Raw genomic sequence first — 225,551 nt, forward strand, 5'->3', positions numbered from 1 at the left:
CTTCGAACTGCCTTCATCGAGGCCACCGCTGCCCATCAGGTCACCGCCGCCACCGGAAAGGCGAGAATCGGCTCCCTGCGCATCGCCGGTCAGCTGCGCAATCACCTGCTCGACCGGACCGCCGGGCGCGAACTGGATGACGGTAAAGGAGATGGCCATGATGCCGATAATGGTCGGGATCATCAGAAGCAGGCGGCGAAGAATATAGGCTCCCATCAGCGAGCGGCCTCCGGGGAGTTCTGTCGTAGGCTGTCCAGTCTAACGCCGCTCAATCGTCAAGCCTTCCTCTGCCGGTCCATACCGGCGCTGATCATGGTCCGAAGTGATTCGGTTGGCCCATTTGGAGCCCAGCCGTCAGGTCAATGCAAGTCCACTCATTTCTTGGCGGAAGACGACCACCAGACATCAGGGAAACCAGTCGCATAGGTCGGGTATTCGGCCGGCCGGGTGATCGTGTTCCAGTAGGTGATCGACTGCGTGTCGCGGTAAAACAGCGGCACGACGTAGTGTCCGGCGAGCAGCACGCGGTCGAGCGCCTTGATCGCCGCCACCTGCTCGTCCCGGTTCGGCGCAAAGATCACCATGCGGATCAGCGCGTCGATTGCCGGGTCGGAAATGCCGGCATAGTTGCGCGAGCCCTGCTGGTTCACCGAACCCGAACCCCAGTAGTCCGCCTGCTCGTTGCCGGGATTCATCGTCTCGGCCCACACGTTCCAGATCATGTCGTAGTCGAAGCTGCGCACGCGATTGGTATATTGCGAGGCATCCACGGTGCGCACCCGCACATCGATGCCGATCTTCTTAAGGTTGTTGGCGTAGGGCACGGCCCAGCGCTCGAAGATCGGGCTCGAGAGCAGGATCTCGAAGCTCATCGGCTTACCGGTCTGCGTGTTGACCATGCGGTTGCCCTTGATCTCCCAGCCGGCCTCCTTCAGCAGTTTGATCGCCGTGCGCAGGTTGTCGCGGCTTTTTTGCGGGTCGCCCCCGATCGGGTTCGAATAGGCGGCGGTGAAGACGGAAGGGGAAAGCTTGTCCTTGAGGCCGTTGAGGATCTCCAGCTCGCGGCCCTGAGGCAGGCCGGAGGAGGCAAGCTCGGTGTTCCAGAAATAGCTGTCGATGCGCTTGTAGCTGTTGAAGGCGACGGTGCGGTTCAGCTCCTCGAAGTCGAACCCGTAATTCAGCGCCTCGCGCACCTTCTCGTCCTTGAACGTGTCACGGCGGGTGTTCAGCACCATGGCCTGCATGATGCCAGTGGCGCGCAGAGCGTTGGGGACGTCCTCTTTCTTTACGCGCCCTTCCTTGACGGCAGGGAAATCGTAGCCTGTTGCCCAGCGCGCTGCGAGCGTCTCCTGCCAGTAGTCGCTGTTGCCGGCCCTGAAAGCCTCGAACTCCACGTCCCGGTCGGCGTAATAGGTGTAGGTGATCGCGCCGAAATTGTTCTGCCCGACATTCACATTCAGGTCCTTGCCCCAATAGTCGTCGCGTAGCTCGTAGCGGATCGTCGCCCCCGCCGAGAAGGCCGCGATCTTGTAAGGCCCGGAACCCATGACCGGTTCCAGCGTTGTCTTGGCGATATCGCGCGGCTTGCCGTCGGCCCCCGTGCCTTCCCACCAGTGCTTCGGCACCACGACCAGCTGCCCCAGGATATTGGGCAGTTCCTTGTTGTTCTTCTCGTCGAAGGTAAAGGTCACGTCGCGCTCGCCCGATTTCTCTGCCTTCACCACATGCTTGTAGTAGTTGGAAGCGAGCGGGTTCAGCTCCTTGACCTTGTCGAAGCTGAAGATCACGTCCTCTGCTGTCACAGGCTTGCCATCCGCCCACTTCGCCTCCGCCCGCAGCCTGAACGTCGCGCTCGAGACGTCGTCGGGATAGGAGAGCCCCTCCGCAAGCAGCCCGTAGGAGGCGAGCAGTTCGTCGTCGGCCGATTTCATCAGCGTTTCGAACGGCAGCGTCAGGCCGACCGCCGTTTCGCCTTTCGAAAGCAGCGGATTGAAAGTGTCGTAGGTGCCGGAAGCGGATAGCCTGAGGTTACCGCCTTTCGGCGCATCCGGATTGACGTAGTCGAAGTGCTTGAATCCCGGCTTGTATTTCAGCTCGCTGATGACGGAACTGCCGATCTGGAAATTTGGCTCCTGGGCAACGGCCTGCACCGGCAACGCCATTGTGCCGAGAAGAGAAAAGACCACAGCAAGTTTCGACCACATAAGCGCCATTCGCCAACCCCGATTGTTTTTCTGCTTTCGCCGACAATAGGCGAAAAGCGGGCGAAAAACAGGTGATGTGGGCGTTTTTGTCTGGCTCGCGAGATCGTGACCATTTGTTGCTCGGGTAAGCTTGGCTCATTGCCCGCTCTGCAAAAACATCGATTCACCAAAATTGCTTTTCACGGTAGATTCGATTGCAAATCAGTCGGCCTTGCGCCGCAGACGCTCAGGACATGGCATGGCTCTCCATACCACAAGGACTTTCCAAACACTTTTGAAATTGGCGTTCGCCGGTCTGCTCGGCGCAAGCCTTGTTGCCGGCGAAGTCGGTGCTGAACAGAAGCAACCGAGTCCCGGGAGCGCCAAGGCGATTTTCGGCTCCGTTTCCCTGCCGAACCAGGGAACAGCTCAGCCTTATGGCTTCTATGCCAAAGGCTGCATGTCCGGCGCCGTCGCGTTACCGGTCGATGGACCCACGTGGCAAACCATGCGGCTTTCGCGTAATCGCCGTTGGGGCAATCCCGCCATGATCTCGCTCCTGGAGCGGCTGTCTCGCGATGCGGCAAAGTCTGACGGATGGCCGGGCCTGCTCGTCGGCGACATCTCGCAGCCGCGCGGCGGACCGATGTTCAACGGTCATGCGTCACACCAGATCGGACTTGATGCCGACATCTGGCTGACGCCGATGCCGGCTCACCCACTCAGCATCGAAGAACGCGAAACGCTGCCCTTCACGACGATGCTGCAGAAGAACGCCTTCCTGACAATCAACCCCAACGTCTGGACCGAATCGCGCGCCAGGCTGTTGATGCGTGCGGCGAGCTATCCGCAGGTCGAGCGGATCTTCGTCAATCCTGCCATCAAGAAGAAGATGTGCGACACCTGGACGGGAGACCGCACCAATCTCGGCAAGCTGCGCCCGATCTACGGTCATGATTCGCACTTCCACATCCGCATAAAGTGCCCGCCGGGCTCAACCGCCTGCAAGCCGCAAGCGCCGGTGCCGGCGGACGATGGATGCGGTAGGCCGTTGGCATGGTGGTTCACCAAAGAACCCTGGGCGCCGCCGAAGCCGCCGAAGCCCGGCACGAAGCCGGTCAAGCCACGCGAAGTGATGGTCTCCGATCTTCCGAACGCCTGCGCCGCGGTTCTCGCAGCGCCGTCCGTCGATTCCATGCAGGCGGCGACGTTTGGCGGTGCTCCGGGTGCGCCTGCGGTTGCGCCGATGGCGGTGGTGCCTGCCGCGGCGTCCGACGAGGCGCTGCCTGACATCGGCCCGGTACCCGACGACAAGCCGTCTGGCGAGTGACGCATTGCGAGCACTGGCAGCGGTCTTTCAAAAGACGGGTGCTTCGTATAGAAGCAGCCAAATCGATTGAATTTTCAGGCGGAGGTCCTTTTCATGGCCGGCGGCAAGTGCCTTGCATTGATTGCGCATGACCAGAAGAAGGACGACATGGCGGAGTTTGCCCGCCGTAACCGCGAGACATTCGCGAACTGGAAGATCGTTGCCACCGGCACGACGGGCGGCCGGGTGCTGGAGGCCGTTCCCGATCTCGATGTAACCCGCCTGAAAAGCGGCCCGCTCGGCGGCGACCAGCAGATCGGCGCCCTGATTGCGACCGGCGAAGTCGATGCTCTGATCTTTTTTGTCGATCCGCTGACACCGATGCCGCATGATGTCGACGTCAAGGCTTTGATGCGGCTTGCAATCGTCTACGATATCCCGATGGCGCTGAACGAAGCGACCGCCGACAAGCTTATTGCCACCCTTCACGCCTAACCGGCGCTTGAAAGCGCCTCGCAGGGAAACTGCCATGCAACTCGACACCAGCGACACCGCCATGCCCTTTCCGATCCTGATCGGCGATATCGGCGGCACGAATGCCCGTTTTTCCATTATCCCGGATGCCGAGGCAGAGCAGATCCATTTTCCCAACGTCCGCACCGCCGATTTTGAGACGATCGATGATGCGATCCGCAGCTGCATTCTGGAAAGGAGCAGCCTGCGGCCGCGTTCTGCAATCCTCGCCGTCGCTGGCCCGATCAGCGCTGACGAGATTCCGTTGACGAACTGCGACTGGGTCGTGCGTCCGCGAACGATGATCGACGGTCTCGGCATCGAGGACGTTCTTGTCGTCAACGACTTCGAGGCGCAGGCACTCGCAATTTCCGAGCTCTCTGATGAGCATCGTGAGCAGCTCGGCGATGCAGCGGGTGAGATGATCGCCTCGCGTGTCGTCCTCGGACCGGGCACCGGCCTCGGCGTTGGCGGCCTCGTGCATGCACGAGGCGCGTGGATACCGGTGCCAGGCGAGGGCGGTCACGTCGATCTCGGGCCGCGCACGGCGCGCGACCTTCAGATCTTCCCACATGTGGAGACGATCGAAGGCCGGATTTCGGCCGAACAGATTCTTTGCGGCCGCGGCATCGTCAATCTCTACCGGGCGATCTGCACGGCGGATGGCATTGCCCCGGTCTATTCCGACCCGGCGGACATCACCTCGCACGCGCTGGCCGGTTCCGACGCCGTTGCCGTCGAGACGATCAGCCTGTTCTCCACCTATCTCGGCCGTGTCGCCGGCGATATGGCGATGATCTTCATGGCCCGCGGCGGCGTGTTTCTTTCGGGGGGGATCCCGCAGAAGATCCTTCCGGCGCTGAAGAAGCCGGAATTCCGCGCCGCGTTCGAGGACAAGGCACCACATTCAGAACTATTGGCGACGATCCCGACCTATGTCGTCACGCATCCGCTTGCGGCTCTTGCCGGGCTGTCGTCGTATGCCCGCAAGCCCGAGAGCTTCGGGGTTTCGACGGATGGGCGCCGCTGGCGGACCTAACGGCTCTGGTCAAAAGGCCGTCAACTCTTTATAGAGCCGCGCGAGTGCACGCAGTCATGAGGACTTGCGTGTCCTGAGACACAGGAAGACTGATTTTTGCAATCACCCGACACCCAGCAGACGCCTGTTAACAGCGACAGCATCACCGGCATCTTGAAGCGCATCCTCGCGGAAAACGGCCGTGATCATCTGTGGGGCTATGTTGTTGCGATCACGTGCCTCGTCATCGTCGCCCTGTCGACGGCCTATACCGCCTGGATCATGAAGTCGGTGATCAACGAGGCGTTCCAGAACCGCCGTGCCGATATCGTCTGGGCGATCTGTTTTACCATTTTCGTTGCCTTCGTCGCGCGCGGTTTTGCGAGCTACGGCCAGGCCGTGATCCTCTCCAGGATCGGCAACAACATTGTGGCGCGGTATCAGCAGCGTGCCTATTCCCACCTGATGAAGCTATCGCTCGGTTACTTCAACCAGACGCGCTCGGCCCACGTCGTGTCGCAACTGAATCAGAACATCAGCGGCATTCGCGACGTGATGAACCTCACGATCACCTCGACCGTGCGCGACCTTCTGACGTTCATCTCGCTGCTGGCCGTGATGATCATCCAGGATCCGCTGCTGAGCCTCGCGGTATTTATTCTGGCGCCACCCCTTCTTTATGCCTTGCGATACGTGTCGAAGCGGCTTCGTACCGCGACGAAGGACGCGATCTTCGTAAACAACCATGTCGCCGGGGCGATGCAGGAAACCATCCAGGGGATTGCCATAGTCAAGGCCTTCACCATGGAAGGCCAGCTGGAAGGCAAGGTAGACAGGCTTGTCGAGAGTGCCGAACGGCGCGCGAACCGCATTGCCCGCCTGTCGGAACGGACGGCGCCGCTGACGGAAAGCTTTGCCGGCCTCGCTGTTGCCAGCGTCCTGGCTTATGCCGCCTACGGCACGATCTACAACAACATTCCGCCGGGCGCTTTCTTCTCTTTCGTGACCGCGTTGCTGCTCGCCTACGATCCTGCCCGCCGCCTTGCACGCCTTCAGGTGCAGATGGAGCGCGCTGTCGTCAACGCCCGCATGATCTATGAATTCCTCGACACGGTTCCCCATCAGCGCGATGTGCCGGACGCGAAGGCGCTCGTCGTCACGGATGCCAAGATCGAATTCCGGAACGTCTCCTTCGCCTACGGCGAGGATGAAGTGCTCCGCGATGTCAGCTTCTTTGCCGAAGGCGGCAAGACCACGGCGCTGGTCGGCCCGTCCGGCGCCGGCAAGTCGACGATCATCACGCTCATTCCGCGCTTCTATGATCCGAAGGCCGGCCAGATTCTCATCGATGGTCAGGACATTGCTCACGTGACGAAACAGTCGCTGCGTGAGCAACTGGCCTATGTATCCCAGCAGCCGTACCTTTTCGAAGGCACGATTCGCGACAACATCCGCTATGGCCGCCAGGACGCGACCGACGAGGAAGTCGAACGCGCGGCTCGCCTGGCCTACGCGCATGAGTTCATTCTTGCGCAGCCGCAGGGCTACGACACGCCGGTCGGCGAGAATGGCGTGACGCTTTCCGGCGGTCAGCGCCAAAGGCTTTCCATCGCCCGCGCGCTGGTACGCAACGCTCCGATCCTGCTGCTCGACGAGGCGACCTCGGCGCTCGACACCGAGTCCGAGGCGGCCGTTCAGAAGGCGCTCGATGAGGCCATGGTTGGCCGCACAGTGGTCGTGATCGCCCACCGTCTTTCGACCGTTGTCCGCGCCGACAAGATCGTCGTCATGCAGCAGGGCCGGATCATAGAAGAGGGCAATCACGAGAGCCTTGCGCGGCGCAGCGACGGTCTCTACGCTCGCCTCAACAATCTGCAGAGGCCAGCGGCCTCCGATGCCCGCTGACAAATAGGATGATCGACTGACATGAGCGATGCTGCGATGAAACTGGTGGTGGTTGGCGCAGCAGGGCGCATGGGGCAGACGCTCATCCGTCTCATTCACGCCATTGACGGCGTGACGCTGCATGCCGCCGTCGAGCGCCCCGGCTCGCCCTTCCTCGGCAAGGACGCTGGCGAAATTGCCGGTCTCGGTCCGAATGGTGTGATCATCGGTGACGATCCGCTGGCGGCCTTTCTCCATGCGGAAGGCGTTCTCGATTTCACGGCACCCGCCGGCACGGTGGAGTTCGCAGCTTTGGCCGCGCAGGCGCGCATCGTCCATGTCATAGGCACGACCGGCTGCGCAGTCGACGACGACGCGAAGATCGCGGCCGCTGCCCGTCACGCTCGCGTCGTGAAGTCAGGCAATATGGGTCTCGGCGTCAACCTACTGAGCGTCCTTGTCGAGCAGGCGGCTCGTGCCCTGGAGCCTGCCGACTGGGATATCGAAGTTCTCGAAATGCATCACAAACGCAAGGTCGACGCGCCTTCGGGCACGGCACTGCTGCTTGGCGAGGCGGCGGCCAAGGGCAGAGGCATCGACCTCGCCTCGAAGTCGGTGCGCGTGCGCGACGGTCACACCGGCCCGCGCGAGCAAGGTACCATCGGTTTTGCGACGCTGCGCGGGGGCTCCGTCGTCGGCGAGCATTCGGTAATCTTCGCCGGCGAGGGCGAAACCGTAGCGATGTCGCACAGCGCCACCGACCGCTCGATCTTCGGCCGCGGCGCCGTCAAGGCAGCGCTCTGGGCGCGCGACAAGAAGCCCGGTCTCTATTCCATGCTCGACGTGCTCGGGCTTTCTTCAAAGTAATCTTTTTCGGAGGCATTTTTCATGAGCGGCACTCTCGTCCTCGTTCGCCACGGCCAGAGCGACTGGAACCTCAAGAACCTTTTCACCGGCTGGAAGGACCCTGACCTGACCGAACTCGGCATTCAGGAAGCCAACACCGGCGGCAAGGCGCTCGCCGATTACGGCATCAAGTTCGACGTCGCCTTCACCTCGGATCTCAAGCGCGCCCAGGACACGCTGACGATCATCCTCGACAACGTCGGTCAGACGGACCTCAAGACCTTCAGGGATCAGGCGCTGAACGAGCGCGACTACGGTGATCTCTCCGGTCTCAACAAGGATGACGCCCGTGCCAAGTGGGGTGAAGAGCAGGTCCATATTTGGCGCCGCTCCTACGACGTACCGCCTCCGGGTGGCGAAAGCCTGCGCGACACCGGCGCCCGCGTCTGGCCCTACTACCTGACGGAAATCCTGCCCCGCGTCCTGCGCGGCGAAAAGGTGCTGGTCGCCGCCCACGGCAACTCGCTGCGCTCTCTGGTCATGGTCCTCGACCGTCTGACGAAGGAACAGATCCTGGCGCTCAACCTCGCGACGGGCGTTCCCATGGTCTATAAGCTCAACGCCGACTCCACCGTCGCTTCCAAGGAAGTGCTCGGCGATATGTCCGGCGCTCACTGATATCGATTGCGCCGCGCACCTCCGGCTGCGCGGCGCTTTTCCAGCCTTGTTGGCACCAGCTTTTTAGCTCTTCGACGTGGCTTCCGCCCGGGGCGCTTTTACTCGCGCTGCCTCGAAATCCGGCAGACGGTTGGCGATCCACTGCCAGAGCGTCACCACCTCCACCAGAAGCTCTCCGCCGAGCGGCGTCAGTTCATACTCCACCCGTGGCGGCACCTGTGGGTAGAGCGTCCGCGTCACCAGCCCGTCGCTTTCGAGCGTCCGCAGCGTCTGCGTCAGCACCTTCTGGCTGATCCCCTCGACCCGCTCCAGAACCCGCGAAAACCGTAGAGGCCCCTTTGCCTCCGCAAGTATGTGCATGACGCGCAGCGGCCATTTGGCGCTGGCGCGCTCCAGCATCTCGCGTGCCAGCGCATCCTGCGCGTCGGTCAATGTCTCGCAAAAATCGAATGTACCATCGTCGAGGTTAGTTACCATTAGGTATGTATAGCTCCTATGGGTGTCTTCTTTCAAGATGAAACCGACTTGCCTATATGGTCTTGCGACGGATCAAGGAGATTTTGGATGTCACAAGTTTGGTTGATTACAGGCACCTCGCGCGGCCTCGGCAGGGCGCTTGCGGAAGCGGTGCTGGCGGCAGGGCACAAGCTGGTCGCGACCGCGCGCGATCCATCGCAGCTAGAGGATATCAAGCAATGCTACCCCGCCAATGTCTTGACGATTCCTCTTGATGTGACCGACGAGCAATCGGCCGCATCAGCCGTGAAGGCTGCGGTGCAGACGTTCGGACGCCTCGACGTGCTCGTCAACAATGCAGGCTACGGCGACGTCGGATCGATCGAGGACACCAGCCTTGCCGATTTCCGCGCCCAGATCGAAACCAACCTGTTTGGAACAATCATCGTCACCAAGGCGGCGCTACCACTGATGCGTGAGCAGGGTTCCGGTCGCATCATCCAGTTTTCTTCCGTCGGCGGCCGCATCGGTCCTGCCGGCCGCGCGCCTTATGCGGCAGCAAAGTGGGGCGTCGAAGGTTTCTCGGAGGTGCTTTCCCGGGAAGTCGGGCCGCTCGGCATCAAGGTGACGATCATCGAGCCGGGCGGCTTCCGCACGGATTTCGCCGGTGCGTCGACCACGCTCCGCGAAGGACGCCCGGAATACGAAGACACCGTCGGCAAGATGGCTCGCTACCAGCGCGATTACAACGGCAGGCAGCCGGGCGATCCCGCAAAGGCGGCTGCCGCGATCATCCATGTCGCCGGTGCCGCTGAACCACCGCTGCGCCTGCTGCTCGGTAGCGATGCAGTGCGCGGCGTCGAGCAGAACGATGCGGTGCGAGCCAAGGAGCATGCGGCCTGGTGCGACCTCAGTGTCTCCACCGATTTCGAGCCCGGCGCCGGTGCTGGAAAATTCCCCTGGGAAGCCGGGAAATAACCGGTCCCGTCATCGATGCCGGAGACCATTCCCGGCATCGGCCAGACCTAGTTCTCGATCGTGAACTGCACACGATCTGCTGCAAACCGGCTGACCGCATATTGCACGGGTACACCCTCGAGGTCGGTGTTGACAGCCTTGGTAATCAGCAGGATCGCGCCGGGCGCGAGTTCGAGCGCTGCCGTATCCGCCTCGTCGGCGTGGATGGCGGTGATCTCGGTGGTCGCGCGCACATAGTCGGATAGTCCAAGCTCGGCAAAGGCCTTGGTGATGGATTCCGTCCGCTTGTAGGCATCGGGCATGCCGCCGAAACGCCCGGCCGGAAACCACGCCGTCGCGCAGGAGACCGGGCGGCCATCCGCCTTGCGAACCGTTTCCATGCGGATGACAGGCTCTCCCGACCGGATCTTCAGCCCGCGCGCCACCTCCGCATCCGCCTTCTCCTCGGAATAGGAGAGCAGCAGCCCGCGCATCTCGCGCGCCTGCTCGCCGATGCCTGCGGTGAACCGGGTGCGCTTGGTGATCGGAAAGTTCAGACGTTCCTTGCGCTCGATCAGCGTTCCGCGTCCCTGTACGGCGCGCACGATGCCTTCCTGGGCAAGGGCTGCAATCGCGCTTCTGACGGTATGTCTGTTGACGCCAAACTGCTGCGCCAGCGCCGTCTCCGGCGGCACCATGCCGGTCTCGTCATAGGCTCCGGCGCTGATCGCCTGGCGGATGCGATCGGCGATCTGCCGCCACAGCGCCACGCCCGTCTGTCTTTGTACCTGCCCAGCCATTTCGCCCCTCGATGTCACACGCTTGTCACGTCTGAGATTTAAGCGTAGCCATATCTTGTATAGTTGTCTATATCAATAGACATTTAAAGGATGTGGCGATGACCCTAGCGGAAAAGAATGAGCCGGGAGCAGGGGCGCGCAAGCGCGTCGCCGATCTGCTTGCGCGCGCGGAGCGGCAGGAGCTGGTCGAGGCTTGGGAGAAGCTCGCGGAAAAGCCTGCGGCCCAGCCGGTGCGCGGACCTGAAACGGGCCTCGTCATGGTTCGGGGCCGCATGGGCGGCGGCGGTGCGCCGTTCAACCTCGGTGAGGTGACGGTTACCCGCGCCACTGTGCGCCTTGCATCCGGCACTGTCGGTCACGCCCAGGCGCTCGGCACGGATCGCGAGAAGGCCCGGCTTTCCGCCATCTTCGACGCCCTCTGGCAGGAACCGGTCACGCAATCCTTCGTCGAGCAGGCGCTTCTGCAGCCGATCGCTGCACGCGGGGCGGACGCAGATCGCCGCAAGGCCGATGAGACTGCGGCAACCCGCGTCGATTTCTTCACCATGGTTCGCGGAGACGACTGATGAGCCTCAAGACGGAAGCCCCCAAGAATGATGCGTTGGCCGGCGGCTTTGCCGAGCCGGTCTTCCACGCCCAGAGCGTCTTCAAGCTGATGATGGATGCGATGGCGCGTCCGGGCACGATCCAGACGGTCGCCCCCGACGCCCTGCCGCCGGCACCCCTCGGCGTTGCTGCCGGCGCGATCGCGCTGACGCTCTGCGACCACGACACCCCGGTCTGGCTGTCGTCAGGGCTGGCGAAATCCGCCGTGCCGCAATGGCTCGGTTTCCATACCGGTGCGCCTGTCACGCCGGAGAAGGCCGAAGCCCGCTTCGCCTTCGTCGAAGCCGGAACGCCGCTGTCGTCCTTCGGTCTCTTCGCCGCAGGCACACAGGAATATCCCGACCGTTCGACGACTCTTGTCGTCGAACTGGCGGATATCGCAGGCGGCCGTAAGCTGGCGCTGATGGGTCCCGGCATCAAGACGGTGACCGATATCACGCCGCTCGGCCTTCCCGATACCTTCCTGCGCCTCTGGACAGAGAACCGCGCCCTCTTCCCGCGCGGCATCGACATCGTGTTGACCTCTGGCAGCCGGTTCGTCTGCCTGCCGCGCACCACCAAGATCACCGCAACGGAGATGTGACCCATGTATGTTGCTGTCAAAGGGGGCGAGGCCGCCATTGCCAACGCCCATCGCCTGCTGGCGGATCGCCGTCGTGGCGACCGTTCGTTGCCGGCTATCGGTATCGACCAGATCGTGGCGCAACTGGCGCTGGCTGTCGATCGTGTCATGGCCGAAGCCTCGCTCTACGATCGCACGCTTGCCGCTCTTGCCGTCCGCCAGTCGCGCGGCGACATGATCGAGGCGATCTTCCTGCTCCGCGCCTATCGCACGACGCTGCCGCGCTTCGGCTATTCGCAGCCGATCGACACCGCGAAAATGAAGATCGAGCGCCGCGTCTCCGCCACCTACAAGGATCTGCCTGGTGGCCAGCTGCTCGGCCCGACCTTCGACTATACGCATCGGCTCCTCGACCCATCGCTCCTGACCGACGAGGCCGTTGAGGATCCGGCGCTTCGCGATGCAGAATCCGGCCGCGTCATGCGCGTTTCGGAAATCCTCGCGCAGGAAGGCCTGATCGAGGGTGATGGCGAAATGCCCGAAGATCACGAGGTCGGCGACCTGACGCGCGAGCCGATGGAGTTCCCGATGACCCGCGATCTTCGCCTGCAGGCGCTGGCGCGCGGCGACGAAGGCTTCCTCCTGGCGCTCGGCTATTCGACCCAGCGCGGCTATGGCCGCAACCATCCCTTCACCGGCGAAATTCGCATCGGTGAGGTCGAGGTCGAATTCGATGTTCCCGAGCTCGGCTTCGCTGTCTCGCTTGGGCTCATCCAGGTCACCGAATGCCAGATGGTCAACCAGTTCAAGGGTTCGTCCAAGGCGCCGCCGCAGTTCACCCGCGGCTACGGTCTGGTGTTCGGCCAGAGCGAACGCAAGGCGATGTCCATGTCGCTCGTCGACCGTGCACTGCGCGCCGAAGAGCTCGGCGAGGACATCACCGCCCCGGCGCAGGACGAGGAATTCGTCATCTCGCATGCCGACAACGTGCAGTCGACCGGCTTCGTCGAGCATCTGAAGCTGCCGCATTACGTCGACTTCCAGGCCGAACTCGACCTGGTCCGCCGTATGCGCAACGAGTTCGAAGCCAACCGCATCGGCGGCGACGATACCATCAAGGAGGCTGCGGAATGACCGATCTGGCCACGTACAACTTCGCCTATCTGGACGAACAGACCAAGCGCATGATCCGCCGCGCTATCCTGAAGGCGATCGCCATCCCCGGCTATCAGGTGCCTTTCGCTTCCCGCGAAATGCCGATGCCTTACGGCTGGGGCACCGGTGGCGTGCAGGTCACGGCCTCGATCATTGGCCCCGATGATGTTCTCAAGGTGATCGACCAGGGCGCCGACGACACCACCAACGCGGTCTCGATCCGCGCCTTCTTCCAGAAGGTCGCCAATGTCGCGGTGACCACGCACACCAAGGATGCAACGATCATCCAGACCCGACACCGCATCCCGGAAGAAAAGCTCGGGACCAACCAGGTGCTGGTCTACCAGGTGCCGATCCCCGAGCCGCTCCGCTTCCTGGAGCCACGCGAGACCGAAACCCGCAAGATGCACGCGCTTGAGGAATACGGCCTCATGCATGTGAAGCTATACGAGGACATCGCGCACAACGGCCGCATCTCCAAGACCTACGCATATCCGGTCAAGGTCGCCGGCCGCTACGTCATGGACCCGTCGCCGACGCCGAAGTTCGACAATCCGAAAATGCACATGTCGGATGCGCTGCAGCTCTTCGGGGCAGGGCGCGAGAAGCGCATCTATGCCGTTCCGCCCTATACCGACGTCGTCAGCCTCGATTTCGATGACTACCCCTTCGAGATCCAGCGCTTTGGCAAGCCGTGCGCGCTCTGCGGCGCCGAAGAGGTCTATCTCGACGAAGTCATCCTAGACGATAAGGGCGGGCGCATGTTCGTCTGCTCCGACACCGACCATTGCGAAGACCGCCGCGCTCACGGGCATGCTGGCGAGATGTTGGCACCCAATCAGGAGGCCGCCGAATGAGCGACACCCCGCTTCTCAAAGTCAATGACGTCTCGAAGTTCTATGGCAACCGCATCGGCTGCCGCAATGTCTCCTTCGAGCTCTGGCCCGGCGAAGTGCTCGCCATCGTCGGTGAATCCGGCTCAGGCAAGACGACGCTGCTCAACTGCATCTCGACGCGCCTGATGCCGACGACAGGCAGCGTCGAATACCACATGCGCGATGGCGCCTATCGCGACCTTTACCGCATGAACGAGGCCGAGCGCCGCTTCCTGATGCGCACCGACTGGGGCTTCGTGCATCAGAATCCGGCTGACGGTCTGCGTATGACGGTGTCGGCCGGCGCCAATGTCGGCGAACGCCTGATGGCGATCGGCGACCGTCACTATGGCAACATCCGCTCCACCGCCATCGACTGGCTGCAGCGCGTCGAGATCGACGAAGGCCGCATCGACGACCAGCCGCGCGCCTTCTCCGGCGGCATGCGCCAGCGTCTGCAGATCGCCCGCAATCTGGTGACCGGCCCGCGTCTGGTGTTCATGGACGAGCCGACCGGCGGCCTCGACGTGTCGGTACAGGCTCGCCTGCTCGATCTCGTTCGCGGTCTCGTCAACGATCTTGGCCTCGCCGCCATCGTCGTCACCCACGACCTCGCTGTCGCCCGCCTGCTGTCGCACCGCATGATGGTGATGAAGGATGGCAACGTCATCGAGCACGGGTTGACCGATCGCGTCCTCGACGATCCGCGCGAGCCGTACACGCAGCTCCTCGTTTCCTCCATTCTGCAGGTCTGATCGCGATCAGCCAAGGAATCCGGCTACCGGGTTTCTTGGCAAGCGAAACTAAGGAAAGAAATCATGGCAACGCCACTCGTTGTTTCCGAAGTCGTCAAGAGCTTCACCATGCACCTGCGCGACGGCATCAAGCTGCCGGTCGTTTCGGATGTATCCTTTTCCGTGGCTTCAGGGGAATGCGTCGTGCTCGGCGGCCCGTCGGGTATCGGCAAGAGTTCGCTCCTGAAGATGATCTACGGCAACTATGCCGTCGACAGCGGCCAGATCCTCATCAAGCATCACGACAAGATCGTCGATCTGGCAACGGCGGACCCGCGCACGGTGATCGACGTGCGCCGTCATACGCTCGGCTATGTCAGCCAGTTCCTGCGCACGGTGCCGCGTGTCGCGGCTATCGACGTGGTGGCCGAGCCGCTGGTCGCCCGCGGCGAAAAGGCGGAAACGGCGCGCGAGAAGGCGGCAAGCCTCCTCTCGAAGCTGAACCTGCCGGAAGCGCTGTGGCAGCTTCCGCCCGCCACCTTCTCCGGTGGCGAGCAGCAGCGCGTCAACATCGCCCGCGGCTTCATCACCGAGCACACCGTCCTGCTGCTTGACGAGCCGACCGCCTCGCTCGACGCCAGGAACCGCGCCGTCGTCGTCGGCATGATCGAGGAGAAAAAGAAGGCTGGCATCGCCCTTCTCGGCATCTTCCACGATGAGGAAGTGCGCGAGGCCGTTGCCGACCGCATTCTCGACGTCCAGAAGTTCTCGCCGCGAAAGGCAATCGCAGCATGAGCCGCAAGATCGGCCTCGAGCCCTATTTCCATGAAACTGCATCCGTGAAGAACGCCACCTTCGGGCGCTTCACGGAGGTCTCGGAGCGTTGCCGCATCGAGGAGGTCGAATTCGGCGACTACTCCTATGTCATGCAGGACGGCGCCATCTGGTGCGCGACAATAGGCAAGTTCGTCAACATCGCCGCCTCGGTGCGCATCAACGCCACCAACCACCCGACCTGGCGCGCAACGCTGCATCACTTCACCTATCGCGCCGCCGATTATTGGCCGGATGCCGACATGGAGACCGACTTTTTTGAATGGCGCCGCTCCAACCGTGTCGTCATCGGCCATGACGTCTGGATCGGCCACGGCGTCACCATCCTGCCCGGCGTCACGGTCGGCAACGGAGCGGTCATCGGTGCCGGCGCCGTGGTCTCGAAAGATGTCGCTCCCTACACCATCGTCGGCGGCGTCCCCGCCAAGCTGATCCGCGAACGCTTCCCGAAGGAAATCGGCGAACGCATGGACAAGCTCGCCTGGTGGGACTGGGAGCACGACCGGTTGCGCGTCGCCCTGGCCGATTTCCGCGCGCTGAGCGCTGAAGATTTCCTCGCCCGCTACGAAGCATGATCGGGCGCCCCGGACCGGGGCGCTCATCCCGCCCGGAGCTTGGTCATCCAAAATCGGCCGGCCGACCGCCGTTACTCGAGGCTCGCCCGGGCGCTTAAAACTTGCAGCCGACGAAGCATCGGCGCACCCCATTGTCACAATAATCGCGTCTGTCTCTGCTAGGAAAGAACAGGAGAAGACCCCTGTTTGCCGCAAGGATAACCACGCGTCTTGGCCGTGGATGAGCTTGCGCGAATGCCAATTCTTGTAAGAATCGGAAACACATTGTGACTAAGTCTTTACAAAAGCTAACCTTTTCCGGCTTGTCTGATAAACGCACTTCATGGATATTAGGCTGATCTTGAGGAAGTCATCATGATCAGAATGATTGAAGATCCGGCGGAATTGGCCGGCGAAGATATCACTGGCAAATATATTCTGCGCAAGCTGAACTATCATTGGTTCGCTTACGGCAAGGCTGCGATCGTGACGGCCTGCAAGGGCACGATCCTGCAGCTTGACCGTGAGGAAACGGTCTATTCCGAACAGTGGGGTCGCCGCGCCTACACGGGAACGGGCAAGCGCTATCCGGGCGGTATCTGTCCGATATCGGCGGTCGCCTGTGTCTGTGATACGCCGGACGACGTAAATGCCGTTATCCAGCTCGATGTCGATGCGCAGGAAGAGTTCTATCGGTTGATCGCCAAGACGGAAGCCAGGGTTCGCGCTCTTGCATCTTCGTCAGAGAATACGGTGTTTTTGGCTGCTGCCGAATAGGTCTGGCGTTCCGGATGGCTCGGTGTAAGACCGAGCCGCCGCGGTCCGTCCCTCGCGGATGGATGTCACAAGGCGCAAATGACCGATCACACTGACGCTATCCTCCTCCCTGAAAATATCGCTGCCGGGCAGTATCTCCACGTTTTCGCCGACGGTTGCTACGAACCCGTATCAGGGGAGGGCGGCTGGGCCTTCGTGGTGTATCGCGACGATGCGGAGGTCGCCTCCGGTTCTGGCGGCGTCAAGGATACCGCCAACAATACGACGGAACTGATCGCGCTGCTCGAAGCGGTGACCTGGATCAACAGCAACGCCACGGGCGAGGCTGCCGTCGTCTGGTCCGATTCTGCTTACGCCGTCAGAGGCTGCAATCAGTGGCGCCACATCTGGAAAAACAACAGCTGGAAGAAGATAAGCGCCAACGCGAAGATCCGCAGCCGCACGATCGCAAACCCGGATCTCTGGAAAGCGATAGATGGCCAGCTGTCTCGCAATCGCTTGCTGACCATCGCCTGGTGCAAGGGCCACTCGGGCCTTGCCGGCAACGAGCACGCGGATGAGCTCGCCGAGCGCGGCCGCCGGTCGCTGCGTGGCAAAGGGATCCGATGAACGGTTGACCCAAGTCGGCCCACGCGCGGCTGTGCCGGTTCCCGACAGACGCTGCCGGCACGTAACCTTGCCGCAATCAACTCTTGGCTTCGCCTCACGCCCACGGGTTCTTCGCCAGTTGCCATTCACCGGTCTCGTCAGGTTCGACGCGCTTGTTGCCGCGGTAGAAGATCGGCAGTCCGGTCTTCTTGTCCATGGAAAAGCGGCTGGGTGTGAACTTCTCGTCCTCGTGTCCGCGGATGGCGAGAGCGAGGGCCTCTTTGAACTTCCCGTCTTTGCACAGGCTTTTGAAGAGTGTCTGATCCATCGCTTTGCTCCACTATCGTCGGGTCCCGGATTGCCTGCCATCGACTGGCGGTCCGGTCAACAGTCAATGGCGACAGGCCGGGGATCGCGAGGCGAGACGCCGACCGCACGCTCATATCTCAGGCAAACCGGCCGTGTTCGTTATCCCCCGAAACTCGATTATGACAGTCCTTACACAAAACTGACATTGGAGCTTCATGAAGCGGGACTAATGCACTCCCCCATATCGCATCTGGACTATGAGGAAGAGCATGATGTTCGAACTGGAGAATGTCACCCGCCGTTTCGGAAACAAGACTGCCGTCGATTCCGTGACGCTCGACATTCCTCAGGGACAGATGGTCGGCATCATCGGCCGTTCCGGCGCCGGCAAGTCCACGCTTCTACGCATGATTAACCGCCTGCAGGAGCCGACATCGGGCTCTATCCATTTCGCAGGCGTCGAGGTCTCGCGCCTGCGCGGCCAGGCGTTGCGCAACTGGCAGCGCGACTGTGCTATGATCTTCCAGCAGTTCAATCTCGTGCCGCGCCTCGACGTCATGACCAACGTCATGCTCGGCCGTCTCAACCACCGCTCGACGACGATGAGCCTGCTCGGCGTTTTCAGCCGCGAAGAGCGTATCCACGCCATTGCTGCGCTCGAGCGCCTCGGCATCGAACAGACGGCGCTGCAGATGGCCGGCACACTTTCGGGCGGCCAGCAGCAGCGCGTCGCGATCGCCCGCGCCCTGATGCAGAACCCGAAGATGCTGCTCGCCGATGAGCCGATCGCCTCGCTCGATCCGCTGAACGCCAAGATCGTCATGGACGCGCTACGCGACATCAACGAGCGCGAAGGCATCACCGTCGTCACCAACCTGCATACGCTCGACACTGCGCGCAATTACTGCGAGCGCATCGTCGGCATGTCGGCCGGTCGCGTCGTTTTCGATGGCAAGCCTTCCGAACTGACGGCCGAAGCCGTCAAGCAGATCTACGGCACCGACAAGGACGGCGCCGGCATCGACGAGACGATGACCTCGACCTCGATCAACATTCCCGCGGCGGCAGCCGCTCAACAATCCGCCGGCTTGAAACCGCTGGCGCTGGCCGGTCTCTGAGAGGGGCGGCCTCGATCGCAAGCCCGCGTTATGGGCGAACTTCTTCTTAAACAGTGTTGCCGGGGACGCCGGTCAATCAGGAGAGAACCATGTTGAAGAAAGCACTTTTTGCCGCCACGGCGCTGTTTGCGCTCGCCGGCGTTTCGCACGCTGCGGACCTCAAGGAATTCCGCGTCGGTATTCTCGGTGGCGAAAACGAAGCCGACCGTCTGCGCAACTATGCTTGCCTTGCCGACCACCTGAAGAAGGAATTCGGCTTCGAGAAGGTTTCGCTCTTCCCGGCTGCAGACTATGACGGCGTTATCCAGGGTCTCCTCGGCGGCACGCTCGACTTCGCGGAACTCGGTGCTTCCGGCTACGCAGCCGTCAACATCAAGGATCCGAAGGCTGTGACCCCGATCCTGACGACGCAGCAGGAAGACGGCTCGACCGGCTACTACTCGATCGGTCTCGCCCTGAAGTCCTCTGGCATCAAGGACATCAAGGACGCCAAGGGCAAGAAGCTCGGCTACGCTGATCCGGACTCCACGTCTGGCTACCTGATCCCGCTGACGCAGATCCCGAAGGACACCGGCGCTCCGAACGACAAGTACTTCGCTTCGACGCAGTTCAACGGCGGCCACGAGAACAACCTTCTCGCTGCTTATGACGGCAAGGTCGACGTCGCTGTTGACGACTCCTCGGGCATCGGCGACTTCAAGGACGGCTACACCTCCGGCACCTTCCGCAAGGCTGTCGACAAGGGCACCGTTGATCCGAACAAGCTCGTTGAAGTATGGCGCTCGCCGCTCATTCCGAACGGCCCGCTCGTCGTTCGCAACGAACTCGGCACCGAGTGGCAGGCCAAGCTGACGGACTTCTTCATGAAGCTTCCGCAGACGGACGCCAAGTGCTTCGCAGCCATCGAAGGCGGCGACTTCAAGGGCTACTCCAAGGTGAAGCCTGATTTCTACAACGCGATCATCGACGCTCGTAAGGCTGCCATCGGCGGCTGATCGATCTCCAGATCGAGAGGGGCGGTCCTTGTGGCCGCCCTTTTTCCTGCCAAGAAAGCGGACATCGTTTCATGACCTTTGCCGATCCCCATTCTCAGACGCACCGCGCGCAGCAACCGCAGCAGAGCGCCCATGAAATCGGCGACGCCTGGAGCAAAATGGTGGCGCGCCGCCGCCTCTACACCGGTCTCGGCCTGGTGATCCTGCTGGTCGCATTCGTCAGTTCCGTAAAGTTCGCTGACGAAAGCAATGCCGGCCATTTCATCGAACGCCTGCCGCATCTCTTCGATTTCGTGAGCTGGCTTGTTCCGAAGGACTGGAACGACGTCTGGCGAGCACTGTTCGACATCGAAAGCCCGAGCCACCAGACGGGCGAAGAATACAATTTCGCGCTCGGTCGCGTGCCCGTATGGGGCAGCTTCTACATCCCCGAATATTTCGAGCTGATGATCATCACGATCAACATCGCGCTGGTCTCGACCATCATCGGCTTCGTCTTCGCTGTGCCAATGAGCTTCCTCGCAGCCCGCAACCTTTCGCCTTCTGCGCCGCTGCGCATCGTCGTCAAGCGCCTGATGGAATTCCTGCGTGCCTTTCCCGAGATCGTCATCGCCGGCCTCTTCGCGGCGATCCTCTCGATCGGTCCGGTCGCCGCCATCATCGCCGTCAGCCTTCATACGATCGGCGCGCTCGGAAAGCTTTTCTACGAAGTCGTCGAAAATATCGACATGAAGCCGGACGAAGGCATGAAGGCCGTCGGCGCCAGCTGGGCCGAGCGCGTCCGCTTTGCAGCCCTGCCGCAGGTTCTGCCGAACTTCATGTCCTATGCGCTGCTTCGGCTTGAGGTGAACGTGCGTGCGTCCACGATCATCGGCGCCGTCGGCGGCGGCGGTATCGGCGAGGAGCTGAAGCTTTCCATCTCGCGCGGTTTCGGTGCCAAGACCGTGGCACTGGTTCTGCTGCTCTTCATCACCATCGTCGCGGTAGACCAGTTCTCCGCATGGCTGCGCCGCCGCCTTGTCGGCGAGCACGCCTTCCTTCTGCAGCATTGAGGTCCGCCATGACGGTGATCGACGCCAACCGGATGCATGAAATCGAACTCCGCTATCCGGATTACTTCAAACGGTCCTTCCGTCAGCGGTTCGGCGGGCTGATGATCGTCCTCGCGACGCTGCTTTACGGCGTCTACGCCACCTGGTTCTTCGACCTGCCGAAGCTGCTGGCCGAGGCGCATTGGGAACGTGTTGGCCTCTATCTCAGCCAGTGGGTGAGCTACGACGTCCAGCCGGAATTCCGCATCGGCGATACCGGCATCACCGTCAAGTATCCGCGCTTCTCGCCGCTGGGCGACAACCCGCATCCCGATTGGGTGGTCAACAACCCGGATGGCAGCGTCTCGGTTTCGGTGAGCGGCAAGAGTCGCACGGTGACGGTTTCGAAGACGGAAGCCATCGTCACCGCCCACGGCATCACCGTTCCGGTGGAACTGTCGAGCGGTGCGCCAAAGGTCGTCGGCCCCGTCCCGAGCTGGATGACGGTCTATGACGACAATGTCCTGGCTGATCTGGGCTTCGCCGGCGATGTCAGCATCTCCGCCGATCGCGTGAAGGTCCGCAAGCGCTTCCTCGGCTGGGCGAACTTCGTCTTCGACACCCAATCGCCCTTCTTCGACAAGCCGGCAGGCGAGGTCCTGAGCTTGATCGTTTCGGGTCCGGAACTGAAGCCCGGCCAATCCAACCTGTCGCTCGCTTTCGACAATATCTGGCACAACAGCGCCTGGCAGCATGGCGATGTGTGGACCAAGCTCTTCCAGACCATTGTCATGGCCTTCATGGGTACCTTGCTTGGTGCGCTGGCAGCCTTCCCGCTGGCGTTCCTGGCTGCGCGCAACATCACGCCGAACAGGCTGCTCAATCAGGTCCTGAAGCGCTCCTTCGACTTCCTGCGCTCGGTCGACATGCTGATCTGGGCGCTGTTCCTGACCCGCGCCTTCGGCCCCGGCCCATTGGCCGGCTCCGGCGCGATCTTCCTCACGGAAACCGGCACTCTCGGCAAGCTCTATTCCGAAGGTCTCGAGAACATCGACAACAAGCCGCGCGAAGGCATCAAGTCCACCGGTGCCTCGACGATGCTCACGCACCGCTACGGCATCATCCCGCAGATCGTTCCGGTTTTCGTCAGCCAGACACTCTACCAGTGGGAATCGAACGTCCGCGGCGCGACGATCATCGGTGCCGTCGGCGCCGGCGGTATCGGCCTCAAGCTCTGGGAATCGATGCGCACCAACGCCAACTGGGAAAACGTCGCCTACATGGTTCTGCTGATCCTGATGGTGGTGTTCCTGTTCGACATGGCGTCGAACGCCTTGCGTCACCGGCTGATGGGCACGAAGACACACTAAAAGATGAAGATCGGCTTCGGCCATCATCATTCTGTCACGGAAATCTTTTAGCCGGAAACCGGCCTTGCAGTTGCCGCGCAAATCGCGGCAGACTGCGGCACGCTTTCAGAACGATTTCCCAGGATACGAGCCTTGCGTTACGGACTCTATTTCACGCCGCCGAAGGATCATCCCTTGAACGGCACGGCCTCGCTCTGGCTTGGCCGCGACGCCTTCACCGGCGAAACTTATCCGGCTCCCGAACATGCGCAGATGCCGGGTCGTGAGCAGTTCGGGCTGACCGCCGATCCGCGGCGCTACGGCTTCCATGCGACGATCAAGGCACCGTTCAGCCTGGCCGCCTCGGTGACCGAGAAGGACCTGATCCCGGTCGTCGAGGATTTTGCCGCTCGTACACCCGCTTTCGAGATCCCGGAACTGGTGCTCGGCCAGCTCGGCCGCTTTTTTGCGCTGGTCCCCGGTTTCCTGCATCCGCCGCTTCAGGATTTTGCCGCGAAGGTGGTAAAGTCCTTCGAACCGTTCCGCGCCGCGCTCTCGGAGGCCGATGTCGCGCGCCGCAAGCCGGAGGAGCTGACGGAAAGCCAGAGGGCCAATCTCCTGCGCTGGGGCTATCCCTACGTCATGGATGACTTCGGTTTCCACATGACGCTGACCGGCAAGGTGCCGCCCGAGCGATCCGGCGTGATGAAGGAAATTCTGGCCGAGCGATTTTCGGCCTTCACGGGCCGGCCGCTGGCAATCTCTGGCCTGGCCGTTTTCGTCGAAGAGGCGCGGGGCGCCCCGTTCAAAGTTCATTCCTGGTGGCCGCTTGCCGGCGCCGAAAGCTGAAAGACCTGATCCATGAGCAAAGAAACCGTCTTTTCCAATGCGCGTATCGTCCTCGAAGACGAGATCGTCAACGGATCGGTCCTCGTCCGCGACGGCAAGATTGCCGATATCTCGACGGGCAGCTCGCATGTCGGCGAAGACTTCGAGGGTGACTACCTGATCCCCGGCCTCGTCGAACTGCACACCGACCATCTCGAAGGTCACTATTCGCCGCGCCCCGGCCTGCGCTGGCACAAGACGGCCGCGATTCAGGCGCACGATGCCCAGATCGTCACCTCGGGCATCACCACGGTTTTCGATTGCCTGCGCATGGGCGCTGACGAGGACGGTGGCTTCGAGCATGGCGAGATGCGCGAGATGGCCGATGCAATCCAGAAGGCAGAGCAGGAAGGCCGGTTGCGCGCCGAGCACCTGATCCACCTGCGTTGCGAGGTTTCGGCCGACAACGTGCTGCAGCACTTCGCCGATTTCGAAAACGATCCCTACGTTCGTCTCGTCTCGCTGATGGACCACGCGCCCGGCCAGCGCCAATTCCAGACGATGGACCAGTATATCTTCTACTACCAGAAGAAGCGTGGCCTCTCCGACGCCGAGTTCGCCAAGTTCGTCGACCGCCGCGTGTCCGAATCCGAGCGCAATTCCACGCCGCACCGCACGGCAATTTCCAAGGTCTGCGCCGAGCGCGGCATCACCGTTGCCAGCCACGACGACGCCACGCTCGCCCATGTCGACGAGGCGATCGAGAACGGGGTGCGCCTCGCTGAGTTCCCGACCAGCTTCGACGCCGCCAAGGCCTCACATGGCCACGGCATGAGCGTGCTGATGGGCGCCCCGAACGTGGTGCGCGGCAAGTCCCACTCGGGCAACATCGCGGCCCGCGACCTTGCGGAACGGGGCGTGCTGGACGTGTTGTCGTCGGATTACGTGCCACTCAGCCTGCTCTATGCGCCGTTCATCCTGGCCGACGACGTCGAGAGCATTTCGCTGCCGCAGGCAATCGCCATGGTTACGTCGACGCCGGCGCGCACCGTCAACCTCAACGACCGTGGCCGGATCGCGCCTAGCCTGCGCGCTGACCTCGTGCGGGTCTACCGGGACCACGGCGTTCCGGTCACTCGCTCCGTTTGGCGCGAAGGACGCCGAGTCGCATGATGCCCTCGCACGAACCTCACATTGTTCCGGGAACGGAACGCGGCATCATGGTGGTCGTCGTCGGCCCGAGCGGTGCCGGCAAGGACACGCTGATGGCGCTCGCCGCCAAGCACTTCCAGGGCCGTCCGGATGTGCATTTTGTCCGCCGTGTCATCACCCGCCACACCCATGCCGGCGGCGAGCAGCATCTTGCCGTGTCGGCCCAGGGCTTCGCGTCGATGGAGCAGGCGGGTAACTTCGCGGTCTGGTGGGAAGCGCACGGCCTGAAATATGGCATACCGGCCGAGGTGTCTGTCTCGCTGGCGCAAGGAAACCTGGTCATTGCCAACGGCTCGCGTTCGGCGCTCCACCACTTCAAGGCCGTTTTCCCGCGGCTCAAGGTCATCAATGTGACAGCGACCGCCGAGGTGTTGGCAAGCCGCCTGGAGGCTCGCGGCCGCGAGACGCATGAAGACATCATGGCCAGGCTCGCACGCGGCCCCCTGACGGTGCGCGGCGACTACGACGTCGTCGACCTGGACAACAGCGGTTCGCTGGAAGAAGGCGGAAGCAGGATCATCGATGCGCTGAACGCGTTTCTGGCAGAGATCGGCTGACGCGGAGGCGGGGAGATGCGGCCAATCAGGGTTCTCGATTACGACCCGGCATGGCCCGCTCTCTTCGACGCCGCAAGACGCGAACTGCTGGCGCTGGCGGCGGATAGCATCCTCACGATCGAGCATATCGGCAGCACAGCGGTCCCCGGACTGGCGGCCAAGCCGAAGATCGATCTCGATGCCGTGCTGGTGGACGAAACGGCACGCAATTCGGTCGCCTCTTTGCTTCCATCTGCCGGTTTCCGGGCTCACGGCGATCCCCACGGCGACGGCCGCTGGCCCTTCACCCGCGATCATGACGGCTATGGCCTACGCCTCTATCTCTGCGCACCTGATAATCCGGCTCACCGTGACCGTATCCTGTTTCGCGACCACCTCCGCTGCCACCCGCAAAGGGCGGCCGAGTATCAGGCGCTGAAACGTCACCTTGCCGCAAAGGCCAATGGCGACTGGGATATCTACACCGGCGGCAAGAGCGATTTCGTCGCAGAGATGCTGCGGCTTGCGATGATCGAGGCCTAACGGTCGTTGCGCGGATAATTTTTTTGCGTAGTAGGAAAACTTCGAAGCGATCTCAGGGGGCTTGCCCGCCGTATTGTCCCCGCCCATCCCCGCATCCATGATCTGACGCACACTGGCAGCGTCATTGGACAGGGAGCCGGGTCGCGAACCGGATCTGACAAAACTGGTCGAAAGTCCGGCGTTCGATGATGGTTGCAGAAGAGGGATCGTAGGTCGTCAGGGCTGGCGATCCGCCGCATCGGAAAGGCCGAGAGACGCTCCTGTCGGCCCGGAAGAGCGGAGATCTCGATGCGATCGGGCAGGCTGCACCGCCTGGCAATCTCTATCCACTACAACTGCCGCCTGCCTATCCCAGCCAGACCACGCCGCACCGGAGCTTTTTCCGGCGCGGGGTGTTGTGTTGGCCTAGATCACCTGTCCTACATCGATACGGTTGCCGTCCGGATCCTCGAACACGAAGGCACGCAGGCCATAGTCCTTGTCCTGCAACCGCTTGATGATCCGCGCGCCATGCGCCTCGCACAACGCATAGAGAGCATCCGCATCGTCGACCATGAGATGGGCGACGTTGAAGTTGGGGATTTCGTGGTTCGGTTGCAGCGTCAGATGCAGTTCGGCGGCATCGCGCTTCAGGATCACGAAGCCGACCGGGTTGCCGTTTTCGAATACCTTGGTGAAGCCCATGACGCCGCTGTAAAACTCCAATGCCCGACGGATATCTTTTACGGGAAGCATCGCGGCAATGCGCCCGAAGCGGACACCATGATCAGCGATCTCTGTCATCGCTCAATCTCCTTCCGAGACGTCGCGAATGGCTCCGGCGGTGCGGAAGACCATGCGCGCGCTCCAAATGTTTCAACATGAAGGGCGGTGCCTACGGGGTATCTATATCTGCGGAGGCATCGTGTCGCAATCACCCGGCAGTCGCACCGTAGCGGACTTCGCAACAAGGCCGAATCCTGGCCCGGGAATGCGCTGTGGCCTCGTGCACAGGCTAGCGGTCACCTATGGCGCCCGCCAGCGATTCATGCCGTCCGGGAGATCACTCCCCTTCGCCGCGTCCAGCCACGATCTCGCGCTTGCCGACATGGTTTGCCGGGCCGACGAGACCTTCCTTTTCCATACGTTCGACGAGCGAAGCCGCACGATTGTAGCCGATGCCGAGGCGGCGCTGGATGTAGGAGGTTGAGCACTTCTTGTCCCGCAGAACGACCTTGACTGCCTGCTGGTAGAGTTCGTCGCCGTCCTCGGAGCCCATGGCGCTCTTGTCGAAGACCGCGCTGTCCTCTTCCTCGCCGGCTTCCTCATCCTCATCAGCCGTAACCGTATCGAGATACTCTGGGCGACCCTGCGTCTTCAGGTGTGCCACGACCTTCTCGACCTCGGCATCCGAAACGAACGGTCCGTGGACGCGCGAAATCCGCCCGCCGCCCTGCATGTGCAGCATGTCGCCCTGGCCGAGCAGCTGTTCGGCGCCCTGTTCGCCAAGGATGGTGCGGCTGTCGATCTTCGACGTCACCTGGAAGGAAATCCGCGTCGGGAAGTTTGCCTTGATCGTGCCGGTGATGACGTCGACCGACGGACGCTGCGTCGCCATGATCAGGTGGATGCCGGCCGCACGTGCCATCTGCGCCAGGCGCTGGATCGCGCCTTCGATTTCCTTGCCGGCGACCATCATCAGGTCGGCCATCTCGTCGACGATGACGACGATGTAGGGCATCGGCGTCAGGTCCATCTCCTGGCTCTCCTCGATCGGAGCGCCGGTGCTTCTGTCGAAGCCGGTCTGGACCATGACATGGATGGTCTCGCCCTTGTCACGCGCCTGCGCCACGCGGCCATTGTAGCCATCGATATTGCGCACGCCGAGGCGCGACATCTTGCGATAGCGGTCCTCCATTTCGCGCACCGCCCACTTCAACGCCATCACGGCTTTCTTGGGGTCGGTGACCACAGGCGTCAGAAGGTGCGGGATGCCGTCATAGACGGAGAGTTCCAGCATCTTCGGATCGACCATGATCAGGCGGCACTGTTCCGGCGACATCCGGTAGAGCAGCGACAGGATCATCGTGTTGATGGCGACGGACTTGCCCGAACCGGTGGTGCCGGCGACGAGTAGGTGCGGCATCTTCGCGAGCTCGGCGATAACTGGCTCGCCGCCGATCGTCTTGCCGAGCCCGAGTGCCAGCTTGTAGCCGCTTTTCTCGAAGTCCTGGCTTTCGATCATCTCGCGGAAATAGACGGTTTCGCGGAGCGCGTTCGGCAGTTCGATGCCGATGACGTTGCGACCGGGAACCACGGCAACGCGTGCCGACAGTGCTGACATCGAGCGGGCGATATCGTCGGCGAGGCCGATGACGCGCGACGATTTCACGCCCGGTGCCGGCTCGAACTCGTAAAGTGTCACGACGGGGCCGGGGCGGACATGGATGATCTCGCCCTTGATGCCGAAATCCTCGAGCACACTTTCGAGAAGCCCGGCATTCTGCTCGAGCGTCTCCTGAGACATGATCTCGCCCACGCGCTCTGGCGGCTCCTGCAGCAGCGAATGTGAAGGGAACTCGTAGCCCGAGGCATCGACCCTCGAGGGGACGACCTTCGGCGCGGCAAATCGAGGGGCCGGTGCGAGCGGCTGCGGCGCCAAAGCGCGAACCGGCAGCGGAGCGATCGGCTGCGTTTTTGGCTCGACTTGTACCGCTTCTTCCAAGCGGGTCTGCTCGGTCGCGACGGGGCTTTGCGTTGCGCGGCCGCGCGTCAAACCGGGAGCGGGCGCGACGGGCGGCGGGGCGACTGGCTCAGGCATCGGCGCAACGGCAATGGCCTGATGTTGTCGACCTGGTCGCCACTCCATGACGCGGAACCGGCTGATGATCGATTCGGGGCTGACCTCTGGCTTCGGCAGCGAAACCACCGGCGGCAGCAGGATCGGTTCAGCCGCGGCTTCCTCGAATGCCATGACTTCCCAGAACGCGAAGTCCGAGATGGCAGCCAGTTCCGTGGAGGCGCGGACAATTGTCTGGGTTTCAGGCTCGGCCGACATGACAGGTGATACAGCCACAGCCGGCTGCACTTCGATCGCAGGCGGAATCACGGCTTCATAGACCTCGAGCGGAAGGTTAGCGACTACTGGCGCCAGCGATTCCACGCTTGCGCGGATTTCCGCCGCAACGCGCTCCTGCAGCGCAAGCGGCGGCGTGTGACCGGGTGGCGTCGGCACGCGCTTCGGATTGATCAGATTCTCGGGCGTGCGGGTGAACCGCACATTCGGAGCCAGTGAAAAATTGTTCTGCCAGATTGGCGCCGTAGGCTTCTCGCCTGCGTGTTCCTGCAGCTGTTCACCTTCGACTTCCGCGGAAATCTCCTCGGCCCCTGTCAGATTGGTTCTCGGAAAGCGCATACGACAGCTACTCACTCATGATTAGCAACTAATACCCGCTCTCGGATTAGGAAATGAAGGTTAATAAGTTCCTTCCATCCGCGCCTTCATTCGTCGCGGATTTCATGCAAAACCGTTGCATATCAATGGCTTGAACGGTAGTAAAATTTTAATGGATTTTCGACGAAGCGCCTAGTGCGCTTCGTCCCAATTGGTGGCCGAACGCGCATCGACCCTGAGCGGCACGCGCATTTCAAGTGCCGGCATGGTGGCGTTTTCCATCACCGAAACGATGATCGGAGTGGCCTTTTCGACGTCTGCGTCCTCGACCTCGAAGATCAGTTCGTCGTGCACCTGCAGGAGCATGCGGACGCGGTCGCCGAGCCCTGCTTCGGCGAGTGCCGGTTCCATCTTGATCATTGCCCGGCGAATGATATCGGCCGCCGATCCCTGGATCGGCGCGTTGATCGCCGCGCGCTCGTTGAAGGCGCGAACCGACGGGTTGGAGGAGCGAATCTCCGGATAGTTGATTCGCCGCCCGAAGATCGTCTCGACGTAGCCCTTGTCACGCGCCATCTGCTTGCGGCTGTCCATGTAGTCGCGGATGCCGGGGAAGCGTTCGAAATACTTCTTTATGTAGTCGCCCGCTTCCGAGCGTTCGATCGAGAGCTGATTGGCGAGGCCGAACGCGGAAATGCCGTAGATGATGCCGAAGTTGATCGCCTTGGCGCGACGCCGCACTTCTGACGACATGCCCTCGACGGGTACGCTGAACATCTCCGACGCGGTCATCGCATGAATGTCGACGCCATCGGCAAACGCCTGCGTCAGCTGCGGGATCTCGGCCACATGCGCGAGCACGCGCAGCTCGATCTGGCTGTAGTCGGCCGAAATCAGCTTGTGGCCCGGCGAGGAAATGAAGGCCGTGCGGATCTTGCGGCCTTCCGCCGTCCGCACCGGAATGTTCTGCAGGTTCGGTTCCGAGGACGACAGGCGACCGGTTGTCGTCGACGCTAGCGAATAGGAAGTGTGAACCCGCTTCGTCTGGGGATGGACGTATCCCGGCAGCGCATCGGTGTAGGTCGACTTCAGTTTGGTCAGCTGGCGCCAGTCGACGATCTTGCGCGGGAGCTCGAAGCCCTCGGCGGCGAGGTCCTCGAGTACGCTCGCCGAGGTCGACCACTGGCCGGTCTTCGTCTTCGTGCCGCCGGCAAGTCCCATCCTACCGAACAGGATGTCGCCCAGCTGCTTCGGTGAGCCGATGGTAAAGCGCCCACCCGCGAGCTTGAAAATTTCGTCCTCGAGCGCGGCGGCGCCCTGCGCGAGATCGCCGGATAGGCGCGACAGGATCTGCCGGTCGACGGTAATGCCGCGCTCTTCCATATGGGCGAGAACCGGAAGCAGGGGCCGTTCGAGGCGTTCGTAAACCGTCGTCAGTTTCTCGGCGGCAAGGCGCGGCTTCAGCACCAGCCAGAGCCTGAGCGTGATCTCCGCATCCTCCGCGGCATAGTGCGTCGCGCGATCGATATCGACCAGGTCGAATGTAACGTTCGACTTACCGCTGCCGGCCACGTCCTTGTAGGCGATCGGCGTATGGCCGAGGAACTTTTCCGACAGCGGATCCATTCCGTGCGCGCCGGTACCTGCGTCGAGCACATACGAGATCAGCATCGTATCGTCGAAGTTCTTCGTTTCGACACCGTAGCGCTTCATCAGGAGGTAGTCGTATTTGAGGTTCTGGGCGACCTTCAGGATCGACTCGTCTTCCAGAAGCGCCTTCAGCCGGGGCAGGGCATCACGCATTGGGATCTGGTTGTCGGCCAATCCACCGCCGAGCAGATCGCCGAAGCCCGTCTTGTGGCCGATCGGGATATAGGCGGCGCGGATGTTGGTACCCGTGGCATTCTTGTCGTTGTCGGCGATCGCCATCGAGAAGCCGACGAGTTCCGCCTGCATCGCATCGAGCGACGTCGTCTCGGTATCGAAGCCGACCACTCCGGTATCGCGCGCATCGGCAATCCATTTGTCGAGCGTCGCGACATCGCGAATGGTGACATAGCGCGAGTGATCGAAGGGCAACGAGGCAAACGCCTCGGCGCGTGCCTTGGCAAGATCCGCTGGGACGAAAGTGCCTTCCCGACCGTTCACGCCATTCGCCTTTGCCGGAACAGGCACCGCCTCGCCAGCGACATCAGGAATGCCGCCGGCAACCGGCGCGGGCTGGGCGAGGTCGAGATCTGGCCCGCGGGCCGCGGCGCCCCACTCGACTGGAACATCGACCGCATCGATGGCGCTGGCATCACAATCACAAGCATCGGCCACACGCCGCGTCAGGGAGGTAAACTGCATGGCCTTCAGGAAGCCGATCAGCTTTGGCCCGTTTTGCGGCTCGAGGATCAGGTCTTCCACCTTGAGTTCGAGCGGAACGTCGGTACGCAGTCGCACCAGTTCGCGCGACAGGCGAGCCTTGTCGGCATTCTCGATGATCGTCTGGCGGCGCTTCTCCTGCTTGATCTCGGTCGCGCGTTCGAGAAGCGCATCGAGATTGCCATACTCGGCAAGCAGCTGCGCCGCCGTCTTCGGGCCGATGCCTGGGATGCCAGGCACGTTGTCGACCGAGTCGCCGGTCATCGCCTGAAGATCGATCATCTTCTCGGGCGGCACGCCCCATTTCTCGATGACGTCAGGAATGCCGATCTGCTTGTCCTTCATGCTGTCGTACATGTGGACCGCAGTAGTAACCAGCTGCATCAGATCCTTGTCCGAAGAGACGATCGTCACGTCAGCGCCGAGGGCCTCGGCTTGGCGGGCGTAAGTTGCGATGATGTCGTCGGCCTCGAAGCCTTCCGTCTCGATGCACGGCAGATTAAAGGCCCGCGTTGCCTGCCGGATCAGGCCGAATTGCGGGATAAGCTCGTCGGGCGGCGTTGAGCGATTTGCCTTGTAGGCATCGTAGAGATCCTTGCGGAACGTTTTTGCCGAGTAGTCGAAGATGACGGCCAGATGCGTTGGGGTCACGCCGACCGATGTGTCGCGCGCATCCGTCAGCAGCTTCCACAACATGTTGCAGAATCCTGACACCGCGCCTACCGGCAAACCATCGGTTTTGCGGGTCAACGGGGGGAGTGCGTGAAAGGCTCTAAAAATGAAACCGGAGCCGTCGACAAGGAAAAGATGATCGCCTTTTTTCATGGCGTCATGGATAGCGCGGCGGTCTTGGAAGGTCCATATAAAGTTGGAAGGCCGAAAAGATTCTGGCTCACCAAACTGTTACTAATTTGTAATAGTCAATCCACGGCTTTCCCTTGAAAAGCCACATTCCCGATCACAAATGATTACTACCGACGTTTGATCGTGTTTGGTCGCGTCGAGGGTCTGATAGCTGGCTTGTCCCCCGCCGCATCGGACTTGGACAAAGGCCTTATCCCCTCTCCGGGCCTTTGTCCCCATTTTAGAGCCGCCATAGCCAGACCTCCAGGCTATGGCGGCTTTGTTTTTCTGCTCTATCTTCCGAAGGACAACCTGCGATGAAGCACTAGTGATGCGTCGTATGCGATTTGTTGCACTGTTTCGTCGAGTTTTTTGCGACTAACTGAGAAGATGGGAAGTAATCGTATGGACTCGGGGGCCTACCTTGCCAGCCAGCTGGCCAAGGGCTTCGCTCGTTCGCTACAGCAGCGCGCGGCGCGGCTCGGCTTTTCGCCAGGGCAGTTCCCGGTTCTTCTCGAACTCTGGGCCGAGGACGGGTTGACGCAGAAGCAGTTGCTGGCCCGCGTCGACATCGAACAGGCGACCATGGCAAATACGCTTGCACGCATGGCGCGCGACGGGCTGATCGATCGTCGTCCGCATCCATCCGACAAACGGGCCCAGTTGATCTTTCTCACCGACAAGGCGAAGGGCATGGAAGATGATGCGATCGAGGCGGCGCGAGAAGCCGACCTTGCGCTCTTTCAAGGCTTTAAGAGTTTCGAACGGGAACTGACTCTCGAATATATCCGCCGGCTTCTCGACAACGCCAAGAAGCTGTGAGCCGACGCCATTTCGTTGCCGTTATCGGTGTCGCGTTGTAAAGGCGGCCAGACTCGTCTCCGTGCCCCTTGCCCCATTCCTTGCTGTTGCGTTCCGCTGCTCTGCTTTTTTCGCCTCGAAAGCAGTCGACCTTTGGTCTATCGTCCCGCGAAATTTCGAAAGGAGTCGAAAATGACCGATGCAATGCCGGTGCTTTCGCGCGCGGACCAGAACCTGCCATCAAGCCTCGACAAGCTGTTTGAGTTATTGAGGATCAAGTCCATCTCGACCGATCCCGCCTTCAAGGCGGAATGCCGCAAGGCGGCGGAATGGCTCGTGTCCTATCTGAAGACGCTGGGTTTCGAGGCTTCCGTGCGCGACACGCCCGGTCATCCCATGGTTGTCGCTCATCACGCGGCGGCAAGAGCCGACGCGCCGCATGTGCTGTTCTACGGCCACTACGACGTCCAGCCCGTCGATCCCATCGAACTCTGGGAGAATGACCCCTTCGAGCCGGCGATCAAGGACATCGGCAACGGCCGAAAGGTCCTCACCGGTCGCGGCACCTCCGACGACAAGGGCCAGTTGATGACCTTCGTCGAGGCCTGCCGCGCGTATAAGGAAGTCAACGGCGCGTTGCCCTGCCGCATTACCATCCTCTTCGAAGGTGAAGAAGAATCGGGTTCGCCGTCGCTGAAGCCGTTCCTCGAGGCCAACGCCGCCGAACTGAGGGCGGACTACGCACTGGTTTGCGACACCGGCATGTGGGACCGTGATACCCCGGCGATTGCGGCAGCGCTTCGCGGGCTTGTCGGCGAGGAGGTTGTCGTAACCGCGGCTGATCGCGACCTGCATTCCGGCTTGTTCGGCGGTGCGGCTGCGAACCCGATCCACATTCTCACGGCCATTCTCGCTGGACTGCACGATGAAACGGGCCGTATCACCCTCGAAGGCTTCTATAGCGGTGTCGAGGAGACGCCCGCGAATCTCAAGGCATCCTGGGAAACACTCGGCAAGACGGCGGAGACCTTCCTAGGCGAGGTTGGCCTGTCGATTCCTTCGGGCGAAAAGGGCAGGTCGGTCCTAGAACTGACGTGGGCGCGGCCGACAGCCGAGGTCAACGGCATCTGGGGCGGCTATACCGGCGAAGGCTTCAAGACGGTGATCGCAGCCAAGGCCTCGGCCAAGGTTTCGTTCCGTCTCGTAGGGAGCCAGGATCCTGATGCCATTCGCGAAAGCTTCCGCGCCTATGTCCGGTCGAAGATCCCGGCGGATTGCTCCGTCGAGTTCCACCCGCACGGCGGCTCGCCGGCCATCCACCTTTCCTACGATTCGCCGGTGCTGACGAAGGCGAAGAACGCGCTTTCCGACGAGTGGCCGAAGCCTGCCGTCGTCATCGGCATGGGCGGATCGATCCCGATCGTCGGTGACTTCCAGAAGATGCTCGGCATGGAGTCGCTGCTCGTCGGCTTCGGCCTCAGTGACGATCGCATTCACTCGCCGAACGAGAAGTACGAGCTCGTTTCCTATCACAAGGGCATCCGCTCCTGGATCCGCATCCTGGAAGCGCTGGCCAAGTAAAGCCGCAGCGGCGTTCCAACGCCTGAAAAACAAAAAGGCCGGAACAAACCGGCCTTTCGTCATTCGCTTCACTTCGATGCCAGTACATCCGTGGTCAAGGAGGAAGCGAATGTTGCAGCCAGACTGATCGGGAAAGGTTAACGAATCGTTAACGGCGAGCCACGATCAGAACGGCGGAAGCGGCAACGTTGCTGGCGCGCCCAGCTTTCCACCGGCTGCAACATGTTGGGCTATATATCAGTATGCTTGTCCCGCGTTTCAAGAGGACGGCCCGGCGCTCTGGGAGAGACACCGGGCCGGATCGCGATCGGCTCGTTTGAGGGGAGACGGCCGACCTTTAGCGAAACGTGTAGGGCGTATTTCGCTTTGGGCATAATTCACGGGCTTGCTAATAGTTCCCGCTTACCAGAGAGAAACTGAACTTTGCCGCGAGGCAAGCAGTTCGCGCATCTCGGCAAACGGACCGTGTAGCATCTTCAGACGGCTCTCTTCCATTTTGGTCAGCCGGTGGTGGCGTGCAAACTCGTGCACGCTCCAGACTTCGCGCAGCCTGAATTCTTCGGTGTTGTTAAAGTCGATGCTCATGAAATGCCTACATATTGCGCGGTCTGCGCTAATCTTAGGCGCAATTCGACGTGCTATATGTCAGATTTGTGACAGTCGCAACGAATGGCAGCCATGCCGAAAAAGCGTGGCTTGGTAAGCCGAATAAAAAAGCCCGGCCGGGGCCGGGCTTTGTGATTCTCTGGCTAGGCTGCGCGGTCAGCGCCAATCGCGGCCGCGCACCCACGGCGGCGGGCGATCCCATCCGTAGGACCGCTCGTAGCGCCAACCATAGCGCGGCGGGCCGCCCCAACCATAAGGGCGACGGTCATTGCGCCAGCCATAACGCGGCGGCGGGGGCCGGTTCCAGTTCGGTCGGCAATTGCCCCATCGGGTCAGGTGATAGCCGCGCCCGCAGGCATAGTCGACGAGCACCGTATTCTTGGCCGCAATGCCGTTCACCGGCGCAATCGGCATCGCTTCAGCCATGGAAACGCCAAATCCAAACATGGCGATCGCGGCTGCAATCATTCTCATACGCATCTCTGCACCTCTGATATGCAAGTCCCTTGCCTGCCGATTAGAGAGCCGGTTCGGTGAACGGGGGCTGAACCAAATTTGACATTATTGGGGCAGGCCGATCGGCTTCTAACCACTTCTTAACCACCCCTTAAATCGCCGCATTTAAAGTTCAACCGGGTGGGAAACCGTTTGACAAATCACGGTTTCCGCCGCGTCGCCGCGGCAGGATGCGAAGATGGGGTGTACCGGGTACTAGATGGCGGGCAGAGGCAAATCACGCGACAGGATCGAACCTTCTTTTAGCGGTCGCGACGACCGTGACGATGATGACGATTTCGCGCTCGATGCCGAGGACCGCGTGGTGCGCGGACGCTCGACCAGGCGCCCGGCGCCGAAATCGTCCCGTTCGCGGCAGCCGGAGCGACGCAAACGAGACCGCCGTGATCGCGACGGCGGTGGGCTCTTCGCTTTCGTCCGTCGCCTTGTCTACTGGTGCATCGTTTTCGGGATTTGGGCCGGGATCGGCGTCGCCGGTCTCGTCGTCTACTACGGCTCACGTATGCCGAGCGCCAGCACCTGGGCCATTCCGGAGCGTCCGCCGAACGTCAAGATCACCGCTGTCGACGGCAGCGTCCTTGCCAATCGCGGCACGACCGGCGGCGAAGCGCTGGCACTCGAAGACATGTCGCCATACCTCCCCGAAGCGATCGTCGCCATCGAAGACCGCCGTTTCTATTCGCATTTCGGCGTCGATCCGCTTGGCCTTGCACGCGCCTTGGTCACCAACCTGACGACCGGGCACATGGTCCAGGGCGGTTCGACGCTGACGCAGCAGCTTGCAAAGAACCTCTTCCTGTCGCCCGACCGGACGCTTGAGCGCAAGGTGCAGGAAGTCCTGCTCGCGTTGTGGCTGGAGCAGAAATACACCAAGGAGCAGATCCTTGCGATGTATCTCAACCGGGTGTTTTTCGGTTCGAACGCCTATGGCGTCGAGGCGGCCTCGCGTCGTTACTTCAACAAGTCCGCGCGTGATGTGAATCTTGGGGAAGCCGCCCTTCTTGCCGGCCTGGTCAAGGCACCGTCGCGCCTGTCACCGGCACGCGATCCCGAGGCGGCCAATGCCCGCGCGCAGGTCGTGCTGCAGACGATGCGCGAGCAGGGCTATATCACCGATGACGAGGTGAAGACCGCCATGTCGCAGACGCCGGCCAAGGCGAAGCGCTATTGGTCGGGCGCCGGTCACTACGTCGCCGATATGGTGATGGACCAGCTCCCCGGCCTGATCGGTGACGTCAAGGAAGACGTCGTCGTCGATACGACGATCGACAAGACGCTGGAAAAGCGCGCGGAGCAATCGCTGAATGACGTCCTCGGCAAGGACGGCGCCAAGCTCGATGCCTCACAGGCGGCCCTGGTTTCGCTCGACGGCACCGGCGCAATCCGCGCGCTGGTTGGCGGCAGGGACTATGCCGACAGCCAGTTCAACCGCGCCGTCACTGCCAAACGCCAGCCGGGATCGTCCTTCAAGCCGTTCGTCTACGCCGCGGCCTTGGAAAAGGGTCTGACGCCGTTTTCCGTGTTCAACGACGCGCCGATCCGCATCGGCGACTGGACGCCCGAGAACTACGAGAAGAAGTATAATGGCGAGGTGACGCTTGCGACGGCGCTTGCGAAGTCGCTGAACACCGTCGCCGCCCAGCTTGTCATGTATGACGGGCCGGACCAGGTCATCAAGCTTGCACACCGTCTCGGCATCGAATCGGAACTGCAGCCGAATGCCTCGATCGCTTTGGGTACCTCTGAAGTATCGTTGATGGAGCTCACCGGCGCCTACGCCGCCTTCATGAATGGTGGTTACAAGGCGACGCCGCACGTGATCCGCCGGGTGACGACGGCCGACGGCAGCAAGGTGCTCTATGAGAACACCTACGACAATCCGCCGCGCGTCCTGTCGGAAGCGATCGCCGCAAACATGAATACGATGATGATGGGCGTCATCAACCAGGGAACGGGCAAGAGCGCCAAGCTTTCCGGCTGGCAGGCCGCCGGCAAGACCGGCACCACCCAGAACTCGCGCGACGCGCTCTTCGTTGGCTTCACCAGCAACCTCACGACGGGCGTCTGGTTCGGCAACGACGACGGCAAGCCAATGAAGAAAGTCACGGGCGGCGGCTTGCCCGCCAAGGCCTGGCAGGAGTTCATGGTTGCCGCGCACAAGGGACTGTCGCCGGCGCCGCTGTTCGGCAACGGTCAGTTCATGGCGGATCCGGCAGCCAATCCCGGCTTGGGCGATCAGCCGATGGCATCTGCCGAGCCTGGCATAGCGCCGCCGCTTGAAGAACCGACAACGATCGGCAGCATTCTTTCCGGCGTCTTTGGTGAGAGCGCCGAGCGTTATCCGCAGGCGCCGGGTCGGCCAAGACGCCAGCCGATGACGCCTGATAACGGCGGCCCCGTGCCTCCCGCAGACATCGCTGAGGACGGCGATTATGGCTACGGCGACGCGCTGCCGCCAGGTGACATTGGCGAGCCTGAACCGGCGCCGGCACACAGGCCGAGACGGACGACTTTGCTCGACTTGATCATGGGGCAATAACCAAAGCATTCGGTGAGGAAAATGCCATTTTCCTGTGTGTGTCGAAATTAATCGCTGGGCGCTTGTTTTGCTGGTTTTCTGGCCATTTCTCGCCTTGCAGTCCCGAAAACCGCTCCTTATATACGCGGCATCACCGCAATCACGATTGCGTTAATCTTAAAGACCCATCCCGTAAGGGGCTGTCAGGGAAATGCCTTCTCGGGGTTCCGACAGCTTGCTTCAAGGAGAGAATGACATGGCAAAAGTAATTGGTATCGACCTCGGAACGACAAATTCCTGCGTCGCTGTCATGGACGGCAAGGACGCGAAGGTCATTGAGAACGCCGAAGGTGCGCGCACGACGCCTTCGATCGTCGCATTTTCCGAAGATGGCGAACGCCTCGTCGGTCAGCCGGCCAAGCGCCAGGCAGTCACCAACCCCACGGATACGCTGTTCGCAGTGAAGCGCCTCATCGGCCGCCGCTACGATGATCCGACGGTTGAAAAGGACAAGGCTCTCGTTCCTTTCGAGATCACCAAGGGCGACAATGGCGACGCATGGGTCAAGGCCCGCGGCACCGGCTATTCGCCTGCCCAGATCTCCGCGATGATCCTTCAGAAGATGAAGGAAACCGCTGAATCCTATCTCGGTGAAAAGGTCGAAAAGGCCGTCATCACCGTTCCCGCATACTTTAACGACGCACAGCGCCAGGCAACCAAGGATGCCGGCAAGATCGCTGGCCTCGAAGTTCTGCGCATCATCAACGAGCCGACGGCGGCAGCGCTGGCCTACGGTCTCGACAAGAAGGACGGCAAGACCATCGCCGTTTACGACTTGGGTGGCGGTACCTTCGATATCTCGATCCTCGAAATCGGCGACGGCGTCTTCGAAGTGAAGTCCACCAACGGCGATACCTTCCTCGGCGGTGAAGACTTCGACATGCGTCTCGTCGAATACCTCGTTGCCGAGTTCAAGAAGGACAACGGCATCGATCTGAAGGGCGACAAGCTTGCTCTGCAGCGCCTCAAGGAAGCTGCCGAAAAGGCAAAGATCGAACTGTCGTCCTCGCAGCAGACCGAAATCAACCTGCCGTTCATCACGGCCGATGCAACCGGTCCGAAGCACCTGACGCTGAAGCTGACCCGCGCCAAGCTCGAAAGCCTTGTCGAGGATCTGATCCAGCGCACGATCGCACCGTGCAAGGCTGCTCTCAAGGATGCCGGCGTAACGCCAGCCGAGATCGACGAAGTCGTTCTGGTCGGTGGCATGAGCCGCATGCCGAAGGTGCAGGAAGTCGTCAAGCAGCTGTTCGGTAAGGAGCCGCATAAGGGCGTCAACCCGGATGAAGTCGTCGCACTCGGCGCCGCCATCCAGGCCGGCGTTCTCCAGGGCGACGTCAAGGACGTTCTGCTCCTCGACGTGACCCCGCTGTCTCTCGGCATCGAGACCCTCGGTGGCGTCTTCACCCGTCTGATCGAGCGTAACACCACGATCCCGACCAAGAAGAGCCAGACCTTCTCGACCGCCGACGACAACCAGCAGGCCGTCACCATCCGCGTTTCGCAGGGTGAGCGCGAAATGGCTGCCGACAACAAGCTGCTCGGCCAGTTCGACCTCGTTGGCCTGCCGCCGGCACCGCGTGGCGTTCCGCAGATCGAAGTCACCTTCGATATCGACGCCAACGGCATCGTGCAGGTTTCGGCCAAGGACAAGGGCACCGGCAAGGAACAGCAGATCCGCATCCAGGCATCTGGTGGTCTCTCCGACGCCGACATCGAAAAGATGGTCAAGGACGCCGAAGCCAATGCCGAAGCCGACAAGAAGCGTCGCGAAGGCGTGGAAGCCAAGAACCAGGCCGAAAGCCTGATCCACTCCAGCGAGAAGTCGCTGAAGGATTACGGTGACAAGGTGACCGAGGCCGATCGCACCGCGATCTCAGATGCGATTGCTGCTCTGAAGTCTGCCGTCGAGGCAACCGAGCCGGATGCCGAAGACATCAAGGCAAAGACCCAGACCCTCATGGAAGTCTCCATGAAGCTCGGTCAGGCGATCTATGAAGCCCAGCAGGCTGAAGGTGGTGCGGCAGACGCATCCGCAGAAGCTGGTGATGACAATGTCGTCGATGCCGACTACGAAGAAGTCAAGGACGACGACCGCAAGAAGTCCGCGTAAGCTGGACCAAAACGGTCACGTTTGAAACTGACATTCCGGCTGCCCACCATGGCAGCCGGAAATCCATTTCCGGGGTCTGATCCTTAATGGCAAAAGCCGATTTTTACGAAACGCTGGGTGTCGCCAAGACGGCGGACGAAAAAGAGCTGAAAAGCGCCTTCCGCAAACTCGCCATGAAATTCCATCCGGACAAGAATCCGGGCGATCATGAGGCCGAGCGTAAATTCAAGGAAATCAACGAAGCCTACGAAATGCTCAAGGATCCGCAGAAGCGGGCGGCCTATGACCGTTACGGTCACGCAGCCTTCGAGCATGGCGGCATGGGCGGTGGCGGCTTCGGCGGCGGTGGCTTTGGCGGCGGTGGTGGGTTCTCCGATATTTTCGAGGATATCTTCGGCGAGATGATGGGCGGCGGGCGTCAGCGGCAGCGCTCTTCGGGTGGCCGCGAGCGTGGCGCCGATCTTCGCTACAACATGGAAATTTCGCTGGAGGAATCATTCTCCGGCAAGACGGCGCAAATCCGCGTTCCGACATCGATCACTTGCGACGTCTGTTCCGGCTCGGGCGCAAAGCCCGGCACGCAGCCGAAAACCTGCGGCACCTGCCAGGGTTCCGGCCGCGTGCGCGCTGCCCAGGGCTTCTTCTCGATCGAACGGACCTGCCCGACCTGTCATGGGCGCGGCACGATCATTCCCGATCCGTGCACGAAGTGCCATGGCCAGGGTCGCGTCACCGAAGAGCGTTCGCTTTCGGTGAACATTCCGGCCGGCATCGAAGACGGTACCCGCATTCGCCTGCAGGGCGAGGGCGAGGCCGGCATGCGTGGTGGTCCGGCGGGCGATCTCTATATCTTCCTGTCGGTCAAGCCGCATGAATTCTACCAGCGCGACGGCGCCGACCTCTATTGCACCATCCCGATCTCGATGACGACGGCGGCACTTGGCGGCACGTTTGACGTGGCGACGCTCGATGGCACCAAGTCGCGCGTTACCGTGCCGGAAGGCACGCAGGCCGGCAAGCCGTTCCGCCTCAAGGGCAAGGGCATGCCGGTGCTGCGGTCGCCGCAGACGGGTGACCTCTACATCCAGATCCAGATCGAGACTCCGCAGAAGCTGACGAAGCGGCAACGCGAACTCCTTCAGGAGTTCGAGCAGCTGTCCTCGAAGGAAAACAATCCGGAATCGACGGGGTTCTTTGCCCGAATGAAGGAATTCTTCGAGGGCTGATCGGGCCATCGATAAAATGCTAAGAGGCTCGGTTGTTCCTGCAACCGGGCCTTTATTGTTTTTTGCTCCGGACTGCCTATGCAGGGTTGTTGCGCGGGCGCGACTTTCGCAGTCAAAATGGCTTTACTATTTTGGATCAGCCAAATGATTGGTGGGACATTAAGATAATAAAAGGGTAAATTAGCAGGCCGAACAACATAGCAGCGCCGAGGGACACTTGGAACGCCGTCTCGCAGCCATCCTCGCAGCAGATATCGTCGGTTACAGCCGATTGATGGGATCAGATGAATCCGGGACGCTGAGTGCGGTAAAGTCCTGCCGCACGGAGCTCCTCAACCCGAAAATTGCGCAGCATCGCGGCCGCATCGTCAAGATGACCGGTGACGGCATGTTGGTGGAATTCTCCAGCATTGTGAACGCGGTTGCCTGTGCCGACGAGGTGCAGCGGGAGACGGCGCAGCGAAACCTCTCCGTACTTGAAGACAAGCGCATCGAGTTCCGGATCGGTATTCATCTTGGCGATGTTATCGTCGAGGAGGGCGATATTTTCGGCGATGGCGTCAATGTTGCCGCCCGGCTGGAAACTTTGGCCGAACCCGGCGGTATTGCTGTCTCCGCCTCGGTCAAGGACCATGTCGGTTCGCGGCTCGACCTATCGTTCGAGGATCGCGGCGAGCATAGGCTCAAGAACATCAAGGAACCGATCAGGGTCTATGCGATCTCTCCGCGGCGGGCGCTGCCGCTGAAAGTGAACAAGGCCGCTCTGGCCGCAGCCAAGGAAAAGCACAAGCAGCTCGTTGCCGTCTTGCCTTTCACCAACATGAGCGGTGACGCCGAGCAGGAGTATTTTTCGGACGGCATCACCGAAGACATCATTACCGACCTCTCCAAGGTATCGAACCTCTACGTCGTCGCACGCAACACCGCCTTCACCTACAAGGGAAAATCCGTGCAGGTGAAGCAGGTCGCGGCCGAGCTCGGCGTCGACTTCGTTCTCGAGGGCAGCGTCCGCAAGGTCGGGCAGCGGGTGCGCATTACCGGGCAGCTCATTGATGCGAAGAACGGCGGGCACCTTTGGGCGGACCGCTTTGACCGTGACCTGACCGATATTTTTGCGATCCAGGACGAGATCACCCACGCGATCGTCGATCAACTCAAGATCAAGCTGCTGCCGGAGGAGCGGCGAGCGATCGAAGCCGAGCAGACATGCAATGTCGAAGCCTACACCTATTACCTGCGCGGCCGGCAACTTTCTCACACCTGGACGCGGCCTTATCTGCTTCTGGCGCGGCGTATGTTTGCGACTGCGGTCGCTCTCGATCCGGAATATGCGCGTGCCTATGCCGGGATGGCCGATTGCGAGTCGGCGCTGCGCGACTGGCATGCGGGAGAGTATACGCTACAGGGGATTCTCAATCTGAGCGCCAAGGCGCTTGCGCTCGATCCAAATCTCGCGGAGGCGCACGCCTCGCGCGGGCTGGCGCTGCACCAGGACGGGCGCGACGAAGAGGCGCTGAGCGAGTTCGAAAAGGCGCTGGCGCTGGAGCCCGATCTCTATGAGGCGAATTTCCACTATGGCCGCTTCCTTTTCATGGAGGGCAAGTTCGAAGGAGCCATTACATTCTTCACCAGGGCGGCCGAGATCAGGCCGGACGACTATTTGTCGCCGATACATCTGATGAGCGCATGTCGATCGCTCGGGCTGGAGGAAGAACGAGCGCACTGGGCGCACATCTGCATCGAGCGCGCCGAAGAGGCCCTGGAGCGGCATCCGGAAAATTCAGGCCCAGCTCATCGCGGCGCGCTCGCCCTGGCGCACATGGGCGAGGCGGAAAAAGCAAAGGAGTGGGTGAGGCGCGCCCAGATGATCGACCCGGATGACATTGTTGCGCAGTATAACATCGCCTGTGTTTACGCGTTGCTGAACGAATGCGACGCTGCGCTGGACTTGTTGGAGGAGCTACTGCCGCTGTCGTCCTGTTATCACATCCTGTGGTTCAAGCATGATTCGGATCTGGATTCGGTGCGCGATCACCCCCGATTCGAAAAGATGCTGGATGCGATCGCGGCCTGCTCAGCCTCGCTGGACTTCAAGGTGGCGTCGGAATAGCGCGGGCGCCCCGACAATTGTTCCATTCTGGAACAGGCCGAAATGCGCATCTGTCTTGCGTTAACGCAGGCAATCAATGGCGCTTTGCAAAGTCACACGAAGCGGCCAGTATCCTTGCGGGGATCAACCAAAAAATCGAGGGCAACTTCCATGATGGCAGCAGCCGCTTCCGTGTCTTTCCAGTCTGACGATGTTGATGTGCTCGCCGGCGCGCTCTACGCGTGGTGCGCTGAGCGCAATATCAAGCTGCGCAGCCAGCAGGGACTTGCGATCGCCAGCATCGCGATAGATCTCTATCATGCCGGCCATCAGACGCAGGACGATTTGCTCGTCGCCCTTCACGAGCGCGAGCTGCACTGACCGGCAGAGCAGAGCTCAGCCCAACGCCTCGACGTAGCTTTCGCCGGTCATGATCGACAGGATGGTCTTCACGGCCTCCTTGCCTGCTGTGGAGCGAAGCTTGTCGTAGTGCAGGGCAAGCTCATAGGCCTCCGCGCTGAGACCTGGTCGCGCCGATCCGTCACGCGGATTGGCGCCTTCGAACAGGTCCGAAATATCCACGCCCAGAAAGACCGCGATCTGGTGAAGCTTGCTCGCGGATACGCGATTGGTGCCTTTCTCGTATTTCTGAATCTGTTGAAAAGTCAGCCCCAGCGCGTCTCCCAGTTCCAGCTGCGATATGCGTCGTTTGGCCCTGAGCGTCCGGACATTTCTGCCGACAATAATATCTACCGGATCTGGCACTGCTGTGTTCCCTCATTATAAATTCAAATGCGCTAGTACTATGCCCGCCTTTTGTAATATCTCAACCAATCAGTTGCAATTTTCAACCTGCTTTTGCTGTGGTTTTGAGCCGCTCAGTCATACACTTTCGGCGTAGACATCGACCGTAAGGTGCACGCTATTTGCGATGCGCGTTTAGGGCGGCAATCGTGCGTAAGTCGCACTCTATTTTACTTGCCGCGGCGATCGCCTGATTCTCCGTCGATTCCGTGGCTTGCCAAACTTGACCCAGGTATCGACAACTCATATTTTAGAATAATTCTAAAACGAGGTTGTCATGTTCAACAGACTTTTCAGTTCATCCAAGCGTTCTTTTGATTCATTGTCCGAACAGGAAATACTCGCGCTTGCAATCGGCTCCGAAGAGGACGACGCGCGCATTTACCTCGCCTACGCCGACATGCTGCGGGACGCGTATCCCGCCTCGGCAAAAGTCTTCGAGGGCATGGCAGAGGTCGAGGACACGCATCGCAAATCCCTGATCGAAATTTATCGCCAGCGGTTCGGCGAGCGCATTACGCTCATCCGGCGCGAGCATGTTCGAGGATTCTACGAGCGCAAGCCTGACTGGCTGCGGCGCAACCTGTCATTGGACAAGATCCGGGACGAGGCGGCGGCCATGGAACAGCAGGCCTATCGCTTCTACGTCGAGGCCGCGACCCGTGTGACCGACGCCGGAACGAGGCAGCTGTTGGGTGACTTGGCGCTCGCCGAGCAAGGCCACGAAGAGATCACCCACATGCTGGGCGACAAGCACACGCCTGACGATGTAAAGGCGGAGGAAGACGTCGCGGCGCGGCGGCAATTGGTTCTGACCTACGTGCAGCCCGGTCTCGCTGGTCTGATGGACGGCTCGGTCTCGACATTGGCGCCGATCTTTGCGGCCGCGTTTGCGACCCAGGACACCTGGCAGACTTTCCTTGTCGGCATGTCCGCATCGGTCGGCGCCGGAATCTCGATGGGCTTCACTGAGGCGGCGCATGACGACGGCAAGATTTCCGGCCGCGGTTCGCCGATCAAGCGTGGCCTCGCCTGCGGGGTCATGACGGCGCTCGGCGGTCTTGGCCACACCTTGCCGTATCTGATCCCGAACTTCTGGACTGCAACGACGATGGCGGTGATCATCGCGATCTTCGAGCTTTGGGCGATCGCGTTCATCCAGAACAGGTTTATGGAAACACCGTTCTTGCGTGCCGCCTTGCAGGTGGTTGTCGGCGGCGGTCTTGTTCTCGGGGCCGGTATTCTGATTGGAAATGGCTGAGATACAAAAAAGGCCGGCATCTCGCCGGCCTTTCCTGTTCAATTCGATATCGTCTACCTCAAGGCGCCGACCAAAACGTCGCGGCCGTTTTCGATGGTGACCCAGCGACCGGCATTGGCGCTCGACTGGCGCTTGATGAACGAGTAGGGGGTGTCGAACCACGGCTTGACGCTGGATGCCAGGTTGTCGAGCACGAAGTCGCCGTTGGTGGTGCGCAACGTCAGCACGGCATGGCCTTCGCCGTCAGGCTTGCGAACGACCGTGAGCAGAAGGTTAGCTGGCGAAATTCCCCGTTGAATCAGGACGCGGCGCTTCAAGAGGGCGAAGTCTTCGCAATCGCCCGCGGTCGTGGGATAAGCCCAGACTTCATCCTTGCCGTAGATTTCCTTGTCGGTCATCGGTGTGATGCTGTTGTTGACCGTGGCGTTGACCGATCGCACCATTCCCCATTTGGCATCAGACATCTCAGCCGGCGAGGTGTTGCGGTTCGGGCCGCATTCGTTGCGATGGATCTGGCAGAAGTCGTAGTGGCCGATCGGCTGGGAAGTGGCTGCGCCTGTGACCATCGAGAGGTTGTTGGTGGAAGCCGGCGTTGCGGCTGTAGACATAGCAAACACGGCCATCATGGCCACGACGAAACCCTTGATCCGCACGCCCGCTCTTCCCTTGCATCGCCCATGTATTGTTAACAAAAAGTTAACGGACGGAGGCTCGGAGAGTCAATCGTTACTTCTGGGGAGGGGGGCGCTAACCACCAACATGGTTAAAATCCGTTAGGATTTGGCACAGGTGGTACCGTTTGAATTATCGGATAAGCCCTTTGACGGCGGCAAGGATGCGCTCGATGTCCTGCGGTCGCGAAAGCCGGTGATCGCCGTCGCGCACAAAGGTCAGCACGACATCGTCGGCAGGCAGATGCTCCACCAGTTTCATGGCGTGCTGATAGGGAACGTCGGGATCCTTCATCCCCTGCAGGATATGCACGGGGCAACCGGTCTCAATGATGCCTTTGAGCACGCTGTTGTCGCGCCCGTCCTCCATCAGCGCCCGGGTATAGATGTTTGGCTCCGGGCTATAGGCCGACCGCTCTTCGAAGTAGCCGCGGTCGGCTAGCGAGGCTTTCTCCTTCTTCGTGAGGTTCGGCTCGATCAGATCGGTGGTGAAGTCGGGAGCCGGCGCAATCAGCACCATGCCTTCCAGCTTCGGCCCGTCCTGCCGCTTGGCAAGTTCCTGCGCGAGCCTGAGAGCAATCCATCCGCCCATCGACGAGCCGACGACCAGAATCCGGTCGGGGGCCGTGTGGAGGATCACGGCAAGTGCTTCCTCCAGCCAGCGCGAGATCGTCCCGTCGGTAAACTTGCCGCCGGATAGGCCGTGCCCGGAATAGTCGAGGCGTAGACAGGCGAGGCCGTTTTCCGCGGCAAACCTGTCGAGTTCGATCGCCTTGCTGCCGCTCATGTCGGAGCGGTATCCGGATAACCAAACGAGGGTTGGGCCGCTTGCCTGACCGGATTGGCTGCGCGCGATGTAGGCAATCTCGCGTGCGGCTTCGCCTTCTCCGACGGTCAGATATTGTTGGTCATGAATGAAATTTGCGTCAGACATCGCAGAACTCCGGTTGTTTTGGCCTATAAAACAGATTCTTGACAGGCTGACAGCAGGTGTTTTTTCCGCTAAAGAATGCTACTGACTCCGTTGCAGCAATGGTGAGACTACGTTTGTACTCCCGTGATTGGGAGTGCCAGGGCTGCAGCGATCCGAAACAACGCGAGGAGAATACGACCATTCGCAGACCCTTTAAAGCCGACGCGCCCGTGAAGGAAGGGCCGCGCTCGAACCGGGAAATTCGCATCCCCCGAGTTCAGCTGATTGATGCTGAAGGACAGAACTTGGGCGTTGTGCCCACCGACCAGGCGTTGAAAATGGCTGAAGAAGCCGGCCTCGACCTGGTGGAAATCTCCCCCAATGCCGAACCGCCTGTGTGCAAGATCCTCGATCTGGGCAAGCTGAAATATGCCAACCAGAAGAAGGCCGCTGAGGCGCGCAAGAAGCAGAAGATTGTCGAAGTCAAAGAAATCAAGATGCGCCCCAATATCGACACCCATGACTATGAGGTGAAGATGAAGGCGATGGGCCGTTTCTTTGAAGACGGTGACAAGGTCAAGGTGACGCTAAAGTTCCGTGGCCGCGAAATGGCGCACCAGGAGCTCGGTATGAAGCTGCTGCAGCAGGTGAAGGCCGACACGACCGAATATGCCAAGGTCGAAGCCGAGCCCAAGCTTGAAGGCCGCCAGATGATGATGGTGCTCGCGCCGAAGTGACGCGCTTCGCCACTCTCGTATCAAAGCCGTCCGTAAGGGCGGCTTTTGTATTTTGAGGCCTCGCCCACCCAATCTGACAGGATGCTGACAAACGCGCTCAACGGTCTGTCAGCGAGAGTTTGGCAATCTGTTCTCAACAAGAAGAGAGCAGAAGGCAAAGATCATGAAGAAGACCATTTCACACACGTTTCTGGCTTCCGTCGCCGCAATCGCGGTGACCTTGTCGCTCCCGACAATCCAGACGTTCACATCAGGCCATTTCTCGTCGGCAGCATTTGCCCGTGGTGGCAGCGATGATGGCGGTGGAAGCAGCGGTAGCGGTTCCGGCGGCAGCGGCGGCAGCGGCAACAGTGGATCCAGCCACAGCGGTGGTAGTGATGACCACAGCGGCAGCGGGCGTGGTGGTGATGATCACAGCGGTCGCGGCGGTCACGACGACGGTAATGACGACCATGGCCGTGGCCGTGGAGCCGATGACGGAGCCAATCATGACGCCAATGACGACAATCCAGGCGAGCACCGCCGTGGTGGTCGCAACGACAATCGCCCGGAAGTGACCCTCTCAGTGTCTCAGCAAAGCCTGGCAGGACTGCTGAACGGCTCGCTCGTCGCCGTCGATCAGCTCGGCCGGCGCCTCGAGGTCGAGGTTGAGCTCGAGCACGGGACACGGGAGGTCGTGGCGCATCCACACAGAGGTGACTTTGTTCGAAACCCTGGCGCGATCACCAGCGTCAATATAGTTCCCGCTTCGGCGCAATAATCTGCCCGGCGCGGTCTTCCGGCCACCCCTTCGGAAGAAAGAACTCCGCCGCGCCCCGGCGGAGTTCTTGGTTTCTTGGAACCTTGTCTCGTCGCGATAAAGCGTTCAGTGTAGGTTCCGCGATTGCAGATGCATTGAGGTACTTGGAAGGTCAATGAACACAAGCCGTCGCAGTTTCATGACGATGTTGATGCTGGCCGTGGCGCTCGCCGCCGCCGGCCCGATGTTCGTTTCCCATGCCGAAGCCAAGGATGGTGGTGGCAGCGACGATGGTGGCGGCAGCGGTGGTAGCAGCGGTGGGAGTGGTTCGAGCGGCGGCAGTGGCTCGTCGGGCTCCGGCTCGTCCGGATCCTCGGGATCCAACTCGGGCAGCGGCAGTTCCAATTCCGGTCGTGGCGGCCACGACGATCACGGGGGCGATGATGGCGGCGACGACCACGGCGGCGGCGGAGGCGGCGGCGGTAATAGCGGCCGCGGCAGTGGCGGACGGAACACCGATTCCGATCGCGCGCGCGATGCCGTTCGCGAGGGACGGATCCTGCCGCTGAAGACCGTTCTTCAGCGCATCGACGCAAAACGCTACGGTCGGGTCATCGACGTCAATCTCCGTCGATCTATGTTCAGCGATGTGTATCAAGTGAAGGTTCGCGACGGGACGGGCGCGATCAGGACATTGCGCGTCGACGCCCGCAACGGAGCATTGCTGGGGGGCTAGGGGCTATGCGTATCCTGTTGGCGGAGGATGATCCCAATATTTCCGGCCATGTGGTCGAAAAGCTGGGGCGGGAAGGCTATCGCGTCGAGGTGTTTGCGAGCGGGCCTGCCGTGTGGGAAGAGGGCGAGACTGGCGATTATTCAGCCATCATCCTCGACCTCGGTTTGCCCGGCATGGACGGGCTCTCGATCCTGAAGCGCTGGCGTGGCGCTGGCATCAACACGCCGGTTCTCGTTCTGACTGCCCGCGGCTCGTGGATGGAGCGCGTCGACGGCTTCGATGCGGGTGCCGATGACTATCTGCCGAAGCCGTTTCGCACCGAGGAGTTGCTGGCCCGCCTGCGGGCGCTTCTTCGCCGCACCGGGGCCGTTGCGACGCGCGTCAAATCCACCAGCCGCTTCACGCTTGATGAGAGCGCCCGGCGGGTGACGTTCGACGGACGCGAACTCGACCTCAGCCCGTTGGAATACCGGATGATCGCGCTTTTCATCGGAAAGCCCGGAGAAGTGCTCAGCCCCACCGAACTGGCAAGCCAGGTGCAGGGGCGCGATGACGATTCCGCCAAGAATGCCGTGGAAGCCATGGTGGCGCGGCTGCGCAAGAAAACGGACAGTGATGCCATCGAGACGCGGCGCGGCTTCGGCTATGTTCTTCCGGAGCGACCCCGGTGATCCACTCGCTGCATTTTCGCCTGGCTGCCGGAGCGCTTGTCGCGATCGCCTTGGCGTTGACGCTCGTCTGGGCAGTGCTCAGCCACCTGTTCACCGATTATCTGGCCGACCAGTATTCCAACGAAATGACGTCGGTGATGGACTCGCTGGCAGCGCGGCTCAGCGTGGAGAATGGCGCCCTTGAATTGAAGAACGAGCCTGCCGACTCGCGCTTCCAGATTCCGGCCGGCGGCCGCTACTGGCAGATCTCTCCCGATGGCAACGAGGAGCCGCTGCGGTCCCGCTCGCTGTGGGACGAGGAGATCACCGCGGATGACCTGTCGAAGGACATGTATTGCGGATTCCGGGAAACGGACGGGCCGGATGGCTCGCCGCTGCTGGTGTCGATGAAGACGATGGCGCTCGGCGAAGGCGACGCAAAGAAGAACTTCACCGTCTACGCCGCTTTTTCCAAGCCGGAGATGGACGCAGCGCTTGAAAGCTATCACCGGCCGTTGCGCCTGATGCTGCTTTCGACCGGCGGCATGCTGCTGTTGGCGGCGTTTCTACAGGGCTGGGTGGGCCTGCGCCCGCTGGTGCGGCTTCGCGATCGCGTCGCCGATATCAGGGCCGGGCGCAGCTCTCACATCGGCACGGAGGGACCGAGCGAGGTCAAGCCGCTGGTTCGCGAGATCAACCTGCTGCTCAGCGAGCGTGAGACGGCGATCGAGCGGGCCCGCGCTCGCGCGAGCGACCTCGCCCACGGGTTGAAGACGCCGCTAACGGTGTTGTCGCACCTGGTTGAGGCTCTGCCCGAGGGCCAACGCGACACAGCCTTGCAGCAGATCGAGCTGGTCCGGCAGCGCGCCGACCGCCAATTGCAGGCGGCCCGCATGGGCGTGGAGCAGATGGCAACGACATCGCTGCTCGGGATCTCGGGAAAGCTCGTCAACGTCTTGACACCCTTCACCGAAGAGAAGGGTATCGACTGGCATCTCGATATCGACCCGTCGCTCACGGTACAGGCGGATCCCGCCGATATTGCCGAGGCGCTTGGCAACGTGCTCGACAATGCCGTGCGCTTTGCCAGAACACGCATCGATCTTTCCGCCGGGCGCTCACAGGATGATGTCGTGCTCAGCGTTTCCGATGATGGGCCTGGAGCCGATCCGGAGAGCTATAACTTGATGTTGAAGCGCGGCGTCCGGATCGACGAAGGCACGGCAGGAACTGGGTTGGGGCTGGCGATCTCGGGCGATATCCTGGAGGCCTACGGCGGCAGGCTCGATCTTTCCGCCTCGCGGTGGGGCGGCCTTCAGGTGAAACTGATGCTCCCGGCCATGGCCGGCCGACCTCCCGCCATTGCCTAGAAGATTCATCCGCCGCCCCGTTGCACTTTTATGACGCTGCGGTTATAAGCGCGCGTCCGAACTGACCGGCAGGGCATGCCGTGGCGGTTTCGAATGCTTGCGGAACGGTTCGTCACCGGAGCCGCAGATCAACAACAAACGCTCCCGCACCTTGTTGCGACGGCCGGAAACCGGGCATCGCGAGAAGGCTTCCTTGATGAAGCACGCAGGGGGATCAGAAACGGAGTAGCAAAATGCCCAAGATGAAGACGAAGTCTGCTGCCAAGAAGCGGTTCAAGATCACCGCGACCGGCAAGGTCAAGGCTGCAGCTGCTGGCAAGCGCCATGGCATGATCAAGCGTACCAACAAGTTCATCCGCGATGCACGTGGCACCATGGTTCTCGCAGAACCGGATGGCCGCAAGGTCGTGAAGAACTACCTGCCGAACGGTCTCTAAGACTATTCCGCGAACGCTTTAGATTAAGGAGATCATGAAATGGCACGTGTAAAAAGAGGCGTTACCGCCCACGCCAAGCACAAGAAGGTTTTGAAGGCCGCTAAGGGCTTTTACGGCCGTCGCAAGAACACCATCCGCGCCGCGAAGGCTGCTGTCGATCGTTCGAAGCAGTACGCTTACCGCGACCGCAAGATCAACAAGCGCAACTTCCGCGCTCTCTGGATCCAGCGTATCAACGCTGCCGTCCGCGAATTCGGCCTGACCTACGGCCGCTTCATCGACGGCCTGAACAAGGCTGGCATCGAAGTCGACCGTAAGGTTCTCTCCGACATGGCAATCCATGAGCCGGAAGCATTCGGTGCACTCGTTGCTGCCTCCAAGAAGGCTCTCGAGTACCTGAAGGACGCCGGTACGAAGAACGAGTTTGAAGCAGCCGTCAACTAAGCCGGCGCTATTCGAACCTTTGCTTCGATGATTTGGGACCCGCGCTGGCCAGGCTTGCGCGGGTTCTTTGCATTTGGCGCGACGGCGATTGAGACGGCTTGGTCGCTCCTCGTTCGACGTCGCGGGCTTTTTGTGGTGTGCCCGGTTGATTGGCTGCGTGCACATGGGTAGTGATCTGCGACGCTTCATCGTGGCGCTTGAGCTATCCGATGCATGTTTTCGTGAATTATCGACAAGACTGACGCCCTGTGAGGCAGGAAAAGATGACCGAACTCGAAACTCTGGAAAAGCAACTTCTGTCTGATGTGGCAGCCGCTGCCGACGAGCCGGCGATAGAAGCCGTGCGTGTCGGCGCGCTCGGCAAGAAGGGTTCGGTCTCCGAGCTCCTGAAGACGCTTGGTTCGATGACGCCGGAAGAGCGCCAGACGCGCGGCGCGGCGATCAACGCGTTGAAGAACGCCGTCACAGACGCGATCACGGAACGCAAGGCAGACCTGAAGAAGGCCGCGATCGATGCGCGCCTCAAGGCCGAGACGGTCGACGTCAGCCTGCCGGTCCGCTCTTCGCCCGCCGAGCGCGGCCGCATCCATCCGATCAGCCAGATCATCGACGAGATCACCGCGATCTTCGGCGACATGGGCTTCTCGATTGCCGAGGGTCCCGATGTCGAGACCGACTACTACAATTTCACGGCGCTGAACTTCCCGGAAGGCCACCCGGCCCGCGAGATGCACGACACCTTCTTCTTCAATCCGGATGAGAACGGTGAGCGCAAGGTGCTGCGCACGCACACCTCGCCGGTGCAGGTGCGTACCATGGAGGCGCAGAAGCCGCCGATCCGCATCATCATCCCGGGCAAGACCTATCGCCAGGACAGCGACGCGACGCACTCGCCGATGTTCCATCAGGTCGAAGGCCTCGTCGTCGACAAGAAGGCCAATGTCGCCAACATCCGCTGGGTGCTGGAAGAGTTCTGCAAGACCTTCTTCGAGGTCGACAGCGTCACCATGCGCTTCCGTCCGTCCTTCTTCCCGTTCACGGAACCGTCCTTCGAAGTCGACATCCAGTGCGACCGCTCCGGCCCGATCGTCAAGTTCGGCGAAGGCACCGACTGGATGGAAATCCTCGGCTGCGGCATGGTTCATCCGAACGTGCTGCGCGCCGGTGGTCTCGATCCCGACGAGTACCAGGGCTTTGCCTGGGGCATGGGCCTCGACCGCATCGCCATGCTGAAATACGGCATGCCCGACCTGCGCGACTTCTTCAACGCCGACGTCCGCTGGATGACCCATTACGGCTTCCGCCCGCTCGACATGCCGACGCTGTTCGGCGGTCTGAGCGCGTAAGGGAGGATAGAGATCATGAAGTTCACACTTTCTTGGCTGAAAGATCATCTGGAAACGGATGCGACCCTCGATGAAATCTGCAAGCGCCTGACCGAGATCGGGCTCGAGGTTGAGGATGTCGACGACAGGGCGGCGTTCAAGCCGTTCGTCATCGCCCGGGTTCTGTCGGCTGAAAAGCATCCGGAGGCCGATCGCCTGAAGGTGCTGTCGGTCGATGCCGGTCCTGATGTGAACGGCGGCAAGCCGCTGCAGATCGTCTGCGGTGCGCCGAATGCCCGCGCCGGTCTGGTCGGCGCGCTGGCGCGGCCGGGCGACTATGTGCCGGGTATCGACGTAACGCTCGGCGTCGGCAAGATCCGCGGCGTCGAAAGCCAAGGCATGATGTGCTCCGAAAAGGAGCTGAACATGTCCGACAGCCACGACGGCATCATCGACCTGCCGGCAGATGCGCCGGTCGGCACCTCCTTCGCCGCCTACGCCCATCTCGACGATCCCATGATCGAGATCAACCTGACGCCGAACCGTCCGGATTGCACCTCGATCTACGGCATCGCCCGTGATCTGGCGGCATCAGGCCTCGGCACGCTGAAGACCCGGCCCGCGCCGTCCTTCGCGATCGAAGGCGAGACGCCCGTCAAGGTAACGCTCGACCTCGATGACGACAGGCTTTGCCCGGGCTTTGCGCTCCGCCTCGTGCGCGGCGTCAAGAACGGCCCGAGCCCGAAATGGCTGCAGCAGCGCCTGCTGGCGATCGGCCTGCGCCCCATCAACGCCCTCGTCGACATCACCAACTACATGACCTTCGACCAGGGTCGCCCGATGCACGTCTTCGACGCCGCCAAGGTCAAGGGTAACCTGACCGTCCGCCGCGCCAGGGATGGCGAAACGGTACTGGCGCTCGATCAGCGCGAGTACAAGCTTGGCCCCAACAATGTCGTGATCGCGGATGCCGATGGCATCGAGTCGATCGGCGGCATCATGGGCGGCGAGCATTCCGGCTGCGATGAGAACACCACAGACGTCCTCATCGAGAGTGCTCTCTGGGATCCGATGAACATCGCAAAGTCGGGCCGCGGCCTCGGGATCATCACCGATGCCCGCTACCGCTTCGAGCGCGGCGTCGATCCCGAATACATGGTTCCGGGCATCGAGCGCACCACCGAACTGGTCCTCGGACTCTGCGGCGGCACTGCGGCCAAGGCCGACGTCGTCGGCTACAAGGGCTATGACCCCAAGATCGTCGATTTCCCCTTCTCCGAGGTCAAGCGCCTGACGGGCCTTGAGGTCTCGACGGAAGAGAGTGTCGCCATCCTGACCCGCCTCGGCTTCAAGGTTACCGGCTCCGGCGAACGCGTCTCGGTTGCCGTCCCATCCTGGCGTCCCGATGTCGATGGCAAGGCCGACCTCGTCGAGGAAGTCATGCGCATCCACGGCGTCGACAACATCAAGCCGGCGCCGCTGGAAAGCCATGCTGAAGTCAACGGCAAGATCCTGACGACGCTGCAGATTCGCACCCGCACCGCCAAGCGCGCGCTCGCCTCGCGTGGCATGCTGGAGGCCGTCACCTGGTCCTTCATCTCCGAGGATCAGGCAAAGCTCTTCGGTGGCGGCTCGCCGGCGCTGAAGCTTGCCAACCCGATCGCTGCCGACATGTCCGACATGCGCCCATCGCTGCTGCCGGGCCTGCTGAGCGCTGCCCAGCGCAATGCCGACAAGGGCTATGGCGACGTCGCGATCTTCGAAGTCTCCGGCACCTATGAGAACGATCGCCCCGAGGGCCAGCGCCGTGTTGCCGGCGGTGTGCGCCGTGGCACCGCCTCGCTTGCGGGCGCCGGTCGCATGTGGCTTAACGCTGCCAAGGGCGGCGGCAAGCCGGTCGACGTCTTCGACGCCAAGGCCGATGCGCTCGCCGTGATCGAGGCCTGCGGCCTGCCGATGGGCAACATCCAGATCGAGCAGGGCGGACCGGATTGGTATCACCCCGGCCGTTCCGGCACCATCAAGATGGGTCCAAAGGTCATTCTCGGCTATTTCGGCGAGTTCCATCCCTCGACGCTTGAGGCCCTCGACGTATCGGGTGCGCTTTCGGGCTTCGAAGTCTATATCGACGCCATGGCCGAGCCGAAGAAGAAGGCGACCCGCACCAAGCCGGCGCTGGAGCTTTCGCCCTTCCAGGCCGTTAAGCGCGATTTCGCTTTCGTCGTCGACAAGTCGGTGGAATCAGGCGCGATCATCAAGGCCGCGACGGGCGCCGACCGCAAGCTGGTTACATCAGTCAACGTCTTCGACATCTTCGAAGGTCCGTCGCTCGGCGAAGGTAAGAAGTCGGTGGCGATTGAAGTGCAGATCCAGCCGGTCGAGCGCACGCTGACCGACGAGGATTTCGAGGCGCTGACCGAGAAGATCGTTGCCAGCGTGACAAAGTTTACCGGCGGCGTCCTCAGAGCCTGAGGCGCATCCGATCTCAAGGCAAAAGCCGGCGATCGTCTCGCCGGCTTTTCTATGTGTGGAGATAGTAGAGCTTGTTGACGATCGTCCATCGACCGTCGATCTTCAGCATCGAGAGATAGTCGGTGAAGCGCATGCCGGCGAAATCGTCGCTCACCTTCACGCTCGCCGCATCGCCGACGATGTCCAGCATCTGGATGTCCATGTGCGGCTGTGTCGTGGGCGGTGCCGAGCCCTCGGCGACGATCGCGGCGATGAACTCTTCCCTGTTCAGCCATTCAACGGCATTTTCGTAGTGCCCGATGATGGCGCATTGCGGATGAAAAGCCTTCCGCAAAGCAGCTTCGTTGGCGAAGGTCATGCCCTCGACGTAGAGATGGACGACTGCTTCGATTGCCTGCTGGTCCGACATGTCTCACCTCGCCAGAAAGATGCCCAATAGCATAGTGCAGCGAATGGGTGCGGCAAGGTCGCCAGATGCAGCAGCACCTTAACCTTTTGGCTGGGTCGCAAGCTCCGCCGGCCAGCCGGGAATGCTCGCCGGCGATCTCCCCGGTTGTCGATCGCGCCGGGAAGGAACCTGTGCAGCTATTGTTGCTCCCGCGGGACCGACAATCAGGCCGCGGCCTTTTGGTTGGCGGCTGTCATCGCCAGCTGTGACAGGGTCTTGTCCGTCGCGGCCTCTTCCTTGAGCGTCGCGTCGAGCAGGGCGACGACGTCCTTCTTGCCGAGCGTCTGTGCCCAGGTCTTCAGGGTGCCGTAGCGGGCGATCTCGTAGTGTTCGACCGCCTGCGCTGCGGAGATGAGACCAGCATCGATTGCCGGCGAGCCCTTGAATTCGTCGATGATCTCTTCGCCCTCGGCAATAATGCCCTGGATCGCTTCGCAGGTCTTCCTCTGGGCGCGCTTCCCGACGATTTCAAAGACCTGCTGCAGGCGTTCCACATGGCCTTCCGTCTGCTCGCGATGCTTTTCGAAGCCGGCTTTCAGCTCTTGCGATTGGGCCGCCCGCGCCATTTTCGGCAGGGCGCGAAGAATCTGCCGTTCGGCAAAATAGATGTCCTTGAGCGTATCGTAGAATAGATCGTCGAGGGTCTTTTCCTTGGCCATTGTCTCTTCCCTTGCTGTGTGGAGTACCGCGAAGCGCGGACGGGAGAAGAAAGTTGAGACGACGCTAATTGTTCCGGCCGTTTTTCGGGTTGCGCCGATCGTCAGGGGCGGCAGACTGCGGCGGTCAAACAACAGGAGCTTTTCGTGAAGAAACCTGGATCCATGAAGGGCCTGGAAGATCTCGGGCGTGCGCGGCTTTCGAAGAATTTCTTCCTCCGCGATTTCCTGCACTCCGAGATCGCCGATTTCTACCGCATTCCGAACATCCCGGAGAATCCCGATCTGGCGATCGAGGCGGGAAAACGGCTTTGCGAGGAACTGCTGGAGCCGCTGCAGGCGACCTTCGGCCGGCTGCACATCCGCTCCGGCTATCGCTCGCCCGAGGTCAACCAGTTCGGCAACCGCAACAATCTCAACTGCTCGTCAAATGCCGCGACCGCCGCCGATCACATCTGGGATCTTCGCGATTTCGATGGCTGCATGGGAGCGACAGCCTGCGTCGTCGTTCCGTGGATGATCGACAACTACCACAACGAGGAGGATTGGCAGCGGCTTGCCTGGTGGATCCACGACCATCTGCCCTATGCCGCACTCTGCTTCTTCCCGAAACTCTGGGCCTTCAACATTCAATGGCATGAGCGACCCCGCCGGATCATCCAGAGCTATGTCCGGCCGCGCGGCATCCTCACAAAGCCGGGAATGGAAAACTGGGAGGGCAGCCACGCCGGGTTCTATGAAGGCTTCCCGCCGCTCAGAAGTTGACGACGTCGCCATAGATGGTCACGATCAAGCTCGCTGACTTCAGGGGCATTCATCGAGAATTCCTGATCAACTCGTTTGTCTGAGCATCTGCCGGATTGGTTGCTTCCGTCACCGATTCCTCCTTGGATGGTGGCAGTGCGACCTATCATATTGTCGGGACCGCTGTACCCCACTGCTGGAGAGGCGATAAAGCGGCCCCGTCAAGCATCATCTGCCGTTTTCAGGGCTCGCGGATTGCGGTGTCGAGTCCTCTTAAGATGGGATAGAGGAAGTAGGAGATGACGGTACGATGCCCCACCATGATCTCGGCTGAAACGGTCATACCGGGCAGCAGACGCACGGGCTCGTCCGAGCCTTTTAGCCTCGGGTCAGCGAGGGGTATGAGTGCCTTGAAATAAGGGGCCGCCGTCTGGGTTGCGGCCTCCTGCTGCGATGGGGTGAAGGCGTCGCGGCTCACCGTTCTGACCGTCCCGGATGCAGTGCCGAACTTTTGGAACGGATAGGCGTCAAACTTGATGCGCGCTTCCTTACCATTGGTAATGCGGCCGATGTCGCGGGTATTGACCGAAACCTCGGCTTCCAGCGGTACATTGAGCGGAACCAGCGTCACAATGGGCTCGGCTTCGCGCACCACGGAGCCAACAGAGCGTGCGGCAAGATCGAGCACGACTGCATCCGCAGGTGCCGTCAGTGCCACCATGTCACGCCGAAGCTCCATCTTCTTCAGTTCCTGAGCGGCGGTGTCGCGCTGGCTGCGCAGATCGACCAGTTGCTCCATGGCGGCGCGTCGAAAGTCTTCGATGAACGCTTGTCGATCCGCCTTTAGCTTGGCGAAGGTATGCTCGGCCTCATCGGCCCGGCCCTGGACGGCACTAAGACTGGTCTCGACATCAAGGCGAGCGTCGCGCGATCCAAGCAGTGTTATCAAGGATCCGCTTTCGCGATTGTAAAGCCGTTCGCGGGCACCCTCGATCTGTGACAACGTATCACGTCGATTGGCAAGGACCGCCTCCTGGTTTCGGCTCGAAGTGATCGTCGCGGCCTGGGCCGCAATCTGCTGATCGTAGTTCTGCAGCTGCGCCATGTAATAGGCACGGCGCTGCCCGAACAATTGCATCTGAAGCAGTTCGTCGCGGGATCCGCCGGCCGTCTGGGTGTAGTCCGCACCGGCAAGCTCGGCCTCCAGGCGTTTCACCTGGGCGTCGAGAGCCCCGAACTTTGCCCGTTGCTGATCGACGTCAGATTGGCTGAATGTCGCATCGAGCGTCGCGAGCACCTGACCCTTCTGCACGATCTCGCCAGCCGTGACATTGATCGTTCGGATGATTGACGTTTCGAGAGGCTGCACGACGATGGTCGGCTGCGTCGTGATCAGTTTGCCAGGTGCAACGACGACCTCATCGATCGACGAAACGGACGCCCAGACGATTGCCGCGGCAATCAGCGCGGTGATGCCGTATAGCGTCATGCGAGCGACTCTTGGCGGCGCGCGTTCCTCCAGCTCCACTGCATCGGATTGGAACTCTGCGATCGCGGCTGGCAGCGAGCGCCTGAGCGCCGGTTGAGTGACCGGGGCGGGTGCTGGAACAGGAAGGTTCTCTCTTGGTTTTTCAGCGCGCGCGTTCATGCTACCTGCCTCATCTGCTGGGACCACAGGTGACGGTATGTCATGCAGCGTGTGACCAGTTGATCATGCCTGCCGATATCGGCGATCTTGCCGCGTTCGACGACGAGAATGGCGTCCGCGTCGACAAGCGTGGAGAGGCGGTGTGAGACGATAACCACCGTTCGTCCGGCCGCGATCTGGCTGAGGTTTTGGCGAATGATCGTTTCGCTGTCTGGATCGAGCGCGCTGGTGGCCTCGTCCACGATCAGTAGTTTCGGATCGGTGATGAGTGCCCGGGCAATTGCCAGACGCTGCTTCTGACCGCCCGACAGGTTCGAGGCGTTTTCCTCAAGCATCGTGTCGAAACCACGCGGAAGTCGTTCGATGAACTCCTCGGCGCCCGCAATGCGCGCCACCTCCATGATTTCCTCGATACTTGCGTCGGGCTTTGCCGCCGCGATGTTTTCGCGAACGGTGCCGCGGAAAAGGAAGTTGTCCTGCAGCACGACACCGGTGCTCGTTCTGAGATGCACAAGGTCGATCTCGCGGCTGTCATAGCCGTCCATGCGCACAATGCCCTGCTGGTTCTGATAGAGACCTTGGATCAGTCGCGTGATCGTCGTCTTGCCGGAACCGCTCTTGCCAACGACGCCAAAGACGGAGCCGGCGGGAATGCTGAAGGAGACGTCGTCGAGTGCCGGCGGCCCATCCGGCCCGTAGCGGAACGTCACCTTGTCGAACTCGATGTTGCCTCGAAGGTGCGGGCGAATGCCGCGACCGCGGCCAGCCTGTTCCGGGCGCTGGTTCATGATCTCGCCGAGCATCCGGACCGAAAGCGCAACCTCCTGGTACTCGTGCACCATCGTCACGATCTGGACAAGCGGGCCAGACACGCGGCCGGCGAGCATGTTGAATGCGACCAATGCGCCGATGGTCATCGCGCCGCTGAAGACATCGAGGGCGCCGAGCCCGATGATCGCAACGCTCATCAGCTTTTCGAGGAGACCGGTCATCGATTGTGCGGCTGTGGAGATTTTCTCGACACGAAACCGCACCGAGATCGACTGCGCCGAATAGTCGTCCCAGGCGCGGCGCTGGCGTGGTTCAAGCGCCAGCGACTTGACCGTGCGCATGCCGTGGACGGTTTCTACGAGCAAAGCCTGGCGGTCGCCTTCGGCCTTGTAAAGCGCCTGGAGTCGACGCTGGAAGGGGCCGACAAGAAGCATGACGACAAGGCCGACAAGCGCGGCAAAGCCAATGACGACGAGGGTTAGCTTGACGCTGTAAAGAAGCAGGATCGGAATGAAGACGAGCAATGATACCCCGTCGAGAAGCGTCAAAAACAGGCGGCCGGTCAGAAACTCGCGGATCCTGCCTGTTTGCTGCATGTGCTTCACGAGGACGCCCGCCGAAGCCTGCTCGAACAAGGCGATCGGAAGATTGAGCAGATGCCCGAACGTGCGTGTCGCGATACGGATATCGATCCGGTTCGTGGCATAGAGCAACAGGTAGCGACGCAGGAAGCTGAAGGCAGCATCGAAGACAAGTGCGATGCCGACGCCAATGGTCAGGACCGTGAGCGTTGCGTAGCTTTGGTGGACCAGCACCTTGTCGATGACAAGCTGGAAGAAGATCGGCGTCATCAGGCCAAGGCCGTAGAGGACGATGGCGGCAAGGGCAACATCGCGGAAGAAGCTGCGCTGCTTGATGATCTCGGGAATGAACCAACGGAAGCCGAAGGGCTGGTCGGCATCATTGATACCGAAGTTTCGCTTCAGCATCACGACAGATCCCCGCCAGGATCTGGTGAACTGCTCCTCGTTAAGGAGAATGAAGTCAGGGCGCTCGGCGAGCGGGTCGAGAACCCTGATTTTTGCCTCTTCTTCACCCATTGCGGGGCCGGCAATGACGACCCAGTTGCCGTTGTCGAGTTCCGCCAGGACCGGGAAGGCCTCGCCCAACTGGACGAGCGACGTCCAGGAAAGGCTGATCTGCCGTGCGCGCAATCCGGCATCCTTCGCCATGCGCAGCAACTGCCGGATTTCGACCGGCCGCTCGTCGACTGCGTAGTCGTGCTGAAGGCGTTCGGGCGATAGATCGACACCGTGATGGCGTGCGACGAGAGCAAGGCAGTGTAGATTGGTGTGCAAAAACGTACTCATGGCCCACCCGGGTGTCTGCGTTGAAGAAGAGGCGTTGATCAGTTGAAGTTCGGCGAGGCGTTTGCCGATGCACCAGACGGCTGAATGATTTCAGCCTTGGGGGCCGATGGCATGTCGTTGATGCGGCGCACCGCACCCGCCTCGACCAATCCGCCAAGCGCCTTCTGCATCAGGTCAACGGCGTTCGCGAACGCGTCGACCGGCAAGATAATGCGTTGGCGGAAGACCGGCTTCGGGTTGTTGCTCGCATCGCGCTCGGTGGCCGACAGCGACATCAGATCGATGCGCACGATGGTGCCGGTAACGGTGATTTCGCCAATTCCATCTGCATAGAGTTCATTGCTCATTGTCGTCTCCTCGTTTCGATAAGTGATCATGGATGGTGATGTTGTGCGTGTTGCCAGGCCGGGAACGGGTCCGTGAGATACCGGCCGAGATCGGGGTCGAAGCTTGCTTCCTCTCCGATCAGGCAATCGTCGAGCGCGGCACTGAGTGCCTGCTTATCGAAGCCCGCTCCGATGAACACGAGTTCCTGGCGGCGATCGCCCCATACGGCGTCCCAATAGCGGTCGAGCAATTGGCGGAACTGCGGATAGCGTGGCCAATGCGCCTTTGACACGCTTGCCCACCAGAAGCCCTTGGTGTCCATGCGTCGCTGTGTACCGGCAATCGACAGGAGTCCGATCTCGTTCGGCCGCGTCGCCAACCAGAAGTGTCCCTTGGCGCGAATGAGGCCCGGCCACTGCTGCGCGAGAAAGCGGTCGAGCGCGGTGGGGTCGAAAGGACGGCGTGCGCGATAGACGAAGCTTGAGATTCCGTACTCTTCGGTTTCCGGAACGTGGTCGCCCCAGCCATAGAGCTCCTTGTGCCAGTACGGGTGACGGGCAGACTTGGCCTCGCTGAAAAGGCCGGTGTCCAGAATGGTGGAAAGTGGGAGATGGCCGAAGTCCGTTTCGATAACGCGAGCATCGGGATTGAGCGCTGCAACGATCTGGCGCACCATCGCACGGGTCTCGGAATTGACCTCGGAAAGCTTGTTGATCACCACGACATCGGCAAATTCGATTTGCTCTACGAGCAGGTCTACAAGCGTTCGCGCGTCATCAGTGTCGCGAGTTTCGCCGCGATCGCTCAGGAAATCGGCGCTCGAGTAATCCGCCAGAAGGTTTGCCGCATCGACGACCGAAACCATCGTATCGAGCCGCGCAACGTCGCAAAGTGCGTTGCCGTTTTCGTCACGGAAGGAGAATGTAGCGGCGATCGGCAGAGGTTCGGCGATGCCGGTGCCCTCGATCAGCAGATAGTCGAAGCGATCATTGGCAGCAAGCCGACGCACTTCGCTCAAAAGATCGTCACGCAGCGTGCAACAGATGCAGCCGTTGGTGAGTTCCACCAGGGTTTCATTGGTGCGCGACAGGTTGGCGCCGCCATCACGAACGAGCTCGGCATCAATATTGATCTCGCTCATGTCGTTGACGATGACGGCAACCCGGCGTCCTTCCCGGTTACGCAATACATGGTTGAGGATGGTTGTCTTTCCCGCGCCGAGGAAACCCGCCAAAACCGTTACTGGGAGGCGCTTGTCGCCACCTGTCATTGATACTCCCCCACTCGCTGTTACGCTGCGAGCTGCTGCCTGAATGCCACGTCCACATAGTAGTTGGTGCTGTTGAATGAGCTCGTCGGGAACAGCCCGCTGGAGCCATATGCATAGACGCCGTTACCACCGCTGAGCGCCGACGACATGGCCTGTAGGTTGCCGTTTGTCGTTGTGTCGCTGAAGTAGTTGCCGGTTGCCGAGTAATTGCCGTTCGTGCTGTAGGATACGACATATGTCGAACCGGCATCGATGGCGACCTGTTGCGAGAGATCGACAGATTGCCAACCACTTGCGCTTTCGTTGGTGAAGGTGGCGCTCGCCAGCAGGGTGCCGCTTGCCGTCCAGAGATAGCCTGTGTGTGGTCCGGTATTTTCTGCGCTCTTGTAGAAGCGAATACCGGTGATCCAGCCTGCTGCATCCGACTGGAATTTCATGCCGAGATTGACCGGGCTGTTGTCGTTGACCGAGACGATCGCCGGCGTCGTACCGGCGGCAAACACGTTTTGCTCGCTACCTTCGTTGGAAATGTTGAGGGATGCCTGTGCAGTGGACGTTGCACCCTTCGTATCGGCGATGGTGTAGGAGAAGCTTGCGGATCCGGTGTAGCCCGTTTCCGGCGTGAAGGTGATCATGTTCGACTGGCTGTCGAAGGACACCGTTCCGTGCAGCGCGTTGCCGACACCGGTGACCGAAATCGCGTCGCCATCGGGGTCGCTGTCGTTGGCGAGCAATGCCGAGGCGAGGATCGTCAATTGGGTGTTTGCGACACCTGATATCCCGGAGTCGTTGGCAGCGACGGGGGCGGCGTTTTGAGTCGCTGTTTGATAAAGAACGTCGACCCAATAGTTGGTTGAATTGTAGGTCGCGCCCGGGAAGATGCTGCCCGTGCCATAGGCATAAAGGCCGTTGCCCGTGGAAGAGGCGGTCAGAGTGCCGTTTGAGTGGCTGGTCGTGAAATAGTTTGGCGTGGCCGCATAGAAGCCGTTCGAATGATAGCTTGCCACATAGGTAACGCCTGCGGAAATGCTGACAGGTTGTGAGAAGGTTACCGTTTGCCAGCCGCTTGCTGTCTCATTCGTGAAGGTTGCCGACGCAAGCAAGACGCCGGTGCTGCTCCACAGTGAACCGACGTGCGTGCCGGTGTCTTGCGCGCTCTTGTAGTAGCGCAAGCCGGTAATCTCGCCCCTTTCGGAGGAGGTGAACTTGACGCCGAGCTCCACCGATCCCGGATCATTGTCCGCAGCAATGGTCGGCGTGTCGGTCAACGAAAACAGGCCGGTGCCCGTCGGCTGTACGCCAACTGTCAGGCTGACGGTTGCCGAGGCTGTTCCGCCGCGGCCATCTGCGATCGTGTACGAGAAATTTGCTGCGCCGACGTATCCGGCTGTCGGGGTAAACACGATCGTATTTGTGACGCTATCGAATGTGACGGTGCCGTTTGCCCCATTTGCAACCCCCGTGATCGACAACGGGTCGCCATCTGGGTCGTTGTCGTTTGCCAGGAGCGCTGCTGCCGCAATGGACAGTGCCGTGCTCGAGTAGGTGCTGAAGCCGTTATCGTTGGCTGCAACAGGCACCGAATTCACGGTCGATTGATTGAATACGACATCGACCCAATAATTGGACGCCTGATAGCTGGATGTTGGGAAGGTCGTGCCAGTGCCATAGGAATAGACGCCGTTCCCGCCGCTTGCGGTTGCAGAAACGCCGGTCAGCGCTCCGTTGGTATGCGCGGTGTTGAAGTAGCCGACGGTCGCCACGTAGGTCCCGGTCGTGTGATACGATGCGACGTAGGTTACCCCGGCCTGGATCTGGATCGGGTTGGAGAACTTTGCGGTTTGCCAACCGCTGAAAGATTCGTTGGTGAACGTTACAGTCGTCAGGAGCGTGCCGTCAGTGCTCCAGATCGAACCAGTGTGGGTACCCGTATCGCTGGCCGCCTTATAGAAACGAATTCCGGTGATCGAACCGCTGCTCGACGAGGTGAACTTCATGCCCAACTCGACGGCAGAATTGTCTGTAAAGGCCTGCCCCGTGGGGCCTTCGTTCGGCTGAAACAGCGAAACGCCGGCAGCAACTTCCTCCACGGAAAGGCTCACGCTTCCCTGGTCCGTGCCACCTCGTCCGTCGGAAAGGGTGTAGCTGAAGCTTGCCGGCCCGATGTAGTTGGCGTTCGGCGTAAAGATCACGTTGCCGGTCTGAGTGTCCAGCGCAACCGTTCCGTTGACTGCATTGCCAACGCCGATGATCGTCAGCGCATCACCATTGGCGTCGGTATCGTTGGCTGTCAGCGAGGCAAATGACACTGTCAAAACGCCATTGCGGGAGATGGTGAAGCCGCTGTCGTCGGTTGCCACGGGTGTGCTGTTCGGACCAGCGTCGAACACAACATCAACCCAGTAGTTTGATCCGCCAGGGTTGTTGCCCGGGAAGGTACTGGTGGCGCCATATGCATAAACACCACCACCATCAACTGCCTTCAGCACGCCATTGGTATAGGTCGAGCCAGGAGTGAAATAGTTCTCGGTGACTGAATAGAAGCCGTTGCTGTGATAGGAGGCAACGAAGGTCGTCCCCGCCGGGATATGAATTGGAGTGGAAAAGGTGACTGTTTGCCAGCCTGAAAGGGACTCGCCCGTCGATACGCCCGTGGCAAGCAGGTTCCCATTGGCGTCCCACAAACTGACTTTATGTTCACCAACGTTGTAGAAGCCTTTGTAGAAGCGAATCCCCTCGATATAGCCGCCGGTGGTGGCCTGAAAACGGACCCCGAGTTCGACGCCGTCGCGGTCGACCGCAGTCTCAAGCGTGGGCTTGGAGGCCAGTGTCCAAAGACCGGTCGTGTCCGGCAGTGTGACAGTGACCTGCTTTCCGGACGATGGCGTCTCCAGGTTGACGCTGTCGTCGACGGCACGCGACATGATCGTGTAGGTGCCGCTCGCCTGGACGACCCAGTTGTAGCTCCAGTTTTCACGGCCGGTTGCCTTGAACCAATGCTGGCCGCCGTCAGTAGACACCTCGATACCGGCAATGATGCCGCCGCCGAAGTCCTGAGCCGTTCCAGTGATCGTGACGTGCTGGCCTTCGACAAAACTCGCACCGATGATTGGCGACGTAATCGTTGATGTTGGCTTCAGGTGGTCGGTAGACTGCGTCGCGAGAATAAGGCTGGCATCCAGCGTCGTTGGCTGGATTCCCATGTCCGCGAACATGTTGACCATAGCCTGCTGGACGTTAGGGTCGGTTGGCGTCTCGGCGCCTTGGTGTTGATCGTTCAATCCCCAGGACCAGAAAACAGTGCCTGCGCCAAACACCAAAGCTCCGCTTGCGGCTCTGTACATCGTCAGGCTGTGGTCGACGACCGCATCGCCAACGCTTGTTCCATAATCCCGGAGGTAAGTGTTCACCGCCACCGTAGACAGAGACAGGTTGATCAGCCCGTCCGGCCGGACCCATTTTCGACGTCGGAATCCCATTCATAGCCAAGCAGGTTCTGGACGAGATTGTATGTTTCTCCGGGCTGGAGGTTGGCAACGTCGGTGTTTCGCCAGAAACGCAGGTTCGAATAGTCATAAGGTATGGAAATTGTATCGGCGCGATAGCTGTCGACCGTGAACATGGTTCCGGTCAGTGAGTTTTCCGGCTCCTGTCCGGGGTCGGCATAGCGTGGATCGCGCCAGGTGCCGGTGCCGGTATCGCTCGGATCCGTGCTGGTCCCCCAAGTCTCCTTGTAGCAAACCATGGTCCGGTAGGCTTGGCCGTTGCCGTCAATGCTGCTTTCCCATCGTACTTTCCAGTAGCATTCATTTCCGCTCCAGAACGCCAGGTTGACGCCACTATCGCGGGCTGCTTCGACGTTCGCGCGCTGTTCGCCTGACCAGTATTCGTCGTGGCCAACAGAGAGGTAGGCTTGATGGTTAAGGAGCAGATTGCCATTGCGAGACGCATCTACGCCGGAGATGTAGGAGACGTCATAGCCGTCCTGCTCAAGCCATTGGATTGCTGAGTGCTCGGCGCCAAAGATGTAGTCCCACGTTCCTCCCATCGGGCTTGAATTGGTGATGATCGGCCGGTTGTAGCTGATTGCCGATGCACGCCCAATCGCAGTCAGGCCGCAACTGCAGTTGGGAGGCATGTAGCCGATCATGTCTGCTGGGTCGACCGGTACATTGCCTTCGTAGAGGCTCGCCCCACCCCATGCATTGTAGGCCTGCCAGGTCGTGTCGGAGGTCTGGAAGACGATGTCGCTGTGCGAAGCATCGTCGCGCACGACAAACGGGATGATGCTTGCGTCTTCCGTCCCGTCTTCACGGACCAACTTGGCAATATAAACGCCCGATACCGCGTCATCCGGAATCTGCCAGCTCGCTGAAACCGACCAGTTGCCACAGTCGATAAGGCCAAGCGACATGTCGACGATGGGATGTGGCTGGATCTGAGCCGTCGTCAATGACTTGTCGATGGACGCAACCTTGCGCGCGCCGTCGCCGCCATAGTAGCCGAGCCGATAAATGTCGATGCGGTAATGGGTCGAGTCCGTTGCGATCTTGAAGTCTACGGTGCCGCCGACATTGGTGCTGATTTCCGTCGCAAAGCCCTGAATGGTGCCGTCGCCGTCGCCGTCGAGGCCCCACTCACTGATCGGGTCGCCTTTCAGCGCGTTTTCGCGGGCGATCTTGTTCAGCGTTGGAGTGGCCGCTACTGCCTCTGTAACTGTCGTGTCTGTTGTTAACGGGGCCGTTGCGGCCAAGGTTGCCGGGGCCGAGGTGGTCAGGGTTGCCGGTGCTGATGCGGATGAACTGTCTTGCTCAACCGTCCCGATACTTGAGACCGAGAACCCCAGGACCGGGACACTCGACGTATCGCTCCCGCCAGAGACCGGCAGCACGACCTCGGGCGCAGCTGACAGAGCCGGCTCCAGCGTCGTCGTGGCAATAAGCGTGGAAGGATCTGGAGGCAGGACGGTGCGTGGTTTGGTCGTCGTCTGCGGATCAGGGGTTGATGAGCTTGCACTGGGCGTTGTGGCGGTGGTTAGGGCGAAGCTCGCTCCGTTTGTCGCATCGCCTGTGGGGGCGGCACTTGAAGCTGGTGACATTTGCGGTGCTGCAGGGTCACTCGTCAGAGGAGATGCTGCGGTCTGTGCTCCCGTAAGCGAGCTTACAGAGCCGACGGCGCTCAAGTCGGTAATCGGCGAGGTGCCGGTTGATGAACCTACTGTTGCGTTTGCAAGAAGAGCACTGCCAGTGACCGCTGCGCTGTAAACGCTCGACGTTCCGCCGTATGCGCTCAGGTAGTCGCGGTTCTTGATGTTGATCCTCAGCATGACGAACGCCCTCACTCGCACTGCGACACATGTCCAGGGAAGTATCCTGTCATGTTTGCGGAAAGAGAGAACGACAGTAATCAGCGGTATGATGTATCGCGGCGCATACCACAATAGGGTTACATCTTATCTATGGAGCTGTTTTATTCAATTTTACACCGCTTATCTGAAAGTAATACTTAAGAAGCTGGCCAAGTTGAAGGCTCGTGCGAGTTCACGGGTCGGTAAGTCTCTCGCGGTATGGCCGTCTGTCGGATGAGCAGAAAACCGCGATCGAACGTGTCGCCGGACCGGAGCGCATCGCCATGATCGGCTATGCCGGCGCTGGCAAGACGACGATCAGCGATCAATCGTCGCGCCGATAATCCTGCCTGATATCCAGGTGCCTTCGTGTGTCAGGCTGAGCGTGAAGCCCATCACCTTGCCGTCGAGCTCGGCGACGCACATGAGGATCGCCGACGACGGATCGAAGACCCGGCGCCATGTAGCATCGGTAATGTCAGCGTCGACGGTCAGGCGCCCGCCTTGTCGAGCAGCGCCATTGCGTCGTCGGAGAGCGAAAGTGTCGCCGACTTGGTCAGGCTGTCAAGCTGCGACAGGCTGGTGGCACTGGCGATCGGCGCCGTCATGCCTTTCTTTCTCAGCAGCCAGGCAAGCGCGATCTCCGCCGGCTTGGCGCCGGCTTCCGCCGCGACCTTGTCGAGCGCTGCAAGGATACGCATTCCCTTGTCATCGAGATACTGCGCCACCCGGCCTTCGCGAGCCCGGCCTTCCGTATCGGCTTTCGTACGGTATTTTCCGGAGAGAAAGCCGGCGGCAAGGCTGAAGTAGGTGATGACGCCGATGTCTTCTTTGACGCAGAGATCGGCCAGCGGTCCCTCGAAGCTAGCGCGTTCGTAGAGATTGTATTCCGGCTGGATCACGTCGTAGCGCGGCACGCCGGCTTTCTCGGCGGCATCGAAGGACGCCTGAAGCTGCGTGGCGTCGAGATTGGAGCAACCGATCGCACGGATTTTGCCCTGCTGTTTCAGCTTGGCGAAGGCGCCGAGCGTCTCTTCATAGGGCGTGTTCTCGTCAGGCCAGTGAGAGAGGTAGAGATCGATATAGTCGGTCTGCAGCCGGCGCAGCGAATCCTCGACCGCCTTCAAGATGTAGGTTTCCTTCAGCGTCTTGCCCTGGCCCATGTCGGAGCCGACCTTGGTGATGATCACAGCCTTGTCGCGGGAGACCTTGCCGCGCTTCAGCCACTTGCCGATGATCTCCTCGGAATCGCCGCCCTTGTTGCCCGGCACCCAGGCCGAATAGACGTCGGCCGTGTCGATCGTGTTGAACCCGGCGTCGAAGAAGGCATCGAGAATGTCGAAGGATGTCTTCTCGTCGGCGGTCCAGCCGAAGACGTTGCCGCCGAAGACGATCGGGGCGATCGAAAGGCCAGTTTTTCCAAGACGGCGCATATCCATGGCGCGCTCCTAAAGTGCTGAATTGATTGAAATCGATGTCGCGACAGAACGCCGCCGGGATGTAACCTAGCGCGGCCATCGTGCGATGGAAACCTGCTCCTTGAATTGTGATCACGCCATTGCGCCGCCGCCGTCGCCTTACTAAGGTGCGCAAAAATCGAACCAGGAGAGGAGTGAGGCTATGCTGCGTTTTGGTATTCTTTCGACCGCGAAGATCGGGCGTGAACTCGTTGTCCCCGCCATTCAGGACGCCGAGAACTGCATCGTGACGGCGGTTGCCAGCCGCGATCTCGGCCGAGCCCGGGAGATGGCAGATCGCTTTTCGGTCCCGCACGCCTTCGGTTCCTACGAGGAGATGCTGGCCTCCGACAAGATCGACGCCGTTTACATCCCGCTGCCCACCTCGCAGCACGTCGAGTGGACGATCAAGGCGGCAGATGCCGGCAAGCACGTGCTCTGCGAAAAGCCGATTGCGCTGAAGGCCGATGAGATCGACAGCCTGATTGCCGCGCGCGACCGCAACAAGGTTCTCGTCACCGAGGCCTACATGGTCACCTACACGCCGGTCTGGCGGAAGGTTCGCTCGCTGATCGCGGATGGCGCGATCGGCACGCTCTTGCATGTCCAGGGCGCCTTCACCTATTTCAACCGCGATCCCGGCAACATGCGCAACATTCCCGAACTCGGCGGCGGCGCGCTGCCGGATATCGGCGTCTACCCGACGATCGCAACGCGCTTCACGACCGGCAAGGAGCCGCTCCGCGTCCAGGCCGTTACTCGTCGCGACCCGGAGTTCGGCACCGACATCTATTCGAGCGTCAAGGCCGACTTCGGCGACTTCGAGCTGACCTTCTACGTCGCCACGCAGATGGCGAACCGCCAGGTTATGGTCTTCCACGGCACGGATGGCTTTATCGAGGTGAAGTCGCCCTTCAACGCCGACCGCTGGGGTGCCGAGGAAATCGAGCTGACCAACCGCAGCCACAACGAATCGACGATCTTCCGCTTCCCGGACAGCCGTCAGTACAAGCGCGAAGCTGAAGCCTTTGCGCGGGCTGCCAAGGGTGAGAATGAGGAAATCGTGACGCTGGAGAGCTCGAAGCTCAGCCAGAAGTTCATCGACTCGATCTATCGTGCCAGCGCGAAGGACGGCTGGGAGCCGGTCTGATCAGTCGCGGCGGAAGACGAAGCGGGAATAGCCGATAAAGCTGAACACCATGGAGGCGGCGGTGGAGAGCACCATCGCCGCGAGCGGCTGCAGGTCGGGCAGCCGCAGCAATAGCGCTGAATAGAGTCCATAGTTGACCAGTGCCGCGGTTACGCCGACGGAGCCGTAGCGAAGTCCCTCGACGGCGAGCGAATGTCCCGAGCGATCGAACGTGAACGTCCTGTTGAAGAGCCATGTCGTCGCCATTGCGAGTGCAATCGCAATCAAGCGCGCCAGGAACGGGCCGAGCGGCGTGACATGCAACAAAAACGCCAACACGCCGGCATCCACCAGAAAGCCAAGGGCGCCTGCAATCGCGAAGCGCAGCAGCTTCTTCATCGGCTGCCGATCCTACTCGGCAATTGTCGGGGAGTGTCGAGATCATCCACCAGCAACGGCGTCTGCTCGCGTGGGCGAGGGGATGCAAGGCTCATATAGTGGATGCGAAGCTGTTCGGCGCGGGCGCGCGAAACGGAGTCCAGGATCACGCCGGCGGTAAACATCATGAATGATACCATCATCAGTGCCATGGACAGAACCCATGTCGGCATTCGGCTGACAAGACCCGTTTCAAAATACTCGACGAGAACTGGCGCCATGAATCCCAGACTGGCCAGCATAAAGGCGGCGCTGACGATGCCAAAGAACGCGAAGGGGCGGGTTTCCTTCATCAGCATCGCGAACATCCAGAGGATCTTTGCGCCGTCCTTGAATGTGGAAAGCTTGGAATGAGAGCCCTCCGGCCGGCGGCCGTAGTCCAGCTCAAGCTCGCTGATCGGCAGCTTCAGACGCGATGCATGCACTGACATTTCCGTCTCGATCTCGAAGCCTCCCGAGACGGCAGGGAAGCTCTTGACGAAGCGTCGCGAGAAGACGCGGTAGCCCGAGAAGATATCGGTGAAGTCGGTTCCAAACATCGTTCGGTAGAGCACGTTGAAAATCTTGTTGCCGATGGCGTGACCCTGCCTGCCGGCATCCGCCTGCACGCCGCGCCGCGTGCCGACGACCATGTCGGCGCGCTCCGTCAGCAGCGTGCGGATCAGTTCCTCGGCGTCGTCGGGGGAGTACGTCCCGTCGCCATCCGCCATGATGTAGATGTCGGCGTCGATGTCGGCGAACATGCGCCTGACAACGTGGCCCTTGCCTTGCCGCCGTTCACGCACGACGCTTGCGCCGGCTAGCATCGCGTGGAGGGCTGTGCCATCCGTCGAGTTGTTGTCGTAGACATGCACCACGGCGCCCGGCAGCGCAGATCTGAACCCCCGGACAACGGCGCCAATGGTCGACGCCTCGTTGTAGCACGGTAAGAGCACCGCAATATTCAGATTGTCGATCCGCGATCCAGTCATGATCAAACCCGTGGCGAAGAAATCCGCTCAAGAATAGATGGTGGCCGTTAACAACTAGCTATGAATCCCGCGAAAACCGCAGGCCAGTGGGACCTTTACGGTTTCTTGACAGGAGCACGTTACGGTCTTGCCACTCAAACGGTGAGATCCGCTTCATGACGAATGTTGCCCAGATGGTCGATGCGCCGACATCGGCATCGTTGATCGCCAAGCTGCGCGCCATGATGACCAGGCTGTGGCCGTCGGCGCTCCTTTACAGCGCCCTCCTCGTTGCCGCGATCCTGGCCTTGAAGCTGCCTGGCGCCACGGATTATGTCGGCGCGGATAACGACGATGGGATGCGGCTTGTCGAGGTGCGCGATTTCCTGAACGGCCAGGGCTGGTTCGACCTGATGCAATACCGGATGGGTCTCGGCGAGGGCACGTTGATGCACTGGTCCCGCCTAATTGACCTTCCGATCGCCACGCTGATCAGATTTTTCGAGTTCTTTCTCCCGCAGGAGCGGGCAGAGGCGCTTGCGCTTGCCATTTGGCCGCTTTCACTAACCGTCCCCAGCCTCTGGGCCATGGGGCTTGCCGGCCGCCGCATCGGCGGCGTGTTCGGAATGCACATCGCCTTAGGGCTGACTGCAATGCTGTTGGTCGCAAGCAACCGTTTCCTGCCTGGCGCAATCGACCACCACAACGTCCAGTTCGCGCTGGTCGCCATCATGACGGCGATGCTGCTCGATGAAGACCATCGGCCGCTGAGCTACGCCGTCGCAGGACTGGCGGCAGCAACCGCGATTGCCATCGGCGCCGAAACAACGCCTTTCGTGGCGGCAGCGTGCGTGGTTGTTGCCATCTCGTGGGCGTGGGAAGGCGAGCCGTTCGCAGGCGCTGCCAAGGCTTTCGGATTGGCCTTGGCTCTTTCGATCAGTCTGCTTTTCTTCGGCACCGTTCCACCGCGGCTCTATTCGGCAGTCAGCTGCGATAACCTGTCGCTCGGCTACTACAGTCTCGCGGCGATTGGCGGCGGGCTGTTGCTGTGTGCCGCCACCCTCGCCAGCAGAACAAGCCGGCTGCTGCGGTTTGTCGTTCTGGGCGGAATCGGAGCAGCCGTCCTCGCCTCTGCGATCACGATCGCTCCGCAATGCCTCCGCAACCCGCTGGCTGACCTCGATCCACTCCTCGTCACGCTATGGTTGGACGGGGTGCAGGAAGCTCAGTCGATTCTTGCGCTGGACCAGCGGGATCCGTTCACGCTGGGCTTTTTCTACGCAACCGGGGTTTTCGCTATAGCCGTCTGCATCCTTCGCCTTGTTTTCAGGGACCGGGTGCGAATTCACCTGATCCTCCTTTTCCTTCTTTCCGTCAGCTGGGCAATCGCGGCCTTTCAGGTGCGCGGCACGATGTTTTCCAATCTTCTCGCCGTCCTGCCGCTGACGTTGCTTATCATCGACCTGCGACGGCTATCGGCCAGCGACAGCGAGGATGTCGCCGCTGCCTTCTGCTACCTTTCCACTGTTCTTATGAGTGTGGCGGCAGTCTGGGGGCTCACTGGAGGGCTGATCGGTATGCAGGTGAATAGCGAGAGCGTCCTGCAAGCGGCGCCCACAAAAACCTCTTGTGCGTCGAAGTCGGCTCTGGCGCCGTTGGCCGATGTTCCGCCGGGCCTTGTGGCGGCGCCGTCCGACGTGGGCGTCTCGATTCTCCGCTTTACCGGGAACCGGATTCTGGCCGCGCCGTACCATCGAAACCAAGGTGGCATGCTGACGGAAATGCATATCGGCCTGGCAGAACCGCACGAAGCCGAGGCCTTCCTGAAGGGTGCAGGGGTCACGGTTCTGGCTTTTTGCGCCGACTATCCGCAGACCACGGAGCTCGCCAAAATGAAGCCGGATGGTCTTTACGCGCAGCTGACGAAGGGAATCGTCCCGGCTTACCTGAGGCCGATGCCAGCGCCCGAAGGCGCACCCATTCGGTTCTTTCGTTACGTGCCCACTGGGCCGTAGAATTTAGACGAAGCGTCGGCGATCGAGGATACGCGCGAAAGCGTGGAGGCCGAGAAGGCAGATCAGAAGGCCAGCGTCATAGCAAACGATCGCGGCTGCAAGATCCAGGATGGATGTCAATGACACCAGGGCCGCGCAGGCGTAGGCGACGCAGACGAGGCAGCCGACCAACACCATCGAAAAGATCGAACGCATTGGCGCAGTAACGAAGCCCAGTGTGGTTGCTGTCAGAGCGATCATCAGCATCTCCTGATTTGCTTCAGTATAGACGGGTCTGTCTTGTCGAACAATTAATGGAGCGGTTTGTTGCCGTTTTCCCCAGTGTTCGCAATCGGGACAAGAGCGCCCGTGACGGAAGGGCACCTAAGCGAGCCCGAGAACGCCCTCTGCCGTAGTGCCGGTGGCATGGACACGGGAAACCCGCAGCGGCAGCAGCGACCCGTCTGAAACAGAGGCAAAGGTCAGAACCTGCCCCGACGCCAGGGTCACGGCCAAGTCTCCGCCGATGCCGACATAGACCGCTCTTGTAATCTCCGGGAGATCGAGATTGTCATTGGGAACGATGGCGAAGCCGGCGCTTGCCGGACCAGTAAGAGAGGGAGCGTGGGAAGCAAAACGGTCGGACATGGAAACTCCTTTTGTCGTTTGCCCGATCATCGCTCTCCAAGGGTTGTCGGGGAAAACTGTCCCGCGAGTTTCGCGGCGCGGTTCAATGAAGCAACTGATTTGCCACGGAAAAACCGGGCTTTTGCGAATTCGGTTGAAAAAAACATCCCCCTGTCGAGCCAGAAGCGACCACTTCCATGTCTACGTCGCCGCCGAGGGACTGGTTGGAAAAGCGCTCACACTGCTCGAAGAGCTTCCTTACGCTGACCTACATGGTTTCCTCTCCGGATGCGGCTTGGTTCAGCAAGGGCGTGCCAGACTAGCATGCGGCAATAACGGAGTGCGCAGAATGCCTGACGAAGACAAGGGCTGCTCTTTGCCGCCGCATCGGCTAGAACAGGACCATGAGCAATGTCTTCGAGAATGATTCGCCGAGCAATCTTGCCGAGTATTCGGTTTCGGAGCTTTCCGGCTCGATCAAGCGCACGGTCGAGACAGCCTTCGACCAGGTCCGTGTGCGCGGCGAAATTTCCGGCTACAGGGGCCCCCACTCTTCCGGCCACGCCTATTTTTCCTTGAAGGATGACCGCGCCCGCATCGATGCCGTCGTCTGGAAGGGCAATTTCTCCAGGCTGAAATTCCGTCCCGAAGAAGGGATGGAGGTGATAGCCACCGGCAAGGTGACGACATTCCCCGGCTCATCGAAATATCAGATCGTTATCGAAACGCTGGAACCGGCCGGCGCCGGTGCGCTGATGGCGCTCATCGAGGAACGCAAGCGCAGGCTTGGCGCCGAGGGGCTGTTCGACCAGTCCCGCAAGCGGCGGCTACCCTTCATGCCGAAGGTGATCGGCGTCGTGACCTCGCCGACAGGCGCGGTCATTCGCGACATTCTCCACCGCATCTCCGATCGTTTCCCGGTTCATGTCATCGTCTGGCCCGTCAAGGTCCAAGGGGAGGGTTCCGGTGAAGAGGTTGCTAACGCCATCAGAGGCTTCAACAGCTTCGAGCCTAGCGGGGACATGCCGCGCCCAGACGTTCTGATCGTCGCCCGTGGCGGCGGCAGCCTTGAAGATCTCTGGAGCTTTAACGACGAAATCGTTGTGCGTGCCGCTGCCGAGAGCCAGATCCCGCTGATCTCGGCGGTCGGCCACGAAACCGACTGGACGCTGATAGACTACGCCGCAGATGTGCGCGCACCAACGCCGACCGGCGCGGCCGAGATGGCGGTTCCCGTAAAGGCCGAACTGGGGGCGCAGACAGCAGCACTGGCCGCGCGCCTGCAGGGGTGCATGAACCGCCGCATGGATCATCATCGTCAGTCGGTTCGGGCTCTCGTCCGCGCGCTGCCTTCTCTGGATCAGCTCTTGGCCCTGCCGCGTCGCCGGTTCGATGAGGCGGCCGCCGGTCTTGGCCGCGGTCTCGAACTCAATACGATCAACAAGCGCCGGAGTTTCGAGCGGACGGCCGCGCATCTGCGGCCCGATGTCCTCTCGAACCGCATTACGGAGCGGCGCCAATATCTGAACGAACGGATGACGCGCGCGGAGCGCACGATCGAGCGTCTTCTCGATCGCTCGAAATCGCGGGTTGGCCGTGCCGACGCGATCTTTGCGACGCTGCCGGCGCGCCTGAAGACGCAGACGGCGCGCCAGCGTGATCACCTGGCCAATCTGTCGCGTCACGCTGACACCGCTGTCAGGCATCAGCTGACGCGGGCACGCGGTGAACTCACGGCTCAAGATCGTGTACTGCAGTCCCTGTCTTACAAGAACGTGCTGAAGCGCGGCTACGCGGTTATCCGGGACGACGAGAACAGGCCTGTGTCGCAGGCGGCGATGCTGGCGTCGGGGACAGGCATCTCGATCGAGTTTGCGGATGGTCGTGTCGGCGCGGTGACGACGGACGGAGGCACGTCCTCTGCGCAGAAGAAACGAGCCGCGAAGCCGCACGACGAGCAGGCGCCGCCAAAGCAGGGAAGCCTATTCTAGGTGGTCGTCAGCCGCTGAATGTCACGCGGACATCATGGAAATGCAACATATGCGTGCCAACCTCTCGATAAATGGGAGGGAGAAACATGAGGCTTGCATCGTTCAATGTCGAAAACCTGTTCGACCGCGCAAAGGCCATGAACCTGGACACCTGGGCAGAGGGGCGAGTCGTTCTGGACCGCTTTGCAGAATTGCAGAAATTGCTGGGGCAGGTCACCTACAGCGACGCTGACAAAGCCCGCATGGCCACGTTGATCATCGAACTCGGCATGGAAGAGAGCGATATCGGCCCCTTTGTCATTCTTCGTCGTAACCGGGGCAATCTTCTGAAGCGGCCAAGGACTGGCGGCGTTGTGATAACGGCCAATGGTCGCATCGATTGGGTCGGGTCGCTCGAGCTGCGAGACGAGCCGATCAATGAAATCGCCATGCAAAATACCGCGCGCGTCATGAGCGACCTGAATGCCGACATTCTGGGGATTGTCGAAGTCGAAAGTCGGCCGGTCCTGACCGCCTTCAATACGCAGGTCCTGCCAGCTGTTGGCGGGATGCCTTTCAATCAGGTCATGGTCATCGATGGCAACGATGAGCGGGGGATCGATGTCGGGCTCCTGACGCGCAACGGCTTCGTCCTCGATATCATGCGCAGCCACGTTGACGATCGGGATGCGGCAGGCAACCCGATCTTCTCCCGCGATTGCCCGGAGTACTACGTGACCACGCCTGCAGGGGCGACGCTGCTTGTCATGGTCAATCATTTCAAGAGCAAGGGTTTCGGCAGCACCCAGTCCTCCGATGCTCGCCGGCATGCGCAAGCGCGACGAGCTAGGGACATCTACGAGAAGCGCATCGCCGAAGGGTTCGACCATATCGCGCTGATCGGCGACCTGAACGATACTCCCGACAGCGCGCCGCTAGCGCCGCTGAAGGAGAGCACGCTCCGGGACGCCTTTACCCATCCCGCGTTCGACGACGGCGGTTTTCCCGGCACCTTCGGCCTTGGCAACGCCGGCAACAAGATCGACTACCTCCTCCTGTCGCCGAAGCTTTTCGACGAGGTCGAGCGCGGCGGCGTCTTCCGCAAGGGCGCCTGGCCCGGAAGCCGTCCGAAACGCTGGGAGACCTATCCGGAACTCACCGAGCCGAAACACGCGGCGTCGGATCATGCCGCCATCTGGGTCGACCTGAACATCTGAGGTCAAGGCAGGGAGGCCGCCATTTTCGCTGAGGCCAAGGGCATGTGAGGGGCTCGGCTACTCGAACGTCGCCAGAAACTTGCGCAACAGGCCGTCGAGCTGCTCCTTCTCCTCCGCGCTGAAACCCTGCGTCAACCGCTGTTGATTGGCGACGTGGAGGCCGACGGCAGTTTCCACGGCGGCAAGTCCTGCTTCGGTCAGGGCGATGAGGACGCTTCGCCGATCGTCGGGATTGAGAACGCGCTCGACCAGCCCGGCTTTCTCCAACTGGTCGATCCGGTTGGTCATGGTGCCGGAGCTGACCATCGTCATGGAGAGCAGATCGCCCGGTGAGAGCCGATACGGCGCGCCCGAACGCCTGAGGGTTGCCAGCACATCGAAGGACGAGGAGGACAGTCCCTGCTGCTGCAGCACTTGGTCCACCTCGCGGGCGAGATGCGTCGTCAGCCGTTTCAGCCGGCCCATGATGCCCATCGCCTCGGTATCGAGGTCGGGGCGCTCCCTTTTCCATTGCGCAAGTATCTTGTCGACGCGATCCATCGGTCAGCCCGTTCTTCTGGGGAGACTGTTATCACCACGTATCTTGACGTCAAGATAAATGGCACTAGATTATATTTATCTTGATATAGAGATTCTTGAGATGAAGAAAACTGGAACGCCTCTCTACGATGTGCTGATCACGGCGTTGGCGCCGACGATCTGGGGCAGCACCTATTTCGTGACGACATCCTTCCTGCCGCACGGATATCCACTGACGGTCGCTTTCCTGCGCGCCTTGCCGGCCGGGCTTCTGCTGCTTGCGATAGTCCGGCAACTGCCGGAAGGGATTTGGTGGCTACGCGCCTTCGTGCTTGGCGGCCTCAATTTCTCGTTCTTCTGGGCAATGCTGTTTGTGTCTGCCTATCGGTTGCCAGGCGGCGTCGCCGCGACGGTTGGGGCCATTCAGCCGCTTATCGTCATTCTGCTGTCGCGCATCTTCCTCGGCAGGCCGATCCACGCGCTTGCCGTTGGAGCCGGCGTGGTCGGGATGACAGGTGTGGCACTTCTCGTGCTCACGCCCAATGCGGCGCTTGACCCGATCGGTGTTGCCGCCGGCATTGCGGGGGCGGTTTCGATGGCATTCGGCACGGTGCTGACGCGACGATGGGCTCCGCCGGTCTCAAATCTTGCCTTTACCGCATGGCAGTTGACCGCGGGCGGCATCCTGCTCGCGCCCGTCGCTTTCTTCCTTGAGCCCACGCTGCCGGTGCCGACTACGGCCAATGTCCTCGGCATGGCCTATCTTGGCCTGATCGGCGCGGCCTTCACCTATCTGCTGTGGTTTCGGGGGCTCGCGCGCATCGAGCCATCCGCCGCGGCCTCGTTGGGCTTCCTCAGTCCAGTCACAGCCACCCTGCTGGGTTGGCTGGCTCTTGGACAAAGCCTGACGCCCGCGCAGTTGTTCGGCTTCGCAATGGTGCTCGCGAGCGTCTGGCTCAGTCAGCGCGCGATGTCGGTCAGGCCCACTCGCCCTGACGCATCACCGGAACCCGCGAGCCGTCCGGCCTGATGCCGTCGATATCGACCTGGCCGGAGCCGATCATCCAGTCGATGTGGATCAGGCTCGAGTTGCCGCCCTGGGCCTTGATCTGCTCCTGCGTCAGGCTGGCGCCGTTGACGAAGCATTTCGAATAGCACTGGCCGAGCGCGATGTGGCACGAGGCGTTCTCGTCGAACAGCGTGTTGTAGAAGAGAATGCCGCTGACCGAGATCGGCGAGGAATGCGGCACAAGCGCCACTTCGCCCAAGCGGCGCGCACCCTCGTCGGTATCCAGCACCTTGTTCAGCACTTCCTCGCCACGCGAGGCCTTTGCTTCGACGATCCGGCCACCTTCGAAGCGAACCCGGATGTCGTCGATCAGCGTGCCCTGATGGGACAGCGGCTTGGTGCTCGAAACATGGCCCTCGACCTTGAGCGCATGCGGGGTCGTGAAGACCTCCTCGGTCGGAATGTTCGGATTGCAGGTGATGCCGTTCTTGGCGGTCGACGAGCCGCCGTGCCACTCGTGGCCGTCGGCAAGGCCGACCGTGAGATCGGTGCCTGGCCCGGTGAAGTGCAAGGAAGCGAAACGCTCCCCATTCAGCCAGTGTGAGCGTTTGGCAAGATTGGCGTTGTGCTCGGCCCAGGCGGCGATCGGGTCTTCGACGTCGACGCGCGATGCCGCAAAGATCGCCTTGGCGAGCTTGGCAACGGCGATCGCGTCCGGATCGTCAGGAAAGACCAGCGCGGCCCAGGATGGGTTGGGGTAGGAGACGATGTTCCAGTTGATGTCGAAATTCGAGATCTTCTCCAGTGCCGGCTTGTAGGCGGCCGAGTTTGCCCGGTTGGCTCGACCGACCTTTGCCGGATCCTGTTCCGAAAGCAGCATCGGATTGTCGCCTGAAACGGCGAGGCGGGCAGTACCCTTGGCATAAGTTTTGGCCATGCCGTCATAGAGCCAATCGGATGCGCGATCGAAGCTCTGATCGCTGCCGTACCTGTAGCGCGCGAGCGTCGACTCCTCGTCGGAATAGAATGCCGTCACCAGCCCGGCACCCGCCATATAGGCATGCTTGGTAATCAGGCGCACGAGGGGCAGGGCGACGACCGGGGCCGTGATCACGAGGTCCTGGCCCGTTTGCAACTGCAGCCCGACCTTGACGGCCACCTCCGCCAGCTTCTCAAGCTTTACGGGATCGACTGAGGTCTGGCTTTGCGGCATGAAATTCATGATCGGTCACTCCTCGAACAAAACGGATTGGCCGGTAGACTTAGTCCCCTTTACGGCGAAATTGAAGCTCGCTTGTCGACCGATGGCAGCTATTTGCCGCCGTCGGTCCATATCCGGGATTAGGCTGCGGAAACGGATGGTTGCTGCAATAGCACCGCGTCGTGGCTCTTCAGGAAGCCCATCAGCCGATCGGCATAGTCAGGCCCGACCGCTGCCTTCACGCTCGGTCTCTCGGACAATGCTTTCCGCCAGGCCTTTACGCGGGGCAGGCCGGCAAAAATGCCGCTGTCGCCGATGGTGTCGAAAACGTCGAAGTAGCGATAAATCGGCGCAAACACCGCATCGACCAGGCTGAAGCTGTCGCCCACGAAGTAGGGGGGCCTCGTCAATTCCGCTTCGATGGTCGCGAACTTCGATGCAAGGACCTGCCGTTTCGCCTCCAGTTGGGCGCGGTCCTGGGTCGTCTCGTATACCCAGAGATCGGACAGGATCGAAGAGCCGAACTCCATCCAGCCGCGGTGGCGGGCGCGCGTCAACGGATCGGCCGGATGAAGGCTCGCGCCATCCTGCGTCTCCTCCAGATACTCGCAGATCACGCTGCTCTCAAAAAGTACCTCATGGCTGCCGTCGCTGTTGCGGACGCAAAGCAGGGGCACCTTGCCGAGGGGCGAAATCTCAAGAAACCAGCCGGGCTTGTCTGCAAGATCAATGTTGATCCGCTCGAAGCGTACTTCCTTCTCCATCAGCGCGATCGCGGCGCGCTGCACGTACGGGCAAAGGTGGTGGCTGACGAGCAGCAGAGCCGAACCCGGTGCTTGAAGTGGCGAATGATCCATAGTGGGAATCTCCATTGTAGATGCAATTGCATGTAATGGCTGTTGCATCCAGATTCAAGGTAGATGTAAATGCATGTATGAATGAAGAGAACGAACCGACGCCCTCCGATGCGGTGGTCGATGCCTGGATCGGGCTGATGCGCGCGCAGCAGCGGCTGCTCGGTCAGATCGAAGTGGATCTCAAGTTGGCCGGGCTCCCACCGCTCGGCTGGTACGACGTGCTCTGGGAACTGGTGCGGTCGCCGCAGGGCAGGTTGCGGCCGTTCGAGATCGAAGAGCGGACGTTGCTCGCCCAATACAATCTCTCGCGACTGATCGACCGTCTTGAGAAGGCAGGGCTGGTGCGACGCCAGACGTTCGATCAGGACGGGCGCGGGCAGTGGGTGGTCCTCACCGAAGAGGGGCGGGCACTGCAGAAGCGCATGTGGACGGTCTATGCCAAAGCTATCGAGGCCAACTTCGGCGCCAAGCTGAGCGAGGCCGATGCCGCGACGCTTGGCTCTCTGCTGGAACTCTTCAGTTGAGATCAGGCAATGAGCGGTGCCGCTGCGGCCTTCAGCGTCTTCAACGCGTCCTTCGGGTCAAGCCGAACCTGCAGGCCGCGTTGTCCGCCATTGATGTAGACCTGCGCCTCGGCAAGCGCCGCCTCTTCGATTGCCGTCGGGACAAGCTTCTTTTGTCCGAACGGGCTGATGCCGCCGACGTGATAACCCGTCAGGCGCTCGGCATCGGCGGGCTTCATCATGTTGGCGGACTTTCCGCCGAAGGCGCTCGCGAGCTTCTTCATGCTGACTTCACGATCCGACGGCACGACGACGCAGACCGCCTTGCCGTCGACCTCCGCCATCAGCGTTTTCAACACGCGATGAGGCTCCTCGCCAAGCGCTTCCGCCGCCTGCAAGCCAACGCGCTCCGCATTCGGATCGTAGTCGTAGGTATGGACCGTGAAGGCAATTCCGGCTTGGCTCAGAACCTGCGTGGCGCGGGTGGTTTTCGACATCGATCAGGCCTTGAAGAAGCTGCCGTAGATCTCGGGCTTGAAGCCGATGAGCAACCTGCCATCTGCCTCCACAACCGGCCGCTTGATCATCGATGGCTGCTCCAGCATCAGCGCGATCGCCTTGCCCTCGTCGAGATTTTCGCGCTCGGCCTCGGGCAGCTTGCGAAAGGTCGTGCCGGCCCGGTTGAGCACGGTTTCCCAACCGGCTTGCTTCGTCCATGCCTGCAGGTGGGCGCGATCGATTCCGACGGCCTTGTAGTCATGGAACTGGTAGGCGACGTCGTGCTCTTCCAGCCAGGTTCGGGCCTTCTTCATGGTGTCGCAGTTCTTGATGCCGTAAATGGTGACTGTCACTTAGTCCTCCAGCGTTCCGGGTTTGCGCGTCGCCTTGCTGGCGGTCTTGCAAGCAATCTTCATCAGGTCGGCGCGGCGGCGAACCAGTCGCTCGGAGTTGCGCGTCACGATCAGGCCGGCCTGCGGCGCGCGAATCTCGACGCTGCCGTCGGCCATGCCGGGGCGAGTGATCAAGGTGGCAAGCACACCGCCTTCGCCAACCCATTCGCCGATATTGTGGTGGAAGAGAACCGTGCCGGCCTCCGGCGCACGGACGATCTCGACATTGTCGAGCGGTACGGCGGGACCATCGAAGGCAGGCAGCGAGACGGCGGCGTCGATTGCGCCGCGGCTCGCCAGGAATTTCCACAGTCCCTCGGCATCCTTCATCGCCATCTCGGGATAGACATCACGGCGGCCGCGAAGCTCGACGGTGACGGACAGCTTGCCGGGCAGGCGCGATCGCTTCTCTGGCGTCTCGTATTTCCAGGCAAAGCCGACGGCCTCCTCGAAGGCGGAACTTTCGCCATCGGAGAGAAGAACGGCTTCCATCTCCATCGCCGAGGCCAGATCTGCGGCCTCCGGCCAGAAGGCCTCGTCGATATAGGCATATTGCAGCGATTCATCATCGCAATGCAGATCGATCACCAGATCGCAGCCGAGCGCCATATGCAGCAGCTGGCGCTTCAGTTTGTCGATGGCCGAACGGCGCTCGAGGTCCTCAAGCAGCCCGTCGCGATCCTTCACCGAGATCAGCGGAAACTCGCGATTGAAATTGGTGCGCGATCCAAGATCGAAGCGGCCCTGAAGCTCGCCGAAATGCGACTGGGCCGCGCCGATCGGGTTGGCATGCGGGATGACGATGATGTCGCTCTTGATCTGGCCGGCGCTTTCCGACTGGCGCAGTCTTTCACACAGGAAGTGAACCAACGCCGTCCCTGGCAGCTCGTTGGCGTGCAGAGCCGCCTGAATGTAGACCTTCGGTGCCTTGGGATCGCTGCCCTTGAAACGAAGAACCGGCAAACGCCACTCGATGCCCGCCGTGTCGCCGGCAATAATGATCTCGGACGTGTTCATGTCGTTCTCCGCTTTCATGCCTTGTCGCAGGAGCTTTAAGCGAGTTCGATAGCCGGAGGCAAGGTGTCATCCGCGCGCATGAAGCGGCCAGCGCCCGAGCTCTTCGTAGCCTGCCTGGCCCCGGCGATTGTGCAGCAGAACGAATTCGCGCGCAGCGATCACGACCGGTTTCTGCAGGGCGATCCGCGGCACCACGTCCTTGTCGTAGAGCAGTGTGGCGTGAGGTTGAAAGTTCGGGTTCAGATTGGCGTCTTCGCCCAGTCGCTGCATCTCGATCGCGATCTGTACATGCAGCTGCCGCAACAGCTCCCGCCCGCCGTTGCCGGCAAGCACGATCGCGTTGTTCTGCGGCAGCAGGAAGGTGATGACATGATTGAAGGCCAGCTCGAATTGACAGGCTTCAATCGCCGCCCCTGCCCGGCGTGCCGCCGCAACCATTGTCTCGGGAATGAGCACGCTCTTGCCGACACAATAGAGCGAGACGTGAACGACAGACGGTGGACGCAGCGACGCGAGGGGAAGATAGTCCTGCTGCAGCCATTGCTGGATCGCCACGCATTCGTCGAGCGATTGCCTATCCGGCAAGATTGCAAAGAAAAGGCTCTCCCTGGCGAAGCGCGACAGCTGCTGACGTGCCTTCGGCGAGGCGAAATCGAAAGACGCCTGCAAGTTCTCGTGCATGATCGGCTCCTGGGCAACGGCCCGTTCCTCATTCTTCACGGAAGACGGGGATCGTAACATTTGATCTTGAAATGGCAAGAACAAAACAAGAACATATGGGCGAGCTATCGACGGGAGTAAGCTCGCGCGACGCAAGAAACGGGTTGAATTCGGGCCGCGACGGCACGATCTTCGGAGTGAGCAGCAGGGAGGCAATGACCCATGCAACAGGCAATGCATTACTATCTAATTTTCGAGACGAGCGGTGGCTTCTGCGGCATCGCCTGGAATGATGTCGGCATCACGCGGTTTCAGCTGCCGACGTCGAGTGCCGAGGCAACCGAGCGATTGCTCCTTCGCCGCATTCCCGGCGCCGAGCCGGCGAAGCCGACCGCTGCCGTTGCCGAAGCTGTTGCCGCAGTGAAGCGCTATTTCAGCGGAGAGCCGACGGACTTCTCAACCGTGAAGGTCGATCTCGCTGGCCAGGATGCCTTCTTCAGACAGGTTTACGATGCTGCCCGCCAGATCGGCTGGGGCCACACGACCACCTACGGTGCGCTCGCGAAACAACTCGGCGTAGGTCCGGAGGCCGCCCGCGACGTCGGCCAGGCGATGGCGAAAAATCCGATTGCCTTGATCATCCCCTGCCATCGCGTGCTAGCGGCCGGAAACAAGATCGGAGGCTTCTCCGCGCCCGGCGGCTCAACGTCCAAGCAGAGGATGTTGGAGCTCGAAGGCGTTAGCCTGGCGCCCCCAAAGCCGGTGCAGCAGTCACTTGATTTCTGATGGATGTCGCCTCGATTGAGGCGACTTTCAAATCATTCCCACTCGATCGTGCCGGGCGGTTTTGATGTCACATCGTAGACGACGCGGTTGATGCCACGTACTTCGTTGATGATGCGGGTAGCGGCGCGGCCGAGGAATTCCATGTCGTAGTGGTAGAAATCCGCCGTCATGCCATCGACCGAGGTCACCGCGCGCAGCGCGCAGACGAATTCGTAGGTGCGGCCGTCGCCCATGACGCCGACGGTCTGGACCGGAAGCAACACGGCGAACGCCTGCCAGATCGCGTCGTAGAGACCGGCCTTGCGGATTTCATCGAGATAGATGGCGTCTGCTTCGCGCAGGATCTCCAGCTTTTCGCGGGTGATACCACCCGGGCAGCGGATCGCGAGACCTGGGCCGGGGAAGGGATGGCGGCCGATGAAGCTATCGGGCAGGCCGAGCTCCTTGCCGAGCACGCGCACTTCGTCCTTGAAGAGCTCGCGTAGCGGCTCGACGAGCTGCATGTTCATGCGCTCCGGCAGGCCGCCGACATTGTGGTGCGACTTGATCGTCACCGACGGGCCGCCGGTGAAGGAAACGCTTTCGATCACGTCGGGATAGAGCGTGCCCTGGCCGAGGAAATCGGCGCCGCCGAGCTTCTTGGCCTCTTCCTCGAAGGTCTCAATGAACAGGCGGCCGATGATCTTGCGCTTGGTCTCGGGGTCGGAAACGCCTTCGAGCTCGCCGATGAACTTGTCGGCCGCATCGACGTGGATCAGGTGCAGATTGTAGTGTTCGCGGAACATGGCGACGACATTGGCCGCCTCGTCCTTGCGCATCAGGCCGTGGTCGACGAGCACGCAGGTGAGCTTGTCGCCGATCGCCTCGTGGATCAGCAGTGCTGCAACCGAGCTGTCGACGCCGCCCGAAAGTGCGCAGAGGACACGCTTGTCGCCGACCTGCTCGCGGATTGCCTCAACCGCCTTCTGCCGATAGGCCGACATCGACCAGTCACCCTTGATGCCAGCGATGTTGTGAATGAAGTTGGCGATCAGCTTGGCGCCATCGGGCGTGTGCACGACCTCGGGATGGAACTGCACGCCATAATATCTGCGGTTCTCGTCGGCGATGAAGGCATAGGGTGCGTTCGGCGAAGTCGCGACGACCTCAAAACCTTCGGGGAGCGCCGTGACGCGGTCGCCGTGGCTCATCCACACCTGATGGCGCGAACCCTTCGACCACAGGCCCTCGAACAACGCGCTGTCTTCGTCGACTTCGAGGAAGGCGCGGCCAAATTCGCGGTGATGGCCGCTCTCGACCTTGCCGCCGAGCTGCATGCACATCGTCTGCTGGCCGTAGCAGATGCCGAAAACGGGCAGGCCGCTGTCGAAGATGATCTGGGGCGCGCGGGGCGAGCCTTCATCCACCGTCGAGGCCGGGCTGCCGGACAGGATCACGGCCTTCGGCTGCAGGCGCTTGAAGCCTTCCTCGGCGGACTGGAAGGGAACGATCTCGCAGTAGACACCCGTTTCGCGCACACGGCGTGCGATCAGCTGGGTTACCTGGCTGCCGAAATCGACGATGAGAACGCTGTCTGGATGTGCTGTCTGGGTCATGGCGAGCCTTTAATGAAAAGCACCCGGTCTTGCAATGCGCGAAATCCTTGGCTGGAGGATTTTATTGTCCCGATTGTCCCTGTTTAGCAGGGGTTAGAACCAGAATACCCCGTCCTCCAGCGCCGTAAACAGACTGTCGACGGCATAGGAAAGCTTGCGGTCGACGACATGCAGGTATTCCGTCCAACCGGAAATGTGCTGCAGTTCCTCCACACCGTCGGAAATCCCGCGCAGGCCGATCAGCGGCAGGCCATAGGCCTGGCAGGCACGCAGGATTGCAAAGGTCTCCATATCGACCATGTCGGCGGCGATGCCGCTGTAGGCCTGCCCGGACACGACGTTGCCACCGGTCGAGAGGCTTGCTTCGGCAATGCCCGGGATCCTCAGCGGCAATTCGACGACGGCGGGCAGATCGAGAAAAGGCGTGCGCCCCTTTTCGAAACCAAGTGGCGAGGCGTCCATGTCGCGATAGGAGACTGACGTGACCTGGTAGACTTCGGTCTGCTCAAGCTTGGACGAGCCCGCCGAGCCGAGCGAGACGACGAGTTGTGGCAGGTCGTCCGCGTTATCCAATTCCGTCAGTGTCCGCGTCAGGGCGACAGCCGCCTCGACGGGGCCGACCCCGGTCATCAGCGGTTCAAAGCGGGAGCGCAGGAACGGACCATATTCGGCCTCCGCCGCCATCACGAACAGAATGGATTTGCCGGCGACCGATTTCAGCTCAAACTTCATCCCGAAATGCCCTCTCTGCCACGGATGATCATCATGGTACTTGTCATGGAAGCGATCAGCTTTGCCGGCCCGTCGCCGATCGCGTAGCCGCGCCCGTCCGCGACGATTATGTTCGATCCCGGCTTGGTGATCTCGCCGCGAAACAGAAAACGTTCGCCCCGGCCTGGTGACAGTAGATTGACCTTGAATTCGATCGTCAGAATGGATGCTTCGGCGTCAATGACGCTATAGGCGGCAAAACCACAGGCGGAATCGAGGGCCGCGGAAATCACGCCGGCATGCAAAATACCGTGCTGCTGGGTGAGCTTGACGTCGAATGGCAGCTCGATTTCCACCGTTGCCCGCTCGACGCGGGTCAACTCGGCGCCGATGGTCTGCAGCGCCGCCTGGCGCGCGAAGTTTCTCTGGATCCGCTCGTGGAAATCGCCGTTGTCAGTCATTGCTTCGCCTTTCTTGCCGGCGCGAAAGTGGCATGGTGCGTCGCGTCAGACAAGCGGTTCCCGGAAATCAGTTGTCAGAGGGTTTCAGCGCGCTGGATGTTGTCTGACTGACGACGCGTCCCGTGCCGCGCGTAAAGATTGGATTCAGTCTTTTTTGGTAATTTTCCATTAGCCATTGCCTTTCAATGGTTCCCCGGTGGCGGCGTCTCTGCCATCGACAATTGTTTTGCGTGCGGGTTCTCAATGCGTCTATCGGCTGCGCCAGCGTTTTTTCTTGCTTCTCTTGCTCTGTCCGGCTGCACATCAAGCTTGGGGCCGGACCTTGTCGCGAGCGTGCCGTCCCGCGAGACGACCAGCTCGGTTGCACGCCCAAGCGCGCCTGTGCCGGCAAGCCCGGTGCCATCGGCGGATGTTGCAGAAACGCCTGCGGCAACGGCGCCGAGACAGGAAGAACTGGCCTGGGCCGGCCCGGTTCCTCAGCCACGAGCCTTCGAACCGCAGCCAGGGGTGCCCACTGCGCCCATGCCTTCGGAAAGGCCGGTTGCAACAGTCGAGCCGGCCGTGCTAACGCCGACGGCCCCCGAAATCGACGCCGCGCCGCGGGCACGCTCGCGGATCTACAACCATCGTTTCCGCGACGTCAAACCGATCAATTTCGGCTCCTCGTCGCCCAGAAAGCTTGCCGTCCATGGTGTCGACGTTTCGCGCTGGCAGGGCGATATCGACTGGCAGAAGCTGAGAACGCAGGGCGCGAACTTCGTCTACATCAAGGCGACCGACGGTGGCGATCACCTCGACCCGATGTTCCGGAAGAACTGGCGCGACGCGAAGCAGGCCGGGATCAAACGCGGGGCCTATCACTTCTTCTACTGGTGCCGCACGGCGGGCGAACAGGCTGACTGGTTCATTCGTAACGTTCCCCGCGAAGCCGGGGCCTTGCCACCGGTCATCGACGTCGAATGGAACGGCGAGTCGAGCTGCAAGCGGCGGGTCTCGCCCGAGAAGGTTCGCGAGAAGATGCAGGTCTTCATGGACAAGCTGGAGCGGCACTACGGGCAGCGGCCGATCATCTATACCGCGCCGGACTTCTATCGCGACAACCTGAAGGGAGCCTTCTTGAACTATCCCTTCTGGCTGCGTTCGGTCGCGGCGCACCCTTCCAAGGTCTATCCCGGACGTCGCTGGGTGTTCTGGCAGTATTCAGGCTCCGGCATCTCGCACGGCGTTGACGGCCGGATCGACCTGAACGTCTTCCACGGCAGCGAAGCGGACTGGCACGACTGGGTCGCCAAAGCCGATTAGAATCCGGCAAACGAGCTCTCTTTTTCTGCCTTCGGGCGGAAGCCTCCGTGGCTCGCACTACGATCCCGCTGCTGCTGCTTCAGTTCAGATAGACGATCGAGGCGTTAAGAAGCGTCGCGAAACCGACCCAGGCTGCGTAGGGCACGAAGAGCAGCGCAGCCGTTCGATCCGCGTTCCAGCGGTTTGCGGCAAAGGCGAGGATCAGTCCGAGCAGCAGCACGATGACGACCAGGGAGGCCGAAAGCATCCGCATGCCGAAAAAGAACGGTGACCATAGAAAATTCAGCACCATCTGCCAGGCCCAGATCAGCATGCCGATCGAGAGGTGCCCACGCAGCCAAGTCCGCGCCCCGGCAACGCCGATCAAAACGTAGAGGGCAACCCAGACAGGTGCGAATATCCAGTCAGGTGGATTGAACGGCGGCTTGGCGAGGGATTGATACCATTCCCCAGGCAAATTGTTGACGCCGATGGTCAGGCCGCCGCCGAGCGCGATGGCGATGAAGACGACGTAGGTCAGGGCTCTGCTCATCCGCGCTAGATAGGGCGAGCGCACCCTCCAACCAGATCGCTAGCGATCTTTTGCGCACAATTCAGACGGCCGCAATACGCACGATATGCTGGTCCCAGGCAACGTCGCTTTGCGTCGACAAAAAACCGCCTTCATAGGACGACACCGCAAAGCCGGCTTTGGCGGCTGCGATCCCTGCCGCATCCTGTATGAACTCCTCGCGGAGCATGTGTCCGCTTTTCGCATCGATCGTCACGCAGGCGCCCCCTTTGGGCGAGGTGACGCCGACCAGTCCCTCCGCACGATTGATGGCGATCGCGCCGACGTAGTTGGCAAGCCGGCGCGTGGTTTCGTCCGGCAGATCGACGAAGCGCAGGTCTTCCCCCTTTGCAAAGGAACCGACGAGCGGCGGCAGGTCGTTGCGGTGACCCTCGTACTGGCACGCAAACCAGATGCGGCCGCTATTGTCGACATCGACGTGACGCGTGGAGAGTTGTGCCCATTGCGACGGCAGAGAGCGTTTTTCGATCAGCGATCCCGTTGCCGCGTCGATGAGTGTCAGCGATGGTTGCATGCTGGACAGGTTAAGCTTGGCACGGCCGAAATCCGGATGCGTTTCAATCCCGCCATTGGCAACGATCAGCATACGACCATCGTCGGACACCGTCATGTCATGCGGACCGACGCCGTATGTCTCGAACTCGCCGATGCGCTCGAAACGGCGGGTCGCGTCATAAAGCCCGATCAAGCCGCGATTGGCGTCGAAGGCATTCTCGCTGGCATAAAGAAGCCGACCATCCGGTGAAAAGGCGCCATGGCCATAGAAGTGGCGTCCCTCGGCGGCGGCAATGATGATGGGCTCCGTCTTGCCGCGCGGGTCGAAGATCATCGCATAGGTGCCGGGCCGACGAGCGAAGGCGACCGTTTTTCCGGTCACCGGGCTGAACGCCATGCCATGGGCTCGCGCCGGCAGAGCGACTTGGTCAATGATTTCCCCGCGTTCCGAAACCGTGGCAATGGCATAGGACCCGTTTGCCGTCCGCAAACCGGATGCATAGACAGCATCCGCCCGCTCCAGTGCCATCAGCGCACGCGGCTGCAGCGCGGCGATGAATGTCAATCCGGCCGCCCTGACGAAACTGCGCCGATCGATGGCGTAGCTGTTCCACATGGTTCAATCGCCGTCGGAGAAGGAGAAGCCAGCCGATAGGCCGATCGCCGCTCCGTAGTCGTCGCTTATCTTGGTAATCAGCTCACGCGTGCTGACCAGAAGGGCTTCGAGCTTTGCTTTCTCGGCATCGCTTGTCGCGACGTCGATATCGGGGTTGAGCTTTGGTACCGTTTCCAGCAGCGACTTGAAGCTGGCATCGATCGCGTCGGCGACCGGCTTCTTGTCGGCGGGAAGAAGCTCTGCCATGCCGGCCTTCTGCCAGAGCGTGCGAAGCCCTTCTAGGTTGGCCGTCATCGACTTCCAGGTGTTCTTGGAGCGCCAGTAGATCGCCATGCGCGGCCGCGGCGTGCTGTCCTTGCCCTTGTAGAACTGCTCGAGACGCTGATCGCGCACCGTCTCCGCACCGTGAACGAGAATGCCGAGCAGTGCGGTCACGGCTTCCTTGTTGTCCATGAAGTCCTCGCTTTGCGGGCCGGGATGCTTCCAGCTTCCCTGCACACCGTCGGGCTTCTCCCAGGCGGCGACAACCTCGCCAGCCTCGCGCTGGATGTTGCCGGCGACGGCTGCGCCATAGAGGCAACGGAAGCTGTTCTTCTGCTTCGTCAGGTCTTCGGAACCGGTGCCGTAAAGCACGTATTCAAGCGCGGTCAGCCCCTGCAGCGCAACACTCTTGCCGGCGATCGCATCGACCGTCGCGTCCTTTGGATCGGCCTTGGCGATCAGCGCCTGAACCTGCTTCAGGCCGACCCCCTTGCGATCGGGATAAAACAGGATGTGCTCGAAGAGATTGTCCTGAATGACGGGTCCGGTCTGAACGATCTCGATGACCGACCAATAGCGGATCGTGTCGTCGAACGCCGATTTCGCCTTGTCGAGCTTCTGTTGGGTGGCGTCATCGCAGAGATCCTTCATCGCCGTCGTCAGGCGTGCGGCCGATTGCTGGGCATTGCGATAGCCGGGGCGGATCACCTCGTCGACTGCCCGCTGCATCACCGCGGATACTGCTTCCTCATTCAGTCCGGCTTGCGGTGCAGGGGTCTGAGCGGAGGCAGAAGTAGCAAGGGCAAGGGAGAGCAGAAGGGATTGCCAAAGGCGCATTAAAGGGACTCCAGGAATGTAATCAGTGCCTGCCGATCATCCTTCGACAGGGATGCGAAAGCGTCACGCGCCTTTTCAGCCTCGCCGCCATGCCAGAGAATCGCTTCGGTGAGATTTCTGGCGCGGCCGTCGTGGAGGAAAAAGCTGTGCCCGCTGACAGTCTGGGTCAGACCTATACCCCATAGTGGCGGCGTGCGCCATTCACGACCGTTGGCGCTCCCGACTTGTTGTCCGTCCGCGAGACCTTCGCCCATATCGTGCAGCAGAAAGTCGGAATAGGGCCAGATCAGCTGGAAGGATTGGGCCTTGTCGGCGCTGTCGCGGCGGGTGACGAACTTCGGCACGTGGCAGGAAATGCAACCGCTTTCGTAGAAGATCTTCTTGCCCCGCAGGGTCGCCGGAAAGCTCGCCTTTCGCCGGGCAGGGACGGCGAGGTTGGCGGAGTAGAAGGTCACGAGGTCGAGGATCGGGCCGGGGGCCTCCTCCTTGCCAAGCCGTTTCTGCACGCCGGTCGGCATATCCCTGCACTTGGCCTCGGCTTCGGTGCAATCGCCATGCGGGTCAGGCCGGTCCGGCGTCGAAATGCCGATGTCATTGGAGAAGGCATCCGCGGTCTGATCGCGCACGCTTGCGTTCTGCGCCTTCCAACCGAAGCGGCCGAACGCGATCTTGCCCGTGCGATGGTCGCGCACGATGGCCGCCTTGCCGTGAATGCCATCGCCGTCCGTATCGTTCGGATCGGCATGGGCCAGGATATCCGCTTCGGGGATGGCTTCGATCAGGCCGAGGCCGATCATCGCGGGCGCAACGCGCGGCGAGATCGTTGTTGCCGGATTTAGGAGGCCATAGCCAAGGTCGTTGACGCCGTATGTTGGGCGCCGAAGCGAGACGATCTCGCCGTCGCCGAGCGTCACCGGCTCCTCCGTATAGCGGATCGTCATCTTGCCTTCGGAGGGAAGACCGGGAACCGCAAGATCCTGCAGCTGGTGGCCGTAAACGGGGTCGGGGAAGTTGACGATCTCGGCGTCGGCGATTGCCCGCGTCTCGTCGGGCGTCATCGCCGGGCGTGACAGGCGCAGGAACATCGAGGTGGCGCTGACGCCGCCTTCCGGCGGCTTACCGCGGCCGTCGTTGACGTGGCAACTCATGCAGGAGCGGGCATTGAAGAGCGGCCCGAGGCCATCCGAGGCCTGCGTCGAGGAGGGAGCCGAAACCCAGAGCTTCTTGAAGAGGGCATTTCCGAGCCGGAACGGCTGCTCTTCCTCGAAGGGGATGGTCGCGGAAATATGCGAAAAGGAATCCTCGGTGACCGGATCGATCGACGTGGCGCCGCCCGCCTGCATCGCCTCGTATTGCTCGGCCTTGGCAAAATCCGTGGTCGGCCGCGTCACCGCGGCGACGCGTTTCGTATCCGCTTCGGAAAGGTCGCCTCGCTTCGTCGGAAGATCGAACCCGGATGCCAGCGCAACGGAAAATCCGGCAATCGCGGCGCAAAGTGCTGCGCAACTGAGAAGACGACGAGCCGATCTGCGAGGCATTCGAGAGTTCGGGCCGCTGCGTCGAACGAAGCGGCCCGCCTTTTCACTTATTGGAAGACCGCGCCAGGATTATCCAAGCTGTCGGAACCTTCAAGCTTCACCGTGCCGAGATCGAGTGCGGCAATAACGCGCTGCACCGTCTTGGTCTGGTCGACGAGACCGTCGATGGCGGCCTGAACGACAGCGTTGCCCTTCTTGTTGCCTTCGCCGATCATCTGGTCGTACTTCTCGACGTTCAGACCGCGCTTCGCCATGACCTGCATCGCATCGAGCGTCTTCTTCAGCTTGGCCTGCATTTCCTTGTCGAGTTTCTCGTCCTTGGCGGCGACGAGATTGTGCAGCGACGGTCCCTTCATCTTCGTGCCGTCAGCGCGGGTGTAGTCGCCGGTGTAGGCAGCGGCGATGCCGATCGCGTCGTTAAGGTGCGAGTTGAAGGTGTTGTCCGAGAAGCAATCATGCTCTTCTTCCGGATCGTGCAGCAGCAGGCCGAGCTTCATGCGCTCGCCCGCCAGTTCTCCGTAGGAGAGGGAGCCCATGCCGGTCAGAATGGCAACGAGACCGGCTTTCGGATCGGCTTCGACATGCTTGGTGGCTTCGCCATCGGCAGTCCAGTTGTTGGTCATTTCCTGAAGGTCGGAGACCAGCAGCGTCGAGGCGGACTTCAGATATTCGGCACGGCGATCGCAATTGCCGTGCGTGCAGTTCTTCAGGTCGTAGTCCGTGGCCGGGCGATTGCCGGCGCCCGGGCCGGTGCCGTTCAGGTCCTGGCCCCAGAGCAGGAATTCGATGGCATGGTAGCCGGTGGCGACATTGGCTTCGACGCCGCCGGCTTCGGCCAGCGTGCCGGAGAGGAATTCGGGCGTCAGTTTAGACGCGTCTACATCCTTGCCATCGATCTTGATCGTCTTGTTGGCGATGACATTGGCAACGTAGAGCGAATTCTCGTCGCTCTCGGTGCCGTACGACGCATCGACGTAATCGATCAGGCCTTCGTCGAGCGGCCAAGCGTTGACCTTACCTTCCCAGTCGTCAACGATCGGATTGCCGAAGCGATAGACTTCCGTTTGCTGGTAAGGGATGCGTGCCTTGATCCAGGCGGCGCGGGCAGCCTTCAATGTCTTGTCGGTCGGGTCCTTGAGCAGGGCGTCGATTGCCGCGTCAAGGGCCTTGGCCGTCGTCAGCGAATCTTCGTACTTGGCATGCGCAACGTCGGCGTAGTGCTTTACAACTGCAGCAGCATCCGGGGCCGCGTAGGCGGGAATGGAAAGCAGAGCGGTTGGGGCCACCGCCAGCGCAACGGCTGCGCAGAAATTCTTGTTGAGTTTCATGATCCTCTCCTGTGCGGACGTTCAGCGCGAAGTCCGACGCAAATCTCTTTGCGCAAAAGCAAACTGGTGTCAAACACTCTAGTTTGGAATGGTTTTAAGTGTATTCGCCGCGGTTGCAGGCGCGAAGACCGGCTGTTCAGTCCTTCCGCTTCATGCGGCAGAAGAAGAACCCGTCCGTATCGGTGGAAGCGGGCGTCAGCGTGATGGTCTTGCCGTCGGACGAGCGTGGGCGCGGGCTGTCCTTTCCGAACAGTCCGTCCCAGGCGGGCAGGGCGCTGACGATCTCGTAATCGCCGTTCTCCGCGGTGAAGCGTCGGACCTGCTCTTCGTTTTCCTGCGGCAGAACCGAACAGGTGACATAGATCAACTCGCCGCCGGGGCGGACAAAGGCGCTCGCCTGTTTGAGGGCATCCTGCTGCTGGGCCGTGCGCTCGTCGAGGTTCTTTGCGGTGAGCCGCCATTTGGTGTCGGGCCGTCGCCGCCAGGTCCCGGTTCCCGTGCACGGCGCATCGACGAGCACCTTGTCACAGCGATCGCTAAGGCTCTTCAGGGCTTTGGCGTCATCATGGACCTGGACATTGCGGGTGCCCGCACGCTTCAGCCGTTCGATGATCGGGGCGAGCCGCTTGCGGTCGGCGTCGTAGGCATGAACCTGGCCCTTGTTGTGCATCGCCGCCGACATGGCGAGCGTCTTGCCGCCGCCGCCTGCGCAATAGTCAAGCACCTGTTCGCCGTCCTTGGGAAGCACGAGATCGGCAACGATCTGCGATCCCTCGTCCTGCACTTCGAACCAACCTTTTTGGAACGAAAGCTCGGCTGTCACGTTTGGAAGTCTTGAGGCTCCTTCGCCGGCGGGAATCCGGATCCCATAGCGCGCGATTTTTGCCTCTTGTGCGCCGGCCCTCCCAAGCGCTTTGACCGTCTTGTCGCGGGTCGCCTTGAGGATGTTGGCGCGCAGATCGAGTGTAGGACGTCCCGCAAGGGCCTGTGCTTCGGCAAGCCAGCTGTCGCCGAAGGCATTTTCAAAGGAGGATTGGACCCACTCAGGGATATCACCCTGAATATGAGCCGGAGCGTCGGTCAGACGACGGCTATTGAATGCGGAGAGTTGAGCTTCCGAAAGGGGGACAGGTGCGAACTTGTCGTCCGCAAGTTCCGCAGCAAGCGTGTCCGGCGTGAAACCCCACTGCCGGAACATCACGGCGTAGGCGATGGAAGAAGCACTTTCGTCGTCCATCAGCCAGGCGTGGGACAGGCGCATGCGGAGCGCGTCGTAAACGATGTTGCCGATCGCGGCGCGGTCGCCGGAGCCGGCAAATCGATGGGCGAGGCCCCAGTCCTTCAGGGCGTCCGCGACTGGCCGTCTGCGGGCATCGATATCTGCAAGAACCGAAATCGCCCCTTCGAGCCGCCCGCCCAACCGCATTCAAACAGCTCCTATCGCCTGGATCAAAATACCGGGCTTGTGAACAATCCGCAGGAAGCGCGACAGACGCAGCGGATAGTACACAAGTCTAAACCGCGTCGTAGACGCGATTGGCGGCAAGAGCAAGCGACCCGTTCGTGTACGGGCGAAACGCTTAGCCTATGACTTCGTAGCAGACCTTTGCCGTGCCACTGCTGACCATGCCAATGTTCTGGGCGGCAGCGCGGGAGAGATCGAGAACGCGGCCGCGAATGAACGGACCACGATCGTTGACGCGAACGACGACACTGCGGCCGTTGTTGCGGTTGGTAACTTTCAGCTTCGTGCCAAATGCCAATGAACGATGTGCTGCAGTATTGATGGCCGGGTTCATACGTTCCCCGGAGGCGGTTTTGGAGCGAAGTGCGTACCAGGAAGCGCCACCGCAACCATTTGCAGCAAATCCTTCGACGGGAAGGATGGTAGAGCAAGCTGCAATTGTTGCTGCGGCGATAACAGAACGGCAGATTTTCTTCAAAACGGATTGTCCCTCAACTGTTGAACTCACGCCTTGTGGGCGGTGAAGGGGTTGAATCCGGCCAAGTGTGGCGAAAAAGTGCCCCCAATTATCACGGAATGTTACAGAGTGTAATATTTGTGATGGATAGATGCACGACAGCAACGCCGTTAAAAACAAGGAGATGGAAAAAAAGATAATGAAATCAAGTAAAATTCGAACGTTTTTTACAAGACATGATCCACGCAACCCGAGATCACAAAACTTACGAAAATAATTTTGCGCAATTGCCATAATTGCTGCCCCATTTGAGCAAATTCAGGGGCCGTTAACCATAAAGCGGCGCAGAATTGTGCGTGCTCATTGGAAAGGTAGGAATTTCCTACCTCTTTTGGCGAGCTGTCTGCGAGTGGTTGCACAACCCGTGGACGTAAAAATCTGAGGTCCGCTCCCGCCGGCTTGCCAACTCGTGATATCAAGTTGGCTGGGAGTTGCCGAGGTGTCGCTCAAAAATACGACGACGTTGTCGAAAATGCGGACACCCGAGCGTCTTTAGCTTGCAGGCGCGCAAGCAGTGCACGCCTCGTCAACTTGGGCAGGGAGGCTGCGAAGTTATGAGCATACCCTATCGTTGGATCATTGTTGCTGCTGGGGCTTTGATGACGTGCGTCGCGCTCGGCGCGATGTTCTCCCTGGCAATCTTCCAGGAGCCGATCGCCATCGACACCGGCTGGTCACATGCTGGCATCGCGAGCGCAATGACACTCAATTTCATCGTCATGGGGATCGGTGGCTTCTTGTGGGGCACCGCAAGCGATCGTTACGGGCCCCGCATCGTCGTTCTGATCGGCGCCGGAGGCCTCGGCCTGGCGCTCGTATTGGCAAGCCGGGCAGAGTCCCTTCTGCAGTTTCAGCTGACCTACGGCATTCTGGTCGGACTTGCCGCCAGCACCTTCTTTGCACCGATGATCGCGGCGACGACAGGCTGGTTCGAGGAGAACCGCGGCCTTGCCGTTTCGCTGGTGTCGGCTGGCATGGGTGTTGCGCCCATGACCATCTCGCCGTTCGCGCGCTGGCTGATTTCCGCCTATGATTGGCGAACTGCGATGCTGCTGATCGGCATCACCGCTTGGGTTCTGCTGATACCGGCGGCCTTGCTCGTCCGCCGTCCGCCCGCGGAAACGGGGGACGCTGCGGCCGCCAATGTAGCGAGTGGCGAGCAGCCGTCGCTTTCCCGCGTGTTCCGCTCGCCGCAATTCATCGTGCTCGGGCTGACATTCGCTGCCTGCTGTGCCGCGCATTCAGGGCCAATCTTTCACATGGTCAGCTACGCCACGATCTGTGGCATTGCCCCGATGGCCGCTGTCAGCATCTACAGCGTCGAGGGGCTCGCGGGCCTGGGCGGGCGGCTTCTCTATGGCGGGCTTGCCGACAGGATCGGCGTGAAGCCAGTGCTTGTGGCCGGCCTGCTTGTCCAGGCGATCGCGCTGGCAACCTACCTTTTCGTCAGCAGGCTCGGTGAATTCTATGCTCTAGCGATCATCTTCGGCAGCGCCTACGGCGGTGTGATGCCGCTCTATGCAGTGCTGGCGCGGGAATATTTCGGCCCGCGCATCATCGGCACTGTTTTCGGCGCCGCCACGATGCTGTCCAGCCTCGGCATGGCCTTCGGCCCGCTGATCGGCGGCTGGATCTTCGACACGTTCCACAATTACTCGTGGCTCTTCATCGGATCTGCTCTGGTTGGGCTTGGGGCGGCTGCGATTGCCCTGGCGTTTCCGCCGCTCGCAAGAGCAAAGACCGAACCGGCTCTCGGCGTGTCGGCTTGAGGCTGCTGCCTTATCCTCGCCAGCTGTTGCTTTGCTTCAGCTGCGCGAGGGAGGCCGGATAGGTCGGGAACGCGAAGGTAAAGCCTGCTGCTTTCAGCTTGGCGTTCGAGACCCGCTTGTTCTCGCCGTAGAACGACCGCGCCATGGGCGTGAGTTCGGCAGTCTCAAACGGCTGTTCCGGCGGGGGCTCGACGCCCAGAAGGCGGGCGGCCTCCACAATGACATCCTGAGGCGGGCCGGGCAGATCGTCGGTGACATTATAGACGCCGCCAAGCCCGCGCTCGGCAAGGAACCGCGTCGCGGATCCGATGTCCTCGACGCGGATGCGGTTGAAGACCTGGTCTTTCTTGATCAGCCGCCTTGCCGTGCCGCGCTCCAGATTGCAAAACGCATTGCGGCCGGGTCCGTAGATGCCGGAAAGGCGGAGAACCGCCGCCGGAATATTGTTCTTTGCGCCGATGGCCATCCAGCCATCCTCCGCTTCCAGCCGCTCCTTTGAGCGGCCGGAAACCGGCGTGCAGGGCGTGTCTTCGGTAACCCAGTTGCCCTTGTGATCGCCGTAGACGCCGACCGTCGAGAGATAGCCGATCCAACGGAGCTTCGGCATCATCTCCCGCAATCGCGCACCTGCAAGCCCGATCAGCGGATCGCCGCTTTCCCTCGGAGCAATGGATTGAACGAGATGCGTCGTATCGCGCATCGCGACGCTCAGATCATTTCCCAGGGTCTCGCCGTCGAAAAGGAACGCGTTGATCCCGAGGCCACGCAAAGCGGCAGCCTTTTCGTCCGTCCGTGTCGTCCCGGTTACGCGCGCCCCATCGGCTATGAAAGCCTCGGCGATTGCCTTGCCGGAAAAACCGCAGCCGAAAATCATCACATCCATCATACAGCTCCCGCTAGCCGCCATTCGTCCCTGACATCGCTGTCCGATTCATCTGGCCTTTGTGCCGCAAAGGCAGCGAATTCACCAGCCTCGAAAAGGCGTGAAAGCGCCCAGACCGCCATGCCACGTACGACGGGCGAGGGGTCCTGCGACAGCGCCCGACATCGCTCCACAAAGCGGCGGTCACCCGAATTGCCAGCAGCGATGAGCACATTGCGGATGAAGCGGTCGCGGCCGATCCGCTTGACCGGCGAGCCGCTGAAGAATACGCGAAAGGCGGCGTCGTCGAGGCTGAGCAGGAACTCGATCGTCGGTTCCTTCAGGTCCTCCCGGGGCTGCAGCTTCATTTCGGACGCCTCGTGGGCAAACTTATTCCATGGGCAGACGGCGAGGCAATCATCACAGCCATAAATCCGATTGCCAATCAGCGGACGTAGTCCCGGATCAATCGGCCCCTTGTGCTCGATGGTCAGGTACGAAATGCAGCGTCGCGCGTCGATTTGATAGGGTGCCGGGAATGCATTGGTCGGGCAGATGTCGAGACAGGCACGACAGGAGCCGCAGTGGTCGACTTCGGCGGCATCTATATTCAGATCCGCGGTCGTGAACATCGAGCCGAGAAAGAGCCACGAGCCGAGTTCGCGGCTGACGAGGTTCGTATGCTTGCCCTGCCAGCCGAGGCCGGCCGCAGCTGCAAGCGGCTTCTCCATGACAGGCGCCGTATCGACGAAGACCTTTACATCCGCCCCGGCGCGCGCCGCAAAACGTGTCGCAATTTCCTTCAGCCGTCCCTTGATGACGTCGTGATAGTCGCGATTGCGCGCATAGACGGAGATCGCAGCCTTGTCGGGTTTTGCCAGAATATCGCGGGGATCTTCATCCGGCCCATAATTCAGGCCGAAGACGACGATCGACCTGACATCGCTCCAGAGCGTGCGGGGATCGCCCCGCCTGTCGCGGGTTTCCGCCATCCAGTCCATCGTGCCATGCCGCCCGGCGTCGATGAATTCGCCAAGACGCTCCTTGGCTTCGGGGATGGCGTCGGGTCGGGTGATGCGACAGAGATCGAATCCGAGTGCCTTCGCCTCCGAACGAACGAAGGCGGTGAGCGTGTCGCGGCGTTTCTGTTCCTTGTTTTCTGTGGCCATCGAAGGCCCTCGTCAGAAATCCAGATCGGCGTAGTGGGACACCGGTGTCAGGCCCCGTACGCGTTCGGTGAGCAGGGGCCGGAAGGATGGACGCGACTTCAGGCGCTGATACCACTCCTTGACGACAGGCGCTTCCGACCAGTCGATCTCGCCGAGATAGTCGAGAATGGAAACGGCGGAGGCGGCAGCCAGGTCGGCATAGCTCATGCGGTCGCCGGCCAGCCACTGGCGCGAGCCTGCGAGCCATGTGAGGTACTTCATATGCTGGCGGATGTTTGCCCGTGCCGTGCGAAGGATCTTCGAGTCAGGCGCACCGCCTCCCTGGTCCGCCGTCATCTGCAGCTTGTAGACCCGCTCGCGGGCAAGCGGCCTGGTGACGTCGGTTTCCATCTTCTGCATGAACCACTCCGCCAGCCGGCGGATTTCGGCGCGCTGGAACGGATCTTCTGCGAGTAGTCGGCGATCCCGCTTGAGCACGCCATGCGTCTCGTCGAGATACTCCGAGATAACTGTGGCACCGCAGAGCGCCCGCATGCTGTCATCGACATACACCGGCAAGGTTCCGGCCGGGTTCAGCGCGAGGAAATCCCGCCGCTTCTCCCATGTCTGTTCTTCGATCAGATCCGCCTGATAGCCGTACTCCGTCAGGATCAGCCGAACGAAGCGTGATGCGGATGACATGGGGTGATGATAGAGCGTGGGCATCGATTCTCGGATTTTTGATGGCTGTGGGTGCGTTGCGGGAGCGCGATGATCATAGCGCCCTAGTCATGACTTATTCGTTGAAGCTATAGGAGTTTGGTCCTTCCAATACAAGCGAGTCGGACAGCCGACCGCCTGGACAAGGGATGTGTACGCGCCAAAAACCGATTTTTGCCTTCCCGCCCTGCCTTCGTCACTTACGGCCGCCATAACCCCCACGCAGCCGACCAAATTTCCACGGAGAGAATGTATGGAATATGTGAACTCTATAATTCTAGGCATAATAGAGGGAATTACCGAGTTTCTGCCGATTTCGAGCACTGGCCACCTTATCATTGCCGAACAATGGCTCGGCCACCGCTCGGACATGTTCAACATTGTCATTCAGGCTGGTGCCATCCTCGCCGTCACCATTATCTACTGGCGGCGCCTCGTGGATCTCGTTCTCGGATGGCGTGATCCGCGAAACCGCGCCTATGCCGCCAAGCTGATTGTCGCATTTCTGATCACGGCCGTCCTCGGGCTGATCGTCAAGAAGCTCGGCTTCGAATTGCCGGAGAACGCAACACCGATCGCCTGGGCGCTGATCATCGGCGGCGTCTGGATGATCTTTGCCGAGTGGGCCGCCGCGCGTAGGCCCCCGCACAAGGAAATTACCTGGCTTGTTGCCATCCTGGTCGGCATTGCCCAGGTCGTCGCAGGCGTTTTCCCGGGAACTTCCCGTTCGGGTGCCACGATCTTCGTCGCCATGTTGGCCGGCACCGGCAACCGCGCTGCGGCGACCGAATTCGCCTTCCTGGTCGGCATTCCGACCATGTATGCTGCCAGCGCCTACGAACTGTTGAAGACGTTCAAGGATGGCGGCGCAGCAAATGAGAACTGGACGAGCCTCGGTATCGCCTTCGTCGTCTCGACGATCGTCGCGTTCGTGGCCGTGAAGTGGCTGCTCTCCTATATCCGCAGCAACCGTTTTACGATGTTTGCCATCTACCGCATCATTCTGGGCGCCATTCTGCTTGGCATGGCCGCGACTGGGGTGATCGCCTGAGATAGCTTTTGACTGCCGCATTTGCGCACTGATCGCGCAAATGCGGATTGCCCGACGAAGTGACAAACACTTCAGGTGTCTGACGGCACAAAAAAACCGGCGAAGAGCGCCGGTTTTTCATTACCGGCTGATGGAGCCGGTCTCGCAGGGATCGATGCCATAAGCTGGCGAGCACTCGCCCTTCACCGCCGCAACCGAGCCGGGTGCAATGAAGGAGCCTGCCAGAATAACCAGCGCCGCGCACGCAAACAGAAGCGCGATTGACCTACCCATCGAAGAAAGCCTTTCAAAGTCGTTAGCGCGCCGTCAAGGCGCTGAGTCCATTGGGAGACGCGCGGGGTGTGTAGTCAGTGGAATGACAAATAGCAATAAATGTTCCTGCTAAATTTGGTGTTAATTCCGCTAATTTTTTGGTGCGGCTTTTATGCAACGAGTGCCTTGCCGGCACAGAGAAAAAAGCACGCGCAACTTGCGCGATTCCGGAAAACTCTTCCAAGAAAATGCCGCCCGCGATCCCGCGAGCGGCACACCTAGATAGAAGTGGCAGCAGCCTTAGGCGGCCTTGCCCGAGCCGGTGTATTGGCCGTGCGGACGATACTGCACGAGGTACGACCCGATGACCGAGCTCACCAGAGTGGGCGTGACGCCGATGCCTTTCAGCGTGCGGCCTTCGGCTTCGGCTTCCTTCGAGACGACGTTGTTCTTCCTCAGAAGGCGCACTTGGTCCGCCGTGATCGGCGGCGTGATGAACGGAACGAGCGAGGCAATGCTGCCGATCATCGAGGCGATGCCGAACGGAAGCGACACGAGGCGGTTCTTGCGCCAGGTTGTCTTCAGCATGATTTCGAGACATTCGCGGAACGTCAGCACTTCGGGGCCACCAAGCTCGAAGATTTCGCCGGCGGCAACCTTGCCCTCGATAGCCTTTGCGACCGCTTCGGCAACGTCTACGACGTAGACCGGCTGGAATTTCGTCTTGCCGCCGCCAATCAGCGGCAGCATCGGCGACATGCGCGCCATGTCGGCGAACTTGTTGAAGAAGCTGTCCTCGGGGCCGAAGACCACCGACGGACGATAGATGATGGCGTCCGGCTTGATCGCGTGGATTGCCGCCTCGGCGCGACCCTTCGTGCGGGCATATCCGGAGTCAGAATGGGCATGTGCGCCAATCGCCGAGATGTGGATCAGCTTGGCACCGACGCCGCGCGCGGCTTCGGCAACCGCACGCGCACCGAATTCCTGAACCGCCTCGAAGGAGTTGCGGCCGGCTTCGTGGAGGATGCCGACGCAGTTCACCACATAGTCGGCGCCGTCGACCGCACGATCGACCGAGTTGCGGTAGCGCAGGTTCGCCTGGACAAAAGAAATCTGGCCGACATTGCCGAGTGGCTGCAGGAAGCCGGCGAGATCGGGACGGCGGACGGCAACACGGATGCGGTAGCCGCGCTTTGCCAGCTCGCGAACGATATGCCTGCCGATGAAGCCGGACCCTCCGAACACGGTGACGAGTGGCGGCAGGTTGGCAAGGGTCATGGCAGGCTCCTCGAGAGGCTCAGGTGTGTGGTCGATGTGGTTTCGTCTTAGACCAATCACGGCGCGACGAAAAGGGCCATCGCGACGCAGTTCTCACCGCTTAGAACTCGTCTCAGATGCCTTCGACGACGACCATCTCGGCATCGGCGATTTCCTGGCGGATTTTCGCTGCGATCTGGTATTCCGGTGAATTGTAGCAATCGACGGCGTGCTGCATCGAGGGAAATTCGATGACCACGTTGCGTGCGCGGGACTTGCCCTCGAGCTCCGTGATCGCGCCGCCACGGGCGAGGAAGTTGGCGCCGTACTTGTCGAAGGCCAGCTTTCCTGCCGCGACATAGTCCTTGTAACGCTCGAGGTCGCGAACATCGACGCGTGCGATCCAGTATGCTTTTGCCATCTGAGTGCTCCCTGGCATGCTTGGTTATTGTAGGACGGTCGCCATTTCGGCGAGGATCGCCCGTGCGGCTTCGCGAGGATCGGCGGCTTTGACGATCGGGCGGGCAACGACCAGATGGCTGGAGCCGGCCTTCAGTGCGTCGGCCGGCGTCATCACGCGCTTCTGGTCGCCCTTGTCGGCACCGGCAGGGCGAATGCCCGGCGTGACGAGCGCCATATCGGGGCCGATGATCTTGCGCACGGCCGAGGATTCTTCTGCGGAGCAGACGATGCCGCCCATGCCGGCGAGATGGGCCTGTTCGGCGCGGCGCAGCACGAGCGTATGCGGATCATACTCGTAGCCGGCGGCGATCAAGTCCTGCTCGTCCATCGATGTCAGCACGGTGACACCGAGGAGGCAGAGATCGGAGCCCTTCGCCGCTTCGACCGCAGCTTTCATCGCCTTCGGATAGGCGTGCAGCGTCAGCATCGACATGCCCATCTTGACGATGTTCTCGACGCCTGAGGCAACCGTGTTGTCGATGTCGAGCAGCTTCATGTCGAGGAAGATCTTCTTGCCGCTCCTGGCAAGATCACGCGCAAATTCCAGGCCGCCGGCAAAGGCCAGCTGATAGCCGATCTTGTAGAAAACGACGTCGTCGCCGAGCGTATCGACGATCCTTTCGGCCTCTCCAAGCGTTGGAACATCCAGCCCGACGATCAGGCGTTCGCGTGCGTCCATGTCACATCCATCCCTGCCACTCTTCGATAGGCGTCCAGTCGCACGAAGGGCGTCGATCCGCAAGGCTGAAACAGTAGAGATTGCCGCCGCCTGCCGGTTGATCGCCATGTCGCTGGATCGGGCGACCCTCAAGGTGGCACTTGAGCAGCGTACCGACACCTCCGTGTCCGACGAATGCGATGGGCAGGGCGGGATTGTGCGACGCGAGGATATCGGCGACAGCGGCAACGACGCGGTGTTGGGCGTCGATCGCTCGCTCCCAGCCTTTGAAGCTTGCCTCGGGATACGCAAAGAACCAGTCGGCCGCCTTCTCGAACTCCGGCGGGGGCAGGAAACCAGTCGCCGAGCGGTCGTTCTCATGCATGTCGTGGACGATCTCGACGGTCAGCCCGGCTGCGGCTGCGAGGATCTCGGCGGTCTCGATCGCCTTTGTCTCGTCGCTGGATATGATGCGGCGCAACTGCCTTACCCAGCCTCGTTCCGCGGCCTTGCAGGCGCGCGCGGTACCGACCTCCGACAGCCCCCATCTCGGCACGGGGACATGAGGGTCGATCTTCACCTGCGGATGCGTGATGTAGAGGCCGAACACCTGGTTCAGCCGCGCCGGTAGATCCAGAGCTGCGCCGGCGGAATGTTGCGGACGATGAAGTCGAAGTGCTGGATATGGTAGCGATCCGGCCGCGCGATGATCGGCGACACGGGGCCGTAGGAAATCTGGACAACGGGCCGGCCGGCAGGCAGGCGGTCGAGCAGGCTCTCGAGCAGCGCGATACGGGCCTGCATCGGAAAGTTCAGCAGCGGCACGGCGGAAACGACGGAATCAAACGTCTGATCCTTCATGGCGCCGAGCGTCTTGTCGAGATTGAACGCGTCGCCATTGATGAAGTTCACGCCCGGATAGAGCCGGACCAGATGTTCGTAGAAGTCGGTCGAATATTCGACGGCGACCAGATTTCCTGGCTTCACGCCGCGACTGAGAATGGCTTTGGTGATCGCCCCGGTGCCGGGTCCGAGCTCAAGGACCGGCAGTCCGGAGTGCGGATTGATGACGCTTGCCATCTTGCGGGCCGTAATGGAGGAGGTGGGAACGATCGAACCGACGGTTTTCGGCCCCTGCATCATTCCCTTGAAGAAGCGGATTTCTTCGTCAAACTTCTTGCCCAGCCGTTCCTTCAGGCGCAACGCCATTCCGTCCTCCTAGATATGTAACAAAACAGCCCGCTCCCTAATTGCAGTCAGTCACCGGGAAAAACAAGGGCAGACGTCGCAATTGGCAAAGTTTGCACGGCAAATGCGACGCGCGCCTAGACGCGCATCGGCATCAGCACGTAAAGGGCGTCGTCGCCGGCCGTGTCGCGAATGAGCGTCGGCGATCCCGCATCGGCGAGCAGGAAGATCGCTTCATCGCCGGAAAGCTGTGCGGTGATATCAAGCAGGTATTTGGCGTTGAAGCCGATTTCCATCGCGTCCGTGTCATAGCCAACGGCGACTTCTTCCGTCGCGCTGCCCGAATCCGGATTGTTGACGGTGAGCAGCAACTGGCCGTCAGAGAGAGCGAGCTTGACGGCGCGACCACGCTCGGAGGAGATCGTCGAGACGCGGTCGACGGCCTGCGCGAACGTCGTGCAGTCGACACGCATTTCCTTGTCGTTGTTGGCCGGGATAACGCGCTGGTAATCCGGGAATGTGCCGTCGATCAGCTTCGAGGTCATGACGATCGGGCCGATGCTGAGGCGGATCTTGGCGTCCGACACTTCGACGGTCACCATCGCATCCGGAACATCGACGAGCTTCTGCAGTTCACCGACGGTCTTGCGCGGGATGATGATGCCGGGCATGCCTTCGGAGCCCGATGGCGCATCGACGTCGGCGCGGGCGAGGCGATGGCCGTCGGTTGCGACGGCGCGCAGCTTCAGATCGCCCTGGCTTTCGATGGTGTGGAAGAAGATACCGTTCAGATAGTAGCGGGTTTCCTCGGTCGAGATCGCGAACTGGGTGCGATCAATCAACATCTTGAGGTCCGTCGCCTTCAGCTTGAAGGTGTGGCTGAAGGTGCCGGCGGTGAGATCCGGGAAGTCGGACTGCGGCAGGCACTGCAGCGAGAACTTGGAGCGACCGGACGCGACAGTCATCGAGCCGCCGTCTGTGCTCGTCGCCAGCAGGACTTCGGAACCGTCAGGCAGCTTGCGCACGATGTCGTAAAGAAGATGGGCAGGAACGGTGGTAGCGCCGGCCTGTTCGACGTTCGCAGGCGTCGCCTCGGTCACCTCGAGATCGAGGTCGGTCGCCTTCATGTCGAGGTTCTGACCATCGGCGCGCAGCAGGATGTTGGACAGGATCGGGATCGTGTTCCGGCGTTCGACCACGCGATGCACGTGGTTCAGCGACTTCAAAAGGTTGGACCGCTCAATTGTAATACGCATGGGATGCTACCGCTTTCGACCGTTACTGCTTGGGCGCGCATGCTGCGCGCCGCAAGGAATGCCTTTGCCCAAAAGGGACCGTAGAGTGGATAGGCAAAATGGCAGGATTTTGAGACCGATTGCAAGAGGCGCAAATGGCCGCGCCACTGCAATTGCCGTTTTCCGGTGCAATGCACACAGAAATTGCTGCGGCCTTGCCGAAAGGCGGGGTCTCGCCCATAACAGCGGAAACCAGAGAAGAGTATCGATACCTTGAGCAATGACGATGTGACGGCCGATGGCGGCAGGCAACGCAGCTTCCGCATGCACAATATGTCCGTTCCGGCACGACCATTGGAGCCGGCGCTCTATCTCGTCGCGACGCCGATCGGTAATCTCGGCGACATCACGCTGCGTGCCTTGGAAACGCTTGCCGGCGCCGACGTCCTGGCCTGCGAAGACACGCGCGTCACCCGCGTCTTGCTTGACCGGTTTGGCATTCAGAACCGCCCCTATGCGTATCACGAACACAATGCTGACGAGGCTGGGCCGCGGCTTTTGCAGGCGCTGGAGGCCGGAAAGTCTGTGGCGCTCGTCTCGGACGCCGGAACGCCGCTGGTCTCCGATCCCGGCTACCGCCTCGCGCAGAGCGCCATCGAGATGGGCTATCGCGTCGTGCCGATTCCCGGCGCCTCCGCGCCGCTTGCGGCTCTGGTCGGGTCCGGGCTGCCGAACGACGCCTTTCTGTTCGCGGGGTTTCTGCCGACCAAGGACAAGGCCCGCCGTGATCGGCTGGCGGAGTTCGAGGCAGTTCCCGCAACGCTGATGTTCTTTGAATCGCCCCATCGCATTGCTGCTACGTTGACCGCTGCCGCCGATGTACTCGGCGGCGATCGCGCGGCATCCGTCTGTCGCGAATTGACGAAGACCTATGAAGAGTTTCGCCGTGGGACGCTGGCCGAGCTCGCGGCGCGCTACGCCGATGTCGATAACGTCAAGGGCGAGATCGTGCTGGTCATCGGACCACCTCCCGAGCGGGCGGTCGAAGCAGCCGATGTCGATGCGATCTTGGCGGACTTAGCCAAAACCTTGCCAACCTCCAAGGCTGCCGCGGAAGCGTCAAAGCTGACCGGCGTCTCCAAGAAGGAGCTCTACCAGCGTCTTCTCGACATGAAGGGCGGCGATGGGCGATAGGACTCCTGCCGCCGACCGCCGCAGGGCGCTTCGCCGGGGCCATCTCTCCGAGTATCTCGCTGCTGTCTATCTCATGCTGAAGGGTTACCGCATCGTCGCCATGCGCTATCGCACCAAGCTCGGCGAGATCGACATCATTGCACGCAAGGGCAATCTGGCGATTTTTGTTGAAGTGAAGGCGCGTCGCGAGGAGATGGGTGCGATCAACGCCGTGTCGCCAACGGCGCAAAACCGGATCAGGGCGGCCAGTGATCTATGGCTGCAGCGTCAACGCGATTATGCTTTGCTTTCGCAGCGTTACGATATTGTGGCCATCCTGCCCGGCCGCCTGCCGCGTCATTTTCCGAACGCCTTCTGACCTCTTTGCACTCGCGTGCAAAAAGAGCCGACTGTAACAGTCCCGTCATCAAATCATCAAGGAGGCGTCATGGAAGGCCTCTATTGCACTCCTCACCCCAATAACTGGTGGAGAGGGATTAGCCATGTTCAAGAAGATTTCTATGGCCGCTATGGCGGTTAGCTTTTCGGCGTCGTCGTCCTTTGCTGCGACCAACATCACCTGGTGGCACGGCATGGGCGGCCGCAACGGCGAAGTCATCAACGAGGTTGCACAGAAGTTCAACGCTTCGCAGACGAGCTGCGCCATCACGCCGGTCTCCAAGGGATCGTACGAAGAAGCGCTCGCAGCCGGCATTGCCGCTTTCCGTTCGGGCGAACAGCCGAACATCCTGCAGGTGTTTGACGCTGGCGCCGCCACTATCATCAACGCCAAGGGCGCCGTCATTCCGGCTGAAGACCTGATCAACAGCGCCGGCTACAAGTTCGACCGCAACGCCTTCATCCCCGGCGTTCGCTATCTCTACGCTGCTGCTGACGGCAAGTTCGTCGGTATGCCGTTCAACTCTTCCGCTCCGATCATGTACACCAACCCGGAAGCGCTGAAGAAGGCTGGCGTCGAAACCCCCGAAGACTTGGGAAGAGTTCGAAGCAATCGCTCCGAAGCTCAAGGAAGCCGGTTACATCCCGCTCGTCCAGACGCAGCTGACCTGGGAGTTCACCGAGAACTTCTTCTCGCGCAACAACATCCAGTTCGCGACCAACAACAACGGTTACGACAGCATCACCGACACCAAGCTGAAGGTCACAGACCCGAACCTCATCATGATGTTCGAAAAGCTGAAGGCCTGGAAGGATGAAGGCTACTTCGCCTACTACGGCGCTGGCTGGAACGACAACCAGAAGCCCTTCGAAGAAGGCAAGGTCGCTCTGTGGATCGGTTCCTCGGGCTCTTTCGGCGGCCTGAAGAAGACGGCAACCATGCCCTTCTCGGCAACCTTCCTGCCCTATTGGGGTTCGATCAACGGCGCCGACAAGAACACCTTCATCGGCGGCGCTGCCCTCTTCGCGATGGCTGGAAAGCCGGAAGCCGAAAACAAGTGCGTTGCCGACTTCTTCCAGTTCCTAACCTCGCCTGAGATCCAGAAGTTCTACCACCAGGCAACCGGCTACGTCGCCATCACCGAAGCAGCCTACGATCTCGCCAAGAAGGAAGGCTACTACGAGAAGGAGCCTGTCGCCGAAGTCGGTATCAAGCAGCTGAAGCTGGAAGGCGGCGAATGGTCGAAGGGCTACCGCCTCGGCTTCTACCCGCAGATCCGCTCGATCATGGAGCGCGAGTACAACCGCATCTTCGCTGGTGAAACCACCGTCAAGGACGCTTTCGACACTATCGAGAAGGAAGGCAACGAACTTCTCGCCCGTTTCGCAAAGACGGCCGGCTGATTTCAGCCACCTCGACTGTGACAGTCAATAGGGATCTCCTTTCCTCGGAAGGGAGATCCCATCAGCGATAGAGGACCGCGCGTGGCCTACACTCCATCCCAACCCCGCTTCGGCCGGTTCATTTCGGGCCGTGCGGTAGGCGCCAGGAAACCGGCAGCCGCCGCCGAGCCGGCAGGCGCCAAGCGCGTCCAGTTCTCGCCATCGCTCATCCCGTATCTGTTTCTGGCGCCGCAGCTCGCGGTGATCTTCATTTTCTTCTACTGGCCGTCCGTGCAGGCGGTGCAGTCGTCCTTCTATATCGAGGATCCCTTCGGCTTCGGCTCGACCTTCGTCGGCCTCAGCAATTATACCGATGTGATCTTCAGCCCCGAATATCTTGCTATCGCCAAGTTCACGGTTGTCTTCACGGCACTGGTAACCTTCTTCTCGCTGGCACTCGGTCTGCTGCTGGCGGTCAAGGCCGATGCCGTCATTCGCGGCAGTTCCGCCTACAAGACGCTGCTGATCTCGGTTTACGCGATCGCCCCGCCGGTCGCCGGCCTCATAGGCATGATGTTCTTCGACCTGCATATCGGTCCCTTCGTCAAGCTGGCGGCCTGGTTCGGTTGGGACATGCAGGTCGGTCTCAACTACTACGACACAGCCTTTGCGCTGATCGTCGTCGCAGTCTGGAAACAGATCCCCTACAATTTCATCTTCTTCCTGTCCGGCCTTCAGGGCGTGCCGGTCTCCGTGCGCGAAGCCGCCACCATCGACTGCCGCTCCGGCTTCCGCCGGTTCTGGACGGTGACGCTGCCGTTGCTCGCGCCAACCGCCTTCTTCCTGCTGATCATCAACATCACCTACGCCCTGTTCGACACCTTCGGCGTCATCGACGTGATGGTGAAGGACAAGCCGGCCAACAATCCGATCACCCTTGTCTACAAGGTCTACATGGACGGCTTCCGCGGCAACGATATCGGCAGCTCCTCGGCGCAGTCGGTCATCCTGATGATCGTCGTCTTCGTCCTCACCATCATCCAGTTCCGCTTCATCGAGAAGCGGATCCACTACACGTGATCGGGGAAGACCAATGTACAAGACGAAACCTCTCGATCACCTGATCCTCATCCTCGGCTCGCTGTTTTTGATCCTGCCCGTGATCGTCGCCTTCATGACCTCGACTCACGAAGCGGCCGAAATCCACACCAAGGGCCTGATGATCACGCCCGGCGACAATTTCGTCGGCACCTACGAGAAAGTGCTCACCCAGAAGGGCGGCTTCACCGGCGAGATCACCGGCCTCAACATGGTGCTGAACTCGCTGATCCTTGGTGTCGGCTTTGCCGTCGGCAAGATCGTGCTATCGATGATGGCGGCCTACGCCATCGTCTACTTCCGCTTCCGGTTCGCCACGCTTGCCTTCTGGGTCATCTTCACGACGCTGCTGTTGCCGCTCGAAGTGCGCATCATGCCGTCCTACGAAGTCATGAGCAAACTCGGACTGCTGAACTCATACACCGGCCTGATCGTGCCGCTGCTCGCGTCCGCGACCGGCACCTTCTATTTCCGCCAGTTCTTCAAGTCCGTCCCCGAGGAACTCTTGGAGGCCGCCCGCATCGATGGCGCCGGGCCGTTCAAGTTCTTCGTCGACATCCTGATCCCGCTGTCGCGCACCATGATGGCGGCGATCTTCATCATCATGTTCGTCTATGGCTGGAACCAGTATCTCTGGCCCATGCTGATGACCACCGACGAGAGCTTCTTCACGCTCATGCGCGGCATCAAGTCGATCCTGCAGGTCTGGGTCGGTTCGCAAATTCCCGATTACAACGAAGCCTTTGCACTCGCCGTGCTGGCCATGCTGCCGCCGGTGTTGATCGTCGTGATTTTCCAGAGATGGTTCATCAAGGGCCTAACCGAGAGCGATAAGTAAGGAAGAAAACCATGGCACGGATCGAAATCTCGAAGGTCTGCAAGGATTATCATGGCGGCGTCCGCGCCGTGAACGGCGTCGATATCTCGATCGCCGATGGTGAGTTCATCGTCCTCGTCGGCCCGTCCGGCTGCGGCAAGTCCACGCTGCTGCGCATGGTGGCGGGGCTGGAGGAGATCTCCGACGGCACCGTCAGCATCGGTGACCGGGTGGTCAACAGCATCGACCCGGCTGATCGCGACATCGCCATGGTCTTCCAGAATTATGCGCTCTACCCGCACATGACCGTCTACGACAACCTCGCCTACGGCCTGAAAAACCGCAAGACGCCGAAGGCCGAGATCGACGCGCGCGTCGCCGAGGCCGCCCGCACGCTGCAGCTCGAGCCCTATCTCGACCGCCGCCCGCGCGCGCTCTCCGGTGGCCAGCGCCAGCGCGTCGCCATGGGCCGCGCCATCGTCCGCAAGCCCGCGGCGTTCCTCTTCGACGAGCCGCTGTCGAACCTCGATGCCAAGCTGCGCGTTTCCATGCGTGGCGAGATCAAGCGCCTGCAGCGTCGCCTCGGAACCACCTCGCTCTACGTCACCCACGACCAGCTGGAGGCGATGACGCTGGCCGACCGCCTCGTGGTTCTCAGCCACGGCGAAATCGAGCAGATCGGTACACCGCTCGAGGTCTATCATCGCCCGGCTTCCACCTTTGTGGCGAGCTTCATCGGCTCGCCTGCCATGAACCTCCTCAAGGGCGAACTACATGGCGATAAGCTCGCACTGGGGCCAAGCATGATCGACCTTGCGGGGCTTGCGCCGACATCAGGGCCTGTCACGGTCGGCATTCGGGCCGAGGACCTGCGCCTTGCCGGTGCCGGTGAACATGCCATGACGGTCGCGATCGACTACGTCGAAGAGCTTGGCTCACAGCGCCTGGTGCACGGAAGTCTTGGCGATCAACAGTTGACGGCGGTCCTGTCGCCCGAAGTTGAGCTGAAGTCCGAACTGCGGCTGATTGTTGGCGCAGAGCGGCTGCATTTCTTCAATCACGAGACGGGCAAGCGCATCGGCGAGACGGTAGCTTCGCCGGCCGCCGTGGTCAAAACGGAAATCGCCTGACCCCTGATTGATCCTTAAAATTGTACCGATCGCCTGTACGGTGCCTTTACGACTCTCTGCTATCCCGAAACGGATTGGATAGCAGGGGGGCTCATGGGTATTCATATGATGCTGGCAAGCGTGGTGGCGATGGCCGCGCGCGTGGCGCCCTTTCCGAGTCTGCCGCAGCCGCAAGCAAAGACATTCGTGGCAAAGTCCGGCGATACCTTCGACATGCGCGCGACGCCGATCAATCCGGATTGGGTCATCAGCGGCAACCCCCAGGCACGCACCGGCGAGCATTCGCGCAGCCATGACGATGCAGCCTATACGGCTATCTGGGATTGCACGGCCGGCGAATTCCGTTGGTACTTCTACTGGGACGAAACGGTGATGATCCTCGAGGGCGGCGTCCATATCGTTGCCGAGGACGGCACGGAGCGGACGCTGCAAGCCGGCGATGTTGCCTTCTTCGCGGCGGGCAGCTGGGCCAGTTGGCGCGTGGACGACTATGTGCGCAAGGTGGCCTTCCTGAGGAAGCCGTTCCCGAAGCCCGTCGCGCTCGCCTACCGGCTGAAAAGCCTGCTGCGCGGCGACGTCCAAAAGAGCGGTATCGCCGCCTGACGATTTCCGGTTTCGTCACAACGAAGCCGTTGATTGGCGTTGCGTTCGGGGCATCTGCAGCCTACATCTGTCCGGCATCAGCTAAGGGACAGAAATGGCTAAGATCACGAACGTAGCGGTCCAGATGGACCATGTTGCCGGCATCAATATTGCGGGCGATTCCACCTTTGCGATGAGCCTGGAAGCGCAGGCTCGCGGCTACAAGCTCTTCCATTACACGCCCGAGCGCCTGAGCTTCAGAGACGGCAATCTGTACGCCACGGTGGAGCCGATGGTGTTGCGCGACGTCAAGGGCGATCATTTCGAGCTTGGGGCGCCCGAACGCGTCGATCTTTCCACCATGGACGTCATCCTGCTGCGCCAGGATCCGCCGTTCGACATGGCCTACATCACCTCGACCCACCTGCTGGAGCGGATCCATCCGAAGACGCTCGTCGTCAACGACCCGGCCTGGGTGCGGAACTCTCCCGAAAAGATCTTCGTCACCGAATTTGCCGATCTGATGCCAAAGACGCTGATCACCAAGGATGCAGCGGAAATTCGCCGCTTCCGCGATGAGATGGGTGACATCATCTTGAAGCCGCTCTACGGCAATGGCGGCGCCGGGGTTTTCCATTCGACAAGGGACGACCGCAACCTGTCGTCGCTGCTCGAAATGTTCGGTCAGCTCTTCCGCGAACCCTTTATCGCGCAGCAGTACCTTCCTGATGTTCGCAAGGGCGACAAACGCATCCTGCTCGTTGACGGCGAGCCGGTCGGCGCAATCAATCGCGTGCCCGCCGAACACGACAGCCGCTCCAACATGCATGTCGGCGGACGCGCCGAGGCGACTGAACTGACCGCCCGCGAGATCGAAATCTGCAAGCGCATCGGCCCCGCACTCAAAGAGCGCGGTTTCCTTTTCGTCGGCATCGACGTCATTGGCGACTATATGACGGAGATCAACGTCACCTCGCCGACCGGTATCCGCGAAGTGCGCAAATTTGGCGGTGCCGATATCGCAGCCTTGTTGTGGGACGCAATCGAGCAGAAGCGGTAGGCATCGTTTTGTCGCCGGGCGCCGAGAACGGACGGGCGGGTTTTGCAGGCAGTTCGTCCCTTCCGGATGCTCCCGCTCGATGCGGTCGGGGCAAGTGCACCGGTTTGTTCCGTCTCTGCAACCCGCCACAACCTGCCTGCAGCGTTAGCTTGAATCTGTTCTTTTATTGTTCTTGTTTCATTCCTGTTTCTATGCAAGATTGCAATTCGCGACAATGATACGTCGTTAAACTGCAGTGTAGTGGGTTGCGGCACAGGGGATGGGGCATGGTCGCACGCGTCAGCACGGTTGCATTTCAGGGCATTGAGGGTGTTCCGGTTGAAGTTCAGGTCATGGTCGCGCCCGGGCGGGTCGTGACGCAGATCGTCGGTCTTCCGGATAAGGCGGTGGCGGAAAGCCGCGAGCGGGTTCACGCCGCGCTGCACGCCTCGGGCCTGGCCCTCCCAGCCAAGAAGATTACTGTCAACCTCGCGCCGGCGGACCTGCCCAAGGAAGGCTCCCATTTCGACCTGCCGATCGCCCTTGGCCTAATGGCGGCCCTCGGCGCCATTCCGGCGGATGCGCTTTCCGACTACGTTGTGATTGGCGAACTCAACCTGGATGGCACGATTGCTCCCGTCGCCGGGGCGTTGCCGGCCGCGATTGGCGCAAACGCCATCGGCAAGGGGTTGATTTGCCCGGCCGAAAGCGGTGCGGAAGCGGCCTGGGCCGGACCGAGTATCGACATCCTTGCGCCGCGCAGCCTGATCGCGCTTGCCAATCATTTTCGCGGTACCCAGGTTCTCTCCCGTCCCGAACCTTCGATCCGCACAAACACTGTCAGCCTGCCTGACCTTGCCGACATCAAGGGGCAGGAAAGTGCCAAGCGGGCGCTGGAAGTGGCGGCGGCCGGCGGCCATAACCTCTTGATGATCGGCCCGCCCGGCTCCGGAAAATCCATGCTTGCAGCGCGCTTGCCCTCGATCCTGCCGCCGCTTTCCGCTGCCGAGCTTCTGGAAGTCTCGATGATCCATTCGGTAGCCGGACAATTATCCGGCGGGAAGCTCTCGGATCGACGCCCCTTCCGTACGCCGCATCATTCCGCCACCATGGCAGCCCTCGTCGGAGGCGGCCTGCGCGCAAAGCCCGGCGAGGCGTCACTGGCCCACCACGGCGTTCTGTTTCTCGATGAGTTTCCCGAGTTTTCGCCGCAGGCGCTCGATGCGTTACGGCAGCCGTTGGAAACAGGCGAATGCATCATCGCCCGTGCCAATCATCGTGTGGCCTATCCGGCCAACATCCAGCTCGTCGCGGCGATGAATCCCTGTCGCTGTGGCATGGCCGGCGAACCCGGCCATAGTTGCGCACGTGGTCCACGCTGCGTGACGGACTATCAGTCGCGCATTTCAGGCCCGCTGATGGATCGCATTGACATCCGCATCGATGTGCCGGCTGTCTCGGCTTTTGATCTCATCAGGCCAATGCCTGCTGAAAGGAGCGCTGATATCGCCCGCCGCGTCGCCCGTGCGCGCGAGATTCAGCGGGATCGCTTCAAGGCGGCGGGGCCGGGGGCAATCGGGACCAACGCCCGGTGCTCGACCGCCATGATCGAGACATACGCCGCACCGGATGCTTCCGGCCTGCAATTGCTCCGCGACGCAGCCGAAAAAATGAAGTTCTCGGCGCGCGGATATCATCGTGTCCTAAAGGTCGCGCGTACGCTGGCGGATCTTGATGGCAGCGAGATGGTGGGTCGCATCCATCTTGCCGAGGCGATCTCTTATCGCATCGCCGGCGAACGTCTGACCACGCCCGCCTGAAAATCGAAAGGAGCGCCAGAAAGCGCCCTCAGACTGGTGACGAGGTGTTCTTTCTTGCCGGACGATCGTTTTTTCCGTCATGCCGACCCTTGTTGAACCGGCATCCAGTGGCACCGGGTCTGCTGTGCGAACGGAACGCGCGCAAGGACCTGCGCGCGCTGGACCCCGGCGCTCGGCCGGGGTGACGATGGATGGGCATCCGTCCCGACGAGCCTTAAGACCTTGTCAGAAAGCTGGTGTGCCCCGTGTCAGGAATGCCGGCTTAGCTGCCAAGCCCCTCAAACAGGGCCGTGGAGAGATAACGTTCGGCAAAGGAGGGGATGATCACGACGATGTTTTTCCCCGCGTTCTCCTCACGGCTGCCGATTTTGATTGCGGCGGCCAAGGCTGCGCCAGAGGAAATGCCGACCGGCACGCCTTCCAGCCTGGCAACCTCGCGGGCAAGGTCAAGCGCCTCGGGGCTGCTGACCGTGACGATTTCGTCGTAGATATGGGTGTCGAGGATTGCCGGCGCGAAGCCCGCGCCGATGCCCTGGATCTTGTGCGGGCCCGGCTGGCCGCCGGAAAGGACGGGGGATTCCGCAGGTTCGACGGCGACGACCTTGAAGCCAGGCTTCTTCGATTTCAGCACCTGGCCGGCACCCGTGATGGTGCCGCCGGTACCGATGCCGGCAACCAGGATATCGACCGCACCGTCGGTATCGTTCCAGATCTCCTCGGCTGTCGTGCGGCGGTGGATTTCCGGATTGGCGGGATTTTCGAACTGCTGCGGGATAATCGCGTCGGGGAGTGTCGCCGCCAATTCCTCGGCCTTGGCGATCGCGCCCTTCATCCCCTTCGGACCTTCGGTGAGCACGAGTTCGGCGCCGAGCAGCGCCAGCATCTTACGGCGCTCGACGGACATGGTTTCCGGCATCGTCAGGATCAGTTTGTACCCCTTGGCCGCAGCGGCAAAGGCAAGCGCAATTCCGGTATTGCCAGATGTCGGCTCGATCAGGGTCGTCTTGCCGGGCGAAATCTTGCCCTGTGACTCCAGCGACTCGATCATTGCGACGCCGATGCGGTCCTTCACGGAAGCGATCGGATTGAAGAATTCCAGCTTCGCCAGGAGGTTCGCCTTGACGCCCTTCGCCTTGGCGAGCTTGTCGAGCCGCACGATTGGCGTGTCACCGATGGTCTCGGTGATCGAGGAATAGATGCGGCCGCGGCCCGGTTTCTTCGACATTAGGCTCTCCCTTGGTGAAACGTGCGGAGAGAATAGGGTCAAAGATGGATGGAGGCCAGTGTGGGTTCATCCGCCAGAAGCGATCAGGCGAGAAAAAATCCTTTAGGAACGGGGCTTTGTCGAATGAATTTTTCAGGCGGCGCGGGTGGCGATGAAGGCGGCCGTGCCGGCGAGAATACCTGCCGCCGTCTTGTTCAGCGCCGCCAGCGCACGCGGTTGCTTGAGCATCAGCCGGGCACGGGACGCAAGCAGCATATAGGGGACCAAAACCACAAGCAGGACGACGAAGGTGGTTGCCAAAAGGACACCATATTCACGAAGCCCGATGCTGTTGATGTCGATCAAAGTCGGCACCAGTGCGACATAGAACAGCATGGTTTTGGGATTGCCGAGTGTTACCAGCAGGCCGGACAGGAAGCTCATGCCGACATTGCTCGCCTTCCTGGCCGCGATGTCGTGGGGCAGCAGGCCGGCCGTCCAGAGCTTGTAAGCGATGTAGCAGAGATAAAGCGCACCGGCGATCTTGATGACAATGAAGAGTTCGGTGAACGTCTGCGCCACGAAAGCGAGGCCGAGAATGACGGCCGTGAGATAGGTCATATCGCCAAGCACTAGGCCGAGGCCCATGAAGAAGGTCTCGCGAAAATTCGAGCCGAGTGCGCGCGCGACGATCGCCGTGATGCCCGGTCCGGGGATGGCGGCAGCGATGAAAAGGGCCGCAGCATATGCAAAAAGGGCGGTGAGGGACATGGTGCGAGCTCCTGCTTCAGGCGCCTTCTACGCCTGCGAACGGTGGATTTCAAGGATGTGACGCTCTGTCACTAGGCTGCAGTGCATGGCTGCTATTGACGCTTGTTGTGACGGTTCTAGTTCCAAGGCGGGGTCGAAGCTGTGAAGGCCGGCATCGCGCCAACAACCAAATCGGAGGGGCAATGGGCAATGAGCCCCTCGATACCGACCAATACCTACTGTTCGCCAAAGGAGACATCGATGAGCCTCAACGCAGCCGAAAAGCGCAAACTCGCCCCACTTGCCACTCCGACGGACCTGAAAGGGAATGCCATCCAGGACATCTCGGCCGCTTTAGCGGCGCTGCTGGCCGACGTCTTCGCGCTCTACATGAAGACCAAGAATTTCCATTGGCATATGTCGGGGCCGCATTTCCGCGACTATCACCTGATGCTCGACGAGCAGGCTGAGCAGATTTTTGCCACGACCGATGCGATTGCCGAACGCGCTCGCAAGATCGGCGGCACGACGTTGCGTTCCATCGGCCATATCGGTCGCCTGCAGCGCATCAATGACAATGATGCTGAGTATGTGACGCCGGAGGACATGCTGGCGGAACTGCGCGACGACAATAGGCAGCTTGTATCGCTGTTGCGCGAAACCCACGATGTCTGCTCCGAGCACAATGACTTCGCTACAACAAGTCTGCTGGAAGTCTGGATCGATGAAGCCGAGCGCCGCACTTGGTTCCTGTTCGAAACGACGCGTCAGCAGAAGTAGCTCGAGCGTCCTCAGTCTATGAGTTTGCCCGCGCACGCAGCAACTGCGCGGGCGTCCAGCCAAGGTTCATGCCGGCCGCGGCGACAAGAATGACGGCAGCGCCAACAAGTTGAAGCGGCTGCAACGCATGCCCGAAGGCCACTCGATCGACGACGATTGCGGCAATCGGATAGATGAACGACAGCGCTCCTGTCAGATGGATCGGCAGCTTCTGGATCGCGCCGTAGAGCAGCACATACATCAGCCCCGTATGAACGATGCCCATGGTGGCAAGGATTGACCAGGACTGTCCGTCGGTTGGCAGGTCCGAGAAGTTCACGATCGGCAGCAGCATCAGCACGCCGGTGGTAACCTGTATCAGCGCTATGAGATGCGGCGGCGTTCCCTTGAGCCATTTCGCGGCGAGGGCTGCCAGCGCGTAGAAAAACGCGGCGCCGAGCGCCAAAAGGATCCCAATCGCATAGCCCTCGTGTTCGCCTGACGTCGCCGGCTTGGCTTCGACGATGGCCGCCATTCCGCCAAAGGCCAGCGTCAGCCACAGCAGCTTCGCGGAGGTGATCTTCTCGCCGAGAAAAAGCGCACCGAGGGCAAGCAACATGAAGGGTTGCGTATTGTAGACGGTCGTCGCTATCGAAATCGAGGCGTGGCCGTATGACGCAAACAGCAGCAGCCAATTGAGAACAATGGCAACGCCGCCGAAGACCGCAATCCCAAGCGCCGTGAAGCTGATGACGCCCGGTCGCAGCAGTCCCGTGACCGCGCAGACGGCGAGCAGGCTGATCGCGCCAAAGAAGCAGCGCCAGAACACCACGCCGCTCACCGGCTGGCCGGACATCACGACGAACCAGCCGATGGTTCCTGAAATCAGCATTGCAGTCGTCATTTGGGCAGTGCCGGCGCGAACTTCGCTGTGCATCACATCTCTCCGTGTTGATGGAGAAAGAATATTGCGGAGTCATCGTGATTTATATAAATTCCATTAGGCTCGTCGTGCAATCGTCCTATCTTTGTGAGGAAAAGTGTCTGTATTGCCTAATGACAACTTGGTCGATGCGGTCGACCAGAAAATCCTGCAGGCACTGGCGGAGAACGCCCGCATTTCCTTGAAGGAACTGGCGCAGGCCGCGGGCCTCTCTTCGCCCAGCGCCGCCGAACGTCTCCGCCGCCTTGAGGAACGCGGGATCATTGCCGCGTTCACAATTGATATCGACGCCGCGGCGCTCGGATATCCGCTGCAGGCGATCGTGCGCGTCCGGCCGCTGCCGGGACAGTTGCATGTAGTCCAGCGCATCATCCAGGATACGCCCCAGTTCGTGGAGTGCGACAAGGTGACGGGTGATGACTGTTTCATTGCCCGGCTTGTCGTTTCCTCTATGGCGGAACTCGACGCGATCCTCGACAAGGTGGCGGAGAAGGCCGAAACCAGTACCTCGATGGTCAAGGCATCACCGGTAAAGCGCCGTCTGCCGCCGCTCGCGCGAGAGCGATAGCTCAGAAATCGGCCATTGGCGACAGCATTGCCGGTCGATCAAAGGTGATTGCGCCGGGTGTGCGGATCATGAAGTGCGTGTGGCCGTCGAGCGATCGCGCCTCTCCGTTCCACCCGAGTTTGTCAGGGCAGAACAACATGTCGACGGCGTCAGGCTCTATGTCTAGAGCTCCGATGATCGAGGTCAGCGAGGGGATATCGGCCGTGACGATGTCGAGGAGAATCAAACGTCCCGGCGGCTCGGTCTTCCAGGCAATCGCGGCCTGTTCCTGTTCCATCCAACTGACCCTGACGCCGGGGTCGAGTTGTGTGTTGATGAGAAACATCGCGGCGCTCTGACACACGGCGAGCACGTCTGAGGCTGGTTCGCGGGCCTTCAAAGCCGCGCGCAGTAGCGTGAGGTCTGCCGCGTCGAGCGGATCGAGGCGCCGGGCCGGCGTTTGCGCCTTTGAGGCAGCCGGCGCCTTGCCTGAATAGGCATGCAGCGCGAGCGAGCGGAATCCGTAGGGTTCATACAGTGACGGCTTGTCCGTGTAGAGGGCGATCGCCTCGAAGCCCATCTCCTCGCACCAGGCGAGCGCCTTCCGGGTCAGGTCGCGATACAGGCCGCGTCCGCGCCAGGGCGGCCGGACCGCGCCCGATTGGAATGCGGCGGCATTCAGTGTTCGACCGTTGATGACGAGGGGCATCGCAAAGGCCGAAAGATTGGCGGCAAGCAGGCCATCGCGGTCAAACCAGCCGAAGGGCATGCTGCTAGGGTCGGGTCCGCCCATTTCCTGCAATGGGCCGATATCGATATCGAATGTGTCCTTCAGGAGATCGACCAGTGCCTGCCATGCCTCGAGGTCGCCGAAATAGTCTTGGCGGAAGGTCAAGCCGGAATGATCGATCCCCTTGGAGGTCATACCCCCGTCGAGCCGAAGCCACCGGCGCCGCGCGCCGTAGCGGTCGCCTCGGAGATTTCGCAGATATGGGCCTGAATCGCCGGTGCGATCACCATCTGGGCGATGCGCATGCCTCTGGTGATCTCGAACGGCTCGTCGCCGAGGTTGATCAGCAGAACCTTGACCTCGCCGCGATAGTCGCTGTCAATGGTGCCGGGCGTATTCAGGCAGGTGAGGCCGTGCTTGAAGGCGAGGCCGGAGCGCGGACGCACCTGGCCCTCGAATCCTTCCGGAATTTCGAAGATGAAACCGGTCGGCACCAGCGCGCGCTTGCCAGGCCCGAGGATGGTCGGCGCGTCGGCATCGACGGCGGCGCGCAGGTCCATGCCGGCAGCCCCCTTGCTTTCGTAGGCTGGCAGTTCGAGGTCCTTGCCGTTGGCAAGGCGGATGATGTTGAGCGTCGGGCGCGTATCGGCATGAATGGTCATGCCCCATTAGTTTGCGCCCGAAGCGCCAAGGTCAATTGCAATGCGGGGCTTTAATCGCTAGATACGCCGCAATTCCACAGGATTCACATCATGGCCGAAAGTCTCGCCGAGGCGGTCTCCCGCCGCCGCACATTCGCTATTATCGCACACCCGGACGCGGGTAAGACCACGCTCACCGAAAAACTGCTGCTGTTCGGCGGTGCCATCCAGCTTGCCGGCGAAGTCAAGGCAAAGAAGGATCGCATGCAGACGCGCTCCGACTGGATGAAGATCGAGCGTGAGCGCGGTATCTCGGTCGTCACCTCGGTCATGACGTTCGAGTACAAGGACAATGTCTTCAACATCCTCGATACGCCCGGTCACGAGGACTTCGCTGACGACACCTATCGCACGCTGACGGCGGTCGACGCGGCCGTCATGGTGATCGACGCTGCCAAGGGTATCGAGCCGCGGACGCTGAAGCTGTTTGAAGTCTGCCGCATGCGCGACATTCCGATCATCACCTTTATCAACAAGATGGACCGGGAAAGCCGCGATCCCTTCGAGATCCTTGACGAAGTCGAGGAGAAGCTGGCGCTTGACTGCGCACCGGTGACATGGCCGATCGGCCGTTCCAAGACCTTCTGCGGCACCTACCACCTGGCGAACAACGAGGTGCGTGCTTCGGACACGCAGGAGATCATGACCAAGGTCACCGATCCCGAGATGGTAGCCCATCGCCTGCCGGAGAACGAGCGTGATGCGTTCATCGAGGAGACGACGCTGGCGATCGAGGCCTGCAAGCCCTTCGACAGGAAGGCTTTCCTCGAGGGTCACCTGACGCCTGTCTTCTTTGGTTCGGCGCTGCGCAATTTTGGCGTTCGCGACCTTATCGATGCGCTCGGCGAATTTGCGCCACCGCCGCGCGATCAGGTCGCCGATATCCGCACCGTGCAGGCGACCGACAACAAGATGACGGCCTTCGTCTTCAAGATCCAGGCGAACATGGACCCCAATCATCGCGACCGTATCGCGTTTGCCCGCATCTGCTCGGGCAAGCTCGAGCGCGGCATGAAGGCTCGCCTGTCGCGCACCGGCAAGCAGCTTGGCCTCACCGCGCCGCAGTTCTTCTTCGCGTCGCAGCGTCAGCTGGCCGATACTGCCTATGCCGGCGACGTCGTAGGCATTCCCAATCACGGCACGCTGCGCATCGGCGATACGCTGACGGAAGGCGAGTCGCTGGTGTTCCAGGGCGTGCCGAACTTCTCGCCGGAAATCCTGCGCCGCGTACGCCTGGAAGATGCCATGAAGGCGAAGAAGCTGAAGGAAGCGCTGCAGCAGATGGCGGAAGAAGGCGTCGTCCAGCTGTTTTCGCCGGAAGATGGTTCGCCGGCTATCGTTGGCGTCGTCGGCGCGCTGCAGCTTGATGTTCTGAAGGAGCGCCTGATGGCCGAATACGGCCTGCCGGTCTCCTTTGAAATGTCGCGCTTCTCCGTCTGCCGCTGGATTTCGGCCGATCAGCCGGCAGAGCTCGAAAAATTCATAACCGCGCGTCGCGGCGATATCGCGCGGGACCTGGATCATGATCCGGTGTTCCTGGCGCAGGACAGCTTTTCGCTGCGTTACGAGGCCGAGCGTTATCCGGCGATCAAGATGGCAGCACTGAAGGAATATCACGCCGTTAAGGTCGCGTGATATTCCTTAGGCTATAACGCTATGCGATAGTGCCGCCTGCGACAAACCAACAGGCGGCACCGATGAAGCTCTTTCCGGCCTTTCTCCTCTTTCTGCTTGTCTTCCTGCCGCTTGCAGAAGCGCGCACGATCACCGATGCCGCCGGCCGCGAGGTCGAGATCCCCGACAGGATCGAGAGGGTGATGGCAGCCGGCCCACCGGCCTCGGTCCTTGCCTATGTGCTGGCGCCGGAAAAGCTCGCCGGCTGGGTGCGCGCGCCGGGCGATGCCGAAAAAGCTTATCTTCTGCCGGCTGTCCGCGATCTTCCGGTCTTCGGGCAACTCACCGGCAAGGGCGGCACCGCCAATATCGAGGCAGTGCTTTACGCCAAGCCGGACCTCATCCTCGATGTCGGCACGGTGAACGCCACCTATAGCTCGCTTGCCGACAAGGTGCAGGCGCAGACCGGCATTCCCTATGTGCTGATCGACGGCAGTTTTGCCGGCAGCGCCGAAACGCTGCGCAAGGTCGGCGATATCCTCGGCGTCAACGAGCGGGGAGAGACGCTGGCAACCTATGCCGAGGGCAAGCTCGCCGACCTCAAACAGAAGCTTGCCGCCGTTCCTGCCGACAAGCGGCCGCATGTCTATTATGGCCGCGGCCCGGAAGGGCTGGAGACCGGCCTTTCCGGCTCCATCAACCTCGAAATCCTCGAAGCAGCGGGTGCTACCAATGTGGCGGCGGCAGCCGGCAAGGGCGGGCTGACGCAAGTGTCGCTGGAACAGATCCTTGGCTGGAACCCGGATACGATCCTCGCCGCCAGCAGCAAGTTCGCGGCGGCCGTCAAAGGCGATCCGCTATGGGCGAATGTCGAGGCCGTCAGGCAGGGCCGCGTCGTCGTGACACCGAGCCTGCCCTTCGGCTGGTCCGATTCTCCGCCCGGCATCAACCGGCTGATTGGTATCGCCTGGCTGGAAAAGCTGCTCTATCCTGATGTCTTCACGGCCGATCTATCCGGCGAGGTTCGTGAATTCTACAAGCTCTTCTATCAGGTCGATCTGACGGACGGGCAGCTTGCTGCCCTGATGAAAGGCTCCGCGCAGGTGAAGTGACGATGGCAGCAGAGGTGGAGACGGTCGCGGCGAGGCCGCACAACGGCTGGATTGCCGGTGGTCTGGCTGGCCTGCTGGTGCTTTGCCTGGTCTCGATGACCGTCGGCAAATATGGGGCAGGGCCATTCGCTGTCTTCGACGTAGTAAAAACGGCGCTTGTTGGCGGCAAGGCCGACCCGATCCTTCAAACCGTGCTCTTTAATGTTCGCCTGCCGCGGGTTGCTGCAGGGCTCTGCGTCGGGGCAGCGCTTGCGGCAGCCGGCGCCACCTATCAGGGGATCTTCCGCAATCCGCTGGTCTCACCCGACATCCTCGGCGTCTCCGCCGGCGCGAGCCTCGGGGCCGTCACCGCCATCTTCCTGTCGCTGCCGGTGGCCGCGATCCAGCTCTTCGCTTTCGCCGGCGGCCTGCTGGCTGTCGCCGCCGTCTATCTGGTCGGCCTTGCCGTCCGGAATCGCGATCCGGCGCTGACGCTGGTGCTTGCTGGCATCGCCATCGGGGCGCTGGTCGGCGCCGGCATTTCGCTCGTCAAGATCCTCGCCGATCCCTATGACCAGCTGCCGGCGATCACCTACTGGCTGCTCGGCAGCCTGACGGCGGTCACTCGCTTCGACGTCTTGTCGATCCTGCCGGCGCTTGTCATCGGCATCGTGCCATTGGCCTTGTTCCGTTGGCGGATGAACCTGATGACGCTCGGCGAGGACGAAGCCCAAAGCATGGGTATCGATACCGGGCGTATGCGCCTCGTGCTGATCGCCGGCGCGACGCTGGTAACCGCTGCTTCGGTCTCCGTCACCGGTACCATTGGCTGGATCGGCCTCGTCATTCCGCATATCGCACGGATGCTCGTCGGCCCGGATTTCCGTCGGCTGCTGCCGGCCTCGATGATGCTCGGCGGCGCCTATCTGCTGGTCGTCGACATGCTGGCCCGCAGCCTCGCCATGATCGAGATTCCGCTCGGCATTCTGACGGCCGTCGTCGGCGCGCCCTTCTTCCTGTGGCTTCTGGCATCGGGCAGGAGGGGCTGGCAATGAGGCTTGCGCTCGAGGCCCTTTCCCTTGGCTATGCCGGCCGCATGGTGGCACAGGACGTCACGCTGGAACTTGGACGCGGCGAGGTGCTGGCGTTGCTCGGGCCGAACGGAGCCGGCAAGACGACGCTGATGAAGACGATACTCGGCCTGCTGCCGCCGCGATCGGGCAATATCAGGCTCGACGGTCGCCCGCTTTCCGAGTGGTCGCGGCGCGAACGCGCGCGCCGCATCGCCTACGTGCCACAGGCGCACGCCTCGGTGTTTCCGTTCTCCGTCCGCGACGTGGTGTTGATGGGAAGGGCCCCATATCTCGGACCTTTCGAGACGCCTGGTGCGGTCGATGTTGCGGCGGCGGAGGCAGCACTTGATTCCCTCGGAATCGCCGCCCTTGCCGACCGTGTCTATACGATGATCAGCGGCGGCGAGCGGCAACTGGCCTTGATCGCCCGGGCGCTGGCGCAGGCGCCATCGATCATGGTGATGGACGAACCTGCCGCAAACCTCGACTTCGGCAATCACATGCGGCTTTTGTCGCGCATCCGCCAGCTTGCCGACAGTGGCCTTTCGATGATCTTCTCGACCCATGATCCGGATCACGCCTTCCTCGTCGCCGATCGCGTCGCCCTGCTGCATGACGGGCGGCTGCGGGCGCTCGGCCGCCCGGAAGCGGTGCTGACGCCGGAGACGATGAAGGACATATACGATATCGATGTCGTGGTCGGCTCGCTGCCGGGCAGTAGTGTCCGCCTCTGCGCGCCACGCCTGTAGGAGAGACTGATGGTACGCGAGAATGAAATCCGGGAAAACGAAGTCGCCGTCGACCTGCCGCCGGCGACGGATGCGGGGCTGGTGTTCATCGGGCGTATCTCGACCCCCTGGACCTCGCGTATGGAGACGCCGCGCCAGGGGCGGCATGACGGTCCGCTTTGCAGGATCGAGATATTCGAGCCGTGGAGACAGGCTCTCCAGGGAGTCGAAGCCTTCGAGCGTCTGGAGATCCTCTATTGGCTCGATCGATCACGCCGCGATCTTGTTCTGCAAAGTCCGGCCAACAGCGGAAAAGTCCATGGCACGTTTTCGCTTCGCTCGCCGGTGCGGCCAAACCCGATCGGTACTTCGATCGTCAAGCTGGAAGGGGTCGAAGACGGCGTCTTGCTGGTGCGAGGGATGGATTGCCTTGACGGCACGCCGCTGCTCGACCTGAAGCCCGATCGCACGCTGTTCAAGCCGATCGCGCCGCCGCAGCCCGGAGATTTCCAGACCGGCGACGACGTCGCGCATTATTGCAAGAAGGCCTGACGGTCAGTCGACCGCGACCATAACGTCAGAGGCCTTGACGACCGCATAGGCGTCGCCGCCGACGGCCAGCCCCAGCTCATCGACGGCCTCGTTGGTGATCGAGGACGTGACGATGGAACCGCCGCCGATATCGATGCGGACGTGTGCCGTGGTCGCACCCTTCTTCACCTCGACGATCTTTCCTTTCAAGCGATTGCGTGCACTGATCTTCATGGAAGCCTCCTGTTTTGCATGCGGACAGTAGTGGCTAAGGTGTGCCGCTGCAATCTACTCGCCGCGCGGATAGCGCTGGCTTTCCTCCAGCACGTTCAGATCCATGTGGTTGCGCATGTAGCGCTCGGAAGCCCGCTGCAGCGGCTGGTAGTCCCAGGGATAGTAGGCGCCGTTCCGCAACGCCTCGTAGACCACCCACCGGCGCGCCTGGCTTTCGCGCACGGCGGCGTCGAAGCTCTGCAGGTTCCAGCGCTTCTCGGCCTGGGCCGTCAGTCCGGCGAGAACACCGGCATGTCCAGTATCGCCAGCAAGGTTCTTCAATTCCTTTGGGTCCGCCTCGAGATCGAACAGCATTGGCGGGTCCTTTTCGCACAGGGTCAGCTTGAAGCGGCCGTCACGCAGGCAGACGAGCGGGGCTTCCGACCCCTCGGCGGCATACTCCATCGGCACCGGGCCACGACCGCCGGTGCCGATGGCAAGCGGCGTCAGATCCTCGCCATCCGTCCATGGTGCGAGCTTGGCGATGTCGATGCCCGCCAGTGCCGCGAGCGTCGGCGTCACGTCGAGCGTCGAGACCGGCTGGTGGATAGAGGCAGGTGCCCAGCCCGGTGCCGCAATCGTCAGCGGCACGCGCGACGAACCGTCGAAGAAGCACATCTTGAACCAGAGGCCACGGTCGCCCAGCATGTCGCCATGGTCGGAAACGAACAGCACGATGGTATTGTCCGCCATGCGCGCACGCTCGAGCACATCGAGGATCTCGCCGATCTTGTCGTCGATGTAGGAGATATTGGCGAAGTAGCCTTGGCGTGCGCGGCGGATCTGTTCCGGCGTGATCTCGAACGCATCGTAGTCGCAGGCCTTCAGCAGGCGCTGCGAGTGCGCATCCTGCTCGTCGAACGGAATTGCGCCGACCTCGGGATCGAGCGCTGGGGAATTCTCGTAGAGATCCCAATACTTGCGGCGTGCGACATAGGGGTCGTGCGGGTGGGTAAAGCTCACCGTCAGGCACCAGGGGCGGTCGTCTTGACGGCGTGAGAGGTCGTAGAGCTTGCGGGTCGCGTTGTAGGCGACCTCGTCGTCATACTCCATCTGGTTGGTGATCTCGGCCACGCCGGCACCGGTGACCGAGCCGAGATTGTGGTACCACCAGTCGATGCGTTCGCCGGGCTTGCTGTAATCGGGTGTCCAGCCGAAATCGGCGGGATAGATATCGGTGGTCAGCCGTTCCTCGAACCCATGCAGCTGGTCGGGGCCGACAAAATGCATCTTTCCGGAAAGGGCGGTGTGATAGCCCGCAGCGCGCAGATGGTGCGCGAAGGTCGGAATGTCCGACGCGAATTCGGCGGCGTTGTCATACACGCGGGTCCGGCTCGGCAATTGCCCGGACATGAAGGATGCGCGTGCCGGCGCGCAAAGCGGACTTGCCGTGTAGGTGTTGGCGAAACGTACCGAACGCTGCGCCAAGGCTTTCAGATGCGGTGCATGGAGAAAATCAGCCGGCCCGTCGGGAAACAGCGTGCCATTGAACTGATCCACCATCAGGATGAGAATATTCGGGCGCGCCATGCGTATCGTCCTTCGGTTTTGCGGGAGTGGGAACTTAGCCGTGTCCGCTGCGCTATTCCAGCCCGCATCGACTGGAAGGCGCGACAGGAATCTCGGCCTCACCTCGCATGTGGCATTTGATTGCTTTATTGATTATAGATATCGATTGACCTGTGAAGCGGGCATTTTTTGATATCGCCTCTAAGGATTTTTTATGGAAAGCCGCCGCGTTGAACTTGGGTGGATGCGCATATTCTCCGAGATCGGCAAGACGGGTAGTCTGTCGGCTGCGGCAAGCGCTCTTGGCCTGACGCAACCTGCTGTCAGCTATCAAATTCGGCGGCTGGAGGAGCAACTAGGCGTCAGTCTGCTGAAACGACAACATCGTGGCGTTGAATTGACGGCGGAGGGCCAACGCCTGCTCGACATCGTGGCAAGGAGCGTCAGCGAAATTGACGAGCTGGCGCGGCGCTTCCGCACTGAAACGGACAAGCCAACGATCCGACTGCGGACGGACTTCGCGTTCTCTTCGCTCTGGCTGATCCCGCGGATGCACGCATTCCGCACGCTTTACCCGGAAGTCGACATTCAGATTGTCGCGACACAACGAATAGAGAAAGGTCGTTCGGACGACGGCGATATTGCCGTGGTCTTTGGTCGGCGATCCGAATTCGATCGTGGCGCGCTTCTGCTCTTGCCGGAAAAGGTCGCGCCGGTCTGCACCCAGGGCTTTCTCGATCGCTACGGCTCCCTCTCGACGCTTGATGATCTCGCGCGGACGCGTTTGATTCATCTCGATACCGAGGAACCGTCGCCTTGGTTCGACTGGCGGACCTATCTGGCGGAGCTCGGTGTCCGCCGCGATGGTCACGCCGGGCAGGGCGACCTCAGCTTCAACACCTATTCGCTGGTGGTACAGGCGGCAATCGGCGAACAGGGCGTTGCGATCGGATGGATGGGCCTGGTCGACTCCCTGCTGGCAACCGGGATGCTGAAGACTGCTGGCCCCGCGCTGGAAGCGCCGGAGCGAGGCTACTGGTTGCTGCTGCCGCGCACGCGCGACGCCCAAAGTGACCTGCTTGCAGCGTGGCTCATGGCCGAGGCTGGCATCGACTGACGCTAACCCTCAAGCGACGAGGTCATCAAGGAAATCTTGGCACCAGCGCGATACATCGTGCACCAGCAGGTGGTCCATCATCTTCCGCCACCGTTCCTGACGTTCCTCAAGCGGCATGTTCAAGGCCCGTGCCAATGCGTTGGCTGTTCCCTCGATGTCGTAGGGATTGACCAACAAGGCGCCCTTCTTCAGTTCGCGGGCGGCACCGGCGAAGCGTGAGAGCACCAGCACGCCGGGATCCTCAGGGTCCTGGGCGGCAACATACTCCTTGGCGACGAGGTTCATGCCGTCCCGAAGCGGCGTGACCAATCCAACTTCGGCCAGCCGATAAAGACCGGCGAGGATCGGGCGGCTGACGGAGCGGTTGATGTAGCGGACTGGCACCCAGTCCACCGTTCCCAAGGCACCGTTGACGCGGCCTGCCTGCTCCGCGACGGTGCGTTGCATCTGCTCGTATTCAGGCACTTCCGATCGGGATTTCGGTGTGATCTGGAGATAGGTGACTTTCCGTTGGTGGGCAGGATTGTTGACGATAAAGCGCTCGAAAGCATCCAGCCGCTGTGTGATGCCCTTCGAGTAATCCAGCCGATCGACGCCGATGATGAGGTCGCGATCCTTGACGCTCTGCCGTGCCCGCTGCACCAGGTGATGGCTACTCGCCTTCTTGGCAAATTCGGCAAAGGCAGCGGTTTCGATGCTGATGCCGTAAGCGCCGCCCTTGAAGACCTTGCCGTGAGCCGTGAACCGGCCATCTCCAATCGCATCGCCCATGTCCTCGCGGCGAAGGCACCCGGCGAAGTTTTCCAGATCATGGTCCGTCTGAAAGCCGACGAGATCGTAGGCCGCCAGACCATGCATGATCTCCTCATGAACCGGCATGGTGTAGAGCACATCGGCCGGCGGCCAGGGAATGTGCAGGAAGAAGCCGATGCGGTTCTTGAAGCCCATCTGCCTTAGCTCCGCAGCCAACGGGATCAGATGGTAGTCATGCACCCAGATGATGTCGTCCGGCCGCAGCAGCGGCGCCAGCCGATGCGCGAAGAAGCGGTTGACCCGGAAATATCCGGCCATTTCCTTGCGGCCGTACTCCGCCAGATCCAGCCGGTAGTGACAGATCGGCCAGAGCACTCGGTTGGCGAAGCCGTGGTAATACTCCTCGACATCCTTGCCGGTGAGATCGGTCAGGGCGTAGGTGATCTTGCCTTCTTCCGTCAGGGAAAGTGGGCCGGGCTCGTCGTTTTCGCTCGACTTTCCGGACCAGCCCATCCAGATGCCACCGCGTTGTTCCAATGCTGCTTTCAGCGCCACCGCCAGGCCGCCAGCGGAAGCCGCGCCCTCCTTTGTCGGGGCTGGCACGCGATTGGAAACGATGACGAGACGGGACACAGGGATTCCTTTCTTGGGAGGGCAGCGCGAGCGCTCGGATCAAACGGCAAACTGCCCAATGAGTTCCCGCACTGCCGATGCCGAAGGCAGCGTCAGTGCGGCGGCCGTTTCGGAGGGTGCGCCCACCCGAACGGAGAGGCCGCCCTGACGATTGGCGATGCGAAACATCGCTTCATCGGTTACGTCGTCACCGATGGTGATCGGACGTCTGCCGGCAAACGGTGGCATCGATAGAAATGCCTCGACGGCATGTCCCTTGTCGGCGCTGGCGGGACGGAGCTCAAGCACCATCTTGCCTCGCTGCAAGGTCCAGTTTGGGCCTGCCCGGGACAGCATCCGCTCCATGATGGGCTCCACCTGCGCCTGCTTGTGTGGCGCCAGACGGTAATGGGCGGCGACTGCCGCTCCCTTGTCCTCCACGAGCACGCCTTCCAGCCCTTCCGTCTCCTTCCGAAGATCGGCCTTCAGAGCCTCGAAGGCGGCTGTCGTTTCTGCCTTGGCGACCTTGCCGTCGGGTCGACGCAACTCAGCGCCATGCAGGCCGGCGATCGGAAACCGGAATGGCGAGAACAATTCATCGGCATAGGCGAGCGCTCGCCCGGTCACCAGGGCCAACGCCCCACCGAGCCTTTGCGAAGCGACATCGAGACCTGCGGGCAGCAGCGGCGGCACGACGATCGCGTCGGGTACCTCGGCCAGATCGAGCAATGTGCCGTCGATATCGAGGAAGAGAGCGCAATCTTGGGGAGAAGAGGATAGAGCGCTCAGCACTTTCTTCTGCCCCGAGGCCGGTTGCGGCGTCGCGGCAGGAAATGGCTTACTGGTGTACGACATGGTGACTTACCTATGTCGCTATCCACCGAAGGCAACCCGCGTGGTTCAATGCTGCGAGGAAATCTCGGATTTCTCCTAGGGCCTTGCGTCCGGCCATTTCATTCAGCCGGGATCGTGCGGGAATGCTCGGCAAAGAAGGCCTTCGCGTCAGCCGTGAAGGCTTTTCGCTGATCCGCCCGCGTATAAAACATGTGGCCGCCTCGGTAAACCTTCAGCGCCACCCGCTCGCCGGCAAGCGAAGCGGGCAGGTGGTCAACGACATAGCGGCTGACGCCGTAGGGCGTCACCAGATCGCTGTAGCCGTGGGCGATCAGCAGGCGGAACTTCGGATTGGAGGCAAGCAGCTGGCGGATGTCGTCGGTCACGCTCGCCTGCAGCCTCGACCCCCCGCCGCGTCCGCCCCATTCCCATCTGCGGCTGACGTCGCCGTCCAGCAGCGAATAGGTCATCTCGGTCTTGAAGCCGAGTTCGTTGCGCGCATAGTCGGCAAAGGCGCCGCCATAGGCACGGGTGAAGCCGTCGAGAATTGCGTCGCCGCCGCGATCAGAGTCCGACTCCGGGTAAGGATCGGGCGTCGAGAACGCTGCGTCGTAAGGGCTGACGACCTTGCCACTTGACTGCTTCGCGTAGGCATTTCCGAGGAAGCCACGGTTCTTCGTCACGACATCCTCGGGAATGCCGGTCATGCCGGCAATCTTGCCATAGAAGGCCTTGGCGGCATCGCCTGTCGGCGCCGCGCCGGCAAGTGTCGTCAGATAGTCGCTAAGAGCAAACTTCTCCACCTCGCTTTGCCGTGCTTCATCGAAGGCGTTGCGCCTCTCCATGTTCGCTGCCGCGAGCGACGGAAACTCAAGCGCGGCGCCAAGTGCAAACTGATCGGCATTGAACATCAGTTGCCCTTCGAGCAGGGGCGAAAGCAGGATCGCGCCGGAGACGATGATTCCTTGGCTATCCTTCAGTGCGCCGGCGACTTTGGCGGCGCGAAAGCCGCCGTAACTCTCGCCGAGAAGAAATTTCGGTGAACCGGAGCGGTTGTTGTGGGCGACATAGAGGGCGATCGCCTTTGCAATGCTCTCCGCGTCGGAGTTGACGTTGTAGTATTTGGACGCGTCGTCGGCCTTGGCGGTCCGGCTCCAGCCCGTTCCGATCGGATCGATCAGGACAAGGTCGGTGAAGTCGAGCCAGCTCAGCGGATTGTCGACCAATTTCGCGTCGGCCCCATCGTCGCCCTTCGGGCCGAAATCGAGGATACGCGGCCCCACAAGGCCGAGTTGGAGGAATGCCGAGGCAGCACCCGGGCCGCCATTGAAGGCAAAGGTCAGCGGTCGGTCGGGCGCTCCATTCTTGGCGACATAGGCTGTATAAAAGATGGCGCCGGTCTTGGAGCCGTCTTGCGCGAACAGGTCCAGCGTCCCGGCCGTTGCGACATAGTCGAGCTGTCGGCCACCGATGGCCATTGTGCGCTCGGTCGCCGAGTCGGCCGGCAAAAGGCTCAGCACACCATCATCCGATGCCCGCTGTGTGGAAGCATCGCCTCTGCCCTCCTGCGATAGGGCGGGAGTGATCGGCGCAAGCAAGGCGGTTGCAAGCAGAATGGCGGACAGGAAACGCAAGACTTCTCCTCCGGCGGAAGCGGCATTGGAGAGATCAGCCTAGCATCGACCCGATGGGGGAGAAATCAACAGATGGTGAGGCGGACGTCAGTCCGCTTTCTCGATCGTCCGCGCATTGACGAATTGTGCACGGCCGGCGCTCCAGCCATTGATGGCGGCACCGGCACCGAGCGCCACGAAAAGCACCGCCGACCAGGCAAAGCTGCCGGTCCAGCTGCGGATCAGCCCAACGACGAGCGGACCGATCGCAGCAAGCAGGTAGCCGACACATTGGGCCATGCCGGAAAGGTGGGCCGCGACATGCGGATCGCGAGACCTCAAGACGATCGTCGTCATGGCAACCGCAATCAGTCCGCCTTGGCCGATGCCCTGCACTACGGCCCAGACCCAGACCGTGGACAGCGGCGCAAATAGCAGGCCGAACAGGGCGACGACAGCGACGGCGCAGAGCGACGCGTTGATCACCCGCTGATCCTTGCCCCTGACCGCGATCTGCGGGGCGACAAGGCATGCCGCGGCCTGAACCATCACCGACACGGAAACGATCGCCCCCGCGGTGATCCCGTCAATGCCGCGTTCACGCAGGATCGGAACGAGCCAGCCGAACACACAATAGGCCAGCGCTGATTGCAACCCCATGAAGAGTGTGACCTGCCAGGCCAGGCGATCGCGCCACAGCCCTTGCACCGAAAAGCCGGTGCGCTTGACCTGGTTCTTTGTGGACAGCACCTGCGGCAGCCAGATAATCGCGACGACCAGTGCGGGTAGCCCCCACGCGGCAAGCGCCGCGGAAAGGGAATCACCGAGCATGTGTTCGAGCGGCAAGGTAAAGCCGGCCGCGCTCGCTGCGCCGGCACACAGTGCCATCGTGTAGAAGCCGGTCATCAATGCGGCGCGATCGGCAAAGTCGCGCTTGACCAAGCCTGGCAGCAGCACGTTCCCGACAGCGATGCAGCCGCCGGCGAGGGCAGTGCCGACGAAGAGCAGCGGAATCGAGGAAAGGCCGCGCAAGGCTGTCCCGAGCGCCAGCAGGACGAGCACGCCGAGAAGCGTGCGTTCCGTGCCGATCCGCTGGGCAAGCCGTGGCGCGAGCGGCGAAAAGGCACCGAGGCAAACGACGGGCAAAGTGGTCAGCAGGCTGGCGCCCAGCGCGGAGAGGCCGAGTTCAGACTTGATTTCGGGCAGCAGCGCCGAGGCACTGGAAAACACCGGACGCAGATTGAACGCAATCAGAACGAGGCTTGCCCCAAGCAGAAAGCGCGCCGCGGCGCTGCTGCCGACCGGCGGCTGGGGTTGCGGGACGCTGTCGGCCTCGGCGTCGATGAGTTGTTCGTCCGCCAGGTCGTAGACGTGAGCGGAATCCTGAAGGGGCGTTGTCATGAATGGAGCATCCGGTCGAGAGCGCTGATGATGGGGGCCATAAAGCGGCGAACGGCCGCGTCGGCCTGCTGCGGATCACCGCTGCTGATAGCGTCGATGATGTCGGCATGCGCCCGCATATCGGGCTCCGGAATTTCATCATCCAACGTCGCCTTGATCGTCTCGGCGATCGAGGCGGAGAAAAACTCATAGATCTCAATCATCGCACGGTTGGCAGACGCGGCGATGACCGCCTTGTGAAAGGCAAGATCGCGTTCGATGAAGGCGCTTTTATCGCCGCCTTCGAAATTGCCGCGCTTTGCAAGAAGTGCCCGAAGCTCCGCGATGATCGCAGGCGTCTGCCGTAGAGCCGCGAGCCGTGCCGCCTCGACGTCGAGCGCACACCGGGCCTCGAAGAGGTCGCGCAGACTGGCGCGACGGGCCATGGTGAGCGGCAGCCGGGTATCCGTGGTCGAGAGCACGTAGGTTCCTGAGCCCTGCCGGGTCTCCAGCAGGCCTTGCGACACCAGCACCCGGACAGCTTCGCGGACGGTGCCGCGGCTGACGGAGAGCATGGACGAAAGCGTCGCCTCGTTGGGCAATTTATCGCCAACGGCCCACCTCTTTCCGAGGATCTCCGCACGGATCGACTCAATGGCTGTATCCGCCAGCTTGGTTTTTGCGAGTGGTTCCATCGTTCATATTCATAAAGTCATCTGATGACTTTATGAATACTCCGAGATCATGATGCTCGTCAATGCTATCGCGAAAATTGGAAAAGGGCCGCGCGAGCGACCCTTTCCATGAGTTCTGGCCTGTAAATGGCCGGACCGTCAAAGCGGCCCTAGGAAGGTGGGCTTAGAGCGAGGGCTGCCTCGCTTTCATCACCACTTCCATGCCTTTTACGAGGTCTGAAATCTCATTAGACATTGGATCACCTTCCTTTCGTTCTGTTGTCGATAAGAAGAAGGTAGGATGATTCGCCGGCGATGCAAGAAGAATTCCTGACGAAGGCGCTGCGAGAACTTGCCGATCCCACCATTTCATTTCGCTGTCATCGGCGATCCTGTAATGATTACAACGGAGTGCCGCTTGCTTCTGTTCCGTTGTAGACTTTAGTGGGAAAGCCTGTGGATTGAGCCGGCTCAATGTGCGGCCTTGATGAACGTGCCATTCTGCAGTTCGCGCATTGCCTGCATGATCTCCTCGCGAGAGTTCATGACGATCGGCCCGTGCCAGGCGACCGGTTCCTCGATCGGCTTGCCCGAGACAAGCAGGAAGCGGATACCTTCGTCGCCGGCCTGCACTGTCACTTCATCACCGCTGTCGAAGACGACCAGCGTCCGGTTGCCCGACATGTCGCGGATGTTTAGCTCTTCGCCGTTGACCTCTTTCTCGACGCGGACGCCGAAGGGTTTGGACGCGTCGCGGAACGTGCCGGAGCCAGCGAAGATATAGGCAAAGGCGTTGCGATAGGTATCGACCGGCAGGCGCTTCTTCTTGCCTGGCGGCACCGAGACATCGAGGTAGATCGGTTCGGCTGCCACGCCGTCGACCGGGCCTGCCTTGCCCCAGAAGTCGCCGCAGATGACGCGCACGGCGGTGCCGTCGTCATCGACCACGACAGGGATGTCGGCGGACTTGACGTCCTGGTAGCGCGGCGCCGTCATCTTCAGCGATGAGGGGAGGTTGGCCCAAAGCTGGAAGCCGTGCATGCGTCCGGCAAAATCGCCCTTTGGCATTTCCTGGTGCATAATGCCGCTGCCCGCCGTCATCCACTGGATGTCGCCGGCGCCGAGCAGGCCGCGATTGCCGAGGCTGTCGCCATGCTCGACGGTACCGGCGAGCACATAGGTGATTGTCTCGATGCCGCGGTGCGGATGCCACGGAAAGCCGCGGATATACTCGGCCGGATTGTCGTTGCGGAAATCGTCCATCATCAGGAACGGATCGGTCATCGACGGATCTCCGAAGCCGAAGACGCGGTGCAGCTTTACGCCGGCGCCTTCCATGGTCGGCGTTGCGGTACTCATATGTTTTACGGGACGGATCGACATGGCATCCTCTCCAAGGTTCAACTTAGCCCGAAATATAGCGATCGGGCCGGTCCGAGCGAAACCGCCGGAGGCAGGAACGCACTGTTCACAAAAGAAGATGCGTCATTGCGCAATGTGATCACGTCAATCGTCAGAAATTTGTCATCTTCCGCTTGCAAGCCACGAAGCCGTTTAGGTCTTATTAACCATCGGATTCGACAATCATTGTCGCGTTTCAGCATTTCTCCCGCTTCCGACGGAACGGGTTTCGGAGTGGAAAGAGCATGTGTCGCTGGGCAGCCTATCGCGGAGACCCCCTCTATCTGGAGGAACTGGTGTCCTCGCCCGCGCACTCGCTGATCGAGCAATCGCATTGCGCCACCCGTGCCAAGACCCCCACCAATGGCGACGGCTTCGGCATCGCCTGGTATGGCGACCGACCGGAGCCGGGGCGCTACCGTGACACTTTGCCGGCCTGGTCCGACTGCAATCTCAAGAGCCTTGCGCGGCAGATCCGTTCGCCGTTGTTCCTGGCGCACGTGCGGGCGGCGACCGGCGGCGGCACCCGTCGCGACAACTGTCACCCTTTCACCTACGGCAACTGGTCGTTCATGCACAACGGCCAGATCTCCGGCTTCGAGCGGCTGCGCCGACCCATGGAAGCCATGCTGGATGACGACCTTTTCAACGCCCGCGGCGGGACGACGGATTCCGAGCTGATGTTCCTGCTTGCCCTGCAGTTCGGTCTGCAGCAGACGCCGGTGGCTGCGATGGCGGAGATGATCCGCTTCGTCGAAAGCCTCGCGGACAAGCTGCTGGGATCAGTGCTGCTGCGCTATACGGCGGCCTTCTCCGATGGCAAGTCGCTTTATGCGATCCGCTATGCGACCGACCGTAAGGCGCCAACGCTTTACGCCTCACCGCTCGGCAAAGGCTATTGCCTGGTGTCCGAGCCGCTCAACGATGACGTCGATGCCTGGGCAGAGATCCCGGACGGCAGCGCCGTCACACTCGGCGACAGCGGTCTCGACATCATACCGTTTCGTCCGGTGCAGGCTGTGGTGAGAGCCGCCCCAGTCGCCGTCACAGCTTGAGCCGTTCGGCAATCATTGCCGCCAGCCTGGTGGCAACCTCTTCCTTTGCAAGGTCCGGCCACTGCTCGATGCCGCTGTGGGCGACGATCTTTACGCGGTTGCGCACACCGCCCATGATGCCTGTTGCCGGCGACACGTCATTGGCGACGATGATATCGGCACCCTTGCGATCGAGCTTTGCTCTGGCATTGTTCTCGACGTCCTGGGTTTCGGCGGCGAAACCGATCACCAGCTTCGGCCGCATCGTGTGATGGCCGACGGTCTTCAGGATGTCCGGATTTTCCGTCAGTGCGAGCGTCGGGATGGATTCGCCAGGATGCTTCTTGATCTTCTGGTCGGCGGCTGAGGCAACACGCCAGTCGGCGACGGCCGCGACCATTACGGCGACATCGGCCGGTAGAGCGGCGAGCACGGCGTCCCGCATCTGATCGGCGCGCTCGACATGGACGACCTTGACGCCAAAAGGATCGGGAATGGAAACCGGTCCCGAAACCAGCGTCACGTCTGCGCCAAGCGTGGCAAGCGCCGCGGCAATCGCATGTCCCTGGCGGCCGGAGGAGCGATTGGCAATGTAGCGCACGGGGTCAATCGGCTCATGCGTTGGCCCGGAGGTGACGATGGCCCTGCGACCGGCAAGCGGTTTTGGCCCATCGCTGAGCAAAGCCTCTGCCGCAGCAACGATCTCCAGCGGTTCGGCCATGCGGCCCACACCCGCCTCGCGGCTCTCCGCCATCTCGCCGGCCATCGGCCCGACGAAGCGAATGCGGTCGCCACGCAGCGTCTCGACGTTGCGCTTGGTCGCAGGATGCGCCCACATATGCGGGTTCATGGCGGGTGCGGCAAGAACCGGCCGATCCGTGGCCAGCAACACCGTGGAGGCAAGGTCGTCCGCAAGCCCGTTCGCCATCTTGGCAAGCAGGTCCGCCGTCGCCGGCGCGATCAGGACAAGGTCGCAATCGCGCGCCAGCCGGATGTGCCCGACATCCTGCTCGTCCTGCCGCGAAAAAAGATCCGTGAACACATGGTCGGCGGCAAGCGCGCCGACGGCAAGCGGCGTCACGAATTCCTGCGCGCCTGTGGTCATCAGCGGTCGCACGGAAGCGCCCCGCTCCCTGAGCCGTCGGATCAGGTCCAGGCTTTTATAGGCCGCGATCCCGCCTGAAATGATGAGGAGGATGCGTTTGCCGCTGAGAACCATGGCTCTTTCCATCGATTAGCTGGTTGCATCAAACCCTAAGCCTTTGGGGAATAATAAGCAATCGGCAGCGGAAGCGCATCGGCCGCAGTGACAACGCGCGCCTCCTGTGGCATGGAGCGAAGCATGGGGACCATGCGGAGCATCTTGCGGGATCGGGTATCGGCCAGCGCCGTCGCGCTGCTGGTCGCCTGCCTGCTTCTGATCCAGGGACTGCTGAGCGGCACCGCCCAGGGCGCCATGGCGGCATCCGCCGTCGATCCCTTTGCGATCATCTGTTCTTCGAGCGGACACAGTTCCATCAACGAAGCCGGACATGGCAATTTGCCGGCCAAGAAGGCGCCGGAGTGCCCGTGCGGCACCCTCTGCCGCCTCGCATCGACTGCCATGCCGGCAATTCTCGGCGGGCAGGCGGCTCCTCTTTATGTCGCGGTCGACACCGCGATCGATACGACGATCCGAGCGGATGCAGTCGTTTCGCTTGCTTTACGTGGCCGGATCGCCGAACCGCGTGCCCCTCCCATCAGGGCCTGACGTCGTCGTCCGCCTCCACGCCTGTCGCGTAGAGGCCGGTTTTCTCACGTTGGGAGTCCTCCATGTCCGATCTTACCATCGGTCGCGAGAGCGTTGGCGCTTCGGTGCGCTCCGCCTCCGACCTCTACCGCGCCGTCTGGCGTTGGCATTTCTACGCAGGCCTTCTTGTCCTGCCTTTCATGATTACGCTGGCAATCACTGGCGGCCTTTATCTCTTCAAGGATGAGATAGACGCAGCGATCCATTCCGATCTCAAGCGCGTCGACGTGCAGCCGGGCGCAAACCGCGCGGCACCTTCAGCGATGGTGGCTGCCGCCCTTGCCGTCCACCCCGGAACTGCAGTCAAATTCACCGACCCGGCCACGCCCGGCGCCTCTGCCGAAATCACCATCGGGACGGAGGCGGACGGCAAACTTGCCGTGTACGTCAACCCCTACACCGCCAAGGTGCTGGGCGCATTGCCGGATCGCGGCACCGTCATGTGGACGATCCGCTATCTCCACAGCTTGAAATATTTCGGAAACTACGCGCGCATGCTGATCGAAATCGCGGCGGGCTGGTCGATCCTGCTGGTCGCCACGGGTATCTATCTCTGGTGGCCGCGACGGCAGACCGGGGGCGTTCTTTCCGTTCGCGGCACGCCGAAACGCCGGGTCTTTTGGCGAGACATGCATGCCGTGACCGGCATCTTCGTCGGCTTCTTCATCGTCTTCCTGGCCATCACGGGTATGCCGTGGTCCGGCATCTGGGGAGGCAAGATCAATGAATGGGCGAACGGCAACAACTTCGGCTATCCCGCAGGAGTGCGCGTCGCCGTGCCGATGTCCGACGAGCACCTCGATCACATTGCCAAGACCTCGTGGTCGCTTGAGCAGGCGCAGGTCCCGCAGTCTCCTGGGCACGCGCATCATGCACAGCCGATCGGTCTCGACGCCGCCGTCGCCACCTTCGACCGTCTTGGCCTGCATCCTGGCTATGCCGTCAATATTCCGACCACAGCGGATGGCGTGTTTACCGGTTCCGTCTATCCCGATGACCTTACCAAGCAACGGGTCGTACATCTCGACCAGTATTCCGGAACGCCACTGATCGACATGAGCTACGCCGACTACGGTCCTCTGGGCAAATCGCTCGAATGGGGCATCAACACCCATCTCGGCCAACAATTCGGACTTGTGAACCAGCTTGTACTGCTCGCCGCTTGTGTAGCCATCATCCTGCTTGCGGTTTCGGCTGCGATCATGTGGTGGAAGCGACGCCCGGCGGGCTCCCTCGGCGTCCCGCCGTTGCCTGCTGACAAGCGCGTGTTTCGCGGCCTGATCGCGATCCTTGCCATCGGCGGGGTGCTCTTCCCGCTCGTCGGGCTGTCGCTCATCGTTATGCTCGGCTTGGATTGGCTCTACATCAGGTCCAGAAAATTGCGATCGATCTGACATCGCGGGCAGTCAAGCCCGACCGATAGACAGCAGAAAGGCCGCGGATCAGAGGATCCGCGGCCTTCTCATGCATCCTCTGATGGGTCTCGGTCCTCAGAGGTTGCTCATCCCTCCATCGATGACAAGTTCGCTGCCGACGATGTAGGCGGCTTCATCGGAGGCGAGGAAGATGATCGTCTTAGCAACCTCGCCGGCACCGCCGAAGCGGCCGACCGGGATTTGCGCCTGGATCTGCGAAGCCATGGCCTTGGCGTCGGCTTCCGACATGCCGAATTTGCCATAGAGCGGTGTCGCGATCGGGCCGGGGCTGACGGCGTTGACGCGAATGCCGCGTCCGATCAGTTCACCAGAGAGCGTCTTTGCAAGCGTCAGCAACGCACCCTTGGTCAGGGCGTAGACGCTGGAGTTCGGCATGCCGATATGGGCATTGATCGACGTGTTGAGAACGATCGAAGCCTGCTTCGAAAACAGCGGCAGCAGAGCCTGGATCAGGAAGAACGGGCCCTTGACGTTGATCGCAATCGACTTGTCGAAGGCTTCCTCGCTCCATTGTTCGAGCGGACCGAATTCGGCAATGCCGGCGTTGACGAAGAGGATGTCGAGGTGACCGAAAACGTCCTTGATTGCTGCGGCGACGGCCTTCTGGCCAGCAGCGTTGCCCGCATCCGCCTGTATGACCAACGCCTTGTCGCCAAATTCGGCACGGGCTGCCGCCACGCTCTTTTCGCTGCTGCCGGTCATGGCAACGCGAGCGCCTTCGGCGATGAACTGACGGACGGTTTCGAGGCCGATGCCGCTGGTGCCGCCGGTGATCAGGGCTGTCTTGTTCTGTAAGCGTGCCATTGTCGTGGGTCCTTGTGTTCCCGTTGGGCGTGCGCCCTTTGATGACTTTGAGGATGTGGTGAAGATGCCGCCGCAACAATCCGCTCTTTTCCGGACGGCTGTCCAGTCAGAGCGGATAGTCGGGCGTAGCGTCAGGTGCGGGTGATTGACGCGCCGCCGTCGACCAGCGAGGCTGTGCCGGTGACGAAGCTCGAGTCGTCGGATGCGAAGTAGAGCACGGAACGGGCAAGTTCCTCAGGCGCTGCAACACGCTTCAGCGCATGCAGGTTGGTGATGAAGCTCTGCTTGCCTTCGGTGTCGTTCATCTCGCGATACATGTCGGTGTCGACCGCACCCGGCAGAACCGCATTGACGCGCACGTTCTTCGGGCCGAATTCGGCGGCGAGCGCCTGTGTCAGGCCGATCAGGCCGGACTTGCTGGCGGCATAAGCGGCAACGCCCGGGAAGGCGAAGCTGTAGCCGACGAAGGTGGAGGTGAATATGACCGAACCGCCGCCGTTCTTTTCCATCTGGCCGATCTGATGCTTCGCAGCCAGGAAGGAGGCCGTCAGGTTGATCGTCAGCGCTTCCGTGAAACCGGCTTCCGAAACACCCGTGCTAGGACCGGCTTCGCCAAGGATGCCGGCATTGTTGAAAGCAATGTCGAGCTTGCCGTAGCGATCGACTGCGGTTGCGACCAGCGCCTTGTGATAGTCTTCCGAGCGGACGTCGCCGGCAACGGCGACGGCGTCTCCACCGGCTGCCTTGATCTCGGCCACTAGGCTTTCAAGTTCTGCCTGGCGGCGCGCGCCGACCACGACCTTTGCGCCTTCGGCAGCAAAGAGCTTGGCCGTTGCGCGACCGATGCCGGCGCTCGCGCCGGTGACGATGGCGACTTTTCCATTCAAGCGATTCATTGTTCCATCTCCAGTGTTAGGTTGCGGGTGGCGATTGCCGTCCCTTTCGATGGGCTGAAGATGGCATTTTCTTTTCGTTCGGATTAGTCTCCAAATGGTGGAACTCGAATTCGGATTTGCCGAACGATGATCAGGGTTGAGGGAATAACGGCCTTTGTGGCGATTGTTGAATCCGGCTCGGTCAGCGAGGCCGCCCGGCGCCTACGCCTGTCAAAGTCCGTCGTCAGCGAGCGGTTGGCGGAACTCGAAAAGTCGCTTGGCGGTTTGCTGCTGCATCGGACGACGCGAAAGCTCACCCTGACGGAAGACGGTACCGCCTTTCTGGAGCGCGCGACGCGGATCGTTCAGGAAATCGAGGAGGCCACCGCCGAGATGGCGGTACGCCGTGGCACGTTGTCCGGTCCGCTGCGCATCGCCGCCCCCGTCACCTTCGGGCGCATGCATCTCGGCCCTGCGCTATACCCGTTTCTGGCCGAGCACCCGGAGATCCAGCTGGTGCTCGACATCGACGACCGCCGCGTCGATGTCTCCTCGGAAGGGTATGATGCCGTGGTCCGCCACGGCCCGATCGTCGACTCCCGGCTGGTGGTATGGAAGCTCAGCCGCAGTCGTCGGCTTTTGGTCGCCTCGCCGGATTATCTCGGCCGCCATGGTGTGCCGAAGACCCTTGCCGACCTCGATGACCATAAGGGCATCTTCTACACCAATCGGGGTGTCGCGGACTGGCGGTTCCAGACGCCGGATGGAGCGATCGTCGTGCGGGCAAGTCAGGCCGTCGGCATGAACAACGGAGACATGATCCGCGATGCCGCGGCCGCCGGTCTTGGAATCGCGCTGCTGCCAGCCTTCATCGCCGGACCTGCGATCAGCGCCGGACAACTGCAGGAGATCGATGTCGGCTACAGGCCGGAAGCCGAGTTCATCTACATGGCGCATCCGGAGGGCCGCAATCCGTCCGCGAAGTTGCGTGCTGTCGCCGACCATCTGCGCAGGACCTTCGGAGATCCGCCCTATTGGGATCCCGCTGGCTGATCAGATGAGGCTCATCATGTTTGCCGCGACACGCGACCGCTGCGCCTTCAACATCGCAAGCCCGAGACGTGCCACCAGCGGTGGCCCTTCGATCGACCGGTAGGCGACGCCATCGAGAGCTAGATGGGCAATCGAAGCGGGAACGATCGACACGCCGAGATCGGCGGCGACAAGATTGACGACCGATGGGATCTGCGGCGCCTCCTGCGTCACGACAAGCTCGAAACCGGCATCGCGGCAGCCCCGCACGATGTCGTCATAGAGGCTGAGACCAACCGTGCGCGGAAACAATATGAAGGGCTCGCCGGCAAGCGCCGAGAGCGGCACCTTCCCGTATTTCGCGAGCGGGTGGTGCGCCGGTAAGGCGATCAGCATCGGCTCATCCGCCAGCCGCTTCAGCGTGACGTCTTTAGGATCCTCCAGGCCGGGCCTGATGAAGGCGACGTCGATTTCCTGCCGCAGCAATTTCTCCATCAACCAATTGCTGTTCATCTCGGTCAAGGAAAGGCTGACATCGGGCCACTGGCTGCGAAAGCGGCGGATCGTGCCGCTGACCGCCGTGTTGAAGGCAGACGACGCGGTGAAGCCGAGTGCCAGCCGCCCGGTCTCGCCACGTGTCGCGCGCTGCGCGGCGAGTTTCGCTTTTTCGGCCGCGGCAATGGCAGCCCGACCTTCCGGTAAAAAGGCGTTGCCCGCCGCCGTCAGTTCCGCGCCATGCGGAACGCGATGAAACAGCGAGGCGCCTACCTCATTTTCAAGGTCGCGGATCTGCTGGCTGAGCGGCGGCTGGCCGATGCCGAGCTTCGCGGCGGCGCGGGTGAAATTCCCCTCTTCGGCCACTGCCAGGAAATAGCGGATATGGCGCAGCTCCATCGGTATCTCCAAAAGCTATTAATAACGGCACTTCCATATATTGGACAAATGGCGCGTCGCTGGCTAGATCAAAAGACGTGAAAGGTTGGTGCCCCAATGCAACGCGCCGCAGACAAGTCGCTAGACGTCTCCGAAACCCACGCCCGTCCGAATCTCCACCTCGTGCGAACGGCGGCGGAAATACAGGAAAAGCAGTTCCTGCTGCGGGGGACGTCGTCTTATCGGCGCGCCAGCCTCGCACTCTTCCTCTCCGGTTTTGCGACGTTCTCGCTGCTCTATTGCGTGCAGCCGCTGATGCCGATCTTTGCAGCGGACTTCGGAGTGAGCCCGGCGGCGAGTTCGCTGTCCTTGTCCCTATCGACCGGCTTTCTCGCCTTCGCGATCTTCTGTGCCGCGGCTGTCTCTGAAAGCTTTGGCCGCCGCAGCCTGATGTTCGCTTCGCTGCTCGGGGCTGCGCTTTGCACGATCGCCTGCGCCCTCGTCCCAAGCTGGCACGCGCTGCTTGTTATCCGCGCGCTTGAAGGGCTGTTGCTCGGTGGCGTACCGGCTGTTGCGATGGCCTATCTCTCCGAGGAAATCGATCCGCGGGGACTTGGCGCTTCGATGGGCCTCTATATCGCTGGGAATGCCTTCGGCGGTATGGCAGGCCGTGTCGTCACCGGCACGCTGGCCGAATTTTTCTCCTGGCGCATCGCATTGGGCGCGCTCGGCGTGCTCGGCCTTGCTGCAGCAATCGGCTTCTTCCTGCTGCTGCCCGCATCGCGCAATTTTACGCCGCGCAAGGGTTTCGACGCCCGATTCCACGTGAGGGCCTGGGTCGGCCATATCAGCAATCCGACGCTGCCGCTGCTCTTCGCCATCGGCTTTCTCGCCATGGGCACCTTCGTCACGGTTTACAATTACATCGGCTTCCGCCTCGTTGAGCCGCCCTACAACCTCAATCAAACCGAGCTTGGCCTGATCTTCACGGTTTACCTCTTTGGCATTGCTGCCTCGTGGGTTGCCGGCATGCTCGGTGACCGCATCGGTCACTTCATCGTCCTGCCGGCCGGCATCGCGGTCGCGGCATTGGGTGTGACCGCGACGCTCTCATCCTCCTTGGCGCTGATCGTCCTTGGCATCGTGCTGCTGACATCGGGCTTCTTTGTCGCCCATTCGGTGGCAAGCGCGCTCGTTGGTCGCCTCGCCCGCGGCACCAAGGGACACGCTTCAGCGCTCTATCTTTTGTCCTATTACATCGGCTCCAGTGTTGCCGGTTCGGTCGGTGGTTATTTCTGGGGTGCCGATGGCTGGAATGCCGTCGTTGCCTTCACGCTGTCGCTGCTGGCTCTCGGCATAATCGCGGCGCTCGTCGCCGCAAAGCTGGCGAAACAGCCGTCGTCATAGCAAAGGGTCGCAAGCCGACTAAACGTTTTTCAGCGTGCGCCGCGGCTGAGCCTCCCTCATGCCACTCCACAGGTACCAGAAGACGGAGATCAGGATGATCACGCCGCCGATGATTGTGGAGACAGTTGGCGTCTCGGAGAAGGCAAGCCAGACCCAGAGCGGGCCGAGCACGACATCTAGCAGACCGATCAACCCGGCCTCGCTCGACGGGATATAGCGGCCGCCGGTCATGAACAGCAGATAGGCAATCCCCGATGTCGTCGACCCGAAGACCGCGAGCACCAGGATCTCCTGCCAGCTCGGTAGCGTGTGGGACATCAGCGGCAGACAAAGCAGCACACAGAGGCCCGACCCCAGCGCGTTGACTGGCGCCAGCCGCAGCGCGGGATAGCGTCGCGCTGCCACAAGCAGAATGCTGAAGGTCAGGGTCATCAGAAATGCCAGCGCGTTGCCCGCGATGTCCTGGGGCCTCGCCCCGAAACCTGCAACAATCAGGACGCCAACGAAGGCAATCATGCTGGCTGTAAGCACGCGCCTACTGATCTTCTCCTTCAGCCAGACGTAAGCGATGGCTGCGGCGACGAAGGGAACGGTCGCATAGATCGCCAGCACATTGGCGACCGTCGTCAGCTTGAGCGCGCCGATATAGCCATACATCGAAATCGCGGCCATCAGACCAAACAGCGGATAGAAATAGAGCGGCACCTTGCCGGGCTCGGCACTGATCCGCTTCTTTGCCAAAATGATGATCGCCAGCGCCAATCCACCAAACAGCGAGCGCCATCCGAGCACCGTCCAGACATCGAGGTCGAGCGCCCGGACGAAGAGCCCCGCGGTGCTCCACATGATCGTAGCAATGCTGACGAGGAGCATACCATAGGTGCGGGGCTGCATGGCGGGGTCCGTTCTTTGGAAGGGCAGCTGTCGAGTCGACATCCGATCTCTATCAGAGACGCAAGACCAGCGATCGATCGGTTGCGCCACGCCATAGCGTAATCCGACAGAAAATGCCTCCAGATAGGCGCCGCGGCGCTATCCGAGTCTGATATAGGGAACGTCCTTCCTTGCCACCTCATTCAGCGCTTCGTCATAGCCGGCGTCAGCATAACGCATGACGCCAAGTGCCGTGTCGTTGGTGAGCGCATGGTCGAGCCGCTCGTCGGCGGCATCGGTGCCGTCGGCCACGACGGTCACGCCGCAGCTCGTCATGTAGCCGGCATAGCCGCCGCCGCCGGAATGAACGACCACGAGATCAGCCATCGACGAGCAAAGCATCATCGCATCGATCAACGGCCAATCGGCGATCGCGTCGGAGCCATCCTTCATCCGCTCAGTCATGATGTTCGGGTGCGCCATCGCGCCGGCGTCGAGATGATCCCGCGAGAAGGCGACGGGTCCTTTCAGCTCACCGCTTGCGACGAGTTCGTTGACCCGGCGGGCGAGCATCGTGCGCTCGCCGTGGCCGAGCCAGGCAATGCGCGCCGGCAGCCCTTCGAAGGGCACATTCTCACGCGCCAGCCGGATCCAATTGGTGACGATATTGTTTTCGGGGAACATTTCGAGCAGCAGATCGTCGATCCGGGCGATGTCGCTTTCCTCGCCAGACAGTGCCATCCAGCGGAAGGGACCGATTGCCCGTGCAAAGAGCGGCCGCAGATAGGCTTCGGTGAAGATCGGAATGTCGAAAGCGTTGGCGACGCCGCCTTCCTTGGCTTGGGTGCGGATCAGGTTGCCGTTGTCGAAGACCTCGGAGCCCTTCTTCTGGAAATCCAGCATGGCGGTAACGTGTTGCACGATCGAGGCGCGGCTTGCGGCCATCAGCTGTCCCTGGCCGTCGTCGCGCAGTTCGCGAACCTGCGCAAGGCTCATGCCCTTCGGCACGTAGCCGTAGACCAGATCGTGCGCGGAGGTCTGGTCGGTGACGATATCGGGCACGACGCCGCGCCGCGCGATTTCGGGATAGATTTCCGCGGCGTTGCCCACGAGACCAACCGATAGCGCCCGCTTTTCCTTTACGGCGGCATCGATCATCGCAAGCGCCGTATCGAGATCCGGCGCCATTTCCTGCAGGTAACCGATCTCCTGCCGCTTCTTCGCGCGCTCCGGATCGATGTCGACGCAGAGGATGGCGGCACCCGCCATGCGGCCGGCCAGTGGCTGCGCGCCGCCCATGCCGCCGAGCCCCGCCGTCAGCACGAAGCGTCCGAAAAGATCCCCGCCGAACCGGCGTTCGGCAATGCGCATGAAGATTTCATAGGTCCCCTGGATGACGCCCTGGCTGCCGATATATTGCCAGGCGCCAGCCGTTAGCCCGCCCCAGCAGATCAGTCCCTTCCGCTGCAGCTCGTAGAAGACCTCGGCCTTCGCCCACTGCCCGACGATGTTGCAGTTCGCCATGATGACAAGCGGCGCCTTTGCGTGCGTCTTCACAAGGCCGATCGGCTTGCCGGACTGGATGAGCAGCGTCTGGTCCTCGTCCATTTCGGTCAGCGCCTTGACGATGCCCTTGTGCGCCGCCCAGTTGCGTGCGGCCTTGCCGAGCGCGGCATAGACGATGAGATTGTCGGGATCCTCGCCAACGGAGAGGACGTTTTCCAGAAGCCGCAGCAGAGCCTCCTGGCGCCAACCCTTGGCGCGCAGCTCCGGTCCGCCCGGAATCGGAAATTTTGGATGACGGGGATTGGGCTTCGGCATCTTGGTCGTTCCTCTATATCTGTCTTTTCTGGGCCTCGGGGCCTATGTTCCGTTCACTTGGCGGGCAGTGAGCGCACGAAGGCCATGGCCGCCTCCAAGAGACGGCGCCGCATATCGTCATCGCCGTAAATCTCCGCGCCGACCCTGACCCAGCCATGCATGGCACGGCCGCCGGAAAGCATCTGCGTGGCGCCGGGCAAGTCGAGCGCCCAGCCGTCGTTTCCTTTCCCGAGACGGACCAGCAGACCGTCCTGTCGGGCGCCGCAGAGGAGGTTCCCATCGAGCAGGAAGGCCAGCCCGCCGAACATCGGCTTTTCGCTGAGACCGGACATGGCGCCCAGCTCTTCCCTCAGCAATTCCTCGAGGCCGACGTCCCGCGCCATGCGATCAGGCCCTTGCCGCGAGCGCGTAGCGCGCAAGCTCGATGCCCATCGCCTTTTCCACCGGGGGGTAGACGGTCGAGTCGAGAACGCTGGCCGACAGCGGAATGATGCTCATCGGCACATGCAGAATGAAGACATGCATGCCGCCCTTCAGCTGTCCGACGCTCAGCGGCTCTCCCTCGGGCGAGAGCGTTGTGATGACCGAGGGGAAGGTCGCGATCCGTTTGCCCTCGATGTCGTCGACGGCCATGTATTCGTTCATCACATGCATGGTCACCGCCTTGTCGCCGGAGCCGACGACGATCGTGCCGATGTCGAAGGCCTCCTTAGTGTAGACGACGTCCCTCTTGGTGATGATGCCTTCGGCAAGGATGTGCCCGCCGGTCGTCTTGCAGATGGCGTCGATCACGGCAGAACCGCCGATCTTCTCTGCGGCAATAATCGCCTCGCCCAGCGCCAATGCCATCGAGATGCCGCCAAGTGCTGCGTGGGTGCGCACATAGGAGGCGCGCAGCGGATTGCGGCAGCTGGCGATGAAGCCACCCGATTGATCGGAGGCAGCCCGCAGGATCGGTGAGATCTTCGCCGTCGCGCCCTTCACGACAAGCTCGATGTATCGGTTTTCGGCGCGGTTGCCGCCGACCGCCGTCTGGATCATCTGTTCCGGCGAGCCTGCCATGCCGATCGAGCCCATGTCGCCGGTCGGATGCGCGCGGATATCGCCGACGGCATCGACGACCTTGGTCCCGAGGATTGCGGAGGGCAGCCAGCCGTTCAGCGTTGATGACTTGCCGTTCTGGCCGATGATCAGGCCGGACAGTTTCTCGCCGAGTTCGTCCTGCAGCAGCTGGACGGCCTTCACATAGTCGATGCCCTGCATTTCCCAGGGGGTCGTGGAGGCGGGCGCGCCGATCGCAGCAGCGGTCGCGATCCAGTCGTCGTCCTTCAATTCGTCGATCGATACGAGTTCCGGCTTGCCGACGTTGACCGCGGCATAGCCGAGCATGCGACCATGATCCGCCCAGCCGCCGCCGCCGGCGGCGTAGACCGACCCTCCCTTGACGGCGGCTTCGACATCCTTCTCAACGAGTATGCGTCCCATCAGGCATTCTCCTGCTTCAAGCTCTTGTCCATGTCGATGACGGCTTCGAAAAGCACCGCCGCGCCAAGCGCGATGTCATCATTGTCAGCCCATTCGTCAGCGGAGTGGCTGCGCCCCTCCCTGCAGGGCACGAAGATCATCGCCGCAGGCGCGACCTTGGCAATCCAGGCCATGTCGTGGCCGGCGCCCGACGCCATGCGGCGGTGCTTGGCGCCGACGGTTTCGCACGCCCTTTCAAGTGTCTTCAACAGTCCGGGATCGCTCGGCGTCGGACGGTTATCCGAAACCCGCATGGGGCTCTTGATCGATACTCCGTAAGCAATGGCTAACTTAATGACGTGTTCGTCCAGCCACTCACAGAAGGCTTCCATGTCGTTGCGAACCTCCGCGCGCCCATCGATCAGCAGGACGACCTTCGAGGGAACGACGTTGGCCGCATTCGGCTCGATCCGGAACTCGCCGACTGTCGCAGCGAAATGCCCCGGTGTCTTCGCGTGGGCGGCCGCAGCATTGCGGATATCGAGAACCAGTTGCGCGGCGGCGACCAGCGCATCCGAGCGGCTATCCATCGGCGTCGTCCCGGCATGGTCTGCGCGTCCCTCGACGATGATCTCAATGCGCGTGATCCCGGCGATCGCCGTGACGATGCCGATATCCTTCTTCTCGTTCTCAAGGACCGGGCCCTGCTCGATATGCAGTTCGAGAAAGCCGGCAATATCGGGCCTGCTTTGCTGCTGCAACACGCCCGGGCGGCCGCCAACCTCGGCAATCGCCTCGGCCAGATCACGTCCATCAGTCACGCGCGAAAGCCAGGCTTCCGGCATTTGCCCGGTCATTCCCCGACTGCCGATACAGGAGACACCGAAGATGCTGACCTCCTCCGCAAGGAAATCGACGATCTCCAGGTCGTGATCGAGCGCGATGCCCCGATCGCTGAGCGCACGCGCGACCTCAAGTGCCGCCACCACGCCGGCAATGCCGTCGAAACGCCCGCCATCCGGCACGGTGTCCGAATGCGAACCGAGCATGATGGTGCCGAGCCCGTCGATAGCGCCCCGCCGCTTGCCGATCAGGTTGCCGGCGGCATCGATCCTTGTTTCAAGGCCAGCCGCCCGCATGCGCGCTTCGATATAGGCGCGGCCCTCGAGAAACAGCGGCGAGAAGGCGCGGCGGGTCCAGGGATGACCGGGTTCGGTGATCCCCGCCAGAGCGTCGATATCCTCTGCGATACGATCTGGATTGACCGGCAGGTTTCGACTCATTCTGCGGCTCCGGCGATCACCTGCCTCGGCAGCGGACGCACAAAATGGCCGGTCCCGGGTTCAGCCAATACGGTCGCTCCATCGGTGATTTTCTTGCCGCGCAGATAGGTCGCGGACACCGTCCAGGGAAGGCGGATGCCGTTATAAGGGCTCCAGCCGACAACGTTGTTGCCGCTGGCTGCCGCGTCATAGACCGTTTCCCGCGGCTCGAGCACGACGATATCGGCGTCCTTGCCAGGCGTGAGCGCGCCCTTGATATGATCGAGGCGGAAATGCTTCGCCGGGTTTTCCGCCATCAGCTTGGCCGCCCAGGTCAGCGGGATGCCGCGCTCGGCCGCACCCTTGATGAAGAGCGGTACCATCACTTCGAGCCCGGGCACGCCGGACGCGTTCGCGAGCATCTCAGGATTGGTCTTCCGATTTTCCGACCAGCTGACGTGATCCGTCGAGACCAACCAGACATTGCCCTCCGCAACCCTGCGCCACAGTCCCTCGACCTCGGCGCGCGGCCGGATCGGCGGATTGATCTTCGCCTTGCCTCCGAGCCGTTTGACGTCGTTTTCCTCGTCCAGCGTCAGGTAATGAATGCAGCATTCGACCGTGGCCTCGAAACCGTCGCGGCGATAGGCGCGTGCGATGTCGTAGCCGCGTCCAAGCGAACAATGGACGACATGCGACGGGCAGCCCGTATTGGCGCCGGTCTCGAAAATGGTGTGCATCGCCAGCAGTTCGGTGATCGGCGGCCGCGACAGCCCATGCGCGCGCCAATCCGTGATCCCGCTTGCTTTCACACGCTCCATGTACGCGCGCACGGCCTCGTCATCCTCGTTGTGAACGCCGGCGGTCAGCCCGGTCGGCGCGATCGCAGCAAAGCATTCGTCCAGCAGGGCAGGGGGGATGCGCGGGAAACGTTTCGGATCCGTACCGAACGTCGAAAACTTGAAGGCGGCAACGCCCGCATCAACCATTTCGGCAACCCGCTCGGCGCCTTCCTCGGGATCGACGGTGCCGTAGAGCGCAAAATCGACCCGCGCCTGCGGGCCGGCATGGGCGATCTTCTTCTTCACGGCTTCTGCCGAGCAGACGAGGTTGCCTTCATCATAGGGCATGTCGACGATCGTCGTCACGCCGCCGGCAGCAGCCGAGCGGGTCGACCAGATGAAGTCCTCCTGGTCCTTCTGCGACAGCGAGTGAACCTGGGCGTCGATGGCGCCCGGCAGGATCAATGCCTTGCCGAGGAGATGACGTTCGCACGCGGCAGGCGGCACGCCGAGCCCGACTTCCGCAATCTTGCCGTCGCGGACGGCAACGTAGCCGGCCTCCAGGATGCGCTCCGGCAAAACGACCGTGCCTTGCAGAACGAGATCGAAATCAGCCATGCCGCTTTCTCCGTGGCGATATTGAAGGGATCAGATGGCGACTGGTTCCTGGGTCAGGCGCTGCTCGATGCGCGCCAGCGAGCCGAGCGCAAAGAAGTCGTCGAAGGATGCGATCGGCACCTCTTCGATCAGCTTGGACATGAATGCGTCGGAGCCGAATTCTTCCTCGATGGCTTCCACCTCGGCAGAGAGTGGCCGGTCGACCGTATAAAAGTCCGCATGCTTGCGAACGACGTCGTAGAGCATCCCGCCGACGCCCTTCGGCTTGTCGCCGAGAATGTCCACGGCCTGTGCCGAAAGCAGCGCTTCGAGCGCGGCAAGGCGCATCAGCGCGCGCGTCTGACGCTCGAAGCGTTCGATCACCAGCGGCAGGAAGGCAGCCTCATCCTCAAGGCCGGCCGCAACCACCAGGGACTGCGCCGAGACCGGGTTCGACATCGACAGCACGCGAGAAAAGATTTCTCCGGCCAGCTTGATGATCGGACCGAAGCCAGTGGCGATACGGCCGGGCGGCACGAGATTGACCGGCAGGTCGCGGCGCTGACCATTGCCGAGCAGGACGCAGCGGTTGAAGGCGTTGCGGGCGGCATGCGCCATGCAGAGAGCGGCCGATTCTAGCAGGATCGTCACATCGAGCGGCAGTGATCCGCCCGAGGTCATCACGCGTCCCTCGACGACGACGGGGTTGTCGTCGGAGCGTCCGGTGGCGGCGAGGATCTTGTGGCCTGTCGTCAGCAGATTCTCGATGACGGCACCGAAGACCTGGGCGATCATGCGGAGGCTCAACGGGTCCTGGACGTGGGTCTTGATCGGCCAGTGCCAGGCGTCCGACGCATTGCAGAGCCAGGAGCCGATCAAGGCCTCCCGGGAGGTGCCGACATGGCGAACGGAAAGCCACGGGTCGCGGGAAGCGCCGAGTGCACCTGAAGCCATCATGCCGGAGGCCAGCAGCACACGAATGGAGGCCGCGGCATTGCGAGTCGCGTCCGCTGCCGCGGCAAAACTCACGGCATTAACGCTGAGCGAGGCCAGGCTGTCGCGCGGTGCCATGGTGAAGGGCTTCATGCCGGCAGCGGTGAAGGCATCGGCCGCCTGCATGCGCTTGCCGCGATGGACGGCTTCACCGACTCCCGTCAGTACAGCGCCGATCTGTCCCATCAGGCCGATATCGGCGCAGCCGATGGAGCCGGTGCGGCGCACGACCGGAATGATATCCGCCTCCAGCATCTGCATGTATGCATTGACGAGTTCGGGTGTGCAGCCGACTTGACCGGTCAGCGCGGTATTGATGCGGATGGCCATCGCGTTGCGCACGACCGAGCATGAAAATGGCGTACCGGTACCGAAGTGATGTGCACGCACCAGCCCGAGATTGAAGGCGTCGAGATCCTCGGGAGACCACTCGACATCTTTCATGGCGCCGACGCCGGTGGTCGCTCCGTAGACCGGCATTCCAGTCTTGATCGCATCCTCGACGATCCCGCGCGCGATCTCGACGCGTGCCATCCCGGTCGCAGAAGCCGAGATCGCCACCTTTCCCGATCCGACCCTCACCATCTCGGCAAAGCTGAGCGGCTGCCCGGAAAGTTCGATGCGGGGGCGTTCATGCTTCATCTGCCATATCTCCTTGAAAAGTGAGACTATGCGACGGCGCTACTCTATGGGATATCCCAAATATCGAACACAGCATGCATTGCTGCGATGGATCAGGTCACCACCCACGCTATATAGATAAGGGCGAGCGCGATAATCCAGAGGGCGATCCGGCCGGAGCGATTGTGGCGCGCCTCGGATTTGCCGATCGCCTCGGCCGTTTCCGCGTCGAACCGCAATCCATTTTCGCTCATCTGCAGCAGTTGATGGTGGAACTTTTCGGTCTTCGCGGCAATTTCGGGCGCGGCTTCCGCAAGCTTCACAGCTGCTTTCAACCCGTCCTTTAGATCGGTGACGATGCGCTTCGGGCCAAGATTGTTGCGGATCCAGTCGCCGACGACGGGTTCGGATGCCTTCCACATGTTGAAGCGCGGATTGAGCATGCGCGACACGCCTTCGACCACGACCATGGTCTTCTGCAACATGACCAGTTCCGGCCGCGTCGCCATGTCGAAGAGTTCGGTCACCTCGAACAGCAGCGTCAGCAGCTTGCCCATCGAGATCGTCTCGGCAGGCTGGCCATGGATCGGCTCGCCGATCGCGCGGATCGCCTGCGCGAAACTCTCGACATTGTGGTGGCCCGGCACGTAGCCCGCCTCGAAGTGGACTTCGGCGACCCTGATATAGTCGCGGGTGATGAAGCCGAAGAGAATTTCCGCCAGGAAGCGGCGTTCCTTTTTCCCCAGTCGTCCGACGATCCCCATGTCGACCGCGACGATGTCGCCGTGCTCGTCGACAAAGAGGTTGCCGGGATGCATGTCGGCATGGAAGAAGCCGTCGCGCAGCGTGTGGCGAAGAAACGACTGGATCAACGTGTCTGCGAGCAGGTTGAGGTCGTGGCCGGCGGCCCTCAGGCCTTCGACGTCAGACATCTTCACGCCGTCGATCCACTCCATGGTGATCACGTCGCGGCCGGTGCGCTCCCAATCGACCTTCGGCACGCGGAAGCCCGGATCTTTCTCGGTGTTTTCGGCGATCTCCGAAAGCGCTGCCGCTTCGAGCCGCAGGTCCATTTCGACCTTGGTCGTCTGCTCCAGGGTCTTCGTCACCTCCACCGGCCGCAGGCGCCGGCTCGAAGGCATGAAGCGCTCCTGCATATGAGCGACGAGATACATCGCCTCGATGTCATGCGTGAATCGCTGGCGCACACCGGGGCGAACGACCTTCACCGCAACCTTCTTGCGCCCGGCAGGCGTATCGATCTCGGCGGGGTGCACCTGGGCAATCGAAGCTGCGGCAATCGGCTCGCCGAAGCTTGCATAAAGTTCTTCTGTCGGGCGGCCGAGCGATCCGGCGATGCTTGCCTTGGCGGCGGCCAGCGGAAAGAACGCCATGCGGTCCTGGAGCTGCGACAGATCGTCGGCGAACTCGACGCCAACGACATCCGGGCGTGTTGCCAGGAACTGGCCGATTTTCACATAGGAGGGCCCCAGCCGCTCAACCGCTTGCGCCAGCCGGTCGCTGCGCTTCTTCGATTTTGAACGATTGCGCGCGAACAGGCCGACAAACGACTTGGCAAGGCCGACCGACGGCGGCAGGTCTTCCGACGGCAGGGCCGAAATCACGCCTTCGCGCACCAGAATCCAGCCGACACGCCAGAGCCGGAAATATGCCCCCAGAGTGCTCATGCCGGATCGCCTGCCTGCGAAAGCCTGCATGTGAACGATTGTGCTCGAACCATCCCTTAGAGCTTCCAGCCGGAGTGGAGGGCCGCAATCCCGCCGGTGTAGTTGGTGAAGCTCACGCGCGAGAAACCGGCGTTGCGGATCATTTCCGCGAAATTCTCCTGGTTGGGAAACTTGCGGATGGATTCGACGAGATACTGATAGGGCTCGGCCTCGCCGGTGATCGCCTTGCCGAACTTCGGAATGGCGTTGAAGGACCACGTGTCATAGACGCGGTCTAGCAGCGGCATGTCGACTTCGGAGAACTCGAGGACGAGCAGACGACCGCCGCGCTTCAGCACGCGATAGGCTTCGCTGAGCGCAACGTCGATGCGCGGCACGTTGCGGATGCCGAAGGCGATCGTATAGGCATCGAAGCTGTTCGGCTCGAACGGCAGTTCTTCGGCGTTTGCCTCGACGAAGGTCAGGTTGTCGGAGAGCTTCTTCTTGGCCGCGCGCTCGGCGCCGACTGATAGCATCGATCCGTTGATGTCGAGCACGGTGGAGTGCGCCATCCGGTTCGAGGCTTCGATAATGCGAAACGCGATATCGCCGGTGCCGCCGGCCACGTCGAGCGTCTTGTAGCCGGGCTCCTTGCGCGGGTTCAGCGCCGAGATCATCGCGTCCTTCCAGACGCGATGCATGCCGACCGACATGACGTCGTTCATGATGTCGTAGCGCTTGGCGACCTTGTGGAAGACCTCGTTGACGAGGCCCTGCTTTTCACCGTCCGCCACTTCACGGAAGCCGTAGGATGTTTCCATGCCGCCTTCGGCGGAGGTACGGCTTTCTGACATCGAAATACTCCATCTATCTGAAATCGGCGCGGCGACCATAGCGAACGGACGCGCGCGGCGCTATCTGTGGGCCACGGTCAAGGCCGCGGCACCTTGGCGCTATAGCGCACAACGCCCGTGGTTGAAACATGTTAGATATAGATGGGTTAAGATGCCGGAATTGCCAGAAGTCGAAACCGTCCGACGCGGGCTTGCCCCCACGATGGAAGGCGCGCGGATCGCCCGCTTGGAGTTGCGCCGCAAGGACCTGCGTTTTCCCTTTCCGGACGATCTGGAGACGCGGGCAACCGGCCGCGAGATCGTCGCGCTTGGCCGCCGCGCCAAGTATCTGCTGATCGACCTCGACGACGGCACGACGATCATCTCACATCTTGGCATGTCCGGCTCCTTCCGCATCGAGACCGGGCCAGTGTCCGATCAGCCGGGCGACTTTCATCATCCGCGTTCGAAGGATGAAAAGCACGACCACGCCATCTTCCATCTCGAGGGACCGACAGGCATCAGTCGCGTCATCTATAATGACCCGCGCCGCTTCGGCTTCATGGATATGGCGCGGCGCTCGGAACTTGAGCTCAGTCCCTTCCTCTTCGGCCTCGGTCCGGAGCCGACCGGAAACGCACTCAGCGCGGCCTATCTGGCGGACCGTTTCATGGGCAAGGCGCAGCCACTGAAGAGCGCGCTGCTCGATCAGAAGAATATCGCAGGGCTCGGCAATATCTACGTCTGCGAGGCGCTGTGGCGCGCGCATCTGAGCCCCACCCGTGCCGCGTCGACGATCGTGACCAAGACCGGCAAGCCTACCAAACAGATGGATCTTCTGGTGGCCTCGATCCGCGACGTCATTGCCGACGCCATCAAGGCCGGCGGCTCGTCGCTGCGGGATCATATCCAGACGGACGGCTCGCTCGGCTACTTCCAGCATTCCTTCTCGGTCTATGACCGCGAAAGTCTACCTTGCCGCACGCCTAATTGCGGCGGTACGGTCGCTCGCATCGTTCAGGCGGGACGCTCGACCTTCTATTGCCCGACCTGCCAGAAATAACGGGAGGATTGTCCATGGCCTATGAAACGCTGATCGTCGAAACCCGCGGTGCAGTCGGGTTGATCACCTTGAACCGCCCGCAGGCGCTGAACGCGCTGAACTCGACGGTGCTGAAGGAGCTCCTGCAGGCCTATGAAGCCTTCCAGGATGATGATGCCGTCGGCGCCATGGTGCTGACCGGTTCCGAGCGCGCCTTCGCGGCCGGCGCCGACATCAAGGAAATGCAGCCGCTGAGTTATGTCGATGTCTATAGCCGCGATCTGATGAGCGGCTGGGACGATGTCGCCAAGGTGCGCAAGCCCGTGATCGCAGCCGTCAGCGGTTTTGCGCTCGGCGGCGGCTGCGAGCTTGCAATGATGTGCGACATCATCATCGCCTCGGAAACCGCCAAGTTCGGTCAACCCGAAATCACCCTTGGCGTAATCCCCGGCATGGGTGGCTCACAGCGGCTGACGCGTGCCGTCGGCAGATATAAGGCGATGGACCTGATCCTGACCGGCCGGATGATGGATGCTGCTGAAGCCGAGCGCGCAGGACTCGTTTCGCGTGTGGTGGCGCCGGATCGGCTGCTGGACGACGCGCTGGAGGCGGCTGCCAAGATCGCCTCGCTGTCGCGTCCGTCCGTGCTGATGGCAAAGGAGGCGGTAAACCGCGCGCTGGAGACGACATTGGATGAAGGCCTGCGCTTCGAACGCCGGCTTTTCCATAGCCTGTTTTCCACCGAAGATCAGAAAGAGGGGATGACGGCCTTCATCGAAAAGCGTAAGCCGGCCTTCAAGAACCGCTGAGCCTTGGAGAAAGGCGGTGTTTCCTCGAAAATGCGCGTTGACGTGGGTCGGCTTTAGGGTTATATGCCCGCCCACGGTTCGGGAAGCCACTCCGGTTTTCCGATTATGCTCCCGCATTGCTGTATGAAGTGGCCGCAAGGCCCGCGGTGATGACGGAGTTTGTTCGAATTCTTAGAGAGGCATCCATGGCCAATACAACTTCGGCGAAAAAAGCGACCCGCAAGATCGCCCGCCGTACCGACGTCAATAAGGCTCGTCGCTCGCGCGTTCGTACTTTCGTTCGCAAGGTCGAAGAGGCAATCGCATCCGGTGATGCTGCCAAGGCAAAGGAAGCTTTCCTGGCCGCGCAGCCGGAACTGGCTCGCGCCGCAAGCAAGGGCGTTGTTCACGCCAACACGGCTTCCCGCAAGGTTTCGCGCCTCGCAGCTCGTGTGAAGGCCCTGTCGGTTTCTGCGACAGCATAATCCTTCGTTAATAAACGCATCATTATGATTAGCCCGGCAACTTTGTCGGGCTTTTTCGATTCCGCCGACTGGCTTCCGTATGGTTAACTCGGCGACGATTTCATGTCGAGCGTGTGACACGAAAAATACAGCAAAAACAAACACTTGCTGTAGGATACTTCAGGTACACGCGACTCGGGCTCTACAATCTGCGGTCTGAGCAGAGTCAAGAAGCTTTTTTATTTTTTTCTTTTTATGCGTGTCAAAAATGTCAGCGAGGCGAATCTCCTTGATTCAAAAGCGATTCTTTTTTGACACGGATGTGACGCCCTAAAGCTGCCGCGGGAGTCAACGGGCCGCTCTTAATTTTGCGTAAAATTCATCGTTGATTCCCGCATTCGATCCTGCCTAAATGCCGGTCAACAAGGGGTCCAGACATCACCTGCGAAGGCTCGGTCTGAAACTGCCACGTCGGCAGGGCGATGATCCTGTGCCACTTGTTACGGAGAGTCAAAGTCTCCGGTTTTTCACGCACTTGAGCATTTTTGACCGCGACGTGGCTGTCGCGGAATGGTGATGTTTTGTGTGTTGGTTGCACGCGTGGCGTGAAACCGGAATGGGGAAGAGAAGTCGTGACAGGACGACTGGACGCTGGCTTACGAGGAGCGGCATCCAGTCCGACAGAGGGCAGTCGGGCCGCATGAAGCGGGCTCGCGCTTTCTCGGGAAGTCTTGTGAGTGGGGCAGTATTTGAGTGAACCGGCAGGCGAGTGGCTCATGAGGGTGCCACTTTCTGGTCATAGCGGGGAAATAATCGGGCGACGAACAAAGTCGGCCGACGAATGGAAGGCGGCATGATGCAGATGAATACAATGACGGCGGATGTCCTGGAGAGTGGGGACAATGAACCGCAGGCGTTTGGCTCTATTTGCGCCGAAACGGCAGGGGAAAAGGGAGATATGAAGCATGGTGTACTTTTCGAGCGTGTCAGCGCCCGTCTGAAGGCGCAAGTCGGTCCGGATGTCTATGCAAGCTGGTTTGCGCGGCTGAAATTGCATTCGGTTTCAAAGAGCGTCGTGCGCCTCACGGTGCCGACAACTTTCCTGAAGTCCTGGATCAACAATCGGTACCTTGAGCTGATCACCAACCTCTTCCAGGCCGAAGACTCCGAAATCCTGAAAGTCGAAATTCTCGTGCGCACCGCAACGCGTAGCGTTGGCAAACCGGCTGAAGAGCCGGTTTCTCCAGAGCCTGTTGCTGCCGCACAAGCGCGCCGCTCCGTGGCGCAGCATGCCGGGCAGATTGTTCAGCACACGGTCTCATCCGCGGCTGCAGCCCGTCCGGCCAGCTCCGGCCAGCCGCTTTTTGGCTCGCCGCTGGACTCCCGTTTCACCTTCGACACCTTCGTTGAAGGCAGTTCGAACCGTGTGGCACTTGCCGCCGCCAAGACGATTGCGGAAGCCGGACAGGGCGCTGTTCGCTTCAACCCGCTTTTCGTCCATTCCAGCGTTGGACTCGGCAAGTCGCATCTTCTGCAGGCGATCGCCAATGCCGCGGTTCAAAACCCGCGTGCGCTGCGCGTCGTCTACCTGACGGCGGAGTATTTCATGTGGCGTTTCGCAACCGCGATCCGCGACAATGATGCCTTGACGCTCAAGGACTCGCTGCGCAACATCGACCTTCTGATCATCGACGACATGCAGTTCCTGCAGGGCAAGATGATCCAGCATGAGTTCTGCCACTTGCTGAACATGCTGCTCGACAGCGCCAAGCAGGTCGTGGTTGCTGCAGACCGCGCTCCCTGGGAGCTGGAATCGCTCGATCCACGCGTCCGCTCGCGTTTGCAGGGCGGTGTGGCCATCGAGCTCGACGCCCCGGATTACGAGATGCGTCTCGAAATCCTGAAGCGTCGCCTCACTGCTGCTCGCCTCGAGGATCCGTCGCTGGAAATCTCGGCCGAGTTGCTGAACCACGTTGCGCGTAACATCACGGCAAGCGGCCGCGAGCTGGAAGGCGCCTTCAACCAGCTGCTTTTCCGCCGCTCCTTCGAGCCGAACCTGACGGTCGAGCGCGTCGATGAGCTTCTTGCGCATCTCGTCGGCTCGGGCGAGCCGCGCCGAGTCCGCATCGAGGACATCCAGCGCATCGTCGCACGGCACTACAACGTGTCGCGCCAGGAACTGGTCTCGAACCGCCGCACCCGCGTCATCGTTAAGCCGCGCCAGATCGCCATGTATCTGTCGAAGACGCTGACGCCGCGCTCCTTCCCGGAAATCGGCCGTCGCTTTGGCGGTCGTGACCACACGACCGTGCTGCACGCCGTGCGCAAGATCGAGGAGCTTATTGCCGGGGACACGAAGCTCTCGCACGAGATTGAACTGCTGAAGCGCCTGATCAACGAATAATAAGTAGGCAACCTCTCTGAGCAACTTTTAACGGCCGGGCTATGCTCCGGCCGTTTTCCTTTGCCTGCAATCTTCTGTACGCTTGATGCTGGGAACGTGCCGCCATGCGCTCGTGGGAGGGATCAATGGGATTTGACAGGATTGCCGTACTTGGGCTCGGCAAGGTCGGGTGGCTGGCAGCCACGCTCCTCCACGAAGGGGGCTTCGACGTTCTCGGCGTCGACCTTCAGGCGCCAAGCGAGGATGTGCCGTTCAAGTGTTGGAATGGAGACATTTCCGATCCGGTTGTAATCGGTGAACTGCTATCAGGCGTCGAGGCCGTGCTTTCCTGCCTGCCTTATCACCTCAATATCGGCCTGGCACGTGCCGCCCACCTTGCGGGGATCCACTACTTCGACCTGACGGAGGATGTGCCGACCACCAATTTCATTATCGAATTGTCGAAGACAGCGCGTGGGCTGATGGCGCCGCAATGTGGCCTTGCCCCCGGCTTCGTCGGCATTGTCGGATCCAGCCTTGCGGACGGATTCGACAAATGCCGTTCCATTCGCATGCGGGTAGGCGCGCTGCCGCAAAACCCGACCGGTCTTCTCGGCTACGCCTTCAACTGGTCGCCGGAGGGCGTGGTCAACGAATATCTGAACGACTGCGAAGTGATCGAGGGCGGCGTTCGCAAACTGGTCTCGCCGATGGAATGGCATGAGACGATTTATGTCGAAGGCGTCAAACTTGAGGCGTTCACGACGTCAGGCGGTCTCGGAACCATGTGTGACACGCTCCTCGGCAAGGTCGAGAACCTCGACTACAAGACGATGCGCTATCCGGGGCACATGGATCTGATGAATTTCTTCTTCCATGAGCTCCTGATGCGCGACAGGCGCAAGCTTGCCGGCGAGATACTGACCAATGCCAAACCTCCCGTCGATGACGATGTTGTCTACGTCCACGTCGCGGCAGAGGGTACGGCAAACGGCAACCTGCGCCGCAAGGAATTTGTTCGCGCCTATTATCCGATCGAGATCGCGGGGGCCCGCCGCACGGCGATCGCGTGGACGACATCGGCCTCGGTGGTAGCCGTCATCGAGATGGTGCGCGACGATCTGCTGCCGTCCACCGGCTTCCTGCACCAGGAGTACATTCCGCTGGAGATGTTCCTGAACACCCCAACCGGCAGCCTTTTCAAGACTGGCGCGCCCGCCCGTTAGCCTGTGAGGCTCGTCCAATATGCGCCCTCGAAGGGCACAGCCGCGAAACGTTCGTTGATCTCGGCGAGGCTGCCCGTCGGATCGAGATCGCCGAACAGGTCGGGCCTGACCCAGGATGCTACCGCTTCCGCCGCCAGCACGTTCAGCGGCACGGCGTTGAAGAAGTTCCACATGCCATGCACGTTCCCTTCGCGCACCGCCTTCAGCGGCGCAAGTGTGGGGGCCTTCACGGTCTCCTCGAGCGACCGACGCGCTTCCGCAGGATCGACGCCTGGGCCGATCGAGAAGGCGGTGTAGGTCCCGCCGGGCGAGCCGGTGGCGATATAGACGTCCGGCTCCGCGGCTATAAGATATTCCGCCGTAACCGGACCGCCCTGTGGTGGCAGGTTCTTGTCCGCAATGTTGCGTCCGCCGGCAAGCGCAATCAGTTCGCCGAGGCTGGTTTGGCCATATGCCCAGCTGCCGCGCGTTGGGCTCGGGAAGGCATCCATCAGCACCAGCGGCCCATCCTCGGCTTTGCCCGTCGCTCCCGCTCTGATGCGTTGTACCCGTTTCTCGAAAAACTGAGCGTAGTCTTCAGCCTGCTGATCACACTCAAGGATGCGACCAAGGAGACGAATGTCCCGCGCGGTGCTCTTCAGTGGATCGACATTGAAATCGACGACAATGACAGGCACGCCGGTCAATTGGAGATAGTCGATGGCACGCTTTCCTTGCTCGCCCTCGGCCTGCCACATGCCCATGACCGCCAGGTCGGCCTCCAACGAGAGGGCAGCCTCGAAGTTCATGCCATCTGCCAGGCCGTTGCTGACAAGCGGGACTTCGTTGAGGGTTGGAAACTTGCCGCGGAAGGCATCGTAGATGAACGGGTTATCGGTTTTCATGTCGGTCGCCCAACCGGCCAGCAGGCTGACCGGATCCGGATGGATCAGCGACAGCGCCACAAGATTGAAACCCGTGCCGAGGATGATCGACTTCGGCTTTTTGGGTATCGTTACGGTCCGCCCGACGGCATCGGTCACGGTCAACGGCCATCGCGTCTCAGCCTTCAGCAGAGCCGGCGCACAGAGCGTCGCAGACGCCGCGGCGAGAAAGCCACGCCTTGTGATGGTGAGGCAGGTCATTGCATATTCCTTTGACTGGGAAGGGCGCAAAGCTTGCCGCAGCTCTGGACGCCAGGCAGCATGTAGCGCAGGCAGCATATCTTCCGGCGAGCGACGCGCTCTCCGTCTTCCTCGACATATCGCAGGCTGCCGCAAAGTGGGTTGACGCCGCCATCGGGCAGGCAGCCGCGCACAAAGACGGTGAGATCCGGGCCTTCCGGCGGACGGGTCAACCGCAGCACGTAGTCGAGATACACGGCGGCATTGTTCCAGCACAGCTTGGCCGAAACACCGCAGGCGGCAAGCTTCCGGACGGCTTCGTGAAGATGCTCCTCCAGCAACGGCCCAATGGCCTCAAAACCATCTTCCTCGCCACCTTGGGCATTCCGGCCCCGGTGCGGCACGCCGAACGCTCGCGGCAGGCCGTTGTCGTGCAAGGCGATCGTCATCTGGTCGAAAGCGACCGGCAGTTCCTGCGCGGCGAGACGGCGAGCCAGCACATAGGGGATGGAGAGGGCGGAGAAGTAATACAGGGACCACATCGACACGACCGCACGCCGGTCACTGTCGCCACAGGCCGTGGCATAACGCTCAATCGCCTGCTCGAACCCGCCATTGCCGAAGAACAGCGGCAGCGGCACGCCGTCGGGCAGATCGGCTGAAAGGGCCATTTTCTCGCTGCACCAAGCATGCTCGCCGGCAAATGCCGGCGAGAGGACCGAGGCGGGTTGGTCCGGGTCAGCGATATGGTGCTGTGCGCTCGCCATCAGCTCACCATGTGTAGCGCAGGCTGCCGATGACAGTGCGGCCCTGATCGCGATAGCAGAAGCCAGCCGAGCAGACAGCCTCGCGGCGATCGAAGAGGTTGGTGGCGTTAACCTGCAGGCTGAGGCCGTCGTATTTCTTGTCGATTGCCCCGAAATCATAGCGGACAGCGGCGTCGAAGAGGACGCGTGAGCCGTTCTGGGCCGTGTTGGCGTCGCTGGTGTAACTCTTGCCGAGATAACGGCTACCGAACCCGATACCGAGCCCGTAGACCGGGCTACTCTCCTGGAATGTGTAATTTGCCCAGAGCCCAGCCATGTGCCTCGGAACCGATGAGACGGAATTGCCCACCGTCCCGGTCGTTCCTTCCAGGATCTCGGTATCGGTGTAGGTATAAGACGCAACCAGCGACAGACCATTGTCGAGGCTCGTGTTCGCTTCGAGCTCCAATCCACGAGAGCGAATCTTGCCGCGCTGCACCTGAATGTTCGCCGGTCCGGTCGGCAGGTTCACGACCTCGTAGTAGAGGCTATTCTTCTGGTCGATATTGAACAGCGCCGCCGTGAGCAGCGTATTGCTGCTCGGAAGGAGGTACTTGACCCCTATCTCTTCCTGCTCGCTTTCCGTCGGTTTAAAGGGCTGGTCCGTCTCCTGGTTGATGCCCGCATTGGGTGAGAAGGCAGTGGAGTAGCTGGCATAAGGTACGACGCCGAAATCCGTCTCGTAGCCCAGACCGATGCGGCCGGAGAATGCCTTGTCCCTCTGCGAAATGGTCGTCAAGGCGTTCGTGCTGAGGTCGGTATTGTCGGTGTCCGTCGAAACCCAATCGTAGCGACCTCCGAGGGTCAGTATCCATGCGTCATAGCGGATCTGGTCCTGCAAATAGGTGCCGACTTGCCATTGGTCCTGGACGGTACGCGTGTCGAAATCGATCGGCGCAACGAAAGCCCCTGCCGTCGGATTGTTGGTGTCGAGCGGCGGCGACACGCCGCGGCCATCGAGCGAGCGCCAGCGCAGCTTGGTCAGGTCCAGACCCGCAAGCAGCGTATGGTCGACTGCGCCGGTCTCGAACTGCGCTTCTAGCTGGTTGTCGATAACGAAGGCCGTGAGCCGCTCGTCGAACGTTCCGGCGCTGCGATCGAGGAGACTTGGATCGATCTTATTGGGGGCGTAGGCGAAGGCCCAGTCGGCGTCGATATTGAGCGTCGATGCACGGGCGTTTTGGCGGAAGACGAAAACATCGTTCAGCCGATGCTCGAATTCATAGCCGATGCGGGCCTGGTTTTGGACTGAATCGTTGAAGGCCGGATTGCCTGCGAAAAAGTCCGTTACGTTACCGGCAGGGTCGTTGTAGTAGGCCGCGGTGCCGCCGGTCTTCGTTCGGGAGTATTCGCCGAGAATGGTGAGCTTCGTGTCTTCGTCCGGCTTCCACATGAAGGCTGGCGCGATATAGATGCGGTCGTCGGGAACGCTGATCTGCTCGGTATTGGCATCGCGGTAGAGGCCAGTCAGACGATAGTAGAAGGGATCCGTATTGTTGACGGGACCTGAAACGTCGAACTGGGTTTGATAGCGCTGTTCAGTGCCGTATTGCAGCTGAACTTCATGAAAGGGCTCTTCCGTCGGCCGTTTGGTGATGAGGTTGAAAAGACCACCGGCGCCTGTTGCCCCATAAAGCGCGGAGGAGGGGCCACGAAGGATGGAGACTCCTTCAAGCCCGTAGGGCTCCGTCTTGAAGAGCGATGAGCCTGCCCCGGGCTGACGGAGGTTGTCGCGGAAAATCCCGGTATAGGTCACGTCGAAACCACGTACCGAGAACGAATCGAAACGCGGATCGAAGCCATAGGCGCCGATACGCGTGCCGGGTGTATAGGCAACGGTATCGAGCAACGTCTGCGGGTTGCGATCCTTCAACTGCTGTTCGGTCACCGACGAAATCGATTGTGGCACCTCGATAAAGGGTGTGTCGGTCTTCGTGCCCGTGGCACTGCTCTTGCCGACATATCCGTCTGCCTGGATCACGCCGCCGCTGCCGCCATTGACAATGATGTCTTGCAGAACCGTCGCACCGTCTTGCTGCTTTCCCGTCGCGTCCTGTGCTGCGACTGGCGTGAGAAAATGGACGAGCGCTATGCCGGTCAATGCTGACGTTGAAAGGATTCGAGAGGAAAATCGGAGACTATTCATTGGCTTATCACACCGGGAATGTGCATTGAGAAAAAATATGTGGAGTGTAATAGTCAAGAAATAGTCCGAAGGAAACCCTATTTTATGATTAAATTACTCCACTTTTTAATCAGTATGATAAATTGAGCGCATCCAATCAGGCTTGTGCCTCCGACAACAGCCACCGACGGAAGGCGGCTGAAGCCGGCCGCTCCAGCGCAAGGCCCGGATAGACGAGATGAAAGGCAAGCCGGCTTGCAATGCCAATCGGGAAGGGCGTGACCACTGCGCCTTCCTTCAGATCCCGTTCCAGAAACGAGCGCCGCATCAAGGCAAAGCCCAGGCCGGCCTTCATCGCGTCATAGGCTCCGTTGCCATGCATGAAGACCGGCCCGCGCGAGGGGTCGACTCCGGTCGCGCCGGCTGCTTCCAGCCAGAGCTGCCAGTCATGGCGATAGACATCATGGATCAGCTGGAAACCAGAGAGGGCGCCCGCCGACGGATTGGGCCCCAACTCTGTGGCGAGCTTTGGCGTGCAGACCGGCACCAGTTCGTCATCGACAAGCCGTTCGCTGATCAGGTTGTCATATCCGCCGAGGCCGTGGCGGATCGCGAGGTCGATCCCGTCACGCTGAAAGTCGAGGACGCGGTGTGATGCGCTGATGCGGACGTCGATTTCAGGGTGCATCGCCTCGAAACGTCCAAGGCGCGGCACCAGCCAATAGGTTGCAAATCCCGCCGTGCAGGTGACATTGAGGACGGCGCCGCGTCCACGCGCCGTGATCGCCGCCGTCGCTTCCCGAACCAGACGAAATGCCGCCCTGAGGGTCGAGAAATAGTCCGCGCCCTCCACCGTCAAGGCGAGCGCCCGCGTCTTGCGCTCGAAGAGCTTGATGCCAAGCGATGCCTCCAGGTCGCGGATCTGCAGGCTGATGGCGCCTGGTGTCACGTTGAGCTCCCTTGCCGCCAGCGTCATGCTGAGATGCCGGGCGGCGGCTTCGAAGGCCCGAAGGGCCGAAAGCGAGGGTAGATAATCGCTCATGGTTTAGTTCAGCTATATCATGGACCGAGAAAGACTCGTTTGTCTCCTGCCAGGCGTCGCAATAATATCAGCAGGAAAGCCGCTATAAAAGCTGATTCAAGCCAGGTAACGAGCGAGAATAAATCGAAAGAAGCGTTTTTAGGCCGCGCAACAATCGGGTGGTGGCCGTCTGCGATGGCATATATGCCGTAGCAGACTGCCTTTGGGAGAAGATGATGCAGCAGAAACAGATGGGTTTTGCCGAATGGGGGATGTTGTTGGTGCTTTCCCTCTTATGGGGCGGCTCCTTCCTCTTCAACGGCATTCTGGTGAAGACCCTGCCGCCGTTCACGATCGTCACGGGCCGGGTTCTGATCGCCGCGCTGGCGTTGAACATGATCGTCCGTGCAACCGGCCAAACCATGCCGCGTGACGGCAAATCCTGGGCGGCGTTCTTTGGCATGGGCATCCTGAACAATATGATCCCCTTCTGCCTCATTGTCTGGGGCCAGACCCATATCGCAAGTGGCCTGGCCTCGATCCTGAATGCCACCACGCCGCTTTTCGGCGTCGTCGTCGCGCATTTCCTAACCGCGGACGAGAAGATGACCGGCAACCGCCTGCTCGGCGTCTTCGTTGGCTTTGCTGGCGTTGCCTATATGATCGGCTTCGACGTTTTGCGTGACCTCGGATCGAACGTGCTGGCGCAGCTGGCCGTGCTCGGTGCTGCACTGTCCTACTCCTTTGCCGGGATTTTCGGCCGCCGCTTCCGCCAGATGGGCATGGCGCCGCTCATTCCCGCCGCTGGACAGGTCACCGCCTCGACCGTCCTGATGCTGCCGATCGCGCTCATCGTCGACCAACCCTGGACACTGGCCGCCCCGTCAGTCGAGACTTGGCTGGCGCTGCTGGGCCTGGCCCTGCTATCGACCGCGATCGCCTACGTGCTGTTCTTCCGCATCCTCGCGACGGCAGGGGCAACGAATCTGATGCTGGTGACCTTCCTGATCCCGGTCAGCGCCATCCTGCTCGGCGCGCCCATCCTCGGCGAACAGCTGCAGTCCAAGCATCTGATCGGCATGGCGATGATCGCGATCGGCCTTGCGGCGATCGATGGGCGGTTGTTCTCTCGTTGGCGCGGGCGGGTGGCGTGATGAACCAGCAGGCAGGCAATACGATCAGGATCGAGCGGGCGTCGAGAGATGATATCGACGCGTGGGCGAAGCTTCGCACCGCCTTATGGTCGGACCAGTCGATGCAGGAACATTCCCGAGACCTCCGGCGGCTGCTCGATGATGACGTTGCCGATTTCCGCGGTTTTCTCGCCTTTCGGCCGGATGGCGAGGCGGTCGGCTTCGCCGAAGCCTGCTTGCGGCATGACTACGTCAACGGCTGCAGATCGTCGCCGGTTCTCTTCCTCGAGGGCATCCATGTCGAACCGGCGTTTCGGCGCGGCGGCGTTGGGCGGGCTTTGCTTGAGGCCGTGCGCGCCTTCGGCAAGGCGTCAGGCTGCACGGAATTTGCGTCGGACGCGCTTTTGGACAATGTCGACAGCCACCGCTTCCACGCCGCCCTCGGCTTCGAGGAAACTCAGCGCGTCGTCTATTTCAGACAGCCGCTCTAGCAGGCGAGATCAGCGACGACGGAATCGAGGATCAGCATGCCTGATGGCGTGCAGCGAAGCCGGGAGTTGCCGATCCGCTCGACGAAGCCGTGCTCCAGCAGGAATTCCTCCCGCTTCGGGTCCAGATCGCGGCCAGAGAGCTGCTGCCAGCGAGCGAGGTCGACACCCTCTTTCAGGCGAAGCCCCATCAGGAGCAATTCGTCTGCCTGCTCTTCGTAGCCGAGTTGCTCCTGATCGAGGATGCCATGGCCGTCGCGCTCGACAAGATCGAGCCAGCTTTCCGGCTTGCGCTCGGTCGCGGTTGCGATCTTCATGGAGCCGCGTGTCAGTCGTCCATGAGCGCCGGGGCCGATGCCGGCATAGTCGCCATAACGCCAGTAAGTGAGGTTGTGGCGGCTCTCCGCACCCGGGCGGGCGTGGTTGGAGACCTCGTAGGCAGGCAGCCCTTCACTGGCGGTGATCTCCTGGGTCGCCTCGTAGAGCAGCGCCGATTGTTCGCCATCCGGAACGATAAGCTTGCCGGCCTTGTGAAGGCCGAAGAAGGGCGTGCCCTCTTCGATCGTCAACTGGTACAGCGAGAGGTGATCAACCGCGTAGGAGATCGCCTCCTTCAATTCGCGCTCCCACTCGTCGACCGTCTGGTTCGGGCGGGCATAGATCAGATCGAAGGACATGCGCGGGAAGATGTCGCGCGCGAGCTTGATCGCCTTCAGCGCATCGGCAACGTCGTGCAGCCGTCCGAGGAACTTCAGATCACGATCATTCAGCGCCTGGACGCCGAGCGAGACGCGGTTGACGCCGGCGGCGCGATAACCGCGAAAACGCTCCGCTTCGACGCTGGAGGGGTTTGCCTCCATGGTGATCTCGATGCCGTCTGGCATATGCCAGTGCTTGCCGATGCCGTCGAGAATGGCGGCAACGGTCGAGGGGTTCATCAGCGAGGGCGTGCCGCCGCCGAGGAAGACGCTCGTGACCGTCTTCGGTCCGCTCAATTGGCGCACCGTCGCCATCTCCTTCAGGAAGGCTGCGGTGAAGCGCTCCTGATCCACCGGCTGGTGGCGGACATGGCTGTTGAAATCGCAGTAAGGGCACTTGGCGGCGCAAAACGGCCAATGCACGTAGACGCCGAAACCGGGTTCGCCGGTGTCGGGCAAAAGGGCGGCATAGCGCGTCAGGTCAGGCTGTTCCAAAGTGTCCACGTTTGCCCTTAGGCTTCCAGGCAGGTTTCGACGAAAATCTTGAAGGCGCGGGCGCGGTGCGACAGGGCTTCTGCGTCGCCCGGCTTCCAGCCGTGCTTTTCTTCCGCGCTCATCTCGCCAAAGGTAGTGTCATAACCCTCGGGTTGAAAGACCGGATCGTAGCCGAATCCCTGGCTGCCGCGCGGCGGCCAGACGACAGCGCCTTCGACTTCCCCGCGAAACAGCTCGGTATGGCCATCCGGCCAGGCCAAGCAGAGCACGCTGACGAAGCGGGCGGTGCGTTGTTCAAGTTCGGAAGCGCCGGCCTTGTCCAGCGCCGCCTCGACCTTTTCCATCGCCATCGCGAAGTCGCGCGTGCCATCCGGCTTTTCTGCCCAGTTGGCGGTGTAGACGCCCGGGTCGCCGCCGAGCGCATCGATAACGAGGCCGGAATCGTCAGACAACGCCGGCAGTCCGGAGGCTTCGGCAGAAGCGAGCGCCTTGATCTTTGCGTTTTCCTCGAAGGTGGTGCCGGTCTCGTCAGGCTCGACGAAGTTCAATTCGGCCGCCGACTTTGCGGTGAAGCCGAAGGGGCCGATCAGGTCCTGAATTTCCCGGATCTTACCGGCATTGTGGCTGGCAACGACGATGGTCTTTGTTTCGAGCTTGCGCATGATGGTCCTATTCGATGCCCCAGATGCGAGCTTCAGCGCATTCGAGGCTGTTGCCCGCCGGATCGCGGAAATAGATCGAGCGGCCGCCTTGCGGCCAGGTGACTTCGGATTCGATGGCAACGCCGTTGGACTTCAGCCGGGCCGCAATTGCATCGAGATTTTCCCCGGAGACACGGAAGCAGGCGTGTCCCGCGCCTGTCGTGCCGTGCGGCGGCACCTGCAGCGAGCCGGGCGAGGGTGGCTTGATCGTTTCGTCGGGGTTGAAGATCAGCAGAACGCTGGCGCCGCAGCGAAAGAAGACATGCCGGTTGCCGCCCCGCGAGATCTTCGAAAGGCCGAGGATGCCTTCATAGAAGGCTTCGACCTTGTCGAGATCACCAGCATAGAGCGCCGTTTCTAGCATGCCTTCCAGCATGTCATTCATCCGGCGATTGCCTGCTTCTGCATTGCGACGAGTTCGGCGATACCTGCCTTGGCGAGCGTCATCAGCGAAGCGAACTCCTCGTCGGTGAAAGGCGTGCCTTCTGCCGTGCCCTGGATTTCGACGATGCCGCCGGTGCCGGTCATCACGAAGTTCGCGTCGGTCTCCGCCGAGGAGTCTTCGAGGTAGTCGAGATCGAGCACTGACTGGTTGGCGAAGATACCACAGGAAATCGCCGCGACATGGTCCTTCAGCACCCGCTCGACCTTGAGCATGTTGCGGCTTTCCATCCACTTCAGGCAGTCGTGGAGCGCAATCCAGGCACCGGTGATCGATGCCGTGCGCGTGCCGCCGTCCGCCTGGATGACATCGCAGTCGAGTGTGATCTGGCGTTCGCCGAGTTCCTTGAGATCGACTACGGCGCGCAGCGACCGGCCGATCAAGCGCTGGATTTCCTGGGTGCGCCCACCCTGCTTTCCGGCCGCAGCCTCGCGCTTCATGCGGTCGCCGGTTGCGCGCGGCAGCATGCCGTATTCAGCCGTGACCCAGCCCTTGCCGGTGTTGCGCAGCCACGCCGGTGGCTTTTCCTCGACGCTAGCCGTGCACAGCACATGCGTATCGCCGAACTTCACCAGACAGGAGCCTTCTGCATGCTTGGAGAAATTGCGCTCGAAAGAGACCTTGCGCATCTGGTCGGTTTTTCTGCCTGAGGGCCGCATACTATTCTCCTAATCGTCATGCCGAAGACGCGAGCAGCCTTCGGATAGATCACGCGTGCTGTGGTGTTGAGAGCTTCTACGATTGGCAGCGCCCATTTGCAATTTCCCTTTTGCCGCTGCGGGGAGATTGGCTATATTTTGTCGGATCATCGTCAGCACGGGTACGCAAGGCTTCATGGAGTTCAGATCGACGTCGGTTTCAGATGCAGTGGCTGCGCTGGATGAACGCTCTAAGGAAATCTTTCGCCGCATTGTAGAGGGCTATCTGGAAACGGGCGAACCGCTCGGCTCCCGTAACCTGTCGCGCATCCTGCCGATGTCGCTGTCGCCGGCATCTGTGCGCAACGTCATGAGCGATCTGGAAGAACTCGGCCTCATCTATTCGCCGCATGTCAGTGCCGGTCGTCTGCCGACTCAGATCGGCCTGCGCTTCTTCGTCGACGCCTTCATGCAGGTAGGCGATCTCTCAGCCGAGGATCGCGCCAATATCGATCGGCAGGTGCGCGCCGAAAGTCGCGACAATCCGATGGAGTTGATGATGAACGAGGCGAGCCGTATGCTCTCGGGCATTTCGCGCGGCGCCGGACTGGTCATCACCTCGAAGAGCGATCCTGTCCTCAAGCATGTCGAATTCATCAGGCTTGAGCCGACCAAGGCGCTCGCGGTGCTCGTCGGCGATCACGACCAGGTGGAAAACCGGATCATCGAGCTTCCGGCGGGCGTCACGTCATCGCAATTGACCGAGGCCGCAAACTTTCTCAATGCGCACATGACCGGGCAGACTCTTCCGGAACTGCGCAATCAGTTGAGCCGACTGAAGGACGATGTGCGCCGCGAGCTAGACACGCTGTCGCAGGATCTCGTCGAGCGCGGCATCGCCGTATGGTCCGGTAGCGCCGATGAAGGCAAGCCCGCGCAGCTCATCATTCGCGGCCGTGCCAATCTGCTGGCCGGTCTCGCCGGTGCCGACGATCTTGACCGTCTGCGCATGCTGTTTGACGATCTGGAGAAGAAAGACAGCTTGCTCGAGCTTCTGAACCTAGCCGAAAGCGGCCCCGGGGTGCGGATTTTCATCGGCTCGGAGAACAAGCTGTTCTCGCTCTCGGGCTCGTCGTTGATCGTTGCGCCCTACAGGGACGACGATGACCGCATTGTCGGCGCCGTCGGCGTCATAGGGCCGACGCGCCTCAACTACTCGCGCATCGTTCCGATGGTCGATTACACCGCTCAGCTGATGACGCGATTGTCGCGCGGCACGAAGTAGAAGAGCTACTCCGGCAGCGTGTCGCCCGAGCCGCCCATCTCCGCCGGCATGTCTTTGTATTTTGGCAGGCCGTCACGGATGCGCAGCACGCTTTCCTGATAGTTCACGTGCAACGCCGGGGCATAATCGAGATCGGGCAGCAGGGCTGCGTAAACGTCGGTGACGCCCCAGGTCGGATGCTCCGTGTAGAGATGACCGCCGCAGCGGTCGCAGAATTTCCGAACGCTGGTATCGGACCTCTGGTAGCCCTCGACGTGCTCTCCACCCTTGGTGACGTGGACCGCCTGGGGCTGCCAGAGCGTGAAAGCGTTGACCGGCCCGGCCGACCAATGCCTGCAGGAGGCGCAGTGGCAGTATCCCATTGCCACCGGTTCGCCGGTCGCAACAATCTCGACCGTGCCGCAGAAGCAGCGCCCGGTATAGCTTTTCTGATCGTTCATGGTAGCAGCTCCCTGACCCAGGATGAGGCCGAAGCACTGAAGGTTTAGGCGGCACTAAAATAAAAGAACTTTAGCGCGAGCAAGTCAAGCTGGCCCTCTCGCATCCCCCGCATCGGTTGCCTTACATCGCGCGCTTTTCGGTCACGCAGACTTGATTTTTGCCCGCTAAAGCTCGATATCGGGCACATCCTAAAAGACACCAATCACCGGAGAACGTCATGACTGACGAAACGACGAAGAACGGACCTGACGCAGCCGCGGCCGAAGCCGCAGCGGACGCCGCCGCAAACGTCGAGAACGAAGCCACCGCACAGCCCGATCCGCTGGAACTTCTGAGGACCGAGAATGCGGAGTTGCGCGACCGTTATCTTCGGCTTGCCGCCGAGATGGATAACCTGCGTCGTCGCACCGAGCGGGAAGTCAAGGACGCGAAGACCTACGCAGCCGCTGGCTTTGCCCGTGACATGCTGGCTGTTTCCGACAATCTGCGCCGCGCCATCGATGCTGTTCCGGAAGAAGCAAAGGCTGCCGCCGATGCCGGCCTGACAACGCTGATCGAAGGCGTCGAAATGACCGAGCGTTCGATGCTGTCGGCGCTCGAGCGTCATGGCGTCCGCAAGCTGGAGCCGGTCGGCCAGAAATTCGACCCGAATTTCCACCAGGCCATGTTCGAAGTGCCGAATGCCGAAGTACCGAACAACACCGTCGTTCAGGTCGTTCAGGCCGGCTACACGATTGGCGAGCGTGTCTTGCGTCCGGCCATGGTCGGTGTCGCCAAAGGCGGCCCGAAGCTCGTCGAACCCGAAACCAATTCGGTTTTTGACCAGAAGGACGCCTGATTTATCAGGCGCCCTGAAGGCACGAGGCATCAGATGCGGGCGAAACGCTCGATCAGCAGATCGAAGAAGCCGTCCGCATCGACATCGCGCATGACTTGCACATTGCGCTTGCGATCTGTCACGTGCCACCAGTCGACAACGGTCATGCCGACCGTCAGTTCCGACTTAACTTCGATCTCGACATTGCAGGTCCGCCCCTTGAAAAGCTCGGGCTTCAAGAGATAGGCGATTACGGTCGGATCGTGCAGTGGGCCGCCGTCAGAGCCATACTTTTCGACATCGAAGCGTTCGAAGAACTCCAGCATCTCGACCATGGCGATGGCCGGGCGCGTGCCGAGATCGGCCATGCGCTTGACGCGGTCCTTGCGGGTCAGGAGCCTGTGCGTGACGTCGAGCGGCATCATCACGATCGGAATACCGGAGCGAAGGACGATGTCGGCGGCCTCGGGGTCCACGTAGATGTTGAACTCGGCGGCCGGCGTAATGTTGCCGCCTTCAAAGAAGCCGCCGCCCATCATGACGAGTTCACGGACACGCGGGACGATGTCGGGCGCTTTCTGGAAGGCCAAGCCGATGTTGGTCAGCGGCCCCAGCGTACAGAGCGTCACGGCGCTTTGCGGCTCGCTGCGCAGCGTATCGATGATGAAGTCCACGGAATGCTGCGGCTGCAGAGCCATGGTCGGTTCGGCGAGAACAGGACCGTCGAGCCCCGTCTTGCCGTGGACGTGCTCGGCGGTGACGAGCTTGCGCGCGATCGGCTTGTCGGCGCCGGCAAAGACCTTCGTATCTCGGCGGTCGCAGAGCTCGCAGACAATGCGCGCGTTGCGGCTCGTATAGGACAGCGGAACGTTGCCGGCGACCGTAGTGATCCCCAGCACCTGAAGTTCTTCCGGGCTGCCGAATGCCAGCATGATGGCTGCGGCGTCGTCCTGACCGGGGTCAGTGTCGATAATGATCTTCCTAGGGTCCGCCATTCCGATCGTTCCATCCTCATGGTGCGCGTCTTCGTGGCATGCACCGTTTGTTTATGCTTCCGTCGCAAATCGGCACAGCCGGCGCGGGCACGTTTTGATGCGAGGCGGCGCTTGCTTTGTCAAGGTCGGACCGTTGCGGGGCTTTCCAAGTGCGAGCGCGACATCCGCCTTGCGCCTGCGCCGGTCAGTTCCCATATTGGAAACATTCGGATGCTGTATTCAGGTCCGGCAAGGTCGCTTGAATCAAGGACTTGAAGACGATGAGCCGCATGACGCCTTTCGCAAGCCCGCTACTCCTGGGCTTTGACGCCATGGAAAAGACGCTGGAGCGCCTTTCCAAGGCCAGCGACGGATATCCCCCCTATAATATCGAGCGAGTTGCCGCCGACCGTGCCTCCGGCGATCCGGAGAGGTTGCGCATAACCCTGGCCGTCGCCGGCTTCAGCGAAGAAGAATTAGACGTGTCGGTCGAGGAGAATCAGCTTTCAATTCGCGGTCGCCAGGTCGAGCAGGGGGAGCGGGATTACCTGTATCGCGGCATCGCCGCACGCCAGTTCCAGCGGACTTTCGTTCTGGCCGACGGGATGCAGGTTTTGGGCGCTTGCCTGAAGAACGGATTGCTCTCGGTGGATCTCATCCGCCCGGAGCCGAGCCGTATGGTGAAGAAAATTAACATTTCGGTCTCACAGTAGGACAACGGCGCATGTTGAGCCGTTGGTCCCTTCTCTTGGAGGTACAGGAATGTTGATGAAAGAAGCCAATTCGCACCTGACCAAAACCGAACTTGCCGGTATCGGCAACGGCGAGGTCGCCTATATCCGCAAGATGCGCAACGAAGAAGTTGCCAAGTGCTTCCCGGAAGCGCCCGACATCGATCCGAGCGTTGACCTTTGGGCGCTATTCGGCGCCGATGGCACGCCGATCCTGTTGACGGATAACCGTTCCAGCACCTTCTTCAAGGCTGCCGAGGATGAACTGAAAACGGTGAGCTTGCACTAAGGCAGGCTCAGACGCGCTTGAATGTGAGATAGGCGGAAGATCTGCCTTCGCGCCGTGCCTTGGCCTCGTAGCGTGTGCTCGGCCAGCCCTCGTAGGGCGTCAGCCAATCTGCTGCATTCTGTGCAAGCCAGTCGAAGCCGCCATGGTCGCGGCACTTGAGCAACGTCCAGTTGACGTAGGTATCGATGTCCGAGGCGAAGCAGAACAGCCCGCCCGGCTTCAGCACGCGGTGGAAGCGGTCGAGGTTGGTTTTCGACACGAAGCGGCGCTTCCAGTGCTTCCGCTTTGGCCACGGATCCGGGTAGAGCAGGTCGATCTGGTCGATCGAGGCGTCCGGCAACCAATCCAGCAATTGCGTCGCATCGTCGTTGTAGACGCGGACATTCCTGGCGTCCGCCTTGTCAACGCTCGTCAGCAGCTTCTGCATGGAATTGATGAAGGGCTCGACACCGATAAAGCCGGTGGACGGCATTTCGACGGCGCGATGGATCAGATGCTCACCGCCGCCAAAGCCGATTTCCAGGCGGAGCCTGTCGGTCGGCACCGGAAAGAGAGTGTTCAGCGGCTCGGGCGGAGCCGCTGAAAGGTCGATAAGGAACGCCGGAAGCAGGGTGTTTAGTCGCTCTGCCTGATGTTCGCGCAGAGCCTTTCCCTTGCGGCGACCGAAGAACGCTTCGGTCGCCCTTCCACGACGTTCCATGTCGGTCATGCTGCTTCCTTGACCTTGACAGCGTCCTTGAGCGCCTTGACGAGGTCGGTGCGCTCCCAGGAGAACGAGCCGTCGCGGCCAGCCTTGCGACCGAAGTGGCCGTAGGCCGAGGTCTTGGCGTAGATCGGCTTGTTGAGGTCGAGGTGACGGCGGATGCCGGTCGGCGACAGGTCCATGTTCTTGCGGATCGCGGCTTCGACCATGTCTTCCGTCACACCCTTGCCGGTACCGTGCAGGTCGACGTAGATCGACAGCGGCTGTGCGACGCCGATGGCATAGGAGAGCTGGATGGTGCAGCGGTCGGAGAGGCCGGCGGCAACGACGTTTTTCGCGAGGTAGCGAGCAGCGTAGGCAGCCGAACGGTCAACCTTGGTCGTGTCCTTGCCAGAGAATGCGCCACCGCCGTGCGGAGCAGCGCCGCCGTAGGTGTCGACAATGATCTTGCGGCCGGTCAGGCCGGCGTCACCATCAGGGCCGCCGATGACGAACTTGCCGGTCGGATTGATGTACCACTTGCAATCGTCGGCAATCGGCAGGTCGCCGAGAGCTTCACGGATGTAAGGTTGGACAACCGCGCGCACCTTCGTCGAGTCCCAGCTTTCGTCGAGATGCTGGGTGGAAAGGACGATCGACGTGACTTCGGTGGGCTTGCCGTTGACGTAACGCACGGTCACCTGGCTCTTGGCGTCAGGGCCGAGCTTCGCGACGTCGCCGTCGCCCTTCTTGCGGGCGGTAGCAAGGAGCTGCAGGATCTTGTGGGAGTAATAGATCGGCGCCGGCATGAGGTCAGGCGTTTCCTTGCAGGCGTAGCCGAACATGATGCCCTGGTCGCCGGCACCTTCGTCACCCTGCTGGTCGGCAGCACTATCGACGCCCTGGGCAATGTCGGCAGACTGCGAGTGCAGAAGCACGTCGATCTTAGCCGTCTTCCAGTGGAAGCCGTCCTGCTCGTACCCGATGTCCTTGATGGCGCGGCGGGCAGCAGCCTTGAACTTGGAAGGATTGATGACGTCTTTGCCGTCCTTGTCCTTCTTCATCAGGCTCGGCGGCAGGCGCACTTCACCGGCGATCACGACGCGGTTGGTGGTTGCCAGCGTCTCGCAGGCAATGCGCACGCCCCAAGGGTTGACGCCGGTCTTGGCGGCTTCGCGGTAGACCAGATCCACGATCTCGTCGGAGATCCGGTCACACACCTTGTCCGGGTGACCTTCGGCAACTGACTCGCTGGTGAAAAGGTAATTGGCGCGCATTCCGGGATTCCCCTCAAAGAACAAAAGCTGCGTAGTAGGTACTCAGTTCGCGCGCGAAAAACAAGCGTAGAAGGACATAAATATATCTTTATATCTGCGACTAAGTGGCAAATTGTGCCCAAAAAACGCCAAAAAGCGGCCGTTGTGACCGCTTTCGCTTTAGCTCAAAATTTTCAGTGGCTATTATTCGCTGTCGGCTTCGGCCGCGAGTGCCTTGACCAGTTCCACGACCTTGCGGCGAACCTTGGGGTCGGTGATCTTCACAAAGGCGCGGTTGAGCTGCAGTCCTTCGGACGACGAAAGAAAGTCGACCACATAGTTGGAGCTGGAGGCTTCCGCCATGCCGGACAGGCCGGAGGACTGTTCGCCGGGGGCATCTTCAAAGAAGAAGGAGACCGGGACGTTCAGAATGCTGGAGATGTTCTGGAGACGGCTGGCACCGACGCGGTTGGTGCCCTTTTCGTATTTCTGAATCTGCTGAAAGGTGATGCCGAGGGCCTCCCCGAGCTTTTCCTGGCTCATTCCGAGCATCGTTCGGCGAAGGCGAATGCGACTACCAACATGGACGTCGATGGGGTTCGGCCGCTTCTTGTTCTCAATCATGGTCCTGCCCTAACAATAATTTTCAACCTTGTTCAAACCGGCATGCCAAACCCATCCCCAAAACGCCACGTTGCAAAGTCTTAGTTAACCACCTTGAAACATACGCTAAGAACGCCGATCCCAACCACTATGCAATTTTAGGGGTTTTCGGTCAATTCTGCTTGAAAACAAAACCAAAGCGAGAAACCAGGGCAATTACAAACAGAAGTATTTCCAGCAACCAGAAGTAAGTTTGGCGCGGATAGCCTGCAGGGCGATGCGCGTCGAAGCTCGCGATAGTTGCGTCGACGAAGCCCGTTTCATTGAGGTCAAGACCGGCAATGACTTCGCCGCGAGCGTTTACGAGGGCTGAAATGCCGCTGTTGCCATTACGAATCAGCGGCAGCCCAGTCTCCACGGCACGCAGCCTGGCCTGCTGGAAGTGCTGGTAGGGTCCAGGTGTTGCGCCGAACCAGGCATCGTTCGTGACGTTGAGGATGGCATTGGCGGCACCAAGGTCGCCCGTCATCTCGTCAGGGAAAATGATCTCGTAGCAGACGAGCGGATAGAATTTGATCCCGGTCGGCAAGGTCAGCAGCTGGCGGCTGGCGGCGGGCGAAAAGCCACCCGGCATCTCGACCACGTTCTGGATGCCGAAATCGTCGAGGACGCTCTCGAACGGCACATATTCGCCGAACGGCACGAGATGCACCTTGTCGGCGGCGCCTGCGATCTGTCCGCGGCCGTCGATGACGTAGATCGAATTGTAGTAGCGTGGCGGATTGCCTGGGCCGGTATCCTCCACCCGAACGGCACCCGCGATCAGGATCTGGTTGTCGTCGAGCGTATCGGCGATGCGGCTGAGTGCGTCCTGATTGTCCGTGAGGATGAAGGGAACAGCCGTCTCCGGCCAGACGATGATGTCAGGCTTCCGGCCGCCATCCTTCGGGGGCTCGGCGGAGAGCTTCAGATGCTTCTCGAAGATGGCGGCGCGGTCGCCGTCGGTATCCATCTTCGCGGTCTGTTCGATCATCGGCTGAACGAGGCGGATGATCGGGCTTTTGGCGTCCGCCGCTGGTGCAGGCTGCGGGCCATAGAGGATATAGGCGCCGTAGCCGATATGCGCTGCGAAAAGCAGGGCCGCCAGGGAGAGGCCGAGTTTGGCGCCCTGGCGGGTGCCGAGCAGTGCCGGAGCGGCAAAGATGAAGACCGACAGTGAGGTGATACCCATGATGCCGATGACATGCGCCGATTGCATCATGAGCGGCACGGGCGTCATGCCGTAGCCGACAGCGTTCCATGGAAAGCCGGTGAAAAGCACGCTCCTCAGCCACTCCAGCAATCCGAAGCTCGCGGCAAGCGCCGCAATCCGCCCCATGCCATCAGACCACAGGGTCCGCGCCAGCGCGGCGGCAATTCCGTAATAGATGGCGAGCACCGCAGGCAGGCCGAAGATCGCCAGCGGCAGCGCCCAGGCAAAAGCCTCCGCATCGATCATCAGGGCGTGGCCAAGCCACCAGAGGCCGGCAACGAAATAGCCGAAGCCGAAGAGCCAGCCAACGGCGAAGGAAGGCCACAGCCGGCCTATCCACCCGCTTTCAGGAGCAGCCGCTGAACCGTCGATCAGCCAGACAAGGAGCGTGAACGACACGAACATCGCGGCAAAGAAGCCAAAGGGGGGCAGGGCCAAAACAGCGACGGCGCCTGCAAGGATTGCCAGTGCAAACCTTTTGAACCCCCAGGCCAGGATAACCCTGTCTGCAAGCCGCTCCATGCGCACTCCCGTCAAGCCGCGAATCAACCCGACCGCAGTGTTTCAAAAAAGCCGCCGTTTGTCGTGCTTCGCGGCAATCAGTTTGTCGTGGGAACGTCCGTCTGCCGCTCGTCGCCCTGGTCCGAGCCGGTTGTGCCGTCACCATCAAGCTTGGCGCGGCGCCGAATGGCCTGGCGCTTGCGGGTAATCCTCACTCGCTTGATGCGACGCGGATCGGCATCGAGGATGTGGAACTCGAAACCGGGCAGGGCCTGCACCACCTCGCCGCGCACCGGAATGCGTCCAAGCTCGGAGAAGATCAGGCCGCCCAGCGTGTCGACTTCGTCGACCTGCTCGGTGATGTCGAAGTCCGGTCCGATCGCTTCGGCGATCTCTTCCAGTTCGACACGCGCATCCGCGACGAAGACGTCTTCCGATACCCGTTTGAACATGACCTCTTCGTCATCGTGTTCGTCATCGATGTCGCCGACGACCATCTCGACGATATCCTCGTGCGACGCCAAGCCATCGGTGCCGCCATATTCGTCGATGACGAGCGCCATCTGCGTGCGGTTCACCTGCATGCGGCGCAGCAGATCCGACGCCAGCATGGATGGCGGGACGAAGAGGATCTTGCGGATGATCCCGGCCTCGGACAGCGTCTTCTGCAGGTCGACGCGGCTGAGATCGAAATTCGCCTTCACGGTGCGTGTTGGCTTCTGCAAATGTTCGGGGGAAACGTCCACCAGAGGTGTCGCCGGCTTGATGGCCCTGGCGCTACCGCGGCGCTTGTTCCGCGCCTGCTTGGCGACGTAGGAGAGGAGATCTCGGATATGCACCATGCCACGCGGGTCGTCGAGCGTATCCGCATAAACGGGCATGCGTGAACGACCGGATTCCTCAAACAGGATCATCAGTTCGCCGATGGTGATGTTCTGATCAACGGCCTCGATATCGGCGCGCGGCACCATAACATCGGCAACCCGCACTTCGCGGAAGCGAAGGATGTTGTGCAGCATCGCCCGCTCATCGGGCGAAAAGACGTCTCCGACCGCAGCGTCGGTCATCAAAGCGTCCGCAATGTCTTCGCGAAGGCGTGAGTTTTGCTGCGGTCTCAGGATGCGCGCCGCGCGCGACCAGAAGGATTGGGATCGTCCGGACTGCCTACTACTGCCACCCTCGTCGGAAGAGGATGATTGATCGGCGTCCTTGGCCTCGGCGGCCGGTCTCGTCGTAAAGTCGCTCATGGTTCCATTTTAAGGTCTTGACCCTCGTATGGGTCAGATAGGCCGAGTACCGCCAAAATGCGAGTCTCCAGCCCCTCCATTATTTCGGCTTCAGCGTCATTATTATGGTCGTAGCCGAAGAGATGCAAGAATCCATGCACGATCAAATGCGTGAGGTGGCCCTCAAAGCTCTTCTCGAGCTCGACTGCCTCCCGCTCCACGGTCTCTCTTGCGATAATGATATCGCCCAGCATCGGACCTGGCACCTTGCCCGGCGTGACGGGAAAGGCGGGAAAAGAAAGCACATTGGTCGGCTTGTCCTTGCCGCGCCATTCCGCGTTGATGTCCTGGATCGAGGCGTCGTCCGTGAAAACCAGCGAAACCTCGGGCACCATTTTCGGAAATGGCTGTTTGACCGTCTCGCGCAGATAGCTGGCGGCCGTTTCAAGCACCCGGTCCGCCAATGCATGCAACGCATCTTCGGAGGGCCAATTGCCCTCCTCGACGCTGATCTGGATATCGAGTTCCGCCATCAGTCCTGCCGGCTAACCTCTTCGGTTTCCGTTGCATAGGTGGAATCGTAGGCCCTGACAATGCGCCCGACAAGCGGATGGCGCACCACGTCGGTATCCTTGAAGCGGACAATCGAGATGCCCTCGACGCCGTTGAGCAGTTGAAGAGCCTCCACCAGTCCCGATTTGACACCACGCGGCAGGTCGATCTGGCTCGGGTCGCCGGTGACGATCATGCGTGAGTTCTCGCCAAGACGCGTCAGGAACATCTTCATCTGCATCGACGTGGTGTTCTGCGCCTCGTCGAGGATGACGGCGGCGTTCGCGAGCGTCCGACCGCGCATGAAGGCGAGCGGCGCGATTTCGATAACGCCGGCGGTGATCGCACGATCGACCTTGTCGGCCGGCATCATATCGTAGAGCGCGTCATAGAGCGGGCGAAGGTAGGGATCGACCTTTTCCTTCATGTCGCCGGGCAAGAAGCCGAGGCGCTCGCCGGCTTCCACCGCCGGGCGGGAAAGGATGATCTTCTCGACCATGCCACGTTCAAGAAGCTGGGCGGCATGGGCGACGGCGAGATAGGTCTTGCCGGTACCCGCCGGACCGCAACCGAAAACCAGTTCGGCTCGCTCCAGTGCCCTGAGGTAGGCGTCCTGGGTCGGCGTCCGGGCAATGATGGTCTTCTTGCGCGTGGAAACCTGTGCCATGGTCAGCTTCGCCTTGCGCTCCATGGTCGGCAGGCTCAGCTGATCATCGGCCGCGACCGCCATGCGGATTGCGCCTTCAACGTCGGATCGCTCCACGCTGCCGCCTTTCTGGAGTTTCTCATAGAGGTAATCGAGCGTACGCCGCGCCTGGTTGGTGGCGACGATGTCCCCGGAAATAACGACGGAATTGCCCCGCGCTCGAGCGTCGATGTGCAGACGTTCCTCAAGCAGCTTGAGGTTCTGGTCAAACTGACCGAACAATTCGCTGGCGAACCGATTGTTCTCGAACGTCAGAATAAAGTGATTGGCGTCGCTCGCAATGCGTGGGTGGCGCGGTGAAGAAGAAACCAATTCTTGTCCGTTCAAGCGGTCGAGCTCCTAGGGTTTAAACCTCAGCCTCTGCTATCTCGGCAAACAGGCTGTTGGTTCCGGTTCCGGTGATTCGCACATTAATAATGTCACCGATTTGCAATGCTTTTGCATCAACATTCACGGACTGAAGCCAGGGAGAACGGCCTATAAGCTGTCCTGGCATGCGACCGGGCTTTTCAAGCAACAGTTCGATCGTTTTCCCGACACAGGATTCGGCAAATTCCTGCTGTTGCTTCAGGAGAAGCGCCTGCAGGCGTTCCAGCCGTTCTGCCTTGATCTCTTCCGGCACCTGGTCCTTCAGCTCCGCGCCGGGCGTGCCCGGCCGTGTCGAGTACTTGAAGGAGAAGGCCTGCGCATAACGCACCTCCTCCACCAGGCGGAGTGTATCTTCAAAATTCTGGTCTGTCTCCCCCGGAAAACCGACGATGAAGTCGCCGGAGAGGGCAATATCGGGCCGGGCGGCGCGAATCCGCTCGATCAGCGTGAGATATTCGGCAGCCGTATGGCGCCGGTTCATCGCCTTCAGGATGCGGTCGGAGCCGGCCTGCACCGGCAGATGCAGGTATGGCATCAGTGCTCGGAGATCCCGATGCGCTTCGATCAGGCGGTCGTCCATGTCGCGCGGATGGCTGGTGGTGTAGCGCAGGCGCGCGAGCCCGGGAATTTCCGCCAACCGGTAAAGCAGGTCGCCAAGGGTCCATTCCTGACCGTTGGCGCCGACACCATGCCAGGCGTTGACGTTCTGACCGAGCAGGGTGATTTCGCGCACGCCGCCTTCCACGAGCTTTTGCGCTTCCTCAACGATCTGGCTGACCGGCCGCGACACTTCCGAACCGCGGGTGTAAGGCACGACACAGAAGGTGCAGAACTTGTCGCATCCTTCCTGGACGGTAAGGAAGGAGGTGACGCCACGCGAGCGGATTTTCTTGGCTTCGGCGATCGGCAGATGCTCGAACTTGTCTTCGAGCGCATATTCGGTATCGACGATACGCTGACCTTCCTTCGCCTTGCGCAGCGCTTCCGGCAGGCGATGATAGGTCTGAGGCCCGATGACGACGTCGACGGCAGGCGCCCGGCGCAGGATTTCCTCGCCCTCGGCCTGTGCGACACAGCCGGCAACGCCGATCATGAACTCCCGGCCTTGCTTGCTGCGTTCCTTCTTCATGTCGCGCAGACGACCAAGCGCCGAATAGACCTTTTCAGCAGCCTTTTCTCGGATATGGCAGGTGTTGAGCAGGACCAGGTCAGCCTCTTCCATAACTTCCGTCGGCTCATATCCGTCACGGGCGAGTGCATCGCTCATGCGCGTCGAGTCGTAGACGTTCATTTGGCAGCCGTAGGTCTTGATGAATACCTTGCGGCTGTTGCTGCCATCGCGGAGATCGGTCTTCGGGGCCTGAAGAAGGGCGCTGTCCTGGGTCATGGCCGGCTATTTAGTGGTTTTTCATTCGCGAGAAAAGGAAATCTTGTGCCTTAGGCCGTCTTGTGACCGCGCAAAGCGGCGCCAAGCATGGTGCGGATGCGTCGGGCAATCGTCGCGCTGACTTTCTTGCGGTTACTGTCGGCACGATACTCCACCGCCTCGCCGAAACAGACGTCAACCTCGAAGGCACCGCATCGCAGCATGTCCTTCAAATGCGGGAACATCTCGACATCGCCTGGCCAGGAGGCGAGGGGGCGGTGATAACGGCCCATCGGCAGGCCGTAGACACCCGTATAGGCAACCGCGACCGGTTGAACCACGACGGCACCTGTTGGCGACGCCGGCACCGCCATGGCGGCTGCGCCAAACAGCGAGGATTTGACCTCGAGAAGCCGGTTCCCGTCCGAGGTCGTGCCCTCCGGGAACAGAACAACGATCTCGCCGTCCGCCATGCGGGTGGCAATTTCGTTCGCCTGGTGGCCGGTCTTGCGCTTCTCTTCGCGCACCACGAACACGCTCTTCTGCAGCTTCGCCAAGTTGCCGAAGATCGGCCAGTCGCGCACTTCGATCTTGGCGATGAACGCGACGTCGGCGACTGCGGACAACACCATGATGTCCATCCACGACGAATGGTTGGCGCAAAGCATCAACGGCCTGTGCGTTTCCATCTTGCCGTGGACGCGGATTCGGATGCCGAGGCAGAAACAAACGATGCGATGCCAGATGCGCGGCAGCCAGCGTCGCAGCTTCCAGTCGAAGCGCAACGCAAGAAGCTGCCAGGGCATAAGCACTATGCTGGCGAAGAGAATGACGATACCGGCAAAGGCGAGACGCAGCCAGGCGATCAAAACGAAGACTCCGCGGCTGCGTTCATGGCCTCAGCGCTCGTCCTTTTTGAGCGGGATGCCATAGAGCTCCAGTCGATGATCGACGAGCTTGAAGCCATGCTCGCGGGCAATGCGTTCCTGCAGGGCCTCGATCTCCGGCGAGTGAAACTCGATCACGACACCCGACTTCAGGTCGATGAGATGGTCGTGATGCTCTTCCGGCACCGTCTCGTAGCGCGAGCGGCCGTCTCGGAAGTCGTGGCGTTCGATAATGCCGGCGTCCTCGAACAGCTTCACGGTGCGATAGACGGTGGAGATGGAGATCTTGGCGTCGACCTTGACGGAGCGGCGGTAGAGTTCTTCGACGTCAGGGTGGTCGGCCGACTCCTCGAGGATGCGGGCAATCACCCGGCGCTGCTCGGTCATGCGCATGCCGCGTTCGGTGCAAAGCTCCTCAAGGGTCTTGGCGACGTCAGTCATGGGCTGCCTTCCGATAGTCAACGTTTGAGCAACGGACTAGCGAAGAACGCGCTTCATGACAAGCGCCGTGGAAACCGCGCCCTGGGTATCCTTGTAGTAACCCTTGCGTTCACCGACTTTCTCGAATCCAAGCTTGCGGTAGAGCCCGAGCGCTGCCGCGTTGCCGTCATCGACCTCCAGGAAGATGCTCTCGCCACCACGCAGCTTCGCTTCCCGCATCGCAGCTTGCATGAGCCGCCAGCCGAGGCCAGCGCGAGCGACCTTCGTCTGCACGGCGACTGTCAGGATCTCCGCCTCGCCAGCGACCTGACGCGCGAGCACAAAACCCGGCAGAGGCTTTTTCAGAAATGCGTTGGTCTGCCGAGCGACGAAGCCGAAGACGGTGTCCTGGCTGAACAAGCTATAGAATTCGCCATCGCCCCATGGTCGTGCGAAGCGTTCGCCATGTAACGCCGCCACGGCGCGGCAGTCATCGGCGTCCATCGGGACAATCTCGAATTCCGGCTTCAGCGTCAGATAGGATTCCAACATGGTCATACTCGCGCAATCGCAAACCCGGCCTGCGGCTTGGCATCGGGTCCGCGCAGATAGAGGGGTTTCGGCTTTCCGGAAGACAGGTCGGCGGCAGCGCCGAGACGCGCCACGATGGAAATCGGGAAATGGTTGGCGTGATCGCCGAGCGTGCCGGGTTTCAGGAGCGGCGTTGCCGAACCGGTGATTTCGCCCTCGAACGTCGAAGCGATTGCCTGTGCTTCTTCGACGGCGACAGCGCGGGCCTCATCGAGCGGTTCGCCATCGGCATCGAATGTCTGCAGGTAGATCTCGTTTCGCTTGGCATCCATGGCCGCGAGCACGCTGCGACCTGGCGTCTTCAACCGCTGCGCCTCGGCCATGACAGCAAGCGTGGTGACCCCAACAGCCGGAATGCCGAGCGACAGTGCGAAGCCGCGGGCGGCGGCGATGCCGACGCGAATGCCGGTGAACGAGCCTGGACCGATGGTAACGGCAATGCGATCGACCGTTGAAAGTGGGATTGCCGCCTGCTCCAGCACGCGGTCGACGATCCCCATCAGATGTTCAGCATGCCCCTTGCCGATCATGTCCGATGCCTCCCCCAGCATCGTATCCCTGCCGCCGTCATAGAGAGCGGCAGCGCAATCCACACCTGCGGTGTCGAGCGCCAGTATGATCATGGCATCAATTTCCGAATAAAGCGTTCCTCAGCGTCCATACATTCACCCTGCCGCGCTTGCAAATGCTGCGCCAGGACAAATGCCGGGACAGGGCGTCGTCGTCAGGCGGCGACGACTTCCTCGACTTCCGGAACGAAATGGCGAAGCAGGTTCTGCACGCCATGCTTCAGCGTCGCCGTCGAAGACGGGCAGCCGGAGCAGGAGCCCTTCATGTTGAGATAGACCTTGCCGTCCTTGAAGCCACGGAAGGTGATGTCGCCGCCATCCTGTGCAACGGCGGGACGGACACGGGTATCCAGCAATTCCTTGATGGTGAGCACGATCGATTCATCGGCTTCATCGAAGAATTCGCCGCCGGCATCAAGATCTTCGGAAAGGACAGAGGCATCGCCCATGACGGGCTTGCCGGACATGAAGTGTTCCATGATCGAGCCGAGGATCGCCGGCTTCAGGTGCTGCCACTCGGCATTGTCCTTGGACACCGAGATGAAATCGTAGCCGAAGTAGACGCCGGTCACGCCAGGGATCTCGAACAGACGAGCCGCGAGCGGCGATGCCTGAGCCTCGTCCGCGCTGCGGAATTCGGCCGTTCCGTTTTCCATGACGACCCGACCCGGCAGGAACTTCTGCGTGGCGGGATTCGGCGTGGCTTCGGTCTGAATAAACATCTCGCTCTCCGTGCGGCGGGCAGCGGCCCAGGCCGTCTTTAGAATTCTTCAAAAAAGAAAATAAGCCGATTGGCAACTCTATTCAAGAGACTGGTACTCAAGAAATGGCTTTATGCGAGCGCATCCAGTTCCTCGTCCGTCAGTGTATCGGGCAGGACCGTGACGGGGATCGGAAATGTCGCGCCACGTCCGGCGATCGACGACACCAGCGGCCCCGGTCCCTCCTTGGCGGAGCTTGCGGCCAGCACCAGGATCGCGATATCGCGGTCTTCCTCGATGACGGCGTTGATCTGCTCGGTGGCACTTCCCTCGCGGATGACGATCTCCGGGTCGATACCGATCGTTTCGCGAACCACGTGCGCCGCCTTGGCAACCACGGCTTCCGCTTCCTCGCGGGCTTCGGCGCGCATTATCTCTTCAACCCCCAACCATTGCTGGAAGTCGCCCTCCGGAATCACGTACATCAGCACAAGGCCGCCGTTCGAGTTCTTGGCGCGCCGACCGGCGTAGTGGACGGCGCGGGAGCATTCGGGCGTATCGTCGATGACCGCAATGAATTTGCGGCGATGACCTTCGAGCCGGGAGAGTCGTTTCGATACCATGGGCCGGACTCTGACACCTGAACCTGAAAATTTGCAAGCCCTCGTTTTTGACCCTCGAAGGGTCTGCCGGGCCAGCCTGCGTCAGGCGGGAACCAGTCCGTAAAGGCGCATAATCGCCTTCACATGCTCGATATCAGGCTTGCCCTGAACGTTGATGGCCAAAGCCATTTCCTCGAAATAGCGCCTGCCGATCAACCCGGGCGTCATGGTGATCAAGGCCTTGGCGGCTTCACCGTGCAGGTTCTCGTGGGTGTGGACATAGCCGCGCGGAATGAACAGGGTGCCCCCGGGCCCGATCTCGTGCTTGCGCCCGTCCAGCGTCGTCGTCATCGTGCCGGACAATCCGTAGATCACTTCATCGACATCGCGGTGATAGTGGGCGGCCGGGACGCGTGCCTGGGGCGGGACCGTGAATTCGAACATCACAACGCCGCCGGCACTCTGATCCTCGTCGATCAGAAACCGGATCTCCATGGTGCCAATCTGGATGAGGTTGCGATCTCGCATCGAAGCCTCCTGACAGTCCGTTTCAACAAGACTACGCCGCAGGTCCGGCTTCGACAAGCCCGGGGCGGTGAGGTCCGCCCCGGGATAACGTCGTATTTCAGTACAGGAAGCCGACGATGTCGCTCACTTCTTTCATCGTCACTTCGGCCCGCGCCCGCGCCCGTTCGGAACCATTGCGCAGGATCGCATCGATGTGGCTGGTGTCCGACATCAGACGACGCATTTCAGCGGTGATCGGCGAGAGCACGTTGATGGCCAAATCAACAAGCGCCGGCTTGAACACCGAGAACTGCCGGCCACCAAATTCGGCAAGCACATCAGCCTTCGACCTGTCGGCGAGCGCCGCATAGATGCCGACGAGGTTGTCGGCTTCCGGGCGGCCCTTGAGGCCGTCGACTTCACTGGGCAAACCTTCCGGATCGGTCTTGGCCTTGCGGATCTTCTTCGAGATCGCGTCCTCGTCGTCCATCAAGTTGATGCGCGAAAGATCGGACGGATCCGATTTCGACATCTTCTTTGTGCCGTCGCGAAGCGACATGACGCGTGGCGCCGGGCCATCGATCAGCGGCTCGACCATCGGGAAATAGGCATGCACCGGTTCGTTGCCGACCGTGATGTCGATGCCGTAGTCCGTCTTGCGGATATGCTCCGCATAGTCGAGGTTGAACTTCATGGCGATGTCGCGGGCGAGTTCGAGGTGCTGCTTCTGGTCGTCGCCGACCGGGACATGCGTGCCGCGGTAGACGAGGATGTCGGCAGCCATCAGGCTCGGATAGGCGTAGAGACCGAGCGAAGCCTGTTCGCGGTCCTTGCCGGCCTTGTCCTTGAACTGCGTCATGCGGTTCATCCAACCGATGCGCGCAACGCAATTGAAGATCCAGGCAAGCTCGGCATGCTGCGGCACGGCCGACTGGTTGAAAACGATGTGCTTTTCCGGATCGATGCCGGACGCAATGAAGGCGGCGGCGATCGAACGGATCTGGTTCGGCATGTCCTCATGGACGAGCTGTGCCGTCAGCGCATGCATGTCGACGACGCAGTAGATGCAGTCGTTGCCTTCCTGCAGCGCCACGAACTTGCGGATCGCGCCGAGATAGTTGCCGAGATGGAGATTTCCCGTCGGCTGGACGCCGGAGAAAACCACTTTCTTGAATTCGTTCATCATGTCCTCGATTAGGCTGGTGGAGGGCCCCAGGGCCAATGGCCCATGTTGCTAACGGGCGCGCTTATGCACGCGGACGCCAGCGCAATCAAGGGGTTCAGCCTGCGGCGTGTTCGATCAGATCGAAGGTGTTGCCATAAGGATCCGCAAAGACGGCGACTGTGCCGTAAACCTCGTGCCGCGGCGCCTCGAGAAACTGCACGCCCTTGGCCAGCATCGACGCGTGGTCGCGGGCAAAATCGTCGGTCTTGATGAAGAAGCCGACGCGCCCGCCCGCCTGGTTGCCCATCGCCGCCATTTGCCGGTCGTTGGCAGCTCGCGCGAGCAGAAAGGCGGCACCGTCCCCGCCCTTCGGCTTGACGACCACCCATCGCTTGCCGTCGGGCTGAATGTCGTCCTGGAGGCAATCGAAGCCAACCGCGCCGCAGTAGAAATCTTTGGCACGATCGTAATCGTCGACGACGAGGGTCACGAGGAAAAGCGATTGGAACATTGCAGGCTCCGATTTGTGGTGTGGTGTTGTCGCCAAGGATGCGTGGCCGGTCAAGGGCGGCCGGTTCGGCGTTCGGTGCACGGCTTTTCCCTCACGCGATCCTTTCGGCCCGTGGCTTGATCCTGCACTTCACTCGGACGGGGCGCTGGAAATTGTCTCGCTGGAGTAAAAACAATATGGCGCTTCCCAGCGCCCCGTTCGGCGGTTTGTTCCCGCAGCTCCGGTCCCTCTGCAACCTTGCCCGAGGAAGCTCACGCTTCTTCACGGGGCCATGTGTGCCACACAGGCACGTCCGAGGCTCAACTCGGCGCCGCATTCGCGCGGGCGCCGCCGTCCCCCCGAGGGAGACCATCCTCTGCGGACCCCTGATGCGGAAGCTCACGTCCTTCTTCCACACCCGGCGCCGGTCCCGCCTCGCCGCAACGCCTTGCGGTGTATCCGCGGCGGGACGGACGAATTGTATGGCCGGTCCGGGACGTCGGGGAAGTTTGTAGAGATCCTTTTTGTGAATATTTCTCACAAATTTACGTGGCGGAGAAATTCATACCTCTTTTGAGGTATCTCTAACTTATCAAATAGCAGTAAATTATGGCGATGTTCCGTAACGGTAGGTAAACAATTTCACAAAAAGGCCATTTTTAGGGGGAGCGTTCCATTCGCCAAAAGTTACGCCGGCGACCCCGGCGTATTTCGAGGGGAGGGGAACTATGCAGTCCGCATTTTCCATCGCACTCGCCGGCCTGTTCTGTCTGTCGTGTTTCGACAGTGCCGACGCCCAGAATGTCAGAAGAGTGACAATACCGTCGCTCAAGCACAAAGAAACGCTCGCCTACTCGCTGCAGACCGTCAGCGTTCAGGCGAACTGCTTCCCGCCGCAACTGCGCGGCATTCTCACCTACATAGCCGCTAAGACCGGTCGCCGCCCGATCGTAACCTCTGGGTTTCGCTCACGCGGTCGATCGCATTCGCAACACCGCCATTGCGCAGCCGCCGATATCCGCATCCCCGGTGTATCGGAACGCACGATCATCGCGATCGCCGCATCGGCCCCCGGCATCGGCGGGATCGGCCGCTACTGCAACGGGATAGTGCATGTCGACATCGGTCCAAGCCGACGATGGACCTATTGCTGAAGCACACCGGACCGCTTAACCGTCCACCTTTGCGGTCGGCTTGCGGTTCAGGTTGCGCCGGATCATGCCGAGGTTGGCGCCGCCGATCAGGAAGGCTGTCGCGAAGTAGACAGCCATGGCGATGACGATCAGAAGGCCGAGCGTGCCGACCTTCGTTGCCAAATGCGCGCTCGAGGCAAGCCACGGCTCCCAGCGGTGCTGCAGGTACATGATGACGCCGCCCATGACGGCCGCGGAGACGACCAGCAGTGCCGCACGCCGCGCCAACGCCCATTCCCAGGTGAGGTGACCGCGGCGCAGCAACGTCGTGAACAGAAGCACGGTGCTGATCCAGCCTGCCGTTGCTTCCGCAACCGCAATGCCGGGAGCGCCGATGAACGGGAACAAAGTCAATGCCGTCGCACAGTTGACGCCAACCGCAACGGCGGAAAAACGCATCGGCGTCCTGGTGTCCTCGCGCGCATAGAAACCTGGCTGCAGCGCCTTGATCAGTACGAAGGCAGGGAGACCGATGCCATAGACGGCGAGGATGGAGCCGACGATCGCTGTGTTTTCCTGGTGGAAGGCGCCGCGTTCATAGAGAACGCGAATGATTTCGTCGGAGAGGATCCAGAGCGCAAAGGCGGCCGGGATTGTCAGGAACAGAACGAATTCCATCGACCGGTTCTGCAAGTTCGCCGCCTCGCGCAGATTGCCGCCCTTGAGCGCGCGCGCCAATTCCGGCAGCAACACTACGCCGACGGCAACGCCGACGACGCCGAGCGGCAGCTGGTAGATGCGGTCCGCATACTGAAGCGCGGCGATCGCACCCTCCTTGCTGGAGGCAATCGCCTGGCCAATCATCTGGTTGATCTGGGTGATGCCACCGGTGACGGCGGCCGGCACCGCGAGGATCAGCAGCCGCTTGACGTTTGGCGTGATGCGCGGAAAGCGCAACCCGATGCTCATGCCGGCATGCAGAACGCCGAGATAGACCACGACGAGCTGCAGGATACCCGCGACGAGCACGCCCCAGGAGAGATACCAGGCGGTCTGAAGCGGTTCAGCACCGGTGTAGAGCGCGTAAAACAGCGCCCCAATCATCACCACGTTGAGGAAAACCGGGGCGATGGCTGCCGCAAAAAAATGATGCAGCGAATTCAGCATCCCGCTCATCATCGCCGTCAGCGACATGCACATAAGATAGGGGAACATCACCGCCGCCATGCGCACGGTGATCGAGAATTTTTCCGCATCGTCGGCAAAGCCCGGCGCGATCACGAAGCGCACGAGAAGCGGCATGCAGAGCTCCATCACGATGGTGATGAGCAACAGCACCGAAAACAGCACGCCGAAGACTTCCTCGGAGAAGCGCTTGGCTCCGTCAGTGCCGTTCGCTTCGATCTCCTTGGCGAACAGCGGCACGAAGGCGGCGTTGAACGCACCTTCGGCAAAGAGCCGTCGGAAGAGGTTCGGAAACCGGAAAGCGGCATAGAAGACGTCGGCCATCGGGCCGGTGCCGAGGGCCGCGGCCATCAGCGTTTCACGGGCAAAGCCGAAGATGCGGCTGCCGAGGGTGGCGCCGCCGACGGTGGCGAATTTTCTGACGAGGCTCATGCGATTGGGCTCATGCGGGCGAATCCGCCTTCTTGTCTGTCTGCGTCGCGGCCCGGACGGGAGTCGGTTGCGCGATGATGCCGGAAGGCATCCGCTCGCGCAGTTCGTCCTGCTCCTCGGCCATGACGGCCTTGAGGCGTGCGGTGATGTTGGCGCGCTTGCTGTCGCCCGAGATCTTCTGGCCGACGAGGTCGGTGACGTAGAAGGTGTCGATCACCTTCTCGCCGAAGGTGGTGATCCGCGCCGATTGAATGTCGAGCGAAAGGTCCGAGAGAACCGCGGTGATTTCCGACAGCAGGCCCGGCCGGTCAAGGCATTCGACCTCGATGACGGTGAACTTGTTCGACAGACTGTTGGAGATGTTAACCGACGGCGGGATGACGAAGGCCTTGCTCTTCTTGCGGTTCTTGGTCCGCGTCGCAATCACCTCGGGCAGCCGCTTGCGGCCGGAAAGCACGTCCTCGATCATCCGTCCGATCGTGCCGGCGCGGCGCAGCTCGTCGGCATCGTCCTTGAACTCGCGGCTGACATGGATCGTATCGAGCGCGCGGCCATCCGAGGTCGTAAAGATCTGCGCATCGACGATGTTGGCACCTGCTGCCGCGCACGCGCCGGCAATGACGGCCAAGAGGCGCGGATGGTCGGGCGAGAGCACGGTGATCTCGGTGATCGCGTGGAAACTGTCGGTCCGCACCATCGTCGCCAGTGCCTGGCCAGCCTTGTCAGCCTGGCGGATGAAGCCCGCATGCCGCACCTGGTCTTCCAGCGGAACCGAGAGCAGGTAGGGCTGATAGTGCAGCTTGCTGTAGGTCTTGCGGTCCTTCTGGCTCCAGTCGGAGAGCGCATTGTAGAGCGCTTCGGCCGCGAAGTTGGCGCGCTCCTTGCGCGAAACCTCGGAGAAGCCGCCGGCAAGCAACAGTTCCGTTTCGTAGTAGAGCGTGCGCAGCAGCTGGCCTTTCCAGCCGTTCCAGACACCGGGGCCGACGGCGCGGATATCGCAGATCGTCAGGATCAGCAGCATCTTCAGCCGGTCGAGCGACTGCACCACATCGGCAAAGTCGGTGATTGTCTTGCGGTCGGTCAGATCGCGCGTCTGCGCAACCATCGACATGACCAGATGCTCCTGGATCAGCCAGACGACCATCTCCGTCTGCTTCTGCGACAGACCAAAGCGGGCGCAGAGCTTGCGGGCAACGCGGGCGCCGGCGATCGAGTGGTCTTCCTGGCGGCCCTTGGCAATGTCGTGCAGCAGCACGGCGACATAGAGCGCCTCGCGATCCTCGATGCCAGGCATCAGCTTGTTGGCGAGCGGATGCAGGTCGTCGGCCTTGCCCTTGTCGATCTCCGACAGCACGTCGACGGTGCGGATCAGATGCTCGTCGACAGTATAGTGGTGATACATGTTGAACTGCATCATCGCGACGATCTTGCCGAACTCCGGGATGAAGCGGCCGAGCACGCCGGCCTCGTTCATCCGCCGAAGGATCAGCGCGGGGTCGCGCTTCGAGGTCAGGATCGACATGAAGAGGCGGTTTGCTTCGTCGTTCTCGCGCAGATTGCCATCAATCAGGCTGAGCGACCGGGTCACGCGCTTCAGCGCGTCCGGATGGAATTCCAACCCGTTGATATCGGCGACATGGAACAGGCGGATGATACTGATCGGATCGCGCTTGAAAACATCGGGGCTGGCAAGTGCGATGCGGCCGCGATCCTCGACGAACTCGGTGCTGCCGGCGATCTTGCGGCTGCGGTGCGCGAAGCGGCTGATAACGCCGGTCAGGCCGGGCGTCGATTTCGCCTGCTGGTCCTCGAGCGCCGCGCAGAGAATGCGCGTCAGATCGCCCACGTCCTTGGCAACAAGGAAGTAGTGCTTCATGAAGCGCTCGACTGCCGACAGACCGGGGCGCGAATGATAGCCAAGCGCCTCGGCGATCTCGCGCTGGATGTCGAAGGACAGCCGCTCCTCCGCCTTTCCGGTCAGGAAATGCATGTGGCAGCGCACCGCCCAGAGGAAGTCGTCGGCCTTCTGGAAAAGGTGATACTCGTGCTTCGAGAGAACGCCGAGCGGCACAAGTTCAGCCGTGTCGCGAACGTGATAATAGTATTTCGAGATCCAGAAGAGCGTGTGCAGGTCGCGCAGGCCGCCCTTGCCTTCCTTGACGTTCGGCTCGACGAGATAGCGCGTGTCGCCCGCCTTGCGGTGGCGCTCGTCGCGTTCGGCAAGCTTGGCGGCGATGAATTCGGGGCCGGTGCCGGTGACGATTTCCTTGTCGAAGCGCGTCTCGAGCTGCGTTTCCAGCGCGCGCAGGCCGCAGATGTAGCGCATCTCGAGGATCGCCGTACGGATCGTCATGTCGGACTTCGACAGTGCGATGCACTCTTCCAGAGTGCGCGTGGCATGGCCGACCTTGAAGCCCATGTCCCAGAGGACGTAGAGCATGAACTCGACGGCCTTGTGCGTTTCTTCCGCCGGCTTCGGCTGGAACAGGAACAGGAGGTCGATGTCGGAGCCGGGTGCCAGCGTATCGCGGCCATAGCCGCCGACAGCGGTGACGGCGAACTTGTCCTTCTGCTTCGGGAAGACGTGCACGCAAACGAATTCGTAGAGAACCGTGATGATCTGGTCCTGCAGCCAGGAAATGCGGCGGGCGCAGTTGATGCCGCTGCCGTCGACCGAAAGCAGCTCGCGCGCCTTCTGCCGACCTTCGCTGCTCGCCTTCTTGAGGATTGCCAGCAGATCCGACCGCATGACGTCGGGCCGAGTCTTGTTGGCCTCGGCGACCGCGTCGCACATCTTCCGGAGATAGTCGGTGTCGAGGATATCGGAGAAATCGATTTCGTTCGTCGTCGCCATGCGCGGGGCGGCTTCCTCTTCGCGCGGCGCAGCCGCTTCGTGCTGCACCTCTCGTTTCGTCTGCATGCGCTATAGCCTCTTTGCCCACCGATGACACGGGCTTTCCTACTGCAGAACCTTTAATTTTGGCGAAAAGGTGTTGCCGCGCCTGAAACCTGCGGCTTCAACCAATCAGGCGGCGATCTGCGCCCGCACGGAATAGAGCACCTGCCGCGTTTCGCTGGTGATCGCCTCCAGCGTCTCTTGGTCGCACTCGCGGTAGCCGGCTTTGGCGACACAGGAGGAGAGTTCCAGAATCTTGGCGCAGCAGCGGATGACCTGCAGAAGGCCGAACGGCGAGGCCCAACCACGCGGATTGCCGCGCTCGTCGGCAAGACGCAGCGCTTCAAGCGCGCTGAAGATCGCCGCAAGCCTTTGGGTCTCGTTGAACAGCCGGTCCATGAACATCGGCTATCCCTGCTTCAGCTTCTTCTTGAGTTCGTAGAGTGCATCCATCGCTTCGCGCGGCGTCATGTCGTCGAGGCTCATGCCCTTCAGCGCGTCCTCTACCTTCGAGGCGCCACGATTGGTATCTTCGCGGCGGACCGCCACCTGGAAGAGCGGCAGATCGTCGATGAGTTGGCTCGCCGGGTTCTTCCGGTCGGCGTCCTCGAGACGGGTCAGCACGTCGCGAGCGCGCGCCACCACGGAGGCGGGCAGGCCGGCAAGTCGGGCAACCTGAATACCGTAGGAGCGATCGGCAGCACCGGGGCCGACTTCGTGCAGGAAGATCACGTCGCCGTCCCATTCCTTCACGCGCATCGTCGCGTTCGATAGCCGCGCAAGCTTCTCCGACAGCACCGTCAGTTCGTGGAAGTGCGTGGCGAAGAGGCCGCGGCAGCGGTTTGCCTCGTGCAGATGCTCGACGGCGGCCCAGGCGATGGAGAGACCGTCGAAGGTCGCCGTACCGCGGCCGATCTCATCGAGAATGACGAGCGAGCGTTCCGTCGCCTGGTTGAGGATCGCCGCCGTTTCGACCATCTCGACCATGAAGGTCGAGCGACCGCGCGCGAGATCGTCAGAGGCGCCCACACGCGAGAACAGCCGATCGACGATGCCGATATGGGCTGATGTGGCCGGCACGAACGAACCCATCTGCGCGAGGATCGCAATCAGCGCGTTCTGGCGCAGGAAGGTCGATTTACCGCCCATGTTCGGGCCGGTCAGCAGCCAGATCGCGCCATCCTTGCCATCAGAAACCGGCGACAGATCGCAGTTGTTGGCGACGAACGGGCCTGATGATTGCCGGCGCAGCGCCTGTTCGACGACCGGATGGCGTCCGCCTTCGATCGCAAACATCTTCGAGCCGTCGACGAGCGGCCGGCAATAGGCCTGCTCATCTGCAAGCAACGCAAGGCCGGCGGCAACGTCGATGACGGCGAGCGCGCGAGCGCCTGCCTTGATCGCCTCGGCCTCTGCAACGACGGCTGATGTCATCTGGTCGAAGGCCGCCAGTTCGATTGCAAGCGCCTTGTCGGCGGCGTTGGCGATCCGGCTTTCCAAATCCGCAAGCTCGGTTGTCGTGAAGCGCATCGCGTTCGCCATCGTCTGGCGGTGGATGAAGCGACCCTTGGCCTCCGGCGTATCGGTCATCGGTCCGGCATTGCCGGCGGTGACTTCGATGAAGTAGCCGAGGATGTTGTTGTGCTTGATCTTCAGCGACTTGATGCCGGTTTCCTCGGCATATTGCAGCTGCAGGCCGGCAATCACGCGGCGCGACTGGTCACGAAGCGCCCTGACCTCGTCGAGTTCGGCATTGGCGCCGTCGCGCAGGAAGCCGCCGTCGCGCTTCAGCAGCGGCAACTCGTCGCCGAGTGTCTCGGAAAGCAGCGCTATGAGATTGGAGGGAAGGGCGCGCAGGCTCGAAAGCGCAAGTTGCAGCTCTTCCGGCAGGAGTGCTTCGGACAGCAGCCGAGCGACATCACCCGCAGCGTTCAGGCCTTGGCGGATGGCTGCAAGGTCGCGCGGCCCGCCACGGTCGAGCGCCAGGCGCGAGAGCGCACGCGGCATATCCGGAACATGCTTGAGATGGTGGCGCAGGTCGCCGCAAAGCGACGGCTCCTCCATCAGGAAGCCGATCGAATCCAGCCGCTCATTGATGCGGAAGGGATCGGTCTGCGGCGACATCAGCCGTTCGGCCAGCAATCGTGCACCGCCGCCAGTGACCGTGCGGTCGATAGCCTTTAGCAGCGAGCCGTTGCGATCGCCTGACAGCGTGCGGGCAAGTTCGAGGTTGGCGCGGGTGGCCGGATCGATGAACAGCGTCGACGCGCCACTTTCGCGCTCCGGCCGCCCGAGCGGCGGCCGTTCGGCGATCTGTGTCTTCTCGACATAGGCGACGGCTGCCGCGGCAGCAGCAAGCTCGGCGCGCGAAAAAGTGCCGAAGCCGTCGAGCGTCGAGACATTGAAATAGCGCGCAATCCGCCCTTCGGCAGTGGCGCTATCGAACAAGACAGCCGGCTGCGGAACGGCGGTGCGGCCCAGTACGTCGAAGACTGGCTTTAGTTCGGGATCGTGAAAGATCGTATCGGGCACGATCAGTTCACGCGGGTCGATACGCAGGATATCGGCGAGCAGGCGTGCGTTTTCAGTCTCGGCTAGCCGGAAAATCCCGGTCGAAATGTCGATCCAGGCAAGTGCCAGTACCGGCTCGGCGCTGGCCCGAATCCGGGTAAGTGCCATCAGGTAATTCGACTCCGACGGCGAAAGCAGCTTTTCCTCGGTGATCGTGCCCGGCGTCACCAGACGGATCACGTCGCGCTTCACGACCGATTTTGAGCCGCGTTTCTTGGCTTCGGCCGGGTCCTCGACCTGCTCGCAGACAGCAACTCGGAAGCCGCGCGCAATGAGTTTCTGCAGATAGTCGTCGGCCGCATGCACCGGCACGCCGCACATCGGGATATCCTGCCCCATGTGCTGGCCGCGTTTGGTGAGCGTGATGCCGAGCGCGCGAGAGGCTTCCAGCGCATCCTCGAAGAACAGCTCGTAGAAATCGCCCATGCGATAGAACAGCAGCGAGTCAGGGTTGTTGGCCTTGATCTCGATGAATTGCTCCATCATCGGCGTTGCCGAGGCACGGCTTTCTTCCGTGGCCAGCTCGGCAGCCGAAAAGGCTTCTATTCCAGTGTCTATTCGTGCGTTCACGGAGATGCATTTTTTCCAAAAAAGAGGTGCCAACCCTAGCCGCCCGCCGCTATAGATGACAACTGCGATTGAGGAAGAGCAAGGCGTCACCCACAAGACGTTGGAGGAAAAATGCCCGACACCGAGAAGAAGCAGCGGCCGGTTACGTCAGTGACCGACAACGAGGCTCTTGAATTCCACGCCATGGGGCGGCCCGGAAAGCTGGAGATCAACGCCACGAAGCCGATGGCGACGCAGCGCGATCTGTCGCTCGCCTATTCGCCGGGCGTGGCCGTTCCGGTGAAGGCAATCGCCGCCGATCCCGCCACCGCCTATGATTACACCACGCGCGGCAACATGGTCGCGGTCATCTCCAACGGCACGGCGATCCTCGGTCTCGGCAATCTCGGCGCACTGGCCTCCAAGCCGGTCATGGAAGGCAAGTCGGTGCTCTTCAAGCGCTTTGCAGATGTCGACTCCATCGACCTCGAGGTCGACACCGAGAATGTCGACGAGTTCATCAACTGCGTCCGTTTCCTCGGCCCGTCCTTCGGTGGCATCAACCTCGAAGACATCAAGGCGCCCGACTGTTTCATCATCGAGCAGCGCCTGCGCGAGTTGATGGACATTCCCGTTTTCCATGACGACCAGCACGGCACGGCGATCATTGCTGCCGCCGGTCTCATCAATGCATTGGAACTGACCGGGCGCGACCTGAAGACGACCAAGCTCGTCTGCAACGGCGCGGGCGCTGCTGCCATTGCCTGCGTCGAACTCATCAAGGCCATGGGCTTCGCGCCCGAGAATATCGTCCTTTGCGACACCAAGGGCGTGATCTACCAGGGCCGCACCGAGGGCATGAACCAGTGGAAGTCGGCGCATGCGGTCAAGACCAAGGCGCGCACGCTCGAGGAGGCCATGAAGGGCGCGGATGTCGTGTTCGGGCTCTCGCAGAAGGGCGCCTTCTCTGAGAGCATGATCCGCTCAATGGCGGATCGCCCGATCATCTTTGCCATGGCCAATCCCGATCCGGAAATTACGCCGGAAGAGGTCGCCCGCATCCGCGACGACGCCATCATGGCAACCGGCCGCTCCGACTATCCGAACCAGGTCAACAACGTTCTCGGCTTCCCCTATATCTTCCGCGGGGCGCTGGATGTCCGGGCGACCACGATCAACGACGCCATGAAGATAGCGGCCGTCGAGGCGCTGGCAAACCTCGCCCGCGAGGACGTGCCTGACGATGTCGTTGCCGCCTACCAGGGCAACCGCCCGCGCTTCGGCGCTCAGTATATCATTCCGGTGCCGTTCGATCCGCGGCTGATCTCGGCGATCCCAGTCGCCGTGGCGCAGGCCGCGATTGACAGTGGCGTCGCCCGCAAGCCGATCGCCGACATGGCAGTCTATGCCCGCGAGCTCTCCGCCCGTCGCGATCCCATCGCCTCGACCCTGGCGAGCCTCTACGAGCGCGTACGCCGCCGCCCGAAGCGGGTGGTTTTTGCGGAAGCGGAAGAAGAACAGGTCATGCGCGCGGCAATGTCCTACGCAAACCAGGAGCTCGGTACGGCGATCCTGCTCGGACGCGAGGACCTGATCCACCAGACCGCGGAGCGCGCAGGCATCGATCTCAATCGGCCGGGGTTGGAAATCGTCAACGCGCGCATTTCCACGCGCGTCGAAACCTATGTCGACTATCTCTATGCGCGCCTGCAGCGCAAGGGCTACCTGCATCGCGATGCTCAGCGCCTGATCCATCAGGACCGCAACCACTTCGCTGCCTGCATGGTGGCGCTCGGTGATGCTGACGGAATGGTCACCGGCATAACCCGCAACTACTCGACCGCACTCGAAGACGTGCGCCGCTGCATCGACATGAAGCCGGGGCATCGCGTGATCGGCGTATCGATCGCGCTCTGCCGCGGCCGAACGGTGTTCGTCGCCGATACGGCGGTTCATGACATGCCGAACGCCGAGGAGCTGGCCGATATCGCCGTCGAAGCCGCCGGCTTCGCGCGCCGCATGGGTTATCAACCGCGTGTCGCCATGCTGGCCTACTCGACCTTCGGCCATCCATCGGGCGAGCGCTCCGAGCGCGTGCGCGAGGCGGTAAAAATCCTCGACAAGCGCCGTCTCGATTTCGAATATGACGGCGAGATGGCGGCTGACGTGGCGCTGAACCGCAAGGTGATGGAGCAGTACCCGTTCTGCCGTTTGTCCGGGCCCGCCAATGTGCTGGTCATGCCGGCTTTCCATTCGGCATCGATCTCCACGAAGATGCTGCAGGAACTCGGCGGCTCGACCGTCATCGGCCCGATCCTCGTCGGTCTCGACAAGGCAGTTCAGATCACCTCGATGGGCGCGAAGGATTCCGATATCGTCAACATGGCCGCGATCGCGGCCTATACGGCTGGATCGTGAAATAAAAACGGAGCGGGAGGCAGCCTCCGGCTCCGTTTTTCATCTGGTTGAAATCAGCTCGCGAACCGTCCGGCGTCGGCACCATAATAGTTCAGGTAACGATCGGAGATGCTGGCGATCGGCAGAACGATCAGCACGTCAGTCGTGTTGAACGCCTTATCGACCACGGCGGTCGAGCCGACCATGGCGCCGAGGCGGAGATAACCCTTGATCAGCGGCGGCAACGCCATCAGCGCCCGCTTCGGGTTGACGGCTTCCGCCGGCATCAGGTCCATGTCGCGTGCAAGGTGCGGAAGCGCGCCAACGGCCCACTCATCCTTGGCGGCGACATTGTGGTGCAGGAAGGACAGCGCCAGCGCATGGCTTTCCGGGTGGATGCCCGGGAAGGACGCGCAGCCGAACATGGCGCTCATGCCATGCTTCAGCGCGTAGGCCCAGTTGCCCTGCCACAGAAGCTCGACCGTACGCTTCGTGCGGTAGTCAGGCAGCACGCAGGAGCGGCCGAGTTCCATGAACCGCTTATCCGGGTGGCGCGCAAGCAGCTCGTCGATCGCGAATTCCGAAGCCGAGTAAAAGCCGCCATTCTTCATGGCAACGTCCTGCCGCAGCAGGCGATAGGTGCCGACGATCTGGTCCTCGCTGTCGCCCTCGATCGAGCGGTCGAGCACCAGCAAATGATCGCAGAAGGCGTCGTAGGAATCGAAATCGCGCTTGCGGAGCATCGCTTCCGGTGAGAGCTGAGCCCCCATCTCTTCGACGAAGACGCGGAAACGGACTGCCTGCGCGGCATCGATCTCGCTGGCCGTACGCGCAAGCCGAGTCTCGAGATTGCCGATGCGGCCGAGAATGTCGCCTACCTTTGGCGCAAGCGTGCTCGACGGCCGATGAACCTCGGCGACGGCGGCACAATTGAAAGCGTCTGCAGACATGGCGATTCTCCCGTTGCCGGCTTTTGACACGCCATAAAACACTTATGTACGACAGGAAAGTGACATCATGTCGCCGTCACACTTAAGCAGTGTACCGGCCTTTCGGTGGTTACCGCGCTTCCGCGCGGCGGGCCGAAAGCGCAGCAACGGCTTGGACTTCCGTCAGCAACCTTATCGGGTCAACCGGCTTTACCATGACGCGGTTTGCACCATTCAGCAAGACCTGTCTACGGGATTCATCGCGCTTGTCGGCGGTCAGAACGATGATCGGGACAGGCGGAACGTCAAGCCGGCGTTCGTGGCCGCGTAGCCGGCCAAGCATGTCGATGCCGTCGCCTCCCGGCATGGAAAGATCGCTGATGACGATATCGGGGCGTACGCTTCCTTCCGACAGCGCGCAGTCGAGGAGCGCTTCGAAATGGTCGACATGCTGGACGGTATGGCCGGCTTTCTCCAGCATGGCGCGGATGAGCATCGCGTTGATCGGGTCGTCCTCGGCCAGCAGGATTCGCAGTCCGCTCTGGATGCCGAGCTCCGGTATAACAACGCTAAAACCGGGCTGGTTGTCGTTCAGGGCGTCACGCTTCTCCATGCCACGCATCCGTCCGCGCAGCACGTCGATCAGCGATTGCTCGCGGAGCGGCCGTATCAGCCACGCATCAAAGAGGTCGAGCGCATGGGCGTTGCGCTCCTCCGGGTTGACCAGGAAGATCTTGCGCAGCCCCAGTGCGGCGATCTCGGCGCGGTCGGCGAGGTGGTCGGCAAACTCCGTCGACATGCGGTGGTCGACGATAATGTCCGTCGGTCGACATCCACGCGCGGCCATGGCCAGCAGCAGCGCATGTGCGCTTTCGCCGTCGGTGACCAGATGGCAGTCGCCGCCGAGTGTTGCGATCGTCTCAGAAATCGCCATGCGCGCCGAACCGGCTGGCGCCAGCAGCAGAACGACGCTGCCGGCAAGCACCGTATTCCGGCGCGGGCGGCTTTCCTCCGGAATGTCGAGCGGAAAGCGGATGCTGAATTCGCTGCCGGTGCCTCTTTCGCTCGAGACCGCAAGTGAGCCGCCGAACTCGCGCATGATGCGGGCGGAGATCGACAGACCAAGTCCCGTGCCGGCGCTCTTGTCGACCGGGGTTCCCCCCTGCTCGAACTCGCCGAAGATGCGGTTCTGTTCTTCCTCGGTCATACCGGGGCCGGTGTCGGTGACGCTGATCAGGACACCATTGGGCTGCAACGATGCCCGGACGAAGACACCGCCCGCCTGTGTGAATTTCACGGCATTGCCGACGACGTTGAACAGGACTTGACGCAGGCGTGCCGGATCGAAGCTCATCAGTTCCGGCAGGTCGGAGGAAACGGTTGCGCCGATCTCTATGCCCTTTTCATGGGCGCGGTGCGCGAGCATCTCGACAACGCTCTCGAGTAGCTTGCGGAGCGATTCAGCTCGGGGACGGAGCTGAAAACGACCGACCTCAATCGTTGAGAAATCGAGCAGGTCCTCGACCAGTTGTGTCAGCGCATAGCCGGATTGGCGAATGCCGGTGAGGTAGTTCTGCTGTTCCTGGGTCAGGCGGGTCTCGCTCAGCAGGTGCGTCATGCCGAGGATGCCCGAAAGTGGTGTGCGGATCTCATGGCTGACGGTTGCAAGCAGTCGCGATTTCGCGGCGCTGTTGTATTCGGCTTTCTGCCGCGCCTCTTCGCGGGACTGCGCCGTTAGCCGTTCTTCGGTGATATCGCGGGCGATGCTCTGCAGCAACAGCCGTCCGTCGCCGGGATCGCGGGTCACGACGTCGCGCCAGAAGTAGATGCGCTGGCCCTCAGGCGTCGAGATCTCCACCTCGAAGCGGTGCGGTGTAGGACCGGGACGAAAGGCGATCCCGATCTCCTCGCAGGTCAGCCCTTCCGGATTGAGGCGACCGGTCAGCCGACGGAACATCTCGTTGGCGCCGACGATGCGCCGGTCCATGCTGCGCGTGACGGTAATGTCGCCAAGCGCGTCATGGATATCGGCGAAGAGAACCGCGCCTTGGCTCCACGCGGGAGAAACGCCGGTCGAGCGGCTCCGCGTGCTTCTCCGTTTGGTGGTCGAAAAGACTGCAAGAAGGGCCATGGCGGATAGGGCGGCAACGCCAAGCCCTATCGAAAGCACCGGGGAAATACCGGCTTTGGATATGGCAATGAGGATCAGACCGGCAACAAGGCCAAGGCCGCCCAACCACCATGACAGAAGCTTGCGGCCGATGCGGCCACGATTGGGTTGTGGCGAAACGAACCCGGTTTGCCGGTCAACAGCATCCAAAATCCGCGCGCCATGGCGACGAGCGGTACGCCGCCCAAATGCGGCGGCAAGTCTTTCGTGCAATTGACCGAGACTTTGCATGCTCGCCGGATAGCACAACGGCGGTTCCAAATGCCTTCAGCAAATCGCTAGGATTTTAACGGTCTGCGTTTTTAGGTTGTATCAGCTCGTCCAGAATCACGCATCCCGCGCCGATTGTGATGAAACTGTCGGCCAGGTTGAAGACGGCGAACGACCATGTCTCGGTATGAAACAGAATGTAGTCGATCACATGCCCATAGAGGAAGCGATCGATCAGGTTGCCGAGCGCGCCGGCGATGATCAACGCATAGCCAAGATGAGCAAAGGTGCGTTGCTTGCCGGTTCGGTGCCAGAGCCAGATGACGAATGCGACGATAACAAGGCGCATGCCGACGATGAACCAGCCATCCATGCCTGAGAGCATCGAGAAGGCGACGCCGAGATTGTAGGTCCGGTAGAGCGCCAGCATCGGGATAAGGTGCACCGGTTCCTGAAGCGGTAGCGTATGGTCGACGACGATCTTGACGATCTGGTCAAGCACGACGGCAATGACGATGAAGATCAGGATCGGCAGTGGCCTGGCAAACAGCGTCGGGCGTTCTAGCGTCTGTTCGGTCATTTGGCCTCGTCGAGTGAAAGAAGGTGACGCCGTGCTTCGAACAGCATGACGGCGCTGGCGACGGCAAGATTGAGCGAGTCGGCGCGGCCCTGCTGCGGAATACGAGCAAGCGCGTCGGCTTCCTTTGCAAGATGCTCGGGCAGCCCAGACTGCTCGTTGCCCATCAGGATCACCACCGGCTTCTTCTTGTAGTCGATCGTGCGGTAGTCGACCGATCCGGCCAAGTGCGTCGCGACGACGGAAACGCCGGCGTGCTTCTTCCAACCGATAAATTCTTCCGCCGTGGCGCGTGCAACGGGAACGGCAAACACCGAGCCCATGGTGGCGCGCACCGTTTCCAGCGAGAAGGGATCAGTCGTTTCGCCGACGAGGATGACGCCGGAGGCGCCGGCGGCATCCGCGGTGCGAATGATCGTGCCGAGATTGCCGGGGTCGCGCACGCGGTCGAGGGCGATCCAGGTTTCGCCTGGCTTCGGGTGGATCTCGCGCAATGGCTTCCAGCGGCTTTCGAAGATGCCGACCACCATCTGCGGGTTGTCGCGGCGGGTGATAGAGGAGATCACCTTCTCGCTGACCTCGAGCACCAGGCCGCCGGAGGCAACCGTCTTTGCCGCCATCTGCTCCACCAGCGGCTTGCCTTTGGCTGCCTTGGCGTAAACCAGCGTACGGATCGTCCAGCCGAGTTCGATGGCATCGATTACCAGCTTCAGACCTTCGGCCATGAAGGTACCGCTCTGCTCGCGGTTCTTCTTGTCGCTGAGCGCCTTGATGTCCTTGATAATAGGATTGGCGAGCGAAGTGACCTCTTTCACGTGCCCGACCTTATGCGGGCCGTGGCCCCTGTGTTCATGGCTCATTTGGGTACCAACGGGAGAAGAGAGAGGTGGAAAGTGCGCGGCCTGGCGTATTGCCGTCCAGCCCGGCCTCGCGAATGACGAGCTCGCCTGACTCGACGACACCGCCGGCCCCGCGCATGGTCTCGCGCATCAACTCATGGATCGAATAGAAGCTGGCGCGGATCGAATAGGCGGTCAGCACAAGCCCGACCGCCTTCGGAGACAGGATTTCACGGCAGATGTCGAGCATTAGCGGCAGGTGGGCGAAAAGATGCCAGACCTCGCCGTTCGGGCCGCGGCCGAAGCTCGGCGGATCCGTGAGGATGATGTCGTAGGTGTTGCCGCGGCGTTCTTCCCGCAGGATGAACTTCATCGCGTCTTCGCAGATCCAGCGGATCGGCGCCTTCTCCAGCCCGCTCATCGCCTGGTTTTCGCGCGCCCAGCCGATGGCTTTCTTGGAAGCATCGACATGCGTAACCTCAGCGCCCGCGGCGGCGGCGACGAGCGAGGCGACACCGGTGTAGCCGAACAGGTTCAGAACCTTCAATGGCCGCTTGGCGGCCTCGACCTGCTGCTTCATCCAGGTCCAGTGGGCGATTTGCTCGGGAAAGACGCCGACGTGGCGGAAAGAGGTGAAGCGGCCGAGAAAATCGACGCCGAGCAGGTTAAGCGGCCAAGTCTCGCCGAGCGCTTCCTTGGGAAAGCGCCAGCGCCCGGTGCCTTCCTCGTCGGTGTCGCCGGTGAAGGCGGCATCGACCTTCTCCCAGGCCTGTTTCGGCAAGGACGGCTGCCACAATGCCTGGCCCTCCGGGCGCACGATCCGGTAGGGGCCGTATTGCTCCAGTTTCTCGCCATTGCCGCTGTCGATCAGATGGAAGTCGCCTGCGCCGAGGGACTCGAGGATAACGGGCACTCGTTCAGCCGGGCGTTCGCCAGTGCGCACCATCAGCGGCCGGTCGATTGCCGTCGGCACGGAAGCCGGTTCGCGCACCTTCTCGCGAGCCGGCGCTGGCTTCGCTGCCGGCTTTGTCGGCCGCTGGCCGCGATCGTCAGGGCGGCGTCCGCCGGAGGGGCCGGCGGCGGATTTCTGGCCAGGCCGGCGTTCTTTCTGTCTCACGTGATTTTCCGCGTGCTTCAATTCGATAGAACTCGTGCAAATAGCATTCCGTTTCACCTTGGCAAAGCGCTTTCGGCCTGTGATAAATTGAGGCAGGTCGAAATGGGAGGATTTCGGATGGACTTGACCGGCGAAGAACGGATCACCGCGCCCCGGGATGTCGTATGGGCCGCGCTAAATGACCCAGAGATATTGAAGCAGTGCATTCCGGGCTGTCAGAGCCTGGAGATGAAGTCCCCGAGTGAGTTGACGGCCGTGGTCAAGGTCAAGATCGGTCCGGTTTCGGCAACCTTCAATGGCGAGGTGACACTGTCCAACATCAACGCGCCGCAAAGCTACACGATCTCAGGCGAGGGCAAAGGCGGTATTGCCGGCTTTGCCAAGGGCGGCGCTGATGTCGTCCTGCAGGACGACGGCAGCGATACGGTGCTGAAGTACGAAGCAAAAGCCCAGGTCGGTGGCAAGATCGCCCAACTCGGGGCCCGATTGATCGACTCGACGTCCACCAAGCTGGCGCAGCAGTTTTTCTCCAGTTTCAACGCCGCCGTCAGTGCCAAGGCCACAGAGTAAAGGTTCGAATTGACAGATTTTTCGGTCCAGACGCAGCCGGAATTGGTGGAGTGGACCATCAGGTCGCCAGGTCAGTCTGACCTGGAAATTTTGGCTGACATCTATCTGACAGTGCGTCGCGAGACCTTCGTGTGGGTCGATCCCGCCAGCTTCCGCCACGAGGATTTCAAAGCTCACACGCAGGGCGAATATCTGTGGCTCGCGGAGGCGCCCAGCGGCGAAATCGCCGGCTTCATGACCTTGTGGCCGCCGGATGATTTCATTCACATGCTCTATGTCAGCAAACCCTGGCAAGGGCAGGGCGCGGGTGCGGCGCTGCTCGCGGCTCTGCCGGATTGGCCGCACAACAAGTATCGCTTGAAATGCCTGGTGAAGAACAGCCGCGCCAAGGCCTTCTATTGTTCCAAAGGATTCGTCGTCACGGGATCGGGCACCTCGCCGGAAGGCGACTTCGAGGAGATGAGTTTTTATCCAGACGCGTAGAACCACGCGTCTCCGGCCCTATTGCAACTGCGGCTTTTTCAGAAACTGATTGCGGTCGGCGGATCTGATGCGCAGCCACGCCTCCCGGCCATCACGCAGCACACGCATCGGGATTTCCGCGCCCGCCGGACCGCTGCTCCAAACCTTGCGATAGAAATCGGCAAGCCCATCGACTTCGCCATCGCGGATTTCGGAAATGATGTCACCTCGCCGCAGGCCGGCAGTATCCGCCGGGCTGCCCTCAGCGACGCTCATCACGATGACATCGCCGTTGCTTTCCGCCGAGAAGGCTCCCAGCCATGGCCGCGGCGGCTTGTTGACCCGCCCGCGCGTCATCAGGTCATCCAGAATTGGTGGAAGCAGGTTGATCGGCACGATCATGTTGATGTCGGCGACCTCGCCGTTCTGGCTCATCTGCAAACGCAGCGAACCGATCCCAAGCAGCTTGCCCTCGGCATCAATCAGGGCGGCGCCGCCCCAGGACGGGTGCGCGGGCGTGGTGAAGATTGCCTCATCCAGAAGATATTCCCAGTAGCCGGCAAATTCCTGCTTTGCGACGATCCTGGCCTCCACGAATTGGCCGATGCCATCCGCCAATACGACGGGATCACCGAGGCCGGCTCCGGTACCGTTGCCGAATTCCAGGGCCGGCAGGCCGAGGTCGCCGAGAGCCTGCAGCAGGCCGAACCCGGTCTCCTGATCGTAGGCGAGCGGATGCGCTGCGATCACCCGCCCGTCAAGCGTCGTCAGCCAGACTTCCTCGGCTTCGGTGATCAGATAGCCAATGGTGAGGACCAGGCCGGATGAGTTGATGACGACGCCACTGCCTTCGCGGCGTGTGCCAAGTGTGCCGGCTGTGAAGGCGTCTTCGGGAATTGATGAGCGAACGGCCACGACTGACCGCAGGATTTCGTCGATATTCATGGTCTCATCCTCGCAAGGCGCGGCGCGTGTGTCGCAGAACGACTGTGCCTGGCAGATGTGCAGCGGGTCTACTTTATATAGCTATGAAGCTGGGGCGATGGCTGCAAGTGCCCACAGGGCCGAATTTCAGCGTGCGCGTCGGTCATTGCTGTGGCGCGATGTCACCGCGACGGCAGCTGTCCGACAATTTCCTCGGCGCGGTTCTTGTGCCGATCCGCCTCTGCCTGCCAGCGAACGGCTTCCTTGGCCTCGGTGCGAGCGCGCTTGCGATATTTGCCCTGGTTGAACCAGGTGGCGGCCGAACCGACGACCATGCCGATGATCAGCGCGATGAAGATGAATACGAAGAATGGCGCCGACAGAGAGAGCGCCCGGTCTTCCGGCAGGAATGGGTTGAAGGCCAGCGTCACGACCTGCCTGTTGGCGACGCAGAAGATGATCAGGATGATTCCGACTGGCAGAAAAATCAATAGGTTGGTGATCTTGTTCGCCATGCTCTGCCTCCGTATTTCAACGCCCGCCGTCTTTGGCGTAGCGCTTTGATCTGGTCAGCAGGATAGTGGGCCGAGAGCCAAGTTCAAGTGCGGGCTTGCCGCAGGCAGTCGTGATCGCGAGGATCAATCCTCTTCGTCGGCCTGTCCCGGGTTGAGACGCTCGCGCAGCTCCTTGCCGGTCTTGAAGAAGGGAACCCACTTTTCCTCGACGAAAACGGTATCGCCGGTGCGTGGATTGCGGCCGGAGCGGGACGGGCGGTTCTTGACCGAGAAGGCACCGAAACCGCGCAGCTCGACGCGGTTGCCCGCCGCGAGCGCGTCGGTGATCTCGTCGAGCACCGCGTTGACGATATTTTCGACATCGCGATGGTAAAGATGCGGGTTGCGGGCTGCAACTATCTGCACCAGTTCGGACTTGATCACTTTTGCCCCCTTAAATTATTGATTTCTTATTGGTCATTGCCAACCTGCCAAACTGAAAGGAGCCCGTCAAGGAGCAACTTTTGGGGCAGAATTCCACCAAGGTCCCGCGCCTTGGCAAGATTGTCGTAGCCGAGCAGTGTCAGGATTTGAGACGCACTGTCTGCGAGCAGGAAGGGTGTGCTGCTCCGCTTGTCCCAATCGACCTCCGGTAGGCTCTTGCTGACCTTGCGCGTCTCCAGGTAGGCGCGGATCTCGTCATCCCCACCGATCTGATCGATCAGCTTGGCCTTCAAGGCCTGACGCCCAGTAAAAATGGTGCCGTCCGCCAGCTTCTGCACCTCGTCACGCGGCAGCTTGCGCCGGTCGGCGACGAGATCGACGAACCAGCCATAACTGTCGACAATCATATTGTTGATCATGGCCTTGGCCTCTTCGCTCGCCGGATGGAACGGCGAGGGTTCGGCCTTCAGCGGCGAGGATTTGATTTCTTCCAGCGACACGCCGATCTTGTCGAGCAGCGGCTTGACCTGCGGATATTGGAAGATCACGCCGATCGATCCGGTGATCGAACTGTCGCCGGCAATGATCATGTCGCCGGCAGTCGCGATCATATAGCCGGCCGAAGCGGCCAGGGTGCGCACGTCGGAGACCACCGGCTTTTTGGCGGCGATGGCGCGGATAGCCTTGAAGACCCTTTCGCCGCCATAGGTCGTGCCGCCGGGGGAGGAAATCGAGACGACGACGGCCTTCACGGCATCGCTCTTTTCGATTTTCTTTAGTCGCTCCAGCAACTCGTCATCATCGGTGATCAGTCCGGAAATGGTCACGTGAGCGACGTGCGGCCGGCTGCGCGGGACGTCGCCGATGAAGGCGCTGTATGCAGCAAAGCTCAGTGCCACGAGCAGCAACACCGCGACGATGCGCCAGAAGCCGATCTTGCGGCGAAGCCTGCGGCGATCGGCGATCATCGAACTGTCCATTCATTCCTCCAGGGGGTGGCGAGCACGCACGACCCCTAACCTTAGGGCTATTGCGCCGTTCGGACACGTTGATTTTACACGTTCCGGCGCCTTTGTTGCTTGTTGCAGAAAAAAATCCATATTGGCAAGTCAGTGTAATAATGCGAAACGAACTGTGATCGGGCGCGGCAACGCCTATATAAGCTGCCCAATCACTGACATGGACCAGGTTATGCTCAATACATTGAACACCAGCGGAAAGGCCGACTACGTGCCGCCGAAGCGAGGCGCCTATGTCGATGCGCGCTTCCATTCCGCACGTGTACGCCGCCTGAAGGTCATCCTGCCGGTGGCGGCCGTCGTGGTGTCGCTGATCTTTATTGGTGTGTCTGTTATCCGCACCTATCTGCCGGAAAATATCAAGATCGAGGGCGCCAAGATCGAGAACGGCAAGGTCGTAATGGAAAAGCCGGCCATCTCGGGCCGCAATTCGGACGGGATCAACTATTCGATGCTGGCCGAACGGGCGCTCCAGGATATCAAGAATCCGAACCTGATGACACTTGAGAAGATCAAGGCTGCGGTGCCGATGAAAGACGACCTGATCGCTCGCGTCGAAGCGACGTCCGCGGACTACGATCGCGCGACCGACAATCTCGATGTTCGATCCCCCTTTGCCATTCTGTTGAGCAACGGCCTTACGGCCAAGTTCCAGACCGCCAAGGTGGATATCAAAGGTGGGAAACTCACGAGCGAGGATCCTGTAAGTATTCAGAAAGATGGCGCCTCTATTGTTGCGCAGTCGATCAAGATGACGGATAAGGGGCAGACGATCACATTCGAGGGGAATGTACGCATGAATGTCGATCCGTCCGCTATTCACAAACAGGGCACTTAACAGCCGGGTCACCATGACAAACGATTGTCGCATTTCTACCCGCAAGGCGGGAGCAGTATTTTTCAATGGCGCGGTCGCGCTGCTGCTGTTGGCCGGAGGCGCCCTGGCGCAGGCAACGACCAGCCAAATGGACGGCCTGAAGCTGAACAGGGACGAGCCGATTCAGATCGAGAGCGACAAGCTGGAGATCCACGATCAGGAGCACACGGCCGATTTCACGGGCAATGTGAAGGTCGTACAAGGCAAGACAACGCTGCAGGCCGGCCACATGACGGTCTATTACAAGCCGAAGGCCGATCCCAACGCGGCGCCGGCCGCTGGCGCCAAGAAGGCTGCGCCCGCCCAGAACACTTCGGCGTCGATTTCATCGGGAAACACGGATATCGATCACATCGTCGTCACGGATAAGGTGTACCTGACCTCCGGCACGCAGACAGCGACTGCCGACAACGGTTCGTTCGATATGGCCAAGCAGCTGTTCATCCTCAAGGGCGACAAGGTTGTCTTGACCGATGGACCGAACGTCTTTACGGGCTGCCAGTTGACGGTCCACATGGAAACAGGTCAGGCACAGTTGGACAGCTGCGGGGGGCGCGTCCAGATTCAGCTTGATCCGAAGTCACAGAAACAGAACTGACCCCGGCCTTACCACGTGAAGTTATTCTCGCTATCGACCATGTTCGGCAGGTCCGGGCAGCAAGCTGCTGAGACCCCCGCCGGTGACAAGAGCCGCTACCAGGGCACGCTGATCGCGCGCGGTCTTACCAAGACCTACAGCACGCGGCGCGTCGTGAACGGCGTGTCGCTGGTCGTTCGACGCGGCGAAGCCGTCGGGCTGCTCGGCCCGAACGGCGCCGGCAAGACCACCTGCTTCTACATGATCACCGGGCTCGTGCCCGTTGACGAGGGTACGATCGAGATCGACGGCAACGACGTCACGACGATGCCGATGTACCGCCGCTCGAGGCTAGGCGTCGGCTACCTGCCGCAGGAAGCGTCGATCTTCCGTGGGTTGACCGTCGAAGAGAATATTCGCGCGGTGCTGGAAGTGCACATCAACGACAAGGCTGCACGCGAGAAGAAACTCGACGAACTGCTCGACGAATTTCACATTCGCAAGCTGCGCAAGAGCGCCGCGGTGTCGCTTTCCGGTGGCGAGCGGCGGCGCCTCGAAATTGCCCGTGCGCTGGCAACCGATCCGACCTTCATGCTGTTGGACGAGCCGTTCGCCGGCGTCGATCCGATTTCCGTCGCCGACATCCAGCACCTCGTGCATCATCTGACAGGGCGCGGTATCGGCGTGCTGATCACCGACCACAATGTACGCGAGACGCTCGGCCTGATCGACCGCGCCTACATCATCCATGCAGGCGAAGTGCTGACGCATGGTCGTGCCAACGACATCGTCAACAATCCGGAAGTGCGCCGCCTGTACCTCGGCGACAATTTCAGCCTCTGACGCGTGCAGGCCAGCCCGGAAATTCACCCTCCGTGACGGTTCCGCTTGACCAAATAGAATAAAAAAGCAATTTTTGGGCCAACTTGGATATCCGTGGCCTGAGCCCGTGGCAGGACGCGGTTTCCCGGAGGAGACGAACGGGAGTTTCGCGTCCGCTATGGCACTGTCGGCCAACCTTTTTCTGCGCCAGAACCAGTCGCTGGTGATGACACCGCAGCTGATGCAGTCCATCCAGTTGCTGCAGATGACGCATTTTGAGTTGACCCAGTTCATTGCCCAGGAAGTTGAGAAAAATCCGCTGCTCGAGATTCCGTCGACTGAGGCAGACGCAGCTCCCGAGCGCGGCGGCGCGGAAGACGAGACTTACGCATCGCAGCCGGACGAGCCCTCTGAGGACGGCTACGATAGCCGGACCGAGGTTTTGTCGGGCGACTGGTACGAGAGCGGCAACGCCGGGGGCGCAAACCGTCTCAGCGATGAACTCGACGCCAACTACGCCAATGTCTTTCCCGATGACGGCGCCCCGCAGCGCGCCGATGCGCCGGAGCTGATCAGCCAGTGGAAATCGATGCCCGGCGGTGGCGATGGGGCAGACAGTTACGATCTCGATGATTTCGTTGCCGGCCAGACCTCGCTGCGCGATCACCTTGCCCAGCAGTTGCCCTTTGTCTTGCCCGACATCGCCGACCGGATGATTGCCCAGCATCTCGTCGACCAACTCGACGAGGCTGGTTATCTTCACGGTGATGCGACCGAGGCGGCCGATCGCCTGGGCGCCGACCCCGACGATGTCGAGCGGGTGATCGCAGCCCTGCAGACCCTCGATCCGCCCGGTGTTTTCGCCCGCAATCTGTCGGAGTGCCTGGCGATCCAGCTTCGCCAGAAGGATCGCTTTGATCCTGCCATGCAAGCGTTGGTCGGCAATCTCGAGCTTCTGGCGCGGCGTGACTTCGCGACACTGAAACGGCTTTGCGGCGTCGATGAGGAAGATCTGCTCGACATGCTGAGCGAGATCCGCCAGCTCAACCCGAAGCCCGGCGCCGGCTTCGAAGCAGGGATGTCCGAGGCGATCATGCCCGATGTTGTCGTGCGCGCAAGCGCCGATGGCGGCTGGCTGATCGAGCTCAATCCGGACACGCTGCCGCGTGTTCTGGTCAATCAGGCGTATTTTTCAAAAGTTACGAAAAGTGGCGATGACTACGCCTTTCTGTCGGAATGTCTGCAGACTGCCAACTGGTTGACCCGGAGCCTCGATCAGCGCGCCAAGACGATCATGAAGGTGGCAAGCGAGATCGTTCGGCAGCAGGATGCCTTCCTGATGCATGGCGTCGATCACCTGCGACCGCTCAACCTTAAGACGGTGGCGGATGCCATCAAGATGCATGAATCCACAGTCAGCCGCGTGACGTCAAACAAGTACATGCTGACACCACGCGGCCTCTTCGAGCTCAAGTATTTCTTCAGCGTTTCGATCAGTGCCGTCGAAGGCGGCGACAGCCATTCGGCCGAGGCCGTACGCCACAAGATCCGGACGCTTATCATGCAGGAAACCCCGGAGGCCGTGCTTTCGGATGACGATATAGCGGATATCCTCAAGAAGGGCGGCGTCGATCTCGCTCGTCGCACAGTGGCAAAATACCGTGAAGCAATGAGCATTGCTTCCTCCGTCCAGCGCAGGCGGGAAAAGAAGGCCCTGGCCAAGGTCGCGGGCTTTTGACAGCAATTTCGCAGCCATCAGCGCGTGTATTTCAAAGCACTAATAAAAGTCTGTTGACATTTTGGTAACTTCTGGCTAGAAGCCCGCCGCAATTGGCGCTGTAGACGGCGCTAGGAAGTTATCCCCATCATCCTCAGGGCGCCTGAAGCCGGGAACTTCGGCCGATCTTGCTTGGGATCGTGCGAAGTGCTTGGATGAGGGGGAGCCTTGGCGTAAACTGGTACTCGCAAACTACCATAAGAAGGGAAACTCCATGAGTGTGCGTGTATCCGGTAAACATATGGAAATTGGTGACTCGTTCCGTCAGCGGATCGAGGACCAAATCGGTGTAGCCGTCACGAAATACTTCGACGGAGGGTATTCCGGTCAAGTGATCGTACATAAGGCCAACGCCCGGTTTTCCGCCGACTGCAAGCTTCATCTCGATAGCGGAGTTGTATTGCATGCCGCCGGAGAGGCGATGGATCCGCAGTTGGCGTTCGATGCCGCTTCCGAGCGGATCGAAAAGCGTCTTCGCCGCTACAAGCGCAAGCTGAAGGATCACTACTCTGGAAATCACCAGAATGGTTCAGCGGAAGTTGCCTATACCGTCATGGATGGCATGTCGGACAACGAAGACGAGATCCCGGATGATTTCGCGCCGGCGATCGTCGCCGAAAGCACCAAGCAACTGAAAACAATGTCGGTCGCGACCGCCGTGATGGCGCTCGACATGACGGATGAGCCGCTGCTGCTGTTTCGCAGCCCCGGCAAGGAACAATTGAACATCGTTTATCGTCGGCATGACGGTAACATTGGCTGGATCGATGCAGCCAGCATCAAAAGCTGAGGTCAAGGCGAAGGGCGGCAGTTAGGCTGCCGCCCTCCCTTTCTCGGCGCAGAAGGAAAATAAAATGGCATTGGCAGATTTGCTGCAGCAAAATGCGATAATTCCCGCCCTCAGGGTAAATTCCAAGAAACAGCTCCTCCAGGAATTGGCTGCAAAGGCGTCGAAAGTCACAGGACTTTCGGAGCGGGAAGTTTTCGATGTTGTCCTGCAGCGCGAGCGCCTTGGCTCGACCGGCGTCGGCAACGGCATCGCCATACCGCACGGCAAGCTGGCAAGTGTCCACTCCATCGTCGGCATATTCGCGCGTCTTGATCAGCCGGTCGATTTCGAAGCACTGGACGATCAGCCCGTTGACCTTGTGTTTCTGCTTCTCGCGCCAGAAGGCGCTGGCGCGGATCACCTCAAGGCTTTGTCTCGCATCGCTCGCGTGCTGCGTGACCACGACCTTGTTGCCAAGCTGCGCGCGACCGACTCCGCGTCGGCGATCTATGCGTTCCTCAATGAGGAGCAGACCTCGAACGCGGCCTGAGCATTCGACATTCCATGGAAAAGGCGCCTGATTGCTCAGGCGCCTTTCTTGTTTTGAGCTGCTGGGCTCGGCCTAGAATTCTTCCCAATTGTCCTGGGCAAGTGCTGCCGAGCCGTGTGTCTGTGGGGCGGCACGGCGTGGTGCCGGAGCTGCGGCCTGACGATAAGTAGGGCTGGCGGTCGGCGCACGCATCTGCTGAGCCGTCGAGCGCAGCGCCGAAGCATGGCTCATGCCGGATACGCGGAAACGTGTCACGAGTTGCCTCAGCGTCTGGGCCTCGTCGTTGAGCGTGACGCTGGCTGCCGTCGTCTCCTCGACCATGGCGGCGTTCTGCTGAGTAACCTGGTCCATCTGGTTCATGGCCTGGTTGATCTCCTTCAGGCCGATCGCCTGTTCGCTGGCCGATGCCGAGATCTGGCGGATGAGGCCATTGATGCCCATGACCTGCTCGGAGATCTTGTGCAGCGTATCGCCGGCGCGGCCGACTAGATCAACGCCTTCCTTGACCTGCACAGCCGAGGTGTTGATGAGCGTCTTGATCTCCTTGGCAGCATTTGCCGAACGCTGAGCCAGCTCGCGAACTTCCTGCGCGACGACGGCGAAGCCCTTGCCGGCTTCCCCAGCGCGGGCGGCTTCGACGCCGGCGTTCAGTGCCAGCAGGTTGGTCTGGAAGGCGATCTCGTCGATGACGCTGATGATGCGCGAGACCTCGGTCGAGGACTGTTCGATGCCCTGCATCGAAGCGATCGCCTTGCGCACGACTTCACCTGACTTTTCGGCATCCTCGCAGGCGAGGTTGACGTTATCAGCTGCGGTGCGAGCATTCTCGGCGCTCGAGTTGACCTGGGCGGTAAGCTCATTCAGTGCCGCCGCTGTCTCTTCGAGGCTCGCTGCCTGCTGTTCGGTGCGCTTGGCGAGGTCAGAGGCGCTGCCACTGATTTCGCTCGTGCCGGAGCCGATGTTCACGACGCTGAGGTTCATCGTCTTGATGGTCTCCTCGAGGCTTTCGAGCGCCGCGTTGAAATCCTGCTTCAGCTTGGCATATTCGCCCGGGAACTCCTCGGTGATGCGGTGACCGAGATTGCCCTGAGACAATTCGGACAGGCCGGAACCGACGATCGAGACGATGTGACGCTGTAGCGTGACGGACTGCTGCCGCTCGGACTCCGAACGGCCGCGTTCGGCCTCGGCTGCGTCCCTCTGGTTATTGGCTTCGGCTTCGAGACGCTGCGTGTCGGCAAGCGCAAAGCGGAAGCCTTCCAGTGCCTTCGCGACCGAACCGATCTCGTCGGCCCGCTCCTGACCGGCAACCGGCTGCTCGTACTTGCCGTCGCTAAGTGCTTTGACGCTGGCGACGAGGCCGCCGATCGGTCGCTGGACGAGGGAACGGACGGCGAGGTAGAGGGCAATCATGACCGCGGCGAGCACGAGAATGCCGGCGACCACCATCATCACGGTCTGATCTTGAACAGGCGCGTTGATGGCGGTGTGCGGGACGTCGACGAGGACGACCCAAGTCGTGTTCACGTCGGGTAGGGCGAAGGGGTAAACGACGCGATCGAAGGGTTCATAGCCGTCATAGGCGAGGTTCTTGACGACGGCGGGCTGTAGTGTCGAAAGCGCGCTCTTTACAGCGTCGGCGCCTTCGCCGTCGTAGTCCTTCATGGCGAGTTCGGGGATCGGCGAGACAATCCATTTGCCGGTCTGCGAGAGCAGCGTGACGCGGCCGGAACCGAAGGGATGCAGCGTCGAGAGCTTGTCGCGGAGCGACTTCAGGGAGATATCGACGCCGCTGACACCGATCAGCTTACCACCGGACATGACCGGATAGGCAATCGAGGTCATCGCCGTGTTTTCACCGGTGGTCGTTTCCGCGTAAGGCGGCGACAGTGCGCCCTTCTTGCTCTCCGCAGCGAGCGCGTACCAGGCAGCCTTGTAGTCGGAATCAAAGGTCGAGAAGGTGAAGCCACCATCCTTGCTCTTCGTCCAGTAGGGGTTGAACGTGCCATCCTTGCCGGCGCCGAATTCGACCTTGCCTGCCATGGTGGGCGACTGGCCGTCAAAGGCGTTCGGCTCTTCGGCGAACCAGCTTCCGAAGGCGAACTGGTTGCGTTCGACGTTTGCCTTCAACATGTCGAGAACGGCCTTGCGGTCGAGATATTTGCCTTCCTGACCACGGCCGATCGTGCCGGCCATCGAGCGGGCGGCGCCCGCCAGCTCGCCAACGGAGGAAGCAACCTCGTTGGCGATCGACTTCGCTTCGAGATTGGCTTGATCCATGGTCAGCGTCTGGACGCGATTGCGCGTCTCGTCGATGAGGAAGAAATTGGAAACGAGGAGGACGAATGCGATGGCAATGCCGGTAATGAGGATAAGCTTGGCTGCAAGCGATTTCATGCGAAAGATGAACATGGAGTCCTCGGGGAGCAAGGATGTGCCGGACGGGGCATTCATCGGCACAGGGGACGGAGGCGTCGCCCCCTCATGGAGCAGCCGTTACAGAAACCGGCCCCTAGGGAGGTCCGGTGATGGCTGGAACATCACCGAAAACCTCTTAAATTTGAATGAAATCCTGTAAAAATCGACGGGACCTGCAGCGAACGGTTCAATGTGTCGCGGGTGAGGCTGTCCTATAGCGCGTTTGCGACTTCCGAGCTCGATGGGATCGATGGCTGGGCCCCCTGCTTGAGGCAAGCGAGCGAGCCAGCCACGGCGGCGCGTCGCAAGGATGCTTCGAAATCCAGTCCCTCATCGAGGCTCGCGGCGAAGTAGCCACAGAAAGTGTCGCCGGCGCCGACCGTATCGACAGGCTCGATCTTCAGTCCCTTGGCGCGAGATACGACACCGTCGCGAATGGCAATGACGCCGTCGGCGCCAAGCGTCACGATCAGGGTCTGCCCGGTCTCCGCATTGAGGCGCTTCAATGCGGCCTCGCGGTCGTCTGCGCCCATGTTCTCCTGGCCGGCAAGGCGCTCGAATTCCGTCTCGTTCGCAATCACGATGTCGGCGAGGCGGCCGAGGCGGGCGGCGTCTTCGATCAGCGGCGCAAGGTTGAGCACGGTCGTCACGCCCTTGGCGCGGGCGTTGGCCAGTGCCTGTTCGACGGCCGGAACCGGAACTTCGAGCTGCAGCATCAGGATGTCGCCCCTGCTCATGGCACGGACCGCCGCGTCGGCATCGGCTGGCGTTATCGTGCCGTTTGCCCCTGGCACGACGGCAATCATGTTCTCGCCGTTACCGCCGACGAGGATCAACGCGGTGCCAGTCGGCTCGTCGACCTGCTTGACCGCCTGAAGCTCGGTGCCGGCTTCCTTCAACAGCGCGAGCGCCGGCTCGGCAAAGCCGTCTCGCCCGACTGCGCCTGCCATATGAACGGTTCGTCCTGCCCGTCGCGCAGCAAGCGCCTGGTTGGCGCCCTTGCCGCCAGCAGCCGTCGAGAAGCCGTTGCCGGCGACGGTCTCGCCGGGCTTCGGCAACCGCGCGGTGGTGGCGATGAGGTCCATGTTTATGGAGCCGAAAACTGTGATCATGAGTGTCCCGTCCCGTGTTTTTCTTGGGCGCGACACTGCCCGAAGGGCTTACTCGTCGTCAACCACCCTGAGCTTCAGAAGCCCGCTGCGGCTATCGACGGATTTAGGCGAGGAGTCGTTGTCGCGCGCCGCGGCCTTGCCATTGTCGCCGCCCTCGAACTCCAGGGCCTCGATCTTTGCGCCGCGCTTGGTGAGCTTATCGGTGGAGGTGAGGATCTGGTCGACATCCCTCTGAGCCATGGAAAAATGGCTCTGCAGCTTGCGGACGCGCTCGTCGAGCCGGCCGAGGTCATCCATCAGGTTCGCCACCTCGCCCTGGATGACATGCGCTTGGGCCCGCATGCGCTGATCCTTCAGCACCGCCTGGATGACCTGGATGGAGAGCATCAGCAGTGACGGCGACACGATGACAATGCGCGATCGGTGCGCCTTCTGGACGATCGCTTCGAAATTCTCGTGGATCTCGGCAAAGATCGATTCCGACGGCACGAACATGAAGGCCGTGTCCTGCGTCTCCGCCTGGATCAGATATTTTTCCGAGATATCGCGGATATGCGTCTCCATGTCGCGGCGAAACTGCTGCGAGGCGACCTTGGCTCCGTCAGGTCCGCCGGCATCGCGTATCGCGTTCCAGGCCTCAAGCGGAAACTTGGCATCGATCACCAGCGGCGGCGCGCCGTTCGGCATGCGGATCGTGCAATCCGGGCGCGACCCGTTCGACAGCGTCTGCTGGAAGGCATAGGCGCCCATCGGCAAGCCATCCGCGACAATCGTCTCCATGCGCGATTGGCCGAAGGCTCCGCGCGTCTGCTTGTTGGAGAGGATTGCCTGCAGGCCGACGACGTCCTTTGCCAGCGTCTGGATGTTGTTCTGAGCGGCGTCGATGACGGCGAGACGTTCCTGCAACCGCTGCAGGTTTTCGTGTGTCGACTTGGTCTGTTCGCTGATCGTCGTGCTGACGCGCTGCGACATTCCGTCCAGGCGCTGGTTGATCGCCTGGTTCAATTCGGACTGTCTCGAGCCGAACACTTCCGCCATCGTCGACATGCGCCCGTGCATCTCGGACTGGATCTTCAGAAGTTCCGCCATGCGGGCATCCGCCTCTGCCGCGCGCAGGCTCGCAACCTCTGCCTGCTCGCGTCGCACCTGCCCACTGCGGACAAGGAGGACGACCAGGAGCAAGATCATTGCGGCAATTCCGCCGCCGGCGAGCGCCAGCATTGCGGGGCTAATATGCGACAGGGCGAGGAGGAGCGACTCAGAGCTGGTGTTCATGGCGCAACCATAGCAAATCAGGATGAGATGACTAGATCAAAACGTGAACAACCCACAGCCACTTCGAAACGTTCGCAATGACGGAAGAAACGGGTGCTGACAAATGACAAGCTCATTTAACCATTACTCAACCATATTGCGCAAAAGCTCTGCTCAATTTTTCCCTTCCGTATCAATCACAAAGCAGAGACATCATGACCAGGCAGCAGTCCGACAGCGCGCTCAAGCAACGCCTCGATTTCATTGAGCTGGATGATGCAGCGCGCACGGCCTTGCGGGAGATGCGCCCGACGATCTCCGAGCTGCTCGGTGGCGCACTGGACAAGTTCTATGCGAAACTCGCGAAGACCTCTGATGTCGCAAGCTTCTTCGCCGACAAGGCGCATATGGGCCATGCCAAAAAGCGCCAGGAAGACCACTGGGCGAACCTAGCGGGCGGCAACTTCGACGAGTCCTATGTGAAGGGGGTGGTTGCGGTCGGCAAGACGCACGCCCGCATCGGGCTCGAGCCACGCTGGTACATCGGCGGCTATGCCTTGCTGATGAGCGAACTCGTGAAGGGCCTCATGGCCAAGCAGTGGCCTTCCATGTTTGGCAGGCAGCAGGGCAAGGTCCTGGCCGAGAAGCTGGCAGCTGTCATCAAGGCCGCGATGCTCGATATGGATTACTCGATCTCGGTCTACCTGGAAACTCTCGAAGAAAAGCGCCGGACGCTGGAAGCGGAACGTGCAAAGGCCGAACAGGATCAGGCGATCGCACTCGATCATCTTCGCCGCGGGCTTGAGGCACTCTCGAACGGCGATCTCGAGGCGACACTGCCACCCGATCTTCCGGGCAACTTCAAGGCCATGGCTGACGACTACAACCGTGCTGTCGCCGCACTTCGCACCTCCTTCGCCTCCGTGCGGGCAACGTCGGGTGAGATTCTCAGGGGTACGGACGTGATTGCCAAGGCGTCCGATGATCTTGCTCTGCGTACCGCGCAGCAGGCTGCCGGCGTCGAAGAAAGTTCGGCGGCGCTGCAGCAGCTCTCGGTCAGCGTCGGCCAGACGGCGGCAAATGCCGAAAAGGCATCTGGCGCCGTTCGCGAAACGCAGCAGAAGGCGAAGAACTCCGGCGAGCTTGTGACCAGCGCCGTTTCCGCCATGGCCGGCATCGAAAAGTCTTCCACGGAGATCTCCAAGATCATCGGCGTGATCGACGAGATTGCCTTTCAGACAAATCTTTTGGCACTGAACGCCGGCGTCGAAGCGGCGCGTGCCGGCGATGCGGGCAAGGGTTTTGCGGTCGTCGCGCAGGAAGTCCGCCAGCTTGCACAACGCACGGCTGATGCCGCCAAGGAAATCAAGAACCTGATTTCGGAGAGCTCGATCCAGGTGAACGAGGGCGTCGACATCGTCAGCAGCACCGGCGAGGCGCTCAACGACATGATCAACCGCATCGACATCATCAACCGCTTCGTTGCCGATAT

General features: G+C 61.2%; 214 protein-coding genes and 4 pseudogenes (1 of these 218 running past the window's edge). 96 read left to right on the forward strand and 122 right to left on the reverse strand.

Annotated elements, in window-relative coordinates; translation table 11 throughout:
* Together RGCCGE502_RS01140 and RGCCGE502_RS01145 are read right to left on the reverse strand one after the other, a co-directional pair.
* Positions 1 to 216: pseudogene (locus RGCCGE502_RS01140) on the reverse strand (microcin ABC transporter permease); the annotation flags it as partial.
* A gap of 158 nt (positions 217 to 374) precedes the next feature.
* Positions 375 to 2,213: an extracellular solute-binding protein gene (locus RGCCGE502_RS01145; protein ID WP_016552325.1), complete on the reverse strand. Its 1,839-nt coding sequence runs from the start codon at positions 2,211 to 2,213 to the stop codon at positions 375 to 377.
* A 229-nt stretch (positions 2,214 to 2,442) separates the two neighbouring features.
* On the opposite strand from RGCCGE502_RS01145, the gene mepA reads away from it, so the two are divergent.
* From mepA to RGCCGE502_RS01175, 6 genes are all read left to right on the forward strand, one after another.
* A complete protein-coding gene (mepA, locus tag RGCCGE502_RS01150; protein ID WP_016552326.1) occupies positions 2,443 to 3,513 on the forward strand; it encodes a penicillin-insensitive murein endopeptidase in 1,071 nt (356 codons plus the stop codon).
* Positions 3,514 to 3,606: 93 nt separating this feature from the next.
* Positions 3,607 to 3,987, forward strand: coding sequence for a methylglyoxal synthase (locus RGCCGE502_RS01155; protein ID WP_016552327.1), 381 nt, complete (start codon positions 3,607 to 3,609; stop codon positions 3,985 to 3,987).
* Between the two features lie 34 nt (positions 3,988 to 4,021).
* Entirely contained in the window at positions 4,022 to 5,044 is a 1,023-nt protein-coding gene (locus RGCCGE502_RS01160) for a glucokinase (RefSeq protein WP_016552328.1), read from the forward strand.
* Positions 5,045 to 5,140: 96 nt separating this feature from the next.
* Positions 5,141 to 6,928 carry an ABC transporter ATP-binding protein gene (locus RGCCGE502_RS01165; protein ID WP_016552329.1) on the forward strand — a complete coding sequence of 596 codons (1,788 nt, stop codon included), beginning with the start codon at positions 5,141 to 5,143 and terminating at the stop codon, positions 6,926 to 6,928.
* A gap of 21 nt (positions 6,929 to 6,949) precedes the next feature.
* Positions 6,950 to 7,774 carry a 4-hydroxy-tetrahydrodipicolinate reductase gene (dapB, locus tag RGCCGE502_RS01170; RefSeq protein ID WP_019279600.1) on the forward strand — a complete coding sequence of 275 codons (825 nt, stop codon included), beginning with the start codon at positions 6,950 to 6,952 and terminating at the stop codon, positions 7,772 to 7,774.
* Positions 7,775 to 7,795: 21 nt separating this feature from the next.
* Positions 7,796 to 8,431: a 2,3-bisphosphoglycerate-dependent phosphoglycerate mutase gene (locus RGCCGE502_RS01175; RefSeq protein WP_016552331.1), complete on the forward strand. Its 636-nt coding sequence runs from the start codon at positions 7,796 to 7,798 to the stop codon at positions 8,429 to 8,431.
* A gap of 63 nt (positions 8,432 to 8,494) precedes the next feature.
* On the opposite strand, the gene RGCCGE502_RS01180 is transcribed toward RGCCGE502_RS01175, so the two are convergent.
* Positions 8,495 to 8,908, reverse strand: a complete 414-nt coding sequence (locus RGCCGE502_RS01180) for a winged helix-turn-helix transcriptional regulator (protein ID WP_016552332.1) — start codon at positions 8,906 to 8,908, stop codon at positions 8,495 to 8,497.
* An 87-nt stretch (positions 8,909 to 8,995) separates the two neighbouring features.
* Between RGCCGE502_RS01180 and RGCCGE502_RS01185 the strand changes: the two genes are divergently transcribed.
* Positions 8,996 to 9,865 (forward strand): oxidoreductase, encoded by an 870-nt coding sequence (locus RGCCGE502_RS01185; RefSeq protein WP_016552333.1) that lies wholly within the window; start codon positions 8,996 to 8,998, stop codon positions 9,863 to 9,865.
* A 47-nt stretch (positions 9,866 to 9,912) separates the two neighbouring features.
* On the opposite strand, the gene phnF is transcribed toward RGCCGE502_RS01185, so the two are convergent.
* Positions 9,913 to 10,644, reverse strand: coding sequence for a phosphonate metabolism transcriptional regulator PhnF (phnF, locus tag RGCCGE502_RS01190; RefSeq protein WP_016552334.1), 732 nt, complete (start codon positions 10,642 to 10,644; stop codon positions 9,913 to 9,915).
* A gap of 98 nt (positions 10,645 to 10,742) precedes the next feature.
* On the opposite strand from phnF, the gene phnG reads away from it, so the two are divergent.
* The 9 genes from phnG (at position 10,743) to RGCCGE502_RS01235 (ending at position 17,350) form a co-directional block, all read left to right on the forward strand.
* A complete protein-coding gene (phnG, locus tag RGCCGE502_RS01195) occupies positions 10,743 to 11,210 on the forward strand; it encodes a phosphonate C-P lyase system protein PhnG (RefSeq protein WP_016552335.1) in 468 nt (155 codons plus the stop codon).
* Positions 11,210 to 11,833: a phosphonate C-P lyase system protein PhnH gene (gene phnH, locus RGCCGE502_RS01200; RefSeq protein ID WP_016552336.1), complete on the forward strand. Its 624-nt coding sequence runs from the start codon at positions 11,210 to 11,212 to the stop codon at positions 11,831 to 11,833. Before phnG ends, phnH begins: the two co-directional genes overlap by 1 nt.
* A gap of 3 nt (positions 11,834 to 11,836) precedes the next feature.
* Positions 11,837 to 12,946: a carbon-phosphorus lyase complex subunit gene (locus tag RGCCGE502_RS01205; RefSeq protein ID WP_016552337.1), complete on the forward strand. Its 1,110-nt coding sequence runs from the start codon at positions 11,837 to 11,839 to the stop codon at positions 12,944 to 12,946.
* Positions 12,943 to 13,824: an alpha-D-ribose 1-methylphosphonate 5-phosphate C-P-lyase PhnJ gene (locus RGCCGE502_RS01210; RefSeq protein ID WP_016552338.1), complete on the forward strand. Its 882-nt coding sequence runs from the start codon at positions 12,943 to 12,945 to the stop codon at positions 13,822 to 13,824. The genes RGCCGE502_RS01205 and RGCCGE502_RS01210 overlap by 4 nt, the downstream gene beginning before the upstream one ends.
* Positions 13,821 to 14,597, forward strand: coding sequence for a phosphonate C-P lyase system protein PhnK (gene phnK, locus RGCCGE502_RS01215; RefSeq protein WP_016552339.1), 777 nt, complete (start codon positions 13,821 to 13,823; stop codon positions 14,595 to 14,597). The genes RGCCGE502_RS01210 and phnK overlap by 4 nt, the downstream gene beginning before the upstream one ends.
* Positions 14,598 to 14,660: 63 nt before the next feature.
* Positions 14,661 to 15,371 carry a phosphonate C-P lyase system protein PhnL gene (gene phnL, locus RGCCGE502_RS01220; protein ID WP_016552340.1) on the forward strand — a complete coding sequence of 237 codons (711 nt, stop codon included), beginning with the start codon at positions 14,661 to 14,663 and terminating at the stop codon, positions 15,369 to 15,371.
* Positions 15,368 to 15,985 carry a DapH/DapD/GlmU-related protein gene (locus RGCCGE502_RS01225; protein WP_016552341.1) on the forward strand — a complete coding sequence of 206 codons (618 nt, stop codon included), beginning with the start codon at positions 15,368 to 15,370 and terminating at the stop codon, positions 15,983 to 15,985. The genes phnL and RGCCGE502_RS01225 overlap by 4 nt, the downstream gene beginning before the upstream one ends.
* A gap of 354 nt (positions 15,986 to 16,339) precedes the next feature.
* Positions 16,340 to 16,741: a hypothetical protein gene (locus RGCCGE502_RS01230; protein WP_016552342.1), complete on the forward strand. Its 402-nt coding sequence runs from the start codon at positions 16,340 to 16,342 to the stop codon at positions 16,739 to 16,741.
* 78 nt (positions 16,742 to 16,819) lie between these two features.
* The gene (locus RGCCGE502_RS01235) at positions 16,820 to 17,350 is read left to right on the forward strand and encodes a ribonuclease H family protein (protein WP_016552343.1); all 531 of its coding nucleotides are present in this window, start codon (positions 16,820 to 16,822) and stop codon (positions 17,348 to 17,350) included.
* Positions 17,351 to 17,444: 94 nt separating this feature from the next.
* On the opposite strand, the gene RGCCGE502_RS01240 is transcribed toward RGCCGE502_RS01235, so the two are convergent.
* Positions 17,445 to 17,657, reverse strand: a complete 213-nt coding sequence (locus RGCCGE502_RS01240) for a hypothetical protein (protein WP_016552344.1) — start codon at positions 17,655 to 17,657, stop codon at positions 17,445 to 17,447.
* A 253-nt stretch (positions 17,658 to 17,910) separates the two neighbouring features.
* Here RGCCGE502_RS01240 and phnC point away from each other — a divergent pair, with 253 nt between their 5' ends.
* The 8 genes from phnC to RGCCGE502_RS01280 all read left to right on the forward strand — a co-directional run bounded on the left by phnC (position 17,911) and on the right by RGCCGE502_RS01280 (position 25,250).
* On the forward strand, positions 17,911 to 18,756 hold the full coding sequence (phnC, locus tag RGCCGE502_RS01245) for a phosphonate ABC transporter ATP-binding protein (protein ID WP_016552345.1): 846 nt from the start codon (positions 17,911 to 17,913) through the stop codon (positions 18,754 to 18,756).
* Positions 18,757 to 18,845: 89 nt separating this feature from the next.
* Entirely contained in the window at positions 18,846 to 19,751 is a 906-nt protein-coding gene (phnD, locus tag RGCCGE502_RS01250; RefSeq protein WP_016552346.1) for a phosphonate ABC transporter substrate-binding protein, read from the forward strand.
* A gap of 71 nt (positions 19,752 to 19,822) precedes the next feature.
* Positions 19,823 to 20,803 (forward strand): phosphonate ABC transporter, permease protein PhnE, encoded by a 981-nt coding sequence (phnE, locus tag RGCCGE502_RS01255; protein WP_016552347.1) that lies wholly within the window; start codon positions 19,823 to 19,825, stop codon positions 20,801 to 20,803.
* A gap of 8 nt (positions 20,804 to 20,811) precedes the next feature.
* Positions 20,812 to 22,152 carry a phosphonate ABC transporter, permease protein PhnE gene (phnE, locus tag RGCCGE502_RS01260; protein WP_016552348.1) on the forward strand — a complete coding sequence of 447 codons (1,341 nt, stop codon included), beginning with the start codon at positions 20,812 to 20,814 and terminating at the stop codon, positions 22,150 to 22,152.
* 132 nt (positions 22,153 to 22,284) lie between these two features.
* Positions 22,285 to 22,980 (forward strand): DUF1045 domain-containing protein, encoded by a 696-nt coding sequence (locus RGCCGE502_RS01265; protein WP_016552349.1) that lies wholly within the window; start codon positions 22,285 to 22,287, stop codon positions 22,978 to 22,980.
* Positions 22,981 to 22,992: 12 nt separating this feature from the next.
* A complete protein-coding gene (locus RGCCGE502_RS01270) occupies positions 22,993 to 24,132 on the forward strand; it encodes an alpha-D-ribose 1-methylphosphonate 5-triphosphate diphosphatase (protein ID WP_016552350.1) in 1,140 nt (379 codons plus the stop codon).
* Positions 24,129 to 24,728 (forward strand): phosphonate metabolism protein/1,5-bisphosphokinase (PRPP-forming) PhnN, encoded by a 600-nt coding sequence (gene phnN / locus RGCCGE502_RS01275; protein ID WP_016552351.1) that lies wholly within the window; start codon positions 24,129 to 24,131, stop codon positions 24,726 to 24,728. Before RGCCGE502_RS01270 ends, phnN begins: the two co-directional genes overlap by 4 nt.
* Positions 24,729 to 24,743: 15 nt before the next feature.
* Entirely contained in the window at positions 24,744 to 25,250 is a 507-nt protein-coding gene (locus RGCCGE502_RS01280) for a GrpB family protein (protein WP_016552352.1), read from the forward strand.
* Between the two features lie 405 nt (positions 25,251 to 25,655).
* Here RGCCGE502_RS01280 and RGCCGE502_RS01285 read toward each other — a convergent pair whose 3' ends face one another.
* From RGCCGE502_RS01285 to polA, 3 genes are all read right to left on the reverse strand, one after another.
* Positions 25,656 to 26,033, reverse strand: coding sequence for a VOC family protein (locus RGCCGE502_RS01285; RefSeq protein ID WP_016552353.1), 378 nt, complete (start codon positions 26,031 to 26,033; stop codon positions 25,656 to 25,658).
* A gap of 259 nt (positions 26,034 to 26,292) precedes the next feature.
* Positions 26,293 to 28,644 (reverse strand): DNA translocase FtsK, encoded by a 2,352-nt coding sequence (locus tag RGCCGE502_RS01290; protein ID WP_016552354.1) that lies wholly within the window; start codon positions 28,642 to 28,644, stop codon positions 26,293 to 26,295.
* Between the two features lie 171 nt (positions 28,645 to 28,815).
* Positions 28,816 to 31,815, reverse strand: a complete 3,000-nt coding sequence (polA, locus tag RGCCGE502_RS01295) for a DNA polymerase I (protein ID WP_016552355.1) — start codon at positions 31,813 to 31,815, stop codon at positions 28,816 to 28,818.
* A 423-nt stretch (positions 31,816 to 32,238) separates the two neighbouring features.
* Here polA and RGCCGE502_RS01300 point away from each other — a divergent pair, with 423 nt between their 5' ends.
* Both RGCCGE502_RS01300 and RGCCGE502_RS01305 read left to right on the forward strand, forming a co-directional pair.
* Positions 32,239 to 32,655 (forward strand): MarR family winged helix-turn-helix transcriptional regulator, encoded by a 417-nt coding sequence (locus RGCCGE502_RS01300; RefSeq protein ID WP_016552356.1) that lies wholly within the window; start codon positions 32,239 to 32,241, stop codon positions 32,653 to 32,655.
* Between the two features lie 171 nt (positions 32,656 to 32,826).
* Positions 32,827 to 34,215 carry a dipeptidase gene (locus RGCCGE502_RS01305; protein ID WP_016552357.1) on the forward strand — a complete coding sequence of 463 codons (1,389 nt, stop codon included), beginning with the start codon at positions 32,827 to 32,829 and terminating at the stop codon, positions 34,213 to 34,215.
* Between the two features lie 402 nt (positions 34,216 to 34,617).
* On the opposite strand, the gene RGCCGE502_RS01310 is transcribed toward RGCCGE502_RS01305, so the two are convergent.
* Positions 34,618 to 34,800, reverse strand: coding sequence for a hypothetical protein (locus RGCCGE502_RS01310; protein ID WP_016552358.1), 183 nt, complete (start codon positions 34,798 to 34,800; stop codon positions 34,618 to 34,620).
* 177 nt (positions 34,801 to 34,977) lie between these two features.
* Complete coding sequence (locus tag RGCCGE502_RS01315; protein ID WP_040673870.1) at positions 34,978 to 35,301, reverse strand: GCG_CRPN prefix-to-repeats domain-containing protein; 324 nt, start codon at positions 35,299 to 35,301, stop codon at positions 34,978 to 34,980.
* Between the two features lie 235 nt (positions 35,302 to 35,536).
* On the opposite strand from RGCCGE502_RS01315, the gene RGCCGE502_RS01320 reads away from it, so the two are divergent.
* The 5 genes from RGCCGE502_RS01320 to RGCCGE502_RS01340 all read left to right on the forward strand — a co-directional run bounded on the left by RGCCGE502_RS01320 (position 35,537) and on the right by RGCCGE502_RS01340 (position 43,724).
* Positions 35,537 to 37,876 carry a transglycosylase domain-containing protein gene (locus RGCCGE502_RS01320; protein WP_016552360.1) on the forward strand — a complete coding sequence of 780 codons (2,340 nt, stop codon included), beginning with the start codon at positions 35,537 to 35,539 and terminating at the stop codon, positions 37,874 to 37,876.
* Positions 37,877 to 38,111: 235 nt separating this feature from the next.
* Positions 38,112 to 40,028, forward strand: coding sequence for a molecular chaperone DnaK (dnaK, locus tag RGCCGE502_RS01325; protein WP_016552362.1), 1,917 nt, complete (start codon positions 38,112 to 38,114; stop codon positions 40,026 to 40,028).
* A gap of 86 nt (positions 40,029 to 40,114) precedes the next feature.
* Positions 40,115 to 41,254, forward strand: a complete 1,140-nt coding sequence (dnaJ, locus tag RGCCGE502_RS01330) for a molecular chaperone DnaJ (protein WP_016552363.1) — start codon at positions 40,115 to 40,117, stop codon at positions 41,252 to 41,254.
* A gap of 217 nt (positions 41,255 to 41,471) precedes the next feature.
* Positions 41,472 to 43,364: a TPR end-of-group domain-containing protein gene (locus tag RGCCGE502_RS01335; RefSeq protein ID WP_016552364.1), complete on the forward strand. Its 1,893-nt coding sequence runs from the start codon at positions 41,472 to 41,474 to the stop codon at positions 43,362 to 43,364.
* A gap of 150 nt (positions 43,365 to 43,514) precedes the next feature.
* Positions 43,515 to 43,724 carry a hypothetical protein gene (locus tag RGCCGE502_RS01340; protein ID WP_016552365.1) on the forward strand — a complete coding sequence of 70 codons (210 nt, stop codon included), beginning with the start codon at positions 43,515 to 43,517 and terminating at the stop codon, positions 43,722 to 43,724.
* 15 nt (positions 43,725 to 43,739) lie between these two features.
* Here the strand turns inward: RGCCGE502_RS01340 and RGCCGE502_RS01345 are convergent, their stop codons facing one another.
* Complete coding sequence (locus RGCCGE502_RS01345; RefSeq protein WP_016552366.1) at positions 43,740 to 44,108, reverse strand: helix-turn-helix domain-containing protein; 369 nt, start codon at positions 44,106 to 44,108, stop codon at positions 43,740 to 43,742.
* 316 nt (positions 44,109 to 44,424) lie between these two features.
* On the opposite strand from RGCCGE502_RS01345, the gene mbfA reads away from it, so the two are divergent.
* Positions 44,425 to 45,408 (forward strand): iron exporter MbfA, encoded by a 984-nt coding sequence (gene mbfA / locus RGCCGE502_RS01350; protein ID WP_016552367.1) that lies wholly within the window; start codon positions 44,425 to 44,427, stop codon positions 45,406 to 45,408.
* A 53-nt stretch (positions 45,409 to 45,461) separates the two neighbouring features.
* Here mbfA and RGCCGE502_RS01355 read toward each other — a convergent pair whose 3' ends face one another.
* Positions 45,462 to 46,061 carry a transglutaminase-like cysteine peptidase gene (locus tag RGCCGE502_RS01355; protein WP_016552368.1) on the reverse strand — a complete coding sequence of 200 codons (600 nt, stop codon included), beginning with the start codon at positions 46,059 to 46,061 and terminating at the stop codon, positions 45,462 to 45,464.
* Between the two features lie 151 nt (positions 46,062 to 46,212).
* The gene (locus RGCCGE502_RS01360) at positions 46,213 to 47,013 is read right to left on the reverse strand and encodes an alpha/beta hydrolase (RefSeq protein ID WP_016552369.1); all 801 of its coding nucleotides are present in this window, start codon (positions 47,011 to 47,013) and stop codon (positions 46,213 to 46,215) included.
* A 179-nt stretch (positions 47,014 to 47,192) separates the two neighbouring features.
* On the opposite strand from RGCCGE502_RS01360, the gene infC reads away from it, so the two are divergent.
* The 9 genes from infC (at position 47,193) to pheT (ending at position 55,902) form a co-directional block, all read left to right on the forward strand.
* Complete coding sequence (infC, locus tag RGCCGE502_RS01365) at positions 47,193 to 47,729, forward strand: translation initiation factor IF-3 (protein ID WP_025658610.1); 537 nt, start codon at positions 47,193 to 47,195, stop codon at positions 47,727 to 47,729.
* 163 nt (positions 47,730 to 47,892) lie between these two features.
* A complete protein-coding gene (locus tag RGCCGE502_RS34440; RefSeq protein WP_016552371.1) occupies positions 47,893 to 48,489 on the forward strand; it encodes a hypothetical protein in 597 nt (198 codons plus the stop codon).
* Between the two features lie 154 nt (positions 48,490 to 48,643).
* On the forward strand, positions 48,644 to 49,204 hold the full coding sequence (locus RGCCGE502_RS01375) for a PepSY domain-containing protein (protein ID WP_016552372.1): 561 nt from the start codon (positions 48,644 to 48,646) through the stop codon (positions 49,202 to 49,204).
* Positions 49,205 to 49,209: 5 nt separating this feature from the next.
* Complete coding sequence (locus tag RGCCGE502_RS01380; RefSeq protein ID WP_016552373.1) at positions 49,210 to 49,875, forward strand: response regulator transcription factor; 666 nt, start codon at positions 49,210 to 49,212, stop codon at positions 49,873 to 49,875.
* Positions 49,872 to 51,224 carry an ATP-binding protein gene (locus tag RGCCGE502_RS01385; protein WP_016552374.1) on the forward strand — a complete coding sequence of 451 codons (1,353 nt, stop codon included), beginning with the start codon at positions 49,872 to 49,874 and terminating at the stop codon, positions 51,222 to 51,224. The genes RGCCGE502_RS01380 and RGCCGE502_RS01385 overlap by 4 nt, the downstream gene beginning before the upstream one ends.
* Before the next feature lie 233 nt (positions 51,225 to 51,457).
* The gene (gene rpmI / locus RGCCGE502_RS01390) at positions 51,458 to 51,661 is read left to right on the forward strand and encodes a 50S ribosomal protein L35 (protein ID WP_007529267.1); all 204 of its coding nucleotides are present in this window, start codon (positions 51,458 to 51,460) and stop codon (positions 51,659 to 51,661) included.
* Between the two features lie 39 nt (positions 51,662 to 51,700).
* A complete protein-coding gene (gene rplT / locus RGCCGE502_RS01395; RefSeq protein ID WP_007798644.1) occupies positions 51,701 to 52,105 on the forward strand; it encodes a 50S ribosomal protein L20 in 405 nt (134 codons plus the stop codon).
* Positions 52,106 to 52,368: 263 nt separating this feature from the next.
* Positions 52,369 to 53,451, forward strand: coding sequence for a phenylalanine--tRNA ligase subunit alpha (gene pheS / locus RGCCGE502_RS01400; RefSeq protein ID WP_016552375.1), 1,083 nt, complete (start codon positions 52,369 to 52,371; stop codon positions 53,449 to 53,451).
* Between the two features lie 15 nt (positions 53,452 to 53,466).
* Positions 53,467 to 55,902, forward strand: coding sequence for a phenylalanine--tRNA ligase subunit beta (gene pheT, locus RGCCGE502_RS01405; protein WP_016552376.1), 2,436 nt, complete (start codon positions 53,467 to 53,469; stop codon positions 55,900 to 55,902).
* Positions 55,903 to 55,951: 49 nt separating this feature from the next.
* Here pheT and RGCCGE502_RS01410 read toward each other — a convergent pair whose 3' ends face one another.
* A complete protein-coding gene (locus RGCCGE502_RS01410) occupies positions 55,952 to 56,311 on the reverse strand; it encodes a nuclear transport factor 2 family protein (RefSeq protein WP_016552377.1) in 360 nt (119 codons plus the stop codon).
* A 203-nt stretch (positions 56,312 to 56,514) separates the two neighbouring features.
* On the reverse strand, positions 56,515 to 57,009 hold the full coding sequence (locus RGCCGE502_RS01415) for a YciE/YciF ferroxidase family protein (RefSeq protein WP_016552378.1): 495 nt from the start codon (positions 57,007 to 57,009) through the stop codon (positions 56,515 to 56,517).
* 144 nt (positions 57,010 to 57,153) lie between these two features.
* Here RGCCGE502_RS01415 and RGCCGE502_RS01420 point away from each other — a divergent pair, with 144 nt between their 5' ends.
* Positions 57,154 to 57,771 carry a hypothetical protein gene (locus tag RGCCGE502_RS01420; protein WP_016552379.1) on the forward strand — a complete coding sequence of 206 codons (618 nt, stop codon included), beginning with the start codon at positions 57,154 to 57,156 and terminating at the stop codon, positions 57,769 to 57,771.
* A gap of 220 nt (positions 57,772 to 57,991) precedes the next feature.
* Here RGCCGE502_RS01420 and RGCCGE502_RS01425 read toward each other — a convergent pair whose 3' ends face one another.
* The 7 genes and pseudogenes from RGCCGE502_RS01425 to RGCCGE502_RS01450 form a co-directional block, all read right to left on the reverse strand.
* On the reverse strand, positions 57,992 to 59,398 hold the full coding sequence (locus RGCCGE502_RS01425) for an HlyD family type I secretion periplasmic adaptor subunit (protein ID WP_016552380.1): 1,407 nt from the start codon (positions 59,396 to 59,398) through the stop codon (positions 57,992 to 57,994).
* Positions 59,395 to 61,539 (reverse strand): peptidase domain-containing ABC transporter, encoded by a 2,145-nt coding sequence (locus RGCCGE502_RS01430; RefSeq protein WP_016552381.1) that lies wholly within the window; start codon positions 61,537 to 61,539, stop codon positions 59,395 to 59,397. Before RGCCGE502_RS01430 ends, RGCCGE502_RS01425 begins: the two co-directional genes overlap by 4 nt.
* Positions 61,540 to 61,577: 38 nt before the next feature.
* The gene (locus RGCCGE502_RS01435; RefSeq protein ID WP_016552382.1) at positions 61,578 to 61,886 is read right to left on the reverse strand and encodes a hypothetical protein; all 309 of its coding nucleotides are present in this window, start codon (positions 61,884 to 61,886) and stop codon (positions 61,578 to 61,580) included.
* Positions 61,887 to 61,912: 26 nt separating this feature from the next.
* Positions 61,913 to 63,136: a GTP-binding protein gene (locus tag RGCCGE502_RS01440; RefSeq protein WP_016552383.1), complete on the reverse strand. Its 1,224-nt coding sequence runs from the start codon at positions 63,134 to 63,136 to the stop codon at positions 61,913 to 61,915.
* Between the two features lie 20 nt (positions 63,137 to 63,156).
* Positions 63,157 to 68,462: pseudogene (locus RGCCGE502_RS01445) on the reverse strand (DUF4082 domain-containing protein).
* Between the two features lie 366 nt (positions 68,463 to 68,828).
* Positions 68,829 to 68,978, reverse strand: a pseudogene (locus RGCCGE502_RS35145) (GNAT family N-acetyltransferase); the annotation flags it as partial.
* Entirely contained in the window at positions 68,975 to 69,922 is a 948-nt protein-coding gene (locus RGCCGE502_RS01450; protein WP_016552385.1) for an aldo/keto reductase, read from the reverse strand. The gene RGCCGE502_RS01450 and the pseudogene RGCCGE502_RS35145, both read right to left, overlap by 4 nt.
* 181 nt (positions 69,923 to 70,103) lie before the next feature.
* Between RGCCGE502_RS01450 and RGCCGE502_RS01455 the strand changes: the two genes are divergently transcribed.
* The gene (locus tag RGCCGE502_RS01455) at positions 70,104 to 71,090 is read left to right on the forward strand and encodes a Gfo/Idh/MocA family protein (protein WP_016552386.1); all 987 of its coding nucleotides are present in this window, start codon (positions 70,104 to 70,106) and stop codon (positions 71,088 to 71,090) included.
* Here RGCCGE502_RS01455 and RGCCGE502_RS01460 read toward each other — a convergent pair whose 3' ends face one another.
* Together RGCCGE502_RS01460 and RGCCGE502_RS01465 are read right to left on the reverse strand one after the other, a co-directional pair.
* Positions 71,091 to 71,468 (reverse strand): GtrA family protein, encoded by a 378-nt coding sequence (locus tag RGCCGE502_RS01460; RefSeq protein WP_016552387.1) that lies wholly within the window; start codon positions 71,466 to 71,468, stop codon positions 71,091 to 71,093.
* A complete protein-coding gene (locus RGCCGE502_RS01465) occupies positions 71,465 to 72,478 on the reverse strand; it encodes a glycosyltransferase (protein ID WP_019279605.1) in 1,014 nt (337 codons plus the stop codon). The genes RGCCGE502_RS01460 and RGCCGE502_RS01465 overlap by 4 nt, the downstream gene beginning before the upstream one ends.
* Positions 72,479 to 72,633: 155 nt before the next feature.
* On the opposite strand from RGCCGE502_RS01465, the gene RGCCGE502_RS01470 reads away from it, so the two are divergent.
* A complete protein-coding gene (locus RGCCGE502_RS01470) occupies positions 72,634 to 74,472 on the forward strand; it encodes a hypothetical protein (protein ID WP_016552389.1) in 1,839 nt (612 codons plus the stop codon).
* A gap of 3 nt (positions 74,473 to 74,475) precedes the next feature.
* Here the strand turns inward: RGCCGE502_RS01470 and RGCCGE502_RS01475 are convergent, their stop codons facing one another.
* Positions 74,476 to 74,712: a hypothetical protein gene (locus tag RGCCGE502_RS01475; RefSeq protein WP_019279606.1), complete on the reverse strand. Its 237-nt coding sequence runs from the start codon at positions 74,710 to 74,712 to the stop codon at positions 74,476 to 74,478.
* A 123-nt stretch (positions 74,713 to 74,835) separates the two neighbouring features.
* Positions 74,836 to 75,099 carry a spike base protein, RCAP_Rcc01079 family gene (locus RGCCGE502_RS01480; protein WP_040673881.1) on the reverse strand — a complete coding sequence of 88 codons (264 nt, stop codon included), beginning with the start codon at positions 75,097 to 75,099 and terminating at the stop codon, positions 74,836 to 74,838.
* A gap of 383 nt (positions 75,100 to 75,482) precedes the next feature.
* Here RGCCGE502_RS01480 and xseA point away from each other — a divergent pair, with 383 nt between their 5' ends.
* Complete coding sequence (xseA, locus tag RGCCGE502_RS01485) at positions 75,483 to 77,069, forward strand: exodeoxyribonuclease VII large subunit (protein ID WP_016552392.1); 1,587 nt, start codon at positions 75,483 to 75,485, stop codon at positions 77,067 to 77,069.
* Between the two features lie 86 nt (positions 77,070 to 77,155).
* Positions 77,156 to 78,265 (forward strand): endonuclease/exonuclease/phosphatase family protein, encoded by a 1,110-nt coding sequence (locus tag RGCCGE502_RS01490; RefSeq protein ID WP_016552393.1) that lies wholly within the window; start codon positions 77,156 to 77,158, stop codon positions 78,263 to 78,265.
* Between the two features lie 57 nt (positions 78,266 to 78,322).
* Here RGCCGE502_RS01490 and RGCCGE502_RS01495 read toward each other — a convergent pair whose 3' ends face one another.
* Complete coding sequence (locus RGCCGE502_RS01495; RefSeq protein ID WP_016552394.1) at positions 78,323 to 78,805, reverse strand: MarR family winged helix-turn-helix transcriptional regulator; 483 nt, start codon at positions 78,803 to 78,805, stop codon at positions 78,323 to 78,325.
* Positions 78,806 to 78,905: 100 nt separating this feature from the next.
* On the opposite strand from RGCCGE502_RS01495, the gene RGCCGE502_RS01500 reads away from it, so the two are divergent.
* Positions 78,906 to 79,814, forward strand: coding sequence for an EamA family transporter (locus RGCCGE502_RS01500; RefSeq protein WP_016552395.1), 909 nt, complete (start codon positions 78,906 to 78,908; stop codon positions 79,812 to 79,814).
* Here the strand turns inward: RGCCGE502_RS01500 and RGCCGE502_RS01505 are convergent.
* Positions 79,762 to 81,015, reverse strand: a complete 1,254-nt coding sequence (locus tag RGCCGE502_RS01505; RefSeq protein WP_016552396.1) for an aminopeptidase — start codon at positions 81,013 to 81,015, stop codon at positions 79,762 to 79,764. The two genes, RGCCGE502_RS01500 and RGCCGE502_RS01505, sit on opposite strands and share 53 nt — an antisense overlap.
* Positions 81,016 to 81,134: 119 nt before the next feature.
* Complete coding sequence (locus tag RGCCGE502_RS01510; RefSeq protein WP_016552397.1) at positions 81,135 to 81,851, reverse strand: glutathione S-transferase family protein; 717 nt, start codon at positions 81,849 to 81,851, stop codon at positions 81,135 to 81,137.
* A gap of 77 nt (positions 81,852 to 81,928) precedes the next feature.
* On the opposite strand from RGCCGE502_RS01510, the gene RGCCGE502_RS01515 reads away from it, so the two are divergent.
* Positions 81,929 to 82,375: a MarR family winged helix-turn-helix transcriptional regulator gene (locus tag RGCCGE502_RS01515; protein WP_016552398.1), complete on the forward strand. Its 447-nt coding sequence runs from the start codon at positions 81,929 to 81,931 to the stop codon at positions 82,373 to 82,375.
* 2 nt (positions 82,376 to 82,377) lie between these two features.
* Here the strand turns inward: RGCCGE502_RS01515 and ybaK are convergent, their stop codons facing one another.
* From ybaK to RGCCGE502_RS01535, 4 genes are all read right to left on the reverse strand, one after another.
* The gene (gene ybaK, locus RGCCGE502_RS01520) at positions 82,378 to 82,851 is read right to left on the reverse strand and encodes a Cys-tRNA(Pro) deacylase (protein ID WP_016552399.1); all 474 of its coding nucleotides are present in this window, start codon (positions 82,849 to 82,851) and stop codon (positions 82,378 to 82,380) included.
* A 3-nt stretch (positions 82,852 to 82,854) separates the two neighbouring features.
* Positions 82,855 to 83,205, reverse strand: coding sequence for an ArsC family reductase (locus RGCCGE502_RS01525; RefSeq protein WP_016552400.1), 351 nt, complete (start codon positions 83,203 to 83,205; stop codon positions 82,855 to 82,857).
* Entirely contained in the window at positions 83,206 to 84,261 is a 1,056-nt protein-coding gene (locus RGCCGE502_RS01530) for a M14 family zinc carboxypeptidase (protein ID WP_016552401.1), read from the reverse strand.
* Positions 84,262 to 84,327: 66 nt separating this feature from the next.
* On the reverse strand, positions 84,328 to 84,942 hold the full coding sequence (locus tag RGCCGE502_RS01535; protein WP_016552402.1) for a 2'-5' RNA ligase family protein: 615 nt from the start codon (positions 84,940 to 84,942) through the stop codon (positions 84,328 to 84,330).
* Between the two features lie 201 nt (positions 84,943 to 85,143).
* Between RGCCGE502_RS01535 and RGCCGE502_RS01540 the strand changes: the two genes are divergently transcribed.
* The gene (locus RGCCGE502_RS01540; RefSeq protein ID WP_016552403.1) at positions 85,144 to 85,707 is read left to right on the forward strand and encodes a methylated-DNA--[protein]-cysteine S-methyltransferase; all 564 of its coding nucleotides are present in this window, start codon (positions 85,144 to 85,146) and stop codon (positions 85,705 to 85,707) included.
* A 32-nt stretch (positions 85,708 to 85,739) separates the two neighbouring features.
* On the opposite strand, the gene guaA is transcribed toward RGCCGE502_RS01540, so the two are convergent.
* From guaA to RGCCGE502_RS01555, 3 genes are all read right to left on the reverse strand, one after another.
* Entirely contained in the window at positions 85,740 to 87,302 is a 1,563-nt protein-coding gene (gene guaA, locus RGCCGE502_RS01545) for a glutamine-hydrolyzing GMP synthase (RefSeq protein ID WP_016552404.1), read from the reverse strand.
* Positions 87,303 to 87,395: 93 nt separating this feature from the next.
* Entirely contained in the window at positions 87,396 to 88,034 is a 639-nt protein-coding gene (locus RGCCGE502_RS01550) for a 5'-methylthioadenosine/S-adenosylhomocysteine nucleosidase (RefSeq protein WP_016552405.1), read from the reverse strand.
* A complete protein-coding gene (locus RGCCGE502_RS01555) occupies positions 88,031 to 88,474 on the reverse strand; it encodes a PaaI family thioesterase (RefSeq protein ID WP_016552406.1) in 444 nt (147 codons plus the stop codon). Before RGCCGE502_RS01555 ends, RGCCGE502_RS01550 begins: the two co-directional genes overlap by 4 nt.
* A gap of 243 nt (positions 88,475 to 88,717) precedes the next feature.
* Between RGCCGE502_RS01555 and RGCCGE502_RS01560 the strand changes: the two genes are divergently transcribed.
* Complete coding sequence (locus RGCCGE502_RS01560) at positions 88,718 to 89,776, forward strand: glycoside hydrolase family 25 protein (RefSeq protein ID WP_016552407.1); 1,059 nt, start codon at positions 88,718 to 88,720, stop codon at positions 89,774 to 89,776.
* Positions 89,777 to 89,855: 79 nt separating this feature from the next.
* On the opposite strand, the gene RGCCGE502_RS01565 is transcribed toward RGCCGE502_RS01560, so the two are convergent.
* The 7 genes from RGCCGE502_RS01565 to RGCCGE502_RS01595 all read right to left on the reverse strand — a co-directional run bounded on the left by RGCCGE502_RS01565 (position 89,856) and on the right by RGCCGE502_RS01595 (position 97,365).
* Complete coding sequence (locus RGCCGE502_RS01565; protein ID WP_016552408.1) at positions 89,856 to 90,308, reverse strand: TspO/MBR family protein; 453 nt, start codon at positions 90,306 to 90,308, stop codon at positions 89,856 to 89,858.
* 61 nt (positions 90,309 to 90,369) lie between these two features.
* Positions 90,370 to 91,458, reverse strand: a complete 1,089-nt coding sequence (locus RGCCGE502_RS01570; RefSeq protein ID WP_016552409.1) for a DUF1513 domain-containing protein — start codon at positions 91,456 to 91,458, stop codon at positions 90,370 to 90,372.
* Positions 91,459 to 91,461: 3 nt separating this feature from the next.
* A complete protein-coding gene (locus tag RGCCGE502_RS01575; RefSeq protein WP_016552410.1) occupies positions 91,462 to 92,556 on the reverse strand; it encodes an imelysin family protein in 1,095 nt (364 codons plus the stop codon).
* Positions 92,556 to 94,094: a di-heme oxidoreductase family protein gene (locus RGCCGE502_RS01580; protein WP_016552411.1), complete on the reverse strand. Its 1,539-nt coding sequence runs from the start codon at positions 94,092 to 94,094 to the stop codon at positions 92,556 to 92,558. The genes RGCCGE502_RS01575 and RGCCGE502_RS01580 overlap by 1 nt, the downstream gene beginning before the upstream one ends.
* 47 nt (positions 94,095 to 94,141) lie before the next feature.
* Positions 94,142 to 95,422 carry an imelysin family protein gene (locus RGCCGE502_RS01585; RefSeq protein ID WP_016552412.1) on the reverse strand — a complete coding sequence of 427 codons (1,281 nt, stop codon included), beginning with the start codon at positions 95,420 to 95,422 and terminating at the stop codon, positions 94,142 to 94,144.
* A gap of 136 nt (positions 95,423 to 95,558) precedes the next feature.
* Positions 95,559 to 96,848 (reverse strand): RsmB/NOP family class I SAM-dependent RNA methyltransferase, encoded by a 1,290-nt coding sequence (locus RGCCGE502_RS01590; RefSeq protein WP_016552413.1) that lies wholly within the window; start codon positions 96,846 to 96,848, stop codon positions 95,559 to 95,561.
* 154 nt (positions 96,849 to 97,002) lie between these two features.
* Positions 97,003 to 97,365 (reverse strand): septal ring lytic transglycosylase RlpA family protein, encoded by a 363-nt coding sequence (locus RGCCGE502_RS01595; RefSeq protein ID WP_016552414.1) that lies wholly within the window; start codon positions 97,363 to 97,365, stop codon positions 97,003 to 97,005.
* 593 nt (positions 97,366 to 97,958) lie between these two features.
* Here RGCCGE502_RS01595 and RGCCGE502_RS01600 point away from each other — a divergent pair.
* Positions 97,959 to 99,173 carry an MFS transporter gene (locus tag RGCCGE502_RS01600; RefSeq protein WP_016552415.1) on the forward strand — a complete coding sequence of 405 codons (1,215 nt, stop codon included), beginning with the start codon at positions 97,959 to 97,961 and terminating at the stop codon, positions 99,171 to 99,173.
* A 10-nt stretch (positions 99,174 to 99,183) separates the two neighbouring features.
* Here RGCCGE502_RS01600 and RGCCGE502_RS01605 read toward each other — a convergent pair whose 3' ends face one another.
* From RGCCGE502_RS01605 to RGCCGE502_RS01615, 3 genes are read right to left on the reverse strand one after another with little or no spacing between them, the layout of a single operon-like run.
* Positions 99,184 to 100,056, reverse strand: coding sequence for an SDR family oxidoreductase (locus tag RGCCGE502_RS01605; RefSeq protein ID WP_016552416.1), 873 nt, complete (start codon positions 100,054 to 100,056; stop codon positions 99,184 to 99,186).
* Entirely contained in the window at positions 100,056 to 101,204 is a 1,149-nt protein-coding gene (queG, locus tag RGCCGE502_RS01610; RefSeq protein WP_016552417.1) for a tRNA epoxyqueuosine(34) reductase QueG, read from the reverse strand. Before queG ends, RGCCGE502_RS01605 begins: the two co-directional genes overlap by 1 nt.
* 12 nt (positions 101,205 to 101,216) lie before the next feature.
* Complete coding sequence (locus RGCCGE502_RS01615) at positions 101,217 to 101,909, reverse strand: glutathione S-transferase family protein (protein ID WP_016552418.1); 693 nt, start codon at positions 101,907 to 101,909, stop codon at positions 101,217 to 101,219.
* Positions 101,910 to 102,156: 247 nt separating this feature from the next.
* Between RGCCGE502_RS01615 and RGCCGE502_RS01620 the strand changes: the two genes are divergently transcribed.
* Positions 102,157 to 102,954 carry an undecaprenyl-diphosphate phosphatase gene (locus RGCCGE502_RS01620; RefSeq protein ID WP_016552419.1) on the forward strand — a complete coding sequence of 266 codons (798 nt, stop codon included), beginning with the start codon at positions 102,157 to 102,159 and terminating at the stop codon, positions 102,952 to 102,954.
* A gap of 120 nt (positions 102,955 to 103,074) precedes the next feature.
* On the opposite strand, the gene RGCCGE502_RS37090 is transcribed toward RGCCGE502_RS01620, so the two are convergent.
* The 7 genes from RGCCGE502_RS37090 to dnaN all read right to left on the reverse strand — a co-directional run bounded on the left by RGCCGE502_RS37090 (position 103,075) and on the right by dnaN (position 108,030).
* Positions 103,075 to 103,227, reverse strand: coding sequence for a hypothetical protein (locus RGCCGE502_RS37090; protein ID WP_016552420.1), 153 nt, complete (start codon positions 103,225 to 103,227; stop codon positions 103,075 to 103,077).
* 279 nt (positions 103,228 to 103,506) lie between these two features.
* Positions 103,507 to 104,487, reverse strand: a complete 981-nt coding sequence (locus tag RGCCGE502_RS01630) for a complex I NDUFA9 subunit family protein (RefSeq protein ID WP_016552421.1) — start codon at positions 104,485 to 104,487, stop codon at positions 103,507 to 103,509.
* A gap of 112 nt (positions 104,488 to 104,599) precedes the next feature.
* The gene (locus tag RGCCGE502_RS01635; RefSeq protein WP_016552422.1) at positions 104,600 to 104,887 is read right to left on the reverse strand and encodes a DUF1330 domain-containing protein; all 288 of its coding nucleotides are present in this window, start codon (positions 104,885 to 104,887) and stop codon (positions 104,600 to 104,602) included.
* 24 nt (positions 104,888 to 104,911) lie between these two features.
* The gene (pyrF, locus tag RGCCGE502_RS01640) at positions 104,912 to 105,607 is read right to left on the reverse strand and encodes an orotidine-5'-phosphate decarboxylase (protein WP_016552423.1); all 696 of its coding nucleotides are present in this window, start codon (positions 105,605 to 105,607) and stop codon (positions 104,912 to 104,914) included.
* A gap of 1 nt (position 105,608) precedes the next feature.
* Positions 105,609 to 106,196 (reverse strand): histidine phosphatase family protein, encoded by a 588-nt coding sequence (locus tag RGCCGE502_RS01645; protein WP_016552424.1) that lies wholly within the window; start codon positions 106,194 to 106,196, stop codon positions 105,609 to 105,611.
* Positions 106,197 to 106,201: 5 nt separating this feature from the next.
* Positions 106,202 to 106,795 (reverse strand): phospholipid N-methyltransferase PmtA, encoded by a 594-nt coding sequence (gene pmtA / locus RGCCGE502_RS01650; protein WP_016552425.1) that lies wholly within the window; start codon positions 106,793 to 106,795, stop codon positions 106,202 to 106,204.
* A gap of 116 nt (positions 106,796 to 106,911) precedes the next feature.
* Positions 106,912 to 108,030, reverse strand: coding sequence for a DNA polymerase III subunit beta (gene dnaN, locus RGCCGE502_RS01655; protein ID WP_016552426.1), 1,119 nt, complete (start codon positions 108,028 to 108,030; stop codon positions 106,912 to 106,914).
* A gap of 303 nt (positions 108,031 to 108,333) precedes the next feature.
* Here dnaN and rsmI point away from each other — a divergent pair, with 303 nt between their 5' ends.
* From rsmI to RGCCGE502_RS01700, 9 genes and pseudogenes are all read left to right on the forward strand, one after another.
* Positions 108,334 to 109,203, forward strand: coding sequence for a 16S rRNA (cytidine(1402)-2'-O)-methyltransferase (rsmI, locus tag RGCCGE502_RS01660; protein WP_051158665.1), 870 nt, complete (start codon positions 108,334 to 108,336; stop codon positions 109,201 to 109,203).
* Positions 109,193 to 109,561, forward strand: coding sequence for a YraN family protein (locus tag RGCCGE502_RS01665; RefSeq protein ID WP_016552428.1), 369 nt, complete (start codon positions 109,193 to 109,195; stop codon positions 109,559 to 109,561). Before rsmI ends, RGCCGE502_RS01665 begins: the two co-directional genes overlap by 11 nt.
* 124 nt (positions 109,562 to 109,685) lie before the next feature.
* A pseudogene (locus RGCCGE502_RS01670) lies at positions 109,686 to 110,985 on the forward strand (extracellular solute-binding protein).
* An 81-nt stretch (positions 110,986 to 111,066) separates the two neighbouring features.
* Positions 111,067 to 112,044: an ABC transporter permease subunit gene (locus RGCCGE502_RS01675; protein WP_016552429.1), complete on the forward strand. Its 978-nt coding sequence runs from the start codon at positions 111,067 to 111,069 to the stop codon at positions 112,042 to 112,044.
* A 13-nt stretch (positions 112,045 to 112,057) separates the two neighbouring features.
* Entirely contained in the window at positions 112,058 to 112,900 is an 843-nt protein-coding gene (gene ugpE, locus RGCCGE502_RS01680; protein WP_016552430.1) for a sn-glycerol-3-phosphate ABC transporter permease UgpE, read from the forward strand.
* An 11-nt stretch (positions 112,901 to 112,911) separates the two neighbouring features.
* Positions 112,912 to 114,009 carry an ABC transporter ATP-binding protein gene (locus RGCCGE502_RS01685; protein ID WP_016552431.1) on the forward strand — a complete coding sequence of 366 codons (1,098 nt, stop codon included), beginning with the start codon at positions 112,912 to 112,914 and terminating at the stop codon, positions 114,007 to 114,009.
* Positions 114,010 to 114,102: 93 nt separating this feature from the next.
* The gene (locus tag RGCCGE502_RS01690) at positions 114,103 to 114,612 is read left to right on the forward strand and encodes a cupin domain-containing protein (RefSeq protein ID WP_016552432.1); all 510 of its coding nucleotides are present in this window, start codon (positions 114,103 to 114,105) and stop codon (positions 114,610 to 114,612) included.
* Positions 114,613 to 114,706: 94 nt separating this feature from the next.
* Positions 114,707 to 115,651 (forward strand): glutathione synthase, encoded by a 945-nt coding sequence (gshB, locus tag RGCCGE502_RS01695; protein WP_016552433.1) that lies wholly within the window; start codon positions 114,707 to 114,709, stop codon positions 115,649 to 115,651.
* 266 nt (positions 115,652 to 115,917) lie between these two features.
* Complete coding sequence (locus RGCCGE502_RS01700) at positions 115,918 to 117,450, forward strand: YifB family Mg chelatase-like AAA ATPase (RefSeq protein WP_016552434.1); 1,533 nt, start codon at positions 115,918 to 115,920, stop codon at positions 117,448 to 117,450.
* Positions 117,451 to 117,712: 262 nt separating this feature from the next.
* Here the strand turns inward: RGCCGE502_RS01700 and cysK are convergent, their stop codons facing one another.
* Together cysK and RGCCGE502_RS01710 are read right to left on the reverse strand one after the other, a co-directional pair.
* Positions 117,713 to 118,675 (reverse strand): cysteine synthase A, encoded by a 963-nt coding sequence (cysK, locus tag RGCCGE502_RS01705; protein WP_016552435.1) that lies wholly within the window; start codon positions 118,673 to 118,675, stop codon positions 117,713 to 117,715.
* 132 nt (positions 118,676 to 118,807) lie between these two features.
* Entirely contained in the window at positions 118,808 to 119,425 is a 618-nt protein-coding gene (locus tag RGCCGE502_RS01710; protein WP_016552436.1) for a LysE family translocator, read from the reverse strand.
* Between the two features lie 240 nt (positions 119,426 to 119,665).
* Between RGCCGE502_RS01710 and RGCCGE502_RS01715 the strand changes: the two genes are divergently transcribed.
* The gene (locus RGCCGE502_RS01715) at positions 119,666 to 120,184 is read left to right on the forward strand and encodes a Dps family protein (RefSeq protein WP_016552437.1); all 519 of its coding nucleotides are present in this window, start codon (positions 119,666 to 119,668) and stop codon (positions 120,182 to 120,184) included.
* 16 nt (positions 120,185 to 120,200) lie between these two features.
* Here the strand turns inward: RGCCGE502_RS01715 and RGCCGE502_RS01720 are convergent, their stop codons facing one another.
* Positions 120,201 to 121,100, reverse strand: coding sequence for a DMT family transporter (locus RGCCGE502_RS01720; protein WP_016552438.1), 900 nt, complete (start codon positions 121,098 to 121,100; stop codon positions 120,201 to 120,203).
* A 127-nt stretch (positions 121,101 to 121,227) separates the two neighbouring features.
* Here RGCCGE502_RS01720 and RGCCGE502_RS01725 point away from each other — a divergent pair, with 127 nt between their 5' ends.
* On the forward strand, positions 121,228 to 121,674 hold the full coding sequence (locus tag RGCCGE502_RS01725) for an Lrp/AsnC family transcriptional regulator (RefSeq protein ID WP_016552439.1): 447 nt from the start codon (positions 121,228 to 121,230) through the stop codon (positions 121,672 to 121,674).
* A 1-nt stretch (position 121,675) separates the two neighbouring features.
* On the opposite strand, the gene RGCCGE502_RS01730 is transcribed toward RGCCGE502_RS01725, so the two are convergent.
* Together RGCCGE502_RS01730 and dut are read right to left on the reverse strand one after the other, a co-directional pair.
* Positions 121,676 to 122,578 carry a GNAT family N-acetyltransferase gene (locus tag RGCCGE502_RS01730; protein ID WP_016552440.1) on the reverse strand — a complete coding sequence of 301 codons (903 nt, stop codon included), beginning with the start codon at positions 122,576 to 122,578 and terminating at the stop codon, positions 121,676 to 121,678.
* Positions 122,575 to 123,045 (reverse strand): dUTP diphosphatase, encoded by a 471-nt coding sequence (gene dut / locus RGCCGE502_RS01735; RefSeq protein WP_016552441.1) that lies wholly within the window; start codon positions 123,043 to 123,045, stop codon positions 122,575 to 122,577. Before dut ends, RGCCGE502_RS01730 begins: the two co-directional genes overlap by 4 nt.
* Before the next feature lie 90 nt (positions 123,046 to 123,135).
* Here dut and RGCCGE502_RS01740 point away from each other — a divergent pair, with 90 nt between their 5' ends.
* From RGCCGE502_RS01740 to tsaA, 5 genes are all read left to right on the forward strand, one after another.
* Positions 123,136 to 124,719 (forward strand): peptide chain release factor 3, encoded by a 1,584-nt coding sequence (locus RGCCGE502_RS01740; RefSeq protein ID WP_016552442.1) that lies wholly within the window; start codon positions 123,136 to 123,138, stop codon positions 124,717 to 124,719.
* Between the two features lie 62 nt (positions 124,720 to 124,781).
* Positions 124,782 to 125,810, forward strand: a complete 1,029-nt coding sequence (locus RGCCGE502_RS01745; protein ID WP_016552443.1) for an iron ABC transporter substrate-binding protein — start codon at positions 124,782 to 124,784, stop codon at positions 125,808 to 125,810.
* 2 nt (positions 125,811 to 125,812) lie between these two features.
* Positions 125,813 to 126,844, forward strand: a complete 1,032-nt coding sequence (locus RGCCGE502_RS01750) for a FecCD family ABC transporter permease (protein ID WP_016552444.1) — start codon at positions 125,813 to 125,815, stop codon at positions 126,842 to 126,844.
* The gene (locus RGCCGE502_RS01755; protein WP_016552445.1) at positions 126,841 to 127,611 is read left to right on the forward strand and encodes an ABC transporter ATP-binding protein; all 771 of its coding nucleotides are present in this window, start codon (positions 126,841 to 126,843) and stop codon (positions 127,609 to 127,611) included. Before RGCCGE502_RS01750 ends, RGCCGE502_RS01755 begins: the two co-directional genes overlap by 4 nt.
* Before the next feature lie 9 nt (positions 127,612 to 127,620).
* On the forward strand, positions 127,621 to 128,142 hold the full coding sequence (tsaA, locus tag RGCCGE502_RS01760; protein ID WP_016552446.1) for a tRNA (N6-threonylcarbamoyladenosine(37)-N6)-methyltransferase TrmO: 522 nt from the start codon (positions 127,621 to 127,623) through the stop codon (positions 128,140 to 128,142).
* 3 nt (positions 128,143 to 128,145) lie between these two features.
* Here tsaA and RGCCGE502_RS01765 read toward each other — a convergent pair whose 3' ends face one another.
* Positions 128,146 to 128,355 carry a TOBE domain-containing protein gene (locus tag RGCCGE502_RS01765; protein ID WP_016552447.1) on the reverse strand — a complete coding sequence of 70 codons (210 nt, stop codon included), beginning with the start codon at positions 128,353 to 128,355 and terminating at the stop codon, positions 128,146 to 128,148.
* Positions 128,356 to 128,409: 54 nt separating this feature from the next.
* Positions 128,410 to 129,924 carry a choline-sulfatase gene (gene betC, locus RGCCGE502_RS01770; protein WP_016552448.1) on the reverse strand — a complete coding sequence of 505 codons (1,515 nt, stop codon included), beginning with the start codon at positions 129,922 to 129,924 and terminating at the stop codon, positions 128,410 to 128,412.
* Positions 129,925 to 130,117: 193 nt separating this feature from the next.
* Here betC and RGCCGE502_RS01775 point away from each other — a divergent pair, with 193 nt between their 5' ends.
* Complete coding sequence (locus RGCCGE502_RS01775) at positions 130,118 to 131,020, forward strand: choline sulfate utilization transcriptional regulator (RefSeq protein WP_016552449.1); 903 nt, start codon at positions 130,118 to 130,120, stop codon at positions 131,018 to 131,020.
* Between the two features lie 9 nt (positions 131,021 to 131,029).
* Here RGCCGE502_RS01775 and otsA read toward each other — a convergent pair whose 3' ends face one another.
* From otsA to RGCCGE502_RS01805, 6 genes are all read right to left on the reverse strand, one after another.
* Positions 131,030 to 132,406 carry an alpha,alpha-trehalose-phosphate synthase (UDP-forming) gene (gene otsA, locus RGCCGE502_RS01780; protein ID WP_016552450.1) on the reverse strand — a complete coding sequence of 459 codons (1,377 nt, stop codon included), beginning with the start codon at positions 132,404 to 132,406 and terminating at the stop codon, positions 131,030 to 131,032.
* Positions 132,407 to 132,445: 39 nt separating this feature from the next.
* Positions 132,446 to 133,240 (reverse strand): trehalose-phosphatase, encoded by a 795-nt coding sequence (otsB, locus tag RGCCGE502_RS01785; RefSeq protein ID WP_016552451.1) that lies wholly within the window; start codon positions 133,238 to 133,240, stop codon positions 132,446 to 132,448.
* Between the two features lie 98 nt (positions 133,241 to 133,338).
* Complete coding sequence (locus RGCCGE502_RS01790; RefSeq protein ID WP_016552452.1) at positions 133,339 to 134,853, reverse strand: S10 family peptidase; 1,515 nt, start codon at positions 134,851 to 134,853, stop codon at positions 133,339 to 133,341.
* Between the two features lie 87 nt (positions 134,854 to 134,940).
* Complete coding sequence (locus tag RGCCGE502_RS01795) at positions 134,941 to 136,233, reverse strand: CynX/NimT family MFS transporter (protein WP_016552453.1); 1,293 nt, start codon at positions 136,231 to 136,233, stop codon at positions 134,941 to 134,943.
* A complete protein-coding gene (locus tag RGCCGE502_RS01800; protein ID WP_016552454.1) occupies positions 136,230 to 136,907 on the reverse strand; it encodes a FadR/GntR family transcriptional regulator in 678 nt (225 codons plus the stop codon). The genes RGCCGE502_RS01795 and RGCCGE502_RS01800 overlap by 4 nt, the downstream gene beginning before the upstream one ends.
* A 450-nt stretch (positions 136,908 to 137,357) precedes the next feature.
* Positions 137,358 to 138,269, reverse strand: a complete 912-nt coding sequence (locus tag RGCCGE502_RS01805; protein WP_016552455.1) for a pirin family protein — start codon at positions 138,267 to 138,269, stop codon at positions 137,358 to 137,360.
* A 263-nt stretch (positions 138,270 to 138,532) separates the two neighbouring features.
* Here RGCCGE502_RS01805 and RGCCGE502_RS01810 point away from each other — a divergent pair, with 263 nt between their 5' ends.
* Positions 138,533 to 139,342: a class II glutamine amidotransferase gene (locus RGCCGE502_RS01810; protein ID WP_016552456.1), complete on the forward strand. Its 810-nt coding sequence runs from the start codon at positions 138,533 to 138,535 to the stop codon at positions 139,340 to 139,342.
* On the opposite strand, the gene coaBC is transcribed toward RGCCGE502_RS01810, so the two are convergent.
* Entirely contained in the window at positions 139,332 to 140,540 is a 1,209-nt protein-coding gene (gene coaBC / locus RGCCGE502_RS01815; protein WP_016552457.1) for a bifunctional phosphopantothenoylcysteine decarboxylase/phosphopantothenate--cysteine ligase CoaBC, read from the reverse strand. The genes RGCCGE502_RS01810 and coaBC overlap by 11 nt on opposite strands.
* Before the next feature lie 123 nt (positions 140,541 to 140,663).
* Between coaBC and RGCCGE502_RS01820 the strand changes: the two genes are divergently transcribed.
* Together RGCCGE502_RS01820 and RGCCGE502_RS01825 are read left to right on the forward strand one after the other, a co-directional pair.
* Positions 140,664 to 141,071: a DUF2946 domain-containing protein gene (locus tag RGCCGE502_RS01820; protein ID WP_019279610.1), complete on the forward strand. Its 408-nt coding sequence runs from the start codon at positions 140,664 to 140,666 to the stop codon at positions 141,069 to 141,071.
* A gap of 62 nt (positions 141,072 to 141,133) precedes the next feature.
* Positions 141,134 to 142,504, forward strand: a complete 1,371-nt coding sequence (locus tag RGCCGE502_RS01825; protein WP_016552459.1) for a PepSY-associated TM helix domain-containing protein — start codon at positions 141,134 to 141,136, stop codon at positions 142,502 to 142,504.
* Between the two features lie 96 nt (positions 142,505 to 142,600).
* Here the strand turns inward: RGCCGE502_RS01825 and RGCCGE502_RS01830 are convergent, their stop codons facing one another.
* Both RGCCGE502_RS01830 and RGCCGE502_RS01835 read right to left on the reverse strand, forming a co-directional pair.
* The gene (locus tag RGCCGE502_RS01830; protein ID WP_016552460.1) at positions 142,601 to 143,350 is read right to left on the reverse strand and encodes an SDR family oxidoreductase; all 750 of its coding nucleotides are present in this window, start codon (positions 143,348 to 143,350) and stop codon (positions 142,601 to 142,603) included.
* Between the two features lie 131 nt (positions 143,351 to 143,481).
* Complete coding sequence (locus RGCCGE502_RS01835; RefSeq protein ID WP_016552461.1) at positions 143,482 to 144,246, reverse strand: SDR family oxidoreductase; 765 nt, start codon at positions 144,244 to 144,246, stop codon at positions 143,482 to 143,484.
* Between the two features lie 126 nt (positions 144,247 to 144,372).
* Here RGCCGE502_RS01835 and RGCCGE502_RS01840 point away from each other — a divergent pair, with 126 nt between their 5' ends.
* The gene (locus RGCCGE502_RS01840) at positions 144,373 to 145,278 is read left to right on the forward strand and encodes a LysR family transcriptional regulator (protein WP_016552462.1); all 906 of its coding nucleotides are present in this window, start codon (positions 144,373 to 144,375) and stop codon (positions 145,276 to 145,278) included.
* Here RGCCGE502_RS01840 and RGCCGE502_RS01845 read toward each other — a convergent pair whose 3' ends face one another.
* Positions 145,279 to 146,151: a LysR family transcriptional regulator gene (locus RGCCGE502_RS01845; RefSeq protein WP_016552463.1), complete on the reverse strand. Its 873-nt coding sequence runs from the start codon at positions 146,149 to 146,151 to the stop codon at positions 145,279 to 145,281.
* Positions 146,152 to 146,247: 96 nt separating this feature from the next.
* Between RGCCGE502_RS01845 and RGCCGE502_RS01850 the strand changes: the two genes are divergently transcribed.
* Positions 146,248 to 147,537, forward strand: a complete 1,290-nt coding sequence (locus tag RGCCGE502_RS01850; protein ID WP_016552464.1) for an MFS transporter — start codon at positions 146,248 to 146,250, stop codon at positions 147,535 to 147,537.
* Between the two features lie 18 nt (positions 147,538 to 147,555).
* Here the strand turns inward: RGCCGE502_RS01850 and RGCCGE502_RS01855 are convergent, their stop codons facing one another.
* The 9 genes from RGCCGE502_RS01855 to ubiE form a co-directional block, all read right to left on the reverse strand.
* Positions 147,556 to 148,431, reverse strand: coding sequence for a DMT family transporter (locus RGCCGE502_RS01855; RefSeq protein ID WP_016552465.1), 876 nt, complete (start codon positions 148,429 to 148,431; stop codon positions 147,556 to 147,558).
* A gap of 138 nt (positions 148,432 to 148,569) precedes the next feature.
* Entirely contained in the window at positions 148,570 to 150,231 is a 1,662-nt protein-coding gene (gene ertB / locus RGCCGE502_RS01860) for a thiourocanate hydratase (RefSeq protein ID WP_016552466.1), read from the reverse strand.
* A gap of 53 nt (positions 150,232 to 150,284) precedes the next feature.
* A complete protein-coding gene (locus RGCCGE502_RS01865; RefSeq protein ID WP_016552467.1) occupies positions 150,285 to 150,614 on the reverse strand; it encodes a TfoX/Sxy family protein in 330 nt (109 codons plus the stop codon).
* Between the two features lie 4 nt (positions 150,615 to 150,618).
* A complete protein-coding gene (ertC, locus tag RGCCGE502_RS01870; RefSeq protein ID WP_016552468.1) occupies positions 150,619 to 151,716 on the reverse strand; it encodes a thiohydantoin desulfurase in 1,098 nt (365 codons plus the stop codon).
* A complete protein-coding gene (locus tag RGCCGE502_RS01875) occupies positions 151,716 to 152,978 on the reverse strand; it encodes a Zn-dependent hydrolase (protein ID WP_016552469.1) in 1,263 nt (420 codons plus the stop codon). The genes ertC and RGCCGE502_RS01875 overlap by 1 nt, the downstream gene beginning before the upstream one ends.
* Complete coding sequence (gene ertD, locus RGCCGE502_RS01880; RefSeq protein ID WP_016552470.1) at positions 152,975 to 154,357, reverse strand: hydantoin-5-propionate amidohydrolase; 1,383 nt, start codon at positions 154,355 to 154,357, stop codon at positions 152,975 to 152,977. Before ertD ends, RGCCGE502_RS01875 begins: the two co-directional genes overlap by 4 nt.
* Positions 154,358 to 154,387: 30 nt before the next feature.
* Positions 154,388 to 155,971: an aromatic amino acid lyase gene (locus tag RGCCGE502_RS01885; protein WP_016552471.1), complete on the reverse strand. Its 1,584-nt coding sequence runs from the start codon at positions 155,969 to 155,971 to the stop codon at positions 154,388 to 154,390.
* A gap of 92 nt (positions 155,972 to 156,063) precedes the next feature.
* Positions 156,064 to 157,638, reverse strand: coding sequence for a 2-polyprenylphenol 6-hydroxylase (gene ubiB / locus RGCCGE502_RS01890; protein ID WP_016552472.1), 1,575 nt, complete (start codon positions 157,636 to 157,638; stop codon positions 156,064 to 156,066).
* Between the two features lie 56 nt (positions 157,639 to 157,694).
* On the reverse strand, positions 157,695 to 158,471 hold the full coding sequence (gene ubiE / locus RGCCGE502_RS01895) for a bifunctional demethylmenaquinone methyltransferase/2-methoxy-6-polyprenyl-1,4-benzoquinol methylase UbiE (protein WP_016552473.1): 777 nt from the start codon (positions 158,469 to 158,471) through the stop codon (positions 157,695 to 157,697).
* A 151-nt stretch (positions 158,472 to 158,622) separates the two neighbouring features.
* Here ubiE and mutM point away from each other — a divergent pair, with 151 nt between their 5' ends.
* The 5 genes from mutM to RGCCGE502_RS01920 all read left to right on the forward strand — a co-directional run bounded on the left by mutM (position 158,623) and on the right by RGCCGE502_RS01920 (position 164,353).
* Entirely contained in the window at positions 158,623 to 159,513 is an 891-nt protein-coding gene (gene mutM / locus RGCCGE502_RS01900; RefSeq protein WP_016552474.1) for a bifunctional DNA-formamidopyrimidine glycosylase/DNA-(apurinic or apyrimidinic site) lyase, read from the forward strand.
* A gap of 14 nt (positions 159,514 to 159,527) precedes the next feature.
* Positions 159,528 to 160,301 carry an enoyl-CoA hydratase gene (locus RGCCGE502_RS01905; RefSeq protein ID WP_016552475.1) on the forward strand — a complete coding sequence of 258 codons (774 nt, stop codon included), beginning with the start codon at positions 159,528 to 159,530 and terminating at the stop codon, positions 160,299 to 160,301.
* Positions 160,302 to 160,486: 185 nt separating this feature from the next.
* A complete protein-coding gene (gene rpsT / locus RGCCGE502_RS01910; RefSeq protein ID WP_016552476.1) occupies positions 160,487 to 160,765 on the forward strand; it encodes a 30S ribosomal protein S20 in 279 nt (92 codons plus the stop codon).
* 835 nt (positions 160,766 to 161,600) lie between these two features.
* Entirely contained in the window at positions 161,601 to 163,148 is a 1,548-nt protein-coding gene (dnaA, locus tag RGCCGE502_RS01915; RefSeq protein ID WP_016552477.1) for a chromosomal replication initiator protein DnaA, read from the forward strand.
* Between the two features lie 125 nt (positions 163,149 to 163,273).
* Positions 163,274 to 164,353 (forward strand): saccharopine dehydrogenase family protein, encoded by a 1,080-nt coding sequence (locus RGCCGE502_RS01920; RefSeq protein ID WP_016552478.1) that lies wholly within the window; start codon positions 163,274 to 163,276, stop codon positions 164,351 to 164,353.
* Here the strand turns inward: RGCCGE502_RS01920 and RGCCGE502_RS01925 are convergent.
* The 4 genes from RGCCGE502_RS01925 to gcvA all read right to left on the reverse strand — a co-directional run bounded on the left by RGCCGE502_RS01925 (position 164,350) and on the right by gcvA (position 169,429).
* Positions 164,350 to 165,477: an ABC transporter substrate-binding protein gene (locus tag RGCCGE502_RS01925; protein ID WP_016552479.1), complete on the reverse strand. Its 1,128-nt coding sequence runs from the start codon at positions 165,475 to 165,477 to the stop codon at positions 164,350 to 164,352. The two genes, RGCCGE502_RS01920 and RGCCGE502_RS01925, sit on opposite strands and share 4 nt — an antisense overlap.
* Positions 165,474 to 166,223: a siderophore-iron reductase FhuF gene (fhuF, locus tag RGCCGE502_RS01930; protein WP_016552480.1), complete on the reverse strand. Its 750-nt coding sequence runs from the start codon at positions 166,221 to 166,223 to the stop codon at positions 165,474 to 165,476. Before fhuF ends, RGCCGE502_RS01925 begins: the two co-directional genes overlap by 4 nt.
* A gap of 4 nt (positions 166,224 to 166,227) precedes the next feature.
* Entirely contained in the window at positions 166,228 to 168,408 is a 2,181-nt protein-coding gene (locus RGCCGE502_RS01935; RefSeq protein WP_019279613.1) for a TonB-dependent siderophore receptor, read from the reverse strand.
* 136 nt (positions 168,409 to 168,544) lie between these two features.
* Positions 168,545 to 169,429, reverse strand: a complete 885-nt coding sequence (gene gcvA / locus RGCCGE502_RS01940; protein ID WP_016552482.1) for a transcriptional regulator GcvA — start codon at positions 169,427 to 169,429, stop codon at positions 168,545 to 168,547.
* Positions 169,430 to 169,644: 215 nt separating this feature from the next.
* Here gcvA and RGCCGE502_RS01945 point away from each other — a divergent pair, with 215 nt between their 5' ends.
* Together RGCCGE502_RS01945 and aac(6') are read left to right on the forward strand one after the other, a co-directional pair.
* A complete protein-coding gene (locus RGCCGE502_RS01945; protein ID WP_019279614.1) occupies positions 169,645 to 170,562 on the forward strand; it encodes a DMT family transporter in 918 nt (305 codons plus the stop codon).
* Positions 170,562 to 171,032 carry an aminoglycoside 6'-N-acetyltransferase gene (gene aac(6') / locus RGCCGE502_RS01950; RefSeq protein ID WP_016552484.1) on the forward strand — a complete coding sequence of 157 codons (471 nt, stop codon included), beginning with the start codon at positions 170,562 to 170,564 and terminating at the stop codon, positions 171,030 to 171,032. The genes RGCCGE502_RS01945 and aac(6') overlap by 1 nt, the downstream gene beginning before the upstream one ends.
* Here the strand turns inward: aac(6') and hemW are convergent.
* The 4 genes from hemW to rph are packed head-to-tail and all read right to left on the reverse strand — an operon-like array spanning position 171,029 to position 174,024.
* Positions 171,029 to 172,231: a radical SAM family heme chaperone HemW gene (gene hemW, locus RGCCGE502_RS01955; protein WP_016552485.1), complete on the reverse strand. Its 1,203-nt coding sequence runs from the start codon at positions 172,229 to 172,231 to the stop codon at positions 171,029 to 171,031. The two genes, aac(6') and hemW, sit on opposite strands and share 4 nt — an antisense overlap.
* 8 nt (positions 172,232 to 172,239) lie before the next feature.
* A complete protein-coding gene (rdgB, locus tag RGCCGE502_RS01960) occupies positions 172,240 to 172,884 on the reverse strand; it encodes an RdgB/HAM1 family non-canonical purine NTP pyrophosphatase (protein ID WP_016552486.1) in 645 nt (214 codons plus the stop codon).
* Positions 172,885 to 172,891: 7 nt separating this feature from the next.
* On the reverse strand, positions 172,892 to 173,308 hold the full coding sequence (locus tag RGCCGE502_RS01965; RefSeq protein WP_016552487.1) for a VOC family protein: 417 nt from the start codon (positions 173,306 to 173,308) through the stop codon (positions 172,892 to 172,894).
* Positions 173,305 to 174,024 (reverse strand): ribonuclease PH, encoded by a 720-nt coding sequence (gene rph, locus RGCCGE502_RS01970; RefSeq protein WP_016552488.1) that lies wholly within the window; start codon positions 174,022 to 174,024, stop codon positions 173,305 to 173,307. The genes RGCCGE502_RS01965 and rph overlap by 4 nt, the downstream gene beginning before the upstream one ends.
* Positions 174,025 to 174,199: 175 nt before the next feature.
* Here rph and hrcA point away from each other — a divergent pair, with 175 nt between their 5' ends.
* Entirely contained in the window at positions 174,200 to 175,288 is a 1,089-nt protein-coding gene (hrcA, locus tag RGCCGE502_RS01975) for a heat-inducible transcriptional repressor HrcA (protein WP_016552489.1), read from the forward strand.
* Between the two features lie 5 nt (positions 175,289 to 175,293).
* Here the strand turns inward: hrcA and RGCCGE502_RS01980 are convergent, their stop codons facing one another.
* The gene (locus RGCCGE502_RS01980) at positions 175,294 to 175,728 is read right to left on the reverse strand and encodes a GFA family protein (RefSeq protein ID WP_016552490.1); all 435 of its coding nucleotides are present in this window, start codon (positions 175,726 to 175,728) and stop codon (positions 175,294 to 175,296) included.
* A 218-nt stretch (positions 175,729 to 175,946) separates the two neighbouring features.
* On the opposite strand from RGCCGE502_RS01980, the gene grpE reads away from it, so the two are divergent.
* Entirely contained in the window at positions 175,947 to 176,567 is a 621-nt protein-coding gene (grpE, locus tag RGCCGE502_RS01985; protein ID WP_016552491.1) for a nucleotide exchange factor GrpE, read from the forward strand.
* A gap of 29 nt (positions 176,568 to 176,596) precedes the next feature.
* Here the strand turns inward: grpE and RGCCGE502_RS01990 are convergent, their stop codons facing one another.
* Positions 176,597 to 177,541 carry a nucleoside hydrolase gene (locus tag RGCCGE502_RS01990; RefSeq protein ID WP_016552492.1) on the reverse strand — a complete coding sequence of 315 codons (945 nt, stop codon included), beginning with the start codon at positions 177,539 to 177,541 and terminating at the stop codon, positions 176,597 to 176,599.
* A gap of 260 nt (positions 177,542 to 177,801) precedes the next feature.
* Between RGCCGE502_RS01990 and RGCCGE502_RS01995 the strand changes: the two genes are divergently transcribed.
* Both RGCCGE502_RS01995 and RGCCGE502_RS02000 read left to right on the forward strand, forming a co-directional pair.
* Complete coding sequence (locus RGCCGE502_RS01995; protein WP_016552493.1) at positions 177,802 to 178,233, forward strand: Hsp20 family protein; 432 nt, start codon at positions 177,802 to 177,804, stop codon at positions 178,231 to 178,233.
* Positions 178,234 to 178,282: 49 nt separating this feature from the next.
* Positions 178,283 to 178,540, forward strand: coding sequence for a BQ00720 family protein (locus tag RGCCGE502_RS02000; RefSeq protein WP_007799651.1), 258 nt, complete (start codon positions 178,283 to 178,285; stop codon positions 178,538 to 178,540).
* Between the two features lie 7 nt (positions 178,541 to 178,547).
* Here RGCCGE502_RS02000 and trmB read toward each other — a convergent pair whose 3' ends face one another.
* From trmB to RGCCGE502_RS02085, 17 genes are all read right to left on the reverse strand, one after another.
* Positions 178,548 to 179,249, reverse strand: a complete 702-nt coding sequence (trmB, locus tag RGCCGE502_RS02005) for a tRNA (guanine(46)-N(7))-methyltransferase TrmB (protein ID WP_016552494.1) — start codon at positions 179,247 to 179,249, stop codon at positions 178,548 to 178,550.
* The gene (gene metK, locus RGCCGE502_RS02010) at positions 179,246 to 180,499 is read right to left on the reverse strand and encodes a methionine adenosyltransferase (protein WP_016552495.1); all 1,254 of its coding nucleotides are present in this window, start codon (positions 180,497 to 180,499) and stop codon (positions 179,246 to 179,248) included. Before metK ends, trmB begins: the two co-directional genes overlap by 4 nt.
* 183 nt (positions 180,500 to 180,682) lie before the next feature.
* A complete protein-coding gene (locus RGCCGE502_RS02015; RefSeq protein WP_016552496.1) occupies positions 180,683 to 181,102 on the reverse strand; it encodes a helix-turn-helix domain-containing protein in 420 nt (139 codons plus the stop codon).
* Between the two features lie 151 nt (positions 181,103 to 181,253).
* Complete coding sequence (gene lnt / locus RGCCGE502_RS02020) at positions 181,254 to 182,855, reverse strand: apolipoprotein N-acyltransferase (RefSeq protein WP_016552497.1); 1,602 nt, start codon at positions 182,853 to 182,855, stop codon at positions 181,254 to 181,256.
* A 77-nt stretch (positions 182,856 to 182,932) separates the two neighbouring features.
* Positions 182,933 to 184,081 (reverse strand): hemolysin family protein, encoded by a 1,149-nt coding sequence (locus tag RGCCGE502_RS02025; protein ID WP_016552498.1) that lies wholly within the window; start codon positions 184,079 to 184,081, stop codon positions 182,933 to 182,935.
* A complete protein-coding gene (gene ybeY / locus RGCCGE502_RS02030) occupies positions 184,078 to 184,593 on the reverse strand; it encodes an rRNA maturation RNase YbeY (RefSeq protein WP_016552499.1) in 516 nt (171 codons plus the stop codon). The genes RGCCGE502_RS02025 and ybeY overlap by 4 nt, the downstream gene beginning before the upstream one ends.
* The gene (locus RGCCGE502_RS02035) at positions 184,593 to 185,645 is read right to left on the reverse strand and encodes a PhoH family protein (RefSeq protein WP_016552500.1); all 1,053 of its coding nucleotides are present in this window, start codon (positions 185,643 to 185,645) and stop codon (positions 184,593 to 184,595) included. Before RGCCGE502_RS02035 ends, ybeY begins: the two co-directional genes overlap by 1 nt.
* A 19-nt stretch (positions 185,646 to 185,664) precedes the next feature.
* Positions 185,665 to 187,074, reverse strand: a complete 1,410-nt coding sequence (miaB, locus tag RGCCGE502_RS02040) for a tRNA (N6-isopentenyl adenosine(37)-C2)-methylthiotransferase MiaB (protein ID WP_016552501.1) — start codon at positions 187,072 to 187,074, stop codon at positions 185,665 to 185,667.
* A 50-nt stretch (positions 187,075 to 187,124) separates the two neighbouring features.
* Entirely contained in the window at positions 187,125 to 187,922 is a 798-nt protein-coding gene (gene olsA / locus RGCCGE502_RS02045; RefSeq protein ID WP_016552502.1) for a lyso-ornithine lipid O-acyltransferase, read from the reverse strand.
* A 30-nt stretch (positions 187,923 to 187,952) separates the two neighbouring features.
* Positions 187,953 to 188,381, reverse strand: coding sequence for a Fur family transcriptional regulator (locus RGCCGE502_RS02050; protein WP_016552503.1), 429 nt, complete (start codon positions 188,379 to 188,381; stop codon positions 187,953 to 187,955).
* 36 nt (positions 188,382 to 188,417) lie between these two features.
* Positions 188,418 to 188,918 carry a GNAT family N-acetyltransferase gene (locus RGCCGE502_RS02055; RefSeq protein ID WP_439332326.1) on the reverse strand — a complete coding sequence of 167 codons (501 nt, stop codon included), beginning with the start codon at positions 188,916 to 188,918 and terminating at the stop codon, positions 188,418 to 188,420.
* A complete protein-coding gene (tsaB, locus tag RGCCGE502_RS02060; protein WP_016552505.1) occupies positions 188,915 to 189,574 on the reverse strand; it encodes a tRNA (adenosine(37)-N6)-threonylcarbamoyltransferase complex dimerization subunit type 1 TsaB in 660 nt (219 codons plus the stop codon). The genes RGCCGE502_RS02055 and tsaB overlap by 4 nt, the downstream gene beginning before the upstream one ends.
* 101 nt (positions 189,575 to 189,675) lie before the next feature.
* Positions 189,676 to 190,242, reverse strand: coding sequence for a NifU family protein (locus RGCCGE502_RS02065; protein WP_016552506.1), 567 nt, complete (start codon positions 190,240 to 190,242; stop codon positions 189,676 to 189,678).
* Between the two features lie 110 nt (positions 190,243 to 190,352).
* Entirely contained in the window at positions 190,353 to 190,844 is a 492-nt protein-coding gene (locus RGCCGE502_RS02070; protein WP_007529542.1) for a universal stress protein, read from the reverse strand.
* Between the two features lie 81 nt (positions 190,845 to 190,925).
* On the reverse strand, positions 190,926 to 191,351 hold the full coding sequence (locus RGCCGE502_RS02075; protein ID WP_016552507.1) for a cupin domain-containing protein: 426 nt from the start codon (positions 191,349 to 191,351) through the stop codon (positions 190,926 to 190,928).
* A gap of 97 nt (positions 191,352 to 191,448) precedes the next feature.
* Positions 191,449 to 192,513: a tryptophan--tRNA ligase gene (trpS, locus tag RGCCGE502_RS02080; protein WP_016552508.1), complete on the reverse strand. Its 1,065-nt coding sequence runs from the start codon at positions 192,511 to 192,513 to the stop codon at positions 191,449 to 191,451.
* Between the two features lie 97 nt (positions 192,514 to 192,610).
* Positions 192,611 to 193,006, reverse strand: a complete 396-nt coding sequence (locus RGCCGE502_RS02085; protein ID WP_016552509.1) for a VOC family protein — start codon at positions 193,004 to 193,006, stop codon at positions 192,611 to 192,613.
* Between the two features lie 707 nt (positions 193,007 to 193,713).
* On the opposite strand from RGCCGE502_RS02085, the gene RGCCGE502_RS02090 reads away from it, so the two are divergent.
* Entirely contained in the window at positions 193,714 to 194,139 is a 426-nt protein-coding gene (locus RGCCGE502_RS02090) for a YcbK family protein (RefSeq protein WP_016552510.1), read from the forward strand.
* 15 nt (positions 194,140 to 194,154) lie between these two features.
* On the opposite strand, the gene murJ is transcribed toward RGCCGE502_RS02090, so the two are convergent.
* From murJ to mutS, 4 genes are all read right to left on the reverse strand, one after another.
* Positions 194,155 to 195,735, reverse strand: a complete 1,581-nt coding sequence (gene murJ / locus RGCCGE502_RS02095) for a murein biosynthesis integral membrane protein MurJ (protein WP_016552511.1) — start codon at positions 195,733 to 195,735, stop codon at positions 194,155 to 194,157.
* A gap of 10 nt (positions 195,736 to 195,745) precedes the next feature.
* A complete protein-coding gene (locus RGCCGE502_RS02100) occupies positions 195,746 to 198,655 on the reverse strand; it encodes a [protein-PII] uridylyltransferase (protein WP_016552512.1) in 2,910 nt (969 codons plus the stop codon).
* Positions 198,656 to 198,760: 105 nt separating this feature from the next.
* On the reverse strand, positions 198,761 to 199,036 hold the full coding sequence (locus RGCCGE502_RS02105; RefSeq protein WP_016552513.1) for a hypothetical protein: 276 nt from the start codon (positions 199,034 to 199,036) through the stop codon (positions 198,761 to 198,763).
* 3 nt (positions 199,037 to 199,039) lie between these two features.
* A complete protein-coding gene (gene mutS, locus RGCCGE502_RS02110; protein ID WP_019279617.1) occupies positions 199,040 to 201,772 on the reverse strand; it encodes a DNA mismatch repair protein MutS in 2,733 nt (910 codons plus the stop codon).
* A 111-nt stretch (positions 201,773 to 201,883) separates the two neighbouring features.
* Here mutS and RGCCGE502_RS02115 point away from each other — a divergent pair, with 111 nt between their 5' ends.
* Entirely contained in the window at positions 201,884 to 204,169 is a 2,286-nt protein-coding gene (locus tag RGCCGE502_RS02115) for an NADP-dependent malic enzyme (protein ID WP_016552515.1), read from the forward strand.
* A gap of 53 nt (positions 204,170 to 204,222) precedes the next feature.
* Here RGCCGE502_RS02115 and olsB read toward each other — a convergent pair whose 3' ends face one another.
* From olsB to RGCCGE502_RS02140, 5 genes are all read right to left on the reverse strand, one after another.
* Positions 204,223 to 205,098, reverse strand: coding sequence for a l-ornithine N(alpha)-acyltransferase (olsB, locus tag RGCCGE502_RS02120; protein ID WP_016552516.1), 876 nt, complete (start codon positions 205,096 to 205,098; stop codon positions 204,223 to 204,225).
* A 109-nt stretch (positions 205,099 to 205,207) separates the two neighbouring features.
* A complete protein-coding gene (locus RGCCGE502_RS02125) occupies positions 205,208 to 207,478 on the reverse strand; it encodes a PAS domain-containing hybrid sensor histidine kinase/response regulator (protein WP_016552517.1) in 2,271 nt (756 codons plus the stop codon).
* A 55-nt stretch (positions 207,479 to 207,533) separates the two neighbouring features.
* Positions 207,534 to 208,037, reverse strand: a complete 504-nt coding sequence (gene lspA / locus RGCCGE502_RS02130) for a signal peptidase II (protein WP_016552518.1) — start codon at positions 208,035 to 208,037, stop codon at positions 207,534 to 207,536.
* Positions 208,034 to 208,894 carry a TrmH family RNA methyltransferase gene (locus RGCCGE502_RS02135; protein WP_016552519.1) on the reverse strand — a complete coding sequence of 287 codons (861 nt, stop codon included), beginning with the start codon at positions 208,892 to 208,894 and terminating at the stop codon, positions 208,034 to 208,036. The genes lspA and RGCCGE502_RS02135 overlap by 4 nt, the downstream gene beginning before the upstream one ends.
* Positions 208,884 to 209,990: a class I SAM-dependent methyltransferase gene (locus RGCCGE502_RS02140; RefSeq protein ID WP_016552520.1), complete on the reverse strand. Its 1,107-nt coding sequence runs from the start codon at positions 209,988 to 209,990 to the stop codon at positions 208,884 to 208,886. The genes RGCCGE502_RS02135 and RGCCGE502_RS02140 overlap by 11 nt, the downstream gene beginning before the upstream one ends.
* Positions 209,991 to 210,107: 117 nt before the next feature.
* Between RGCCGE502_RS02140 and RGCCGE502_RS02145 the strand changes: the two genes are divergently transcribed.
* Positions 210,108 to 210,560, forward strand: a complete 453-nt coding sequence (locus RGCCGE502_RS02145) for an SRPBCC family protein (protein ID WP_016552521.1) — start codon at positions 210,108 to 210,110, stop codon at positions 210,558 to 210,560.
* 45 nt (positions 210,561 to 210,605) lie between these two features.
* Complete coding sequence (locus tag RGCCGE502_RS02150; RefSeq protein WP_040673885.1) at positions 210,606 to 211,043, forward strand: GNAT family N-acetyltransferase; 438 nt, start codon at positions 210,606 to 210,608, stop codon at positions 211,041 to 211,043.
* An 18-nt stretch (positions 211,044 to 211,061) separates the two neighbouring features.
* Here RGCCGE502_RS02150 and RGCCGE502_RS02155 read toward each other — a convergent pair whose 3' ends face one another.
* From RGCCGE502_RS02155 to sppA, 4 genes are all read right to left on the reverse strand, one after another.
* Positions 211,062 to 211,967 (reverse strand): S1C family serine protease, encoded by a 906-nt coding sequence (locus tag RGCCGE502_RS02155; protein ID WP_016552523.1) that lies wholly within the window; start codon positions 211,965 to 211,967, stop codon positions 211,062 to 211,064.
* Positions 211,968 to 212,128: 161 nt separating this feature from the next.
* Entirely contained in the window at positions 212,129 to 212,461 is a 333-nt protein-coding gene (locus RGCCGE502_RS02160; RefSeq protein ID WP_016552524.1) for a LapA family protein, read from the reverse strand.
* A 123-nt stretch (positions 212,462 to 212,584) separates the two neighbouring features.
* Positions 212,585 to 212,884 carry an integration host factor subunit beta gene (locus RGCCGE502_RS02165; RefSeq protein WP_003544934.1) on the reverse strand — a complete coding sequence of 100 codons (300 nt, stop codon included), beginning with the start codon at positions 212,882 to 212,884 and terminating at the stop codon, positions 212,585 to 212,587.
* Positions 212,885 to 212,910: 26 nt separating this feature from the next.
* Positions 212,911 to 213,864: a signal peptide peptidase SppA gene (sppA, locus tag RGCCGE502_RS02170; RefSeq protein WP_016552525.1), complete on the reverse strand. Its 954-nt coding sequence runs from the start codon at positions 213,862 to 213,864 to the stop codon at positions 212,911 to 212,913.
* Positions 213,865 to 214,075: 211 nt separating this feature from the next.
* On the opposite strand from sppA, the gene lptC reads away from it, so the two are divergent.
* From lptC to ptsN, 6 genes are all read left to right on the forward strand, one after another.
* A complete protein-coding gene (lptC, locus tag RGCCGE502_RS02175; RefSeq protein ID WP_016552526.1) occupies positions 214,076 to 214,741 on the forward strand; it encodes an LPS export ABC transporter periplasmic protein LptC in 666 nt (221 codons plus the stop codon).
* A gap of 13 nt (positions 214,742 to 214,754) precedes the next feature.
* On the forward strand, positions 214,755 to 215,378 hold the full coding sequence (locus tag RGCCGE502_RS02180) for an LptA/OstA family protein (RefSeq protein ID WP_016552527.1): 624 nt from the start codon (positions 214,755 to 214,757) through the stop codon (positions 215,376 to 215,378).
* 39 nt (positions 215,379 to 215,417) lie between these two features.
* Positions 215,418 to 216,200, forward strand: coding sequence for an LPS export ABC transporter ATP-binding protein (gene lptB, locus RGCCGE502_RS02185; protein ID WP_016552528.1), 783 nt, complete (start codon positions 215,418 to 215,420; stop codon positions 216,198 to 216,200).
* 157 nt (positions 216,201 to 216,357) lie between these two features.
* Positions 216,358 to 217,917, forward strand: a complete 1,560-nt coding sequence (rpoN, locus tag RGCCGE502_RS02190; RefSeq protein ID WP_016552529.1) for an RNA polymerase factor sigma-54 — start codon at positions 216,358 to 216,360, stop codon at positions 217,915 to 217,917.
* A gap of 253 nt (positions 217,918 to 218,170) precedes the next feature.
* Positions 218,171 to 218,746, forward strand: coding sequence for a ribosome hibernation-promoting factor, HPF/YfiA family (gene hpf, locus RGCCGE502_RS02195; protein WP_016552530.1), 576 nt, complete (start codon positions 218,171 to 218,173; stop codon positions 218,744 to 218,746).
* A gap of 64 nt (positions 218,747 to 218,810) precedes the next feature.
* Entirely contained in the window at positions 218,811 to 219,275 is a 465-nt protein-coding gene (gene ptsN, locus RGCCGE502_RS02200; RefSeq protein ID WP_016552531.1) for a PTS IIA-like nitrogen regulatory protein PtsN, read from the forward strand.
* Positions 219,276 to 219,347: 72 nt separating this feature from the next.
* Here the strand turns inward: ptsN and RGCCGE502_RS02205 are convergent, their stop codons facing one another.
* The 3 genes from RGCCGE502_RS02205 to RGCCGE502_RS02215 all read right to left on the reverse strand — a co-directional run bounded on the left by RGCCGE502_RS02205 (position 219,348) and on the right by RGCCGE502_RS02215 (position 224,080).
* Positions 219,348 to 221,687, reverse strand: coding sequence for a methyl-accepting chemotaxis protein (locus RGCCGE502_RS02205; RefSeq protein WP_016552532.1), 2,340 nt, complete (start codon positions 221,685 to 221,687; stop codon positions 219,348 to 219,350).
* Between the two features lie 218 nt (positions 221,688 to 221,905).
* Positions 221,906 to 222,805, reverse strand: coding sequence for a ribokinase (locus RGCCGE502_RS02210; RefSeq protein WP_016552533.1), 900 nt, complete (start codon positions 222,803 to 222,805; stop codon positions 221,906 to 221,908).
* 48 nt (positions 222,806 to 222,853) lie between these two features.
* On the reverse strand, positions 222,854 to 224,080 hold the full coding sequence (locus RGCCGE502_RS02215; protein ID WP_040673874.1) for a DNA recombination protein RmuC: 1,227 nt from the start codon (positions 224,078 to 224,080) through the stop codon (positions 222,854 to 222,856).
* A gap of 194 nt (positions 224,081 to 224,274) precedes the next feature.
* Here RGCCGE502_RS02215 and RGCCGE502_RS02220 point away from each other — a divergent pair, with 194 nt between their 5' ends.
* Positions 224,275 to 225,551, forward strand: partial view of a globin-coupled sensor protein gene (locus RGCCGE502_RS02220; protein ID WP_016552535.1) — the 5' portion only. 220 nt of this gene lie beyond the right edge of the window; the window shows 1,277 of its 1,497 coding nt (coding positions 1-1,277); its start codon is at positions 224,275 to 224,277; the stop codon falls past the right edge of the window.

The sequence above is a fragment of the Rhizobium grahamii CCGE 502 genome (assembly GCF_000298315.2).
Lineage (GTDB): Bacteria > Pseudomonadota > Alphaproteobacteria > Rhizobiales > Rhizobiaceae > Rhizobium > Rhizobium grahamii.

Coding starts and splice junctions, on each gene's coding strand:
- RGCCGE502_RS01310 (WP_016552358.1), bottom strand. CDS start 34,800: ATGAGCATCGACTTTAACAACACCGAAGAATTCAGGCTGCGCGAAGTC.
- RGCCGE502_RS01285 (WP_016552353.1), bottom strand. CDS start 26,033: ATGACAGAGATCGCTGATCATGGTGTCCGCTTCGGGCGCATTGCCGCG.
- RGCCGE502_RS01235 (WP_016552343.1), top strand. CDS start 16,820: ATGACCGATCACACTGACGCTATCCTCCTCCCTGAAAATATCGCTGCC.
- pmtA (WP_016552425.1), bottom strand. CDS start 106,795: ATGGCGTTGCGCCTGAAGGAACGGCTGGGCAAGAAGTTTGACGAAGAA.
- dnaN (WP_016552426.1), bottom strand. CDS start 108,030: ATGCGTATTACAATTGAGCGGTCCAACCTTTTGAAGTCGCTGAACCAC.
- RGCCGE502_RS01435 (WP_016552382.1), bottom strand. CDS start 61,886: ATGAGCAATGAACTCTATGCAGATGGAATTGGCGAAATCACCGTTACC.
- guaA (WP_016552404.1), bottom strand. CDS start 87,302: ATGACCCAGACAGCACATCCAGACAGCGTTCTCATCGTCGATTTCGGC.
- RGCCGE502_RS01185 (WP_016552333.1), top strand. CDS start 8,996: ATGTCACAAGTTTGGTTGATTACAGGCACCTCGCGCGGCCTCGGCAGG.
- RGCCGE502_RS01835 (WP_016552461.1), bottom strand. CDS start 144,246: ATGAATCGCTTGAATGGAAAAGTCGCCATCGTCACCGGCGCGAGCGCC.
- RGCCGE502_RS01225 (WP_016552341.1), top strand. CDS start 15,368: ATGAGCCGCAAGATCGGCCTCGAGCCCTATTTCCATGAAACTGCATCC.
- hpf (WP_016552530.1), top strand. CDS start 218,171: ATGAGTGTGCGTGTATCCGGTAAACATATGGAAATTGGTGACTCGTTC.
- RGCCGE502_RS34440 (WP_016552371.1), top strand. CDS start 47,893: ATGAAGAAGACCATTTCACACACGTTTCTGGCTTCCGTCGCCGCAATC.
- RGCCGE502_RS01180 (WP_016552332.1), bottom strand. CDS start 8,908: ATGGTAACTAACCTCGACGATGGTACATTCGATTTTTGCGAGACATTG.
- RGCCGE502_RS01315 (WP_040673870.1), bottom strand. CDS start 35,301: ATGCGTATGAGAATGATTGCAGCCGCGATCGCCATGTTTGGATTTGGC.
- RGCCGE502_RS01885 (WP_016552471.1), bottom strand. CDS start 155,971: ATGAAGCATGAACGCCCCCGCATCGAACTTTCCGGGCAGCCGCTCAGC.
- RGCCGE502_RS01720 (WP_016552438.1), bottom strand. CDS start 121,100: ATGCACAGCGAAGTTCGCGCCGGCACTGCCCAAATGACGACTGCAATG.
- ertB (WP_016552466.1), bottom strand. CDS start 150,231: ATGCCGAAGCCCAATCCCCGTCATCCAAAATTTCCGATTCCGGGCGGA.
- RGCCGE502_RS01580 (WP_016552411.1), bottom strand. CDS start 94,094: ATGCCTCGCAGATCGGCTCGTCGTCTTCTCAGTTGCGCAGCACTTTGC.
- otsB (WP_016552451.1), bottom strand. CDS start 133,240: ATGTCGTACACCAGTAAGCCATTTCCTGCCGCGACGCCGCAACCGGCC.
- dut (WP_016552441.1), bottom strand. CDS start 123,045: ATGACCATTCATGCCGATACGCGCCCGACGCTCAACATCATCCGCCTT.
- RGCCGE502_RS01205 (WP_016552337.1), top strand. CDS start 11,837: ATGTATGTTGCTGTCAAAGGGGGCGAGGCCGCCATTGCCAACGCCCAT.
- RGCCGE502_RS01690 (WP_016552432.1), top strand. CDS start 114,103: ATGGGTATTCATATGATGCTGGCAAGCGTGGTGGCGATGGCCGCGCGC.
- RGCCGE502_RS01460 (WP_016552387.1), bottom strand. CDS start 71,468: ATGAAGAAGCTGCTGCGCTTCGCGATTGCAGGCGCCCTTGGCTTTCTG.
- RGCCGE502_RS01965 (WP_016552487.1), bottom strand. CDS start 173,308: ATGAATGACATGCTGGAAGGCATGCTAGAAACGGCGCTCTATGCTGGT.
- metK (WP_016552495.1), bottom strand. CDS start 180,499: ATGCGCGCCAATTACCTTTTCACCAGCGAGTCAGTTGCCGAAGGTCAC.
- RGCCGE502_RS01710 (WP_016552436.1), bottom strand. CDS start 119,425: ATGTCCCTCACCGCCCTTTTTGCATATGCTGCGGCCCTTTTCATCGCT.
- RGCCGE502_RS01155 (WP_016552327.1), top strand. CDS start 3,607: ATGGCCGGCGGCAAGTGCCTTGCATTGATTGCGCATGACCAGAAGAAG.
- miaB (WP_016552501.1), bottom strand. CDS start 187,074: ATGACCCAGGACAGCGCCCTTCTTCAGGCCCCGAAGACCGATCTCCGC.
- RGCCGE502_RS01470 (WP_016552389.1), top strand. CDS start 72,634: ATGACGAATGTTGCCCAGATGGTCGATGCGCCGACATCGGCATCGTTG.
- RGCCGE502_RS01700 (WP_016552434.1), top strand. CDS start 115,918: ATGGTCGCACGCGTCAGCACGGTTGCATTTCAGGGCATTGAGGGTGTT.
- cysK (WP_016552435.1), bottom strand. CDS start 118,675: ATGTCGAAGAAACCGGGCCGCGGCCGCATCTATTCCTCGATCACCGAG.
- RGCCGE502_RS01685 (WP_016552431.1), top strand. CDS start 112,912: ATGGCACGGATCGAAATCTCGAAGGTCTGCAAGGATTATCATGGCGGC.
- tsaA (WP_016552446.1), top strand. CDS start 127,621: ATGGTACGCGAGAATGAAATCCGGGAAAACGAAGTCGCCGTCGACCTG.
- lptB (WP_016552528.1), top strand. CDS start 215,418: ATGTTCGGCAGGTCCGGGCAGCAAGCTGCTGAGACCCCCGCCGGTGAC.
- RGCCGE502_RS01590 (WP_016552413.1), bottom strand. CDS start 96,848: ATGCGGTTGGGCGGGCGGCTCGAAGGGGCGATTTCGGTTCTTGCAGAT.
- RGCCGE502_RS01630 (WP_016552421.1), bottom strand. CDS start 104,487: ATGACCCTTGCCAACCTGCCGCCACTCGTCACCGTGTTCGGAGGGTCC.
- RGCCGE502_RS01935 (WP_019279613.1), bottom strand. CDS start 168,408: ATGAATAGTCTCCGATTTTCCTCTCGAATCCTTTCAACGTCAGCATTG.
- RGCCGE502_RS01495 (WP_016552394.1), bottom strand. CDS start 78,805: ATGGATCGCGTCGACAAGATACTTGCGCAATGGAAAAGGGAGCGCCCC.
- RGCCGE502_RS01570 (WP_016552409.1), bottom strand. CDS start 91,458: ATGTGGAACAGCTACGCCATCGATCGGCGCAGTTTCGTCAGGGCGGCC.
- RGCCGE502_RS01805 (WP_016552455.1), bottom strand. CDS start 138,269: ATGTCGATCCGTCCCGTAAAACATATGAGTACCGCAACGCCGACCATG.
- RGCCGE502_RS01810 (WP_016552456.1), top strand. CDS start 138,533: ATGTGTCGCTGGGCAGCCTATCGCGGAGACCCCCTCTATCTGGAGGAA.
- trpS (WP_016552508.1), bottom strand. CDS start 192,513: ATGAACGAATTCAAGAAAGTGGTTTTCTCCGGCGTCCAGCCGACGGGA.
- RGCCGE502_RS01410 (WP_016552377.1), bottom strand. CDS start 56,311: ATGTCGGACCAGCAGGCAATCGAAGCAGTCGTCCATCTCTACGTCGAG.
- pheT (WP_016552376.1), top strand. CDS start 53,467: ATGAAGTTCACACTTTCTTGGCTGAAAGATCATCTGGAAACGGATGCG.
- RGCCGE502_RS02050 (WP_016552503.1), bottom strand. CDS start 188,381: ATGACTGACGTCGCCAAGACCCTTGAGGAGCTTTGCACCGAACGCGGC.
- queG (WP_016552417.1), bottom strand. CDS start 101,204: ATGGCCACAGAAAACAAGGAACAGAAACGCCGCGACACGCTCACCGCC.
- RGCCGE502_RS02105 (WP_016552513.1), bottom strand. CDS start 199,036: ATGTTCATGGACCGGCTGTTCAACGAGACCCAAAGGCTTGCGGCGATC.
- RGCCGE502_RS02085 (WP_016552509.1), bottom strand. CDS start 193,006: ATGTTCCAATCGCTTTTCCTCGTGACCCTCGTCGTCGACGATTACGAT.
- pheS (WP_016552375.1), top strand. CDS start 52,369: ATGACCGAACTCGAAACTCTGGAAAAGCAACTTCTGTCTGATGTGGCA.
- RGCCGE502_RS01605 (WP_016552416.1), bottom strand. CDS start 100,056: ATGGATGTGATGATTTTCGGCTGCGGTTTTTCCGGCAAGGCAATCGCC.
- RGCCGE502_RS01515 (WP_016552398.1), top strand. CDS start 81,929: ATGAATGAAGAGAACGAACCGACGCCCTCCGATGCGGTGGTCGATGCC.
- phnH (WP_016552336.1), top strand. CDS start 11,210: ATGAGCCTCAAGACGGAAGCCCCCAAGAATGATGCGTTGGCCGGCGGC.
- RGCCGE502_RS01820 (WP_019279610.1), top strand. CDS start 140,664: ATGGGGACCATGCGGAGCATCTTGCGGGATCGGGTATCGGCCAGCGCC.
- RGCCGE502_RS01535 (WP_016552402.1), bottom strand. CDS start 84,942: ATGCACGAGAACTTGCAGGCGTCTTTCGATTTCGCCTCGCCGAAGGCA.
- rph (WP_016552488.1), bottom strand. CDS start 174,024: ATGCGGCCCTCAGGCAGAAAAACCGACCAGATGCGCAAGGTCTCTTTC.
- RGCCGE502_RS01510 (WP_016552397.1), bottom strand. CDS start 81,851: ATGGATCATTCGCCACTTCAAGCACCGGGTTCGGCTCTGCTGCTCGTC.
- coaBC (WP_016552457.1), bottom strand. CDS start 140,540: ATGGTTCTCAGCGGCAAACGCATCCTCCTCATCATTTCAGGCGGGATC.
- RGCCGE502_RS01775 (WP_016552449.1), top strand. CDS start 130,118: ATGGAAAGCCGCCGCGTTGAACTTGGGTGGATGCGCATATTCTCCGAG.
- RGCCGE502_RS01175 (WP_016552331.1), top strand. CDS start 7,796: ATGAGCGGCACTCTCGTCCTCGTTCGCCACGGCCAGAGCGACTGGAAC.
- RGCCGE502_RS01480 (WP_040673881.1), bottom strand. CDS start 75,099: ATGTCCGACCGTTTTGCTTCCCACGCTCCCTCTCTTACTGGTCCGGCA.
- RGCCGE502_RS01850 (WP_016552464.1), top strand. CDS start 146,248: ATGCAACGCGCCGCAGACAAGTCGCTAGACGTCTCCGAAACCCACGCC.
- phnG (WP_016552335.1), top strand. CDS start 10,743: ATGACCCTAGCGGAAAAGAATGAGCCGGGAGCAGGGGCGCGCAAGCGC.
- RGCCGE502_RS01795 (WP_016552453.1), bottom strand. CDS start 136,233: ATGACAACGCCCCTTCAGGATTCCGCTCACGTCTACGACCTGGCGGAC.
- RGCCGE502_RS01375 (WP_016552372.1), top strand. CDS start 48,644: ATGAACACAAGCCGTCGCAGTTTCATGACGATGTTGATGCTGGCCGTG.
- RGCCGE502_RS01425 (WP_016552380.1), bottom strand. CDS start 59,398: ATGAACGCGCGCGCTGAAAAACCAAGAGAGAACCTTCCTGTTCCAGCA.
- RGCCGE502_RS02070 (WP_007529542.1), bottom strand. CDS start 190,844: ATGGTATCGAAACGACTCTCCCGGCTCGAAGGTCATCGCCGCAAATTC.
- RGCCGE502_RS01990 (WP_016552492.1), bottom strand. CDS start 177,541: ATGGCGGACCCTAGGAAGATCATTATCGACACTGACCCCGGTCAGGAC.
- RGCCGE502_RS01145 (WP_016552325.1), bottom strand. CDS start 2,213: ATGGCGCTTATGTGGTCGAAACTTGCTGTGGTCTTTTCTCTTCTCGGC.
- gshB (WP_016552433.1), top strand. CDS start 114,707: ATGGCTAAGATCACGAACGTAGCGGTCCAGATGGACCATGTTGCCGGC.
- RGCCGE502_RS02000 (WP_007799651.1), top strand. CDS start 178,283: ATGTTGATGAAAGAAGCCAATTCGCACCTGACCAAAACCGAACTTGCC.
- phnK (WP_016552339.1), top strand. CDS start 13,821: ATGAGCGACACCCCGCTTCTCAAAGTCAATGACGTCTCGAAGTTCTAT.
- RGCCGE502_RS01305 (WP_016552357.1), top strand. CDS start 32,827: ATGACCGATGCAATGCCGGTGCTTTCGCGCGCGGACCAGAACCTGCCA.
- RGCCGE502_RS02215 (WP_040673874.1), bottom strand. CDS start 224,080: ATGAACACCAGCTCTGAGTCGCTCCTCCTCGCCCTGTCGCATATTAGC.
- lspA (WP_016552518.1), bottom strand. CDS start 208,037: ATGACCGAACAGACGCTAGAACGCCCGACGCTGTTTGCCAGGCCACTG.
- RGCCGE502_RS01415 (WP_016552378.1), bottom strand. CDS start 57,009: ATGGCCAAGGAAAAGACCCTCGACGATCTATTCTACGATACGCTCAAG.
- ubiE (WP_016552473.1), bottom strand. CDS start 158,471: ATGTCAGAAAGCCGTACCTCCGCCGAAGGCGGCATGGAAACATCCTAC.
- RGCCGE502_RS01550 (WP_016552405.1), bottom strand. CDS start 88,034: ATGAAGTTTGAGCTGAAATCGGTCGCCGGCAAATCCATTCTGTTCGTG.
- lnt (WP_016552497.1), bottom strand. CDS start 182,855: ATGGAGCGGCTTGCAGACAGGGTTATCCTGGCCTGGGGGTTCAAAAGG.
- RGCCGE502_RS37090 (WP_016552420.1), bottom strand. CDS start 103,227: ATGGGTAGGTCAATCGCGCTTCTGTTTGCGTGCGCGGCGCTGGTTATT.
- RGCCGE502_RS01865 (WP_016552467.1), bottom strand. CDS start 150,614: ATGGCGCGGGACGTCGGCCTCGAGGAATTGCTGAGGGAAGAGCTGGGC.
- RGCCGE502_RS01600 (WP_016552415.1), top strand. CDS start 97,959: ATGAGCATACCCTATCGTTGGATCATTGTTGCTGCTGGGGCTTTGATG.
- RGCCGE502_RS01160 (WP_016552328.1), top strand. CDS start 4,022: ATGCAACTCGACACCAGCGACACCGCCATGCCCTTTCCGATCCTGATC.
- RGCCGE502_RS02160 (WP_016552524.1), bottom strand. CDS start 212,461: ATGGCGAACAAGATCACCAACCTATTGATTTTTCTGCCAGTCGGAATC.
- phnE (WP_016552347.1), top strand. CDS start 19,823: ATGACCTTTGCCGATCCCCATTCTCAGACGCACCGCGCGCAGCAACCG.
- RGCCGE502_RS01830 (WP_016552460.1), bottom strand. CDS start 143,350: ATGGCACGCTTACAGAACAAGACAGCCCTGATCACCGGCGGCACCAGC.
- polA (WP_016552355.1), bottom strand. CDS start 31,815: ATGAAAAAAGGCGATCATCTTTTCCTTGTCGACGGCTCCGGTTTCATT.
- RGCCGE502_RS01280 (WP_016552352.1), top strand. CDS start 24,744: ATGCGGCCAATCAGGGTTCTCGATTACGACCCGGCATGGCCCGCTCTC.
- olsB (WP_016552516.1), bottom strand. CDS start 205,098: ATGTCTGCAGACGCTTTCAATTGTGCCGCCGTCGCCGAGGTTCATCGG.
- RGCCGE502_RS01995 (WP_016552493.1), top strand. CDS start 177,802: ATGAGCCGCATGACGCCTTTCGCAAGCCCGCTACTCCTGGGCTTTGAC.
- RGCCGE502_RS01505 (WP_016552396.1), bottom strand. CDS start 81,015: ATGAATTTCATGCCGCAAAGCCAGACCTCAGTCGATCCCGTAAAGCTT.
- dapB (WP_019279600.1), top strand. CDS start 6,950: ATGAGCGATGCTGCGATGAAACTGGTGGTGGTTGGCGCAGCAGGGCGC.
- mepA (WP_016552326.1), top strand. CDS start 2,443: ATGGCTCTCCATACCACAAGGACTTTCCAAACACTTTTGAAATTGGCG.
- RGCCGE502_RS02100 (WP_016552512.1), bottom strand. CDS start 198,655: ATGCAGACGAAACGAGAGGTGCAGCACGAAGCGGCTGCGCCGCGCGAA.
- RGCCGE502_RS02015 (WP_016552496.1), bottom strand. CDS start 181,102: ATGATTGAGAACAAGAAGCGGCCGAACCCCATCGACGTCCATGTTGGT.
- RGCCGE502_RS01740 (WP_016552442.1), top strand. CDS start 123,136: ATGGCCGAAAGTCTCGCCGAGGCGGTCTCCCGCCGCCGCACATTCGCT.
- rpmI (WP_007529267.1), top strand. CDS start 51,458: ATGCCCAAGATGAAGACGAAGTCTGCTGCCAAGAAGCGGTTCAAGATC.
- RGCCGE502_RS01270 (WP_016552350.1), top strand. CDS start 22,993: ATGAGCAAAGAAACCGTCTTTTCCAATGCGCGTATCGTCCTCGAAGAC.
- RGCCGE502_RS01490 (WP_016552393.1), top strand. CDS start 77,156: ATGAGGCTTGCATCGTTCAATGTCGAAAACCTGTTCGACCGCGCAAAG.
- RGCCGE502_RS02090 (WP_016552510.1), top strand. CDS start 193,714: ATGCAGTCCGCATTTTCCATCGCACTCGCCGGCCTGTTCTGTCTGTCG.
- RGCCGE502_RS01730 (WP_016552440.1), bottom strand. CDS start 122,578: ATGACCTCCAAGGGGATCGATCATTCCGGCTTGACCTTCCGCCAAGAC.
- dnaK (WP_016552362.1), top strand. CDS start 38,112: ATGGCAAAAGTAATTGGTATCGACCTCGGAACGACAAATTCCTGCGTC.
- ubiB (WP_016552472.1), bottom strand. CDS start 157,638: ATGAGCACTCTGGGGGCATATTTCCGGCTCTGGCGTGTCGGCTGGATT.
- RGCCGE502_RS01755 (WP_016552445.1), top strand. CDS start 126,841: ATGAGGCTTGCGCTCGAGGCCCTTTCCCTTGGCTATGCCGGCCGCATG.
- gcvA (WP_016552482.1), bottom strand. CDS start 169,429: ATGAGCGATTATCTACCCTCGCTTTCGGCCCTTCGGGCCTTCGAAGCC.
- RGCCGE502_RS01615 (WP_016552418.1), bottom strand. CDS start 101,909: ATGCCCACGCTCTATCATCACCCCATGTCATCCGCATCACGCTTCGTT.
- phnC (WP_016552345.1), top strand. CDS start 17,911: ATGTTCGAACTGGAGAATGTCACCCGCCGTTTCGGAAACAAGACTGCC.
- RGCCGE502_RS01750 (WP_016552444.1), top strand. CDS start 125,813: ATGGCAGCAGAGGTGGAGACGGTCGCGGCGAGGCCGCACAACGGCTGG.
- xseA (WP_016552392.1), top strand. CDS start 75,483: ATGAGCAATGTCTTCGAGAATGATTCGCCGAGCAATCTTGCCGAGTAT.
- RGCCGE502_RS01500 (WP_016552395.1), top strand. CDS start 78,906: ATGAAGAAAACTGGAACGCCTCTCTACGATGTGCTGATCACGGCGTTG.
- RGCCGE502_RS02155 (WP_016552523.1), bottom strand. CDS start 211,967: ATGAATATCGACGAAATCCTGCGGTCAGTCGTGGCCGTTCGCTCATCA.
- phnD (WP_016552346.1), top strand. CDS start 18,846: ATGTTGAAGAAAGCACTTTTTGCCGCCACGGCGCTGTTTGCGCTCGCC.
- RGCCGE502_RS02025 (WP_016552498.1), bottom strand. CDS start 184,081: ATGAGCGACTTTACGACGAGACCGGCCGCCGAGGCCAAGGACGCCGAT.
- RGCCGE502_RS01430 (WP_016552381.1), bottom strand. CDS start 61,539: ATGAGTACGTTTTTGCACACCAATCTACACTGCCTTGCTCTCGTCGCA.
- RGCCGE502_RS01290 (WP_016552354.1), bottom strand. CDS start 28,644: ATGCGCTTTCCGAGAACCAATCTGACAGGGGCCGAGGAGATTTCCGCG.
- grpE (WP_016552491.1), top strand. CDS start 175,947: ATGACTGACGAAACGACGAAGAACGGACCTGACGCAGCCGCGGCCGAA.
- RGCCGE502_RS01340 (WP_016552365.1), top strand. CDS start 43,515: ATGATGGCAGCAGCCGCTTCCGTGTCTTTCCAGTCTGACGATGTTGAT.
- ybeY (WP_016552499.1), bottom strand. CDS start 184,593: ATGGCGGAACTCGATATCCAGATCAGCGTCGAGGAGGGCAATTGGCCC.
- RGCCGE502_RS01980 (WP_016552490.1), bottom strand. CDS start 175,728: ATGAACGATCAGAAAAGCTATACCGGGCGCTGCTTCTGCGGCACGGTC.
- RGCCGE502_RS01475 (WP_019279606.1), bottom strand. CDS start 74,712: ATGATCGCTCTGACAGCAACCACACTGGGCTTCGTTACTGCGCCAATG.
- RGCCGE502_RS01360 (WP_016552369.1), bottom strand. CDS start 47,013: ATGTCTGACGCAAATTTCATTCATGACCAACAATATCTGACCGTCGGA.
- ptsN (WP_016552531.1), top strand. CDS start 218,811: ATGGCATTGGCAGATTTGCTGCAGCAAAATGCGATAATTCCCGCCCTC.
- RGCCGE502_RS01455 (WP_016552386.1), top strand. CDS start 70,104: ATGCTGCGTTTTGGTATTCTTTCGACCGCGAAGATCGGGCGTGAACTC.
- RGCCGE502_RS02065 (WP_016552506.1), bottom strand. CDS start 190,242: ATGTTTATTCAGACCGAAGCCACGCCGAATCCCGCCACGCAGAAGTTC.
- RGCCGE502_RS02180 (WP_016552527.1), top strand. CDS start 214,755: ATGACAAACGATTGTCGCATTTCTACCCGCAAGGCGGGAGCAGTATTT.
- RGCCGE502_RS01440 (WP_016552383.1), bottom strand. CDS start 63,136: ATGACAGGTGGCGACAAGCGCCTCCCAGTAACGGTTTTGGCGGGTTTC.
- RGCCGE502_RS01585 (WP_016552412.1), bottom strand. CDS start 95,422: ATGAAACTCAACAAGAATTTCTGCGCAGCCGTTGCGCTGGCGGTGGCC.
- ybaK (WP_016552399.1), bottom strand. CDS start 82,851: ATGTCGAAAACCACCCGCGCCACGCAGGTTCTGAGCCAAGCCGGAATT.
- pyrF (WP_016552423.1), bottom strand. CDS start 105,607: ATGGACGCACGCGAACGCCTGATCGTCGGGCTGGATGTTCCAACGCTT.
- sppA (WP_016552525.1), bottom strand. CDS start 213,864: ATGGACAGTTCGATGATCGCCGATCGCCGCAGGCTTCGCCGCAAGATC.
- RGCCGE502_RS01530 (WP_016552401.1), bottom strand. CDS start 84,261: ATGAACACGTCCGAGATCATTATTGCCGGCGACACGGCGGGCATCGAG.
- murJ (WP_016552511.1), bottom strand. CDS start 195,735: ATGAGCCTCGTCAGAAAATTCGCCACCGTCGGCGGCGCCACCCTCGGC.
- betC (WP_016552448.1), bottom strand. CDS start 129,924: ATGGCGCGCCCGAATATTCTCATCCTGATGGTGGATCAGTTCAATGGC.
- RGCCGE502_RS01320 (WP_016552360.1), top strand. CDS start 35,537: ATGGCGGGCAGAGGCAAATCACGCGACAGGATCGAACCTTCTTTTAGC.
- RGCCGE502_RS02205 (WP_016552532.1), bottom strand. CDS start 221,687: ATGTTCATCTTTCGCATGAAATCGCTTGCAGCCAAGCTTATCCTCATT.
- RGCCGE502_RS02210 (WP_016552533.1), bottom strand. CDS start 222,805: ATGATCACAGTTTTCGGCTCCATAAACATGGACCTCATCGCCACCACC.
- RGCCGE502_RS02075 (WP_016552507.1), bottom strand. CDS start 191,351: ATGCGAGATCGCAACCTCATCCAGATTGGCACCATGGAGATCCGGTTT.
- RGCCGE502_RS01555 (WP_016552406.1), bottom strand. CDS start 88,474: ATGACTGACAACGGCGATTTCCACGAGCGGATCCAGAGAAACTTCGCG.
- RGCCGE502_RS02115 (WP_016552515.1), top strand. CDS start 201,884: ATGCCCGACACCGAGAAGAAGCAGCGGCCGGTTACGTCAGTGACCGAC.
- ugpE (WP_016552430.1), top strand. CDS start 112,058: ATGTACAAGACGAAACCTCTCGATCACCTGATCCTCATCCTCGGCTCG.
- tsaB (WP_016552505.1), bottom strand. CDS start 189,574: ATGATCATACTGGCGCTCGACACCGCAGGTGTGGATTGCGCTGCCGCT.
- RGCCGE502_RS01575 (WP_016552410.1), bottom strand. CDS start 92,556: ATGCGCCTTTGGCAATCCCTTCTGCTCTCCCTTGCCCTTGCTACTTCT.
- RGCCGE502_RS01635 (WP_016552422.1), bottom strand. CDS start 104,887: ATGGCAAAAGCATACTGGATCGCACGCGTCGATGTTCGCGACCTCGAG.
- phnE (WP_016552348.1), top strand. CDS start 20,812: ATGACGGTGATCGACGCCAACCGGATGCATGAAATCGAACTCCGCTAT.
- RGCCGE502_RS01230 (WP_016552342.1), top strand. CDS start 16,340: ATGATCAGAATGATTGAAGATCCGGCGGAATTGGCCGGCGAAGATATC.
- rpoN (WP_016552529.1), top strand. CDS start 216,358: ATGGCACTGTCGGCCAACCTTTTTCTGCGCCAGAACCAGTCGCTGGTG.
- lptC (WP_016552526.1), top strand. CDS start 214,076: ATGCTCAATACATTGAACACCAGCGGAAAGGCCGACTACGTGCCGCCG.
- RGCCGE502_RS01875 (WP_016552469.1), bottom strand. CDS start 152,978: ATGAGTCGAAACCTGCCGGTCAATCCAGATCGTATCGCAGAGGATATC.
- RGCCGE502_RS01945 (WP_019279614.1), top strand. CDS start 169,645: ATGCAGCAGAAACAGATGGGTTTTGCCGAATGGGGGATGTTGTTGGTG.
- RGCCGE502_RS01825 (WP_016552459.1), top strand. CDS start 141,134: ATGTCCGATCTTACCATCGGTCGCGAGAGCGTTGGCGCTTCGGTGCGC.
- RGCCGE502_RS02125 (WP_016552517.1), bottom strand. CDS start 207,478: ATGCAAAGTCTCGGTCAATTGCACGAAAGACTTGCCGCCGCATTTGGG.
- rplT (WP_007798644.1), top strand. CDS start 51,701: ATGGCACGTGTAAAAAGAGGCGTTACCGCCCACGCCAAGCACAAGAAG.
- RGCCGE502_RS01300 (WP_016552356.1), top strand. CDS start 32,239: ATGGACTCGGGGGCCTACCTTGCCAGCCAGCTGGCCAAGGGCTTCGCT.
- ertD (WP_016552470.1), bottom strand. CDS start 154,357: ATGGCTGATTTCGATCTCGTTCTGCAAGGCACGGTCGTTTTGCCGGAG.
- trmB (WP_016552494.1), bottom strand. CDS start 179,249: ATGACCGACATGGAACGTCGTGGAAGGGCGACCGAAGCGTTCTTCGGT.
- fhuF (WP_016552480.1), bottom strand. CDS start 166,223: ATGGCGAGCGCACAGCACCATATCGCTGACCCGGACCAACCCGCCTCG.
- RGCCGE502_RS01450 (WP_016552385.1), bottom strand. CDS start 69,922: ATGGATATGCGCCGTCTTGGAAAAACTGGCCTTTCGATCGCCCCGATC.
- RGCCGE502_RS01800 (WP_016552454.1), bottom strand. CDS start 136,907: ATGGAACCACTCGCAAAAACCAAGCTGGCGGATACAGCCATTGAGTCG.
- RGCCGE502_RS02135 (WP_016552519.1), bottom strand. CDS start 208,894: ATGAGCCATGAACACAGGGGCCACGGCCCGCATAAGGTCGGGCACGTG.
- RGCCGE502_RS02055 (WP_439332326.1), bottom strand. CDS start 188,918: ATGACCATGTTGGAATCCTATCTGACGCTGAAGCCGGAATTCGAGATT.
- mutM (WP_016552474.1), top strand. CDS start 158,623: ATGCCGGAATTGCCAGAAGTCGAAACCGTCCGACGCGGGCTTGCCCCC.
- RGCCGE502_RS01745 (WP_016552443.1), top strand. CDS start 124,782: ATGAAGCTCTTTCCGGCCTTTCTCCTCTTTCTGCTTGTCTTCCTGCCG.
- RGCCGE502_RS01380 (WP_016552373.1), top strand. CDS start 49,210: ATGCGTATCCTGTTGGCGGAGGATGATCCCAATATTTCCGGCCATGTG.
- RGCCGE502_RS01925 (WP_016552479.1), bottom strand. CDS start 165,477: ATGACCTGCCTCACCATCACAAGGCGTGGCTTTCTCGCCGCGGCGTCT.
- phnN (WP_016552351.1), top strand. CDS start 24,129: ATGATGCCCTCGCACGAACCTCACATTGTTCCGGGAACGGAACGCGGC.
- RGCCGE502_RS01920 (WP_016552478.1), top strand. CDS start 163,274: ATGGGATTTGACAGGATTGCCGTACTTGGGCTCGGCAAGGTCGGGTGG.
- RGCCGE502_RS02145 (WP_016552521.1), top strand. CDS start 210,108: ATGGACTTGACCGGCGAAGAACGGATCACCGCGCCCCGGGATGTCGTA.
- phnL (WP_016552340.1), top strand. CDS start 14,661: ATGGCAACGCCACTCGTTGTTTCCGAAGTCGTCAAGAGCTTCACCATG.
- RGCCGE502_RS01210 (WP_016552338.1), top strand. CDS start 12,943: ATGACCGATCTGGCCACGTACAACTTCGCCTATCTGGACGAACAGACC.
- RGCCGE502_RS01905 (WP_016552475.1), top strand. CDS start 159,528: ATGGCCTATGAAACGCTGATCGTCGAAACCCGCGGTGCAGTCGGGTTG.
- RGCCGE502_RS01540 (WP_016552403.1), top strand. CDS start 85,144: ATGCAACAGGCAATGCATTACTATCTAATTTTCGAGACGAGCGGTGGC.
- RGCCGE502_RS01620 (WP_016552419.1), top strand. CDS start 102,157: ATGGAATATGTGAACTCTATAATTCTAGGCATAATAGAGGGAATTACC.
- RGCCGE502_RS01765 (WP_016552447.1), bottom strand. CDS start 128,355: ATGAAGATCAGTGCACGCAATCGCTTGAAAGGAAAGATCGTCGAGGTG.
- rpsT (WP_016552476.1), top strand. CDS start 160,487: ATGGCCAATACAACTTCGGCGAAAAAAGCGACCCGCAAGATCGCCCGC.
- RGCCGE502_RS01560 (WP_016552407.1), top strand. CDS start 88,718: ATGCGTCTATCGGCTGCGCCAGCGTTTTTTCTTGCTTCTCTTGCTCTG.
- RGCCGE502_RS01240 (WP_016552344.1), bottom strand. CDS start 17,657: ATGGATCAGACACTCTTCAAAAGCCTGTGCAAAGACGGGAAGTTCAAA.
- RGCCGE502_RS01665 (WP_016552428.1), top strand. CDS start 109,193: ATGGGCGATAGGACTCCTGCCGCCGACCGCCGCAGGGCGCTTCGCCGG.
- RGCCGE502_RS01715 (WP_016552437.1), top strand. CDS start 119,666: ATGAGCCTCAACGCAGCCGAAAAGCGCAAACTCGCCCCACTTGCCACT.
- rsmI (WP_051158665.1), top strand. CDS start 108,334: ATGCACAATATGTCCGTTCCGGCACGACCATTGGAGCCGGCGCTCTAT.
- RGCCGE502_RS01855 (WP_016552465.1), bottom strand. CDS start 148,431: ATGCAGCCCCGCACCTATGGTATGCTCCTCGTCAGCATTGCTACGATC.
- RGCCGE502_RS01465 (WP_019279605.1), bottom strand. CDS start 72,478: ATGACTGGATCGCGGATCGACAATCTGAATATTGCGGTGCTCTTACCG.
- hrcA (WP_016552489.1), top strand. CDS start 174,200: ATGGAGTTCAGATCGACGTCGGTTTCAGATGCAGTGGCTGCGCTGGAT.
- RGCCGE502_RS01565 (WP_016552408.1), bottom strand. CDS start 90,308: ATGAGCAGAGCCCTGACCTACGTCGTCTTCATCGCCATCGCGCTCGGC.
- phnF (WP_016552334.1), bottom strand. CDS start 10,644: ATGGCTGGGCAGGTACAAAGACAGACGGGCGTGGCGCTGTGGCGGCAG.
- RGCCGE502_RS01840 (WP_016552462.1), top strand. CDS start 144,373: ATGATCAGGGTTGAGGGAATAACGGCCTTTGTGGCGATTGTTGAATCC.
- mbfA (WP_016552367.1), top strand. CDS start 44,425: ATGTTCAACAGACTTTTCAGTTCATCCAAGCGTTCTTTTGATTCATTG.
- rdgB (WP_016552486.1), bottom strand. CDS start 172,884: ATGCGCAAGCTCGAAACAAAGACCATCGTCGTTGCCAGCCACAATGCC.
- ertC (WP_016552468.1), bottom strand. CDS start 151,716: ATGGGACGCATACTCGTTGAGAAGGATGTCGAAGCCGCCGTCAAGGGA.
- dnaJ (WP_016552363.1), top strand. CDS start 40,115: ATGGCAAAAGCCGATTTTTACGAAACGCTGGGTGTCGCCAAGACGGCG.
- dnaA (WP_016552477.1), top strand. CDS start 161,601: ATGCAGATGAATACAATGACGGCGGATGTCCTGGAGAGTGGGGACAAT.
- RGCCGE502_RS01845 (WP_016552463.1), bottom strand. CDS start 146,151: ATGGAGCTGCGCCATATCCGCTATTTCCTGGCAGTGGCCGAAGAGGGG.